We start from the raw sequence: 227731 nt of genomic DNA, 5'->3' as shown, positions 1-227731 counted from the left end.
GGATTCGCCCAGCACCCAGCGCACGGCGTCGATGATGTTCGACTTGCCGCAACCGTTGGGGCCCACCACGCCCACCAACTGACCCGGCACCTGGAAATTGGTGGGATCAACGAAAGACTTAAATCCCGACAATTTGATGGAAGATAGACGCACGTTGTTATCTGGTGTGTGGGCTGGAAAAGTTCACAATAATACCATTTTGCGCTTCAAATCAGGCCGAAAACGCGTCATGGCCGGTGCATGCGCCTATCGTAACGGGGATTTCGGTTCACGCCAAATGGCGCGGGTATAAGGTTGGTCGTGGCCGGACAGCCAGAGCGCGGCCTGGGTGATCCACATTTCGGCCGGCACCGGCTCCACGCGGGGCGCGATCAGCACGACCGGGATGCACAGCACCACCAGCAGCCGGCTCAGCGCCATATGGTGCTCGGTGCTGGCGTACCAGATAAACACCGCCGCCACGACCAGGCCAAGCAGGCAGCCGGTCACCGACTCGGACACCGAATGGGCGTGCACATAGACGCGGGAAATGGCAATGAGCACGGCCAGCAGCATGCCCAGCAAGGTGGCCAGCACGCGCAACGGCGGCGGCGACGAGCGGAAGGCCAGGAAGAAGGCGACCGGGAACACGGCGGCGGCGCGCATCGCATGGCCGCTGAAGCCGGCGAACTCCACCGATTCCACACCGATGCCCCAGCCGACGAAGGCCATCTTGGTGGCCACGACCAGCGCCATGCCGATGCCGAACAGGATGCACCACGCCGCCGTCAGCCGCCACGACTTGCCCGCCAGCAGCCAGACGGCGATCGCGATTCCTATAGGCCCGGTTACCGCCAGACTCCCCGTTACACTCAAACCGTGCCACCACATCATCTAAAAGCGCCCTGTCGTTATTTTGCACCGCATCATTAAAACACATGCGTCCGCATTCTATCGAAAATTACCGTGCGACAACAGAGGTGGCGAGCAAAACCTGGTCAGCATGGGCGTGGCTTCATTCGCACTCCCGCTCCCGCAGGGCTGCATCGACCAAGGCCTTGGCCTCGCTCAGCGTTGTGCCGGCCTTAAATGGCGACCACCCCGCTGCGGGATAAATGGCTTCGTTTGTAATCTCGAGAAAATACGGCTCGCCGACAAAGGTCTTCTTGTCCGCCGCTTCCCCACGGTCGCCAATCACCATCACGTAGCGATGGCCTTTGACATAGGTGGCATTGGGTATATTGGCGCGTACCATTTCACCTTTATATTCCGCTTCGCCACCTTCGACGATCAGGTCAAAGGTTTGCGCCTCCGGGTCGGGCCGCACCTTCCAGCTGTCCAGCAGTTTGAAACGCAACTTTGTAAAAACGAACATCTCTTCTTTGCCGACGAACGACTTGAAATCCTGGACTTCGGCTACGCCAAATACGGCGTTGGAACAAGCGTAGCGATGCAGCTGTTCCAGCACGACATCCTGCATCAGACCGGATCTCATAGGCGACTCGGAAATGGAGTACCTGCTGCGCGTACGAACTCCGTCGGGGTCCCTATCCTGGATATTGTCCAATTTCAGTTTCTTGGACACAAAGCCGAGGGTGGACGCGGCCCGGTCCCGATCGGTGTCATCAATGGTCAAATCCGGATTGGCTGCGGCAACCGAGGTCGCTGCCACCATCAACAGCACGGGGAATAACGATTTTCTCTGACACATCTTCAATCCATTCTTTGGAAAATCGCGGTTAAGAGAGTGCAAATTTTACAACAAATACATCTTCTTGCGGCAGAGGGGAGCAAAATTGGCGGCGGCCGACGCGTTCCGGTGGGGCATGGCATACTGAGGCCAACCACCATCCCGCGCATGGCGGCATGGCGGCGCTAATGACACTTACCTTGGGAGCTTTGCAATGACTGTATCGACCTGGCTGTTGTTCCTATCGGTTTCCCTGGCGGCGGCGTTCAGCCCGGGACCGGGCGTGCTGATGGCGATCTCGACCGCGACCACCATGGGTGCGCGGCGGGCGCTCTACAGCTCCGCCGGCAATGCGCTGGGCGTGTTCATTGTGGCGACCACGGCGGTGGCTGGGCTGGGCTTGCTGCTGAAAACCTCGGCGCTGGCGTTCGGCGCGCTCAAGTTGGCCGGCGCGGCCTATCTGATTTACCTGGGCATCAAGGCATGGCGCAACGCCAGCCTGGTGACGGCGACGACGGAGATTGTCGCCACGGCGGTCGACCAGCCCAACGCGGCCGAGGCCAGCCGGTTGAGCACCTTCCGCGCCGGCCTGCTGGTGGCGGTGAGCAATCCGAAGGCGATCCTGTTCTTCACCGCGGTGTTCCCGCAGTTTATGCCGCCGGATCACGTGGACCCTGTGCGCTTCCTGCTGCTGACGTCGACCTTCACCAGCTGCACGCTGTTGTCGCACTTCTTCTACGTGGCGTGTGCGTCGTGGCTGAAGCGCAGCGTCAAGCAGAGCATCGCCCGCACCCGCCTGGCCAAGCGCACCACGGGCGTGATCTTCGTCGGCATGGGCGGCGCCCTGCTGACGTTGACGAATTCAAAGTAATACGCGAAAGAACCTAGCCGAAGGCCGAGGCTGGCGGATCGATGGAGGCGTCGTTGTCGGCGTTGCGGGCCAGTGCTTGCGACAGTGCGACGGCGACCACGCCTTCGCTGCGCACCACCTGCACCGTCTGTTCAACGAAGCGCTTGGCCAGCTGCTCGCCGGACATCGAGAACGCTTCCTGCCGCGCCGCCGTCGAGAAGATGTACAAGGTGCGCAAGGGACTGATCCACGCCAGCTTGACCTTGCGGCTGCTGCCATCCTCCTGCTCGAACTCCAGCCACATGCCACGCGTCAGGCTGTCGACCTCGATGGCGGCGTCTTCCTCTTCAGGAGCCGGCGCTTGCTGGGCGCGCGCTTCGGCCTCCGCCTTGGCGGCCGCCTCGGCCTTGGCTTGCAGCTCCAGACGCCGCTCGGCCGCCTGCTGCGCCACCTGCATTGAAATTTCCAGCTGACGTTCCGGCGACATCTCCAGCGGCGCACGCACGATGGAGGCGTGGCATTCGGCCAGCTCGGCAAAGAATTGCAGACGGTCCGCGTCCTGCCACTTGATGATGTCCAGCCATTTGTTCAGCGTAGTCAGCAGCACCGGCAGCTTGGCGATCAGCTGCTTGCGTTCTTCGGGGTTGAGCTTGGGACGCACGCTCCAGATCAGGTCGTCCATGGTCTTGGTGGCGTTGTTGACGGCACCCGGCTTGTCGTCCTCGATGCTGTAGGCGATGGTCAGCACCGACACCCAGCGCTGCTCGAGGAAGGCTTCCACCACGGCGATCACTTCGCCGGTGCCGATGCGCAAGGCCACGGCGTTCCTGGCCAGCTTGCTCGACTCGGCCATCTTCTCCTGCTTCAGCGCGGCGGCGATGGGCTCGGCGATGGCGGTGGCGGCGGCGCGCTCTTCCGCCTGGATCGACGCCTCCAGTTCATTGACCGCTTCGGTGAAGACCGACAACTCATGATCGTAGTCGCGGCCGACGCGGTCGACGCTGCGCTGCATCGCCTGGAACAGCGGATCTTCCGGCCCCTTGCGCTGCTCCCACCCCATGCGCGACAGCAGGTCGATCAGGCGGCGCGCCGGATGGGCTTCCTGGAAGAAGAAATTCTTGTCGACCAGCGCGGCTTTCAGCACCGGGATCTGCAGGAAGCGGATCAGGTCGCGGATTTCCTGCGAGATGTTCTGGTCGCGGAACACGGTGTCGAAGATCGCCGACAACAGGTCGATGGTGCTTTCGTCGGTGCGCGACAGGCTGCCCTGCGGCATGCTGGCTTTGATGTTCGGCAGGTAGAAGACGTTGCCGCCGCCCGCCGCGGCCGGAGCGGCGTCGGACGCGGCCTGGCCGGACGGCGCCGGTCCCGCCGCGATGCCGGCCACCGCGCCCAGGGTACCGATGGATTCGTAAGGCACCGCCTTTTGCAGCTGCGCCAGGTACGCCAGCAGCGGCTGCTTGGCGCCGATCTGCGACAGGCGTTGCGCGTCTTCGTTGCTGAGGGTTCCAGGCAGCACGCCTTGTGCGGGACCTTGCACCCAGACGCCGCCGACCGGGGTGAATCCGCCTGCGGCAACGACCGGCGCACCAGCCGCGCCGGCGACAAAGCCGGGCGCCATCAACACCCCGCCCGGCACGCCTTGCGCAACCGCCGTGACGCCATGCGCCGCGCCCTGCGCCGCGCCGTCGGCATTCGGCACCCACGCGGCGCCCGAATTCAACGCCGACATCGGCAAGTCGGGAATGCTCAGGTCGACGCCATGCAGCAATCCATCGGCGATGTTGTCGACGATCTCACCCGCAGCCGAACCCGCCACATCGCTGGACGCGAAGAACTGCCGCAGCTGCTGCGCCAGCGCCGCCTGGTTGCCGCGCACACGCGACGGCGCCGCTGCCTTGGGCTGGTCCGCCTTGCGGCCTTTGAAACCGTCCACCGAACCCGGCAACACACCCTTGCTCTGCAAGGCCAGGTTCAAGGCGTCCAGCATCGGCCCCAGTTCGATGAACATGCCCGGCTTGATCAGCGGCTGCAACAGCGGCGCGGCGTCGGCCTCGGTGTCGAATTCGGTCCAGGCCTGCTGCAGGGCGACCAGAAATACTTCGGGCCGGAACGGATTCTGGCTGACCCGCAAAATATCGCGATCCAGCAGAAACGCCAGGCGCACGTTGAGCGTTTGCAGCTGGTCGGAATACAGGCTCTCGAACGGCTTGCTGACGCCGCCGAGCGCGACCTTGTTATCCATCTCCTCGAACGGCACCAGCGACAGCGGCTGCTCGGCCGCGCGCACCTTGCCCTTGACCGCCGGCGACAGCTCGGCGATCTCGCGCCGCAAGGCCTTCTCCAGCGTGGCGGAAGCCAGGTGCAGGAAGGCGAAATTGCGGTTGCGTAGCTGGTTGCCGGCGCGGATGCGCTGCTGCATGGTGCGCGGGTCGCCGCCGGTGGCGTCGATCAGCGCGCCCGCCAGGCGGGTGGCCAGGTCCAGGTACTGGTCGCTGGCATGCCGGGTGGCGATGCCGATCAGCTCTTCCAACAAGGCATGCCGCGGCGAGACCGTCTTTTTCGGCGCTGCGGGCGTTGTGGAAGTTGCAACCATGAGGTGACCTGCTTTGAAGGGGAGTCCGTTTACGCCATTCTTGCACATTATTTCTGCATGGCAATACCCGAAAGGAAAGACTATGCAATATTTCGCGTATTTTTCTGTTTTGCCACAACTTTTACGGCCCAAAACCGGCGCTGACGGGGTACAAAAGACAAGATTGAAGTTCCTCCAACGGGGGACAGCAAGGCATGCTCCTACACCCCACCAAGAGAAATTCTGATACCGAGGCCCGGATCGAGCCCGCATCATTGCACTACCAAAAACGCGCCGGAATGCAAGCGCCGGCGCGGTTCTGGCGAGCACGTTCTTTCATTTTCACAAAGGAATCGACATGAACTCGAATCAAAAAGGTGGTAGTAGCAAGCAGGGCTCAACCTCAGGCGGCAGCAAGCAGTCTGGCGAACAGGGGTCGTCCGGCGGGTCGCGCGGCAGCAGCGGCGGCACCCAGGGCGGCACCCATGAGCAGCACGTGGAAGCTGGCCGTCAGAGCCACAAAAACGACGGCAACAAGCAGTCAGGAAGTAAAGACCGCTAAGTAGGCCAGCGCGGTCATTGCGGCGCCGTCACAGGACGCCGCAACCGCCAGCCGCAACCATCAAATATTGGCCACCCGCTGGCCGCGCGGCGGCACGAAATCCTTCACGGCGTTGACCATTCCCACTTTCAGACCCTCGGCCGCCGTCAGGTGCAGGTCCGAGTACTCGTGCGTGCGCCAGTGGTCGTCCGTGAACTGCACGTGGTCGCGCAGGATCTGTTCGGTGCGGGCGTCGTCGGCCTGCAAGCCTTCGACGATGATGCGCAGCGCGTCCGGCCGGGCGCCGTGCGGCGCGCTGGCGTGCGACTTGTGCACCATGAAGCGCGCCGTGTCGCTGGCATAGCGCTCGCCGCCGGCCAGGAACAGGATCACCGCGATCGAGGCCACCGCGCCGGCGTTGTAGGTGACGATCTTGATCGGCAGCTTGCTCAGGTAGTTGTACAGGCAAATGCCGTCGCTGACGTAGCCGCCGTTGGACTGGATCAGGATGTGGGCGGTGGTGATGCGGTCCTCTGTCATGTCGGCCACGGCGTCAAAGACGCGGCGGACCATGTCGCTGTTGACATCGCCGGACAGGGTGAACCACGCGTGGCCCTCGTAATTGGTGGAATCTTGGCTCATGGCTGGGCTCTGTAATAAGTGTGATTTATTCTAGCAAATAGTTGTTTTTAGTGCCCTATTATTGCATTTCATTCGTGCGCCGCCCGGCCCGCCTGATTGGGCTGTAGATTGACAACAAGGTACTTCTGACATATATTCCCGAGTCTTGATCGGGAGAGGGCAAACCAGCTTTGCCGCCGAAGGGGCACTACCCAAAAACTCTCAGGCAAAAGGACCGATCAAGGGACCAGCGCGGCCGCCGTATGATTACGGCGGGATGCCAACTGGACCAACTCTGGAGAGCGGCCGCGGCGCAAGCCGGCGGCCCACCGAAGGGGCGCACGGGAATCAGGAGCCAGCCTCCCCCGTAATCTCTCAGGTACCAAGGACAGAGGGGTCTGCGATCATTGTGGAATCAGCTTTTTTATTGGCGTTTCCTTGTATGTTCTGTTAACCCCTATTCGATTTGGACCGAGGAATTATGACGCTCAAAGCCACCCCACTCAACAATGCCCACCGCGCCGCCGGCGCCAAGATGGTCGACTTCGGCGGCTGGGACATGCCGGTCAACTACGGCTCCCAGATCGAAGAGCACAACGCCGTGCGCACCGACGTCGGCATGTTCGACGTGGCCCACATGTGCGTGGTCGACATCAAGGGCGACGATGTGCGCGGCTTCCTGCGCGGCCTGCTGGCCAACAACGTCGACAAGCTGCAGGTGTCCGGCAAGGCGCTGTACTCGTGCATGCTGAACCCGCAGGGCTTCGTCATCGACGACCTGATCGTCTACTTCATCAACGAGAACTGGTTCCGCCTGGTGGTCAACGCCGGCACCGCCGAAAAAGACGTGGCCTGGATGCAGCAGCTCAACGCCGCCACCAAGGCCGGCCTGACCATCACCCAGCGCCGCGACGGCGCCAACGCCATGGCGCTGATCGCCGTGCAGGGCCCGAACGCCCGCGCCAAGGTGTGGGAAGTCATCCCGGAATCGAAGCAAGGCACGGCCGACATGAAGCCGTTCAACGTCGCCTTCGCCCAGAGCGCCACCTTCGGCGAGGCGATGATCGCCCGCACCGGCTACACCGGCGAGGACGGCTTTGAAATCGGCGTCGCCGCCGAGCAGGCCGAGAAGCTGTGGAACGCGCTGGCCGCGGCGGGCGTCAAGCCGGCCGGCCTGGGCGCGCGCGACACGCTGCGTCTGGAAGCCGGCATGAACCTGTACGGCCAGGACATGGACGAAACCGTCAACCCGCTGGACGCCGGCCTGGCCTGGACCATCGACATGATCTCCCTGCGCGACTTCGTCGGCAAGGCCGCGCTGCAGGCGATGGGCCAGAAGGCCCAGTTCGTCGGCCTGATCCTGCGCGAAAAAGGCGGCGTGCTGCGCGCCCACCAGAAGGTGGTCGTGGCCGGCACCGACGCCGTCGGCGAGATCACCAGCGGCACCTTCAGCCCGACCATGCAGCAGGCGATCGCGCTGGCGCGCGTGCCCAACGGCGTGGCCGTCGGCGACACCGTGCACGTTGAGATCCGCGACAAGAAACTGGCCGCGTCGGTGGTCAAGCTGCCGTTCGTGCGCAACGGTAAAATCCTGGCTGTTTAATTGTTTATATTATTTATATCCGCACCACCCTACCACCCTTCTGGAGCCTTACATGAACATTCCTGCCGACCTGAAGTACACCGAATCCCACGAATGGGTGCGCGCCGAAGCTGACGGCACCGTCACCGTCGGCATCACCGCGTTCGCGCAGGATGCGCTGGGCGACATCGTCTTCGTCGAACTGCCGAAAGTGGGCGCGACCTACGGCGCCGGCGACGACGCCGCCGTGGTGGAATCGGTCAAAGCGGCCAGCGACATCTACGCGCCGGTCGCCGGCGAAGTCATCGCCGTCAACGACGACGTGGTCAACGCGCCTGAATCGATCAACGCCGACGCCTACAGCGCCTGGCTGTTCAAGATCAAGCCGGCCGACGCCGCCGCGATCAACGGCCTGCTGGACGCCGCCGCCTACGGCAAGACCACCGAAGCGTAATTCGCCGCCGTCATTCCCGCGCAGGCGGGAATCCATGCTGAGCTGACTCCGGCCACTCAGCATGGGTCCCCGCTTTCGCGGGGACGACGTATTGCACCATTCCTCACACTGCCCTCGCCCATATCATGACCCGCACCAGCCTGACCCAACTCGAAGCCCGCGACGCCTTCATCGCCCGCCACATCGGCCCTGACGCCGCAGAACAGGAAGCCATGCTGTCGGTACTCGGCTACGCCTCGCGCGCATCCCTGATCGACGCCCTGGTCCCATCCAACATCCGCAACAAGGGCGCACTGCCGCTGGGCGCGTACGCGCAGCCGATGCCGGAACAGGAAGCGCTGTCCAAGCTGAAGAAGATCGCCTCGAAGAACAAGGTGCTCAAGTCGCTGATCGGCCAGGGCTACTACAACACCGTCACGCCTGGCGTGGTGCTGCGTAACATCTTCGAAAACCCGGCCTGGTACACCGCCTACACCCCGTACCAGCCGGAGATCTCGCAAGGCCGCCTGGAAGCGATCCTGAACTTCCAGCAGACCATCACCGACCTGACCGGCATGGGCATCGCCAACGCGTCGATGCTGGACGAAGGCACGGCCGCCGCCGAAGCGATGACGCTGATCCAGCGCGTGGGCAAATCGAAATCGACCGTGTTCTACGTCGCCGACGACGTGCTGCCGCAGACCCGCGAAGTGGTCGAGACCCGCGCCAAGCCGCTGGGCATCGAAGTGAAGACCTTCCACCCGGCCGAACTGGCCGCCGTGGGCGAGTGCTTCGGCGTGCTGCTGCAATACCCGGGCGTGAACGGCGTGGTGCGCGATTACAAGGCCGGCGTGGAAGCCGTCAAGGCCAAGGGCGCGATGGTGGTGGTCGCCGCCGACCTGCTGGCGCTGACCATGCTGACGCCTCCGGGCGAATGGGGCGCGGACGTGGTGGTCGGTAACAGCCAGCGCTTCGGCGTACCGCTGGGCTTTGGCGGCCCGCACGCAGGCTACCTGTCGACCCGCGACGAATTCAAGCGCAGCATGTCCGGCCGCCTGGTCGGCGTCACCATCGACGCCCAGGGCAACAAGGCTTACCGCCTGGCGCTGCAAACCCGCGAGCAGCACATCCGCCGCGAAAAAGCCACCTCCAACATCTGCACCGCGCAGGTGCTGCTGGCGGTGATGGCATCGATGTACGCCGTCTACCACGGCCCGAAAGGCCTGCTGCAGATCGCCCAGCGCGTACACCGCTACACCGGCGTGCTGGCCGCCAACCTGAAGACGCTGGGCTACACCGTCACCAACGACACCTTCTTCGACACGCTGACCGTCGCCGTCAAGAGCGCCGAGCAGCTGCACGCATCGGCCCACTCGCACGGCGTCAACCTGCGCATGATCGACGCCACCCACGTCGGCGTATCGCTGGACGAAACCACCAGCCGCGAAGACATCGCGCTGCTGTGGACCGTGTTCGCGCACCCGGTCGGCGGCCCGGCACACGGCCCGGACTTCGACGGCGTGGAAGCTGCCGTCGCGCAGGCCTTCCCGGCCTCGCTGTCGCGCACCAGCGACTACCTGAGCCACCCGGTCTTCAACCGCTACCACTCCGAAACCGAAATGCTGCGCTACCTGCGCAGCCTGGCGGACAAGGACCTGGCGCTGGACCGCACCATGATCCCGCTGGGTTCGTGCACCATGAAGCTGAACGCGACGTCCGAGATGATCCCGGTCACCTGGCCCGAGTTCTCGAACATCCACCCGTTCGCGCCGGACGCGCAGACCGTCGGCTACCGCGAAATGATCTCGCAGCTGGAAGAGATGCTGTGCGCGCTGACCGGCTACGCCGCCGTCTCGCTGCAGCCTAACGCCGGTTCGCAGGGCGAGTACGCCGGTCTGCTGGTGATCCAGGCTTACCACCAGTCGCGCGGCGAAGGCCATCGCAACATCTGCCTGATTCCATCGTCGGCACACGGCACCAACCCGGCATCGGCCAACATGGTCGGCATGCAAGTGGTGGTCACCGCCTGCGACGCCAGCGGCAACGTCGACCTGGCCGACCTGAAGGCCAAGGCTGAACTGCACTCGAAGAACCTGGCCTGCGTGATGGTGACCTACCCATCGACCCACGGCGTGTTCGAAGAAGGCATCCAGGAACTGTGCGAGATCGTCCACGGCCACGGCGGCCAGGTCTACATCGACGGCGCCAACATGAACGCGCTGGTCGGCGTGGCGGCTCCGGGTTCGTTCGGCGGCGACGTCTCGCACCTGAACCTGCACAAGACCTTCTGCATTCCCCACGGCGGTGGCGGCCCGGGCGTCGGCCCGATCGGCGTCGGCGCGCACCTGGCCAAGTTCCTGCCCAACCAGCGTTCGAACGGCTACATCCGCGACAACGCCGGCATCGGTTCGGTCAGCGCCGCGCCGTTCGGCTCTGCCAGCATCCTGCCGATTTCGTGGATGTACATCGCCATGATGGGCGCGGAAGGCCTGACCGCCGCGACCGAAACCGCGATCCTGAACGCCAACTACATCGCGCGCCGCCTGTCGCCGCACTTCCCTGTGCTGTACTCGGGCCACGACGGTCTGGTGGCGCACGAGTGCATCATCGACCTGCGTCCGCTGCAGGATGCCACCGGCATCAGCAACGAAGACGTGGCCAAGCGTTTGATGGACTTCGGCTTCCACGCGCCGACCATGAGCTTCCCGGTACCGGGCACGCTGATGATCGAGCCGACCGAGAGCGAATCGAAGGTCGAGATGGACCGCTTCATCGATGCGATGATCGCCATCCGCGGCGAGATCGCCAAGGTCGAAAGCGGCGAGTTCGACAAGCTGGACAACCCGCTCAAGTTCGCGCCGCACACCGCCGAGGTGCTGACCGCCGACAAGTGGGAGCGCAAGTACAGCCGCGAAGTGGCGGCCTACCCTGTGCCGTCGCTGCGCAAGCAGAAGTACTGGCCGCCGGTCGGCCGCGCCGACAATGTCTACGGCGACCGTAACCTGTTCTGCGGCTGCGCGCCGATGAGCGACTACGAGTAAGTGACGGGTAAGTGACGGGATGCGCGGTTCGCCGCGCAAACCGCTCACAAGGAAGGCACGTGGCACTCCAGCATCTTGAAGCCGGAGCACGTGTCCAGCCTGACCTGCTCGATGGCGGCCGGCACCAGCACGCAGTCCCCCATCCTGACATCCAGCCGATGGGGGCCGGCCACCAGCGTGTACGCACCCTGCACGCAGACCTGGATCACGAAGGAGTCGAACGGGTAATCGCGCACGACAGGCCGGACACATTCCAGGACATGGGTGGTGAAGTAGGCGCACTCCACCACCTTGACCGCCTGCCCGGGCTTGCCGGCATAGACCGCCCTGGCGCGCGGGCAGGCCCCGAAGTCCAGCGCGGCCAGCGCCTGTCCGGCATGCAGCGCGCGCCGCGCGCCGTTGCTGTCCATCCGGTCGAAATCGTGGATACGGTAGGTCACGTCGGACGCCTGCTGGATCTCGGCGACCAGCAGCCCCTTGCCAAGCGCATGCACCCTGCCCGCGGGCAGGAAGAACACATCGCCGGCCATCGCCGGCTCCCGGTTCAGGATCTCATCCAGCCTGCCGCTGCGGAGCTTTTCCAGGTACAGCTCCGGGCTGACCGGCCGGTTGAAGCCGGCCACCACGCTGGCGCCCGGGTCGGCCTGCACCACATGCCACATCTCGGTCTTGCCTGAGGCGTTGTGGCGCCGCCGGGCCAGCGCGTCGTCCGGATGGGCCTGGATCGACAGGTCGTCGCCAGCGTCGATGAACTTGACCAGCAGCGGAAACACATTGCCGTGGCGCCGGTACACCGCCCGGCCGACCAGCGCGCCCTGGTGGCGCGCCAGCAGCGCCGCCAGCGTCTGTCCCGCCTCCGGCCCGTTGGCCACCACCGACATGGCCGATTCCAGCCCCGAGATTTCCCAGGCTTCGCCGCAGTTGGGCAGCGCCCCGAAGTCCTTGCCCAGATGGCTGAGCATCTTGCGGCCGCCCCACAGCTTTTCCTTGAAGATGGTCTTGAATCTCAACGGATACAGGCTGCTCATGCATCCTGCCTTGCCAGGCGCAGGCCTTGCGCCAGCCGCTGCGGCGGCCGGCGCTGCGCCGCCCCCTCCTCCAGCGCGAAGCGCGACACCGCCAGCGCCAGCTGCGCCGATTGGTCGCGCAAGCTTTCCGCCGCCGCCGCGGCCTGCTCGACCAGCGCGGCGTTCTGGTGGGTGATGGTGTCCATGTGGTCGATCGCCTGGCTGATCTGGCCGATGCTGTCGCTCTGCGCCAGGCTGGCGGCCGAGATCCGCTGGACCAGCGCGGCCACCTGCCGCACCGAATCGACGATCTGTCCCATGGCGCCGGCCGCCTCGTCGACCAGCCGGTGGCCCTCGCCGACCTGCTCCGCCGAGACCCCGATCAGCGTCTTGATCTCGCGCGCCGCGCCGGCCGAGCGCTGCGCCAGCGCCCGCACCTCGGCCGCCACCACCGCGAAGCCGCGCCCCGAGTCGCCGGCGCGCGCCGCCTCCACCGCCGCGTTCAGCGCCAGGATGTTGGTCTGGAAGGCGATGCCGTCGATCACCGAGATGATGTCGGCCACCCGGTCCGAGCTGGCCTTGATCGCGCCCATCGTGTCCGACACCCGCGCCGCCACCGCGCTGCCGCGCGCGGCGCAGTCCAGTGCCGCGCCGCCGGCGCTGCTGGCCTGGTGCGCGTGCTCGGCGTTCGCGCGCACCGTGGCGGCCAGCAGCTTGATCGAGGCGGCCGTCTGCTGCAGCGCACTGGCCTGGCGCTCGGTGCGCGCCGACAGGTCGGCGTTGCCGGCCGCCATCTCGCGCGAGGTCGCCAGCACCATCGCGCTGCCCTGGTTAATTTGCGCCATCGCCTCGGACAGCCGGTCCTGCATCAGCTGGAGCGCCCGCAGCAACTGGCCGGCCTCGCCGGCCGCCGCGGTGTCGATCGTGCCCCGCAGGTCGCCGCCGGCGATGCGCTCGGCCAGCCTGGCCGCGCGCCGCAGCGGGCCGCTGATCGAGCGCGTGATGTGGACCGCGCCGGCCGTGCCGAACAACAGCGTCAGCAAACCCGCCAGCAGCATGCCGGCCAGCGCCGCCCGGTAGTGCGCGCGCGAATCGTCGCGGGTGCGCGCCATGGCGGCGCGCTCGGCGTCGGCCAGCGCGCGCAGCTGGCCCATCCAGCGCGCGTGCCGCGGCGCGACGTCGGACTTGAGCAGCGCCGCGGCGTCGAAGTAATTGCCGGCGGCGACGGCGGCCTGCACCTGCGCGATCGCCGGCATCAGCGCCTGCTTGCCCTTGCGCACCGCGGCCAGCGCGGCCGGATCGACCGGCTCGGGCGGCAGCGCGCGGTCGGCGGCGGCGTACGCGGCCAGCGCCTCGGCCAGCCGGGCGCCAGCCTCGGCGCCCTCCCTGGCGTCGGTCGGCGCCGCCAGCTGGCGCAGCGTCAGCGCGATGGCGGCGCCGCTGTCGCGCATTTCCAGCGCGCTGTTCAGACTGGTCAGGCGCTCACCGACAATGCGCTCGGTGTCGCCCTGCAGCGCGCCCATGCGCCACAGTCCTATCCCCAGCAAGCCGGCGGCACAGAGCAGCACCAGGCCAAAACCCAGCGTCAGCCGGGCACCGATATTCAGACCTGCGATCCTTGGCATGGCGTTCTCCTTGCGGCAACGGTAAGCGGCGGCGGGCTAGCTGGCCAGGACCGACACGCCCTGCCGGTGCAGGCCCAGGCTGACCGTCTCGCTGGGATGGCGCTGCCGTTCGACCTGCGGGCAAACCACGAACAGCTCGCCGATCTCGCTGCTCAGCGTGTACTCGTAGAAGCCGCCCAGGTAGGTCGACTTGAGCACCCTGGCGGGCAGGCCGAACTGGCCGGGGTCGCCCACGCGCCAGGCTTCCGGCCGCACCGCCACCTGCGCCTTGCCGACCGGCAGCGGACGCGGCTGCGGCCACTCCAGCGGCCCCAGCCGCACCATGCCGGCGCCGGTCACCTGCGCCGGCAGCAGCAGCGCCTCGCCCATGAAGCCGGCCACGAACTCGCTGTTGGGCCGCTCGTACAGGTCGGCCGGGGAGCCGGCCTGCGCGATCCTGCCGTCGCGCATCACGATGATCTGGTCCGACACCGCCAGCGCCTCGCTCTGGTCGTGGGTGACGTAGGCCACCGTCAGCTGCAGGCGCTGCTGCAGCGCGCGGATCTCGTCGCGCATCTGGCGCCGCAGGCGCGCGTCCAGGTTCGACAGCGGTTCGTCGAACAGCAGCACCGCCGGCTCCAGCACCAGCGCGCGCGCCAGCGCCACCCGCTGCTGCTGGCCGCCGGACAGCTCGCCCGGCCAGCGCTGGTTGTAGCCGCTCAGGCCCACCGTCGCCAGCGCCGCTTCGACCCGCTGCTTGGTGGCGGCCGGCCCCACTCCGGCCACCGACAGGCCGTAGGCCACATTGTTGAAGATGTTCATGTGCGGGAACAGCGCGTAGCTCTGGAACACCAGGCTGACGTGGCGCTCGGCCGCCGACAGCGTGGTGACGTCGGCGCCGTCGATCCAGATCTGGCCGCCGCTCGGGCTTTCCAGCCCGGCGATCATGCGCAGCGTGGTGGTCTTGCCGCAGCCCGAAGGCCCCAGCAGCGTGGTCAGGGTGCCGCGCGGCACCGTGAAATTAACCCCCTTGACCGCCAGCGGCCCGTCCTTGACGTAGGCCTTGGTGATGTCCTTGAATTCGATACCTGGTTTCATGCTTGTCTCCTAGTTCTGGGGGGCCAGCGCGGGCGGGGCCTGCGTGGCGGTGGTGGTCGAGTCCTGCCGGCTGCGGCGGCCCAGCTTGCGCTCGCCCACCAGCCATTGGATCAATCCGGTTGCGGCCAGCATCAGCACCGTCAGCACCGTGCAATAGGCCAGCGCCACGCCGTACTCGCCGTTGCCGACCCGGCCGATGATGAAGGTGGTGGCCAGTTCGTTCTCGGCGCTGACCAGGAAGATCACCGACGACACCGTGGTCATGGCCCGCACGAAGGAATACACCAGCGACGCCACCAGCGCCGGGCGCAGCAGCGGCAGCACGGCGCGCCGCAGCGTGGTCAGGGTCGAGGCGCCCAGCATGGTCGAGGCCTCGTCCAGGCTCTTGTCGATCTGCTTGAACGCCGCGGTGCCGGCGCGGATGCTGACCGGCAGGTTGCGGAACACAAAGCACAGCATGATGATCAGGCCGGTGCCGGTCAGCTCGAACGGCGGCACGTTGAAGGCCATCACATAGGCCACCCCCAGCACCGTGCCGGGCACCGCGAAGGCCAGCAGCGCGCCGAACTCGAAGGCTTGCTGGCCGCGGAACTTGACGCGCGCCAGCAGGTAGGCGATCAGCAGCCCCAGCAGCGCGGTCAGCGGCGCGGCGCCGCCGGCCAGGCGCAGCGTGGTCCACAGCGAGTGCCAGCCGGCGCCGGCCCAGACGATGCCGTCCTGCCACTCCAGCCCGAAGCCGGTCTGGAAGTGCTGCAAGGTCAGGCTGAAATCGCGGCCCCACAGCTTGACGAAGCCGCCGGCGAAGGCGAACAGGTAGATCACGCCGGTGAAGGCCAGCCACGGCAGCGCCAGCCCCATGGCGACGCGCCGCACCGGCAGCGGCAGCGCCGGCGGCAGGCCGTTGTCGCCCTTGCCGGACATGCTGGTGTAACTGCCCTTGCCCAGCGCGAAACGCTGCAGCGCGAACACCGCCAGCGCGAAGGCGCTCAGGATCAGCGCCAGCGCCGCGGCCCGGCCCGGGTCGAGCTGGGCGCCGACGATGGCGAAGAAGATCTCGGTCGACAGCACCGCGAACTGCCCGCCCACCACGATGGGATTGCCGAAGTCGCCCATCGATTCGATGAAGCCGACCAGGAAGGCGTTGGCCAGGCCCGGCGCCAGCAGCGGCAGCGTGACGGTCAGGAACACCCGCATCGGCCGCGCGCGCAGGGTCTGGGCCGCCTCCTCCAGCGTCGGCGCCACCGCCTGCGTCACGCCGCGCATCATCAGGTAGGCGATCGGCGTGAAGGCGATCATCTGCGCCAGCCACACTCCCTTGGCGCTGTAGAACCAGCGCGACGCCTCCCAGCCGAACCACTGCTCCAGCGCCTGGTTGACCAGGCCGGCGCGGCCGAACAGCAGGATCAGGCCCAGCCCGACCACGAACGGCGGCGTCACGATCGGCAGCACCGACAGCACCCGCACCAGCGGCTTGGCGCCGGTCAGGGCGCGTTCGGTCAGCAGCGCCAGCAAGGTGCCCAGCACGGTGGTCCCGGTGGCGGTCGCCAGCGCCAGACCCAGCGTGTTCCAGGCCACGCCGCAGGACGCCTTGCCGTTCAGGCAGCCCAGGTTCCAGATCCGCGCGCTCAGCAGCCGGGCCCAGGCGTCGGCCGCGCTGAGCCGGCCATCGTCGTCGAGGAAGGCGCCGCCCAGCGATTTGAGCACCGGCATGGCGATGAACAGGATCAGCAGGGCCGAGCACAGCACCACCGCGCCGGCGATGAATTCATTGCCCTGGAAATAGCCGCGGCGGGCGAGGCCGACCGCCACCAGCATCAGCAGGGACAGCAGAACGATGGCCGCGCCCCAGCCCATGCCGGGCTGGCCGGCCGGCAGCGCCCAGGCGCCGCCCTGCAGGCCGGCCCAGGCCCAGCCCTGCGCGCCGATGGCGAAACCGGCGCCCAGCTGGCCGGCCGCGCCGAGGCCGCCGCTCCAGGCCAGCAGCAGGCCTTGGCGCCGGCGCTCCTTGCAGCGCAGCGCCAGCAGCGCCAGCAGCGGCGCCGCCAGCGGCAGCCACAGCCATGGCCGCTGGCGGGCCGCCGCCTGCACCCAGCCGTTGGCCGCGTCCACGTCGGTGAACACGACCAGGTAGTCGTGCAGCCAGCTGAAATTGTCCTCCACGCCATACCATGGCAGGAGCAGCGAAGCGATCAGGGCGAGCACGGCCCAGCCTGACGCGGCGCCGCCATACAGTGTCTTGTTTTTCATGCGAGTTTCCAGTGCGCAGGCCGCAGGCCTGGGTCATTGCCTATAGCCGCGGCCCGGGCGGGCCGCGTCATCCGGGGACGGTCAGTTGGCGCTGCCGTTGACTTCTTTTTCCCAGCGCTCAAGCAGGCGCTTGCGCTCGGCGGCCTTGCCGTACTTCTCGAAGTCGTAGTTGATCATCTTGATGCGCTTGACATCGGGCACGCGCGGATCGACCTTGGCATCCTTGTTCGACGGCAGCTGGAACTGCTTGGCGGCAGCGCCCAGCTGTTGCGCCGGCGCGGTCAGCGCCCAGTCGTAGAATTTCTTGGCGTTGGTCAGGTTGCGCGCGCCCTTGATGATGGACATCGAGCCGATCTCGTAGCCTGTACCTTCGCACGGCGTGACGGCCTTGACCGGGAAACCCTGGATCACCTCGCCCGGGACGTCGTGGATGAAGCTGATCGAGATGGTGTTCTCGCCGTGCGACACATTCTTCAACGGCCCGGTGCCCGAGCGCGGATACTGGCTGATGTTCTTGTGCAGCGCCTTCAGGTATTCAAAGGCCTTCTCCTCGCCGGTGATCTGGACCAGGGTGGCGATCGCCAGGTAGGCTGTGCCGGACGAGTTCGGATTGGCCATCTGGATCTCGCCCTTGTACTGGGGCTGGATCAGGTCCATCCAGCACAGCGGCGGCGCCAGTTTTTTCTTGGCCATCAGCTCGGTGTTGTAGGCAAAGCCCAGCGGCCCCGAATACAGGCCCACCGTCTTGTACCTGGCCTGGCGCGCCTGGTTCACGGCCCAGTCGCGCAACAGATTGATGTTGGGCGACTGGTAGGCCAGCGTCAGGTCCTTTTCGGCCGCCTGCAGGTGCGGGTCGCCGGTGCCGCCGAACCAGACGTCGGTCTTCGGGTTGGCGCTTTCAGCCGCGATCTGGGCCAGCGCCTCGCCGGCGCCCTTTTGCACCATGTTCACCTTGATCCCGGTGGCACGGGAAAAAGTGGTCTGGACCAGGCTGCACCATTCGGCCTGCACCCCGCAGATGACGTTGAGCGAGCCCTCGTCGGCCTGCGCGGCGCCGGCGCCCAGCGCCAGCAATGGCGCCGCCAGGACGCTGCATGTGATTCGTTTCATCATGATGTTCTTTCCGTTTGAGTTGAGCACATTCGCCGCCACGGATCAGAACGCGTAACGCAGGCCGGCGCCCAGCGCGCGCGAGGAGGCGCCGGTGGCCGGGCCGATGCCGCCGCTGTCGAAGTCGTACTTGCCGCGCGCCGCGTTCTTGACCACGGTGGCGAAGGTTTCAAACAGCATTTGCTTGTCCATCACGTACTGGTAGGCGATCACGCCGTTGCGCGCGCTGGTGTCGTCGCCGTTGCAGGCGCTGTGGTCGGCGAAGGCGCAGGCAACGTTGCTGCCCAGGCCGATGCCGCCGTACACCACGTGCTGGCCGAAGCTGTGCTTGGCGCTGAACACGCGGCCGGTCTTGCTCAGGCGGCTCTTGGCGGAACCGGTGGCGCTGGCGTCGGTCAGTTCCATGCGGTCGTAGCCGAAGGCCAGGATGGTGCCGGTTGGCAGCGTGTAGCGGGCGCCGAAACGGAAATCCTTGTCGCGCGTGTGGTGGTCGGTGGACGCGTTCAGGGTGCCCTTGTCGTTGCGCTGCTCCAGCGAGGCGCGCAGGTCGACCGGACCGGTCACGTATTGCAGGCCCAGGCTGTAGCTCTTGTCGTCGAGCTGGGTGCTGCCGGCGGTGCCGGTGGCGCTCTTGCCCTCGTTGCCGCTGAAGTAGACGCGCGCCGACAGGCCGTGGAAGCTGGCCGACTCGAACCCCAGCGTGTTGTCGAAACGGACGTTGAACTGCGGGCCGGTGACCGACTGGCCGCTGGCGCCCGACAGCATGCCCTGCACGTCCTGCAGGCCGGCGCCCATCGGCGAGAAGTCGGCGGTGCCGCTGTTCCAGCGCGCCGCCGCCGTCATGCGGCCCAGCTTGACGGTGCCGGCGTTGGCGAAGTTGATGCCGACAAAGGTGTCCTTGGCGCTGCCGAACATGCCGCCGGTGGTGTTGGCGTTGCCGGAGTCGACCGAGATGCCGGTGGTGAACTGCACCACGCCGGTCATGCCGTCGCGCAGCGGCAACGCGGCCTTGAAGCCCAGCTCCGAGCTGACGTTGCTGACGCGATAGCGGGCCGGCTTGTCGTGGGCCGGGTCGGCGGCGCCGGTGGCGTCGACCGACTCGAACTGGGCGTCGGCCACGCCGTAGACGGTGGTCTGCAGCCCGGCGGGAAGCTGGGCTTGGGCCGAGCCCATGAAGGCGAGGGTTACGGCTGCGGCGGTGCCCGCCATCGTCAGATGCTTTTTCATATAATCTCCTGTACGGAGCGCTGCATGCGCTCTCTGCTACGTTTAAATGTGCCGGGCCTGGTGGCGCGGCCTGCACCGAACCGGCGCCGCTGCCGGCTGAGGTTCGATGAGAACGGAGTCTAGAGCAGCGTTTTGAAAATTGCGAATCTGCAAGTCCCCAAAACACCCCGAATCTTGCGGCCAGCTTTCAGCTTCCTTTCAGTTGGCTTTCAATTCCGGCCTGTGGCGGCCACGCCGCGCCGGCGCAGGTGTACCTTGTCTGCAGGCCACATAGTGCTGGCGCGTAAGAACATTCGACGGTATAACAACGGTATTGCAAGGTATTACACTGTCGCAACGCCCCCTTTTCAACGATTCCACCCGCCGCCCCCATGAAGATATTGCTTGTTGAAGACGACGCCGACATGTCCCGCGCGCTCACGCGCTCGCTCGAGAAACGCGGCTTTCAGGTCACCCCCTGCGGCGACGGCACCCAGGCGCTCAGGCTGATCCGCGACGAGGTGGCCGAGCTGGTCATCCTGGACCTCAACATTCCCGGCCTGGACGGCCTGCACATCCTGCAGCGCAGCCGGGCGCAGGGTATCTCCACCCCGGTCATCGTGCTGACCGCGCGCGGCGCGGTGGGCGACCGGGTGGCCGGCCTGAACGCCGGCGCCGACGACTACCTGGCCAAGCCCTTCGACCTGGAGGAGCTGGAGGCGCGCATCCACGCGCTGCTGCGGCGCAAGGGCGGCGCCGCCGAGGAGGTCCAGCAGAAATGCGGCCAGCTGCGCTACGAGCGCAGTTCCGGCGCCTTCTACCATGGCGAGCAGGCGCTGGAATTCACCCCGCGCGAGCAGGCCCTGCTCAAGGCGCTGATGACACGCCCCGGCCACGCGGTCAACCGCGAGCGGCTGCTGCAGGTGGTGTTTCCGGACGACGCCAATGTCCAGGTCGAGGCGATCGAGGTGGTGATCCATCGCCTGCGCAAGAAGCTGGTGGTGACCCAGACCGAGATCATGACCCTGCGCGGCCTGGGCTACCTGCTGCGGCCGCAGGCGGCGCGCGCCGCATGACGCCGGAGCAGCCGGCGCGGCCGGGGCGCTCGCTGCGCCGCTACCTGCTGGCCGGCATCATCTCGCCGCTGGCGCTGTTCATCGCCATCGGCGCCGTCTACCTGTACCACAGCGCGCTCGGCTCGGCCAACACCGCCTACGACCGCATGCTGGTGACCACCGCGTACTCGATCGGCGACCAGATCGTGGTCGACAACGGCCGGCTGCGCACCGGCGTCTCGTTCGCCACGCTGGAAGTGTACGAGGCCGGATTTTCCACCCGCATGCTGTACCGCATCAGCAACCGCCGTGGCGACTACATCGCCGGCGACCAGGACTTGGGGCCCTACCGCGGCGCCGGCGGAAAGTGGCCGGCGGTGCCGGCGCTGCTGAAGGTCTACGAGGATACCTACGGCAGCGCCGAGGTGCGGGTGGCCGCCGTGGCGCAGCCGGCCAAGTCGCGCCTGCCGCAGGACGACGTGGTGATCCAGGTGGCCGAACCGCTGGCGTTCCGGCAGGAGGTGGTGCACGGCATCCTGTGGGGCACGGTGGCGCGCCAGTCCCTGCTGCTGGCCATCGTGACGGCCGTGACGATGGTGGTGGTCGGCCGCGCGCTGCGCCCGCTCGACAGCCTGCGCGCGCAGCTCGACGCGCGCCAGGAGGACGACCTCTCGCCGCTCAGCACGCCGCTGGCGGCGCGCGAGCTGCAGCCGGTGGTCGGTGCGCTGAACCAGCTGATGGGACGGCTGCACCGCATGGTCGACCTGCAGCAGCGCTTCGTCGCCAACGCCTCGCACCAGCTGCGCACGCCGCTGGCCGTGCTCAAGATGCAATTGCAATCGGGCTTGCGCGGCGACGTCGCGCCCGAAGTGGCGCTGCGGGAAATGAGCGCCACCGTCGACCGCGCCACCAAGCTGGCCAACCAGCTGCTGTCGCTGGCGCGCGTCGAACAGATGCGTGGCAAGGCCACGCGCGAACGCTGCGACCTGGCCGCGATCGCGCAGGACGTGGCGATCGACCTGTCGCCGCTGATCTCCGACAAGAACCTGGACTTCGAGCTGGACGCGCACAGCGCCTGGGTCGAAGGCCGCGACTGGATGGCCAGCGAGATGGTGTCGAACCTGCTGCACAACGCGATCCGCCATACGCCGGCCGAATCGCGCCTGGGGATACGCGTCGCGCCACTGGGCGACGGCGTCGAGTTGTGCGTGTGGGATTCCGGCCCCGGCATCGCCGAGCACAGCGAACTGCGGGTGTTCGAGCCGTTTGCCGCCAGCCACAGTTCGCAAGGCGGCGGCCTGGGCCTGACCATCTGCGCCGAGATCGCCGACTCGATGGGCGCCACGCTGACGTTGTGCAACCGCGGCGAAGACGGCCGGGTGAGCGGACTGGACGCCCGGGTGCGCTTCGCCAGCAGCGCCGCCGTCGCGCCGGATGCCGGGCCATTGCCTGCTTCAGAATAAAACCCCGACATATGTACTTGACGCGCGTGCACATGTCAGATATTCTTTACACATGAAATCGAAAACACCAACTCCTGGCGGAGACCAACTGTTAAGCATGCTTGCGGCGCTGTCCAACCCGCACCGCCTGCGCATCATTGCGATGCTGCAGTCCGGCGGACGCAATTATGTCAGCCAGCTGGCGCGCGAGCTGGGCATCAGCCGGCCCTTGCTGCACCTGCATTTGCAGAAGCTGGAAGATGCCGGCCTGCTCTCCAGCCAGATGGAGTTGTCGGCCGAAGGCAAGGCCCTGAACTATTTTGACGTCACCAACTTCGACCTGGAACTGACTCCGGCCATGATCGCCGAAGCGGTCAAGTCGCTGTCCAACAACCCTGAATAATAGAGGCAATTATGGCTGAACATGTATATCTTTTGACGATCTGCCTGCCCCTGCTGGCGATCGTTATCATCGCGGCGATGCGGCATTTTTCGGCGATCCAGCAGGCCAGGCTGCGCTTTTCGCATGAAGAGGCGTATCGCGTGATCGCCGAGAAGGCCGTCGCGGCCCACACCGAGGCCGCTGCCTCGCTGGCGTCCATGGACGCCACCCTGTCCGAGCTGAAATCGCGCATCGCGGCGATCGAGAAGGTTTTGAAGGAAGTCGAGTAATCCCCCACGACCACGACCAGGGGCCGCAAAATGAACGAAGTTTCATTAGTACGTCTGTATATGCTGAGAGCTGTGTATCTGATTATCGCCGCCGGACTGGGGCTGATGATCTGGCCTGGCGTGATCCATCATGACCAACCATGGGCTCTGATGCATGGCGTGGTCAACTGCATGCTGGCGGCGTTCGGTTTGCTGTGTGCCCTCGGCGTACGCTATCCGCTGCAGATGCTGCCGGTGCTGCTGTGGGAGCTGACGTGGAAAATCATCTGGACGCTGGTGGTTGTCCTGCCGGCGTGGCGTTCGGGCACGATGGACGCCGATACCATGGAAATCTTCGCGCAGTGCCTGGTGGTGGTGATCATCCCGATCGCCATGCCCTGGGGTTACGTCGTCAGGAAGTACCTGCAACAATCCGGCGACCGCTGGTCCCGCGCCAATCCGGGCAGCCGCCAGGGCGCATAAACGGCTCAGTTGCGCACCGACGCCAGCCGCAGGCGCACCACGCGGGGTGAGCCGGCCGGCAGCTTGGGGGGCGGCTCCATGCCCTCGTCCAGCTTGAACATCGCCACCGCCTTCGACAGATTGACCGCCTGCCGCTGCAAGCTCGATGCCGCGCTGGCGGCTTGTTCCACCAGCACCAGCTTCTGCTGCGTCACCTGATCCATCTCGACGATGGCCTGATGCATGCCCTGCAGGCCCTGCGCCTGCACCGCGCTGGCGGCGCTGACCTGGTCGATGATATCCCCCACCTGCTGCACCGACGCCACGATTTCCGCCATGCTGCTGCCGGCTTCCTCCACCGAGCGGCTGCCGCCCTCGATCTCCGCCACCGATTCGGCGATCAAGGCCTTGATCTCCAGCGCCGCCGTGGCCGAACGCTGCGCCAGCGTGCGCACCTCGCCCGCCACCTGCGCGAAGCCTTCGCCATGCGCGCCGGCGCGCGCCGCCTCCACCGCCGCGTTCAAGGCCAGCAGATTGGTCTGGAAGGCGATGCCGTCGATCACGCCGACGATCTCCACCACCTTGCGCGAACTGCCGCGTATCGCCGCCATCGTCACCACCAGCCGCTGCACCACGCTGCCGCCGCGCACCGCGAAATTGGTGGCGCAGCGCGCCAGCTGGTTGGCCAGCTGCGCGTTGTTGGCGGTCTGGGTGACGGTGGCGCTCAGCTCCTGCATCGAGCTGCTGGCCTCTTCCAGCGTGCTGGCCTGCGCCTCGGTGCGCTGGGTCAGGTCGACATTGCCCTGGGCGATCTCGCGCGAGGCAGTGTCGATCGACTGCGCCGACGCCAGGATGGTCTTCAGCGTGGTGTTCAGGTTGCGGATGCTGGTGTCCAGCGCGCGCGAGGTCTCGGCGATTTCGTCCTTGCCGTAGACCCGGTTCTTCACCGTCAGGTTGCCCTCGGCCAGGTCGATCGCGGCCGCGCCGATTTCGCCCACCTCCTTCAGCAAGGCGCGCCGCACCGCCATCGTCACCAGCAGCGACAGCGTGATCGACAGCACCACCACCGCCGGCATCACGGTCGACAGCGTCCGGAACTCGGCCTCGGCGTCGTTGTAGGCGCGCGCGCTGAGCGCCTGCTCCAGCCGCGACAACTCCTCCAGCCGCCGCGCCACCACGTCGAACGCCCGCTCCGCCTTGAACATGGCGTTGGTTGCCATCGACTGATCGGCCATGCTCAACTCGATGACGTCGCCGATCGCCTTCACGTACAGCATATGCGCCGCCTGCGATTGGGCCACGAAGCGGCGCTCGGCCGGATCGGCCTGGGTCGCCATCTCCAGCTGCGTGAACTGGCGGTCCAGCGCCGCGTGACGGGCGTGGATGTCGCGCACCAGCGCATCGATGCGCGCCGGCGAGAAGCTGGCGTTGATCCAGGTAAGCAGCTGGTAGATCTCGGTATGCGCATGGTTGGCGCCCGCCACCAGGTCGGCCGCCGCCTTGAGCCGCACGGCGCGCTGCTGCACCAGGTCGTCGAGCCGCTGGTTTTGCCGCACCAGGCCGGCAAAGGCGCCGATCGACAACGCGATCAACAGGATCAGCACCACCCCAGGCGCCAGCAGCAGCTTGGGGCCTATCCGCAGTTTGCTGAGCATGTTCACGGCTTAGTGCTTGTAGATGCCGGCTTCCAGCGATACGTCCCCGACCCGCAGCACGTAGGTGCTCTTGGCCTCCACCTTGCCCGTTTGCGGATTGCGGAACTTGTAGTCGACCCAGCCCGAGCCCTTGCCCTTGGCCAGCGCCACCATCTCCTGGCGGAACTGCTTGCCGTCGGCGTCCGGCACGTCCAGCAGGTTCTTGCCGATCAGCGCCGTGGTCGGGTGGGCGATGGTGATGCCGTCCAGGTCGCGCATGGCCAGGTACAAGGCGCCCTGGTTGAATTCCGGGTCCTTGCGGTTGATGCGGGCGATCATCTCGGCCTTGCCGTGCGTGCGCACGAACTGCGCGCCCCGCTCGGCCAGCGCGACCGCGTCTTTTTCATTGGGGGTGGCGTGCACGCACGCAGAGCACAACAGGGCGATACTGAATAAAGCACGCATGATTCACTCCGGCGGGTAAGATGTTGTAATCTACGCCGCATGCACTAGCGCAATCTTGCGCTTAGTCAAGGTCAACCACAGGACGTTCATGAAAGCATCGATCAAGGCAGCGCTGATCTCGGCATTGCTGTTTCCCGGGCTGGGCCACCTGGCGCTGCGGCGCGGCGCGCGCGGCCTGCTGTTCATCGTGCCGACGCTGCTGGCGGCCGGCTACCTGCTGCGCGCCACGCTGGCGCTGGCCGACACCCTGGTCACCGAAGTCAACAGCGGCAAGCTGCCGCTCGATCCGCTGCTGATCATCGAGCGTGTGCACAGCTCCGGCATCGACAATCCCGCCACCAACGGCGCGGCGCTGGTCTGCATCGTCTGCTGGCTCGGCTCGGTGGCCGACGCGCTGTGGCTGGGGCGCCACCGCTAGCGGCGCGCATCGGCGTACAATCGGCCGGCGCCGCCCCGGCGCCAGCCCTGACCTGAAAGGATGCGCCATGCCTACCGTCTCTATCGTCCGCCACGCCCTGCCCGCCTTCGCCGCCGCACTGCTGCTGGCCGCGGCCGCCGGCGCCGCCCAAGCCCAAGCCTCCGCCATCCACCGCACCGTGGTCCAGAAAGCCGACGTCTCGGTGCCGGGCCGCGAAGCCGTCGTCGCCCGGGTCGAAGTGGACGTGGGCGGCACGGCCGGCCGCCACTCGCATCCCGGCGACGAGATCAGCTACGTGCTGGAGGGCGAAGGCGAATTGCGCGTCGACGGCGAAGACCCGCGCCGGGTCAAGGCCGGCGAAGCCTTCGTGATCCCGGCCGGCACCATCCACGACGCGCTCAACGTCGGCAAGGGCCCGCTCAAGCTGGTCGGCGTGTACGTGGTCGAGAAAGGCAAGCCGCTGGCCACGCCGGCCAAATAGTTGTCATCACAATTTCATTTGGCGGTGGTAAAGTGGCGCCCCATGCCCTTGTAGAAAACTGAATACCGATGACCTTTTTGCCTCTCCAGGCCCGCGCGCGCGCAGCCGCATGCGCGCTGGCCTGCCTGCTGGCCTGCCCGTCCAGCCACGCAGGTCGGCCGATGACGGTCGATGATGCCGCCATCGTCGATCCCGGACACTGCCAGCTGGAGACCTATGCGCAGCGCGCCGGCCCGCTTGCCGAATACTGGGCCACGCCCGCCTGCAACGTCGGCGGTGCGTGGGAACTGGCGGTCGGCGGCGCCTGGGCTGATGACAACTCCGGCCCGCACAGCCTGACCACGCACCACTTCCGGCTGCAGGCCAAGACCGTGTTCAAGCCGCTGACGACCAACGGCTGGGGCCTGGGCCTGGTGCTGGCCGACCAGTTCCGCGCCGGCCGCGGCGGCGACGGCGACCTGTCGCTCAACGTCCCGCTCAGCATATCGCTGCGCGACGACGCCGTGCTGCTGCATTTGAATGCCGGCGTGATGCAGACGGAGACAGGCCGCCAGTATCACGCCACCTGGGGCAGCGGCGCCCAATTCAGGCTGGACGAACGCCACACCTTGACGACCGAAGTGTACGGCCGCCAGCACAGCGGCTCGCGCTACCAGCTCGGCATCGCCCGCGCCCTGATCCCGGACCGCTTGCAGATCGACGCCACCTGGGGCCGGCGCCTGTCCCGCAGCGGCGGCGGCCAGCCGGAGGTGACGGTGGGGCTGGTGTTCCAGTCCGACTAGCTTGCGGGCCTCAGGTCAGCAGCCGGCCGGCAGGCAGCACCGCCGGCAGCGACACCAGACGCTGCCAACGCCAGCGCAACGCCAGCAAGGACGCCAGCACGATGGCCGCAGCCAGCCAGAACAAGGGGAACGCAGGAATCCAGCGACCGATGCTCAGCACGGTCAGATACGCCGCCATCACCACGAAGGTCACCACCACCGGGGTGGCCTGGTTGGACGAGGCCGGTGCCACTGCGTAATTGCGCAGCAGCGCGCAGGATAGCCCCAACAGCAGCGCGCACAGCACGAAGGTCGGGCCGTACAGCTGCGGCGCGCCGAACATCAACGTGTCGAGACCGGCCACGCACAACGCCGCCACCAGCCACACCCGCAGGAAGCGCTTCAACAACTCGGCCCCCAGCAAGCGATTGAGCTGCGCGGCCGCCGGAGCGCCCGGCGTCAGCAGATACAAGGCTTGCTCGGCGGCGCGGCGGGAAGCGCTCCTCTGCAATTCGGCCGCGTATATCACCACCGCCACCATCACGCTAACCTGCACCAGTGAGCTATGCAGCATCTGCCGCAGCAGCTCCATGTCGCTGCCCACGCCCTGCATCAGCACCACCACCACCAGCGTGACCAGCAGCAGGCAGGCGTGGTAGCCGCCTTCATGCGCGGCCGGCCCGAAGGTATGCAGCAGCATGCTGCCCGGCGTGGCGCCGCCACGGCTGTCGCGGCGCAGGGCCGCGCGATAGCCCACCTGCAGGCGCATGATCCAGCGGTTCCTGCCGGCCGAGTCACCCGGCTTGGGCGCGTTGCCACGCATCCTGCGCAGCGTCGCCGCATGGCGCGCATACCAGGCCCAGTGACGATCGCCGCCGCGCGGGAAAACCAGCTGCAAGCCGAAGGCGCCCAGCACCGCCACGGCGACCAGGCCGATGCCGGTCAGCGCCGGCTCGTTCATCCCCTGCATCGATTCCCACAACGCGCGCAAGGGAGCCTTGAGCACCGAGACCGAAGCGATGATCAGTATCGACGGCAGGAAGGCCAGCACCGCATAGCGCTGCGCGTACAGCATGTAGCAGAACAAGGCGCCGACGCCGACCAGCGCGTAGCCGAAATGGCCGAACGCCAGCGCCACCATGGCGGCGACCAGCAGGCCGCAGGCCGTGTACAGCGCCAGCGTCACCACGATCAGGCGGCGGCGCAGCTGCGGCACCAGGCAGGCGTAGGCCGGATGGTTCTGCTGCACGGCGCTCTTCAGGAGCGCGCCGCACCAGATCAGGACCAGGAACGATACCGAGCCCGCCAGCACCGGTGCCACCACTTCCGGGCGGTCGAAGACGTACGCCAGCACCGGCATCATCACGACCACCAGCAGGATCATCGCGCTGATGCGGGTCAGCACGCGGCTGTCGCAGCGGTCGCGCACCACCTGCAGCAGCAGCTGTGTGTATGGGCCGCTCATTTGGTCACCTCGACGAACAGGTCTTCCAGGCTGAGGGTTTCCACCCGCAGGTCGGGGCCGGCGCGCAGGTCGGCGGCCTCCTGCCCGCTCAGGCGCGCCAGGATGCTGACGCCGCCGCTGCGGTCCTGCTGGCGGCGGATCTCGTCGCGGAACTGCAGGCGCGCCAGCGCCGCCGCCGTGCCGGTGATGCGGTGCGCGCTTTCCAGCAGGTCGTCCAGCGGCGCCTGCAGCGTGATCTTGCCGCCCTGGAGGAAGGCCACGTCCAGCGCCACCCGCTCCAGGTCCGACAGGATGTGGGTGGAGAAGATCACCGTCGTGTCGCGTTCGATCACGCCGTCCACCAGCTCGTGCAGGAAGTCGCGGCGGCCGACCGGATCGAGGCTGGCGACCGGCTCGTCCAGCACCAGCAGTTTCGGATCGTGGGCCAGCGCGCGGATGATGGACAGGCGCTGCTTCTCGCCGCCGGACAAACGGCCGATCTGCTTGTGGCGCGCCTCGCCGGCGAAGCCCCAGCGTTCCAGCAGGCCGCCCACCTTGTCGGCGTTCCAGTGCGGGTACAGGGCCTTGAAGTAGTCCAGCATCTGCACCGGCGTCAGCCACTCGAACAGTTCCGACTTCTGCGGCACATAGCCGATCCAGGCGCGCGCCTCGTCGCCCAGCTGCGTGGCGGGCTGGCCGAACAACGTGCTGGTACCGGCGTCGGCCTCGCGCAGGCCAAGCAGGCATTCGAGCAGGGTCGATTTGCCGGCGCCGTTGCGGCCGAGCAGGCCGATCACCTTGCCGGGCGCGATGTCCCAGCTCACGCCCTGCAGCACCTGCTGGCCGCCGAACGATTTATGCAGGTTGGCGACATTGACTATCGATGGCTTCATGGTTCTTCCTTCAGGATTTTATTGAACAGGGCAAGTACGGCATCGGGATCGAGTTCCAGCTGGCGCGCCTCCTCGGCGGCCCGCTCCAGCGTGGGCCGCAGCAGGGCCTCGCGCTCGTGGGCGCTGTGCGCATGCGCCCTGCGCTGGGCCACCAGCATGCCGACGCCGCGGCTGCGCGACAGCAGGCCCTCGGTCTCCATCATGTTGTAGGCCTTGGAGACGGTCATCGGATTGACGGCCAGCGCCAGCGCCACCTCGCGCACCGACGGCAGCACATCGCCCGGCGCCAGCACGCGGGCGGCCAGCAGGCGGCGGGTCTGCTCGATCAGCTGGCGGTAGATCGGCTCGGACGAACCGGTCGCAATCGAGTACAGGGAGGCGGAGTGGGAGGTCATCGCTTTTTGTATCGGTGTATTAGTTGACTAATACATTAATCCACAAAAACCGCTTTGTCAAGTATGTGCGCAGTCGCACGGTAGGGTTGATCGGGGCTGCGCATACTGGCGGCATGCGTATCGCCACCTTCAACGTCAACGGCATCACCAGCCGCCTGCCCGCCCTGCTCCAGTGGCTGGACGAGACCCGGCCGGACGTGGTCTGCCTGCAGGAGTTGAAGGCGCCGCAGGAGAAATTCCCCGAACCAGCCATCAACGCCGCCGGCTACCAGGCGATCTGGCATGGCCAGAAGAGCTGGAACGGCGTCGCCATCCTGGCGCGCGGCCGCCTGCCGATCGAGACAGGACGCGGCCTGCCCGGCGATCCCGAGGACGCGCAAAGCCGCTACATCGAGGCGGTGGTGGACGGGGTGCTGGTGGCTGGCCTGTACCTCCCCAATGGCAATCCGGCGCCCGGCCCCAAGTTCGACTACAAGCTCAAATGGTTCGAGCGGCTGACGGTCCACGCGGCGGACCTGATCGGCAGCGGCGCCGACGCGGTGCTGGCGGGCGATTTCAACGTCATGCCGACCGAGCTCGATGTCTACAAGCCGGAGCGTTGGGTGGACGACGCGCTGTTCCGGCCCGAGGTGCGCGCCGCCTTCCAGCGGCTGCTGGCGCAGGGCTGGTGCGACGCGCTGCGCACCATGCATCCAGGCGAAACGATTTATACCTTTTGGGATTACTTCCGCAACGCCTACGCGCGCGACGCCGGCCTGCGCATCGACCACCTGCTGCTCAGCCCGGGGCTGGCGCCGGCGCTGAAGGCGGCCGAAGTGGACCGCGAGGTGCGCGGCCGCGACAAGCCCAGCGACCACGCGCCGGTGTGGGTGGAGCTGGATCTGGAGGGCGGACGATGACGGAACAGAAATGGCCGCAGCAACTGTGGCTGGCGCGGCACGGCCAGAGCGCCGGCAACGTGGCGCGCGACGCCGCCGAAGCCGGCTCGCGGTTCCTGATCGATATCGCCGGGCGCGATGTCGACGTGCCGCTGTCGCCGCTGGGCCGGCGGCAGGCGCAGGCGATGAGCGGCTGGTTCGGCGCGCTGCCGGCCGCGACGCGCCCCAGCGTGGTGCTGTTCTCGCCGTACGCCCGCGCGCGCGCCACCGCGCAGGCGGTGCTGGAGGTGCTCGATCGCAGCCAGCTGCTGGCCGTGGCGGCCGACGAGCGCCTGCGCGAAAAGGAGTTCGGCATCCTCGACCGCCTGACGCCACTGGGCATGCGCGACAAATATCCTGAGCTGGCCGAGCAGCGCCAGCATGTGGGCAAATTCTATTTCCGCCCGCCGGGCGGCGAAAGCTGGTGCGACGTCATCCTGCGCCTGCGCAGCACGCTCGACACCATCACCCGCGAATACCGGGGCGAACGGGTGCTGATCGTCGCCCACCAGGTCATTGTCAACTGCTTCCGCTACCTGCTGGAGCGCATGGACGAGGACGCGATCCTGGCGATCGACCGCGCCGGCGACGTGCCCAATTGCGGCATCACAGAATACCGCTTCGATCCGCAGGCCGGCAAGCACGGCAAGCTGGTGCTGGTGCAGGCCAACTTCGTCGCGCCGCTGGAGCAGACCGGCACGCCCGTCACCCATCAGCCGGACGTGCCGGCCGCGCCCAAATCATGAGCCATTTGCCGGAAGCCACCGCCGTCAGCGCCGGCATGCTGCGCGACTGGGCGCTGCCCATGCCCGGCGGCGACGCCGACAAGGAAGTGCGCGGCCATCTGCTGATCGTCGCCGGCGCGCGCGAGATGCCGGGCGCGGTGCGGCTGGCCGCCACGGCGGCGCTGCGGGCCGGCGCCGGCAAGCTCAGTATCGCCACGGCGGCCAGCGTGGCGGTGGCGCTGGGCGTGGCGCTGCCCGAGGCGCGCGTGATCGGCCTGGATGAAACAGCGGACGGCGGCCTGCTGGCCGACGGCAGCGGGGCCCGGGCGCTGCGGCAGGCCTGCCAGCGTGCCAGCGCGGTGCTGATCGGCCCCGGCATGCAGGACGATGCCGCCAGCGCGGCGCTGGTGCGCGCGCTGCTGCCGCATTGCGTCCATGTCCCGCTGATACTGGATGCCGCCGGCATGCGGATCGCCGCCGGCGACGGCCAGCGCTTCGACAGCGCGGTGCTATTGACGCCGCACGCGGGCGAACTGGCCGGGCTGACTGGCGCCGACAAACTGGAAATCGCCGTCCAGCCGGAAGCGGCCGCGCAGCTGGCGGCGCAGCGCTGGCAGGCCTGCGTGGCGTTGAAAGGCGCGACCACCGTCATCGCCGCGCCGCAGGGACGGCTGTGGCGTCACCAGGGCGGCAACACCGGTCTGGCGATATCGGGATCGGGCGATGTGCTGGCGGGATTGATCGCGGGCCTGGCGGCGCGCGGCGCCGCGCTGGAGCAGGCGGCGTCGTGGGGCGTGGCGCTGCACGCGCTGGCCGGGGAACAGCTGTCGCTGCGCCACGGCCCGCTGGGCTACCTGGCGCGCGAGATCAGCGCCGAAGTGCCGGCCCTGCTGCGCGCCCTGTCCACCCATTAACAGCATATTGCAGTAGAACAGAACCGTGCGCTACCTAGCCACTGTCGTCAGGCGCGGTTCGCCGGGCGCCCCATTACCTTGCGCCGCGAGTACGCCAGCAACGCGACCGCTCCAATGCCGAACATGGCCGCGCTGGATGGCTCGGGGACTGGCGACTGAACGATGCCGACGCTGAAGTCGTAGCTGCGTAGGAAGGTGCCGGTCGCATTACCTCCGCCGATACCGCTGCCGACGACGGGGAAGTCGACGTTCCCGGTTCCGGCAAGGCCCGAGTTGTAGAGCAAGTACGAGGCCCCACCGTTGGCAAAACCGATCGGCTGCCGGTAGCCTGGGATGCTCTGCTCATACAGGCCGGCAAACACAGTCGTTGTCGATCCAAGGGTGAACGTATTACTTCCTCCAAATGTCGCCGACGTGAAGGAGCCGGCCCCGCCGTGCGGGTCGAAGACGCTGTCGCCCACCGCGACGACGTTGTAGTGCGAGCCGTCGTAGGTGGCGAGGAAAGGAGCTACCGTCCCGCCGACAAAATTGCCGCCCCACTGCGAGAATTGGTAGTTGAACGTGGAGGCCGAGTAGTTGCCCGCACCGAGCGTCCGGGATGCCGTCAAATCGACGATGAGCAAGCTGATAGCCGAGTCGTTGGCGTCGATGTAGACATCACCCGGACCGACAATGGTGTCGGCTTGCGATTGTCCGGCATGGAGCAAGCAGAAGCTCAGTGCGAGCGTGGCGGATATGCTTTTCGTGAAAGTCATCTAATTGCCTTCTTTTTTAGGTTGAGGGACCAGATCGGCTGCAGAGGGGCACGGACGGAGCGAGACACACAGAATATTTTCTTGACTACAAATTTGTCGATAAAGCAACTGCAGGCTAAATGAACTCGCAGGACATGTCAACGAAAATCACGGAGGGAGGGGGGGGGCCGTCGAGGACGGACGGCCCGGTATGGAATGACGCTTACACCAGCTTGGCGGAGTGCTCGCGGGTGGCGTGGAACTGCAGCTTGGGCCAGCGTTCCTGCGTCAGGCGCAGGTTGACGCCGGAGGTGGCCAGATAGGCCAGGTTGCCGGCGGCGTCGTAGGCGACGTTGTGGCCCAGCGCGTCCTCGAAGTCGGCCAGCGCCTTCTTGTCGTCGCTGGAGACCCAGCGCGCGCTGCTGATGCTGGTGCCCTCGAACACGGCGTCGACGCCGTACTCGTTCATCAAACGGCTGGCGACCACCTCGAACTGCAGCACGCCGACCGCGCCCAGTACCAGCTCGCCGCCCTGCACCGGCTTGAAGACCTGCACCGCGCCCTCCTCGCCCAGCTGCTGCAAGCCCTTGTGCAGCTGCTTGATCTTGAGCGGATTACGGATGCGCACCGAACGGAAGAAGTCCGGCGCGAAGTACGGAATGCCGGTGAAGGTCAGCAGCTCGCCTTCGGAGAACGAGTCGCCGATCTGCATATTGCCGTGGTTGGGCAGGCCGATGATGTCGCCGGCGTACGCCTCTTCCACCTGCTCGCGCGAGGACGCCATGAACGTCACCACCGACGACACCTTGATCTCGCGGCCAAGACGCAAATGCTTGACCTTCATGCCGCGCTCGAAGCGGCCGGAGCACACGCGCAGGAAGGCGATGCGGTCGCGGTGGGCCGGGTCCATATTGGCCTGGATCTTGAACACGAAGCCGGTGAACGGCTCTTCCTTCGGATCGACCGCGCGCACGGTGGCGTCGCGCTCGCGCGGGGCCGGCGCCCAGTCCACCAGCGCCGACAGGATCTCGCGCACGCCGAAGTTGTTGATCGCCGAACCGAAGAACACCGGCGTCTGCACGCCCGCCAGGAACTGCTCCAGGTCGAACGGATGCGAGGCGCCGTGCACCAGCTCCACTTCCATCTTCAGCTGGTCCATCTCCAGCGGGAACATCTCCGTCAGGCGCGGGTTGTCGATGCCCTTGATGATCTCGAAGGCGCCGTCGGCCTTTTCCTCGCCGGCCTTGAACAGCATGATGGTGTCGTTGAGCAGGTGATACACGCCGCGGAAGTTCTTGCCCATGCCGATGGGCCAGGTCACCGGCGCGCACTGGATCTTCAGCACCGATTCCAGCTCGTCGAGCAGTTCCAGCGGATCGCGGGTTTCGCGGTCCATCTTGTTCATGAAGGTGACGATCGGCGTGTTGCGCATGCGGCAGACGTCGAGCAGCTTGATGGTCTGCGCTTCCACGCCCTTGGCGGCGTCGATCACCATCAGCGCCGAGTCGACCGCCGTCAGCACGCGGTAGGTGTCTTCCGAAAAGTCCTGGTGGCCCGGGGTGTCGAGCAGGTTGACCACGTGGTCGCGGAACTCGAACTGCATCACCGAGGAGGCCACGGAAATGCCGCGCTGCTTCTCGATCTCCATCCAGTCGGAGGTGGCGTGGCGGCCGCTCTTGCGCGCCTTGACCGTGCCGGCCATCTGGATCGCGCCCGAGAACAGCAGCAGTTTTTCCGTCAGCGTGGTCTTACCGGCATCCGGGTGGGAGATGATGCCGAAGGTGCGGCGGCGCTGCACTTCACGGGCGATCAGGGCCGGGGGCCTGGCATTGGCCGGGGAGCCGGCGTCGTCGTTATTCTCGGGTGTTACGTTTTCGATATCGTTGACCATTTGTTCGCGATCTGAGGCGGGGCTGCAAAACCCTCAATTTTACCGATAGTTGGCCCCGCCGTGTGAACTGTTTGCCCGCGGACCCCGCAATGCCAGGCTGGGGTCTGACCCCGTCCGGGGTCCGACCCCTTGGTGGTCCGGCCAGCGTTGCGGTGAAGGTGGCGGGTTTCAAGGCCCTACTCCCCTTTCACCCTGCGCCAGCCCGTGCGGTGGGCGTCGGCCGAGATCTGCTCGGACAGCGGCGAGGTCTTGTTGGTGCCGTCGGCCAAGGTGGTGATCATCTTCAGCTGGCCGTTCGGCAGGCGGATGATGATGAAACCGACCGCCGCCGAAGTGTTCGACAGGGTCGCCCCGACCGGATGGGTGCCGATCGCCTGGCCGTTGCAGACATTGACCTGGTACAGATTGCTCGAGCCGCCCACCGAGCAGGCCGACGACGACGACGGCAGATTGGTCACCACATTGGCCACGCCGCTGACGATCTGCGGGTCCAGGTTCATGCGCTCGCCGGCGTTGACCGACCAGTCGAAATACCAGCCGTCCTTCTGCGTCAGGTCGACCGGGTTGCTGGTGACCTGGTAGGTGTTGGTGTTGCTGCTCGATCCGAGCAGGCTCAGGGTCTGCTTCACCATGCTCGAGCCGCGGATGTCGGCGATCGGGGTGGCGCTGTCCTTGAGCAGGTACAGGCTCTGCACCGAGGCGTCGGAGGTGTCCGGCACGTCCAGCAGGCGGCCGGTGCCGAACAGCACCACCCGCTTGCCGCTGGTGGTGGTGGTGGTGACGCCGGCCACGGTGGTGGTGATCTGCACCGCGCACATGGTCACGTCCGGACGGGTGGTGATCGGCTTGTTGACGCCGGCGTTGCCCAGCATGCTGACCGTGATCGCGCCCGAGGACGCGCTCAGGTCGAAGCGCCACATCTGGCCCAGGTTGTCGCCGCCGTACACGTACTGCACGCGCGGATCGGCGCCCGGATCGTCGCCGATGGCGGAAATCTTGGCCAGGCCGGAGGGCGTGGTGGTGTCGCCCGAGTTGTTGGTGATCTTGCTGATCAACTCGCCGGTGTAAGCGTCCAGGATGTACAGGAAGCCCTTGCCGGTGCCGGTGCCGACGCCGTCGGTGCCGGGCACGTTGTTGTAGCCCGAGGTCAGGAACACCACCCAGCGGCCGTTGGCCAGCGTGCCGAACTGCGGGTTGCCGAAGGTCAGGCCGAGGTCGCCGTCGCTGAGCGGGCAGACCGCGGCGTCGGCGCAGAACTCCCACAGCTGCTTGGGATTGCTGGTGTCGGTGATGTCGAGCGCGTAGTAACCGCGGCCGCCGCCGTTCAGGCCGGCCACCAGCACGGTGCGCCAGCCCACCGAGGCCTTGACGTCGGCCACTTCCGGCGAGCCGTCGGTGGTGAACTGGTGGTTGGTGCCGTAGGTGGTGCTGGCCAGCGCGTACAGCTTCTTCATCGTGATGCGCGGCACGTAGGCCCACAGCTCGTTGCCGGTGGCCGAGTCGAAGGCGTGCAGCATGCCGTCGTTGGCGGCGGTGAACACCGTGCCGGTGCGGTACTTGGCGCTGCTTGGATTGCCGTAGGTGTCCTTGAAGGTCACGTAGTCCGGGTCCGGGTAGTCGTTGCGCGGGTCGCGCACGAAGGCCGGCTTGGACGAGGCGATGTCGCCCAGCACGATGGGGATGGGCCCGGCCGCGCCGGCCGGGGTGTTGAGGGTCAGCGTGTAGGCGCGGAACAGGCTGTCGTCGGCGTACTGCTGCTGGCCGCGCAGGTAGTTGACCAGGTTGTTGCCGTCGTTGACGAGGGCCTTGTCGCCGGCCGACAGCAGCACGCATTGCGACAGCGCGGTGCACTTGTTGGCGAACCAGCCCGGGGCCGGCCCCTTCATGTTGGCGAAGCGGAAGGCATCCGGCGCGCTGGCGACCGCGCCGCTGGTGTTGTACATGTAGATGGTGCGGGTGTCGCTGCTGTCGCCGACCTTCTTGCCCAGCGTGTCGCTGGTGGTCCAGGTGGCGGTGTTGCCGACGCTGCCGTCGGTGCTGTCGATCTTCTTGTCGGACAGCTCGCCATACCACTTCACGGTGGTGAAGGTGTCGGAGAAGATGTCGTTGTCGGTCAGCGTGATGTTCGGCGTCGAGGTGGCAGCCGCTGCGGCCGCGCCCACGTGCACCTGCATGTTCGACAGCGCCTCGCTCAGGCCGCCCACCACGTCTTTCGGGTCCTGGGCGCTGAAGTACTTGCCGTGGCCGTTGATGGCGGCGTGCCACAGGTCGTCGACCCGCTCCTGCACCGTGCTGGCCGTGTTGGTGACGTCCGGGTCGGGCCAGACATAGGCGCCGCCGCCGTTCCACGGGCAGCCGCTGGAGGCCGCCGTGATCAGGTTGTAGAAATCGCCGCCGGTCTTGGGCGCGGTGTCGTAGTTCGGCTCGTAGGTCATCACGCCGTCCACGCCCAGGCCCAGCGTGTAGGTGTTCATGTGCAGGTGGGTGTTCTCGCCGCCGGCCGCCGGCACCGAGCCGGGCTTGCTCATGTCCGGCTCCAGCGCCGGCCGCAGCGACACCGTGGTGGTGCTGGAGCCGCCGTTATACCAGTGCAGCGCCACGTCCGAGATCGACGGCTGCGTCTGCGCGCGCGCGTCGAGGCAGCCGCGCGCCAGGGTGCAGAAGCGCGCCGGGTTCTCGACGTTGTCGTTGTTGACCACGTTGGCGGTGGAGCTGCCGTTCCAGTAGCCGTCGGTGGTCAGGATCATGAAGTTCTGCTGGCACGGGTACTGCACCACTTCCTGGCCGGCCGCGTAGTTGTACGGCGTCAGGTTGCTGAACATGCGGCCGACGTTGTCCATCGCGGTGCGGATCGGCGTCGAGCCCGAGGTGGTGGTGTTGTACAGCGTGGTGTACCAGCTGGCGCGGGCGCTGCCGGTGAAGTCGGCCGGCTTGAGGTCGATGGCGGCGCCGGCGCCGGCGTTCGACAGCTTGACGTAGCCGACCTTGTAGTTGGCGGTGATGGACGCGAAGGCGATGCCGATCGAGGTCTTCATCATTTGCAGCCGGCTCTTGTAGTACACATACCAGTTGGCGAAGTTGTTCATCTCCTCGGCATAGGTGCAGGTGCTGCCGGCGCAGTCGGTGCGGTCGCTGCCCTTCGGATAGGTCTGGCCGCTGACGATGTTGACCCGCACGAAGGGATTGGGCGCGCCGGAGCCGGCCGTCAGCGCCGTGGTGGTGGTCGGGATGGTGTCGTTGACGGCGGCCACGTAGCCGCTGGAGGGGGTGGTGGTCCAGGTGACCGAACCCTGGTTATCCATGGTAAAGGCGCTGATGGTGGCGGTATCGTCGGTCGAGGCCGAGTTCACCAGGCAAACGCTGCTGGTGGTGTAGCCGGCCGGGCAATTGCTGCTGTTGCCCAGGTAGGCCTTGATGGTGCCGGCGGTGCCGACCTTGGTCACCAGCGCCGAGGCGATCAGGGCCGGCGTCTGGCTCTTGCCCAGGCTCAGGTAGCTCGGGGTGCTGGTGGCGGTGCCGCCGACCAGGACGGTGCCGGCATAGCTGAGGTTTTTCAGGATGGCGGTCTGCGACGACGAGGTGGCCGTGCCGCCGAAGGTGACCACCGCCCGGGACGGCGCGTAGGCCGTCACCGCGACGGTCGGCGAGGTCACCGCGATGCCCCAGCCGGCGCGCGAACTGTCCGTGACGGTGACGCAGTTGGCGACGCTGACGCTGCTGGTGCAGCTGACCGGCAGCACCGCCACCAGGTTGTCGGCGCCGAGGACGATGCCGAACACGCTGCAGGCGGGCACCGTGGCCTGGCCGGTCGGGGTCTTGACGCAGGCGTAGTACAGGCTGGTGGAGGCGGCGCCCTTGCCCACCGAGGTGGCGATGATGTTGGCGGCCAGCGCGCTGGCCAGGGTCTGCTGCTTGATCAGGCTGTTGGTGCCGGTGGCTGCCGTGACCGTGGCGTTGGTGACGGTGATGGTGCCGTTGACCACCACGCTGCTGATGCCGAGCGAGCTGGCCGTGGCCGAGGCGCCGATGGCGATGGTGCCGTAGGATGCGGTGGCGCCGGTCGGCTTCGAATAGCCGGGGTAGATGAAGGCCCCCACGCGCTTGCCCTGGCACTGAGTCAGCAGCTTGTCGCTGCACCAGCGCACCTTGGCCGGCACCGGATAGCCGGCCGGCGCGGTGGCGCCGATGGCGGTCGAGACGCAGGTCTTCATGCTGTCGTCGGTGCAGAACTGGCCGATGCCGATGGTGTAGTAGTAGGGGCCGGTGGTGATGGCGCTGGCGGTCTGGTAGGTGGCGTCCGGATAGGTGTAGCTGGCGGTGTTGAACTGGCAGACGCCGCTGCCGTTGCACCACTTCAGGTCCGGGAAGCCGGTCACCAGGTTGATGTTGGAGGTCACCGTGTTGCCGGCCATGTCGGCCTTGTGGGCGCCGAAGCCGTCGCCGCTGACCGAGGTCCAGTTGCTGGTGTTGGCGGCGTTCTGCTCCGGATAGTAGCTGCCGTCGGACTTGATCGGCACCAGGTAGCGGATCTGCGGGTTGTAGTACTGCTTGTTGAAGTCCGGGCTCATGAACGGCGGGTGGCCGACCGCGCAGGCCGTGATGCCGGCCTGCAGGGTGGCGGCGCTGCGGCACAGGTTGTCGTTGACGTAGTCCGGCGTGTAGGTCTGGTCCATCGAGCCGGAGTTATCGAACAGCAGCATCAGATTGGGCTTGACGGTGCCGGTGCCGGTGATGTTGAGCAGCGGCACCTGGGCGATCTGGGTGGTCCCCGCCAGCGCCGGCTGCGACGCGCACAGCAGCGCGGCAAAAGCAAGAGCCAGAGCCGGGGCCAGCCCGGTCAGCGCGGAGGGTAGCTTGTGCATGATGGTTCCAATCAAAAAGACGACGGCCTCACGGCCCTTTCATGACAACTGCTTGCGTGACCACATTGCCGCCACGGGCGCCGACAATGCGCGCCGTCACCACGTAGTGCAGCTGCGGCTGGTCCAGGTAGTTCGGGCTGTCGACCCGGCCGCTCTTGCCGTAGGGCTGGGGGGTCTTGGAGTTTGGCCGCGCCGAGGTCAGCAGGCAGCGGTTGCCGGGCGCGTTGAAGGCGCCGGCAAAGTCGCACAACCGGTGGATCACATACTCGACCCGGTTGCCGGAGGCGTCGGCCGCCAGCGTGACCGAGCCCTGCCAGAAGGCCGGGGTGCTGGCGGTCCAGGTCGGCGTCAGGGTGGCGACGTAGCCGTTGGCCGGCTGGTTGTTTTCCAGCAGCGAGGCGCTGGGCATCGAACGCAGGTAGGCGAAGGCCGTGTGGATGCCGAGGTCGGCCGCCTTGCTGAGCGAGGCGTCGTACGCCAGGTTGGAGGTGGTCAGCGTGGTCGAGGTGCTGGACTTGAGCAGGTAGATGCTGCTCACCAGCATCACCGTCAGCATGATCAGCATGATGGGCAGCGCGATGCCGCGTTGTCGGGTGGACTGGCGCATCACGGCCTCCATTGGGCGTTGCGGATCGGGACGATGGTCTCGAACACGCGGTAGCGGTAGCACTGCCACGACACGCTGTCGCCGGCCACCGCCACGTTGACCTGCACCGGCACCGCCGCCACGCCGGCCGGGGCGGCGCCAGCGAACACGGTGGGCCGCACGGTGGTGGCGGTGCACTGACCGGCCGAGTTCGGCTTCTCGGTGTTCTTGCTGCGCGCCACCACGGCGATGCGCACCGCGGCCACCCGCTGGAAGTCGCCGGGGCTGCCGACCACGCCGTCGCTGTCGGCGTCGATCATGGTGCCGCTCCAGGTGGTGATCTGCATGCCGTCCGCGCCCGGATTGGGGTCGTAGGGATTGGGGCCGGGCGGGCGCGCGTCGAAGCCGTACTGGGCCTTGATGCTGACCACGTTGTCGGTCACCGACACGCCGGCCTGTTCGGCGCCGGGCAGCTCGCTGGCGCGCAGCAGCAGCACACCGTTGGCCACGCTCCAGGTGTGGAAATGCAGCAGCGTGGGCGAGCCGAGGTTGTAGATGTAGGCCAGGTTCTGCTTGTAGGGCCTGGGCAGGCCGGCGGCCGGGTTGAAGCGGTAGGCGCCGCCGGTGGCGACCAGGATGGTGCTGTTGGGCGCGGGGCCAAAGCCGGACAGCTGGAACAGGCTGCACTGGCCGGAGCCGGGCGTCATCGGCGCGATCACCAGCACGTCGCCGTTGCTGAAGGCGTAGGGGTTCTTGCTGTCGACCGTGATGGTGTTGCCGACCGTGTAGTCGGCAAACAGCTTGACCGAGCCGGCGCCGGCCTGCGAGGTGCCGCTGTTGAAGGAGATCACATCCGGGTCGGCGCCGTTGGACTGGATCACCGCCGCCGCCAGCGGCGTGAAGTTGGCGCCGCCGCGCTGAGCGGTCGCCAGCACGTAGCCGTTGGCGTCGGAGAACACGGTGTCGCAGCCGGCCAGCATCGGATCGTTCAGGCCCCAGCCGGCCTCGGTGGCGTCGGCGCTGAGCGAGAACAGCGCCAGCATGCCGTTCTGCATGCTGTCCGAACCGCCGACGGCGGCATCCTTGTTCTGTTCGCCGCTGATGATCAGGCGCGTGGCGAACAGCAGCGCCAGCAGGCCGATCACCACGCTGACCATCAGTTCCACCAGCGAGAAGCCGCCGCGGCGGCGTGAGGTATGGATGTCCATGTCAGAGCGCGATGTAGGAGGTGACCAGATGCTGGTTGAGGGCGTCGCTGGACTTGCGCTTCCACTTGATGGAGATATCCACCTGGATCCGCAGCTGCTGCGGCGTCACCACCACGCCGACGATGGCGCCCGGAATCGCCGCCTTGGTCTCGTCCACCCAGGGCTGGGTGGCGGCGGTGGCCGCCCCGCCCTCGATGGCGCCGTAGTTCAGCAGGTTGTTGCTGTCGGCGTTCATGGTGCCCAGCAGTTTTTCGCCGGCCAGCGTGGCCTCGGCCCGCAAGCTGGCGTCCGACAGCGCCGAGTAGGCGCGCGCCTGCAGGCCGACAGTGCCGATCAGGCCGATACCGAGGATGACAATGGCCAGCATCGCCTCCAGCAGCGCGATGCCGCCCTGGCGGCGCCCGGGCCGGCGGTGCTTGGTGGGTTGGGGAGCGGATTTCATGGAGGACAGGCCCTGGTGTCGGTGTGGGGAAGCCGCGGATCGCACTTGCTGGCCATGCCGGCCAGCGTGATCACCAGCGCCACCACCGGCACCTCGCCGGCGTACCGGGTGGCCGGGTCGAGGCGCAAGCTGGTCAGGCGCTGGCCGAAGCGGGTGTCGACCCAGCCGATCGGCGTGTAGTAGACCTGCGAACTGCCCTCCGGCTGGGTGGTCGGAAGCAGCACCTCCGAGTTCGGCAGCGCATCGGCCGCGCGGCGCACCGACTTGTAGCCGGCCGCGCCCTCGGGATCGTTGGCGGCCGGCGCGTTGACGCTCGACCAGCCGTCCTCGGCCGCGCCGCACTGGGTGGCCGGCGAGACAAAGCAGATATCGACCTGCCAGTCCATCTGCCCGCTGTTGACGTTGGGCGTCAGCGAAATCCGGCTGAAGCTGTTGTGCATCACGGCCTGGCGGCGCGCCAGGCTGAAGCCGTCCGCATAGAATTCGCTGGCGCTGCGCGCCCGGTTGCTGAGCAACCAGTTGCTGGCGTTCGGAATGCCGATCCCCAGCATGAAGGCGAAGATGGTCAGCGTCAGCAGCAGCTCCAGCAGCGTGAGGCCACGCTGGCGGCGCCGGGCCGGCGGCGTCAGTTGGAACATGCGCCACCTTTATGGTCGACCCAGCACGAAGTGCTGGTGCCCCAGCCGGCCGGACTGCCGGTGGTGGCGTGGGTGCCGTTCTGGTCGATGGTGTAGATGAAGCCGTTCATCTTGCCGATGCCGGTGGCCGTCAGCGTGTAGCTGGAGGCGCTGGCCCCGCTCAGCGCGTAGGTGAAGTAGCTGCTGTTGGTCGGAAAGGTGCTGGCGCCGTTGAAGCCGACGTAGGTGCGGTTGTTCGACCAGAACTGCTCGGCCGCCGGCTGGGCGCCGCCCAGCGCGGTGAACGCTTCGCTGAGGCGGCCGCGCTTGACGTAATCGCTGTAGGCCGGGATCGCCACCGCCATCAAAATGCCGACGATGGCCACGGAGACCATAATCTCGATCAAGGTAAAGCCTTTTTGGACACGCTTCATGGCCCGCTCCCGCCTGGTTTTCCGATGACTGGAGTGTAGCGGCCCTAGCTTGCATTTCCCTGAGGAAATGCTGACAAATTCCTGACGCGAGTGAAAAGGCAGCGAAAAGGCGGGAAAAACTAGCGGAAATGCACAGAAAACAGCGCGCCCCGGCCGCCGGCGGCCTCGGCGACGGTGAGGCTGGCGCCGTGGACGGCGGCGATGTCGCGCACGATCGCCAGGCCCAGGCCGCTGCCGGTGGTCTTGTCGTCCAGCCGCACGTAGCGGCTGAACACCTGCTCGCGCTTGCCCAGCGGGATGCCGGGGCCGTTGTCCTCGACGGTCAGCCAGCCGCCCTCGCCGTCCGGCCGGCACGCCACCGTCACCGTGCCGCGCGCCGGCGTGTAGCGGATGGCGTTGTCGATCAGGTTGTCGATCAGGTCGCGCAGCAGGAAGCGGTCGCCCAGGATGGTGACCGGCTGCAGATCGAAGCCGAGGTCGATCGCCTTGAGCGTGGCCTGGTCGACGAAGGACTGGATCGCGACCTCCACCAGCGCGTCCAGCGCCACCGGCTCGAGCCGGGTCTTTTCAAAATGGCCGGGCTCGGCGCGGGCCAGGGCCAGCAGCTGGTTGGTCTTGCGTATCATGCGTTCGGTGGCCGACAGCATCAGCTTGAGCGACTGCGCGGTCTCCGGCTCGGCGTGGCGCGCGCCCAGCCATTCGAGCTGGGTCTTCAGGCCGGCCAGCGGCGTGCGCAGCTGGTGCGCGACATTGGCCAGGAACTCCTGCCGCGCGTGCGCGCCCCGGCTGACCTTGTCCAGCAGGCCGTTGAAGGCCGACACCACCGGCTCCAGTTCGTAGGGCACCTGCGCCGCCGCGATCGGTTCGAGGTCGTCGCCGTCGCGCGCGTTCAGGCCGGCGCGCAGGCGGTTCAGTGGCAGCAGGCCGTTGCTGACCGAGAACCAGATCAGGCCGACACAGGCCAGCGCGAACAGCGATTCCAGCAGCACCAGCGCGCGCACCACGGCCTGGCGGATCTGGGTGCGCTTGCGCAGCGTCTTGGCGACGCCGATGCTGGCCTGCAGCGGCGCGCCGCCTGCCACCGGCAACGTCAGGCGCAAGGCCACGCCGCGCACGGCTTCGCCGCGCACGGCGCCGTCAAAGGCCAGGGCCGGCTTGCTTGCGCCCTCCTCCGCCCCCGCGCGCGGCAGCGGCGGAAAGTCGGCGTCGCCGGCGATGGTCCGGCCCGCCTGGTCGCGCACCACGAAATAGACGGCGTCGGTGTCGTCGCTGCGCAGCACTTGCTCGGCCTGGCGCGGCAGGTCGATGCGCAGCTGGCCGCCGTCCGCGCCCAGGCGCGCGCCCAGCGCGGCGGCCGCGCCGGACAAGCCCTGGTCGAACGCCAGCTGGGCCGGCAGCCAGGCCAGCATATAGGTCAGCGCGCCGCCGGCCAGGTTGATCAGCAGGATGGGGCCGATCAGCCACTTCAGCAGGCGCAGCCGGATGCTATTCATTGTTCATGATGCGTGCGGGGCCGGGGCCTGCTCCAGCATGTAACCGAAGCCGCGGATGGTGCGGATCGAGACGCCGGCGTCGGCGATCTTCAGCCGCAGGCGCGAGATGTAGACTTCCACCGCGTTCAGGGTCAGGTCGTCGCCCCACGGCAGGATGGCGTCGATGATCTGCTGCTTGGACACCACGCGCGCGCCGTGCTGCAGCAGGTATTCCAGCACCGCCCATTCGCGCACCGACAGCTCGATGGTCTTGTCGCGCACGCGGGCGCGCTTGGCCGACATGTCCAGCGCCAGGTCGCCCAGCGCCAGCACGGTGGGCTTGGGGGTGTTGCGGCGCGCCAGCGCGCGCAGCCGCGCCACCAGCTCGGCGGTGGCGAAGGGCTTGACCAGGTAATCGTCGGCGCCCAGCTCCAGGCCGCGCACCCGGTCCTCGATGGCGTCGCGCGCGGTCAGCAGCAGCACCGGCACCTGGCTGCCGCGCGCGCGCAGGCGCCGCACCACCTCGAAACCGTCGATGCCGGGCAGGCCGATGTCGAGCACCACCACCTCGGTGTGCTCGGCGCGCTGCAGCAGCGCGTCGGCCTGGGTGCCGTTGCCGACCACCTCGACCGCCATGCCGTGGCCGCTCAAGACCCGGTTCAGGCCATCGGCCAGGACGGCGTCGTCTTCCACCACGAGTACATGCATGTTCTGTGCGCCAGTCGAATTGGATTTGTGCATTATGCACGCGCCCCGCGGAGAACAACAGGGCTCATGTAGGACCAGGACTACAAAGTGCCATGTTGCAAGCCTACATTTGTGCGTCCCCTCCTCTTATGTTCGCAATCTAACAAAGACCATAAAGTGATGGCAACACTGAAGCGCAGCTTCGGTGCTCTTGTACAGCCAGATTGTGAGGAACAAAATGAACAACACCCAACTTAACGCAACCGACAAAACCGCAGCGCCACGCCTGGCGGTGAAGTCGAAAGAATACACGCTTGCGTCGCGGCCTGTTGTCAGCTACAGCGGCACCCTGCAGAACGAATTGCTGGCCGCACTCCCACGCGACGTGCTGGAATCGCTGTTTGAGCACCTGGAATTGGTGACCCTGCCCTTTGGCAAAGAATTGTTTGAATTCGGCGGCGCGATGGAATACGTGCACTTCCCGACCACCGCCATCGTTTCGCTGCTGTATGTGATGGAAGACGGCGCCACCACCGAGATCGCCGTTGTAGGACATGAAGGCGTGGTCGGCGTGTCGCTGTTCGAAGGCGAGCGCGCCATGTGCAGCGCCGTGGTGCAGGCGGCTGGCTACGGCTACCGCATGAAGGCCCAGCATCTGCGCGATGCCTTCAACCAGGGCGGCGCCTTGCCCGCGCTGCTGATGCGCTACAACACCGCGCTGTTCGCGCAGATGGCGCAGAACGCCGTCGGCGGCCGCCACAGCTCGATCGAACAAAAGCTGTGCCGCTGGCTGCTGGACCGCCTGGACCGCTCGCCATCGAACGAACTCAAGGTCACGCAGGAAATGATTTCCATCATGCTGGGCGTGCGCCGCGAAAGCATCACCGCCGCCGCAGGCAAGTTGCAGGACGACGGCCTGATCACCTACCGCCGCGGCAACATCACTGTGCTTGATCGCTCAGGCTTGGAGGCGTATGCGGGTGAGTGTTACAAGGTGGCGAAGACGGAATACGACCGTCTGCTGGTGGATGTAGCACGCTGTTAAGCACTTCGCTGATGGCCGGCGGCAGCGTCGATGCCGCCAGGCCGGCATCGGCGCGGCGCTCTTCATTCGGCGCACGATTGCGCAACGGTATGGAAACTTCGATGCAGGTACCCGCGTCGTTACGGCCGCGGCGTATCGTCAGCGTGCCGCCCAACAGCAAGGCGCGTTCGCGCATCCCCAGCAGGCCATGCGACATCGGCTTGACGATGGTATTGGAGGCGATGCCGATGCCGTCATCAATAATGCGCAGCGTTAAACCACCGGGGTTCAGGCTCAGGGTGACGGTGACGCGGCTGGCCTTGGCATATTTGCGGATATTGGTCAGCGATTCCTGCACGATGCGGAACAAGGCGATCGACAGGTCGCCCGACTGGCGGGCCGCGTCTTCAATGTCGGCGTCGACGTCGCAATCGCAGCGCACCTTGGCCAGGCGGCTGAATTCGTTGCAATAGCTTTCGATGGCGGCGCACAGGCCCAGGTTGTCGAGCAGGCTGGGGCGCAGGTTCTCGACGATGCGGCGCTTCATTTCCACGGTTTCCACCAGCGTGGCGCGGGCGCGCTTGAGCTGTGTCGCCAGTTCGGGATCGGTCTTCTGCAATTGCTGGGTGACGGCGGCGATATCCATGCTGATCGAGGTCAGGTTGGCGCCCAGCTCGTCGTGCAGCTCGCGCGACAGCCGCACTTTTTCTTCCTCGCTGATGCTGATCAGGTGGCGCGACAGCACCGACAACTGCTCGGTACGCTGCTCGACCTGCGATTCCAGGTTTTCATTGGCGCTTTGCAGCGCGTGCTCGACCTGGGCACGGTTGGCGAAACTGCGCCGCACCAGCTGGTAGAACATGACCAGCACCACGATGGCCAGGGCGTTGATGCCCATGCCCAGCAGCACCGCCTTCTGGTATTCCTGGTAGAACATGGCGCTGCGCGAGACCAGGGTTTCGTTCTGCTCCTGCTCCATGATCACCACTTGCAGGCGGATCTCGTCCATGCTGGCGCGGCCGTCGCTGAGCTTGGCGATCTTGACGATCTCCTCCAGCCCGCCCTCGCGGTAGACGTCGATGGCCTGGCTCATGATGCTCAGGCGGCGGCGCACCAGCGTGTGCAGCTGGGCCAGGTTCTTCAACTGCGACGGATTATCGGCAAGCAGCTTGTCGAGCTCCTTGAATTCGATCTCGGTTTCGGCCAGCGCGGTCCTGGTGGGGCCCAGGTAGGCGTCGCGGCCGGACAGGAAATAGCCGCGCATGCTGCTCTCGGCATCGAGCACCAGCACGTTCAGGTATTGCAGGCGGTCGGCCACGCGCGCGGTCTGGCCCAGCTGGACCTGGGCGCCGCGCAGCGCTTGCAAATTGTGGAACAGGCTGAATCCGTTGACGATCAGCAGCAACGCACAGGTCACGCACAAGACGGTCTTGTACAGCGGCAGGCGATGATGCGGCGCTGTTTCGACAGTGAAATACATCCTGAGGGGCTTCCTTCGCAAGGTTTGATCCGAGGCGAACATACGCCACACTAGCCGGATTATAGACCGATGAGGAAAGGAATGCTTTTGGAGCACGCCGCAATGGTGCGCGCCCCGGCGCGATCAATCGAGCAGATTGTTCTTCATCGCGTAGTAGGTCAGGTCGGAATTCGACTGCATGCCCATCTTTTCCATGATGCGGGTGCGGTAGGTGCTGACGGTCTTGATGCTCAGCGACAGCGCCACGCCGATGTCGGACACCGTGGCGCCGCGCGCCAGACGCAGGAAGACCTGGAACTCGCGGTCCGACAGCTCGGTATGCAGCGCCGTGTTGGGATCGCGATCGAAGCTTTGCGCCAGCAGCTCGCCGACGGTCGAGCTGACATAGCGCCGGCCCTGGTACACGGTGCGCACGGCCGAGATCAGCTCGTCGGCCTCGCATTCCTTGTTGAGGTAGCCGTTGGCCCCCATTTTGAACAGGTTCAGGGCGTACTGCTGCGCCGGATAGCCGGACAGGATCAGCACCGGCAGATCCGGCTGGCCCTGGCGGATGGTGCGCAGGGTGTCGATGCCGCTCTGGTCGGGCATGGCGATGTCCAGCAGCAGCACGTCACAAATTTCGCGCCGCGCGATGTCCAGCGCCTCGCGCCCGGTCCCCGCTTCGGCCACCACGTCGAAATCTTCCGACGATGAAAAAATCTGTTTGAATCCCGCTCTAACTATCTGATGGTCGTCACAAATGGCAACGCGTATCATTGTTTCCCCTCGTTTTGTCCGGCTGTGCGCCATAGGCCCCACCGGACTTCACGCCACCGTCTATCAGCGTAGCTGATATGAATAATGTTGAAATTATAGCAGCAATCATGCCGCTAGCCGCGCTTCGCGACAGCAGTACAAACTAGGATTGCTTGAGCAATGTCAAGATCGCCTGCAATTCGCCGCGTATCATTTCCCGGTCCAGCGGAGCAGGAACGTCCGCGGCCGGCAAGCCGTTGACAGCCAAGCCGCCATCATACTCCGCCGCCGCGCCATCATACGCACGGCTGTCGAGCTTATTGCGGGCGCCGCTGATGGTGAAACCCTGTTCGTACAGCAGTTCGCGGATGCGGCGTATCAACAGCACTTCGTGGTGCTGGTAGTAGCGGCGGTTGCCACGCCGTTTGACCGGCTTGAGCTGCGTGAACTCCTGCTCCCAGTAGCGCAGCACATGCGGCTTCACGCCGCACAGCTCGCTCACTTCACCGATCGTGAAATAGCGCTTGGCCGGGATCGGCGGCAGCACAACCAGTTCGGATTTGGCGAGGCGGTCATTCATCACGGCTCAGTCCCACTCAGGCGGCGCGCGCCATCGGATTGCTCTCTTCGACCATGCCCTTGAGTTTTTGACTGGCATGGAAGGTCACCACGCGGCGCGCCGTGATCGGGATTTCTTCCCCGGTCTTCGGGTTGCGACCCGGGCGCTGCGGCTTGTCGCGCAGCTGGAAATTGCCGAAACCGGACAACTTGACGGCCTCGCCGCGCTCGAGCGCGTTGCGGATCTCGTCAAAGAAGGTCTCCACCATGTCCTTGGCCTCGCGCTTGTTCAGGCCGACCTGTTCGAACAACAGTTCGGCCAGCTCCGCCTTGGTCAGCGTAGGCAAATCTTTTTCCGCATCCTGGCGTACCTTGGCCACCTGCATGGCCCGATGCAAATCGGCAGCCAATGCGGATTGGAGTACGGCGGAATCTACGTCGTTATTATTAATTTTCCTGCCCTGCCTTATCTAAGAACGAATGAGTCCGGCAAAGGCCGGACTCCCGAATGGTCGAAAAAATGATGATTTTACAACAATCCCGGCTGCCTAGCTACGCAGACGGGCGCCGTGTTTTTGCTGGGCGGCGTCGCCGACAGCGGCCATCACAGCTTCCACCACATCGTCTTGCAGCGTATTTTGAGTATCTTGCAAGCTAAAGCGGAAAGCAAGCGATTTTTCGTCCGCCTCCAGTCCTTTGCCCCGATATTCATCAAACAAAACAATGGCTTGCACGATCTTGCCCTGCGGACTCATTTGCACAGCAGCATTAAATGCGTCCAGCAAATCCTGCGCCGGCACAGCCTGCTTGACGACCACCGCCAGATCGCGGGTGGCGCCCGGGAACTTGGAGATTTCCGTATATTCTGGCACGGATCGTTGCTGCAAAGCAATAGCATCCACCTCGAACACCACCGGCGCGTGCGGCAGTTCGTATTTTTGCAGCCATCGCGGGTGCAGCTCGCCGATGAAGCCGATAACCTTGCCGTCCAGCAGCACATGCGCCGAGCGGCCCGGATGCAGCGCCGGATGCCCGGCCTTGACGAAGCGCAGCGACAGCGGCGCGAACAGGTGCTCCAGGTCGGCCTTGAGGTCGAAGAAATCGACCGCGCGGTTGTCCTGGCCCCACTGCTCGTCGGCCACGTTGCCGTAGGCCATGGCGGCCACGCGCTTGGGCTGGTGGTAGCCGGCGACGGTCAGCGCGCCGTCGGCCACGCTGTCGTCGCGCAGGTAGATGGCGCCGATCTCGAACAGGCGCACGCGGCTGGCCTTGCGGTTCAGGTTGTAGCGCACGTTGGCCACCAGGCTGCCGATCAGCGTCGAGCGCATCACGTTCATCTGGCTGGCGATCGGGTTCTGCAGCTTGATCGGGTTGGCGTTGCCGCCGAAATCCTGCTCCCAGGCCGCGTCCACAAAGCTCATGTTGACCACTTCCTGGAAGCCCAGGTCGGCTAGCTGGTGGCGCACCGCGAACAGCGAGCGGGTGTTTTCCGGCGCGATGATCATGGTGTTGGCAGCCACCGGCGCCACGGTCGGGATGTTCTCGAAACCGTAGACGCGCGCGACTTCCTCGATCAGGTCTTCCTCGATCTCGATGTCGAAGCGGTACGACGGCGACGTTACGGAAAACACGCCATCTGCCAGCGTGAACGGCAGCGCCAGGCGGGTGAAGATGTCAGCGATGGTCTGGTCGTCCAGCGCCACGCCGATCACTTTCTGTGCGCGGGCGGTGCGCATCTGCACCGGCGCGCGCTTCGGCACGTTGACGATCTGGTCGTCGACCGGGCCGACCTGCGTGGTCGGCGTGCCGCAGATTTCCATCAGCAGCGAGGTGATGCGCTCGATGTGCTCGACCGTGGTGGCGTAGTCGACGCCGCGCTCGAAGCGGTGCGCCGCGTCGGTCGAGAAGTTGTACTTGCGGGCGCGGCCCTGGATGGCGTTCGGCCACCAGAACGCCGCTTCCAGGTAGATAGCCTCGGTGTCCAGCGAGACGGCGGTGGCGTCGCCGCCCATGATGCCGGCCAGCGATTCGATTTCCTTGTCGTCCGAGATCACGCCGACCCATTCGTCGACCGTGACGGTGTTGCCGTTCAGGAGCTTGAGCGTCTCGCCGGCCTTACCCCAGCGCACGTTCAGGCCGCCGTGGATCTTGGCCAGGTCGAACACGTGGGTAGGACGGCCCAGCTCCAGCATCACGTAGTTGGAGATGTCCACCAGCGCCGACACCGAGCGCTGGCCGCTGCGCTCGAGGCGCTGCTTCATCCAGTCCGGCGTGGCGGCCTTGGCGTTGAGGTTGCGGATCACGCGGCCGGAGAAGCGGCCGCACAGGTCCGGCGCCGAGATCTTCACCGGCAGCACTTCGGCGCTGTTGACGGCGACCGGGCGGAAGGCCGGCACGTGCAACGCCACGCCGGTCAGCGCCGACACTTCACGCGCCACGCCCAGCACCGACAGGCAGTCCGCCTTGTTCGGGGTCAGCTTGATGGTGAACTTGAGGTCGTTGAGCGCGTAGTAGTCGCGGAAGTTCTGGCCGACCGGGGCGTCGTCCGGCAGTTCCAGCAGGCCGCTGCCCTCTTCCGACAGCTTCAGTTCCTTGGCCGAGCACAGCATGCCCTGCGACTCGACGCCGCGCAGCTGGCCGACCTTGATTTCAAACGGCTTGCCGTCGGCGCCGGGCGGCAGGATGGCGCCGGCCATCGCGCACACGACCTTCAGGCCGGGGCGCACGTTGGGCGCGCCGCAGACGATGTTGAGCAAGGTGCCGGTGCCGACATCGACCTGGCAGACGTTGAGGCGGTCCGCGTTCGGATGCTTGGCCATCTCGCGCACGTGGCCGACGACCACGTTGGAGAACGGCGGCGCCACGGCTTCGACTTCTTCCACTTCCAGGCCGGACATCGTCAGCAGATGGGCCAGTTCGTCCGAAGTCATCTTCGGATCGACCATGGTACGGAGCCAGTTTTCGGAGAATTGCATAATCAAGCCTTTTAGTTATCGTTGCCCCGTCGTTCCCGCGCAAGCGGCGGTCCGTCGCTACGGAATCCATGCTGAAGCGGCTTAGCCTGCGTTCCATGGATTCCCGCCTGCGCGGGAATGACGGCGCTTCAGTCTCGTATTAGTTGAACTGCTTCAGGAAGCGCAGGTCGCCTTCGTAGAACAGGCGCAGGTCGCTGACGCCGTAGCGCAGCATCGTCAGGCGTTCCAGGCCGGAGCCGAACGCGAAGCCGATGTACTTTTCCGGGTCGAGGCCGAAGTTGCGCACCACCGAAGGATGGACCTGGCCCGAACCGGAAATCTCCAGCCAGCGGCCCTTCAGCGGACCGGAACCGAAGGCGATATCGATCTCGGCCGACGGCTCGGTGAACGGGAAGTACGACGGACGGAAGCGCACCTGCAGGTCGTCGGTCTCGAAGAAGGCCTTGACGAAGTTCAGGTACACGCCCTTGAGGTCGGCGAAGCTGATGTTCTCGGCGATCCACAGGCCTTCGACCTGGTGGAACATTGGCGAGTGGGTGGCGTCGCTGTCGACGCGGTAGGTGCGGCCCGGCGCGATCACCTTGATCGGCGGCGTGTGGCTGCGTGCGTAGCGCACCTGCATCGGGCTGGTGTGCGTGCGCAGCAGCAGCGGCTTGCCTTCGCTGTCGTTGCCCTCGATGTAGAAGGTGTCCTGCATCGAACGGGCGGGATGGTTTTCCGGGCTGTTGAGCGCGGTGAAGTTGGTCCAGTCATTTTCGATCTCGGGGCCGTCGGCCACGTCGAAACCGATCGAGCGGAAGATCGCTTCCACCCGCTCCCAGGTCCGCATCACCGGGTGGATGCCGCCGCCGGCGCGTCCGCGGCCAGGCAGCGAGACATCGATGGCCTCGGCGTTCAAGCGGGTTTGCATCTGGGCGTCGGCCAGCGCGTCGCGCCGGGCCGTCAGCGCCGCTTCAATCTGCCCCTTGGCAGCATTGATCAGGGCGCCCTGCGCCTTGCGCGCTTCAGGGTCGAGCTTGCCCAGACCCTTCATCAATTCGGTGATCTGGCCGGTCTTGCCCAGATATTTGGCTTTGGCATTTTCCAGTGCGGCGGCGTCATCTTTGACCGCGTCGAAATCCTGCACTGCTGAGGCGACGAGTTGTTCCAGGGAGTCCATGCGTTTTTCTTATCCTCAATCAAAAACGGGGCACAGGTATCAACCTTTGCCCCGTTCTCAGTCGCGGACCCGTTGCCGGGACCGCGCGTCCAAATCAATGCGTATTAGGCAGCGATTTTTGCTTTCACAGCGTTGACAATCGCAGCGAACGCTGGCTTGTCCATCACTGCCATATCGGCCAGGACTTTACGGTCCAGTTCGATCGAAGCTTTCTTCAGACCATTCATGAAGACGCTGTACGTCACGCCATGCTCACGGGAAGCGGCGTTGATACGAGCGATCCACAGACGGCGGAAGACGCGCTTCTTGTTACGACGGTCGCGGTAAGCGTACTGACCAGCGCGCATCACTGCTTGCTTGGCAATACGGTATACCTTGCTGCGACGACCGCGGTAACCCTTGGCCATGTTTAATACTTTTTTATGACGGGCACGAGCTGTAACCCCACGTTTTACTCTAGGCATAGTAACTCCTTAGTTGTGAGATTAAGCGGTTGGCATCATACGCATAACAGACGTGACGTCCGAAGCGTTGATGTTACGGGTGCCGCGCAGCTGACGCTTGTTCTTGGTGGTCTTCTTGGTCAGAATGTGGCGCTTGAACGCCATACCCGATTTAACAGTACCACCCGGACGCACGCGAAAACGTTTTTTCGCGGAGCTTTTGGTTTTCATTTTTGGCATAGCAATCTACCCTCTTGGGTAGCTCCATATCAAACAGGATTGCAGGTGGTGACACTACGTCACGCTTAGATGCCTGCTTTCACTTGTTTTTGCAGCAGATGCGAGTCCACTACATTACAACAGCCGGCAATTATAGACCAGTTGCTGCAATTCTGCACCACAAATTAAAAAAGGCGCCACTGGGGCGCCTTCCGCCGTCGCTCCCGCGCAGGCGGGAGTCCATACTGAGCCAGCTCCGCATGGATTCCCGCCTGCGCGGGAATGACGAAATGTTACTTCTTTTTCTTCGGAGACAGGACCATGATCATCTGACGGCCTTCCATCTTCGGGAACTGCTCGACCTGGCCGTACGGCTCCAGATCGGCTTTCAGGCGTTCCAGCATACGGAAGCCAATATCCTGGTGCGCCATTTCACGGCCGCGGAAGCGCAGCGTGATCTTGGTTTTGTCGCCTTCATCGAGGAACTTGATGAGGTTACGCAGCTTGATATTGTAGTCGCCGTCATCGGTACCCGGACGGAATTTGACTTCCTTCACGGCGATGATCTTCTGCTTCAATTTCGCTTCGTGAGCCTTCTTCTGCTCCGAATACTTGAATTTGCCGTAATCCATCAAACGGCAGACCGGCGGGACCGCGGTAGGCGCGATCTCGACCAGGTCGACGTTTGCTTCTTCCGCCAGGCGGAAGGCTTCGGCCAAAGTCACGATACCGAGAGGCTCGTTATCGACCCCACTTAAACGCATTTCAGGGGCAGTGATTTCGCCATTGATGCGATGCGACTTGTCAGTAGCTATGGTGATTCCTTTTAAAATCTAATGAAGAGCTGTGCGATCAGGCTTTGTTGGCGACGTCTTGCTGAAGTCGCTCGATCAGGGCATCGATGGACATGACGCCCAGATCGACATTGCCCCGTGCCCGCACAGCCACGGTATTGGCATCCCGCTCTTTATCGCCAACCACAAGGATGTAGGGCAGTTTTTGGACGGAATGTTCGCGTATTTTATAGGTTATTTTCTCGTTGCGCAAATCGGTCTGCACGCGGAAGCCGCTGCGGCGCAGCTTTTCAGCCACTTGCGCCACATATTCGCCCTGCGCGTCGGAGATGTTCAGCACCGACACCTGCACCGGCGCCAGCCAGGTCGGCAAGGCGCCCGCGTAGTTCTCGATCAGGATGCCGATGAAGCGCTCCATCGAGCCGACGATCGCACGGTGCAGCATGACTGGTACCTGGCGGCTGTTGTCGGCCGCCACGTATTCGGCGCCCAGGCGCTCCGGCATGAAGAAGTCGACCTGCATGGTGCCGACCTGCCATGGACGGCCCAGCGAATCCTTCAGGTGGTACTCGATCTTCGGACCGTAGAACGCGCCCTCGCCCGGCAATTCGGTCCAGGTCACGCCGCAGGCGCGCAGGCCCGAACGCAGCGCGTCCTCGGCCTCGTCCCACACTTCATCGGTGCCGATGCGGTTGTCCGGACGCAGCGCCAGCTTGACTTCGATGTTGTTGAAGTCGAAGTCCTTGTAGACCTCCATCGCTTGCGTGTGGAAAGCCACCACTTCCGGCTCGATCTGCTCTTCGGTGCAGAAGATATGGCCGTCGTCCTGGGTGAAGCCGCGCACGCGCATGATGCCGTGCAGCGCGCCCGACGGTTCGTTGCGGTGGCACTGGCCGAACTCGCCGTAGCGCAGCGGCAGGTCGCGGTACGAACGCATATTGCTGTTGAAGATCTGCACGTGGCCCGGACAGTTCATCGGCTTCAGCGCGTAGGAGCGGTTTTCCGACTCCGTCACGAACATGTTTTCGCGGTAGTTGTCCCAGTGGCCGGTCTTGCCCCACAGGCTGGAGTCCAGGATCTGCGGCGCCTTCACTTCCTGGTAGCCGTTGACCTGGTACTTGTTGCGCATGTATTGCTCGACCTGCTGCCAGATGGTCCAGCCCTTCGGATGCCAGAACACCAGGCCCGGCGCCTCGTCCTGGAAGTGGAAGAAGTCCAGCTGCTTGCCCAGCTTGCGGTGGTCGCGCTTTTCCGCCTCTTCCAGCTGGAACAGGTACTGTTCCTGGTCTTCCTTCTTAGTCCAGGCGGTGCCGTAGACACGCTGCAGCATTTCGTTCTTGCTGTCGCCGCGCCAGTAGGCGCCGGCCAGCTTCATCAGCTTGAACACTTTCAGCTTGCCGGTCGACGGCACGTGCGGGCCGCGGCACAGGTCGGTGAAGCTGCCTTCGGTGTACAGCGACACGTCCTGGTCGGCAGGAATCGACGAGATGATCTCGGCCTTGTAGGCTTCGCCGATGGACTTGAAGTAGGCGACGGCCTCGTCGCGCGGCAGCACCTTGCGGGTGACCGGCTCGTCCTTCTTGGCCAGCTCGGCCATTTTCTTTTCGATCGCGACCAGGTCGTCAGGCGTGAACGGACGCTTGTACGAGAAGTCGTAGTAGAAACCGTTTTCGATGACCGGGCCGATGGTCACCTGCGCATCAGGGAACAGCTCCTTGACGGCGTAGGCCAGCAAGTGGGCGGTCGAGTGACGGATCACGTCCAGGCCCTCAGGGTCCTTGTCGGTGATGATGGCCAGATCGGAATCTTTCTCGATCAGGAAAGAGGTATCCACCACTTTGCCGTCAACCTTGCCGGCCAGCGCGGCCTTGCCCAGGCTGGTTGCGATGCTGGACGCCACTTGTGCAACGGTGACTGGGCCGTCGAATTCACGGGCAGAACCATCAGGAAGGCGAACTGAAAGCATAACGATCTCCATTTCGGCGCGGGCGCCAGGTAGTAGTGCAAAAAATGATAATAAAAACGCGGACGAAAAAAAACGCGGGCTAGCCGCGTTTTCTCTTTTTTTGAGCAAAAGAATACCGATCGACTAGCGTCACTCCCAAAGCTTGGTAGTAGTTCGCGGTGTCATAACCGGATTGCCTTTCTCGCTCTTACATGTTCTGGTGGGCGGTGCAGAATTCGAATCTGCGACCCCTTGGATGTCGACCAAGTATTCTAACCAGCTGAACTAACCGCCCGGGGGTACTGCACTGTACTGCTATTTTACTGCGCTTTTACTACTGTGCTACGTAATCTGGTGGGCGGTGCAGAATTCGAATCTGCGACCCCTTGGATGTCGACCAAGTATTCTAACCAGCTGAACTAACCGCCCGAAGACCAGCATTATAGAGAGCGATCCGAAGAAAAACAAGGGCATTCAAAGGAAACATTTACAAAATGCACTATGACGCCGCGATACGCGCGCCATCGACATCCTGTAAACTATGGCCGTCCCCATCACAACAAGAAGCCCATGCAAGCCGAAACCCGCGCCAACACTAGCGTAGAGCTGCCTCCCTCCCCCTCCGCCCACCTGCACGAACACCGCGACGGCGACGCCCAACATGCCCACTACAATGTGCAGCGCAGCCCGTCCGTGCTGGCGTGGTCGCTGGTGCTGACGCTGGGGTTCGCGGTTGTCGAGGTCGTCACTGGCTTCATGTCGAACTCGCTGGCGCTGATTTCCGACGCCGGCCACATGGTCACGGACGCTGCCGCGCTGGGCCTGGCGCTGCTGGCGCAACTGATCGCCAAGCGGCCGCCGTCGGCGCGCCACTCCTTCGGCTTCGGCCGCGCCGAGGCGCTGGCCGCCTTCGTCAACAGCCTGGTGCTGCTGGTATTGGTCGGCTGGATCGTCTACGAGGCTGCGCAGCGTTTCACGCAGCCGGAACAGGTGCAAGGCGGTACCGTGTTCATCGTCGCGGGCATCGGCCTGCTCATCAACCTGGCGCTGGCCTACATGCTGTCGCGCGGCGACAGCAATATGAATACACGCGCGGCGCTGGTCAATGTGATCGGCGACCTGCTGGGCTCGGTGGCCGCGCTGATCGCCGGCGCCGTCATCTACTACACCGGCTGGATGCGGATCGATCCGCTGCTGTCGATCTTTGTCGCGCTGCTGATTCTGAAATCCACCATCGACGTGCTGCGCGAGTCGTATCACTTCCTGATGGGCGGCGTGCCGGAGCAGATCGATTATTTGCGCGTCGGCGCGGACCTGGGGAAAATTGACGGCGTCCGCTCGGTGCACGACCTGCATGTATGGGATATGTCGCCGGGCCACCCGGCGCTGATCGGCCACGTGGAGATCGCCGACCTCGCGCACTGGCCCGAGATCCTGCACGCCATCAAGGCCATGCTGCTGGAAAAGCATGGTATCGACCACATCACTTTACAGGCAGAAGTAGCCCACGATGCATAACTTTGAAAAACGCCGCGACCGATACAACGCCTTTGCCGCATTTGAAAATCCGCTGGTCAACCTGAGCTTCGAACTGGAGGTGCAGGACTTCCGCCCGTTCTGCAAGGCCGAACAGCTGCCGCCGTTCCACGTCTTCCTGTACTGCGTGCTGAACTCGCTCAGGGAAATCGACAACTTCATGTACCGCGTCCACGAGGGCGAGGTCATCAAGATCGACGACTTCATGGCCTCGTACACCGTGCTCAACCGGGACAACAACCTGAACTTCGCGCGCTTCACGCTCTCGTCGGACCTGCGCGAGTTCGTTGCGCGCAGCGTGGAGGCGAAGAAGTTCGCCGAAGCCAGCGACGCGCTGGTCAACACCACCGAGGCGCTGAGCCCGCTCGACAAGAAGCGCAACGTCCACATCACCTGCATGCCATGGCTGAAGCTGGTGGCGATCGAGCATCCGATCTACCGCCACGAGAGCTACGACATTCCCTCGCTGGCCTGGGGCCGCTTCAGCGATCCGCGCGCCGACGGCAAGCTGACGATGACCATGTCGGTGCTGGCCCACCACGGCTTCGTCGACGGCTACCACATCAACCTGCTGGCCCAGGCCATCGTGGCGCGCGTGGCAAAAATTATCGCCTAAACGACGGGGGTCAAGTCTGACATTCGGACACGACCTCTACCGTAACGACCGCTACGGTAGAGGCCGTGTCCGAATGTCAGACTTGACCCCCGTGGTTTTAAGCGCGGCGCGCTTCCTGCACGCCGGTCACTTCGGCGATGGCGTTCAGCGCTTTTTGCAGCTGCGCGGTGGCGCCGATTTCCGCCGTGAAGGTCATGCGCGCAAAGCCTTTGGCACTTTGTGTGTTGACGCCGATGACGTTGATCTTCTCGCGCGAGAAGATCTCGGAAATGTCGCGCAGCAAACCCTGGCGGTCGCCCGCCAGGATGAAGATGTCGACCGGGTAGACGGTGTCCGACCCGGCACGCCCCCACTCCGTCACGATCACCCGCTCCGGCGCCTTGGCGCGCATCTCGGCGAAGTTCTTGCACGTGGCGCGGTGGATCGACACCCCCTTGCCGCGCGTGACGAAGCCGACGATGCCGTCCGGCGGCGCCGGCTTGCAGCACTTGGCCAGCTGCGTCATCAGGCCGTCGGTGCCCACCACCAGCACGCCCGACTTGGCGCCCTGGTCCACGCTGGACGCCTTGCTCTTGCCCAGCACCACCGCGTCTTCCGGCTCGGACGGCTCGCCGGTGTCATGCAGCGCCTGCTCAACGTGGCGCAGGCTGAATTCATCCTTGCCCACCGACAGGAACAGATCGTCCACCTTGGCAAAGCCCAGCTTATTGGCCAGCGCTTCCAGGTTGACCGCCGTCTTGCCTTCGCGCTGCAGGGATTTCTCCACCATCGCGCGGCCGTGCGACAGCGTTTCCTGCATGTCGATGGCGTGGAACCAGGCGCGGATCTTGGAGCGCGTGCGCGTGGCCACCGTGTACTCGTCGCTGAGCCAGTCGCGCGACGGCCCCGCCGTGCCCGGCGCGCCCTTGGCGGTGATGATCTCGCAGGTCTGGCCGTTCTTCAATGGCGTGTTCAGCGGCACCATGACGCCGTCCACGCGCGCGCCGCGGCAGCGGTGGCCGACGTCGCTGTGCAGGTGGTACGCGAAGTCGACCGGCGTGGCGCCGACCGGCAGTTCCAGCACGCGCGCCTGCGGCGTCAGCACGAAGATACGGTCGTCCAGCGCGGCGGACTTGAGCTTCTCGACCCACTCGCGCTGCTGCTCTTCCTGCCCGACCACGGCGTCGGCGACGTCGGTCTTCCACGCCAGCAGCTGGCGCAGCCAGGCGATCTTCTCGTCGTACTTCTGGCCGGCGAAGTTGGAGCCGCCCTCTTCCTTGTAGCGCCAGTGCGCCGCCACGCCGTACTCGGCAAAGCTGTGCATCTCCTGCGTGCGGATCTGCACTTCCAGCGGCCGGCCATCCTCAGCCGTCACGACCGTGTGCAGGGACTGGTAGCCGTTCGATTTCGGCCGCGAGATGTAGTCGTCGAATTCCTTCGGGATCGGGGTCCAGATATTGTGCACCACGCCCAGCACCGTGTAGCAGGTCTTGACGTCGGCCACGATCACGCGGAAGGCGCGCACGTCGTACAGGTCGGTGAAGTCCAGCTCCTTGCCCTTCATCTTGCTCCAGATGGAGTAGATGTGCTTGGGTCGGCCGAACACTTCGGCCTGGATGCCGGCCGCCGCCATCTCCGACTGCAGGCGCTCGATCGCCGAGGTGACGAAGCCTTCGCGCATCATGCGCTTTTCTTCCAGCATCTTGGCGATACGCTTGTAGGCCTCGGGCTCGATGAAGCGGAACGACAGGTCCTCCAGCTCCCACTTGAGCTGCCAGATCCCCAGCCGGTTGGCCAGCGGCGCGTACAGGTCCAGCGTTTCGCGGCCGTAGGCGCAGGTCATGTCGTTGAACAGCTTGATGTCGGCGAAGTAGCGCAAGGTCGTCACGCACGACGCCAGCCGCACCAGCACCACGCGCATGTCGGAGGCCATCGCCAGCAGCATCTTGCGCAGCGTTTCAACCTGGGCCACCGCCATCTGCGCGGCGTTGCGGCCGCGCGCGACGGCACCCTGCTGGCCCTGGCCCTGGCCCTGGGTCTGCGTCAGCTCACGCAGGCGTATCAGCTGGCGCACGCCGGCCACCAGGTCGCTGACCTCCTGGCCGAAACGCGGTTCGATGATGGGCGCCTGCGTCGTGTCGAGCAAGGTCAGCTCGAACATCAGGCCGGCGATGCGGGTCTCGACGTCGGTGCGCATGAAGGCCAGCGTGCCGGCCACGCCGACCGCGAAGTCGATCGCTGGCTGGCCGCTGACGCACAGCTTGTCGCTGTAGGCGCCGCCGGCGAAGTCCAGCGCCGACAGCATGCGGGCGCTGTCGTCGGGCGACAGGCCCAGGACCAGCTGCTCCGATGTGGCGCTCGTGAGCGCGGTGATGGAAACCATGATGCCCCTAGCGCTGCGCTGCGACGACGATGATTTCCACCCGCCATGCCGGATCGGCCAGCCTGGCTTCCACCGTGGCGCGCGGCGGCGTGTGGCCGCCCGGCACCCAGGCGTCCCACACTTCGTTCATGCCGCCGAAATCGGCCAGGTCGGCGATGTAGATGGTGGTGCTGAGGATGCAGGTCTTGTCGCTGCCGGCTTCAGCCAGCAGGCGGTCGATGTGGCCCAGCACTTCGCGGGTCTGGCCCTGGATGTCCAGCGTCTTGTCGTCGGCGATCTGGCCCGCCAGATACACGGTGCCGTTGTGGATGGCCACTTCGGACAGGCGCTTGCCTACATGCAGTCGTTTGATTTCCATACTTTGTTTTCTTCTTTAATTAACCCAACAGGAATTGCTTAACTATCGCGATCTGGTCGTCGTGGAAAAAGGTCGGCGCGTGGCCGACGTCCGGGATTTCCACCAGCGTGGCCTTGGGGCCGCGCTGGGTCATCAGCGCCGCCGTCTCGGCCGACAGCAGGTCCGACTCGGCGCCGCGCACCAGCAAGGTCGGGCAGCGGACCGCATCGTAGGCGGACCACAGCAGCGCTTCATCGGCCGCGGCCGATTCCGGCGTGGCGGAGCGGAACGGCAAGGCCAGTCCCATATCGTAATGGCGCACCCACTTGCCGTCTTTATCCTGGCGCAGCACGTCGCTCGCCAGTTTATGCCATTCCTCCTCGGTGTGCTGGCCGAAGGTCAGCGAGACGTCGCGGATGAACCGGGCCGCCTCGTCGAAGGTGTCGAAGCGCAGGTCCTGGCCGATGTAGTCGCCGATGCGCTGCAAGGCCATCGGCGCCAGCACCGGGCCGATGTCGTTGAGGATCAGCTTGCGGATCGGGTTGTCCGGCAGCGAGGCCAGGCCCAGGCCGATCAGGCCGCCCATCGAGGTGCCGAACCAGTCGACCGTCTGCCGCTCGCCGTCCGGCAGCACGCGCGCCAGCAGGGTGACGATGTCGCTGACATACTGCGGAACCCGGTACAGCTGCGGATTCTTCAGCCAGCCGGAGCGGCCGCGGCCGACGATGTCCGGGCAGATCACGCGGTAGTCGCCGGCCAGCGCGCGCGCCATGTTGTCGAAGTCGTCGCCGACGCGGGTGACGCCGTGCACGCACAGCAGCACATGAGGGTTGCTCTCGTCGCCCCACTCCTTGTACGACATGCGGTGCAAACCAGCCAGCGACAGGCATTGAACAGACTTTATTTTTGCTTCGAACATGCGACTTCCTTGGTGGTTTTTATAGTGATTTGTGCAATGCTGTTTAGAAATACCATTTTACCGGGCGTTGCGCTTAAAATCCTACCGAAGTGTATCGCAGCACGACTTTAATCTCCAACCCTCCAGAGGACACTATGGCAAACAAGACTTTGAGCGGCAAAACAGCGCTGGTGACCGGCTCCACCTCCGGCATCGGCCTGGGCATCGCCCGCACCCTGGCGGCGGAAGGCGCCCACGTGCTGCTGAACGGCTTCGGCGACGCCGCTGAAATCGCCCAGCTGCAGATCGACCTGGCCCGGGAATTCGGGGTGCAGGTGGCCTACCACAATGCCGACATGTCCAAGCCGGCCGAGATCGAAAGCATGATCGCTTTCGCCGGCGACAAGTTCGGCGGCATCGACGTGCTGGTCAACAACGCCGGCATCCAGTACGTGGCCAACGTCGAGGACTTCCCGGTCGAGAAATGGGACGCCATCATCGCCATCAACCTGACCTCGGCGTTCCACACCTCGCGCCTGGTGCTGCCGCGCATGCGCGCCAACAACTGGGGCCGCATCATCAACCTGGCCTCCACCCACGGGCTGGTGGCCTCGGCCGGCAAGTCGGCCTATGTCGCCGCCAAGCACGGCCTGATCGGCCTGACCAAGGCCAGCGCGCTGGAGACCGCCGCCACCGGCGTGACCGTCAACGCGATCTGCCCCGGCTTCGTGCTGACGCCGCTGGTGCAGAAGCAGGTCGACGCCCGCGCAGCCAAGGACGGCATCAGCAACGAGGACGCCAAGAAGGCGCTGCTGGCCGACAAGCAGCCGTCCGGCGAGTTCGTCACGCCGGAGGAGCTGGGCGCGCTGGCGGTGTTCCTGTGCAGCGACGCCGCCAGGCAGGTGCGCGGCGTGGCGTGGAATATGGATGGCGGCTGGGTGGCGCAATAGGAAGTTGCCACAAACCGGGCGCAGCTTCGTTATGCCGCCTCGCCGTGCAGGCGCACTGCCTTCGGCGCCATGACTCGCTGCGCCCGGTTTGTGGCAACTTCCAAGTTTACTTCCGTTGCATAAGGGATATCACTGTTGTGAATGCGGTTAACCACAATGGTGATGTCTCCTATTTTGTCGGATGATGGGCTCATCACAAAAACGCGAGGAGACCCCGTGAAAAAGCCGTTTTATAAAATTCTGTACGTGCAGGTGTTGTTCGCCATTGCCTGCGGCATCCTGCTAGGCATCTTCTATCCATCCGACGCGGTCAGCATGAAACCGCTCGGCGACGGCTTTATCAAACTGATCAAGATGATCATCGCACCGGTGATTTTCTGCACCGTGGTCGCGGGCATCGCCGGCATGCAGGACGTCAAGAAGATCGGTCGCGTCGGCGGCAAGGCGCTGTTGTATTTCGAGGTGATCTCCACCTTCGCGCTGGTGATCGGCCTGTTCGTGGCCAACATCATCCGTCCGGGCGCCGGCTTCAACGCCGACCCGGCCACGCTGGACACCAAGTCCATCGCCGAGTTCACGGAAAAAGCCAAGCACCAGTCGACCATTGACTTCGTGATGAACATCATCCCGAACACCGTGGTGGACGCCTTCGCCAAGGGCGACATCCTGCAGGTGCTGCTGATCGCCATCCTGTTCGGCTTCTCGCTGTCGCTGCTGGGCGAACGCGGCAAGCCGGTCACCAAGCTGATCGACGACCTGTCGTCGGCCATCTTCGGCGTGGTCGGCATCGTCATGAAGGTCGCCCCGATCGGCGCCTTCGGCGCGATGGCCTTCACCATCGGCAAATACGGCATCGCCTCGCTGAAACCGCTGGCCACGCTGATGGGCTGTTTCTACCTGACCTGCTTCCTGTTCGTGGTGGTGGTGCTGGGCACGGTGGCGCGCCTGACCGGTTTCTCGATCTTCAAGTTCATCAACTACATCAAGGAAGAGCTGCTGATCGTGCTGGGCACCAGCTCGTCGGAAAGCGCGCTGCCTTCGCTGATGACCAAGCTGGAACGCCTGGGCTGCTCCAAATCCGTGGTGGGCCTGGTGGTTCCGACCGGCTACTCGTTCAACCTGGACGGCACCAACATCTATATGACGATGGCGGCGCTGTTCGTGGCGCAGGCCACCAACACCGACCTGACCTTGACGCAGGAGCTGACCATCCTCGGCGTGGCGATGCTGACCTCGAAGGGCGCGTCCGGCATCACCGGCGCCGGCTTCATCACGCTGGCGGCCACGCTGGCGGTGGTGCCGACCATTCCGGTGGCCGGCATGGCGCTGATCCTGGGCATCGACCGCTTCATGAGCGAATGCCGCGCGCTGACCAACTTCGTCGGCAACGGCGTTGCCTCGGTGGTGGTATCGCACTGGGAAAAAGAGCTGAACCACGACACCCTGCACAAGGAACTGAACAATCCCGGTTCGACCGTGACCGACCCCGACCTGCAACCGCTGACCCGCCACGCGCACTGATCAGCCTTTCCCGGCCACGCCCCGCACGCCGTCCGACGGCCTGCGGGGCGTTTTTCATATATATTCTGGGAATGAAATCCACTCCCCTCCACCTCCCGGCCGCCGCCCTGCTCTGGCTGGCCGGCGGCATCGGCAGCGCCGCCGAGCCGGCGCCGCAGGTCGACGCCATCTACCTGGCCGCGCGCCACATCGGCTACACGGGCAAGCTGCTCGGCGCCAGGCGCGTCGACGACCGCGACGGCGAGCACCTGCTGGTGCTGAGCCGCAAGGCCAGCCACGCCGACGACCACATCGAACTGGCCGCCACCTACTACGGCCGCCAGGACGGCCGCTGGCAGACGGAGTGGACGGTGCGCGACAACGTCGACTGCCCCATCCTGGACCATAGCGCCGATTTCTTCCTGGCCGCCATCCGCATCACCGACCTGAACCACGATGGCCGCAGCGAAATCACCATACCGTATAAACTGTTTTGCAGCGGCGGCATCGACTACTCCACCGTCAAGGTGATCCTGCGCGAAGGCGCCACCAAGCTGGCGATACGCGGCGAGCTGGAATTCCACGACAACGGCCCCGCGCTCGAGGGCAAGCGACAGTACGACGCCATCCTGCTGCAGCCAGCCAACGCCGCCTACAAGCGGCATATGGACGCGGTATGGAACAGCATCGCCCGCCGCCGCGAGTGAGCGCCGCATAAAAAAAGCACGCCGCAGCGTGCTTGGTTTGCGGCGGCTGGGCTTACAGCGCCGACATGTCCAGCGCGACGCCGGTGGCGGCCTGGATCTGCTCCTTGCTGACGCCGGGCGCCAGCTCGGTCAGCTTCAGGCCCTTGCCGGTCACTTCCATCACGCCCAGGTCGGTAACGATCAGGTCCACCACGCCGACGCCGGTCAGCGGCAGCTCGCATTGCTTCAGCAGCTTGTGCGAGGTGGTGCCGTCCTTGGCGGTGGCGACGTGCTCCATCAGCACCACCACCCGCTTGACGCCAGCCACCAGGTCCATCGCCCCGCCCATGCCCTTGACCATTTTGCCCGGGATCATCCAGTTGGCCAGGTCGCCATGCTCCGACACCTGCATCGCACCCAGGATCGCCAGGTTGATCTTGCCGCCGCGGATCATGCCGAAGGAGTCGGCCGAGCTGAAGTAGGCCGCGCCCGGCAGCGCCGTCACGGTCTGCTTGCCGGCGTTGATCAGGTCGGCGTCGACCTCGTCGTCGGTCGGGAACGGACCGATGCCCAGCAAGCCGTTTTCCGATTGCAGGAACACTTCCATGCCCGCCGGCACGTAGTTCGCCACCAGGGTCGGCAAGCCGATGCCGAGGTTGACGTAGTAACCGTCCTGCAATTCCTTCGCCGCGCGCGCGGCCATTTCGTCACGAGTCCATGCCATAGTAATCTCCGATATTCTTAGTTAGCGCGCACGGTGCGCTGCTCGATGCGTTTTTCCGGCGTGGCGTTGACCACGATGCGGTGCACGAATATGCTCGGCAGGTGCACGGCGTCCGGGTCGATCTCGCCGATTTCCACCAGCTGCTCGACTTCGACGATGGTGACCTTGCCGGCCATCGCCGCGTTCGGGTTGAAGTTGCGCGCGGTCTTGCGGAACACCAGGTTGCCGGCCTTGTCGGCCTTCCAGGCCTTGACCAGCGCGACGTCGGCCACCAGGCTGCGCTCCATCACGTACTGCTCGCCGTCGAACTCGCGGATTTCCTTGCCCTCGGCGACGATGGTGCCGACGCCGGTCTTGGTGAAGAAGGCCGGAATGCCGGCGCCGCCGGCGCGCAGCTTCTCGGCCAGCGTGCCCTGCGGCGTGAATTCCAGCTCCAGCTCGCCGGCCAGGTACTGGCGCGCGAACTCCTTGTTTTCCCCCACGTAGGAGGCGATCATCTTCTTGATCTGGCGGGTCTCCAGCAACTGGCCAAGGCCGAAGCCGTCCACGCCGGCATTGTTGGAGATGGCGGTCAGGCCGGTCACGCCGGAATCGCGCAGCGCGCCGATCAGCGCCTCCGGGATGCCGCACAGGCCGAAGCCGCCAACCGCGATGGTTTGCCCGTCTTGTACGACGCCCGCCAGCGCTGCGGCGGCATCAGGATAGATTTTATTCATGGGTGTCCCTTTATGGTGTGTTGCTGAATCCTTGCTAACATTATTAAATGCGCTAGCGACGAGGCGTCTCAGCATAGAATACGCACATCAAAAGCACAATACCGTAGAACTACCTGCCGCCCCCACACATGAACTCTGCCCCGGTCATCGATTACGAATCCATCTTCCTGCACGCGCCGGTCGGCATGTGCATCTCGGAGAACCGCGTCATCCAGTCCTGCAACGAGGCGCTGGCGTCGATGTTCGGCTATGCGCGCGCGCAGTTGCAAGGCCTGTCCTTTGTGGTGCTGTATCCGACCATGGACGAGTTCCTGCGCACCGGCGACCGCATCATCCCCATCATGAACGCCAGAGGCCGCTATTCGGACGAGCGCATCATGCGCCGCGCCGACGGCGAACTGTTCTGGTGCCACGTCACCGGCCACGCGATGAAGGCGTCCGAGCCGCTGGGGCCCGGCATCTGGACCTTCGAGGACGTCAGCGAAAAACGCCCGGTGACGGCGGAGCTGACGCCGCGCGAACGGGAGATCGCCGCGCTGCTGGTCGAGGGCAAGACCAGCAAGACCATCGCCCGCCAGATCGACCTCAGCCCGCGCACGGTGGAAATGCACCGCGCCAAGCTGATGCGCAAATTCTCGGCCGCCACCTCGTCCGAGCTGGTGCACAAGCTGGTCGGGCTGCAGCTCTGACCAACGTCATTCCCGCGCAGGCGGGAATCCATACGCCGCATCCCCGCCGGCTCAGCATGGGTTCCCGCCTACGCGGGAACGACTATGCTTTACATCGCGGTCATGCCGTCGTCGGCCGAGATGATTGCGCCGTTGATGAAGTTGGAATCCTCGCCGGCCAGCAGCAACAGCAGGCCGTCCAGGTCGTCCGGCTTGCCCGGGCGCTTGCGCGGCAGCATCTCGATCAGCTTCTGGCCCTGCTCGCTGGCGAAGTATTCCTCGTTGATCTCGGTCGAGATGTAGCCCGGGCAGATGGCGTTGGTGTTGATGCCGTACTTGCCCCACTCCACCGCCATGGCCTTGGTCATCTGCACCACACCGGCCTTGCTCATGCAATACACGCCGATCTGCGGCATCACCCGCAGCCCCGCCACCGAGGCGATGTTGATGATGCGGTGCTTCTTGCTCGGGTCGCCCTTGGCGCGCGCGATCATGCGCTTGGCGGTCTGCTGCGCCACGAAGAAGGCGCCGCGCAGGTTGGTGTCCATGACAAAGGCATAATCCTCCGGCGTGACGTCGACCAGCCGCTGGGTGGTCGACACGCCCGAATTGTTGACCAGGATATCGATCGGCCCGGCCTCGGTCTCGGCATGGGCGATGGCCGACTTGATGCTGGCGTAGTCGGTCACGTCCAGGCTGACCACGTGGGCGGCGCCGCCGTCCGCCTCGATCTCGGCGCGCAGCTCCTTCAGGCGCTCGGTGCGGCGCGAGGCCAGCACCACCTGGGCGCCGGCCTGGGCCAGCACTTTGGCAAACCGGGCTCCGAGACCGCTGGAGGCGCCGGTGATCAGCGCAATTTTTCCCTCAAAGTTGACTTCTATGCCCACGAGCTACTCCTAGTGTTTGGTATGTGTGATGAATTCGCCGACAGCGTGGCTGTCGTATCGTTATGATTACACAAATCGCCAGTATTAGATTGCAGTGTCTAATAATGTCCCTCAAAATGGCGCCCACATTGCATTCCGGGCGAAAAAGAAGCACACTCGTGCTTAAATTTTCCTCCACCCTCATTGACCACTATAAGAACAGACCATGACACAGCCACAAAATCTAGTAGAACAGTACGGCCCGCGCGACGCGATGGAGTATGACGTCGTGATCGTCGGCGGCGGCCCTGCGGGCTTGTCGGCGGCCATCAAGATCAAGCAGCTGGCCGCGCAAAAAGGCCAGGACGTGTCGGTCGTCGTGCTGGAGAAAGGCGGCGAGCTGGGCGCCCACATCCTGTCCGGCGCCGTGATGGACCCCAAGGCCCTGACCGAACTGATCCCCGACTGGAAGGAAAAAGGCGCGCCGCTCAACACCGCCGTCACCGAAGACCGCGTGCTGTTCCTGACCGAGACCAAGGCCATCAAGACCCCCAACTTCCTGCTGCCGGCCTGTTTTGAAAACCACGGCAACTACGTGATTTCGCTGGGCAACGTGGTGCGCTGGCTGGGCCAGCAGGCCGAGGCGCTGGGCGTGGAAATCTTCCCCGGCTTCGCCGCCGCCGAGATCCTGTACAACGACGACGGCTCGGTCAAGGGCGTGGCCACCGGCAATATGGGCGTCAAGCGCGATGGCGAAGCCGGCGCCGACTTCCAGCTGGGCATGGAGCTGCACGGCAAATACACGCTGTTTGCCGAAGGCGCGCGCGGCCACCTGGGCAAGCAGCTGATGGCCAGGTACGACCTGAACAAGGGCAAGGACCCGCAATCGTACGGCATCGGCATCAAGGAACTGTGGGAAATCGACCCGGCCAAGCACCAGCCGGGCCTGGTGGTGCACACCACCGGCTGGCCGCTCGACAGCAAGACCTATGGCGGCTCCTTCCTGTACCACCTGGAAAACAACCAGGTCATGGTCGGCTATGTGGTCGGCCTGAACTACGAGAACCCGTATCTGTCGCCGTACGAGGAATTCCAGCGCTACAAGACCCACCCGGCCATCAAGACCTTCTTCGAAGGCGGCAAGCGCATTTCCTACGGCGCCCGCGCGATCACCGCCGGCGGCCTGCAATCCTTGCCCAAGCTGGTGTTCCCGGGCGGCGCCCTGATCGGCTGCGACGCCGGCTTCCTCAACATGAGCCGCATCAAGGGCAGCCACGCCGCCATCAAGTCCGGCATGCTGGCCGCCGAGTCGGTGTTCGAGGCGCTGGGCGCCAGCCGCCAGCACGACGAACTGGCCAGCTACCCGGTCGCTTTTGAAAAATCCTGGCTGCACGAGGAACTGCACGTGGCGCGCAACGTCAAGCCGTGGCTGAACAAGGGCCTGTACCTGGGCTCGCTGATGACCGGCATCGACCAGCTGGTCTTCCGCGGCAAGGCGCCGTGGACCCTGCACCACAACCACGCCGACCATGAATGCCTGAAGCCGGCCTCGCAGTGCGCGCCGATCAGCTATCCCAAGCCGGACGGCAAGCTGACCTTCGACCGCCTGTCGTCGGTGTTCATTTCCAACACCAACCACGCCGAGGACCAGCCCATCCACCTGACGCTGAAGAATCCGAGCGTGCCGGTGGACGTCAACCTGGCCCGGTACGCTGGCCCGGAGGCGCGCTACTGCCCCGCCGGCGTCTACGAATTCGTCAAGACCGACGACGGCGCCGACCGCCTGCAGATCAACGCCCAGAACTGCGTGCACTGCAAAACCTGCGACATCAAGGATCCGACCCAGAATATCGTCTGGATTACGCCGGAAGGCGGCGGCGGCCCCAACTATCCAAATATGTAAGGCAAAAAAGCAACGAAAGCACAGCAGCGCGTCCTCCGGGGCGCGCTGTTTTTTTATTCTGGGCACAATTTGTTGCGCCGACCGGGCAAAAGCGGACCATAATCGTGCGGTGGACAGGCTGCGCGGCCGGCCAAATCCAAGGAAAAACGGCCGCTGGTGCAAAATATTTTATAAATTTCCACGAAGCATTTAATGTCCTTCCAGATATGGTCGTCTTGTACTTGGGAGAGCACAAAGGATCCGTTGCTCCGAACTGAATCCACCTACCAGGAGTTATTTCATGCTGAGCCTTCACACTAACGCTGCGGCCCTTTCCGCACAGAACTCGATCTCCCGCACCCAGATGGCGCTGTCGACGTCGCAGACCCGCCTGAGCACCGGTTTCCGTGTCAATTCGGCCATGGACGATGCTGCAGGCCTGCAAATTGCAACGCGTCTGACCGCCCAGACCAGCGGCATGGCCATGGCTATGCGCAACACCCAGAACTCGATCTCGATGCTGCAAACCGCCGAAGGCGCGTTTGACGAAGTCACCACCATGCTGACCCGCATGAAAGATCTGGCCACCCAGGCAGCCGATGCCTCGTCGACCGCAAAAGACCAGGCCGCACTGCAGTCCGAGTTCGACGCCCTGGGTAGCGAACTGAACAACGTCATGAAAAACACCACCTTCGGCGGCGCCAAGCTGATGGACGGCGGCACGATCTCGTCGTCGATGACCTTCCAGATCGGCGCGACCAAGGCTGAAACCATGTCGATCGACCTGTCGACCGCCATGACCGCCCTGACCGGCACCGCCCTGACCAACGTGTCGGCACGCTACGCAGCAGGCGGCTCGGCAGTCGGCACCGAGATCTCCGACGGCACCGACGGTACCGCATCGGCCAGCAACGCCGCCGGCCAGACCGCAGCGAACAACGCCATCGACACGATCAGCACCGCGATCGACCAGGTTGGCGGCATCCGTTCGTCGCTGGGTGCAGCCGCCAACCGTCTGGACCACGTGTACAACAACTTGTCGAACATTTCGACCAACACCAAAGCTGCAAAGGGCCGTATCATGGATACCGACTTCGCGGCTGAATCGTCGAACATGACCTCCAGCCAGATGCTGCTGCAAGCTGGCACCGCCATGCTGAAGCAATCGAACAGCACGTCGTCCCTGGTTATGTCCCTGCTGCAGTAATCGTAGCGCCTTCCTGATCTGCTCGCGGGTCGGGAACACAAGGAGCCAACCGGAGTATCGGTTGGCTTTTTTTTCATCGGATTTTTTCGAGAGCGAGCTTGATGGCTTTAGACCGCATCGGACCCACCGCGCGCCCGCTGGGCATCCCGGACCGGCAGACCACCCCGCCAGGGCCGGTCGCGCGCGCGCCCGGCGAGGTGCCGCTGGGCGCGGACTATCCGGTCGGCCCGCTGGCGCCCGAGGGCCCCGGCGCCGTCGGCGTGCTGCTCGACGGCCCGGACGGCCTGCCGCTGCCGCAATCGGGCGTCGAGGCGCTGGCCGCCGCGCTGGCCGAGGTGCCGAACGCCGCCGATCCGGCCGCGATGCGCCCCAATCAAGTCTTTTTATCGCGCCAGCTGGTCTGGCAGCCGCCCGACACCCAGATGATGGCCGCCTCGTGGCAGGTCATGGTGCGCACCTACGCCGAGCAGCGCGCCGCCTGGCTGGAGCAGGCCAACGGCCAGCATGTGCCGTCCAGCCTGTTCATGGCCGACCACACGCCGGCGGCGCTGCGCGACGGCCGCCCCGGCCTGCCGCTGGTGACCGAGATGGAGCCGTGGCGCTTCGCCGTGTACGCCTGGGGCGCCGAGCGCCTGGTGCTCAAGGTCATCGTCAAGGACGACGAGGACCAGGAACGCAGCAACCGCCGCCGCCGCTCGCGCGTGGCGCTGCGGCTGGAACTGATGCTGCCGGGCGTGGGCCGGGTGGTGATCCAGATGGAGCCGGCCACCGGCAACGGCGTGGCGCTGGAGGTGGGCGCGGCCCAGACCTCGGCCATGCAACACATGCGCGAAATGCTGCCGCAGCTGGCGGCCACCGTCAGCCGTTGCGGCCTGACCATCCTGCGCTGCCGCCTGCGGCGCGAGCTGCCGCCGCCAAGCGGCGAGCACAACTACCCTACCCGCGCCCACACGGCCGCGCTGAGCCAGGCCATCTTCAAGGCCATGGCGGAGCTGGCCGTGCTGCTGTCGCAGCCGCTGCCGCCGGACGACCTGTTCTCCGAATCGGCCTGAGCGCCACCGCATAAAAAATGCCGCCCGGTCCGTGGACGGGGCGGCATACTGCCGTGCGTGGTCGGGATCAGCCGACCGTGCCGATGATGCTCACTTCGCGGTTTTCCGGAATCTCGTTATACGACAGCACGTGCAGGCCGGGCGCGAACAGCCGCGCGTAGCGCGCCAGCAGCGGACGGATCTGCGGCAGCACCAGCAGCAGCGGCGGCGTGGCCTGCTGCTTCATCTGCTCGCGCGCCACCGGCATGTTGACCTGCAGCTGCGCCAGCAGGTGCGGATCGATGGGGTAGTTGTCCAGCACGATCTTGCCGCTCTGGCGCGCCTGGTTCAGCGAGCCCAGCAGCATGTTCTCCAGGTCGCCGCCCAGGTTGAAGGCCTGCATCTCGGTCTTCTGCCCGAACAGGCCGGTGACGATCTGGCGCCGCAGCGCGCAGCGCACCTCGGCCGCCAGCAGGATCGGGTCCTTGGTGGTCTCGGAACTGTCGACCAGCGTGGTGGCGATCGGCACGATATCCTTCAAGGACACGTTTTCCGCCAGCAGCACGCGGAACACGCGCAGCATCTGCGTGTGGGTCAGCGCCTTGTCCAGCGAGGCGGCCAGCTTGGGCGAGAGCGCCGCCAGCCGGTCCATCAGCGCCGGCACGTCCTCGTGGCGGAACAGCTCCGGCAGGTACTCGCGGATCAGCTTGGACAAGTGGGTGGCGATCGCGCTCGGCGCCTCCACCACCTGGTAGCCCAGCCCCAGCGCGTTGGCCTTCTCGCTGGTCTCGATCCAGGTCACCGGCATGCCGTAGGCCGGCTCGATGCCGGGGATGCCGTCGATCTGGCCGTAGATGTTGGGCGACGGGATGGCCATCAGGCGGTCGGCAAACACCTCGGCCTGGGCCACCACGCTGCCCGACAACACCACCGAATACTGCGAGGGTTTCAGGCCCAGGTCGTCGCGCACGATGATGGGCGGCAGCAGCAGGCCCATGGCCTCGGACAGGCTCTGGCGCACGCCCTTGACGCGCTTGGTCAGCGGCTCGCCGTGGGCCTTGTCGATCAGGCTGACCAGCTTGTAGCCCAGCGCCACCTGCAACTGCTGCACGGCCGGCAGGCTGTGCCAGTCGAGCTCGGGGCCGCGGTCGTCGCGCAGCGCCGCCTCGATGGCGTCGAGGTTGTTGGTCTCGGGTGCCTTGACCCGCTGCAGCAGCCGGTAGCCGACATAGGCCAGCACGAAGGCGAACGGACCGAACATCTGCCACGGCATGCCCGGCACCAGCGCCAGGATCAGCATCATGCCCGAGGCGCTCAGCATCACCTGCGGCGAGGCCAGCACCTGGCCGCCGACCTGCTGCTCGAAGTCGCCGGAGTCGGAGATGCGGGTCACCAGGATGGCGGCCGCGGCCGACAGCAGCAGCGCCGGGATCTGCGCCACCAGGCCGTCGCCAATGGTCAGCAGCGCGTACTGGCGGAAGGCGTCGCCGAAGGACATGTCCTGCATCAGCGCGCCGATGGCCACGCCGCCGACCATGTTGATGATCAGGATCAGGATGCTGGCGACGGCGTCGCCGCGCACGAACTTGGAGGCGCCGTCCATGGCGCCGTAGAAGTCGGCCTCGGCGGCGACGTCGAGGCGGCGGGCCTGGGCCTTTTCCTGGTTGATCAGGCCGGCGTTGAGGTCGGCGTCGATCGCCATCTGCTTGCCCGGCAGGGCGTCCAGGGTGAAGCGCGCCGACACCTCGGAGATGCGCTCGGCACCCTTGGTCACCACCATGAAGTTGATGATCATCAGGATCACGAACACCACGATACCCACCACGTAGTTGCCGCCGATGACGACCTTGCCGAAGGCCTCGATCACCTGGCCGGCCGCGGCCGTGCCCTCATGGCCGTGCAGCAGCACCACCCGGGTCGAGGCCACGTTCAGCGTCAGCCGCATCATGGTGGTGGCCAGGATCACGGTCGGGAACACCGAGAAGTCCAGCGGCCGGCGTGCCGACACCGACACCAGGATCACGATCAGCGCCAGCACGATGTTGAAGGTGAACATCACGTCCAGCAATATCGGCGGCAACGGCAGGATGATCATCGCCAGGATCACCAGCAGGAATGCCGGCGTGGCGAACTTGTGGCGACGCGCTTCTGCGACCAGCCTGTTCAAAAAATTCATGACTTACTAGCCTCGCTCATGGATGTGGGGACATCGACTTCTTTTGGATACACCGGCTCGGCGTTGCGCCGTCCGGTACGGAATGCCTTCAACTGCAATATATAGTTCAGCACCTGCGACACCGCCTGGTACAGCTGGACCGGGATCTGCTGGTTGACCTGGCTGGTGTTGTAGATGGCGCGCGCCAGCGGCGCCAGCGGCATCACCTCGATCTTGAACTCGGCCGCCAGCTGGCGGATGTACAAGGCCATCTCGTCGATGCCCTTGGCCACCACATACGGGGCTTCGGCACGGTTCTGGTCGTACTTGAGCGCCACCGCGTAATGCTCCGGGTTGACGATCACCACGTCGGCGGTCGGCACCGTCTTGCGCGCGCTGCGCCGCGCCATGGCCCGCTGCAGCTGGCGGATGCGGCTCTTCACTTCGGGCCGGCCCTCGCTCGACTTGTGCTCCTCCTTCTGGTCCTGCTTGGACATGCGCTGGTTCTTGGCGAAGAAATACGCCTGCGCCGGCACGTCGACCAAGGCGAAGATGATAAACACTGCGACCAGCGACATCAAGCCGTCCAGCATCAGATTCGAGCCGGCCAGCATGGCCTGGCCCATCGGCATGTGCTGCAGCTGGGTGTAGCTCTGCACCGTCGAGCGCGCCACATGCACCAGCACCGCGATCAGCACGCCCGCCTTGCCCAGCGAGATCAGGAATTCCGTGCCGTGCTTGGCGCTGAACAGCCGCCCCAGGTTGGCCGCCGGACTCAGGCGCTCCATCTTGGGCTCCCAGTGCTTGGTGCTGACCACCCAGCCGCCCGGCACCATCGCCCCCAGCACGATGAAGAACGGCACCACGAACAGCGGCAGCACCATCTTGATCAGCAAGGTCATCGCCGAGCCGAACACGGTGGACATGGCGTTGTCGATCGCGCCCGAGGAGCTCAGCGGCGCAAAGCTCTGGTGGAAGATCTCGAGGAATTCGCCCAGGTAGTCGGGCAGCAGGTAGACAAACAGCTTCAGGCTGACCAGGATGCCGATCGCGGTCGACAGGTCGCGCGAGCGCACCACCTGCCCTTCCTGGCGCGACTTCTTGAGCTTCTGCTGTGAAGCCTTTTCTGTCTTGTCGGCGCTGTCCTGTTCAGCCATGGACCGCCACCTGCATCTGCTGGCGTATCAGCTCCAGCACCATATTGGTCATGCGCACATAATGCTCGGGGATGAAGCGCACCACCTGCGCCAGCATCATCAGGCCGAAGATGGTGATCACGGAAAAACCCAGCGCGAACAGGTTCAGGCTGGGCGCCACGCGGTTGAGCAGGCCAAAGCCCAGCTGCACCACCAGCGTGGAAAACACGATGGGAATGGCCAGCAGCATGGCGGCGGAAAAAATCCAGGCGACGTTGTAGGCGATGGCGTTGATCAGCAGCGGGCTGTAGCCGTGGCCCAGCGGCCAGGCCTTGAAGCTCTGGCCGATCACGTTGGCGATCACCAGGTGGCCGTCGATGGCGAAGAAGACGATGATCGACAGCACCGACAGCAGCGCCGACACCACGTCCGACGACTGGCCGTTCATCGGGTCGTTCATCACCGCCATCGAAAAGCCCATCTGCGACGACACCAGGTAGCCCAGCACGCCGATCACCGACATGGCAAAGTGGAAGGCCAGGCCCAGCACAAAGCCGATCAGCGCCTGCTCGATGCTGGCCGCCACGCCCTGCATGGAGAACGGCTCGATCGCATAGGCGCCCGCGCCGGTGGTCAGCGGCAGCATCAGGATGGCCAGCACCAGCGCGATCAGGATGCGCACCGTGACCGGCGTGACCGCCTCGCCCAGCACCGGGGCGCCGATGAACATCGCCAGGATGCGGCAGAACGGCCACCACAGCGCGGTGAGCATCGGCAGCAACTGGCTCAGAATCGGTTCCATGACGGCGACGCTAGCCGACCAGCGTGGCCGCGCGGGTAAAGATCGAGACGCAGAAGTCCATCAGGTAGCCGGCCATCCAGCGCCCCATGAGGATGATCGCCAGCAGGGTCACCAGCAGCCTCGGCAGGAAGCTCAGCGTCTGCTCGTTGATCTGCGTGGCGGCCTGCACCAGCGCCACCACCAGGCCGGTGATCAGGCCGGGCACGACCAGGATCACCACCAGCAGCATGACGATGTGCAGCGATTCGACCACCAGGTCGACGGCAACTTCGGGAGTGAGCATAGGGCCGCCTATTGTTTCAGTACGCCTGCACGCTCGTGACGAGCGTATTGACGGTCAGGGTCCAGCCGTCCACCAGCACAAACAGCAGCAGCTTGAACGGCAATGAAATCACCAGCGGCGAGAGCATCATCATGCCCATCGCCATCAGCACCGACGACACCACCAGGTCGATCACCAGGAAGGGAATGAACAACATGCAGCCGATCTGGAAGGCGGTCTTGAGCTCGGACAGCACGAACGCCGCCAGCTTGACGGTGAAGGCGTGCTGCGCCGGCTCGGTGATCTTGTCCTCGCCGGCCAGGTGGGCGATCTGCTGCAGCGCCGCCTTGCTGGTCTGCGCCAGCATGAAGCGCGACACCGGCTTCTCGGCGATCTGCAGCGCCGCCTCCAGGCCGATCTTGTCCTGGTCGTAGGGCACGAAGGCTTCGGTCCAGATCTGGTCGCCGATCGGGCGCATCACCAGCAAGGTCAGGATCAGCGCCACCCCGGTGATGATGCGGTTGGGCAGGCCCTGCTGCAGGCCCAGCGCCTGGCGCAGCAGCGACAGCACGATCACGAAGCGGGTGAAGCTGGTCATCATCATGACCATCACCGGGAGCAAGCCCAGCAAGGTCATGATGATCAGGATCTGGGTCTTGACCGTCAGTTCGGTTTTGGCGCCGGGCACCACGTTGGCCAGCAGGTCGACCGCGTGGGCCGGGACGCAGGCCAGCAGGCCCAGCAACGTCAAGCCCGCGGCCGCAGGCAGCAGTCGCCGGCGCCACTGCGGGTTCGGGCTCCAGGTCATGGAGTCATCATGTCGAGATTCAGGCCGTCCAGGTCGATCACTTTGAGGCCGTAGTTCTCGCCCGCCACCACCACCTCGGCGCGGCCGATGGCGGTGCCGTTGACCTTGATCACCAGCGGCTCGCCGGCCAGCACGTCGAGCTCGACCACGCTGTCCGGGCCGATCGCCATCAGCTCCTGCAGCGAGATGCGGGCCGAGCCCACCTCCAGCGTCAGGGTCACGGGGATCTTGCGCATCATGGCCGGCAGGTCGCGGCGCGCCGGCGTGGCCGGCACGTCGGTCAGCTCGGTGCCGACCTGGTCGATAATCATTTCTTCGGACAGGTCTTCCAGCAGGGCGTCGCTGGGATTGGCTACGTTCATGTTCATCATGTTATTCGGCATCTTCAAAAGAGGTTAAACAGAGTTTGCCTTTGTGTTCGGTGACGGCGGCAGTGAAGAGGCGGGAATCCTCGAGCAGCACATCCGCTCTGTTCAGGCTGATCGGGATCACGTCGCCGACCTGGAGGTCGTACAGGCTGCCCAGCGGCACCTCCTTGCTGGCCAGGCGGCCGACCAGGCCGACCTGCAGGCGCTGCGCCAGCGGCGCGGCCGGCTTGGCCTTCTTGCCGGCATCGCGGTCGCGCAACAGGCCGCGCAGCACGCTGGCCATCAGCGTCTTGTCGAGCGCGAACCAGTACTGGCCGGTGGCGCCGCTGCTGATGTCGGCCACGGTGACGGTGATGATCCAGCTGCCCTTGGGCGGATGCGAGCCGGGGGCCGGCTTGAATTCGCTGTCGACCGCCCCGCCCTCGCCTTCGGCCGCGGCCGGCTTGTCGGACACCGGCAGGTTGAGCTCGATGCGGCCGGCCAGGATGCCGGCCAGCTGTTGCCCGAGAACAACAGCCAGGCGTTCCTCGGTGGCGGTCACGCGCACCGTGTGCTCGTCCAGCGCGGCGGCGTCGGCCTTGCCGCTGCCGTAGCGGAAGTTCAACACGCTCAGCAGCACCTTGCGCTCCAGCGAGAAGGCAATCTGCCCGGCCGGCGCGGCAAAGCTGAGCCAGCGGCTGCGGATATCCTTGTCCTCGATCCGGTCGAAACTGACGTCCTCGACCTGGAAGCCGCCCCAGTAGCGCCGGTTCATGTTCAGCCGCATCGACTGCGCCAGATCGTCGCGCAACTGCGCCGCAAAGAGATGCAGCAGATGCACCGGCCGCCCCAGCAGGCATGGGTCCAGCACTTGAGGTGGCGCGGTCTGTTTTGTGGTTGTCATGTTTTCGCCATGTCGGAAATTCTCAGCTACTCCCCCATCATCGCACTATCCAGCTAAAAACTGGTTACTTCCGGCGCACTATTTGAGGAATATTACCTATCGTAACTTAAAGTCATGCATTGTCGTTAGCGCAGGATACATCAAAATTCACATTATTGCCAAACAACAATATTTGTCAGACTGATTCCAGCCGGCAAATAAGTCTTTACAAGAATATTGCTAGCCAGTAAGCTTAACTCGCTACACGTCGTCTGACGCTGCTCTGCAACACACTTGAATACATGGCGCTTAGTGAATGATTTATAACGATATTTGCCGCAAGAGAACAGTTTCCGGCGGCCGCAGATTGGTAGGACGCGCCTGTCCACTTCCCCCTTACACCCATGTCGCCGCCAGCGCGCGGCCCCGGCCTTGATCCCCATGCCTACGCTGCTTTCATTACAAGAGTGTGACATCGGCGTCACACCCGCGGGCGGCTGTCGTTTGATGGAACACAGCGACCCGCAGATAAACAACGCGGAGCTTGCTGCTTTCGGGCAATCTGGATATGGTAGACATATGGGACTAACGTTGCATAAACGGGAGATAGCAAGATGAGTAACGGAATCTCTAACCTGATACAGGCCGACCTCGCGTCGCTCACCAACGCCGCGCACAACCTGGCCAGCCAGAACGTGGCGCCGGCCGCGCAGTTTGCCGGCGCCGGCGACGCCCAGCCCGCCTTCTCGTTCGCCCAGTCCATGAAAGACGCGGTCCACAAGGTCAACGACGCCGACGCCAACGCGGCCCAGCAGATGTCCGACGTCGACGCCGGCAAGAGCGACGACCTGGTCGGCGCCATGCTGTCGAGCCAGGAAGCCAGCCTGTCCTTCTCGATGTTGATGCAAGTACGCAACAAAGTGATGGGCGCCGTGGACGAGCTCATCAAATTGCCGCTGTAAATACAGCGTGCCCAGTTCAACGCGAAAGCCAACAACGTGATCAATTCCATCAAGTCCGCCTTCGAGCGCTGGCGCGCCAGCCCCGTGGCGCTGGCCCTGCCTCCCAATCTGCTGAAAAACCTGTATCCGCTGCTGCTGCTGGCCATCGGCGTGACCGCCATGGTGCTGATGTACCTGTGGAGCGACCAGTCCGGCTATAAGCCGGTGTTCGGCGCGCGCGAAAAAGTCGCCGCCGCCGACATGATGACCGTGCTCGACGCCGACCACATCCCCTACCGCCTGCATCCCGAAAGCGGCCAGGTGCTGGTGCCGAACTCGATGCTGGGCAAGGTGCGCATGCTGCTGGCGGCCAAGGGCGTGACCGCGCAGCTGCCGGCCGGCCTGGAGCTGATGGACAAGAACGACCCGCTGGGCGTGTCGCAGTTCGTGCAGGACGTGCGCTTCCGCCGCGGCCTGGAGGGCGAGCTGGCGCAGTCGATCATGACGCTGGACGCGATCGCCCACGCGCGCGTGCACCTGTCGATCGCCAAGTCGACCTCGTTTGTCTCGTCGGACGGCGAGAAGTCGTCGGCCTCGGTGGTGGTGGCGCTCAAGCCCGGCCACACGCTGGCGCCCGAGGCCATCGCCGCCGTGGTGAACATGGTGGCCGGCAGCGTCGCCAGCCTCAGCCCGCAGCGCGTCAGCCTGGTCGACCAGACCGGCAACCTGCTGTCCTCCCACATCGACCTGGCCGACGGCTTCGACGCCGGCAGCGCCGGCAGTGAAAACGGCAAGCGCTACCAGGACGAGGTCAAGGCCAACGTGCGCAGCCTGCTGGGCCCGGTCATCGGCGACGACAACTTCCGCATGAGCGTGATGGCCGTGGTCGACAACGACAAGGTCGAGGAAACGGTGGAGAAATACGGCGCCGATCCCAAAGTCACCAGCGAGGCCATGCGCGAGGAGCTGGACCGCAACCGCGTGGCGCAGGGCGTGCCGGGCACCTTGTCGAACCGGCCGCCGCCGGCCAACGCCAACCCCAGCGACGCCGCCAAGCCGGCCGCCGCCAACGACCCCAACAATCCGGCCGACGGCACCGCGCGCAAGAACGCCACCACCCGCCAGTACGCCTACGACCGCAGCATCACCCAGACCAAGCGCAGCCGCGGCCGCCTCGAGAAGCTCAGCGTGGCCGTGGTGCTGGCGCAGGCCGCCTCGCCCACGCCCAAGACCGGCTGGAGCGCCAACGAAATCGCCAACATCGACAAGATCCTGCGCAACGGCCTGGGCATCAACGCCGAGCGCGGCGACCAGCTGGTGGTGTCGGCCATGAACTTCCCGCCGAAGGCGGCCATGACGCCATGGTGGCAGGAACGCGACAACGTGGTCGACATCAGCTCCTACGTGATGTACGGGGTCGGCATCATCCTCGGTTATCTGCTGTTGCTGCGTCCGCTGATGCGGCTGGCCACGGTGCGCTTCACGCCGGCGCCGCAGGAACTGGCGCGCATCGCCGCCGAACGCCGCGCCGCCGAACAGGCCGCCGTGGTGGCGGCCAAGGAAGCCAAGGAAGCGGCCGCCGCCGCGGCCGGCACGCCGGCCCTGGCCGGCGCCGCGGCGCCGGGTGCGCCGGGCGCGGCCCCTGCCCTGCCGGGCGCCGCCGCCGCGCAGCCGGGCATGCCGGTGGTGCCGCTGCTGGAAAACTACGATCTGCCGCCGCCGGGCTCGGCGGTGGACGTCATGGTCGACCACCTGAAAGTGCTGGCCGCCAAAGAACCGGAACGTGTCGCCGAAGTCGTCAAACAATGGATGCAGAAAAATGGCCGAACTCAATAACCCCGACGAAGAAGACTACGGCAACGCCGTCCGCAACGCCCAGCTGTCGCCGGTGGAACAGGCCGCGATCGTGCTGCTGAGCATAGGCGAGGAGCCGGCCGCGGCCGTGCTACGCTGCCTGTCGCGCGAGGAATTGCTGGAGGTGACCCAGGTGATGTCGCGCATGAGCGGCATCAAGGTCGAGTCGGTCAAGACCGCGATGCAGACCTTCTTCGACGACTACCGCCAGCAGTCCGGCGTGCACGGCGCCTCGCGCAGCTACCTGAAGCGCTCGCTGGACCTGGCGCTGGGCGGCGACCTCGCCAACACCGTGCTCAACAACATCTACGGCGACGAGCTGCGGCCCAAGATGGCGCGGCTGCAGTGGGCCTCACCGAAATGGCTGGCCGAATACATCTCCAACGAGCACGTGCAGATGCAGGCGGTGTTCCTGGCCTTCCTGCCGGCCGCGCTGGCCGGCCAGATCATCGACGCCCTGCCGGCCGACGGCCGCGACCTGGTGCTGCTGAACCTGGCCCGGCTGGAAGAGATCGACCGCGACCTGCTGGTCGAGCTCGACGAGCTGGTGGTGCGCTGCCTGTCCTCCTTCGATTCGCAGAGCACCAGCGTGGAAGGCATCCGCCAGGCCGCCGAGATCCTCAACCGCCTGCCGAGCAACCGCGCGCAGATGGTCGAGCTGCTGCGCGCGCACGACCCCGAGGTGGTGTCCAAGATCGAGCTGTCGATGTACGACTTCTTCATCCTCGGCAACCAGTCCGAGGTGGCGATCACCCGCATCATCGAGGAAGTGCCGCTGGAACAGTGGGCGATCGCGCTCAAGGGCGCCGAAGTGTCGATCCGCGACGCCATCCTCAAGACCATGCCGAAACGCCAGGCCCAGGCCTTCGAGGACATGATGCGCCGCGCCGGGCCGATGCCGCTGTCGCGCATCGAACAAACCCGCCAGGAAATCATGGCCACCGTCAAGGCGCTGGCCGACGTCGGCGAGATCGAGATCCAGCTGTTCGCCGAACAGGTGGTCGAATGAAGCAGTTCCGCGCTTACCGCTTCCCGCCGCTGGCGCAGTTCACTAACCTGGCGCACCAGCGCGCCGTGGCGCACAGCCACAGCCAGAGCGGCGACGGCGGCGCCCAGTGGGCCGCCTCGGTCAGCGAGGGCTTTGAACAGGGCCAGCGCGACGGCTACGAGATCGGCCTGGCGCGCGGCCAGGAGGACGGCTTCGAGGCCGGCCGCAACCTGGGCCAGGAACAGGGCCGCGAGGAAGGCCGCCACGAAACCCTGGTGGCCTACGACCAGATGGCGCGCCCGGTCGACGCCATGCTGAAAAGCCTGAAGAAGCTGCGCTCGGACTACCGCGCCGCCCAGCGCAAGGAAGTGGTCGACCTGGTGGCCAAGGTGGCGCGCCAGGTGATCCGCGCCGAGCTGGCCTTGCAGCCGGTGCAGCTGATGGCCCTGGTCGAGGAAACGCTGGCGTCGATGCCGCCCACCCGCGAGGAAATCGACGTCTTCCTGAACCCGGAAGAATTGAAACGCATCGCCGAGCTGGACCCGAAACGTTCCAAGCGCTGGAACCTGATTCCGGACGCCCGCCTGGAGGTGGGCGAATGCCGCATCAAGGCCGGCGACAATGAAGTTGATGCCGGATGTCATCAACGTCTTGCGGCTGTCATGGAACAGGTCGATAATCAACTTCAAGCTGCCGACGGCGGCGATGAACCGGAGAGCGAAGAGTGATCGCTGACGCCTTACGCAATCTCGAACTGGGTTCCGTGCCCATGGCGACCCCGACCGGTCGCCTGGTGGGGGCGTCCGGTTTGCTGCTCGAGGCCGTCGGTTGCCCGCTGCACACGGGCCAGCGTTGCCAGATTGAGACAGTCGGCGGCGAATGGCTGGACGCGCAGGTGGTGGGTTTCCGCGACAAGCTGTCGTTCCTGATGCCGTTCAAAAAGGCCATCGGCCTGACCACCGGCGCCCGCGTGCTGCCGTCGGCGGAAAAAGTCAGCCTGCAGATCGGTTCCGGCTGGCTGGGCCGCATGGTCAACGGCCTGGGCGAGCCGATCGACGGCCTGGGCAAGCTGTCCGGCGATTTCCCGCTCGAGCCGCTGCCGCCGCGCATCCATCCGCTGAAGAAAAAGCCGGTCACCGAGGCGCTGGACGTCGGCGTGCGCGCCATCAACGCCATGCTGACCCTGGGCAAGGGCCAGCGGGTCGGCCTGATGGCCGGCTCCGGCGTCGGCAAGTCCGTGCTGCTGGGCCTGATGACCCGGCAGACCGTGGCCGACGTGGTGGTGGTCGGCCTGATCGGCGAGCGCTCGCGCGAGGTGCGCGAATTCGTCGAGATGTCGCTCGGCAAGGACGGCCTGTCCAAGGCCGTGCTGGTGATCGCGCCGGCCGACGAGAGCCCGCTGATGCGCATCATGGCCACCGAGCTGTGCCACTCGATCGCGGCCCACTACCGCGACCAGGGCAAGAACGTGCTGCTGCTGGTCGACTCGCTGACGCGCTACGCGATGGCGCTGCGCGAGGTGGCGCTGGCGCTGGGCGAGCCGCCGGCCACCAAGGGCTATCCGCCGTCGGTGTTCTCGGCGCTGCCGCAGCTGATCGAATCGGCCGGCAACGGCGAGAACCAGAACGGCAGCATGAGCGCGATCTACACCGTGCTGGCCGAGGGCGACGACCAGCAGGACCCGGTGGTCGACACCGCCCGCGCCGTGCTCGACGGCCACATCGTCATGACCCGCGAGCTGGCCGAACGGGGCCACTACCCGGCGATCGACATCGCCGCCTCGATCAGCCGCTGCATGAGCCAGGTGATCAGCCACGAGCACATGCTGGCGGCGCGCGCGCTCAAGGCCAGCATGGCGCGCCACGACCGCGTGCGCGACCTGATCCCGCTGGGCGCCTATGTGCCGGGCGCCGATCCGATCACCGACAAGGCGGTGCAGCTGCACCCCAGGGTCGAAGATTTTCTGTGCCAGGGCACCAAGGAAGAGGCGCCGTTCGCGCCCTGCGTCCAACAACTTGAAAAGCTGATGACATGAGCCAACACAACATCCGCAACCTGACCACGCTCGTGGCCCTGCGCAACACCGAGGTGGAGCGCCTGCAGACCGAGCTGGCGGAAAAGGAAAGCTTGCGTGAACGTTATCAAAAAAACCTGGAGCGCCTGACCGGGCTCTACACCAACAGCGGCCCCAGCGGCAACCTGCATCCTGCGCTGGCCGGCAACTGCGGCGACTACAAGCAGGCCGTGATGCAGATGGCCGACAGCCACCGGCTCGACCTGCACATGCACGAGGCCGACATGGCGCTGTCGCAGCAGCAGCTCAACGCGGCCTGGGCCAAGCGCGAGGTGCTGGGCAAGGTGCTGGTCAAGCAGCAAAAGGTGGTGCTGGCGCAGCAGAATGTACAGGAACGCAAGCAACATGACGAATTAGCAACTCAACTATGGATGCGCGGCCAGAAATAAGCGCGCGGCCCGCCGCGGGCTGAAAAAATAGTTAGGAATATTTTCATAGGGAAACGATTAAGGTCGCCTTATAACAGGGTACACTCAATCATCCTTTCCAGGAGCACGATCATGGCAGTCATCAGCAGTCCAACCTACGACCCGCAAACCACGGCGACCAATCTGGCCAACGCGTATGTGGCGCCGACCAAGGCCGGCCTGGACGCCCGCAATGCCCAGGCGACCGCCACCGTCTCCGCCCTCGGCAGCCTGGGCAGCGCGCTGAGCGCCTTCCAGTCCACGATGCAGTCGCTGGTGACCGGCACGGCCAGCGTCAGCGCGGCGGCCGCCACCAGCAGCAACACCGCGATCGCCACCGGCAGCGCCAGCGCCACCGCCGTGGCCGGCACCTACTCCTTCTACGTCGAGCAGCTGGCCACCGCCGGCCAGGTGTCGTACAACGTCAACGACAGCGCCGCCACCAACGCCGGTTCGCTCAAGGTGATGCTGGCCGACGGCTCCAACTTCCAGATCGACCTGGCCAACGCCGACAGCAATATGGACGGCAAGCTGTCGGCCAAGGAAATCGCCGCCGCGATCAATGTGGCCGCCACCAACAACTCCCGCGTCACCGCCTCGACCATGACGGTCAACGGCCAGACCAAGCTGGTGATGACCTCCACCCAGACCGGCGCGAACAACGCGGTGGCCTCGCTGGACGTGTCGGGCCTGGCCGATGCCGGCCTGCAGTCGGACCTGTCGACCCAGAAGGTCGAGACCGTCGCGAACGACGCCATCGTCTGGATGGGCGACCAGAACACCGGCACCAAGGTCACCCAGGCCTCCAACACCTTCAGCACCATCGACAACGTCAAGTTCACCGTCAAGCAGGCGCAGTCGCCGGGCGCGACGCCGGTGCAGCTGACCATCGGCCCCGACAACAGCACCACCGCCGCCAACGTCCAGACCTTCGTCGACGCCTACAACAAGCTGCTGGCCGTGTTCAACTCGGTCACCGCGGCGGGCGACCACACGCCGACCTCGGCCACCGACAGCACGCCGCGCTCGTCCGACGCCGCGCTGCACAACGATTCCGGCGTGACCGCGCTGCGCGCCGCGCTGGGCTCGGCGCTGCGCAGCGTCACCGGCGGCAAGTCGCTGATCAGCTTTGGCATCACCGCCTCGCGCGACGGCACCCTGTCGCTGGACACCGCCCGCCTGCAGAAAACCGTGGCCGCCGATCCGGGCAAGATCGACACGCTGTTCGGCCGCGCCGGCCTGGCGGTCGATTCCGGCGTGCTGGGCAAGATGAACAAGCTGGTGACCACCTGGACCAATTCCGCGACCGGCCTGATCGGCAGCCGCAAGAGCGCCGCCACCAAGGTGCAGGACGACGTCGCCAAGCGCCAGGTGGCGCTGCAGGCCCAGTTCGACAACTCCTACAAGCGCTATCTGGCGCAGTTCAGCGCGCTGCAGCAGCTGCAGGCGTCGATGACCAGCACCTCGAATATGTTCACGGCGATGTTCTCGCCCAATAGCAGCAATTAAGTTAACGAACCACAACCAGTACGGTGAACACCATGTTGAACCACGAAGCCTACAGCAGCTACCACTCCACCAACCTGGACGCCCAGGTGAGCCGGGCCTCGCCAATCGAACTGGTGCTGGTGCTGACCGACGGCTTGCTCGAAGAGCTGGCGCGCGCGCGCGGCCACATCGTCGGCAAGCGCTACGAGCTCAAGGCCAACAGCCTGAACAAGTGCACCGACATCATCAACGGCCTCGCCAGTTCGCTGGACTTCGACAACGGCGGCGAAGTGGTGGAGAACCTCGGCCGCCTGTACGACTACTGCGCCGGCCGCCTCTACACCGCCGGCGTCAGCCTGGACCCGACCATCATCGACGAAGTGACGACCTTGCTGACCACGATCAAAAAGGGATGGCTGGGTGTACAGGCCAAAAATGGATAGGCAACGCACGCTGCTGCAAATGGCGCAAAAGATGAGCGCCGCCATCGCCGCCGAGGACTGGAAGATGCTGGCGGCCATGAATACCCTGATGGTCACCGCCTTGCCGCAGATGGCAGCCCAGGGCCAGTGGAGCAGCAGCGAACGGGCCGCCCTGTCGGCCTTGCGTCAGATGCATGAAGAAGCAGTGCGCGCATGTAACGCCGCCGCCGAGGATCTGGAACGGCGGCTGCATGAAATGCAGGCCAACAAAGAAGGCTGGCTGGCCTATGCGCTAGACAGCGAACAGTTAGAAACCGGAATCCAAGCATGACCATGACACTCTCCAGCGCTACCGCCTCGGCCAAAGCCGCGAAAGCCGAACTGACCGCTCCGGTCGCCGCCAACAACGGCGGCCGCGACAGCATGCCGACGCCAGCGCCCGCCCATCATGCCGCCGACCAGGGCAGCCGGGTGCCGCCCAAGTCCGCACCGCAGGCCGGCAACACCCCGAGGCCGCAGGCCGGCAATCCGGCCCGGCCTGCGCCGACGGCACGCAGCGCCACGCCGGCCGGCAAGAACGATCCGGTCAGCTATCCGGGCCACGACCAGGCCGAGCCGGCAAGCGATGAAGCCCCGTCCGACGCGCCGCTGTTTGCCCAGTTACTGCAACTGACCGACCCGCTGGTATCCGCCCCGCTGTCGGCCGATAGCGACAGCGGCGACGACGGTTCGGCCGACGCCGCCACCGCCACGGCCGCCCTCCCCGCCGATGCCGCCGCCAGCGCCAGCGCCGACGCCACCACGCTGGTGCCTGCCATGTTCAACGCGCTGCAGGCCAACGCCGCGCAGCAGGCCACGCCGGCCGCGGGCGCAGGGAGCGCCGCCCCGGTGCGTGTCGACGCCGTCGGCGCCAGCTCGACGCTGAACAACGCGGTCACCCGTCTGAACCTGTCGGCCGCCGGTGTCGCCGTCACCGCCGCCCCGGTCCCTGCACCGCTGGCGACCGCCCCGGCCCCGGCCCCGGCCCCGGGCGAGGACGGCGCCGCCGTCGCCAGCGCCGCGGCGCCCGCCCCGGCCCCGGTCGGCGCGATCGCGGCCGGCACGCCGCAAAACATCTACGCCATGGCCAACAGCGCCGCGCTTGGCGCGCAGCTCCAGCAGCCCGTGGCGGACGCCCCGGCGCAGGCCCCGGCCCCGGTCAGCGCGACGCCGCTCAGCGCGATCCCGGTCGCCACGCCGCAAAACCTCTACGCCATGGCCAACAACGCCGCGCTCGGCGCCCAGGCCCAGCAGAGCGCGTCGGATGCGCCAGCCCCGACGGCCGCCGCCGCGCCTGCCGCCGCCAGCGCCGCGCTGCCCCAGGCCGCCGCGCCCGCCCCCATCGCCGTCGGCGCCGCCTACACGCCGGCCCTGCCGCGCGTGGCGCCGCGCACCACCGATGCGGCCGCCGCCGATACCCCCGACCTCGGCAGTACGGCCACCGCGGTCGCCGCCCCGGTCAAGGACGACAGCATCGCCCGCAGCAGTGCACCGGCCCCGGCCCCGGTCGGCGCCAGCGTCGGCTTCAGCCAGAACACCCAGGCTACCACGCCGGCCGCCGCCGTGGTCAAGCTGGCGGGCGCGCCGGACCAGTGGCAGCAGCCGCTGCGCGAAGCGCTGGGCGAGCGCCTGCAGGTCCAGCTGCAACGCAATGACGACCACGCGGTGATCCGCCTGGAACCGCCGAACATGGGCAGCGTCGAGATCTCGATCCGCCACAGCGCCGGCGCGCTGCAGGTGAACCTGAGCGCCAGCCACAGCGAAGTGCTGCGCCAGCTCAACACCATCGGCGACAGCGTGCGCCAGGACTTGTCGACCCGCCAGTTCGCCGACGTCTCGGTGACGGTGTCGTCGTCGCGCGCCCAGGCCCAGGCCGACAGCGGCGGGCGCAACGGCCAGCAACGCGAGCAGCAGCAGGGCCGCGCGCCGGGCCGCGCCCTGTCCGACGACGAAACCACCACCTTTGCCATGATGTCCGAGCGGGAGTAATCAGTAGATGAAGAACATGAAAATGATCATAGCGCTGGTGCTGGTGGCCGTGGTCGGCGCAGCAGTGGCCGGCGGCGCAGTCTGGTGGATGTCGAAGGCGAAAGACGAGCCGGCGGCCGAGGGCAAGCCCGCCAGGAAGGAAGTCAAGAAGGAAGTCAAGGACGACAAGTCGGCGCCCAAGTACCTGACGGTGGACAAGGTGGTCATCATGCTCAAGCGCCAGCCCGGCGACACGCTGAGCCACTACATGTCGGCCGACCTGGTGATCACCACCACCGAGAAGAAAGAGAAGGAAGCCAAGGAACAATTGCCGATGCTGCGCAGCGTGGCGGTGCGCACGCTGTCCAACCTGCCGATGGCCACCGCGCAAGTGATGACCATCGACCAGTTCGCGAACGAACTGAACAAGGCTTTCGACGACACCTACGAGCACGAGGGCCGGGAAAAGCCGTTTTCCGAAGTCTTGATTGGCAAGCTGATCATTGAGTAGGCTGCGGCTAGCATGAAGACGAGTGGTGCGACCAGTGGAGCGGGCATGGCCTATATAGAGCAATATGCGGACGCTTATGCCGAAAGTTATGGCGAACCCGGCGTCGCGCCGGTGACGCACAGCGTGGCCGACGAGCAAAAACACCTGCTGTCGTACGCGCCCCTGGTCAAGCGCATCGTGCGCCAGCTCAATTCGCAGATCGCCGGCGCCATCGACCGCGACGACATGGAGCAGATCGGCCTGATGGGGCTGCTCGAGGCGCTGCGCCGCTACGGCGAGCCGGACGGCGCCTTCGGCAGCTACGCCAGCCTGCGGGTGCGCGGCGCCATCCTCGACGAACTGCGGCGCCAGGACTGGCGGCCGCGCGCGGTGCGTCAGCAAAGCCACAAGCTACGCGACGGCGTGCGCGCCCTGACCCGCACGCTGGGGCACGAACCGAGCGACCAGGAAATCATGAGCGCCCTGAACCTGACACCCGAAGCCTACCAGGCCTACCAGATGGACGAGAACGCCGAACTGATCGCCAGCTTCGACGAGGTGCTGCAGGAAAGCGTCAGCCACGACAGCGCCCCCAGTCCCGAAGAGCAGCTGATGGTGCGGCGCAGCCTGGAGCAGGCGCTGCGCGGGCTCGACGAGCGCGAGCAGCGGGTGGTGCAGATGTATTACGAATTCGAACTGAGCTACAAGGAAATCGCCGCCGTGCTGGACCTGACCGACGCCCGCGTCTGTCAGCTCAACAAGGCGGCGCTGGGCAAGATGAAGGCAGTACTGCAAAGCGCCTGATCCAGAGCGGGCGCAAGGCAAGATTAGAATCATGACGCGGAAAGGCGAATCATCATGCAGCAAATAGTCGGCATACTCATAGTTTTAGGCAGCGTCTTCGGCGGCTTCTTCCTGATGGGAGGGGTGTTCCATCAGATCTGGCAACCGATCGAGCTGATCGTGATCGCCGGCGCCGGCTTCGGCGCGCTGGTGATCGGCAACCCCAGCCATGTGCTGAAGGAGGCGGTCACCCAGATCAAGAAGATCGTGTTCCGCAAAAAATACGACTCCGAATTCCAGCGCCAGCTGCTGCTGCTGATGTACGAGCTGCTGCAGCTGGCCGCCGGCGGCCTCAAGGCGCTCGACGCCCACGTCGAGGCGCCCAAGGACAGCCCGCTGTTCCAGCGCTACCCGCGCGTGCTGGAGGAACCCAAGCTGCTGGCCTTCATCGTCGACAACTTCCGCCTGATGGCCATGGGCAAGATCAACGCCCACGAGCTCGAAGGCGTGCTGGAGCAGGAACTGGAAGCCATCCACGCCGAGCTCGAACAGCCGGCCAAGTCGCTGGCCAAGATCGGCGAGGCGATGCCGGGCTTCGGCATCCTGGCCGCCGTGCTGGGCATCGTGATCACCATGAACACCGTCAGCGAAGGCGCGACCTCGGGCGAGATCGCCGAGCACGTCGGCGCCGCCATGGTCGGCACCTTCATCGGCATCTTCTTCTGCTACGGCATCTTGGATCCGATCTCCAACATGATGAAGCAGCTGGTCAACCAGGAGGCGTCGAACAAGGAGACCGTCAAGGTGGTGCTGGTGACCCACGTGGCCGGCAAGCCGCCGCTGCTGGCGATCGACGCCGGCCGCCGCCTGGTGCAGCTCAACATCAAGCCAAGCTTCGCCCAGCTGGAACGCTGGATCAACGACCTCGAAGGCCGCGACAGCGCGCCGGCCGAGGACAGCTCGCGCAGAGGAGGCCGCGGTGCTAAAGTCGCATGACAAGGGGCATGAGCAAACCATCGTCAAGCGCGGCGGTGGCAAGCACAAGCACGACGACCACGGCGGCGCCTGGAAGGTGGCGTTCGCCGACTTCTGCCTGGCGCTGATGTGTTTGTTCCTGGTGCTGTGGCTGATGGCGGCCCGTAACTTCGAATCGCTGGAACAGATCCTGACCGAGGCCGACGGCGCCAAGACCGACCAGGGCAAGGGCGTCATGCCCGAGCAGGTGGGCGGCCCGCGCGGCAGCCTGATCGACCGCTTCCCGATGCCGCACACCGGCAGCACCGAGGAGCCGGGCGACGCCAAGGCCAAGGGCGAGGCCCACACCAAGATCACCGGCGAATCCCAGCCCATCATCGAGCAGGCCAAGGTCACCTACGACAGCCCGGCCGACCTGGCGGCCCTGTCCAAGGCCCTGACCAAGATGAGCGCCGAGGCCGGCCTGACCAGCAACCTAGAATCGGTGATCACGCCCTACGGCCTGCGCGTGATGCTGCACGACACTGACCACCAGGGCATGTTCGTGCGCGGCTCGGCCGTGCCGACCGACAAGTTCCGCGCCCTGCTGCGCAAGATGGGGCCGCTGTTCCGGCAGATGGAAAACCAGATGCTGATCGTCGGCCACACCGACTCGCTGCAATACGCCGACCGCAGCTACGCCGCCTTCTCCAACTGGACGCTGTCGGCCAACCGCGCGATGTCGGCCCGTTCGCAGCTGCTGGCCGGCACCATGAACCCGGAATCGGTGCTGCAGGTGGTGGGCATGGCCGACCGCGCGCCGCTCGACACCAAGCGCGCCGACGCCGGCGTCAACCGCCGCATCGAGCTGCTGATCCTGACCACCGCCCAGGCCAAGTCGATCGCCACCATGTTCGGCATGCCGGGAAGCAGCAGCGCGCTGACCGAGGACATCGACACCGCCCTGCCGGACGCCACCCTGCTGCAAAAACTGCGCGCCAAGCTCGGCGGCGACAGCCCGGTGCGCGACCCGCGCCACAAGAAATAAGACGCACACAGTATGGAAACCAAGCCAAGCAGAGGCACACGTATGAGAATCTCGACAGGAAGTCCCGACGGCGTCGCTGTCCAGCGGGTGGCGGAAGCCGCCCCGGCGGAAGCGGCCGAGGCCGTCGCCGCGCCGGCGCCGCAGGCACCGCTGCAATCGGCGGTGCTGCAGCCGGCCCTGCAGGCGATGCGCGAGATGCCGGAGATCGACCAGGAAAAGGTCGACCAGCTGCGCGACGCGCTGGCCAAGGGCGAGCTGCCGTTCGACCCCGCCAAGCTGGCCGGCCTGGTCCAGCGTTTCCACGGGAGCGAGAAGTGACGGCAGCGGGCCAGGCCGGCGGCGCCCCCGCCACCCGGCAGGAAGCCATGCGCCAGCTGCTGGCCGGCGTGGCCGACGATCTGCTGGCCTACCAGCAGTTGCGCGGCCTGCTGGAGCAGCAATTCGACGCCGCCGTGCGCCACCAGGGCCCGCAACTGGCCGCCGTGGCCGAGGCGATTTCCGCCCTGGTCGACGTCATGCAGGAGCGCCGCGTCCTGCGCGTGGCGCTGGTACAACGTTTATTGGGACCAACTTCGACAATGTTGCAGGCATTTGCCTTGCTGAAAAATGCGGCACGGGAGAGAATGGAAGCTGACTGGGCAACCCTGGAACAGATGGTGATCGAATGCAAACGTCTGGGCAAGCGCAATAGCGACTTGCTGGTGGAACAGTACAGCATCATGCAGCGCGTGCTGCATGGCGAGGAGCAGATTTATGCACCAGCTTGACCGGATGCAATCGACCGCACCGACCGCAGCAACCGTATCGAACATGAGCGCCAGCCGCCCCACCGCGGCGCTGGGCGGCATGGCCTCGTCCGGGGCCTTCGCCTCGACCTTCCAGCAAGTCCAGCATGACGTCGACAGCTTCATCGCCCAGGGCGGCCGCTTCAGCGCGCCGGCCGCGGCCGCCGGCAGCGCGGCCACGCCGGCCATGACCCTGCAGGCGATGGCGCTGCGCCACCAGGGCGCCGGCGCCATCAGCGGCGGCGCCGAGGCCGATATCCAGCAACAATTCCTGGCCTCGATCCAGCCCTGGGCCGAGGAAACCGCCGGCAAGCTGGGCGTATCGCCCGACATCGTTGCCGCCCACGCCGCGCTGGAATCGGGCTGGGGCCGCAATCCGCTGCGCCAGGGCGGCGCCGACAGCAACAACCTGTTCGGCCTGAAGGCCGGCGGCGGCTGGCAAGGCGCGGTGGCGGCCGCCAGCACCACGGAATTCGAACACGGCGCCATGCTCAAGAAGGTCGAGCGCTTCCGCAGCTATCCGGACACCGCCAGCGCCTTCCGCGACTATGCGGACATGCTGACCAGCAATCCCCGCTACCAGGCCGCGCTCAACACCGGCAGCGACGCCCGCGCCTTCGCGCAGGGCCTGGCGCAGGGCGGCTATGCGACCGACCCCAACTACGCCGACAAACTCAGCAAGCTGGCCGCGCAGTTGCAACGCGGCGGCAGCCACTTCACTGCGTCGGGGAATTAGTGGACACGGGCATATCGACCGGCTCCACCGTCGCCGCGCCCGTCACCCTGGCGCGGATCACGGTGCCGTTGGCGTTGCGCACCCGCACCAGCGTGCCGCGCGCGCCGCTGTCGAGCGCCTCGCCCGCCATGCTGACCTCGATCTGCTCGCGCTTGGCGACGATGCGCACGGCGTCGTTGCGCTTGACCAGGGTCGGCGCCGTCAGCAGGGCCATGCGCAACACCTCGCCGCTGCGCAGCGCGCGCCGGCCGCTCAGGCCCACCACTTCCTGCGGATCGGCCACGCTGTCGGCGATGCCGGAGATGTCGTGGCGCTCCAGCAACACATCGTCGTCGGTCAATACTTTCCCGGATGGCACATCGCTTGCCACCACGGCAATGCGCGCCGAGATCTGCGCGCGCACCACGAACTCGTATCGCCAGCCGTCGGTGCCGGCGCAGACCGCGGCGAAACGCATGCGGCTGGGCAGCCGCGTATCGAGCGCCTCCACCGTGACCGCCTGTCTGCATGCGGCCAGCGGCCTGCTGCCGCGCACCACGTTGAGCTCGAACTTCGGTTCCACCAGGCCGCTGCTGTCGGCCCAGTTCTGCACATGGGCGCGCGCGGCCGCCTCCACCGCCAGCGGCACCTGTTCGGCGGCGGTCGGCACGGGCGCGGAAAAAGCCGCGGAAAATGAAGTGCAAAACAGCAACATTGCACGCAAAGCGGTTACAATACTTTTGTTGAACATGGGCAATACCTCTACTATGATGCCAGGGCGCCATTCTACCCCGGCGCCAGCGGTTTTCACTCATGCAACATCGTTTTACAGCAATGCCTACTCAGGGGATGAACATGGCGATTAATTTCAAAGACGCGGTGGGCCTGCATGCCGACGCGCTGCACCTGCGGGCAGAGCGCACCCGCATCCTGGCCTCCAACATCGCCAATGAAAACACGCCCGGCTTCCAGGCGCGCGACATGGACTTCGCCGCCACGCTGGCCAGCACCCAGGCCGACGCCACGGGCGACATCGGCGGCGACGAGGACAGCGCCATGATGTACCGTGTGCCCTACCACCCCACCCGCGACGGCAACACCGTCGAGATCGGCGTCGAGCAGGCGGCGTTCTCGCAGAACGCCTCGGACTTCCAGACCAGCCTGACCTTCGTCAACATGAGCCTCAAGGGCCTGGCCAAAGCCATCAATGGCCAATAACGGTCAATAAGGAGCGCGAGATGTCGTTCAAGAATATTTCAGAGATCGCCGGCTCGGCCATGGCCGCGCAGTCGGTGCGTCTCAACACCATCGCCAGCAACCTGGCCAACGCCGATTCCGTGGCCGGCACCGAGGCCGACACCTACCGCGCCCGCAAGCCGGTGTTTGCCGCCGTCATGGGCGACAACATCGACGACATGGGCAACGCCGGCGGCAGGGTGCAGGTGCTGGACGTGGTCGAATCGAGCGAGCCGCTGCGCAAGGTCTACGAACCGGGCCATCCGATGGCCAACGCCGACGGCATGGTGTTCTACCCCAACGTCAACCAGGTGGCCGAGATGACCGACATGATGTCGGCCTCGCGCGCCTTCGAGACCAATGTCGAAGTACTGGGCCGCATCCGCACGATGCAGCAATCCCTCCTCAAACTCGGTGAAGGTTAAGCCATGACAGTCAGTCTCCTCAACAACGGCGCCAGCACGCCGGCCGCCACCGGCAGCAACATCACCGGCAACAGCGCCAGCGCGACCTCGGACATGTTCACCAAGCTGCTGGTGGCGCAGATCAAGAACCAGGACCCGCTGTCGCCGACCGATCCGGCCCAGTTCGTCCAGCAGCTGACCCAGCTGTCGCAGACCGAGTCGCTGCAGAACCTGTCGAGCCTGACCAGCGCCAACGCCAGCGTGCTGCAAAGCATGCAGGTGCTGGCCCTGGGCGCCCAGGTCGGCTCCGACGTCATGGCCGAGACCAGCACCCTGAGCACCGACGGCGCCACCAAAATCAGCGGCCAGATGACGCTGGGCGCGACCAGCACCACCACGCGCGTGGTGCTGACCGGCCTGGACGGCGGCAAGCACTACGTCAACCTCGGCACGACCGCGGCCGGCACCGTGCCGTTCAGCGTCGACCCGACCGCGCTGGGCCTGCCCGCCGGCACCTACACCATGACGGTCGAGACCAGCACCAAGGAAAACCCGCCGGTCGACCTGCAAGGCCGCCTGAACAGCGTACGACTGGCCGCCAGCGGCAGCGTCGTCCTGAACGTCGGCAACATCGGCGAGGTCGCGCCGACCGCCATCACCGCTTTCAACGGTAAATCCACCGCTTCCGCCACTCAATCTAGTCTCTAAGAAAGGTATCCATCATGAGTTTCGATATCGCATTGTCTGGCATCCAGGCCATCAACGAAGCGCTGGACGTCACCAGCCACAACATCGCCAACGCCGGCACCTACGGCTACAAGACCTCGCGCGCCAACTTCTCGTCGCTGGTGGCGGGCGACCAGCCGACCGGCGTCAAGATCGGCTCGACCACCCAGAACATCGGCCTGACCGGCGGCATCCTCAACACCGGCCGCTCGCTGGACGCCTCGATCAACGGCGCCGGCTTCTTCATGGTCAAGGACAGCAGCAACACCATCAACTACACCCGGGTCGGCATCTTCAACACCTCCAAGGACGGCTTCCTGACCGACGCCTCGGGCCGCAAGGTGCAGGGCGCCACCATCACGCCGCCGAGCACCCAACCGGGCGCCCAGGGCGACATCACGATCCCGACCGGCCAGATCCCGGCCGTCCTCAGCGACAAGCTCAACTACGTCGGCAACCTGTCGTCCGACTGGACCCCGACCGTCTTCCCGGCGCTGGCGGCCGTGACCCCGACCACCCCGCCCGACCCGTCGACGTTCAGCATGTCCAAGGCCTCGATCATCTACGACACGCTGGGCGGCCAGCACACGCTGACCCAATACTTCAGCAACACCGCGCCGGGCTCCATCCAGGTCAATTTCGTCCTCGACGGCAACGGCGTCTCGACCGACAACCTGGTCTTCAGCCCGACCACCGGCCAGATGACCACGCCCGACCCCAACGATCCCGCCGTCAACGGCAAGCTCGCGCCGATCGACCTGAGCGCGATCGACACCTCGGATCCGACGCTGTGGCCCGGCTTCATCAGCGGCGCCAAGATGACCAGCGCCTTCGTGGTGGACTACACCGGCACCACGTATTTCCGCGGAGAAGCCACCACCTCGACCAACAGCGCCAACGGCTACGCCTCCGGCACCTTTGCCGGGGTCGACCTGGCCAAGGACGGCTCGGTGATCGCCAAGTACAGCAACGGCCAGAAGCAGCCGGTCGGCAAGCTGACGCTGGCCACCTTCCCCGACGAGGGCTCGCTGACCCAGGTCGACGACACCAGCTGGGTGCAGTCGCAGGGTTCGGGCACGCCGCTGGTCAACTTCGCCGGCGTCGGCATGACCGGCTCGCTCAACACCAGCTCGCTGGAACAGTCGAACGTCGACATCACCTCGGAACTGGTCGGCCTGATGACCTCGCAGCGCAACTACCAGGCCAACTCCAAGGTCATCCAGACCGAGAGCCAGATGATGCAATCGCTGATGCAAGCGCTGTAAGGACAAGCTGACCCATGGATGCGCTGATCTACACCGCCATGAGCGGGGCCGAACGGGCCCTGCGCGGCCAGCAGGTACACGCCAACAACCTGGCCAACATCGAAACCGGCGGCTTCCGCGCCAACATGGAGCTGTCGTCGGCGCAGACCGTCAACGGCTACGGCTACGACGACCGCCACATGTCGCAGCTGCAGGCCAACGCGGTGTCGACCCGCCAGGGCACGCTCAAGGCCACCGGCCGCGATCTGGACGTGGCCATCGACGGCAACGGCTTCTTCGCGGTGCAGGGCCCGACCGGCGAGGCCTACACCCGCGCCGGCGCCATGACGCTCGACGAGGCCGGCACGCTGAAAATCAACGGCAACGTGGTGCTGGGCGAAGGCGGCCCGATCTCGCTGCCCGAGTACAGCAAGATCGCGGTCGGCGCCGACGGCACGGTGTCGATCCAGAGCCCCGGCACCACCACCATGCAGACCATCGACAAGCTCAAGCTGGTCAAGGCCGAGGCCTCGGAGCTGACCAAGAACGAGGCCGGCCTGCTGGTGGCGCGCAGCGGCCAGCCGCTGGCCACCGACGCCACCGTGGTGGTCAAGCCCGGCCACCTGGAGGGCAGCAATGTCTCGGCGGTGGAGGAAATGGTCGCCACCATGAGCTTGAACCGTACCTTTGAAATCCAGATGAAGTTGTTCAAGGCCAGCGATTCGATGGCCGAAACCGGTAACCGCCTGATCGGCGGCTGAGCCGGTCCACGTTACACTACAGGGAGAAATCATGAATCCAGCAATGTGGATCAGCAAAACCGGCGTGCAGGCGCAGGACGAGAAACTGCAGGCCATCGCCAACAACCTGGCCAACGCCAACACCGTCGGCTTCAAGCGCGACCGCGTGGTGTTCGAGGACCTGTTCTATTCGATCGAGCAGCAGCCCGGCACCCAGCGCGCCGACAACAACACGCTGGCGCCGTCCGGCGTCCAGCTGGGCAACGGCGTGCACATGGTGGGCACGCAAAAAGTCTTTAGCCAGGGCTCGCTGCAAACCACCGGCAACCAGCTCGACGTGGCGGTGATGGGCAACGGCTTCCTGTCGGTGCGCCAGCCCAACGGCGAGACCGCCTACACCCGCGCCGGCCAGTTGCAGGTCGACGCCAACGGCATCCTGGTCAACGCCCACGGCCTGCCGCTGATCCCGCAGATCACCATTCCGGCCAACGCCACCTCGCTCACCATCGCCGAGGACGGCGTGGTCTCGGCCACGCTGGCCGGCAACACCACAGCCAGCCAGCTGGGCCAGCTGACCCTGACCAGCTTCATCAACCCGACCGGCCTGCTGGCCCTGGGCGAGAACCTGTTCGCGGAAACCCCGTCCAGCGGCACGCCGACCGACGGCAAGCCGGGCGACGCCCAGTGGGGCAAGCTCAAGCAAGGCACGCTGGAAGGCTCGAACGTGCAGGTGGTGGAGGAAATGGTCGACATGATCGCCGCCCAGCGCACCTACGAGATGAACACCAAGGTGCTGTCGGCCGCCGACAATATGCTGCAATACCTGTCGCAGGCCGCGCGATAATGAAAGCCGCCCTGCCCGTCCCCGGTTGGGCCAAGGCGGCGCTGGCCGCCGTGCTGGCCGCGCTGACCGGCTGCGCCGCGCTGCAGCCGCCGCCGGTGCGGCCCGGTCCGTCCGACGAGCCGCCCACCGTGTCGCGCGCGGTCGGCCCGAAAGGTACTTCCGGCGGCGTCTACAGCGCCGACCTGGGCCTGTCGCTGACCTCGGACAGCCGCGCCTTCCGGGTCGGCGACGTGGTCACCGTCAACCTGCAGGAAACCACCCAGGCCAGCAAGAAGGCCGGCACCAGCTATTCCAAGAACTCGGCCGACAACATCGTCGCCCCCAACCTGCTGGGCAAGACCTTCGGCAAGGCCGCACTCGGCCTGGGCGCCTCCAACACCTTCGCCGGCGACGCCACCAGCACCCAGCAGAACGCCCTGACCGGCGCCATCACCGTGATCGTGCAGGAAGTGCTGCCCAACGGCCTGCTGCGCGTGTCCGGCGAAAAGACCCTGACCCTGAACCAGGGCGAGGAATTCGTCCGCCTGCGCGGCTACCTGCGCGCGGCCGACATCGACGCCGACAACCAGGTCTCGTCGCTGCGCATCGCCAACGCCCGCATCGCCTACTCGGCGCAGGGCACCTTGGCCGACACGCAGTCGGCCGGCTGGCTGTCGCGCTTCTTCAACGGCCCGCTGATGCCGTTCTGACGGCCGTAGTTTTAGATAGGGTGAACCCCATGAATTTCCGCAAGCTCTCCCGTCTTCTGGCCCTGCCGCTGGCCTTCTGCGTCGCCCTCGGCGTGGCCCTTCCTGGACCGGTCCAGGCCGCGCAAGTGCTGCGCAACCTGGTCGCCGTCGAAGGCATGCGCGACAATCCGCTGGTCGGCTACGGCCTGGTGGTCGGCCTGAACGGCAGCGGCGACTCGACCCAGGTCAAGTTCGCCAGCCAGTCGGTGATCAATATGCTCAAGCAGTTCGGCGTCAAGGTGCCCGACGGCACCGACGCCAAGTCCAAGAACGTCGCCACCGTGATGGTGTCGGCGGTGTTCCCGCCCGGCTACCGCAAGGGCCAGAACATCGACGTCGTGGTGTCCTCGATGGGCGACGCCAAGAGCCTGCGCGGCGGCGCCCTGCTGCTGACGCCGCTGCGCGCGGCCGACAACGAGGTCTACGCCCTGGCCCAGGGCAACGTGGTGGTCGGCGGCTTCAGCGCGGCCGGCAAGAGCGGCTCCTCGGTCACGGTCAACACCCCGACCTCGGGCCGCATCCCGAGCGGCGCCGCGATCGAGCGCGAGATCGCCAGCGACTTCGCCACCAAGCCAACGGTGCGCCTGTCGCTGCGCCACCCGCACTTCCAGACCGCGATCAACATCGTCGACACTATCAACCAGCGCTTCGGCGACATCGCCACCACCAACGACGCCACCAGCATCGACGTGGTGGCGCCGGCCAACCCGACCCAGCGCGTGGCCTTCATGGCCAAGCTGGAGGCGCTGTCGATCGACGTCGGCGACGACGCCCCCAAGGTGGTGTTCAATTCGCGCACCGGCACCGTGGTGATCGCCGACGGCCTGCGGGTGCGCGCGGCCGCCGTCACCCACGGCTCGCTGAAGGTGGTGATCTCCGAATCGACCAAGGTCAGCCAGCCGAACGCCCTGGCCCAAGGCAACACCGTGTCCACGCCGCAATCGCAGGTCAGCGTCGACCAGGGCTCGGGCCAGATGTTCAAATGGCCGGCCGGCGCCAAGCTGCAGGCAATCATCGACGTCATCAACAGCCTGGGCGCCTCGCCGGACGACATCATGGCCATCCTGCAGGCGCTGGACCAGGCCGGCGCCATCGAAGGCGAACTGGTCGTCATCTAAGGAAAGCCATGAACTTCGACCCCAGCAAATTCGACGGCAGCACCATGCGCATCGGCGTGGCCGACAAGCTCAGCGAGACGCCGGTGGTGGCCGCCCCGGCCGTCGACGACGGTGTCGACCCCAAGTACCGCGCCAAGGCCACCGAGGCGGCGGTCAAGTTCGAGAGCTTCTTCATCGGCCACATGCTGCACCAGATGCGCGCCGGCACGCGCGAGCTGTCGGCCGAGGACAGCGTGTTCAAGGACAAGCTCAACGAGGACATGCTGGACATGGCCGACAACCTGGTGGCCGACCAGCTGGCCGGCCGGCGCGCCTTCGGCGTGGCCGACGCCATCCTGCGCCAGCTGCTGCCGCCGGCCAGCGCCCCGCTGGCGCCGCAGGCCGGCCTGCCGCGCCAGGCGGCGGCCGCGCCGGCGTCAGATGTTGCCGAACCGCAAAACATTCCCGCCACACTTAATCCGGCGCAGTAAACGGTCGCCCTTTACAGTTAACGGACCAGTGGACCTCGTGTAAGCACTGCAAGCGACTGGTCCTCCGGCCTTCACCAGGAAAGACCCTTGCAATATGAGCATCTCTAACAACGCACTGTCCGGCGCCCTGGCCGCCCAGGCTGCCCTGAACACGGTCAGCCAGAACATCGCCAACTCGCAAACCAAGGGTTACACCCGCCAGGGCGTGCTGCTGCAGACGCTGGCCAGCGGCGGCGCGGCCAACAGCCCCGGCAATGGCGTGCAGGTGGGCTCGCTGCTGCGTTTCAGCGACTCGTATAAGTCCCAGCAGCTGTGGCGCGCCGCGTCCGACCTGGGCAAGCACACCCAGGTCCAGCCTTACCTGACGCAGATGGAAAAAGTCATGAGCGATGACAAATCCAGCCTCAGCTACGGCATCGACAACTTCTTCAAGGCGCTCAACGCGGCCGGCGTCGACCCCACCTCGACCCCGCTGCGCCAGCAGGTGATCACCGCGGCCGACTCCATGTCGCAGCAGTTCAACAGTATTTTCAACGTCACCTCCAGCCAGATGATCTCGGTGCAGCAGCAGCGCTCCGCCATCCTGCCGGGGCTGAACCAGTCGCTTGCCGGCATCGCCGCGCTGAACCAGCAGATCATCACCGTCGGCGCCAACGGCTCCAACACCTCGCCGCTGATCGACCAGCGCGAGCAACTGATCGACAGCGTCGCCTCCCAGGTGGGGGTGGAAGTGCTCAACAATCCGGACGGCACCGCCAGCGTCTCGCTCAAGAGCGGCCAGCCGCTGGTGGTCAGCAACCTCGGGGCCACGCTGGCCTTCGACACCACCAGCGGCATACAGCAGCTGAACGTGACCTTCGCCAACACCACCTTCAAGCTCGACGACACCAAGGTCGGCGGCCAGCTGGGCGGCCTGGCGGACTATCAGGAAAACACCCTGAAGCCGCTGCAGCAATCGATCGCCGAGATCGCCGAGCAGATGTCGACCAAGGTCAACAACCAGCTGGCGGCCGGCCTGACCAGCCCCGGCGTCAACGGCACGCCGCTGCTGGTGTTCAACCCGGCCAGCGGCAGCGGCCTGCTGCAGGTGGTGAGCGGCTTCAAGACCAGCGACCTGGCCTTCTCCAGCGACGGCACGCCCGGCGACAGCGGCAACCTGCAGCAACTGGTGGCCATCAAGGGCCAGCCGATCACCCTGACCACCCTGGGCAGCGTGCTGCTGGGCGACGCCGACACCCAGCTGGTCGGCAAGCTGGGCATCGACAGCCAGCAGAACCAGGCGCAGATGAACACCGCCACCACGGTCCGCCAGCAGTCCGAGGACGACTGGAAATCGACCAGCGCGGTCAACACCGACGAGGAAGCGATCAACCTGGTCGAGTTCCAGAATATGTATCAGGCCAACATGAAGGTGATCGCGGTCGCCAACACGCTGTTTGACGCCACCTTGCACATGTTCGGTTAAGGAGAGCCCGTATGCGCATCGCCACCAGTCAGTTCCAGGCCACCATGAACCGCGGCCTGCAGGACAACCAGAGCCATCTGGCCCAGATCACCGCCCAAATGGCGTCCGGCAACAAGATCCAGCTGCCGTCCGACGACCCGGTCACCAATGTGCGCCTGTCGCGCCTGACCCGCGAGGAAGCCATCGTCGGCCAGTACCGCGACAACATCGCGGCCGTCAAGATCCGCCTGACCACCAACGAAACCTATTTGCAGAGCATGGCCAACGACATCACCCAGAGCCACGATCTGCTGGTCTGGGCCTCGGACGGCAGCAACACCGCCACCGACCTGAAGGCCATGGTCAACCCGATGAGCGCGCTGCGCGACAGCATCTTCTACAGCGCCAACGAAAAAGACCAGGAAGGCCGCTACATCTTCTCCGGCACGGAGACCAACACCCCGGCCATCAGCTTCGATCCCACCGCGGCCATCGGTTCGCGCTACAGCTTCACCGGCAACCAGAACCAGCAGAAGACCGTGGTCGGCAACGGCATCACGCAGACCGTCAACGTCGACGTCAAGGGCGTGGACGACCTGCTCAACCAGATGGACACCACCATCAACGAACTGACGTCGGCGACGCTGACGGTGGGCTCGCCCTCGCTGACGGCCGCGCTGGGCGCCAATATGGACGGCGCCAGCAGCGCGCTCGACCTGGTGTCGGGCAAGATCGCCGACCTGGGCGGCGCCCAGAACATCCTGTCCACGCTGGACGGCAACCACGCCAACGTCAGCCTGTCGAACCAGACCGCGATGCTGGACCTGGGCCAGCTGGACTACGGCGACGCCGCCACCCAGCTGAACGGTTATAATCTGGCCTTGCAATCGTCGTACAAGGCCTATTCCAAGATCAGCAATCTGTCGCTGTTCAACATCCTGTAATTCCAGACTGAGCATCGTATGCAAATCTCGCCCAATTCCACACCCAACGTCATTGTTCCTGGCAACGCCAGCAATGCCAGCGCGGTGGACGGCACCGCGCTGGGGCTGAACGGCGAGAATGCAGCCACGGCCACGCCGGTCACGCCGACGCCCACTTCGGCGGCGCCGCTGCGCCGCGGCCTGAACAACTGGGACCAGCCGCTGCAGGGCGACATCTCCGGCGCCCAGCAGGCGCTCGACTTCCTCGAACAGAGCGCGGCCCAGCTGCGCAACCTGAAGGCCGACCTCAGCGCCCGCCTGGCCAACCGCCAGCGCGCCGACGGCACGCTGGACGCGCGCGTGCGCCAGTTCAGCAACAGCTGGCGCAACCGCAGCGCGGCCTCCGGCGGCACGCTGGACGCCCGCCTCAAATTCAGCAACAAGGCCAGCACCACCCGCTTCACCGTGCGCGGCATGAACCTCGGCAACCTGCGCACCGGCGGCCGCGAAGTGCTGGCGATCTCGCTGGGCGGCGGCCAGAACCTGCGCTCGGTGGTGCTGGAGCCGGGCCTGTCGGACGAGGAAATCGCCCAGCGCTTCGACGACGCGCTGGCACCCAGCGGTGTGCGGGCCAACCTCAACGAGGAGGGCCAGCTAGAGTTCAGCACCGCCGAATCATCGTGGGCCAATGTGCGCGACACCATCGCCGTGCAGGGCGGCGGCATGCGCTTCCCGACCGGCCAGCTCAACCGCGTGAAGGCCGAGGCCGAGGCGCCGGCCGTCGATCCCGACAGCTGGCAAACCTCGGACATGGACGCCATCCGCTCGACCCTGCAGCAGGTGGTGCAGGCGCTGGCGCAGGTGGAGCAGGCGATCGCCTCGGTGCACACCGCGCTCAGCCAGGTCAGCGCGCGCGTGCAGAGCGCGGCGCCGCGCGACAGCACCGCCGGCATGGACCAGGTGGCGCAGAATTTCGTCTCGACCACCAAGCAGCCCGGCTACCAGTCGCTGCTGTCGATCACCTCGGCGCTGGCGGGCATCAGCCGCGAGCGCGTGATCTCGCTGCTGAGCCTGCGCTAGGCAGGCCGCCTCCCCCGCCTCATTCCACGGCCTGCCGCGGCAGGCCGCGCCGGGCCAGCTCGGTCAACTGCTCGGCCGGCAAGGCCTCCGCGTACACAAAACCCTGCGCATAGTCGCAGCCGGCCAGCGCCAGCAAGGCGCTCTGGGCCGCCGTCTCCACGCCCTCCGCCACCACCCGCAGGCCCAGCTTGTGCGCCATGACGATCAGCGCCTCGCACATCGCCAGGTCGCCGCTGTCGACCGCCAGGTGCTGGATGAAGCTGTGGTCCAGCTTGAGCAGGTCGATGCCAAAGTGCTTCAGGTGCGACAGCGAGGAATAACCGGTGCCGAAATTATCCAGCGCCACCTGCAAGCCCATCTCGCGCAGCTCGCGCAGGCGGTCGGCGGCCTTGGCCATGCCGTCCATCAGCACGCCCTCGGTGATCTCGATGACGATGCTGCGCGGCGCCAGCTGCAGCTCGGCCGCGTAGTTCAGCCAGCCGACGTAGAGCGCGGTGTCGCCGCGGAACTGCGCCGCCGACTGGTTGATGCTGACCTGGAAGCCCGGCCCCAGCTCGTCCTGCCAGCGGCGCGCCTGCAGGGCCGCCTGGCGGAACACCCAGTCGCCGATCTCCATCATCAGCCCGCCCGACTCGGCATGCTGCAGGAAATCGGCCGGCGCCAGCAAGCCGCGCTGCGGATGGCGCCAGCGCAGCAGCGCCTCGGCGCGCTCGATGGTGCCGGTCTGCAGGTTGACGATGGGCTGGAAGTGCAGCGCGAACTGGCGCTCCGCCAGCGCCGTGCGCAAGTCCAGCGTGATCTGCTGGCGCGCCTGCGCCGCCAGCTGCAGGTCGGCCGTGAAGTAGCTGTAGCGGTTGCGGCCGGACTCCTTGGCCGCGTACATGGCCTGGTCCGCATGGCGCAGCAAGTCCTCCGGCGCCAGCGCGTCCGACGGATACAGCGCGATGCCGATGCTGGCCGAGATCGACGGGTTGGCCGCGCCCAGCGCGAACGGCCGGTTCAGCAGCGACAGCATGGTCTGCGTGATGCGCTCGATGCCGGCGGTCTGCTCGATGCCCGACAGGATCACGGTGAACTCGTCGCCGCCCAGCCGCGCCACCGTGTCCGAGCTGCGCACGCAGGCGCCGATGCGGCGCGCCGCCTCCACCAGCAGGGTGTCGCCGTGCGCGTGGCCGAGCGTGTCGTTGACCTGCTTGAAGCCGTCCAGGTCGATGAACAGCAGCGCCAGCTGCATGCCCTCGCGCTGCGCCTTCTTGACCTCCTGGCCCAGCCGGTCCTGGAACATATGGCGGTTGGGCAGCGCGGTCAGGTCGTCGAAATTGGCCTGGTGCCAGATGCGCTCGGTGGTCGCGCGGCTGTCGGTGATGTCGGTCACCAGCGCCAGCGCGCCCAGGTAGCTGCCCTCGGCGTCGAAGATGGGGTTGGTGGCCAGCGTGGCCCACAGCTCGCTGCCATCCCTGCGCAGGAACTTGAATTCGTGGCGCTCGGCCACGCCCTGCTGGCGCCGCGCGATATTGCGCTCCAGGATGGCGCGGCCCTCGTCGTCCATGAAGGCCACCAGCGGCTGGTCCAGCATCTCCTCGATGCTGTAGCCCAGCATGTGCGCCATCTTCGGGTTGACAAAGCTGGTGCGGGCGGCGGCGTCGATTTCCCAGATGCCCTCCTCGGCGCTGTGGACGATGCGGCGGAAGCGCTCCTCGCTGCGTTCCAGCGCCGCCAGCTTGCCCTCGGCCAGCTCCAGCACCACGCGGATCGCCTGGCCGCTGGCGTCGGCGCTGGCGCGCAGCGTGACCGGGAAGCCCTGCTGGTTGCGCGCCCGCGTCATCTGCAGCGCGCATTGCTCGGGATGCTGGCTGTTCAGCGCCAGCCGCACGAAACGGTCGAAGTCATCATGGAAACGGGACGCGACAAACTGCCGCAGCGGCACCTTGCCCGGGTTGTTGCGCGGCAGGCCGAGCAGGTCGGCCGCCACCACATTCATCTGCAGGATGGTGGTGTCGAAGCCGAGCACGAAATAGCCGACCGGCGCCAGCAGATAGACATCGTTGAAATAGGTTTGCTCGGCGTCGAGCTCATCGACCGAGGGCAATTCGGCGAACGGTTCCATCACCGCGCCTTCGTCCATGATAGCCATGCGGGTGAGCCCATCGATGCGCGCCGCGGAGATCGGCTGACGGCCAGCATGCAACCCGGTATTGTGCGTAGGCTTCTCCATACCACCCCTTTGCGTAGGTGTTCAGACTAGCATTTAAGCCGCGCACTGTCGAGAGAACGGCGACGGCTCAGCGATGTGCGCGATTCAAGCGTTGTTCTGCGCGCCGTTGCAGCGCTTCGAACAGCAGGCTCAGCCCCCAATAGATGACGGCGGCGGCCACATACAAGGGCAGCGGCCGGAAGGTGGTGGCGATCACCTCCTTGGTCGACAACATCAGTTCGGTCATGGTGATGACCGAGACCAGCGAGGTATCCTTGATCAGGCTGATCAGCGTATTGCTCATGGCCGGCACCGCGATGCGCAGCGCCTGCGGCAGCACCACGTGGTACAGCGTGGGCCAGTAGCCCAGCCCCAGGCTGTAGCTGGCCGCCCACTGTCCCTTGCTGACCGCGCCAATGGCGCCGCGCAGGCTCTCGGACAGGAAGGCGCCGGCGTTCAGGCTCAGCGCCAGGATGCCGGCCGTCACCGGCGTGAATTCGATGCCGATGCTGGGCAGGCCGTAGTAGATGACGAACATCTGCACCAGCAGCGGCGTGCCGCGCATCAGGCTGACATACACGCCGGCCGGCCAGCGCAGCGCGCGGTAGGGCAGGATGCGCAGCACCGCCACCGGGAAGCCGATCAGCAGCCCGCCCAGCATGGCGGCCATGGCGAAGATCACCGTATAGCCGGCGCCGCGCAACATGACCGGCGCGGCCTCCCGCAGCAGTTCCAGCAAGCCCTGCCAGTCCATGCTCAGGGCGCCTTGCTGACGTCGGTGCCGAACCATTTCAGCGCGACGGCCTTCAGGCTGCCGTCGGCGGCGGCGGCGGCCAGCGCCTGGTTCAGGGCCGCCTTGAACTGCGGATTCCCCTTCTGGAATGGAATGCCCATGCGCTCGACCGAACCCACCTGCGCGCCGGCCTTGATCGGCAGCTTGGAAATCTTCAGCAGGTAGGCCGACATCAGGCTGTCGTTGAGCGCCGCGTCGATGCGGCCGCTGGCCAGGTCGGACATGGTGTCCGGCGCCGCCGCGTAGCTGCGCACGTCGATGCCCGGCACCGCCTTGGCCTGCTGCTCGTAGACGCTGCCCTGCCCCACGCCCAGCTTCCTGCCCTTCAAGTCGGCCAGCGTTTTATAGCTTGCCTGCTCGTCCTTGCGCACGATCAGCTGCGGCATCGAGTAAATGTACGGCGCCGAAAAGTCGAAGGCCAGCTCGCGCTTGGGATTGATGCCGACCTGCGAAATGATCACATCGTATTTATTGGCCGACAGCCCGGCCAGGATGCTGGCCCACTCGCTGCTGACGAACTCCACTTTCACGCCCAGCTTGCCGGCCAGCAGGCGCGCCACGTCGACGTCGTAGCCGGCCAGTTCGCCGGTCTTCTGGTCCTTGTAATTGAACGGCGGATAAGTGCCTTCCAGCGCCACCTTGAGCGTGCCGCGCGCCTTGACCGTGGCCAGCAGATCGGCCGCCGACGCCGGCAAGGCCGCGGCCGCCAGGGTCAGCACCAGCAGCGCGCCTTGCGCCAGCTTGAAAGTGAAATCACGTTTATGCATGGAGTTCCTTGTGTATGTGGCAGGCGCTACCAGGCGCCCATGCGGCGGCGCAGGCCGAAATCATGGCCCACGACCAGGATGGAACTGGCGATCAGGCCGCTCAGTCCTATCATCAACTGTATCAGTTTATCGTCCGGCAGTACCCACAACCGGCCCTGCGGCGCCTCGTCCACGCGCGCGGCGGCCATGATCAGGGGCGCCACCCATTCCGCATCGGGCGTAACATCGAGGATCAGGGCGCCGTCCTGCGTGGTCTGCATATAGATCTCGCCGCCCTCGGCCAGCGTGAAGCACACGCCATAGCCGGTCTCGTTCTTGGCGATATGTTCCTGCAGGCTGAGATCGTGCTCGGCTATCCACAGTTCCACATCGGCCGGGGTCTCCAGCCCGCTCCACGGCACCGGACGGAAACGCGGTGGCGCAGGCTTGTCATCGTCTTGCATAGTCATCCTGTTTTGCTTGCTCAGCCGCCAGTTTAATCGATGGGAGGAAATGACCGATGAAATATAAATATCCATACGGCCCCGGCCGTCTTGAATACGAGTCCGAGTTCACCCGGTTCCTGAACGATTACCTGCGCCAGCACCCGGAAGTGCGGCGCGACCAGCAGCTGGGATGGCGCATCTTTTGGGAGCGGCCGGTCGATCCGAAAAACATAGACCGCGACCGCGCGGCCGAGCTCAAGCCGACCGTCTACCACTCGTATTTCTACGAATGAAGGTCAGCCCTTCCATGTGCGCTTGAGGCCGGTATCCGCATGGATCCAGCCGCCGCGCGGACCGGAGCGGTAGTAGAAGCCCACGCCGCCCTGGCGGAAGCTCTTGACCAGGCCGCCCAGCACTTCGGAATTCAGGTTGGCCAGGCGGATATCGGCGGCGCGGCCTTCGATGTGCAGCGACTGGCGCGCAGCCGGCACGCCCGCTTCGCGCAGCTTCTGGTTGGAAGCCGGGGTGCGGTAGCCGGACAGGATTTCCAGCGGCGTATCGATGCCGTAGCGCGCCACGAAGGCCTGCGTGCCCCACAGCGTTTCAAACAGCTTGGGATCGATGGGCGCGGTCTCCTTGCCGTTGACGTCGCGCAGCAGGTGGCACAAGTCCTGGTAGGCCGATTCGATGATCTCGCCGTCCTTCCAGTACAGCAGCTTGGCGCGCTCGCCCGAGGCCGGACGGATCACGTCGATGGTGCGCGGCTTGAGCCAGAACTCCAGGTCCAGCGCTTGCGCGTCGAAGATGTCGGGTGGCGGCTCCAGCTCGCCGAAGCCCGACGGGGCCGTGGCATGCGGCATGCTGACAGGCGGCTTGACCTGGGCCACGGCGCTCGATGCGCCAGCGGGCGCGGCCGGATGCGGCGCCGGCTTGGGCGCTGCGGCCGCGCTGTGTTGAACGGTGCCGCGTGAAGCGCATCCTATCGTCGGCACCGATAAAACACCCGCTGCCGCCAGGCCCAAACCCTGCTGTAAAAAATCTCTGCGCGTTGCCATAGCCTACCCGTGAAAACCAATGTGGATACTATAGCGTATGCAGAGGGAAATGAAAAAGGGAACAGGCCCGATTTTCCGCAAAAAACCGGGCACCGCCTGATGCTAACGGAAAGCCAGCAGCTCCACGTGTTCGGGTACGAAGCGGCCGTCAGCCAGGCTGCGCGACGGCACCACCATCGTCACCGAACCGCTCGCACCGTTATCGTCGTGCAGAACGATCTCCATTTTCAGTTGCCGGTCCAGCGCCACGTAGTTGTCGCGGGTGGTGGCAACGATCTTGTGCTCCGGCCCCTGATCGACATGAGCGTACATATTCAAACCACGACTGGTGATGGACAAGGTCTGCCCATTCGACAAGCTGTACTGCGCCACAAGGTTGCGATAATCCTCGGGCCACATTTTGCTATACGTATCGGGCAATTCAATGCGGAGTTGACGTGCTGTGACCGGCACGGTGACGGTATCCTCGGGCGGTTGTGCTTGCAATGCCGGCGACAGCGCCAGCCCGCCCAATACTACGGCTATGCAGATATTTTTCATGATTTTATTCCCCGGTTAGGAGATTCCATTTAAGCATTCAGGTCGCGAAACACAAATTCATTCTGTCTATCGTCGGCATCGCGACATATAAATTTAAAATGGCTCATGAATACGACGTCATGCAGTCGGACTGGCTCATGAATACACTCAGGCGGCCGCAGCCTCACGCTCGGTGAACAGCAGGTCGGCGCGCGGCTCGTCCAGCAGATAGCCTTGCGCCAGCAATGGAGTGTTCGCAGCCTCGCCCAGCTGACGCAGCACCGCCAGCGACTGCGTGGACTCCAGGCGCTTGAACACCACCTGCACGCCGGCCGCCGCGCAGCGCTTCAACAAGGCCAGCAGCGTTTCGCTGTCCTGCAGTTCGCGCGCGTCGAGCTTGAACACATCGGGTCGCAAGCGATCCAGCATGGATAAGGCTTCCCGCGCGCTGGGCACATTGACGGCGAAGCGAAAACCGTTGCGGCGATAATTGTCGGACACATAGTTCAACAGCCAACCTTGCTGCGGCGAGGCCGCCGGCAATTGCAGCACCACGCGCTGCAGCGGCAGTTCCAGCGCGTCGAGGATGCGACGGAAGGCGTGGCCGTGATTGCTGCTGACCGCGCTCAGCAAACGATCATGCACGTTCAGGTACAAGTCCTGCCCGCCCCCTTCCGCCTGGCGGAAGAAATTAATCGCGTGCAGCATGCGGCACAAGCGATCCAGTTCGATCGACTCGTCGTCGCTGGCCGCATGGTCGAGCAGCCTCCACAGCGACAAGCCCTGGTCCTGCGCCGACACGCTGCGCGCCAGGCCTTCGTAGGCCTGCACCTCGCCCGACTCCAGCTGCCGGATCGGCTGGAACGCGCTGCTCAAGGTGCAATTGAAAAACCGTCCCTGGGCCCGGCCCTCGTGATCGAGCCAGATGCTGGAAGCGGCGCCGGTCGCGTCGGATAAACGCGCCAGGTATTTTTGCAGGATGGGGAATGACATGGAACTCCTCGACAAATGCGAACAATACCGACAGCGTAGACCCGCGCGCGGCAAAGCAGAACGAATGCTTTCAGCTATGGATATGCCAAAACATTCGTTCCTCCCGCCGGGCGCGGCCGCTATCGTGGGTCATCGCCACTCTTCGCCGAACACCATGTGCCAACTACTCGCCATGAGCAGCAGCAAACCCGCCACGGTCGACTTCTCCTTCGCCGGCTTCGCGCTGCGCGGCAGCGAGCATCGCGACGGCTGGGGCATCGCATTGCACACGACCAGCGGCTGCCGGCTCTACACCGACGCGCTGGCCTCGACCCACTCGCCGCTGGCGGCGCAGATCCGCAACCATCCGATCAAGGCCAGGAACGTCGTCGCGCATATCCGCAAGGCCACGCAGGGCCGCATCTCGCTGGAGAACAGCCATCCGTTCACGCGCGAGCTGTGGGGCCAGACCTGGTCCTTCGCGCACAACGGCGACCTGAAACTGTTCGATCCGAATCCCAGCCTGTACTCGCCGCACGGCGACACCGACAGCGAGCGCGCCTTCTGCCATCTGCTGTCCGGCCTGGCGCTGCGCTTTGAAACGCGGCCGCCGCGCCACGTGCTGTTCGGCGCGCTGGAAACGCTGGCCGGCGAAATCGCCGCCTACGGCACCTTCAATTTCATCCTGTCCAACGGCGAGCTGCTGTTCGCCCACTGCAGCACCGAGCTGCATGTGGTGGTGCGCGAATACCCGTTCTCGGTGGCGCAGCTGGTCGATTGCGACCTCAGCATCGACTTCAGCAAGCACAACCACCTTGACGACCGCATCGCCGTGATCGCGACCCAGCCGCTGACCTCGAACGAAGCCTGGACCCGCTTCGCGCCGGGCGAGCTGAAGCTGTTTGTCAACGGACTGGAAGTGGGCGCGGCGCCGGTGCGGCGCCAGGAATGGGAATTGGAGATCTGCTGCTGAGTTGACTTACGCGGAGTTGCAATTGCAGAAGCGCTTGCGCTTGCTGCCGTCCGCCGCTTCGGCGCTGGCGTCCAGCTGCTTCCAGAAGAACACGGTTTCGACGCCGTACGGCGACCGCACCTTGCCGGCATCCACATAGCCGCGGCGGGCGAAGAACTCCTGGCCGGTGGCCGTACTGTGCAATTGCAGCGCCTTCACACCCCAGCTGCACGCCTGCTCCTCCATGCGCGCCAGCAGCGCCTTGCCGACGCCTTGCCCCCGCGCCTCCGGCAGCAGATAGCACAAGGCCAGCTTGCCGGCAGCGGTCAGCAGCGCGACGCCGACAACCACGCCTTCGCTGAGCGCGACCAATGAAAAATTCGTTGGCGAACTGAACCAGTTCGCCACCATCTGCGGAGTTTTGTTGCCTAGCCAGGCGTCCAGGATGGCGGGATCGTTTTTATGATCCAGGTCGCAGCATTCCGTAATCGAACGGCGCAACACTGTGCATGCCGCATCCGCATCTGTCGAAGCAGCAATACGAATTTCAAGACTCCGAATTTCAAGACTCATGTACGCTCACAAATATTCCCGATAGCAAAAATGAAGCGCTACGCAGTTTCCCCGCGTGCCTTCTTCAGTGCCTGAAACCCACTATACACCAAGCAGCAAAAGCCGTTGCGGGCACGCCCGATTGACTCTCACAGCCTAGAGGCTGGCCCTGTTTTTGCCCACGAATGTTTTCAAAAATCGTTATGCGGTTTTTACTGAAAACCTCGTGACAAACATACCTTCTAAGCATATTACGAAAAATTCGTATCTTTTCCGGGCGAAATTTTACACCATGGCCGCCTGTTATTCCGAAAGCTCATGATGACCACCAAAAAACCTGCCCGCCGCCTGCTGATCTCCTCCTTCCTGGCCGCCTCCGCCGTGATGCTGGGCCTGCCATTGCAGGCCAGCGCGGCTGAAACCGTGCTGCTGAATGCATCCTACGACGTCGCACGCGAACTGTTCAAGGACATCAATCCCGTCTTCGTGGCAGACTGGAAGAAGAACACCGGCGAGACCATCAGCGTCAACCAATCGCACGGCGGCTCGTCCAAGCAAGCGCGCTCGGTGGCCGACGGCATGGAAGCGGCGGTGGTCACGATGAACCAGGCGAACGACATCGACATGCTGGCCGACAAGGGGCTGGTGGCGCAGGACTGGGCCAAGAAGTTTCCGCACAACGCCGCGCCCTTTTATTCGACCATGGTATTCCTGGTCCGCAAGGGCAATCCGCAACATATCAAGGACTGGGGCGACCTGGCCAAGCCCGGTGTCAAGGTGGTCATTCCCAACCCCAAAACCGCCGGCAACGGCCGCTACACCTACCTGGCGGCATGGGGTTCGGTGCTGAAAAAAGGCGGCACCGAAGCACAGGCGCGCGAGCTGGTGGGCAAGATCTTCAAGAACGTGCCAGTGCTGGACGCCGGCGGCCGCGGCGCCACCACCACCTTCACCCAGCGCGAAATCGGCGACGTGCTGGTGACCTTCGAAAACGAAGTGAACCTGGTGCGCGCCGAGTTCGGTAACAACTTCGAAGTGGTCTACCCGTCGATTTCCATCCTGGCCGAATCGCCGGTGGCGGTGGTCGACAAGGTGGTCGACCGGCGCGGCATCCGCAAGCAGGCCACCGGCTACCTGAACTTCCTGTACACCGAGCAGGCGCAGGACATCATCGCCAGGCACTACTTCCGCCCGCGCTCCGAGGCGGCGTTCAAGAAGTACAACGCCAACTTCCGTCAAATCACGCTGTTCACGGTAGATGACGTCTTCGGCGGCTGGAAATCGGCGCAGAAGAAGCATTTTGACGACGGCGGGGAATTCGACAAGATCTACCAGACCAAATAAGGATATACGGATCGATTCGTTTGCAAATGGCCCGGCTGGCCGTAATCTGGAAGCGTAGTAAATCAACCAGATAAAGGAAGCACGATGGCCATTTCTGAAATTAACGTACGTAACCAGTTCCGCGGCAAGATCAAGGAAATCATCTTTGGGCCGGTCGTTTCGGAAGTCGATGTCGAAACCCAGCACGGCATCGTCACCTCGGTGATCACCTCGCGCTCGATTCATGACCTGGATTTAAAGGTCGGCAGCGAAGTGATCGCCCTCGTCAAATCCACCGAAGTCTCGATCGCCAAGATCAGCAACAACTAAGTCCCAGCCGCCGCCGCGGCCATCACCAAACAAGAAGCCCTGAGCGCGCCCGTCTCAGGGCTTTTTCCATTCGGCTCACCCCAATGAAAATAAATAGAATCGTCGAGTTACATTCAATAGACGAGAAACCACTTTAATGTTATCTTCTATCCTCAGGGAATATTGCCGCACAGCTAGACTAGTTTTGCGCAGCGTCAACTTCTGACGCCCGATACACTCCTCTCTTTCCAAGAATACCTAACATGCTCAAGAAAATTGTCGCTGTATTGCTGAGTTCGTTTACTGCGGCTGCGCTCGCGGTACCGCTCGGCTCGCAGTCGGTGCTGGTCGTCGAAGACGGAACCGGCAAAGTGCTGCTCGAAAAAAATTCCAACGTTCAAGTCCCGATCGCCTCGCTGACCAAGCTGATGACCGCGATGGTGGTACTCGATTCCAAGCCGGACATGGATGCCCCCATCAGCATCGATAAAACCGACGTGGACACGCTCAAGCACAGCACTTCGCGGGTGCCGGTCGGCGCCGAGATCGCGCGCCGCGATGTGCTGCAACTTGCATTGATGTCGTCAGACAACCGCGCAGCCGCATCGCTGGCCCGTACCTATCCGGGCGGTCCCGCCGCGTTCAAACTGGCGGTCAATGCCAAGATCAAAGCCCTGGGCCTGACCCAGACCGTGATCGAAGAACCGACCGGTCTGTCGCCCAATAACCGCTCGACCGCCACCGACCTGGTCAAAATGGCAACAGCCGCTTCGGCCTATCCGGACATCCGCCGCATCACCACCGACACCAAGGATGTGATCAATATCAAAGGTCGCCAGGTTGAGTATCACAACACCAACCGACTGGTCGGTGCCAAGGGTTGGGACGTCGGTTTGTCCAAGACAGGCTACACCGAAGAAGCCGGCCGCTGCCTGATCATGCGCTTCAAGTCTGCGGGCAAGAATGCCACGTTGGTGTTGCTCAACGCCAAGGCCAACTCGGCCCGATTGATGGATGCATTCAATATCCGCCGCTTCGTAGCCGGTCCGGATGGGGAACCAAAAGTCATGAAGGCTTCCGTCACCCACCACAAAAAAGCCGCCAGGACGAGCAAGCGCCACCGCCGCGCGGCCTGATCTTTTCAGCCTGCCGAAACGACAACCGGACCCGAGGGTCCGGTTTTTTTTGCCCTCAGCAAGCTAGTTTTTGGTATTTATATGCCAATTTCTAGCATGGTTTAGCTATGACGAGGCCTTGAACAGGCATCGTACGGAGGGATTAGTTGCCGAGCAAAGTACGCAGGCCGCTGGCCCGCTGGGTGCGCTGGGCGATGGCGTCGAGCAGCACCTGGCTGTTCGGCGTGAGTAACGTGAAGTAGTCGCGCGCGCGCGTGATGCCGGTGTAAATCAGCTCGCGCGCGAGCATGCCGCCGCTGTCCTTAGGCAACACCAGCACCGTATGCTGGAATTCAGAACCTTGTGATTTATGCACCGTCATGGCAAACGCCGTCTCTACATTACGTAGCCGTGTGGCAAGAACACTGCGCACATTGTCGCCTTCCGAGAAGTAGACGCGCAGCACGCCAGGACGTGCCGGATCGGGTAAAGTCAGGCCAATGTCGCCGTTGAAAACGCCAGTGCCGTAGTCGTTGCGCGTCACCATGACCGGGCGGCCGACGTACCATTCGCCGCTTCTTCGCAGTAATCCGGCGGACTGCAATCTTTGTTCAATGACATCATTCAATCCAGCAACACCCCACTCGCCTTCGCGCACCGCGCACAGAATCCGGAAGGTTTCAAAGCTGGTCAGCACGGATTTCACCCATGCAAGATGTACGATCTCATCGCCTTCCGGCACTCCATTCCTGATCATTTTCAGGTAAGCCTGGTAGCCACCGGCGGCGTCGGCGCGGCCCGCCAAGGCCAGTTGCAACAGGTCGGCGGACTGTGCCGGATCGATCCAGGCCACCTTGCCTTCAGTGCCTTCACGCAATATTTGTAGTGCAGAGGCAGCATTTCCGGCATTCACGGCCAGCGCCAGCGCGCCGATCGGGCCGCCGAAACGCCGGCTTTCGCGCAACATGACGGTCTGCTGGGCAATGGGTCCGCCGTCACCGGCGAAGCTCTCGGGGATCTGCTGGCCGGCGCTCGCTTGCACATAAGACAAGGTTTCCGACTCGTAGCCGCCCGCTTCCGCGTTGTGGCACAGGTCGCCCAAGACCGCGCCAGCCTCCACCGATGCCAGCTGATCCTTATCGCCAAGCAAGATCAGCGTCGCGCTCGCAGGCAAGGCGGCCAGCAATGCTGACATCATTTCCAGGTGGATCATTGACGCCTCATCAACAATCAACACGTCGACGTCCAGTTGATTGCCGGCGTTGTGCTGGAACGCCCGGGTATCCGGCCGGGCGCCAAGCAGGCTGTGCAAGGTTCGCGCCGCGCCCATGCGAGCCGCCAATTCGCGCAACGGCAGCGCCGCGCCGACTTTTTCGGCCAGATCATCCAGCGCGGTGTCAATCGATTGCTTGAGCCGGGCCGCCGCCTTGCCGGTCGGAGCGGCCAGCGCCACGCGCAGGCCGGACTGGCGCTCACCCGCAGTGGCAAACAGCAAGGCCAGCAACCGCGCCACCGTGTAAGTTTTGCCGGTGCCGGGGCCGCCGGTGATGATGCCAAGCTTGCCGCGCATGGCCACCGCGCAGGCGATTTTCTGCCAATCGGTAGTGCCGCCGCGCGGTGCGTGCGGGAACAGGATGTCCAGCCAGTGCCGCACAGCGGCCGTGCTGGCCTCGGCGTCGAGGGCGATCAGACCGCCCAGCGCGCGGCCGCGCACGGCTTCGGCGACCAATGTTTCATCGCGCCAATAGCGACGCAGGTAGAGGCGCTCGCCGTCCAGCACCAGCGGTTGCTGGAAATCCAGGTCGCCCACCGGCCAGACCTGGTCGCAGCCCGACAGCAGCGCCCGCCAGGCGGCCGCGTTCTTCGGCCAGGCACCGACTGCATCGCGCAGCGTGCGCCATTCGTCGCTGGTCCAACCCAGCTGGCCGGATGGATCGCCAGCCAATTCGTCGAGCATCAGACAGCTGTGTCCCCGCCCCTCAAGTTCCGACAACAGCACGCAAACCGCCATCAATTGTGGCGAACTTTCGCCTACCGACGCAATAAACCGCGCAAAAGCCCCGCTCAGGCGGCGCAGCTGGCCGTTTTCGGTCAAGGCATCAACCTGCTCGAACAGGGCGGCGGACATTTCAATACTCATGCGGTGCCTCAGCTTGCGCGACGCCGGACTCATCCAGCAACCGATCCAGCCCGGCGAGCAGCTCTGGATCAGGTTCTATCAGGTAACAACCGCGCGTTTGCTGGTTCGCAATGCCGCGCAGGAACAGGAAAATCGCACCGCCCAGATGCTCGGCCGGGTCATACTGCTCGCCAAGCCGGCTTTGCAGCAGCCGGTGCAGCGCCAGCATGTAGATCGCGCCCTGAATATCGTAGCGATGCTCGGCCATCGCCGCCACCAGTGCCGGCTGGTGATAGGCCGAGTCGCCCGCGCCCAGCGCGTTCGATTTGTAGTCCAGCACCCAGAACCGGCCCTCATGCTCGAACACCAGGTCGGCAAAGCCTTTCAACATTCCATGCAGCTGACGCTCCGGCAGCGCCGGCCGCGCCACGCCGCCCAGCAGATGCGTCGCGCACAGGCTATCCAGCGCACCGGTGCTCAGGCGCTCGCTGGGGAACCAGAACTCCATCTCCGGCAGCGGCGAGGCGATGGCGCTCAGCGGTGCGCCGAGATACGGCAAGGTGGTGCCGGCGATCTCGCGCAGCCACGCCAGCGTATCCTCCAGACGATTCCCCCAGCCGGCGCGCTCCACTCGTCGCGTCAGGCGCGCTTCAAAGTGTTCGTGATCGACGATGGCAAAGCCCTCCTGCCCCATCCACTCCAGCTGCTCGTGCAGGAAGTTACCCGGCACCGAGCCACGCGGGAAACGGTGCCAGGGCGCGTCTTCCACGCGGGTCGGCAGCGCGATCGCCGGCATGCCGGCGCCTTCCAGCAGGTTCTCCTGCAAGCCGTCGCGCGGCACCGGCATGGACGGCCCGGCACTGCCGATAGTGCCGGTCGGCCCGGTGCGCCGTGCCAGCGAACTGAAACTGCCCACCGACCAATCGCGCTCGAAACGGCCGCTGTAAAGCTGCGGCTCCAGCAACGGCGGGCGTTGTTCGATGCGGCTCAGGCGCGTGAACTGCTGCATCGCCATCTCCAGCGTCTCGATGCTGATGCCGTCGCAGCCTTTGCACGCGTGGCCCCAACGCTCCATCATCAGGTCCGATGGCAGCGCCTCGCCGCCGGTCAGCAGATAGCCGAGAGCCGATTCATGCAGCGTGTTGTCGCCTGCCTTGCGCGCAGCCAGCGCCGTCACGCCCAGCCACAGGAAGTGGCGCGCGCGGGTCAGCGCCACGTACAGCAGGCGCAGGTCCTCCTGCAGGCGCGCGCGTTCGACCAGCTCCATCGCGGTGTCGGTCAGCGCCATGTCGATCTGGCGCACGCCATCTTCATCGCTGAACTCGAAGAAGCTGCGGTTGCGTCGCTCCACCTTGCGCGCCGTGACGGCGAACGGCAGATACACCAGCGGATACTCCAGCCCTTTCGATTTGTGGACTGTGACGACCTTCACCAACTCCGCATCGCTTTCCAGCCGCAGCACGCGTTCGTCGCCGGCGCCCTCGCCGCCTTCGATCTGCTCGGCGAGCCAGCGTATCAGCGCCTGCTCGCCATCCAGCTGGCGGCTGGCCGATTGCAGCAGCTCCGCCAGGTGCAGCAGATTGGTCAGGCGCCGCTCGCCGCCCGGCTGCTGGAGCAAGGCCGCCGGCAGTTTCAGTTCATGGATGAAGCGGCGAAGCATCGCCAGCACGCCCTGCCGCTGCCATACGATGTGCAGCGCCTTGAGCTGCTCGACGCGCGCTTCCCACGCCAGTTCGTCCGACGACAGCAGCGCCAGTTCCGACAGCGGCAGTCCGGTGGTGCGGGTGGCGAAGGCGGCGCGTGCCAGAGCGCCATCCAGCGGACTGGCGACGGCCGACAACCAGCGCAGCAGATCGGCGGCTTCCTCGCTGTCGGTCACGGAGTCCTTGTCCGACAAATAGACGCTGGCGACCTGACGCCGTTGCAGCGCGCGGCGTATGGCAGCGGCCTCCTTGCGGTCGCGCACCAGCACGGCGATATCGGCCGGTTGCAGGCGCACGAAACCTTTCGGACCGTCGAAGCCCGCGCGCTCGTCGTTGAGCTGCGCGACGATATGCTCGGCGCAGTGCCAGGCGAAGAATTCGCGGTAGCTGTCCGCCTTCAGGTCCTGCGTGGCGCTGCAGGCGATGACCAGCGCCGGCACATCGCCCGCCGCGTTGACCATGCGCTCGCCGCGCCCTTTGGCGCCGACCGCCTCGAACGGCAGCGGATTCACGCGCGTGCCGGGATCGCGGAAGCGGAAGGCGCCGCGTCCGAAGCCTCCTTCCGCCGGCTGGCCCTCGGCATACATGAACAGGTGATTGACGGCGTCCACCACCGGCTTGGTCGAGCGGTAGTTGGTGCCCAGCTGGTAGTGGCGGCCGGTGGTCGCCGTGCGCGCGGAGAGGTAGCTGTGGATGTCGGCGCCACGGAAGCCGTAAATCGACTGCTTCGGATCGCCGATCAGGAACAGGCCCGTCTCGGCATCGTTGTCCGCCACGCGGTACAGCAGGTTGAAGATCTGGTACTGGTTGGGCGCCGTGTCCTGGAACTCGTCGACCATCGCCACCGGGTACTGGTCGGTGATGCGCTTGCGCAGCGCGGCGGCGTTTTCGCCTTGCAGCGCCGCGTTCAGACGATCCAGCATGTCGGCGAAGCCGAACTGGCGACTGCGTTTCTTCAGTTCGTCCATGCGCTTGGCGACAGCGCCGGCGGCGTGGCGGTACAGCGCGTGCGACAAAGGTTCGATTTCTTCCAGCGCTTTCTTCAGCGGTTCGATGGCATCGAAATCGTCGGGGATCGAAGCCGTGTAGCCTTTTGAAAAAGCGTCTTCGAGACCGTGCGGCGTCAGGCGCTTCCAGGCGGTGTCCGAGATGTCGGGCATGACCATGGCCGTGTCCTCGGCCCAGGCACGCAGGCCGTTGAACCAGCTGACCAGCGAATCGGCGCGCATCTTGTTACCGTTGAAGCATTTGGGCGACAGCACGCGTTCAGTGGCGATCCATTGTTCCATGCGGTTGGCGCGCTCGATCCATCCGGCCTTCAGGCCAGCCAACTGCGCCTGCTGCTCGCGCTGGACGGTGGCGATCAGCTCACCCAACGATTCAATGCGCGCGCCTTCGCCGATGATGTCGGCGCGCTTGACCAGCTCCCGTATCGACTTCTTCAACGCGCCCACATCGCCCCAGCACGACAGCAGCGCGTCCAGCGACACGGCGTTGAGCGGATAGACCTGCTGGCGCCAGTAATCGTGCGCGGCGTCCTCGAACAAAGCCTGCTCATCGCTGACCAGCTCCTCGTCGAACAAGCTGCCGCTGTCGAAGGCGTGCTCGCGCAACATGCGCTGGCACCAGGCGTCGATGGTGAAGATCGCCGCTTCGTCCATCGTCTCCGCCGCCAGCATCAGGCGGTGCGCGGCTTGCTGCTGCTCACTGTGGCTCGGGTAGGACTCGAGGATGGCGTCCAGGTACTCGTCGCGCGCAACACCGCTGCCCGCCCCCAGGCCCATCGCCGAATAGCCGCGGAAGTAAGCCGCCGCCTCCACCAGCCGCTCGCGCACGCGGTTCGACAGCTCGCGCGTTGCGGCGCGGGTGAAGGTCATCACCAGGACATCGGCCGGCAGCAAGGGCCGCCGATAGGCGTTGTCGCCGCCGTGACCCAGCACCAGCCGCACGTACAGCGCGGCGATGGTCCAGGTCTTGCCCGTGCCGGCGCTGGCCTCGATCAGGCGCGAGCCGTGCAGCGGGAAGCTCAAGGGGTCCAGCGAATTAGCCGTGCTGCTCATGCTGCGTCCTCACCGTCGATGGGGTCTATCGTGATGGAGTGTTCCAGCCAGTCCGCCAACGGTCCGTAGAGCGCTTGCGACACATCGACAAAATCCGGCTCGGCGCTGAGCGCCGCGAAGTCCGGCCACAGGCGGGCCAGGCACAGGTCCTCGTTCTCGCCGGAGATCTCGAAACCGCCGTCGTACACGCCGCGCGGATCGCCTTCCTGCGCCAGCGCCAGAGCGGTCTTGCAAGCGGTCGGCAAGGGACGGTTCATGCCATCGCGCCACAGGCAGACCAGCTCCCGCAAGGCTTCCAGCGCGTCGGCCTGCGCCAGCGGCTTCATGCTGACGATGGCGTCGCGCGCCACCAGGTAGCCGGCGACCGGCATTCCGGCCGCCGCCACAGCCAGCTGGCGCAGCCACATGGCGATTAATTTATCGCCGCGCGGCCTGCCCTGCTTGTCCGTCACCTTGGACGACATTTGCGCCAGCCATACGGTCTCGCTGCCGTTGCTGCGCAGCTGGTCGATCCAGTCGTCGATCTGCACACCGGCCAGCTGGAGATTCAGCGGCACCTTAGGCGCCGGCAGCTCGTAGCTCGCGCGCAGCGTCAGCCACGCGCAGCGCACCGGCACCAACGCCTGCACCAACTGATGCTGGTACTGCTGGCCGATCAAGCCTATTGGTAGCACTCCCTCGCGCGCCAGCCGTTCCGCGCGCTCGGTCATCTTGTTGTAGACCTGGTCGAGTTCTTCCGGCTCGGCGCCGTCGTCGAGCATCGTATCTTCGAGCAGATAGCGTTCCAGCGCGTTCAGGGAGAACGGCTCCTCGTCCTCGCCCACCAGCGCGGCGTCGCCGAACATCACGCCGAGACGCTGACGGAAGAAGAAGCGTACCGGCTGGCGCATGAAATTGTTCAGGCTGATCAGTTTCAGGCGGAATTTATCGTCGATGTCGAACGGCGGCAGCTCGGCGGCAGCGGCGTCGCCGGCCTCCTCGCCGTGCGCTTCTCGCCATTCGCGCGCATACGTCAGCAGGCCGCCATCCTCGAAGTAGCGGCGACTGAACGGCTGCAAGGCATGCTCCGTGGTGCGCACGTGCAGATCGAGCTGCCAGCCGTTGACCAGGTAATCGCGCAGCTGCGACACCAGCACCGACGGCGGTTGCTCGCTGTTGTCGCGCACATTGCGTCCGACCCAGCTGATATACAGCTTGTCGCGCGCGGCCAGCAGCGCCTCCAGCATCAGGTAGCGGTCGTCGTCGCGGCGCGAGCGGTCGCCGGGACGCGCCATGCCCGGTTGCGCCAGCAGGTCGAAATCGGCCTTGGGCGCGCGGCGCGGGAAGTCGCCATCGTTCATGCCCAGCAGGCAGACCACGCGGAACGGCACGGCGCGCATCGGCATCAGCGTACAGAAGGTCACGCCGCCGGAGACGAATTGGTGGTTCAGCGTCGGCTCGTCCAGTAAACCCAACCACGCCTCGCGCAGCACCGCCAGCGGCACCGCCTCATCGTACTGCGCACCTTCGCAGGTCTCCAGCCAGTTGTTGAGCGCATCGTCCAGATGCGCCAGCGTCAGGCGGTCGCCCTCCTCGCCGGCTTTGAAGAAGGCCGCCAGCAAGGCGCGCGCTTGCACGCCCCACTCAGCCGGCGAGCGCGATTGCACCAGCACGGCGCGCCAGTGCAGCAGCGCCTCGACCAGCTGCGCCAGCGATCCGGCCAGCGCGGCATCCAAGCCGCCTACTTCGCCATAGGCCTCGATACCGGCAAAGGCCGCATCTTCGCCGCTGGCGTAACCGAGCAGCATGCGGCGCACGCCGAACAGCCAGGAATTCTGCTCGCCCGCCGCGCCCAGGCCAAGGCCGGCACGGTGTTCGGTATCGAGCCCCCAGCGCACGCCCGCGCCCTCGATCCACAGGCCCAGCGTCGGCAGGTCGTCTTCGTTCAAACCGAAGCGCGCGGCCAGCGCCGGCACGTCCAGCAGGTCGCGCACCTCGCTCTGGCGGCAGCGCTGTTGCGGCAATCGCAGCAGCCATTCCAGCGCCACCAGCAGCGGATTGACGCTGCGGTCGTTGACGTCGCCGATTTCAAACGGGATGTAGCGCGGATCGCTGCGGCGGTACTGCGCGAACACCGCGTGGATGGCGGCGGTGAAGGTGTCGATGTCCGGCACCATCACCACCACGTCGCGCGGACGCAGGCCGCTGCCGTCGGCGAACATGGCCAGCAGCTGGTCGTGCAGCACCTCCACCTCGCGCTGCACGCTGTGGGTGACGTGGAATTCGATGGAGCGGTCATCGTCCGGCGGCGGCGCCTGCGGATGTTCGGACAGCGGCAGCAGGTCGCGTATCGCCGCCTGCACCTGCGACAGCAAGGTATCGCCCTCGCCGTCGCTGAACAGGTCGATGCGCAGCGGCGCGACTTCGTCGTTTTCAGCTGCCGCGGCGGCCGAGGCCTCGTCGAATTCGTCCAGCATGCGGATGAAGTCACGGCCCTGCCGCCCCCAGCTGGCCAGCAGCGGGTGGCTGTGCGCATGCAGCTCCTCCAGCGGTATCGCGCCCAGGTCCTGGCCGTTGCGCAGCTGCTGGCGGCGGTGCGCGGTGCGCAGCAGCTCGCGGCCTTCGATGATATCGCCCCAATAGAACTGGCAAGGGTTGGGTACCGCCAGCAGCACCTGCGTATGGCGCGACAGCGAGGCCAGCGCCTGCAGGCTTTGGTACGGCAGCGCCGAAACGCCGAAGATCACGATGCGGCGCGGCAGGCGGCCCAGCGGTTCCTCGCCGGCGGCGCAGGCGCGCACGAATTCGGTGTGGACGGTGGCGCGGCCCAAATCCCGTTCGTGCGGCTCGACATCGGCGATCACCGCGCGCCACAACTGGCCTTGCCAGCGCTGGTCTTCCGGCAGCGGCTGCGCGTCGTTGCGGGCAGAATTGGTCATAACCTGCATCTGATCGCGGCCCTGGGCCCAATCGTCCAGCCAGTCGGCGCGATAGACCTGGTATTGATCGAACAAGTCGGCCAGGCGTTCGGCCAGTTGCAGCCGGCGTTCCGCCTCGCCGTCGGCCAGGAAGTGGCGCAGCGGCGTGAACACGGGATCGGCCAGCAAGGTGGGCAGCAGGCGCATCAGGCGCCAGGTCAGCGGGCCCTTGTCGAAGGCGGAGCGCACCGGCACGCGCTCGCGCCCCAGCATGCCGCGATAGGTCTCCCACAAGAAGCGCGCCGGCAGCGCCACGCGGGTGGCGGCGCAGACCCGCATCTCCTGGGCCAGCGCGATCTTCAGCCACTCGGCCACGCCGTTCGACTGCACCAGGATGGTTTCCGATTCGAGCGCGCCCAGCGGATGATTGCGCAGCCATTGGAACACCGCTGCGCGCAGCTGCTCCATTTGATTACCGTGCAAGATCAGCAAGCCGGGGGTGATACTCGAATGCATAGGGCTCTTTGTGGGAATAGAGCCCGTATTATCGCTCTAGCCGGGATCGTAGGCCAGCAGTTCCTGCTCCATGCGCTGGTTCAGCAGCGCCAGCATGGCGTGCAGTTGCTGCACCAGCTGGCGGGCGTTGGCACAGTCGGCGTCGTGCCGCACGTTTTCCAGCGCCAGGCACAGGTTCCCGAAGCGCATCGCGCCCACCGCGCGGGCGGAGGATTTGATGCGGTGCCCCAGTTCGGACAACTGCAGCAGGTCTTCCTGCGCCAGTGCCGCGTCGACCTCACGCAGTCCCTCGCGCGCCGAGTCCAGGAACAGAAACGCGTACTTGCGCATCTTGTCGGCCTTGCCGCCGAAGGTCTGCGCCAGCGCGGCGACATCGAGCAGCTCCGCTTCATCCGGCCTCGAAGCCGGCGGCGGTGCCGGCGTCTCAACCCGCGCGGCAGGTAGCTCCGCGCCTGGCGCCATCGCCCGCACCGGCCCTTGCAGCGGCGCGGCCGCGCCATCGGCCATCGTGAAGTAGGACGGCGGCGGCGGCGCCAACGGCCGCGCGAAGCTGGCCGTGCGCGCCCGTTGGCTCATCCACCGGGACAGCATATTGAACAGCAGCTTGGGCGCGATCGGCTTGGTGACAAATTCGTCCATGCCCGCGCCCAGACAGCGCTCCTGGTCGTCGCGGCCGGCGTTGGCGGTCATCGCGATGATCAGCGTGGCCGACAGTTTCGGATGGGCGCGGATCAGGCGCGTGGTCTCGTAACCGTCCATCACCGGCATCTGCACGTCCATCAGCACGCAATCGAAGCGCTCCTTGAGCAGCAGGTCGATCGCCTCCTTGCCGTTGTTGGCCACGCAGACGGTGGCACCGGCGTCCTCCAGCAGCTCCTGGCCCACCTGCTGGCTGAAGATATTGTCCTCGACCAGCAGGATGGAGGCGCCGCGTATGCTGTCCAGCACATCCGGCTGCACCGACTCGTCGCTCGCCAGCAGCATGCTGACGCCCTTGGCCAGCCGCGCCGTGAACCAGAAGGTGCTGCCGGCGCCGGGATGGCTGTCGACGCCGACGCCGCCGCCCATCAGTTCCGCCAGCTGCTTGCTGATGACCAGTCCCAGGCCGGTGCCGCCGTAGCGGCGCGTGGTCGAGGTATCGGCCTGGTGGAAGGACTGGAACAGCTGCTCCAGCTGGTCCGGCGACATGCCGATGCCGTGGTCCTCGACTTCGAAGCGCACCAGGATATGGCCGTCGCGCTCCTCCAGCGGCCGCGCGCGCACATACACCTTGCCGTTTTCCGAGAACTTGATGGCGTTGCTGGTGAAGTTCAGCAGCACCTGCTCCAGCCGCAGCGGATCGCCGCGCAGCTGCTGCGACAGTCCCGGCCAGATCTCGTACACCAGCTCCAGCCCCTTGGCTGCCGCGCTCTCGCCCAGCTGGCTGGACATATTGGACAGCAGCGAATCGAGCGAGAAGTCCAGCACCTCCAGGTCCATCTTGCCCGCTTCGATCTTGGAGAAGTCCAGGATGTCGTTGATGATGCCCAGCAGGTGCTGGCCCGAATGGTAGATCTTCTGCAGGTAGTCGCGCTGCTTGGGATGCGTGACCGACTTCAGCGCCAGGTGGGCCATGCCGATGATGCTGTTCATCGGCGTGCGGATCTCGTGGCTCATATTGGACAGGAAATCGCTCTTGGCCTGGTTGGCGATGTCGGCTTCCTCCTTCAGCTGATGCAGCTCGGTGACGTCGGTCGACAGGCCGATGACAACGGTGACCGCGCGGTCTATCTCCACCGGCACCTTCACGGTCCACAGGTGCTGCACCACGCCGTCGCGGCCCACGTACCGGGTCTCGCCGGAGCGCTTGACGTTATCGGCGAACACCGGCCGTTCCTGCGCCCACGCGGCGTCGGCGACGGCGGCCGGCATCAGCTCACGATCGAGCTTGCCGACGATCTGGTCCACCGGCAGGCCCATCGAATCGGCCATCTTGGCGTTGACGTAAATGTAGCGGCGCTTCTGATCCTTCATGTAGACGTGGGCGTCGACGTTGTTGAGCACCGTGTCGAGCAGCACGCCCTGCTTCAGCGCGCGGCGGCGCGAAGAGTACAGCACGAAGAAGTAACTGTACAGCAGCATGGTGCCGGCGAAACCGGTCAGGCCGGAGACCCACGGGAAATACAGATCGAATCGCGTCAACAGTTCGGATTTCCTGACCTGGAACTGCGCCTTCCACAGGCTGCCATTGAAATCGATCGGCAGTATCGACTCGAAGTATTCACCGCGTGCCGCAGCCGGAATGGCCGCCGCCTGCATCGAGCCGTTGTCGTTGAACAGCAGGCGGTCGCTCTTTTCGATCACCAGGCGGCGCTGGTCGACCTCCTTGCTGCCATCGGCATACACCATCAGGTGCACCTGGCGCACCGTCATCTCGTCGATGGCACCCTGCACCAGCTTGGACACGCTGAAGCCGATGCCGACCGATCCCATATAAGCCGTGCGCCGGCCCTCCACATCGGCCACCGGCATATTGCGGCGATAGACCGGCAAGCGGATGCCCAGGCCGGTGTGCGGCGACGGATGCCGGATCACGATGGGCTGGCCCGAGGCGCTGACCTGGCCGCTGTCGCGCGAGGCCGCCACCAGTTTGTCGACAATAGGATTGGCGACCACGTCGACGCCCATCTTCTCGTCCATCATCGACGCCGGTTCCAGATAGGTCAGCGGAGCGTAATGCAGCCGCCGGCCCGGCGGTTTGATGTCGAAGTCCGGATAGCCCTGCGGCGACATGCTGCGGTCCGCACGCACGCGGGCGACGAAAGCGTCGCGCTGCGCGTCGGGCACCAGCGGCGCCCAGGTCACCGCCTCGATGGCCGGGAAGTGGTGCGGAATATCCAGGCTGGCCACGTATTGATGAAACTGCAGGCGCGTCAGATCGTCGCTGGTCTGGAACAGCGCCACCAGGCCGCGCGTCAGATCGGAATACGATTTGATGCGGGCCGAAATGCCGTATTGCGTGCTGCGCGCCAGGTTCTCGAAACGCTGGCTGGCGTCGTCGTCGACCGTCTTCGCCGCGGCGCCGTACAGGCCCGCGCCGACGGCCAGCGCCAACGCGACACCCGCCAGCCAGAACAACAGGCGGGGGCTGCGGACCGCTTCCGTCGCGTTACCCGATTTGAGCATGCGCCATCACTTTAGGTCGATAAATTTGCGGAAAATTTTGCATCACAGCAGCATACTATTAATGCCGCTCGGGAACCAGTGAAACAATTGGAGAGAATTCACCAATAATTCGCACCAAATTCAAGGGAACCATATGCAGCAAGGCGCGCTCTAAAGGATGAGGCCGGCAATCGCCGGCGTTGCGGGAGACTCATCATGCGCGCGCCAACCATGATAGCGGTATTTTTCTCAAGCATCATCGCCATGCCGATAACAGGTCATGCGACAACTGTTGACCACCACGAATTCGACGCTTGGCTGGAGGCCCCCTTCCAGGCAGACGCGCACGGCGCGCGCACGCTGGCGCTGCACTTTACCGCGCCCGAGCCGCAGCCGGGCGACACCGTGCGCTGGCGCCTGGCCCTGCTGGCCGCGGACGGCCGCACGCTGCGCAGCTGGCGCGGCGCGCTGCCAATGGCCGAGGCCGCACGTGACGCGGCCGATGTGGCCATCCGCTGGCGCACGCCGCCGACGATGCGCCACGGCATCTACAGCTTGCGCCTGCGGGCCAGTACGGGCGATGGCCCCGTTGTCGAACAAAGCTGGAGCGTGATGGTCGGCCAGCGCCGCGCGCCGCTGGCGTCCAGGCTGGCACCGACGGCGGTGGAAACGCTCCCCTACACCGTCTACCTGGGCAACCTGCACAGCCAGACCAATCACAGCGATGGCGGCGGCGCGCTCGACCACTGCACCGGCGCGCAGCCGCCGCAAAGCGCCGCGCTGGGACCATCGGACGCTTATGCCTACGCTCAGCAGCACGGCCTGGATTTCCTGATGACGTCCGAGCACAACCACATGTACGACGGCTCGGACGGCAGCAACCCCGCCGCCGACCCGGCCGCCGCCAAGGCGCTGTACCAGGGCGGGCTGCAAGCGGCCGCCGCGTGGAACCAGGCCCATCCGGGCTTTGTCGCCATCTACGGCCAGGAATGGGGCGTCATCAGCCACGGCGGCCACCTCAACATCCTCAACAGCGAACAGTTGCTGGGCTGGGAACGCAACGCCCTCGGCGAGCTGATCGCCGATACGGAAAGTCCCAGGGGCGACTACGCCTTCCTGTACAAATTGATGCGCGAACGCGGCTGGGTGGGCCAGTTCAACCATCCGCAGGACGAGCAGTTCGCCATCCAGGGCAAGCCGCTGGCCTGGAACGCCGACGGCGACCAGGCCATGCTGCTGTGCGAGGTGATGAACAGCAGCGCCTTCTCGGCCCGCAGCGATGAAACGGAAACCCACCTGAGCAACTACGAAGCGGCCTGCGACAAGCTGCTGGAGGCCGGCTACCATGTCGCCTTCAGCAGCGACCAGGACAACCATTGCGCCAACTGGGGCGCGTCCTACAGCAACCGCACCGGCGTGCTGCTGCCGCCCGGCGCGCCGCTGGACGGCCCCAGCCTGCTGGCCGCGCTGCGCGATCGTCGCGTATTTGCCACGATGGATAAGAACGCCAGGCTGGTCCTGACCGCCAACGGCCACCTGATGGGCGAGCGCTTCGTCAATCGCGGCAAGCTGACGTTGCAAGCGAACTACGCCAGCACGGGCGGACACGGCGCAGCGGCCATCGCCATCTTCCACGGCGTGCCCGGACGGAACGGTAAAGTTACCCTGCTCAGAAACAGGGCCCGCAACGTGGTCCAGCCCGCCGTCGGCGAGCATTTTTATTACGCCAGAGTGACGCAGGACGATGGCAAAATGCTGTGGAGCGCGCCTGTTTGGGTCAGCCAGACAGCCCGCAATCGTGCGCTGCGGAATATTGAATTCCGATAATATTTTTTTTGGTAAAAATATTCTACATGGCGATTGTCATATTGATAAAATGCTGTTTTAACCATCGTATGGTAAAAGCGCAATTTTGCTTGACTCCCAGATATACAAGAGTATCTTTTACCTTCAAGACACAGTGCGACCGCCCGACACCTCAACCGTTCAGCCAGCCGTGCCTATCCCAAAAGTCCTCCTCGTAAATGACGACCCGGCCAGCCTGTATGCGCTGGAGAGTCTGCTATCCGAAGCCGCCAGCCAGCATGTCTATGAGCTGCTGACGGCGGGCTCCGGCAAGGAGGCCTTGCGCCAGGTGCTGCTGCACGAATTCGCCGTGATCCTGCTCGACGTCAGCATGCCCGGCATGGACGGTTTCGAGACGGCCGAAGCGATCCACTCCCACCCGCGCTCGGCGAGCGTGCCCATCATCTTCATCACCGCGCACTACGCGGACGAGATCAACCGCCTCAAGGCCTATCAGAAAGGCGCGGCCGACTACCTGTTTACGCCGGTGATACCGCAGATCCTGCAAGCCAAGGTTGCGGTGTTCGTCGAAATGACGAAGAAGAATATCCAGCTGCGCAAAAAGAGTGAGCAGCTGGCGCGCCTGAACCAGGACCTGCGGGTGCAACGCCTGCAAGACCTGGAGCGCATCAACGCCGAGCTGGAACAGGAAATCAAGGATCGCAAGCAGGCCGAGTTGCGCGCCCATGAATTGTCCACCCGCGACGCGCTGACCAACCTGGTCAACCGCCGCGCGTTGATCCAGCAGCTGGAGCATGCGGTGGCCACCTCGGACCGCAGCGGCACCGGCTTCGCGCTGCTGTTCCTCGACCTCGACAAGTTCAAGCAGATCAACGACAACCATGGCCATGAAGCGGGCGACGAGCTGCTGCGCCAGGTCTCGGCGCGGCTGACGGCGGCAGTGCGCGTGGCCGACGTGGTGGCGCGGCTGGGCGGCGACGAATTCGTGGTGCTGATCGAAGGCCGGGCGGCTGCCGCCAACGCCGCGCGCGTGGCGCGCAAGATCGAACTGGCCTGCGCCCTGCCCTTCGACATCGCCGGCCATCGCATGAAGTCGGGGGCCAGCATCGGCATCGCCATCTATCCGCAGGACGGCAACAACGCTCAGGCGCTATTGAAAAATGCCGACACCGCCATGTACCACGCCAAGCAGAACGGCGCCGGCCCGATCCAGTTCTTCCACGAAGAGCTCAACGTGCGCGAGCGCGAACGCGGACAGTGGACGCTGGAGCTGCGCAAAGGGCTGGCCGCCGGCCAGCTGGAACTGCGCTACCAGCCGCAGATCGACATCGCCAGCGGCCGCATCCTCGGCGCCGAGGCCCAGCTGTACTGGCACCACCCCGACAAAGGCATGCTGGAGGCGGAGCAGTTCCTGCCGCAGGTGCAGGACCGGGGATTGCTGGACCGCGTCGACGCCTGGGTGATCGGACAGGCCTGCGCGCAGGCCGCCCTGTGGCAGCGGGTCGCCGCGGGCGGTGCGCGTGGCCGCAAAGTCGCGCCGCTGTGCATCTGGATCAACCTGGCCACGCTGCAGCTCAATACCGACCTGCTGCAAACGCTGCTGCCGGCGATGCGCAAACAGCACCTGGCGCCGGGCAGCATCGGCGTGGAGCTCAGCGAAAAACTGCTGCAAGGCCCGGCCGAACCGCTGACCCAGTTGCTGCTGCAATTGCAGGCCGGCGGCGTGCGCGCCGCGCTGGACGATTTCGGCAGCGCGCGCTCCTCGCTGGCCGCCTGCAAGCGCTGGCAGCTGAACACACTGAAGATAGACCGCAGCTTCATCCACGCCATCGGCAACAACGAAGGCGGCACCGACGTCGTCGCCGCCGTCATCCACCTGGCCCGCGCGCTGTCCATGCGGGTGGTGGCGATGGGTGTGGACCAGGTCGAACAGCTCGACCTGCTGCGCGCCCTGGGCTGCGACAGCTGCCAGGGCGCGCTGTTTTTCCCGCCGCTTTCCGCCGCGGCACTGATCGAACACGCAGGCGCCAGGCCGCGGGCGTCCGCCATGAAATCCCACTCCCTCCTAAACGACGAGGACTAAGCCGATGAACGATATGACCGACCTGGGCGAACAGATCGACGCCAAGCGACTGCTTGCGACCCTGATGGCGCTGAAAAAAGGCGATTTCACGGCGCGCATGCCGTCCGACTGGACCGGCATGGCGGGCAAGATCGCCGACACCCTCAACGAGATCATCGAGACCAAGGAAAAAATGGTGTCGGTGGTGACGGAGGTCAGCCGCGTGGTGGGCCGCGAAGGCCGCCTGACGCAGCGCGCGCAAGTGCCCAACATGGCCGGCGGCTGGGCCTCCATCATCAGCGCCGTCAACGCGCTGATCGACGACCTGGTGCGCCCGACCACCGAAATGGCGCGCGTGATCGGCGCCGTGGCGAAAGGCGACCTGTCGCAGACCATGGCGCTGGAGGTGGACGGCGTGCCGCTGAAAGGCCAGTACCTGCGGGCGGCCACCACGGCCAACACCATGGTGGAACAGCTGTCTTCGTTCTCCTCCGAGGTGACGCGGGTGGCGCGGGAGGTCGGCACCGAGGGTAAGCTGGGCGGCCAGGCGCAGGTGAAGGGCGTGGCCGGCACCTGGAAGGACTTGACCGACTCGGTGAACTCGATGGCGGGCAACCTGACCTCCCAGGTGCGTAACATCGCCGAGGTGACGACGGCGGTGGCGAACGGCGACTTGTCCAAGAAGATCACGGTGGACGTGCGCGGCGAGATCCTGCAACTGAAGGACACCATCAACGTGATGGTGGACCAGCTGCGCTCCTTTGCGTCGGAAGTGACGCGGGTGGCGCGCGAGGTGGGTACCGAGGGTAAGCTGGGCGGCCAGGCTTATGTGCCGGGCGTCGGCGGCACGTGGAAGGACTTGACCGATAACGTGAACTTCATGGCGTCCAACCTCACGGGCCAGGTGCGTAACATCGCGGCGGTGACCACCGCCGTGGCGAACGGCGACTTGTCGAAGAAGATCACGGTGGACGTGAAGGGCGAGATCCTGGAACTGAAAAACACCATCAACGTGATGGTGGACCAACTGTCCTCCTTCGCATCCGAGGTGACGCGGGTGGCGCGCGAGGTGGGCACCGAAGGTAAGCTGGGCGGCCAGGCGCAGGTGAAAGGCGTGGCCGGCACCTGGAAGGACTTGACCGACTCGGTGAACTCGATGGCGGGTAACCTGACGGGCCAGGTGCGTAACATCGCCGACGTGACCACCGCCGTGGCGAACGGCGACTTGTCGAAGAAGATCACGGTGGACGTGAAGGGCGAGATTCTCGAACTGAAAAACACCATCAACGTGATGGTGGACCAACTGAACTCCTTCGCATCCGAGGTGACGCGGGTGGCGCGCGAGGTGGGTACCGAGGGTAAGCTGGGCGGCCAGGCCAACGTGCCCGGCGTGGCCGGCACCTGGAAGGACTTGACCGACGGCGTGAACTCGATGGCGGGTAACCTGACGGGCCAGGTGCGTAACATCGCCGACGTGACCACCGCCGTGGCCAACGGCGACCTGTCGAAAAAGATCACGGTGGACGTGAAGGGCGAGATCCTGGAACTGAAAAACACCATCAACGTGATGGTGGACCAACTGTCCTCCTTCGCATCGGAAGTGACGCGGGTGGCGCGCGAGGTGGGTACCGAGGGTAAGCTGGGCGGCCAGGCTTATGTGCCGGGCGTCGGCGGCACGTGGAAAGACTTGACCGATAACGTGAACTTCATGGCGTCCAACCTCACGGGCCAGGTGCGTAACATCGCGGCGGTGACCACCGCCGTGGCGCGCGGCGACTTGTCGAAGAAAATCACGGTGGACGTGAAGGGCGAGATCCTGGAACTGAAAGACACCATCAACGTGATGGTGGACCAACTGTCCTCCTTCGCATCCGAGGTGACGCGGGTGGCGCGCGAGGTGGGTACCGAAGGTAAGCTGGGCGGCCAGGCCAACGTGTCCGGCGTGGCCGGCACATGGAAGGACTTGACCGAGAACGTCAACCAGCTGGCGGCAAACCTGACCAACCAGGTGCGAGCGATCGCCGAGGTGGCGACCGCCGTGACACGCGGCGACTTGTCCCGTTCCATCCAGGTGGAGGCGCGCGGCGAGGTGTCCTACCTGAAGGACAACATCAACGAGATGATCCGAAACCTGAAGGACACCACGCTGAAGAACGCGCAGCAGGACTGGCTGAAGACCAACCTGGCGCGCTTCACCCGACTGCTGCAAGGCCAGCGCGACTTGCAGGCCGTGACCAAGCTGATTCTATCCGAGCTGGCGCCGCTGGTGTCGGCCCACCACGGTGTGTTCTACATGATGGACTCGCAGGAATCGGACGCCCGCCTGCGCATGATCGCCAGCTACGGCTACCGTTCCAGCCGCAAGCTGCCCACCTCCTTCCTGCCGGGCGAAGGCCTGGTGGGCCAGTGCGCGGTGGAGAAGGTGCGCATCTGGCTGACCGACGTGCCGCGCGATTACATCGTCGTCTCGTCCGGCCTGGGCGCGGCGCCGCCGACCAACATTGTGGTGCTGCCGATTCTGTTCGAGCAGCAGGTCAAGGCGGTGATCGAGATCGCGTCGCTGGACCGCTTCACCGAAACCCACCTGTCCTTCCTCGATCAGCTGATGGAATCGATCGGCGTGGTGCTGAACACCATCGAGGCGAACAGCCGTACCGAATCGCTGCTGACGCAGTCGCAATCGCTGGCGCAGGAACTGCAACAGACCAACCAGGAACTGGCCGAAAAAGCCCGCCTGCTATCCGAGCAGAACATCGAGGTGGAGCGCAAGAACCGCGAGGTGGAACAGGCGAAACTGGCGCTGGAAGAGAAAGCCACCCAGCTGGCGCTGTCCTCCAAGTACAAGTCCGAGTTCCTGGCGAATATGTCGCACGAGCTGCGCACGCCTCTGAACTCGCTGCTGATCCTGGCGCAGCAGCTGGGCGACAACCCGGACGGCAACCTGTCCGGCAAGCAGGTGGAATTCGCCAAGACCATCCACGGCTCCGGCTCCGACTTGCTCACGCTGATTAACGACATTCTGGATTTGTCGAAGATCGAATCCGGTACGGTGACGCTGGACGTCTCCGAGTACCGCTTCCAGAACCTGCGCAACTACGTCGACCGCACCTTCCGCCACATGGCCGAGGCCAAGCACCTGGGCTTCTCCGTGGAGCTGAAGGACAACCTGCCGACCGCGATGATGACCGACACCACGCGCCTGCAGCAGGTGCTGAAAAACCTGCTGTCGAACGCGTTCAAGTTCACCACGCACGGTCAGGTCTCGCTCAGTATCAGCCTGGTGAACAGCGGCTTCTCCAGCGACCACCCCAACCTGCTGCACGCCGACGCGGTGCTGGCCTTTGCCGTCAACGACAGCGGCGTCGGCATCGCCGCCGACAAGCTGCAGCTGATCTTCGAAGCGTTCCAGCAGGCCGACGGCTCCACCGCCCGCAAATACGGCGGCACGGGCCTGGGCCTGTCGATCTCGCGCGAGCTGGCGCGCCTGCTGGGCGGCGAGATCCGCGTCGAATCGGCGGTCGGCAACGGCTCCACCTTCACGCTGTTCCTGCCTTACAACCGGGCCGGCTTCATCAACTACGACATGGGCCGCCAGCCGCAGGTGCGCCTGCCGGCACCTGCCCCGCAAGTGGTGTACACGCCGCCCCACTACAACGAACTGGCGCAGCCGGACCACGACAGCCTGAGCGCCATCACCGATATCGAAGCCGACATGGAGCAATACGGCAGCAGCGACGACCGCGGCCTGGTGGCGCCTGGCGATCCGTCGGTGCTGATCATCGAAGACGACGAGCGCTTCTCCAAGATCGTGCTCGATTTCGCGCGCGAGAAGAACTTCAAAGGCATCGTCACGCTGCAAGGCGATTCGGCATTGAGCCTGGCGCGCGACTACCTGCCGTCCGCCATCCTGCTCGATCTCGATCTGCCGGACATCGACGGCTTCACGGTGCTGGACCGCCTGAAACGCGACCCGAGCACGCGCCACATTCCGGTGCATGTGATGTCCAGCCTACGCGAGCGCGAACGGGCGCTGCGCCTGGGCGCGATCTCCTACCTGAACAAACCGGTCAGCAAGGCCGCCCTGCAGGAAGAATTCTCGCGCATCCAGAAGTTCCTGCTGGGCGGTAAGCGCAGCCTGCTGGTGGTGGACGACGAACAGATGCAGCGCGACGCCATCGTCGCCCTGATCGGCGACACCGACCTGCACATCGTCGCCGTCGATACCGGCCAGGCGGCGCTGGACGCGCTGCGCGAAGCGCGCTTCGACTGCATGGTGCTGGACCTGACGCTGCCCGACATCAGCGGCTTCGACCTGCTCGACATCATCGGCAAGGACGAATCTCTGCGCGACCTGCCGATCGTGATCAACACCGCCAAGGAGTTGAACCGCAAGGAAGTGGCAAAGCTGAAGCGCTACGCCAAGACCATCGTCATCAAGGATGCCCGCTCGCCGGAGCGCCTGCTGGATGAAACCGCGCTGTTCCTGCACCGCTCGCAGGCCAGCCTGCCGGAAGCGCAGCGCCGCATGCTGGAGGAGATCCACGCGGCCGACGGCGGCCTGGCCGGCCGCAAGGTGCTGATCGTCGACGATGACCTGCGCAACATCTTCGCGCTGTCGTCGCTGCTGGAGCGCCAGCAAATGCAGGTGTCGTTCGCCGAGAATGGACGCGACGGCATCGAGGTGCTGGAAAAGGATCCGACCATCGAGATCGTCCTGATGGACATCATGATGCCGGAGATGGACGGCTACGACACCATGCGCGCCATCCGCCGCATCCCCAAATTCAAATCGCTGCCCATCATCACGCTGACGGCGAAGGCGATGAAGGGCGACCGCGATAAATGTATCGCGGCCGGCGCGTCGGACTACATCACCAAGCCGGTGGATGTGGCGCAACTGCTGTCGCTGATGCGGGTGTGGCTGCACTGATGGCGGTGATGAACTCGTTCCTGGCTTCACTGCGGGCGGCGTTGCGGCCCGCCGACTCCGCCGGCACGGCCAGCACCGTCAGCACGACGGCGCCCGAGGCGGCCGCCGCGCCGCCGGCGGGCCATGCGGATGCGCCGCGCCGCCACTCGCCGTCCACCGTCGAGGAGCTGGAACTGGAGCTGCTGCTGGAGGCGGCGTTCCAGGTCTACGGCTACGACTATCGCGGCTATCAGCGCGACGTCGTCACGCAACGGGTGCAATCGGCGATGAAGCAGCTGTCGCTGGCCACCATCTCGGAGTTGCAGGCGCGCGTGCTGCACGACGCGCATGCGTGGAGCGCGCTGCTGCGTGAGCTGTCGGTGGAACCGGCGCTGATGTTCGACGACGCTGCGGAGGTGTCGCTGCTGCGCATGTCCCTGGGCGTGTGCCTGCATGGTGCAGCGCTGCCGCGCGTGTGGCTGGCCGACTGCGCCGGCGCGCAGCAGGCGTGGACGCTGGCTATTCTGCTGGAACAGGAACAGCTGGGCGCGCGCACCGAGATCTACGCCACCGTCTCCAGCGACGCACTGCTGGCGGAGGCGCAGGCGGCAAGCTTGCCGATGGCGCGGCTGGGAGAGCTGCAGGCGAACTACGTGCGCAGCGGCGGCGTAGGCAAGCTGCTCGACTATTTCGAAGTCAGCGGCGACGGGCTGCACGCGACGCTGCTGCCGCACCTGCGCAGCCGCATCACCTGGGCGCAGTACAACATGGTGACGGACGCCTCGTTCAACGAGTTCCAGATGATCCTGGGCCGGCGCACCCTGCCCGACTTCGGCCCGGCGCTGCGCCAGCGCGTGCTGCGGCTGTTCAACGACAGCCTGGCGCAATCGGGCATGCTGGTGCTGGACCGTCCGCTGGAATCGGGCGATCCGCTGGCCGCCCACTACAAGCCGGTGTTCCCGCACCAGCCGTGGTACAAGCGGATAGCGTAACCCCCGTCATTCCCGCGCACGCGGGAATCCATAGGCCGCCTGCGTTATTGCATCAGCATGGATTCCCGCCTGCGCGGGAAGTCATTTCCCCCAATGGGGGGAATGACAGACTTCCTAATACGGCGCCGAAGCGCTGGGACGCTCTGCGATGCGGTCGCGCCAGGCCTGCAGATACTCCATGCCTTCCGCGCCCGGCCGGAACTTCATCAGGCCGCGCGCAAACTCCAACGCGCAGAACGCGGTGATATCGGCGATGGTGAAGCGCTGCCCCGCCACAAACGGCTGACCGGCCAGCACGCCATCCAGCCAACGCGCCGTCTCGCGCATCTTCTCGCCCTGCGACGCGCCGAAGTCGGCAAACTGCGGCTGCTCCAGTATCGCCAGGCCCGGATGCGTATGACGTATGCAATTGGCGATCCCCATAAACAGGTGCAGCTCAACGCGACGGTCGGTCATCTCGATAAAGGCGCGTTCGTCGAAACCATCGCCCATCAGGTTGGGCTCGGGCGCGTAGCCTTCCAGCCAGGTGCAAATAGCCCGCGTTTCGCACAGGATGCGGCCATCGTCCAGCTCCAGCGCCGGCACCCGGCCGAAGGGATTCTTGGCCAAATAGTCCGCGCTGCGGTGGGCGCCGCCGACCAGGTCGATCGAAACCTGCTCAAAATCGGTCAGCCCTTTCTCAGCCATGAACACGGCAACCCGGCGCGGATTGGGCGTGCGTGGCGATGTATAGAACTTCATATCCAACTCTCTTCGGGTGATGGGTAGATTGACATTGTAACCAGTTAGCCTTAGATTGCACGCTGGCCCACGAAGCCAACAACGGTTTATATCGTATGCCTACCGGCTCACCCACCTGAAGGATTTTGCATGCAACGTAGTCTGATTTCGCTCGCCGTGATGGCGCTGCTCGGCTTCTCTTCCGGCCTCGCTCCACTGACCGTGGCCGCCGCGCCGGCCGCCAAGGCCGCCAAGGTCACCACGCAGCTCCCCCGCACCGCCGTGCCGACCCACTACGCGGTCTCGCTGACGCCGGACGCCGCCAACAGCACCTTCAGCGCCAGCGTCACCATCGCGCTCGACATCAAGCAAGCCAGCAATAGCATCACCCTCAACGCCGCCGACCTGAAATTCAGCGCCGCCGCGATCAGCGCCGGCCCCGGCAAGCCGGCGCTGGCCGCCAGCAAGATCAGCGTCGACAACGACAAGCAGACCGCCACCTTCGAGTTCGCCCAGCCGCTGGCCGTGGGCAGCTACCAGCTCAAGCTGGACTACACCGGCGTGATCGGCACCCAGGCCACCGGCATGTTCTCGCTGGACTACCAGAACGGCGGCGCCAAGCACCGCGCCCTGTACACCCAGTTTGAGAACTCCGAAGCCCGCCGCGTGATCCCGTCGTGGGACGAGCCGTTCTACAAAGCCACCTTCGCGCTGGAAGCGACCGTGCCGGCCGGCCAGATGGCGGTGTCGAACATGCCGGTCGCCTCCACCAGCAAGCTGGCCGACGGCCGCGAACTGGTACGCTTCGCCACCTCGCCGAAGATGTCGACCTACCTGCTGTTCTTCAGCCTGGGCGAATTCGAACGCGCCACCGCAGTCTCCGGCGGCACCGAATTGGGCGTCGTCACGCAGAAAGGCTCGATCGGCCAGGCCCAGTTCGCGCTCGATTCGTCGGTCGCCGTGCTCAAGGAATACAACGACTACTTCGGCGTGAAATACCCGCTGCCCAAGCTGGACAACATCGCCGCGCCTGGCCGCAGCCAGTTCTTCAGCGCGATGGAAAACTGGGGCGCGATCTTCACCTTCGAATCCGCGATCCTGCTCGATCCGCGCGTCGCCACGCAGTCGGACAAGGAGACTTCCTTCCTGGTGGCCGCGCACGAAATGGCGCACCAGTGGTTCGGCGACCTGGTAACGATGGCCTGGTGGGACGACCTGTGGCTGAACGAAGGCTTCGCCTCGTGGATGGAATCGCGCACCACCACCCGCCTGCATCCTGAATGGAAGTGGGAACTGCGCGCAGTCGGCACCCGCGAGCACGCCATGCAGCGCGACGCGCTGGTCACCACCCACCCGGTGGTGCAGCACATCAGCACCGTCGAACAGGCCAGCCAGGCCTTCGACAGCATCACCTATCAAAAAGGCGAGTCGGTCATCCGCATGCTGGAGAACTACGTCGGCGACGAAGCCTGGCGCGCCGGCGTGCGCAGCTACATGGCCAAGCACGCATATGGCAACACGGTGTCCGACGACCTGTGGCGCGAAGTGGAAAAGGCCGCGCACAAGCCGGTCACCGCGATCGCGCATGACTTCACGCTCAAGCCGGGCGTGCCAATGATACGCGTGGCCGATGCGGTCTGCAAAAACGGCCAGACCACCATCGCGCTGACGCAGGGCGAATTCAGCACGGACCAGACCGACAAGAAGCCGCTGAGCTGGCGCGTGCCGGTGATCGCGCAGACCGTGGGCGGTGCGCCGGTGCGCACCATCGTCAACGGCAAGGCCAGCATGACGCTGCCGGGCTGCGGCACGGTGCTGGTGAACGCCGGCCAGAGCGGCTACTACCGCACGCTGTACGCGCCGAAGGCGTTTGCCGCGCTGGCCGACAGCTTCGCCGGCCTGTCGGCCATCGATCAAATAGGCCTGCTGTCGGACAGCTGGTCGCTGGGCATGGCGGGCCTGATGCCGGCCTCCAGCTTCCTGGACCTGGCCAGCAAGGCGCCGCTGGACGCCGCGCCGCAGGTGTGGAACCAGATCGCCGTGTCGCTGCTCACCCTGCACGACAGCTACGAAGGCAAGCCGGAACAGCAGGCAGCGCTGGACCGCTACGCGCGCAAGCGCCTGGCACCGGTGCTGGCGCGCGTCGGCTGGACCCAGGCCGCGGATGAAGCGGCGCCGGTGGCCAACCTGCGCGAAAAGCTGATCAACGTTCTGGGCGCCGTCGGCGACGAAGGCGTGGTCGCGGAAGCGCGTCGCCGTTATGCCGCCTCGGCCACCGACAAAGATGCGATGCCGGCCGCGCTGCGCCGCCCTATCCTGGGTGTGATCGCCACCAACGCCGACGCCGCGACCTGGGACCAGCTGCACGCCGCAGCCCAGGAAGAAAAATCAAGCATGATCAAGAGCGAGCTGTACGACCTGCTGGGCACCGTCAAGGACAAGGCGCTGGCGCAGCGCGCGCTGGACCTGGCGCTGACCGACGAAGGCGGCGCTACCGAAGGCGCGTCGATCCTCAACCACGTGGCCGCTCATCACGCGGACATGGCCTACGACTTCGCCATCAGCCACTATGCACAGCTGGAGAAAAAGGTCGACGGCAGTTCGCGCAGCCGCTACTTCCCAGGCCTGGGCGGGCGTTCCGCCAATCTGGCGATGATCGACAAGCTGCGCGCCTACGCCAAGCAGTACCTGCCAGCCGAAGCGCAAGGCGACACCAGGACCGCGATCGCCTCGATCCAGTACCGCGTGAAGCTGCGCACCACCCGCCTGCCGGAAATCGACAGCTGGCTGGCCAAGCACGGCTGAGGGCAAGGGGCAAAAAAAACCAGCGTCATCGTGAGATGATGCTGGTCGCGAAAACGCTCGAGAGCGTGGGGATGTCCGACTGCCCGGCGGCGATGGTGCCGCCTGGGCGAAATTTGTGCCGGGCTTGATGGAGTCCGGCAACCGGGCGCGAGGCTTGAACCTCGCGCTACAGGTGTTACTTTGCCAGCGATCGGCCGGCATAGGCTTAGGGATTCATTAAGTTGGGAATCCGGGCTGGAAGGAGGCCGGATCGGGGTGATGGTGCCGGTGTTTCAGGCCACCGGCCAGCCTGCTGAGTCATGCTTTGTGAAATCCCGCACCGGCTTGGGTGCGAGACCAACTGGAGCACGCTGGAACCAGCGAGACGCAGCATAATCGGGCATTATGACGGCCAAATGACCATGGTGCTCGAATGACAAAATTATATAACTATCTAAGAATCGGCACGCTGTGCGCTGGCATGGCGGCTTGCACGCAGTTGCCCGGCAATGCACCGCAGGCCGTGCCTGCGCCGGCGGCTTCGCCCGCCCCTGTCGTTCATCCGCCGCCGGCAGCCGCCGAGCTGACCATCGACAGCGCGCAATCGCTGATCGCCGTCACGGTGCGGCGCGGCGGCCTGCTGGCACGGCTGGGTCATGATCACCTGGTCGCCGCCCGCCATATCAGCGGCACCGTATCGCCGGCGCAGAACCGCGCGGATTTCCAGTTCCGCCTCGATCAGCTCACGGTCGATGAGGCCGAGCTGCGCATCGCCGCCGGCCTGGAAAAACAGCCCTCCGCCGACGCCATCGACGGCACCCGCAACAATATGCTGACCAGGGTACTGGATGCGGAACGATATCCGCTGGTGCAGGTGCACGCCGAACGCGGTGCACCCGGCCAACCGCTGCAAGTGGCGATCACGCTGCACGGCGTTACGCGCAGCATGGCGATCCCGGCGGAGATCAGCGAGACGACAGGTGTCATGACCGTCACCGGCAGCGTCAACCTGAAACAAAGCGATTTCGGCATTACGCCATTTTCCGTGATGGCCGGCGCGCTGGCGGTGCAGGATCAGCTGGAGCTGCGGTTTACGCTGGTGTCCAAATAAAAATAAAGTCAAATAGGCAACGCTGACGGGATTTATTGTGCTATTCTTTTCGATGAAATATCGACAACGAAATGTACCTCCCTTCGGCCCTCACTTATGACTGGAACGAACATGAAAGTCTTTAAAAAGGCGGTGATATTTTCCGCGTTGCTGGCTTGCTCTGGACTGATGGCGCACTCCGCCATTGGCGCGAACGTTACCGGTTCGCCATTCAGTCAGCAGATCAATGACGCTTTCGGCGGCTTCACTATAAGTTTTGGCAATAATTTCATCAACACCGACCAGCACGGCACCTTCGACGACCTCATCGGGTTCGGCGCCGGTTCGCCGTTCGAAGCCAGCGGCTCGGTCTCGTCGAATTTCACGTCGACGCAATCGCTGACACTGGCGTCGGTAAAACTGGTGAACTACACTCTCGATATCAATAACAACGTCATAGTTGTATCGTCCCTCAACGCCTCGCAACTGTTGCCGAATTACTTCAGCTTCCATGCGAACAACCTGAGCCAAGGACAGTACTATTTGGAAATCACCGGCGTCGTTAACGGCACTAGTGGAGGCTCCTACGGCGGCAGCCTGAACGTGACGCCAATGGAAGCCGTACCTGAGCCGGCAACCTACGGCATGTTACTGGGCGGCTTGGGCCTGGTAGGCTACGCAGCCCGCCGCAAAAAGACCAGCTGATCCCGGTGCGGCCGCTGCGCCGCAGCCACGAAAAGCGCATGCGCCGGCAACGGCCATGCGCTTTTTTAAACTACTGAGCGAATTCAACGATAACAGCTGAAATTGATGCGATGCTAAATCTGGCCACTTCGGCCGGATATAAACTGGTAGATCACGAGTTCAAACCGGTAAAGTAAGGTGTGACGCTGAGAGAGATCAGCATTAACTTGCCATCAAGACAACAAAGAGTCCGCTTCCGTAGCCGATAACTGTCAAACCTACTCCGCAGAATCAGTTAGGCCCCTGGTTGACCAGTGGGCCTGTATGAGCCATTAGGTCAACAGTATTTGCCAACCACTTTAAATCTTCCGCTGGCACATTTGGTCCGTGACATCCAGTGTAAAACACCACGGTTTTTTCTATACCTTTCGTAGTAACCGAAATCGAAATTGAAGGATGGTCTGTAGGCAAGCTTACACAGCCATCTCTTTCAAACTGGTATTTTTCCTGCATCTGTTCGAATCTCACATGACGTACCGCTGCCGCCAACAGTTCAATATTGGCGGCGGGTATACTAGATTGACGAGCTCCTTTGACCGTCACGAAGTCTTCACCCACATATTTCACTTGTCCGTTGCTGCGAATTTCAACTACGTAAATGGGGCATGGGCCATAGCACGCGGTCCGCCGCAAGGTTACGACATCAAATTGTGTTGAAATGGGCGCTGACGTCAGATGCCCAGAAATTCCGCTGGAGCAAGCCGCAACCAAAAGAACAAGAATGCCAAGGAACAGTTTTTTCTTCATCTCTTCTACTTTTTGAGTGACGGCTTTTGGCCGGTTGTGGTTATCGTTGCTTATTTTCTTTAGATTGGAATGATGAGCGGATGTTTTCGTTCAATGCCCTGGCGCGTCGCTATTTTTTGTATACGATCTCGTTGTCTATCATATAGAGAACACACTCTTTATGGGCGACTTCCCTGCAGTTTTGGAGAGCACGTTCCCTGATATCAATCGGCTTGGATGGGTCCTTGGGGCGAGCACCCCACGCTGCCGCGTAATTTGCGGTGTCGGAAATGGCAAAGGCACGCGGCAGCGGTTTTGTCAGGAATTCCCTGAAGTATTCCTGACCGCGGGGTTTAAGGTATGGCAATGGCGTATTCACATCTGGTGCAGCCGATATCTTCGTGGGCTGGCCAGGTGGCGATGGTAATGCTGAGTCCATCGCAACCGCGCTGGCAACTAGGCTGTCTATTTTGATCATGCGCTTCGCCAATTCATTCGCGCAGTCCGCAGCATAAGTAGATAATTTGGTGCGCAGAAATTGACCATGATTCTCAGTCAATTTCTCGTGTGATACCGCGTCGCTTAACTCTTTAGGACTTCTTGCGCAATAATCTTCGGCGACTATTCGGCTATTTTTCACATCAATAAGTCGAGCGCGAGCAACATACCGCACGTGGTAACTGTCCCAATTGGCTGGCATGTAGCCGTACGACCAGTTAATGGTTTTTATATCCACGACAAAGTCGCTGGATGAGTAGCTCTTAATGATCGTCTCAAGACTGTCGTCTTGTAGAGGAAGCTCCGTTGCAGCGAATTCCACCAGATGATACTTATCGACCAATCCCTTGCGCAGTCCCGCAGCAATGTCGATCGCGGGATCTGCGATCCTGTTATCTTTGATGAACGAATTTCCCTCACTAATCATCGCCACCGCCCCAAGCATGGCAAACGCAGCCTTGCCCGGCGTCATAGCAGCAAAGTCGGCGATCGGATAGCGACTGACTGCTACCCGGGCTCCCGGGTGGAAAGACATCTCAGTGTCGGACGCGACCGGGGTACGATGTAAGGGTGTCGTGCACGCTGCAAGCAATAGCACAGGAAGGAGTATGGGAACCGTACGGCGAATCTTCATTTTGACTGGATGTCCTTATCGCTATCACTTAAACGAGTTAATAGATTTTGGCTGATCTCAGCCTACTATTGCAGGATACCAGCTTGTCGAAATGGAATAATCACGAATTCTCACGCCATAGTAATGCCCCGGAAAATTCCGCTGAGCTTGGACCACCACCACGGCCCGGCTCAATCAATCACCAAGGCCACCCGGCCTTCATCCCCACACGGCTGAGTGCTCTGTCCGGCCTGCTCAAACGCCGAACACAAACGATTCCCCTGCGGGTCCTCCAACTGCGGATGGATGCGCAACAGGTAAGCCCCAGGACGCCAGTCCCGTGCCGGCGTGAAACGCCATTCCTGCTCGCCGGCCGTCAGGCTAGCGGTGCCAGGCACTCGCCGCCCATCCGGCCCCTGCACGGAAATCTGCGCCGCAGCGGCGCCGTCCAGCGCGGCAGGAGCGATAACGCGCAGAGGCTGGCGGCCTCCGCGCCGCACGGTCTGCAACGCCCATTGTTGCGGATCGATGCGCTGGCGCAGCGGCGCCGTCACCAGCCAGCGCTGTTCCAAAGGCCGGCCCAGTTGCGGGTCATCGATACGCAACATCACCGACTGGCCGCTTCGCAAGGCCGGCCCCAGCGCGAGATTCGGCCCGACTCCGCTCTTGATACGGCCCGGATGCAACAACAGTGTCACATTCCTGCCGCTCTGGTCGGGCAGCGGCAGGTCGAGAAAGGCGTCGGGGATAGGCGTGCCGGCGCTGTCGAACAGCGCGACATGGGCCATGTCCAGCGGCGCCGCCAATGGCTGATCGAAATGCAGCTCGATCCGCAGCAGGTTTTCCGCCACCGCCGGTCCGGAAGGGGTCACACCGGCGCCGGCCAGCACCAGCTGCGGCGACAGAGCCAACGCCAGCAGCGCGATGCTAGCGCGCCAGTTCAGGATAGCCCTCGATGGTGCGCGCATATTTGTGGAAGTCGCGGAATTTGTCGCCGTCCGGGTAGCGGTAGTCGGGGAAATCGTACTCGTTGACGAAGTCGCTCAGACGCAGGTAGCCGCCTTTAGGAATCGACACCAGCTGCATCTCGCCACCGGCCTCCGAGCGGCGCAGCGCCAGCAGCAATTGCGGATTGAGGTTATCAATCCGCATCACCGCCGACAGCGGCGTCATGGTCGCCTTGACGCCGAGGTACGGCTTGGCCGGCCATTCAATCGGCGTATTCAGGCCGGGCGCAGCGGCGGCGCTGGCCAGATCGGCGGCGCTCAGCAGGTCCGCCGAACGGCTGGAATTGACCAGCAAGGCATATTCCGCATCGCCCATCTTGAAACTCACCAAACCGTTAGGTGCACTGCCCCAGCCCAGCTCCCCCACCGTCCGGGCGGCGATATGCGCGCCGTCCTTCAGTTCCTTGAGCGGGATGGTGACCAGCGGCGTGCAGGTATAGGCCGCCACCAGCGTCGGTTCGCCGCCGATGGTCATCACCGTCATGCTGCGGATGGGTGCGCGCGTTTCGATCTGGTTGTGCACCGGATGGTACATCTCGATCGTGGTGGCACTGGCCTTGCCGCTGAACGGATAGTCGTACACCCGCAAGGTGGAGGCGAAGCTGCGGTTCGACAGCCCGGCCACGTACAGCTTGTTCTGATAGTAGCGCATGTCGGTCACGGTCAATGTCTGTTGGGGCAGATCGCGCCAGAAAGTGACGTCGGCCGTCGGCGCATCGGCGATGGCGGCCGAACCCGAAGTCCTGCCCAGATCGAGCCGTCTGACTGTCCCCGCCGCGTCAATACTGACGATGGCTGGCTTGCTCCGGCCTTGGGCGCCGCGCACGGTCAATGCCACGTACGCCAGCTCGCTGTCCGGCTGCACGGCCAGATCCTCAAAGCGCAGCGCCGCCGGTGCTACGCCAAGCGCCTTGGCGATCGGCGCCTGCACATCCATCAGATTGAACGGCTTGCCAGCCGGCTTGGCGGATGCCGGCACCTGCAGCGCAAAAATGCGCGCGCCCTTCCAGTCGGCGACAAACAAGGTATTCGCGTCGCCGAAACTCAGCTTGCTGGCAGACTGCATGGCCAGCGGCGCCGCATCGGCAAACCCTGCTGCGAGGAGAAGACTCAACAATAATCTGCTTCGGGTGTACATGGCGACCGTCCTTTCACTTGATGGCGAAAAGCCAGTATAGGTATGGTCGCCATGCAGGTCGCTCCGCCAAAAGTCGGTGTGTCTTGCCACCCTGGCGTGTATTGAACGGTGCTCAGTTTTCCCAATAGCCGCGCCGCATCGCGATCATCACCGCATGCGTGCGGTCACGCGCATCGAGCTTTTGCAAGATGGCTTTCATGTGGGCTTTGATGGTGTCCTCGCTCAAGCCCAGCTGGTCCGCCACGCGTTGGTTCGAATTGCCCTCGCCCACCAGGCGCAGCACTTCGATCTCGCGCTTGCTCAAGGCATCCAGCAGAAAACTGTTCGCCAGGCTGGCCGCGACTGGCGGCGGCAGCGAGCGCCGGCCGGCGTGCGCGGAGATGATATGGTCGCCCAAGGTGGTGCGGGCCAGATTTTTCAGGACGTAGCCGCTCGCGCCCGCCTTCAGCCCACGCGCCACCTGCACGTCGCCATCGAACGTGGTCAGGATGATGATGCGCGCCGCAGGGTCGATGACGCGTATCGCGCGAGTCGCTTCGATGCCGTTCATTCCGGGCATCTGCAAATCCATCAGCGTGACATCGGGCCGCCATCGCTTGTACAGTTCGACGGCGGTGTCGCCATCGTCCGCTTCGGCCACCACCGAAAATTTCGGATTGGCCGACAGCACCGCGATGATCCCGCTGCGCATCAGGGGATGATCGTCCGCGATCATGACGCTGATCAGGTCACTGTCCATATCCATGCTCCCGTATCGTTCGCGCGAGCGTATCACCGCCTGCGCCGCCACGCATCACACTATCGGGTATATGCCAGCGTGGCCGGCACCTCCAGCTGCCACGTGGTACCGCTGCCTTCGCAACTGTGCACCTCCAGCCTGGCATCGATCCTGGCCGCGCGTTCGTACATCCCGCGCATGCCCCAATGGTTCTCGCGGCCGCCGTCATTAAGAACGGCGGCGGGAATGCCGATGCCGTCGTCGCTCAGGATACAGCGGAATTCCCGTCTGCCGTAGCGCAGTTCAACGTCTATCCTGGCCGCCCTGGCATGGATATAGGCGTTGGTCACCGCCTCGGTGACGATCGCCAGTGCCTCCTTGTAGATGGTCGCGTCGAGCTGGCGGGCGGTGCCGGAAATCGTCAGGTGTATCGGGCCGGCGTCGCCACGCTGCAGGCGCGCTGCCGCGGCCAGCACCGCGTCCGCAAAACTCAGCTTGCAGACGTCTTCCCCGCGCAGCTCGCGGATCCGCTCCCGCCCCTCGCCGAGCACGTCGTCGGCCTGCTGCAATGCGGTTTCGATCTGCAGCCGCGCCGTATCCTTCGCCGGCAAGTCCAGCAGCGCCGCATGCACATGCAGCACCAGCCCCTGCACCGATTGCAGCAAGGTGTCGTGCAACTCCCTGGCAATGCGCTCGCGCTCGTTGATCCGCTCCTGCAGGCGCACCGTCATCTGCCTGCTCAGATGCCCGATACGCCAGCGATAAGCGATGTAGCCAACCGAGAGCAAACTGAATGCACACAGCGTCTTGAACCACCAGGTCTGTGTGACTGTGGGCGCGATAGAAAAATCCACGGAGGTGACGGCGTCGGACCAGTTGCCGTTGTAGTCGGTCGCGTTAACGCTGAAGCGGTAATCGCCAGGCGCGAGGTTGCTGTAGTAGGCGCTGCGGCGCGCGCCGGCCTCCTGCCACGTCGCATCGACCTCATGCAGACGGTAGCGGAAGCGCAACCGTTCGGGGATCGCCAGCGCCGGACTGGTGTAATCGATCTGCAGCGCGGAACTGCCGGGCGCGAAGCGGACAGTCTGCTGCCACGGTTTGCCGTCGCCAGGCGGTCCCAGCGTCTTGATAACGACAGGGCGCGCAGGCGCGGACGGCAGCGGTTCGCCGGGCGTCAGACGGAACACGCCGGTGGACCGGGCTATCCACAGGCGCTTATCGGATGCCAGCACCAGCGACGGCGTGGGCGTTACATAGGGAGCGCTGCCCTCCAGTCCATCCAGTTGGTCCAGCCGCTCGTACTGCACCTGATAGTCGCGCTGCTGTTTGAATTTGACGATTTCCGCACTCGGAATGCGGAACAGGCCGGCGACGGCGTTCAGCCAGAGATCGCCGTTATCCAGTTCGACGATGCCGGAAATTCCGTGGAAGGTCTCGCCATTGACGCCGCTGAGCCGGTTAAAACGGTCCGCCCCCAGCAACGCCAGGCCCTTCTCACCGCCGGCCCATACGTGCTGGCCGTGCAGGTGCAGCGCCATCACCGTTCCCAGCGACCATCCTTCGGCCGGACCGTAGCTGCGCCACGCCGCGCCCTGCGCGTGGACCACCACGCCGGGGTAATAACCGAGCCAGAGGCCGGCCGCATCCGAGCGTGCCATGACATTGACTTCGCCTTCGCGCCCAGTCTTTTCCCACGTCCCCTGCGGGCTGCGGCGATACAGGCCATGCTGCACCAGCGCCACCAGCAGGCCGTCATCCTTGTCCGCCAGCAGCGCCTGCACCTTGGCCCCGCCTGCGGTGGCAGGCAAGGCCACCGGCTGGCTGCCCTTGCCCTGGAACCGGTTCAAGGTGTCGTACGAAGCGCCCCAGAGTGCGCCATCGCTGGTGCGGGTAAAACTGGTCAGGTTGCCGCGCCAGCCGGTGCCGGCGCGCGCCCAGATTGGTGTGGCGCTTACCTGGCCGGTCTCGTCGGCGACAATATGATAGCTGCCGATCCAGGCGCCGGCACTGTCATCGGCGATGATGCCACCGCCCATGGCCGCGTCAGGAACATCGAGCTTGGTCAGGCGCCGGTGGCGAAACCGGTCGATGCCGCCTGCCGTTGCGGCCCAAATATTTCCCTCTCGATCTTCGAAGATCGCGCCCACGGCGCGCCCGCTCAGGCCCTGCAGCGGCGCCGCCCTGGCGATTCCCTGCGCCGTGCGGTATTCGAGTCCTTCCGGCAGGCCTACCCAGAGGTCTCCATGGCGGTCGATCAGCAGGCTGCCGGGATCGCCGAGGTCGCCCCAGCGCCGGTAGGCTGTGTTCTGTCCGGCCCCTGTTAGCAGGTTGAGCCGCGCGTGCAGCGCATCCCAGCTCACCACATTGCCATCAGGGAGCTCGAACAGCACGCCGGTCCCACTGTCCACGGCAGCCTTGGCAAATCGGGTCTCGCCCGGCTTGAGAAAGTACACGCCCGCATCGCCCTGCGCCCACAGCACGCCATGGCGATCGCGCATCAGTGTTTTATATCGGCTGCCGGTCAGCAGCCACGAACTGTCCGCCTTGTGCCAGCGCTCGCCTTCCATGTAGTACAGGCCCAGCGCGGTGGCAGCCCACATGCGGCCGCTGCCATCCTGCTCCAATCCCCATACCGCACGGCTGGGCAAGCCGTCCTGTTCACCGTAATTGCGTATCAGCCCGCGCCGCAAAAAGCTGGCGCCGCCGGTGCGGTAGCCTATCCATAAGCCGTCAGCCACCGCGTTCACCAGGCTGACGTTTTGGGTCAGCACAGCCGCATTGGCCGGCGCAAACTGTTCAAACTGTATGCCATCGAAGCGATACAATCCGCCCGCCCCGCCCAGCCACAACCAGCCATCGCTGGTCTGCGTTATCGACAAAACCTCCTCCGGCGCGCCGTCGCGCGCGCGCCAGCTGGTGTGATGCGAGTTGATTGCCGGCGGCATAGCCCAGCAGGAAACCACCACGCAGCAAGCAAGGACCGCGCGGCCACAGCCACGCAAGAGATTCTTCATCATATTAATTCAGAATTAATTACAATTATGCAACCATGATGCTGGCGATTGTATAGAATTAATCTACCCGATAGTGTGTATGTTTAACTTTATCGTTTGGCTATCCTGTGATTCCAACCACAGGAGTCGACATCATGCTAATCAACCTTACCCGCGCAGCCGTATTCGGCGCAGCCCTTCAACTTGCCCCGGCGTGGGCCACGACTTTGCCGTATCCGTCTACTTTCAAGATAGAAAACATCAAGACGCCGGAGGCCACCATCCACGTGCGTGTCGGCGGCAGCGGGCCGGCGGTGGTGCTGCTGCATGGTTTTGGCGACACCGGCGACATGTGGACGCCGCTGGCGATCGCGCTGGCCAAGGACCATCGGGTGATCGTGCCGGACCTGCGCGGACTAGGTCTGTCTTCCAGGTCCGAAGCTGGCTATGAAAAAAGGAACCAGGCCGGCGATGTCCGCGCCGTGCTCGAGCAGCTCGGTGTCGACCAGGCAGTCATCGTCGGCCACGATATCGGCACCATGGTGGCCTACGCCTACGCCGCGCGCTATCGCGACAAGACCATCAAGCTGGTGGTAATGGACGCGCCGGTGCCGGGCGTTCCTCCGTGGGAGCAACTGGTGCGCCTGCCGGCTTTGTGGCATTTCGATCTCGGCGGCAAGGATGCCTTGCGCCTGGTCCAGGGGCGAGAGCGTATCTACCTGGACCGATTCTGGAACGACTTCGCCGGAGATCCGGCCAAGGTCGACGAAGCCACCCGTGCGCACTACGCCAAACTCTACGCCGCACCCGGCGCCATGAAGGCGGCCTTCCAGCAGTTCCAGTCGATCCGCAAGGATGCCGTGGAAAACGCCGAATCCGTGAAAACCAAGCTGAGCATGCCGGTGCTGGCGATCGGCGGCGAAAAGTCGTTCGGCGCCAATGAAGCGGTCGTCATGCGCAACGCCGCCACCAACGTCACCGAAAAAGTGATCCCCAACGCCGGCCACTGGCTGATGGAGGAAGCGCCCGACGCGACTATCCAGGCCGTGCTAACGTTCGTCAACGCCAAATAAGCAAGGAGAATCGAGATGGACTTACGACTCAACGGCAAGCTGGCACTGGTCAGCGGCAGCACCGCCGGCATCGGCTACGCGATCGCCTCCACACTGGCCCAGGAGGGTGCCAGCGTCATCGTCAACGGCAGGACGCAGGCCGCCGTCGACGAGGCGGTGGAACGCATGCGCACGGAGACGCACGGCACGGTCCACGGCTTTGCCGCGGACCTTAGTCAGGCCGAGGCGGCCAAGGAGGTCGTGCGCCAGCATGCCGGCATCAGCATTCTGGTCAACAACCTCGGCATCTTCGAGCCCAAGCCGTTCGAAGATATTCCCGACGAAGACTGGCTGCGCTTTTTCGATGTCAATGTCCTGAGCGGTGTTCGCCTTGCGCGGCTGGTGCTGCCGGAAATGAAGCGGGCGAATTGGGGCCGCATCATCTTCATCTCCAGCGAAAGCGCGGTGCAGATCCCCACCGAGATGATCCACTACGGCATGACCAAGACCGCGCAGCTGGCCGTGTCGCGCGGCCTGGCGGAATCGGTGGCCGGCACGGGCATCACGGTCAACAGCGTACTGCCGGGGCCGACGAAATCGCGCGGCGTCGGCGACTTTGTCGCGGACATGGCGCGCGTGAACGACAAGAGCCTCGAACAGATCGAGTCAGAATTCTTCGATCAGGTGCGCCCGACTTCGTTGATCAAACGCTTTGGGACGCCGCAGGAGGTCGCCTCGCTGGTGGCCTACGTGGCAAGTCCGCTGGCGTCGGCAACCACCGGCGCGGCGCTGCGGGTTGACGGCGGCGTCATCAAGAGCGCCTTCTGACCCAGGCAAAAAAAAGCCCGCGGCACAAAGAGGCGCGGGCCAAAAGTTTTCAAATCGGGAGAGACTTGAAAGAGCAAAGCCAGTATTGCAGTGCAACATTACGCCCTGATGACAAACGGCACCGCGAACAGACTTTTTTTGCTTTTTTCAACGAGAAATAATCAGTTTCAGCCCCAGGCCGACAAAAATCGTGCCGGCCACGCGGTCCATCCACATGCCCGCGCCCGGATGGCGGTTGATCCACGCGCCGACCGCGCCGGAAAAATATCCCAGCAAGCCGAACAAGACCACGCCCTGCGCCGTGAACAGCAAGCCCAGCTGAGCGGTCTGCCAGCTGACGTCGCCCCGCTCCGCCATCACGAACTGCGGCAGGAAGGACAGGAAGAACAGCACCACCTTGGGATTGACGGCGTTGGCGAACAAGCCCTTGGCAAACAGCTTGCCCAGGCTTTCATCCGGAACCCCTGCGCCCTGGACGCGGGCGCCGCCGCGACTGCGCAGCGCGCCGATGCCCAGCCAGATCAGGTAGCCGCCGCCCAGCAGCTTGAGCGCGCCAAACGCCATCGGCGAAGCCTTGATCAGGGCGCTCACGCCCAAGGTCGCCAGCAGCGTGTGGCTCAGGCAACCCAGCGCGCAGCCGAGGCCGAACACCATGCCCTGGCGCCGTCCGCGCGACATGCCCACGCTGAGCACCATCAAATTGTCCGGGCCCGGCGAAATCGTGATCAGCAAGGCGGCGCTGAGGAAACCAATGAATTGTTCTGGAGAAATAAGCACGGTCGCATCCCTGTGGTGCAAAGGCGCCATCTTACCTGCCCCGCTCGCCATGCGCCAAGCTCCGGCCCATGCCCTAAGTCAATTTTTAAATAAAACAATAAGTTCTCGTTTAAAATGGAAAAAACCCAACTTATCGACACCGGCGGCCTTCGGAACACTAATGAGTATAGCTTGCAAGATGTCTTACGGTCTGCCCCGTGGCGTGTTGCTCATGCTGCTGGCGATGCTGGCATGGTGGCAACTGGCGCTCAGCCCCAGCGCAGCCCGCGCTGCCGAGCGCGAGCCGGCCGCCATCAGCGTGAATACCGCAAGTATCGATTTAATGACCACAGGCAAGTTATACCTGGACGAAGGCCAGCCCTTCCCGGTCGATGCCGCCGGCCTGCCCAAGCTGCTGGCCGGGCTCAATCCCGCCTCCAAGGTCAATCTGCTGGGCGGCAGCTACTGGCTCTATGCCGAGCTGCGCAACGACAGCCATCAGCCAGCCTGGGTCATCGATCCCAACGACACGCTGATCGACATGGTCGACATCCAGGTGTTCGGTCCCGACGGCAGCGCGCGCCAGATGCTGACCGGCTACCGCCAGCCGCATTCCTACCTGCTGCACTACGGTAAGGACGTCGATCTGCAGCCCGGTCAGCGCTACCAGGTCCTGATACGCTTCGCCAGCCCCTACTACGCCCGCACGCCGGTGATGTCGGTGCTGCCGCGCACCGCCTACCAGCAGCTGGTGGCGCGCGAGAACGTGCTCATCATCGGCTCCATCGGCGCCCTGCTGGCGCTGACGGTGTTCAACTTCTTCATCTACTCGATCACCCGCGACAACTCCTCGCTGTACTACTCGCTGTACGTGCTGTGCTACGCCGTGGCCTGGGGCATGACCTTCCACATGACGGCCGACCTGTTCGGCTGGCACAACCTGCAATGGCACTACGTGCCCTTCTTCCTGCTGCCGGTGCTGAGCACCATGTTCTACACCAACTTCCTGCGGCTGAAGGAGCATTCGCCGCTGCTGTACCGGCTCAGCCGCATCAACATCGTGCTGCCGCTGGTGACGCTGCCCAGCTGCTTCTTCTACCTCAGCTATGCGCACACCATCGCCACCATCGTCATCTCGATCTGGATGACGATGGCGCTCACCAGCGGCATCGTGGTATGGCGGCGCGGCTACTACCCGGCGCGCTTCTTCGTGCTCGGCTTCGTCGCGCTGATGGTGCCTGGCTTGTTCATCCTGCCGGCCAACCTGGGCCTGATCCCGGCCGTGATCTCCAACGCCCAGCTGTTCACGCTGCTGGGCGGCACGCTGGACGGCGTACTGCTGGCGTTCGCGCTGGCCGACCAGATCCGCCTGCTGCGCAACACGCTGGAGCAGCGCGTGCAGGAGCGCACCGCCCAGCTCACCGAAGCCAAGGAACACGCGGAAGTGGTCAGCCGCCACCGCATCGACTTCCTGTCGGCGATGAGCCACGACATCCGCACGCCGCTGGCCGGCGTGATCGGCATGATCAAGTTCGCCATGCGCGACCAGTCGGTGCGCGGCCGCACCGAGGAATACCTGCGCATCGGCTTGCAGAACAGCGAATCGCTGCTGGCCATCCTCAACGACATCCTAGACTTTTCCAAGATCGACGCCGGCCGCCTGTCGATCGAGACGGTGGACTTCGACCTGATTGCGCTGGTCGACGACGCCATCGGCATCCTGCAAGGCCAGGCCGACGCCAAGAGCCTGCTGCTGCGCTGCGACCTGGCGCTGGACCTGCCGCGCTACGTGCGCGGCGATCCGACCCGGCTGCGCCAGATCCTGCTCAACCTGCTGGGCAACGCCATCAAGTTCACCGACCGCGGCGAAGTGCGGCTGGACGCCTCGGCCCTGATGACCGTCGACGGCCGCACCAGCGTCAGCTTCGACATCACCGACACCGGCCCCGGCATCCCGGCCGAGACGCTGCCACGCCTGTTCCAGAAGTTCGAGCAGGCCGACCACTCGACCACGCGCCGCTACGGCGGCACCGGCCTTGGCCTGGCGATCTGCAAGGAGCTGGTCGAACTGATGGGCGGCTCGATCGCCGCCGAAAGCCGGGTCGGCGTCGGCTCCACGTTCAGCTTCACGCTGCCGCTGGCGCTGGGCGCGGCGCCGGCAATCGATCCATCCAGCCTGCCGCGCAAGGAGCACCACGCCTACCGCCTGCGCGTGCTGTGCGCCGAGGACGTGCGCACCAACCAGATCATCGTCAGCACGCTGCTGGAAAACATGGGCCACGACATCCGCGTGGTGGAAAATGGCTTGCAGGCGCTGCACGCGCTGAGCAGCGCCGCCTATGACCTGGTGCTGATGGACGGCCGCATGCCGATGATGGACGGCGAGCAGGCCACGCGCCTGATCCGCAGCGGCGGCAGCGAAGACTACCGCGTGCTCGATCCCGGCATTCCGATCATCGCGCTGACCGCCAACGCCAGCGACCATGACCGCGCGCGCTACCTCGCTGTGGGCATGGACGGCTTCCTCAGCAAGCCGGTCGACGAACGCCTGCTGTACGACCAGATCGAAAAAACCATCGCCCAGCACCTGAGCCGCGGCCGTCCGCTGCGGCCCACCGATACCGTGCGCCTGGCCGCCAACCGCGAACAATCGCTGGACGAGCAGTTCGGCGTGGCGCCGGCGGTCGAGAAGCGCATCGATCCGGCCACCGTGCAGATCATGCCGCTGGCTGGGCTGTCGCACTCGCACATGCAGCGCATCACCCAGGCCTTCCTCGACGAGGCGCCGCGCCGGCTGGAGACCGCGCGCGCCGCCGTCACAGCCGCCAACGCCCACGCGGCGGCGGCGGCGATCCACGCACTCAAGGGCAGCGCCGGCTATCTGAGCTCGACCCACCTGCACACGCTGTGCCACGAAATGGAGGCCGCGGCGGCCGCCGGCGACCTGGCCGAAGTCACCCGCCGCATGCCCGCCGTGGCGGCCGCGCTGGACCAGGCCTGCAACGACCTGCGCCGCGCCGCCAGCGACGACGTGAGCTTGTCGCAGCAGGAATCGACCACCTGACCCGCACGCGCAAGCGGCGGTGACGCTGCTACACTGGCGACATCCAACCAAGGAGATGCCGCATGTCCAACCGCACACTCAACCTCACCGATACACTGTACGACTATGTACTGGCGCATTCGCTGCGCGAACATCCGACGCAAACAGCCCTGCGCGACGCCACCCGCGGCCATGACCGCGCCACCATGCAGATCGCGCCCGAACAGGGCCAGTTCATGGCGATGCTGGTCAAGCTGACCGGCGCCCGCCACACCATCGAGATCGGCGTATTCACCGGCTACAGCGCGCTGTCGGTGGCGCTGGCGCTGCCGGCCGACGGCCGCATCCTGGCCTGCGACATCAGCGACGAATACACCCGCATCGGCAAGCCGTTCTGGGCGCAGGCCGGCATCGCCGATAAAATCGATTTGCAGCTGGGCCCCGCACTGGCCACGCTGGACGCGCGCCTGGAGGCCGGCGAGGCGGGCCTGTACGACTTCGCCTTCATCGACGCGGACAAGGTCAACTACGACGGCTATTACGAACGCTGCCTGCGACTGGTGCGGCCCGGTGGCCTGATCGTGATCGACAACACGCTGTGGAGCGGCCGCGTCGCCGAGCGCGCCGACAGCGACGACACCGCCGCGCTGCAGGCGCTGAACATCAAGCTGCACCACGACGAGCGCGTCGACCTGTCGCTGCTGCCGCTGGGCGACGGCTTGACGCTGGCCCGCCGCCGCTAGCCGCATCAGAAGTCGGTCTCGCCCTCGATCACGGCCGGATGGCCACTCATCGCGCGCGAGGTCTGCATGCCGGCCATCACGGCCGCTTCCACGCAGCCGGCGTTCAAACCGGTCTTGATCCAGTCGCCCGTCAGGTAAAGATTGGAGAAGCCGGATTGGTCGGTCTGCAAACGGTACCTGGTGCTGTTCACCACCGACATCACGTAGCGCTCGGACGGATCGACATTGGCGCGCCAGTACTGGCTGTCGAAGCGCGCCACGCCGGTCGCTTCATTGCCGTCCACCAGCCATTGCCATGGGAACGCGCCGGCCGGCCCGGCCGCCGACCACAGCGAAGCGATCCTCTTGCTCAACTGCTCGACCGCGCCCTCCTTCGCCTTCGCCGCCATGCGCGCCGGGAAGCCGGTCTCGCTGGCCGGCGGATAGCTCGCCACCGGCAGCGCGCTGCAGAAGTAGGATACGTTGCGCGGGTCCAGCTGCGCCGGCCAGGCTTCGCGGCATAGCAGCTGGTCCATCGGCGCCCAGGTGTCGTAAGGCTCGCCGAATCCGCTCAGCACCGGCTGCTGGCCATCGGGCTGATAGTCCCAACCCATCTGCTTCAAGTCCTTGTCCAGCCAGACCTGGTAGGCCTGCGTGGCCACCGTCTGCACCTGTTCGTAAGTGGTGTTCAGCGCCGGGCTTTGCGCCAGCAGCTGCGGACACAAAGGCTTGAGCGAACCGACCGAGATGCCGAACACCACCTGGTCGAAATCCACACCGCGCCTGAGCGTCAGCACCGGCAGCTCTTTGTCGAAGTGCTGGTGATACAGCTTCGGCCAGTCGCTCCAGTAGGATTCCAGGTTGAGGTCGTGCTCCTGCAGCAGCGCCGCTTGCGCCGGATCGATCTGGCCGTAGTTCGGGGTGCTCGGCCAGCAGGCCAGGTCCTTGACGTCCACCAGCGGATCGTAGGCAGCGCCCTTCAGCGCCACCTGCTGCGTCATGCGGATGCTGCCGATCTGGCGGCCATCCGGCACCAGCTCCTCGACCTTGTGGAAGAACTTGAACTTGACGCCGCGCGCCAGCAAGGCCTGGTACAACGGCGTGAATACCGTGTCGCCCATCCCCGCCTGCATCTTGAACATGATGCCGCCCTTGTAGGCCAGGCCGATGCGCGCCATCGCCCGCAGCAGCGTGCCGGCTTCGATATTGGGCTTGCCGAAATCGCCGCCTTCGTAGGCGAACACCAGATCGTAGAAGCCGCGCACCGGCGCCGAATCCACGCAGAGCTTTTCGTCGCCGCCGTGCTTAGTCAACCACTGGCGGAAATCGACGTCGTTGATCACGTCGAAGCCGTTGCGTATGACACCGTCCTCGAACACGCCCTTCATCACCGTCACGCCCAGGTCCAGGCAGATGAACAGGCGGCGGATGTCGTCGCTGGCGTCGCCGTCGGCGTGGTCGACCAGGCCGCGGTAGCGCGAGTGCAGCCGCTGGCGCACGCCCTCCAGCGCGCCAGCCAGCGCCAGGTGCTCTCCCACCTTGTGCTGCGCGACATCGGCCGGCAGGTTGACCACCATGCCGTACAAGGCGCCGCCCAGCAGCGACATATCTTCCAGCAGCTCGTGCGCCGACGACGTCACGCCTTCAGCCAGGTGATACAGCCAGTCCGGCAGCACGCCAGTGTGGTGCTCGTGCGCGGGCAGCTCCAGTTCGCGGGTCAGCTTATCCAGGCTCTTGATCCACTTGTCGATCCAGCCCATCATCGCCACCGCCAACTGCCACAGCGTGATCTGCTCGTTGCCCTCGCCCGGCTCGCCCGGCAGCGTCGGGAACACGATGGACCAGTTGTGCCACTGGTCGCCGACCTGCTCCGACAGCGCCACGTAATCGTGCTGCTTGAAGGCGTCGCGCCAGGTCGCCAGCGGCGCGCCGGCCGGGCGATCAAGGCTGGTGTAGGCCGCCTTGATCATCTTGAACGCGTTGGAATAGAAGCCGAACCAGATGTGCAGGCCGTGTTCTTCGATGCGCTGCCCGTACTGCGCATTGCGCCCGCTGGCGCCCTTGCCGCCCAGGCGCCAGCCTTGCTGGTAGACGGTGATGTCGTAGTTGTTCTGCCAGCCCGGCAGGTCGCTCAGGTAGTAGGCCGCCGTCATCGATCCCACACCGCCGCCGAGGATGGCGATCTTCTGCGGGGCGATCGAGGAATTGTCGATCAACTCCTCGCCCGGCTGCGCGGTGAAATCGAAATTCAGGTTGTACGGCAGGATGGCAGTCTGCGCGCCCACTTGCAGGCCCAGCGTCTCATTGAGCGGGAAGCTGTCGAAGGCATGCAGCACGCACTCGTATTCGTAGCCCAGCAGCTTGCCGCCGTGGATCCTGTCGATGGTGGCCGGGGCCGCGAGGATGGCCTGGTACACGGCTTTCAAACCGGCGCTGTCCGGGAACTGCTTGAGGAAGATCTGGTCGATGCGCGGATTGCGCAGCAGCGAGATGATGTCGTCCCAACCCGCCACGTCCAGGTTGAAAAAGTCCGGGATGGACAGGAACAGCTCTATCGCCTGCTCGATCAGATCGAGCACGCTGGTGATGGGTCTTTCGATGCCGGTCTTGCGGGTCGCGTTCACTTCCAGCAGCGGGTGCATGTCGATCTTCGTCTCCGGCGCAAACGGCTGGAAGCCCTTGGCCGCGACCGAGCAGCGCAGCGGCTCCGTGCCGGCCGCCGGGATCTCGTACTCGCACAAATATTTGGGATAGCCGAACAGCTCACGGCCGTTAATCAGCGCCATCGCGTCGTCGACGAAGATGTGCGCGGGGTAGTAGTAGATATGGGCCAGCTTGCCCTCGTCGTCCATGGCGCCGACCATGATCCAGGTGACGATGTCGATCTCGGTGATCCAGCCCTTGGCATGATCGACCGGGGCCGCCGAATCGGCGTGGTTGACGCGGGTGAAGGTCAACAGCACATAGGGAGAAATCGCGTTGAAGCGCATGCGCTGGCCGGCCACCTGGTTCAGCGTGTCGTCCAGCGTGGCCTGGAGCTTGGCCAGATCGCCCTTGACGAAGAAACCGTACATCTCGGAGTTTTTCAATTGCAGCGGCGAGTGCATCATCACCGAGCCGCCCTGGTAGATATATGAAGGTCTGGTCGCCATGAGCTCATTTTTCGAGGATTGAACAGCGTTCCAGTGTATTGCAAATCCGCTGATCGTTGCCGAAAAATAATTCGCCGCCGTGGGTGTAGGATGTAGCCTGAGCCACAGACAAGGAAGTCCGCATGGGTCGCGATCATCATGAACCCCGCGCCTGGGTCCGCATGCCGTCGGAGCGCCGGCTGGACCTGCTCGACCCCACGCCGTTCGACTGGGAAGACAGCGACCTGGCGCTGGGCCTGGCGCGCACCTATCGCTGGGGCGGCCATTCGGCCTGGCCGCTGCCGCTGTCGGTGGCGCAGCACTCGCTGACGGTGATGCACTTGCGCGCGGCCGCCTGCACGGCGGTCGGCCTGGCCTTGCCGCCGCTGGCCGCGCTGCGCGAGCTGCTGCACGACGCGGAGGAAGGCCTGCTGGGATTCGATTGCGTCTCGCCGCTCAAGCCCTTCCTGGGCGACGGCTTCAAGGCGCTGACGGTGCGGCTGGAGCGCGCGGTGTTCCTGCGTTATGGCTTGCAGCACTGGACGCCGAAGGAACACGCCGCCCACAAGATGGCCGACCGGCTGGCGGCCGCCAGCGAAGCGGTGCACGTGGTGGGATGGTCGGCGAAGGAAGTGCTGCACACGCTGAAGATCACCGTGCCGCCGTTGAGCGAAGATCCGCTGCAAGCCATCTACGGCGGCACCGCGTGGGAACCCTGGCCGCCGACCCTCGCCAGCGAGCGCTTCCTGGCCGAGCTCGACCGTTTAAAAACTCTCAGCGCCTAGGCCTTCCGAGCGATGTCGCGTGCTCGACTACAGCGCTATACTGAGATGTAACTTTATCTGGAGATTCCATGACGACACCCGAAAACGAACTGGTCAACAACGCCCGGCTGACGACGCTGGCGCGCGCCTTGCGCGACTTGCACAAACAGCTGATCCATGTGGAGACACAGTATTTCGGCGCGGTCGGCAGTCCGCTGGAGCATTTGCAGCTGGTGGCCAATCATCCGCATTTCGCCTGGCTGCAAAAACTGTCGGGCCTGATGGCGCAGATGGATGAGCGTCTCGATGAACCGGAACCGGTCACCGTGGCCGAAGCTGGCGCCTACCGCAAGGCCATCGAAGCGCTGATCGGTCCGTCCGAAAACGGCGACGCCGAATTCCGCGCCAAGTACAACGCGCTGCTGCACGACGGCACCGAGATCATCATGGCCCACGGCGCCGTACGCCAACTGCTGGCGGGAATCTGACAGCCATCCAATTCCTGAAGAAAAGCCGCTAAGCAGCCGTATTTAAAGCGCTTTTCTCAGATATCCACACCAGCTGTGGATAAGGTTGTGAATAACCGCCACTTGACAGCCGAGAGCGCCTTTAACGGCGCGGGTTTCAACAAAATGCCTAATCCACAGGCAGATTTTTTACCCAATAAAATCAATAACTTACATCCCGTAAAATTCAGACATCAAAGGTTTTCCAGCCCGCTTGAAAAATATTTTTTTGTGCATAAGTAGGCTAGTAGAGACGCTGATGCACGCCTGCCGGGGAATCCTTTGACAAAAGTGCTAGCAAGGAATAGTGTCACTCTGAAGGTCCGCAATTCCCTTCTTCGACTTATCGCGGGATTGACGCATGAATCAGAACGACGACGACACCGATTGGATGATAGAGGACGAAGCGCCGCCGGCCAGCCAGCCGCAGCCTGGCAAGCCCGGCGCAGCACCGGCACCGCCGCCTTGGCGGGTGCTGATCGTGGACGACGATGTCGATGTCCACGTGGTCACCAAATTTTCATTGAGTAATGTCTGCTTCCAGGGGCGCCGGCTCAGCTTCCTGCACGCCTACAGCGGCGAAGAAGCCCTGACGACGCTGCGCACCACGCCCGACATCGCGCTGGTGCTGCTGGACGTCATCATGGAAACCAGCGACGCCGGCCTGAACGTGGCCCGTCATATCCGCGACACCTTGCACAACAACCTGGTGCGCATCGTGCTGCGCACCGGCCAGCCGGGCCAGGCGCTGGAGCACAGCATCATCCTCGACTACGACATCAACGACTTCTGGTGCAAGACCGACCTCACCACGCGCAAGCTGTTCACCACGGTGATCTCGTCGCTGCGCGCCTACTCGGGACTGGCGCAGGCGCACCGCCAGATCCAGGCGCTGCAGCAGGAACTGGACCAGGCCAGGACGGTACTGGCCGCGGTAGACCAGCACGCGGCCATGATGACGCTGGATGCGCGCGGTAAGATTATCTCGGTCAACGATAAATTCTGTACAGTATTCCAGTACAGCCGCGAGGAGCTGCAAGGCGCCGATCCGCGCCTGCTGCACGCCCCGCCCTATCCGCCGGATCAATTGACGGACGCCCTGCAAGCGCTGAAGGAAGGCGAAACGTGGACCGACGTGGTCAGCGCCTGGCGCCGCGACGGCCAGGAAGTGCGGCTGCGCGCCACCGTGACGGCAACCGCCGACAAGCCGCCGCACTACATCGTCGTCGCCAGCGTGCTGCAGGCGCTCAAAAGGCCGCTATAACGCCTAAGTCGCGGATTGTTATAGCTCTTTTCGGGATATCCACAGAGACTGTGGATATCTATGTGGATATCCCCCCATTGACACCGCAGAGAGGCTTTACCTATGCGGTTTTCAACAAACTGCCCATCCAAAAGGCAAAATCAAACCCCTTATAAATCAAATACTTAGCACACCACTTATTGTACCAAGAAAATATTTCGAAAATAATTCTTGTCAACATGGTTTGTGCATAAGTAAACAAGGCACCGCACCAGGCGGCTGTCTCAATGCGGGGATTTTCGACGCAGTTCAGGGTGTAATAACACCCGTTCGATCACTTGCGGATCGACGTTATGGGATTTCAGGTATTCGATCGCACAAACGGTATTAAAGCTGGACTGCACTTGAATGCCACGGTTCACTGCGGCACTGCATTGCTCATCGCGACGCTGCTGTAATAACGAAACGTTCATCATGATCCTTAACAAGAATTGAAGGTACGGACGTTGATCCGCGTCATGCCTAGGCCAGTATCGGCCACCTTACACCAAAGTCAATGTCAGCTTCCTATCAATTCCGAATTTAAAACGCACCGTACTCCTGGGTTCATAGACATGCGGCAATACCGGCGCGATAATGGTGCATGCCTACCGATCCGCCACGCCCCCGCCCCGCCTCGCTACTTGATCTATTCATCTCTTTCACCATTTTGGCGCTCCAGGGTTTCGGCGGCGTGCTGGCCGTTGTGCAGCGCGAGCTGGTCGAACGCAAGCGCTGGCTGACGCAGGAAGAATTCATCGAGGAATGGGCGGTCGCGCAAATCATGCCCGGCCCCAATGTCGTCAATCTGGCGCTGATGGTCGGCAGCCGCTACTACGGCTTGCGCGGCGGCCTGACAGCGCTGGCGGGCATGCTCACGCTGCCCCTGCTGCTGGTGCTGGCGCTGGCCGTGCTGCACTCCCACTACGCCCATCATCCGGGCGTGGCCGGCGCGCTGCGCGGCATGGCGGCGGTGTCGGCCGGCATGATCGCCGCCACCGGCCTCAAGCTGGCCTCCGCGCTCGGCAAGCATCCGCTGCCGATGTGGCTGACCGGCGCCATCGCGCTGCTGTGCGTGGTATTCGTGGTGCTGCTGCACATGCCGCTGGCTTACACGCTGCTGGTCTTGGGCAGCATCGGCGTCACGCTCACCCACCGCAAGCTCAAGGGACATCAGCCATGAACGACGCCCCGCTGCACCTCGTGCTGAGCCTGACCGACTGGGTCAACCTGTTCGCCCACTACATGCTGCTGTCGCTGATGTCGATCGGCGGCGCGATTTCCACCACGTCCGAAATGCACCGCTTCCTGGTCGAGGAACATCACTGGCTGACGCAATCGCAGTTCAACGATTCGATCGCCATCGCCCAGGCCGCGCCGGGCCCCAACGTGCTGTTCGTGGCGCTGATGGGCTGGAACGTCGGGCTCAATGCCGGCAGCTATACGCTTGCGCTGGCCGGCGTGCTGGTGACGATGCTGGGCATTATGATACCGAGCACCACCCTGACCTATCTGGCGGCACGCTGGGGCCACCAGAATCGCGAGCTGCTGGGCGTGCGCGCCTTCAAGCAAGGCATGGCGCCGGTGGTGGTCGGGCTGATGGTGTCGGTGGGGATCATCCTCGGCAGCGCGCATCACAGCTGGGCCACCGACTGGCCCCTGTGGACCCTGTCGGTGGCGGCAGGCCTGGTGATCTGGCGCACCCGCATTCACTTGCTGTGGATATTGGCAGGCGGTGCGCTGCTGGGCTGGCTACAGCTGGTTTAACCCCGGCACAGCGGGGTCGGACCCCGCGGGGTCCGACCCCAACGGTTCATCGCTGTGCGGGGTTCTGGTAGCCGCCGTAGTATTTCACCGGGCTCCAGTCCGGCTGCACCTCGGGCAAGGCCGGCGCGTACTGCTTGAACTCCTGCGCCGCGTACACCACCTTGCCGTTGACGATGGTCAGGCTGCTTTCCAGGTTCTTGATCTGCTCGGCCGACATCGAGAAATAATCCTGCGGCAGTATCACCAGGTCGGCGTACTGGCCGGCGGCCAGCGTGCCCTTGAGCTTTTCCTCGCCGCTCATCCATGCGCTGCCCTGCGTCATCAGCTTCAACGCCTGGTAGCGGCTCAACACATCCCTCGGCCGCCAAACGCTGAGGCCGCCTGCGGTCTTGCCCGTCACCGCCCAGTAGATCGACGGCCACGGCCCGTAGCTGCTAACACGCGTGCCGTCCGTGCCCAGGCCGACAGGGATCTTCATCTCCAGCATTTTTTTAATTGGCGGCATCTGGCGGGTCTGCGCGCCATACTGCTTCCAGTACAGCTCGCCCTGGAAGTACATGCGGTTTTGCACCGCGATGCCGCCGCCCAGCGCCTTCACCCGCGCCAGCTGCTTGTCGCTGATGGTTTCGGCGTGGTCGAAGAACCAGCGCAGGCCGTTCAGCGGCGTATCCTTGTTGACCTTTTCGATGACGGCCAGGTCGCGGTCTATGCTCTCGTCATAGGTCGCGTGGATGCGGAACGGCCAGCGGTTCTTGATCAGCAGGCGCAGCACCGGCTCCAGTTCGCTCTCCATCTGCTGCGGCATGTCCGGTCGCGGCTCCAGGAAGTTTTCGAAGTCGGCCGCGCTCCACACCAGGTTCTCGCCGCCGCCCTCGGTGTTGTAGCCGTTGGCGTAGAACAGGTGATCGTTGCGGTCGGGCTTGGTCATGGTCAGCCAGCGCTGATAGTCCTCCAGCTCCTTGCCCGGTTTCTGCGCGAACAGGTAGTAGGAGGTGCGCACGGTCAGCTTGCCGCTCTTGGCCAGCTCCAGGCTGACCGCGTAATCGTCGGGATAGGCTTGCCCGCCGCCGCCGGCGTCGATGGCGCTGGTCAGGCCCAAGCGGTTCAGCTCGGTGTAGTACTGCTGGGTGGAATTGAGCTGCTGCTCGCGCGGCAGCACATTGGTCTTGCCCAGCGTGGTGTACAGGATCATCGCGTTTGGCTTGGCGATCAGCAGGCCGGTCGGCTTGCCGTCCGCGCCCAGCTCGACCACGCCGTCCTTGAATTTGGTGTCGGCGTTGTAGCCCAGCGTGGCGACGCCCTTCTGGTTCAGGAAGCCCAGGCCGTACAGGTACAGCAGGAACACCGGCTTGTCCGGCACCGCTTCATTGATTTCGGCCAGCGTCGGCAGGCGCTTTTCCTCGAACTGGAATTCGTTCCAGCCGCCGACCACCTTGATCCAGGCGCCGTCCGGCGTGCGCGCGGCCTGCTCCTTGAGCATTTGCAGCGCCTTCTTCAGCGAGGTCACGCCGTCCCAGCGCAGCTCGGCGTTGTAGTTCAAGCCTTCGCGAATGATGTGCAGGTGCGAGTCGTTGAGGCCGGGGATGACGGTCTTGCCGCCGGCGTCGATCAGCTGGGTGCCGGCCGCCTTGAGTTTCAGGATCTTGGCATTGCTGCCGACGGCCTGGATCTTGCCGTCCTTGATGGCGAGGGCTTGCGCGAAAGCGCCTTCCCTGGTCATCGTGGCGATCTTGCCGTTGCTGATGATGAGGTCCGGCGCGGCCGTGTCTGCGGCCTGCGCCATACCGGCACAGGCCAGTGCGGCCGCTACCGCGAGCTGGTTCAATGTCATGCTGCTGCTCCTAAAATAAACGGGCCGGCGCGGTACCAGGTATGAGTACCGCGCCGGCCCACATCAGGAGCTAACGAATTGAGCCAGGCTCAGTTCGATTAGTCCTTGATGGATTCGACTGCGAAAGTCAGGGTTACGTCGTCGCCGACGTAAGGTGCGTATTTACCGGCGTTGAATTCGGTACGCTTGATGGTGGCGGTGGCGTTGGCGCCGCAAGCCAGTTTCTTCAGCATCGGGTGATCCATGCACTGCAGGTGGGTCACGGTCAGCTTGACTGGCTTGGTCACGCCTTTGATCGTCAGGTTGCCGTCGATCGACGCCAGCTTGTCGCCGTCAAAGTTGAACTTGGTCGACTTGTAGGTGATGGTTGGGAACTTGGCGGTGTCCAGGAAGTCCTCGCCCTGGATGTGGCCGTCGAACAGTTTCGAGCCGGTGTCGACCGATTTGGCGTCGATCGTGGCTTCAACCGAACCGGTCTTGGCGGCGGTATCCAGCACGATCTTGGCGGTCGTGTTGTTGAAGCGGCTTTGCTGGGTCGAATAGCCGAAGTGGCTGTACTCGAAGCGGGCAAAAGTGTGATTAGCGTCGGAGGTGAAGCTATTCGACGCGGCAGAGGCGGACAGCGAGATACCAGCGGCAACCAGCAGGGCGAAGATTTTTTTCATTAGTAAGACTCCAGAATGTGGGAACAAAGTATAAGAACTCGACCCGGCCTACGGTAGCGGCCTGGTGCATGTCTTCGAGTGAACCGATTATGCTCGTCACATCCAAAGTTGTAAAACGAAAAATTTACCACGTTACTATCGATTAAATCGATCATAAAGCGGGCGACTCATGTGGAAATGATACCGCGGCAGGCACAAAACGGCGATCTGCCTAAAGGCCGGTGGCCGCCCTACCCGGCGGGGGTAATGCGGCCACGGAGGGATGTCAGGCTGCGGCGGCCACGGCAGCCGGTTGATGCAGGATGCGGCCCAGCAGCCGCTGTTCCAGCGCCGCGAACGGCGCGCTGCCGCGTGCGCGCGGGCGCGGCAAGTCCACCTTCAGGTCCAGTGTGATGCGGCCCTCCTCGATCAGCAGCACGCGGTCGGCCAGGGCCAGCGCTTCCTGCACGTCGTGCGTCACCAGCACGGCGGTGAAGCCGCGCGTCTGCCACAGCGCTTCAATCAGCTGCTGCATCTCGATGCGGGTCAGCGCGTCAAGTGCGCCCAGCGGCTCGTCCAGCAGCAGCAACTGCGGCTCGTGCAGCAAGGCGCGCGCCAGCGCCACCCGCTGCCGCTGGCCGCCCGACAATTCGGCCGGCCAATCATCGGCACGATCGGCCAGGCCCACGGTCGCCAGCGTGGCCGCCGCCGCGTTCAGCGAATGCGGCATGCCGATCGCCACGTTCTCCAGCACCGATTTCCACGGCAGCAAGCGCGCCTCCTGGAACATGATGCGGATGCTGGCGGCGATGCTGCCGTTGCCGACCGCGATGCTGCCGGCATCGGCACTGTCCAGCCCCGCGATGGCACGCAGCAGCGTGCTTTTTCCGCAGCCGCTGCGGCCAACCACGGCGACGAATTCGCCGGCGCGCAGTTCCAGCCGGACGTCGCTCAGCACCGGCCGGGCGCCGAACGATTTGCTCACGCCGTCCAGCGCCAGGGACACGCCCTGCCGCCTGGCAGGCGTGGGCGCGATGGGCTGGCGGCTCACGGAATGGCCGATGTCAAATGGAGCGGTCGAGATATGCATACGGTTTCCTTCATTAACGGTAAGCGGGATTCCAGCGCAGGAAGTGCTTCTCCATCCCGCGTGACAGCAGGTCGGCCAGCTTGCCCAGCAAGGCGTACAGCAGGATGCCCACCAGGACCACGTCGGTCTGCAGAAACTCGCGGGCGTTCATCGTCATGTAGCCGATGCCCGCCTGCGCCGAGATGGTTTCGGCGACGATCAGCAGCACCCACACCAGGCCGAGCGAAAAGCGCACGCCCACCAGTATCGACGGCAGCGCCGCCGGCAGGATCACATCGCGGTACAACGGCCAGCCGGACAGGCCGTAACTGCGCGCCATCTCGATCAAGCCCTGGTCGGCGGAGCGGATGCCGTGGAACGCGTTCAGGTACACGGGGAAGAACACGCCCACCGCCAGCAGGAACAGCTTGGCCGTTTCGTCGATGCCGAACCACAGGATCACCAGCGGGATCAACGCCAGCGCCGGGATGTTGCGCACCATTTGCAGCGTGGTGTCGAGCAGTGTTTCAGCGCGGCGCACGCTGCCGGTCAACAGGCCAAGCAGCAGCCCAGCGCCGGCGCCGATCGCAAAGCCGCTGGCCGCGCGCCAAAGGCTGGTGCGCAGGTGCAGCCACAATTCGCCGGAGACGGCCAGGGTCCAGAAAGCCCTGGCCACCGCCAACGGCTCCGGCAGGATGCGGCTGGACAGCCAGCCCAGTTGCGACGCGGCCTGCCAGCCGGCGATCAGCAGCACCGGCAGTATCCACGGCGCGACGGCGTTGGGATGGGGAGCGGTCGACCTCATGTCACGCCGCCTTCTTCGGCACGATAGTGTTGGCCATCACTTCGCCGAACGGCCCGCTCAGCGACTGCTCGCCGGCCGCCTTGCCTTTGCCCAGCAACGGGAACACCAGCTCGGCGAAGCGGTACGATTCCTCCAGGTGCGGATAGCCGGAGAAGATGAAGGTCTCGATGCCCAGGTCCGCATATTCCTGGATGCGCGCCACCACGGTCTGCGGATCGCCCACCAGGGCGGTGCCGGCGCCGCCGCGCACCAGGCCCACGCCCGCCCACAGGTTGGGCGAGACTTCCAGCTTGTCGCGGCGGCCGCCGTGCAGCGCGGCCATGCGCTGCTGGCCCACCGAATCCATCTTGCCGAACGCCGCCTGCGCCTTGGCAATGATGTCGTCGTCCAGATGGCTGATCAACTCCTCGGCCGCGCGCCACGCCGCCTCATTGGTCTCGCGGACGATCACGTGCAGGCGGATGCCGAACTTCACGGTGCGGCCATGCGCGGCGGCGCGGGCGCGGATATCGGCGATCTTCTCGGCCACGGCGGCCGGCGGTTCGCCCCAGGTCAGGTAGACGTCCATCTGCTCGGCCGCCAGCGCGTGCGCCGGCTCCGACGAGCCGCCGAAGTACAGCGGCGGATACGGCTTCTGCACCGCCGGGAACAGCGTCTTCGCGCCCTTGACCTTGATATGCCTGCCCTCGAAATCGTAGCCCGCATCACCGCCCTCGCCCGACAGCGAGGCGCGCCACACGCGGATGAATTCATCCGATATCTCGTAGCGCCTGGCGTGGTCGGCAAACAGGCCGTCCGCTTCCAGCTCGCCCTGGTCGCCGCCGGTGACGACGTTGATCAGCAATCGGCCATTGGACAGGCGGTCGAACGACGCGGCCATGCGCACCGCCAGTCCCGGCGTGGTCAGGCCCGGACGGATCGCCACCAGGAACTTGAGCTTTTGCGTCGCACCGATCAGCGATGAGGCGACCACCCAGGCATCCTCGCAGGAGCGGCCGGTGGGCAGCAGCACGCCGTCGTAGCCCAGCGTATCGGCGGCGACTGCGCACTGCTTCAGGTAATCGGCATCGACCGGGCGCGCGCCCTGGGAGGTGCCGAGATAACGGCTGTCGCCGTGCGTGGGGATAAACCAAAAAATATTCAGGGACATAATGGATTCCTCAGAGCGCTTCTTTGACCACGATGGGTTTCGGGATCAGCTTCAGGTTGGAGAAAGCGTCCGCGATCTTTTGCTGCTGTTCGATCACGGCGCCGTTGATCGGCTTGACGCCGTAGGCATAACGCGAAGCGGCCAGCGCCACCACGTCCACATCCAGGCCGGTCTGCGCCGAGAGGATGGCGGCGACTTCCTTCTGGTTCTTCGCGCCCCACTCGTCCACCTTGGCGAGTTCGTCGAGCACGATACGGACGATCTCCGGGTTCTTCTCCGCATAGCCGCGCGAGGCAAGGTAGAACTGGTGGTTGGCGACCAGGCCTTTGCCATCGGTCAGCACGCGCGCGCCCAGCTGCTTCTCGGCAGCGGCCAGGAACGGGTCCCAGATCACCCACGCGTCGACGCTGCCGCGTTCGAACGCCGCGCGCGCATCGGCCGGCGGCAGGAAGATCGCTTCGACGTCCTTGTACGCCACGCCGGCCTTCTCCAGCGCCTTGAGCAGCAGGAAGTGCACATTGGAGCCTTTATTCAGCACCACCTTCTTGCCCTTCAGGTCCGCCAGGCTGCGGATCTTCGAATCCTTGGGCACGACGATCGCCTCGCTGGACGGCGACGGCGGCTCATTGCCGACATAAACCAGCCTGGCGCCCGCAGCCTGCGCAAAGATGGGCGGCGCTTCGCCGACGGTGCCGAAGTCGATGCTGCCGACGTTCAGGCCCTCCAGCAGCACGGGGCCAGCCGGGAACTCGGTCCATTTGACGGTGACGTTTTTCGCGGCCAGCCGCTGCTCCAGCGTGCCGCGTCCTTTCAGCAAAGTCAGCGTGCCGTATTTCTGGTAGCCGATGCGGACTTCCTGCCTGGCTTGCGCGCCGGCGGCCGACGGAGCGCCGGCCGCGATGACGCCCGCCGCGAACAGCAGGCCCAGTGTGTGGCGGCGCGATGCGCGTTTTTGTTCGATGCTCATGGTTTTCCTTTTTGGTGGTAATCAGCGTGCAAGGCGTACCGGCTGCAGCGGCGCCACGTACACTTCTTCGGTGCGGCCGGCCAGCGCTTGCAGGCCGTTGGACAAATCCTCGACGCCGGCGTCCACGCGCCAGGCGACGGCCGGGTCCAGCGTCAAGCCGCCGCCGTCGCTCCAGGCCAGCTGCTGCGAAGTGGCGTAGATACTGGCCAGCACATGGCGCGCTTCGAGCGCATGCAGCACCGGCCGCAGCGCATAGTCCAGCGCCAGCATGTGCGACTGGCTGCCGCCGGTGGCCAGCGGCAGCACCAGCTTGCCCGCCAGGCCATCCTGCGGCAGCAGGTCGAGGAAGGCTTTCAGGATGCCGGTGAACGAAGCCTTGTACACCGGCGTGGCGATGACGATGGCGTCGGCAGCGGCCACCGTGGCCAGCGCGCGCTTGATCGCCAGGTCCGCCGTATCGGCATGCAGCAGCGCCCGCGCCGGCAGATCGCGCACTTGCAGGGTGCTGTGCCGGTGTCCTTGGATGGCCAGCTTCTGGCCCACGTGATCCAGCAAACGGCCGGTGCTTGAAGGGAGTGCGGGGCTGCCGCCGATAAGAAGTATGCTCATTGCTGCTCCCTGTGTTGTTCGTGCCAACCAGATTAATTCCGCACCAATGAAATCAAAACGAATAGTTTTACGTTTTGATATGCGTTTTTCCGTTATAACTTTTCGGAATATAGAAAGGGAAAAAACTTCGTTTGCCGCATGAGCTGCGGATGAGATACTGCGCGCACCGGTACCTTACAAGCGGCACCACCCGCTTAATTCTGATGACTACACCACTGATTCGCATCGATCATGCGAGCAAAACCTTTGCGCTGCCCGACGGCGGCGCGTTCCACGCGGTACGCGACGTTTCGCTGGAAGTGAACCAAGGCGACATCTTCGGCCTGATCGGCAAAAGCGGCGCCGGCAAATCGACCTTGCTGCGCCTGTTCAACCTGCTGGAGCGCCCCGACAGCGGCCGCGTGTTTGTCGACGGCCGCGAATTGACCGCGCTGTCCAAGCGCGACCTGCGCGACGCGCGCCGCAATATCGGCATGATCTTCCAGCAGTTCAACCTGCTGCAGAACGCCACGGTATTCGACAACGTCGCCTTCCCGCTGCGCATCCACGGCGGCATGACGCCGGCGCAGATCACCGCCCGCGTCAACGAATGCCTGGAGCTGGTGGAGTTGAGCGGCAAGGCAGCCAACTACCCGGCGCAGCTGTCAGGCGGCCAGAAGCAGCGCGTCGCCATCGCCCGCGCGCTTGCCAGCGGCCCGGCCGTGATGCTGTGCGACGAGCCCACCTCCGCGTTGGACGCCGAGACCACGCGCGCGCTGCTTGCCACGCTGCGCGACATCAACCGCCGCCTGAACGTCACCATCGTCATCGTCAGCCATGAGCTGTCGGTGCTGGGCGAGATCTGCAACCGCGTGGCCGTCATCGAAGACGGCGCCATCGCCGAACAATTCGCACTGGACGATGCCGCAAGCGTCAACGAACCTCGCAAGACCGCACTAGGCCGCGAGCTGGCGCAGCACGGCGCCGCCAGCGCGCTCGCCAACATCAACAACGCCAACCCGGAGGCAGCCTATGTCTGAATATCTCGCCTCGCTCGACGCCATCATCGCCATGCTGCCGGAGATGTGGACCGCCCTCGGTCAAACGCTGACCATGCTCGGCATCGGCCTGACCGCCGCAGTGCTGATCGGCGGCCCGCTCGGCATCCTGCTGTTCCTGGTGGCGGACGGACAATCGCTGCAAAACCGTCCCGCCTCGCTGGTACTCGGCTGGCTGGTGAACACGGTGCGCTCCTTCCCGTTCATCATTCTGCTGGTGGCACTGGTGCCGTTCACGCGCATCATCGCCGGCACCTCGATCGGGCCGCTGGCCGCCGCCGTGCCGTTGTCCTTCGCCGCCGTGCCCTACTTCGCCCGCATGGTCGAACAGAACCTGCGTGAAGTGCCGCGCGGCGTGATCGAAGCGGCCCACGCGATGGGCGCATCGGAACTGCAAATCGTATTGCGCGTGCTGCTGGTGGAGGCCCGCTCCGGCCTGGTGCTGGCGCTGACGGTGCTGTCGATCAGCTTCCTGTCTTACTCCGCCGTGGCCGGCGTGGTGGGCGGCGGCGGCATCGGCGACCTCGCCATCCGCTACGGCTACTACCGCTTCGAGACCGACATCATGGTCGCCACCGTCGCCATCCTGATCGCCATGGTGCAGCTGATTCAATTCACCGGCAACCGCATCGCCAAACGCCTGGACAAACGCTAATTTAAGGGAACCAACATGAACGCACCTCGCCGCAACCTGCTGCTCGCAGCACTGACCATCGCCCTCGGCATCGCCGCGCCAAGCTACGCCAAGGACCCGAAAGAAATCGTGATCGGCACCAGCGCCGGCCCGTATGCGGACCAGATCAAGCTGGGCATCAAGCCTATCCTGGAAAAGCAGGGTTACAAGATCAAGCTGGTGGAGTTCAACGACTACATCCAGCCGAACTTCGCGCTGGCTGAAGGCTCGCTGGACGCCAACGTCTTCCAGCACATCGTCTATCTGAATGAATTCGCGAGCAAGAACAAGCTCGCGCTGGCCGACCTGGTGAAGATCCCGACCGCGCCGATCGCCATCTACAGCAAGAAACATAAGACGCTGGCCGAAGTGAAGGAAGGCGGCTCCGTCGCCATGCCGAACGACCCGACCAACCAGGCGCGCGCGTTGGTCATGCTGGAGCAACTGGGCTGGATCAAGCTGCGCGACAAGTTCGACCCGGTAAAGGCGTCGGAAAAGGACATCGCCGTCAACGTCAAGAAGATCAAGCTGATCGCGCTGGACGCGGCGCAGCTGCCGCGCTCCCTGCAGGACACCGACTACTCCTTCGTCAACGGTAACTACGCGCTGGCGTCGGGCATGAAGCTGAAAGAGGCGCTGCAGACCGAGAAGATCTCGTCGAACTACATCAACCTGGTGGCGATCCGCAGCGCCGACAAGGACAAGCAGTTCGCCAAGGACCTCGCGGCAGCCTACCGTTCGCGCGAGTTCCTGGCCGTGACCAACAAGTACTTCCCGGACTACTCGAAAACCGAAGACCAGCTGGCGCTGGAAGCTAACGGCGCGACGAAGCCGGGCAAGTAACGACGTCAGTCCAGATCGGAAGCAGCGTGCCGCTCAGGCACCTGCTCTTCCGGCTCGCCGAAGGTCCGGTTGACCTTGCGGCCACGGACCACCGCCGGCCGCGCAGCGATTTCATCGGCCCAGCGCTTGACGTTCTTGTACTCGTGCACCGACAGGAATTCACCGGCGCCGTAAATCTTCCCAAGTACCAGAACGCCATACCACGGCCAGATCGCCATGTCGGCGATGGTGTAATCGTCGCCGGCGACGTAGCGGTGATCGGCCAGCTGACGATCCAGCACATCCAGCTGGCGCTTGACCTCCATCGCATAGCGGTTGATCGGATACTCCAGCTTTTCCGGCGCGTAGGCGTAGAAATGGCCGAAGCCTCCGCCCAGGAACGGCGCGGAACCCATCTGCCAGAACAGCCAGTTCAGCGTCTCGGTGCGCGCCGCCAGTTCCTTCGGCAGGAAGGCGCCGAACTTCTCCGCCAGGTACACAAGGATCGAGCCGGATTCAAACACGCGCAATGGCTGCGCGCCGCTGCGGTCCACCATCGCTGGGATCTTCGAGTTGGGATTGATGTCGACGAAGCCGCTGGAGAACTGCTCGCCTTCGTTGATACGTATGAGCCAGGCGTCATATTCGGCACCAGTATGGCCGGCAGCCAGTAGCTCTTCCAGCATGATCGTCACCTTCACGCCGTTCGGCGTACCCAGGGAATAGAGCTGCAGGGGATGCTGCCCGACCGGCAGCTCCTTCTCGTGCGTGGGCCCAGCGACCGGCCGGTTGATGCTCGCAAAGGTACCGCCGGATGGCGCTTCGGCCACCCACACTTTTGGCGGCACATAGTTCGATTGATCCGTCATTCATATCTCCTGAAACTTGAACTCTTCACGAAGCAAGCCAAAGACATGAACGTCGACGACTGCACCGTGAAGAATTTCCGACTGCCGGAGGGTTCCCTCCAGCGTAAAACCCAGGCGCTCCGCCACCCGCCGGCTGGCAAGGTTCCCGACCGCGCACTGGAGCTCGATCCGGTTTAACCCAAAGCGTCTGAAACCATATCCGATCACGGACAATACCGAGGAAGTCACGATGCCTCTTCCCTGAAAATCGCTGCCGATGAAGTAAGCGACGGCAGCGCTTTTGTTGGCGACATCGATGTCCTTCAGCCGCACCGCGCCGCATAAAACGTCATCCAGGAAAATATGCCACTCCAGCATATCGCCGGCCGCAAAGGCATGCTCCGCTTTCCGGAGGTGCGCGGCGGCGGCATCTTCTGCTGCCAGCCAGACGACCATCGGAACAAAGGCCTGGAGGTGCTCGGCGTTCTCGCGGATCAGCAATGAGAGCGACGCCGCATCGGCTTTGGCGACAGGCGCAACCCGCACGCCGCCAGGTATAGCAAAGACTGAATCTTCCAAATGAATATCTGCTCCCGAAGTATGACCGATCTAATCGTTGCGCATCTGCGCTTGCGAGACATTGCTCCCGGCCGGCACGCTTTGCGTGAGCCATACATTGCCGCCGATGGTCGAGCCGGCGCCGATGGTGATGCGGCCCAGGATGGTCGCGCCGGCGTAGATTACCACGTCGTCCTCCACCACGGGATGGCGTGGCACGCCCTTGATCAAGGCGCCTTTTTCATCTGCCGGGAAGCGCTTGGCACCCAGGGTCACGTGCTGGTACAGGCGCACGCGCTGGCCCAGCACCGCCGTCTCGCCGATCACCACGCCGGTGCCGTGGTCGATGAAAAAGCTGCCGCCGATCTGTGCGCCCGGATGGATGTCGATCCCGGTCAGCGAGTGGCCGATGTCCGAAATCAGCCGCGCCAGGAACGGCGAGCCCAGTCGGTGCAGGCTGTGCGCCAGCCGGTAGTACAGGATGGCGATGGTGCCCGGATAGCACAGCATGATCTCGGCCACCGAGGTCGCCGCCGGGTCGCCCGAGAACGCCGCCTGCACGTCGGACACCAGCAGCCCGCGGATGCCCGGCAGGCCGGCCGCGAACTCGCGGGTGATGGCGTAGGCCTGGCGCGTCAGCGCTTCCTCATCGGCGTCGGCGTCCTCCAGCGAGAACTGCAAGCCGCGCCGGACCTGCTCCGTCAGGCGGTTCAGGGTGGTGTTGAGCGTGTCGCCGACGAAGTAGTCGATGCTCTCGTCGGTCAGGTTGGGCCGCCCGTAGTGCGTCGGGAACAGCACCGCCGACAAGCCGTTGACGATGATCGTCAGCGCCTCGCGCGACGGCAGCTCGCGCACCTTGCCGTGATGGCGGATGTTGTGCGTGGCCTCGCGCGAGATGCGCAGCTGCTCGATCACGCCGCCCAGGTTCCAGTGCGACGGCTTGACGCCGGTTCCATCATAGGTATCGATAGTCATAGTGTCTCGAATTATAAAAACGTTGGCAGCAGGGCGAAGGAATGATTTCGCCCTTGGATATGCGATGACTGCATATCGCGTAAAATGCCGGGTCCACTGAACAATACGCCTTAAATGAATATTTTGCTGACACTGCTGCTGGCCGGCCTGACGATGGTCGGTCCGCTGGCCATCGACACCTATCTGCCATCGTTCCCGGCGATCGCCCAGACCTTCGACGCCAGCCCGATGCTGATCCAGCAGACGTTGAGCATGTTCCTGTTCTGCTTCGCCTTCATGATGCTGTTCTACGGCACGCTGTCCGACTCCTTCGGCCGCCGCCCGGTGATCCTGGTGTCGCTGGTGCTGTACGTCGCCGCCTCCATCGTCGGCGCGATGGCGCCGTCCATCGGCGTGCTGCTGGCCTGCCGCATCGTGCAGGGGCTTGCGGCAGGCGCCGGCTCGGTGGTCGGCCGCGCCATCGTGCAGGACCGCTTCTCCGGCGCCGCCGCGCAGAAGATCCTGTCGCACATCATGATGGTGTTCGGCCTGGCGCCGGCCATCGCGCCGGTGCTGGGCGGCTGGCTGCAGGTGAGCTTTGGCTGGCGTTCGATCTTCTGGTTCCTCAGCGCCTTCGGCATCCTGATGTTCATCGCCGTGCAGCGCGCGCTGCCGGAGAGCCTGGCCGTCAAGGACCGCCATCCCTTCCACCTCGGCGTCATCGCCGGGAACTACTGGAAGGTGCTGTGCCACCACCAGTTCCTGCTGCTGTCGATCGCCGTCGGCATGAGCTTTGCGGGCGTGGCGCTGTATATCGGCTCGGCCGCCTACTTCGTGATGAACATCCTGCACCTGCCGGAGACGGCCTTCGCCTGGATGTTCGTGCCGCTGATCAGCGGGATGGTGGTCGGCTCCGCGCTGTCGGGAAAATTCGCGCACAAGTTCGCGCGCACCACGCAGGTGTGGATGGGTTTTGCCGTCATGATCGCCGCCGGCATCATCAACGTCGCCTACAACAATGCCTTCGTCGCGGCCGTGCCTTACGCGGTGATGCCGCTGTTTATCTACTCCTTCGGCCTGGCGCTGGCGATGACGCCGTTGTCGCTGATCGCGCTGGAGTACTTCCCCAACAACAGCGGACTGGCGTCGTCGATGCAGTCGTTCATCCAGATGCTGCTGTTCGCGCTGGTGTCCGGCCTGGTGGCGCCGCTGCTGTTCGACAGCGCGCTGAAACTGGCCTGGGGCGTGCTCGCCAGCCTGGTCGTCAGCGTGATCGCCTGGCTGCTGGCGCAGACCGGCAAGCCGGTCACGCATTGAAGATATTTCGAATAATCCCCAATTTGTCATTCCCGCGCAGGCGGGAATCCATGCACCGCCGCTGACCATGCGACCTATGGAGGGAATTCAAGCAATGCTTGGATTCCCGCTTGCGCGGGAATGACGGGGATCTTGAGGTTCCGTTAAGCCGTCAAGGCCAGGGCGTCGGATTCACATCGACGTACTGAGCGCCGCCCTGCTCCGGCTCGCGGGCATCGCCCTGGGCGTTGATCGGCGACGGCCGCCCGGGCGCCTGGGCCGGATTGCGCAGCCCCAGCAGCTCCTTGCGGGTCTCGACGAAGTCCGCGCTCGACAAGGGATGCTCCTTGTCCGGCCAGTTCTCCTCCGCCCATCGCTGCAATTGTTCGTAACGCTGCCAAAGTTCGTTGATGAACTGGCGGCGTGCGGCGTCCTTATCCATGCTCCCTCCTGTGTATGTTGCAAGTCTGTGGCAAACTGCCGGTATCGTCCGTTAGGCTCCGCACCAACATACCATGGAACTCCACATCGTCATCGAAGGCAAGAGGGATTTGGGCGGGCAGCTGTACCGCCAGCTGAGCGACTCGATCCGCAGCGGGCGCCTGGCCGACGGCCAGCAACTGCCGCCTAGCCGCCTGCTGGCCGAGCAGCTTGGCCTGTCCCGCAAGACTGTCTCCGATGTCTACACCCGCCTGACGCAGGAGCGGCTGGTGCTTGGCCAGGTCGGCAAGGGCAGCTTCGTCAGCGCGCCGGCCGAGGCCAGGCCGCGCCGCCAGCTCGCCGCCAACCTGGCCAGCGCCGCCATCGTCGCCAAGTGGGAAGCCATGCACACGCCGCTGCGCGCCCCCTTCCCGCAAGGCCGCTCCCGCTATGAGTTCGTCGGCGGCTGCGTCACGCCCTCGCTGTTCCCGATCGACGAGTGGCGCCGCTGCATGCTGCATGGCCTGCGCCAGGACATCAAGGGCAGCGGCATGTATCGCCATGCCGAAGGCATCGCCGAACTGCGCACCGCCATCGCCCACCATGCAGCCTTCGCGCGCGGCGTGGTCTGCACCGCCAACAACGTGGTCGTCACCAACGGCGCCCAGCAGGCGCTGGACCTGCTGGGCCGCGCGCTGCTGGAACCGGGCTGCGTGGTCGCCATCGAGGAACCGGGTTACCCGGCCGCGCGCATGCTGTTCGCCAGCCAGGGCGCACGGGTGGTCGGCATCGGCGTCGACCGCGAAGGCATGCTGGTCGACCAGATCCCGCAGGGCACGCGGCTGATCTACACCACGCCGGCCCACCAGTTCCCGCTGGGGATGCAGATGAGCGTGGCGCGCCGCGAGGCGCTGCTGGCGCGCGCGCTGGAAATCGGCGCCATCATCATCGAAGACGATTACGACAGCGAGTTCCGCTACGACGGCCGCCCCACCGACTCGCTGCAAAGCATGGACCGGCACGGCGTGGTGGCCTTCGTCGGCAGCTTCTCCAAGGTGATGCTGCCGGAACTGCGGCTGGGTTATGTGGTGCTGCCGGAGGCCATACAGAACGCGGTCCTCACCGTCAAGCACCTCAACGACTGGCATACCGCCACCGCCAACCAGCACGCGCTGGCCAAGTTCATCGCCGACGGCTACCTGTCGCGCCACATCCGCCGCTGCGGCGCGATCTACGCGACGCGGCGCGAACGCCTGCAGGCGCTGTTTGCCGATGCGCTGTCGCCCTGGTTCGAGCTGGTGCCGGCCAGCGCCGGCTTCCACCTGGCGGCGCTGTGCAAAAAGCCGTTCGACCTGGAGCTGTTGCTGCGGTTGGCGCGGCGCGCCGATGTCGGCCTCTATCCCTTATCAAACTTCTACGTTTCCACGCCGCCGAAGGCCGGCCTGTTCCTCGGCTACGGCGGCATCGAGACGCTGGATATCGACATCGCACTGCTGAGGGTCCGCGATATTCTTCTTCAAATGGAGTAAAGCTTAATCCGCATGTAGAATAGTGGATTGCATTGTAACGACGCCGAGCCAGCCATGCGCCTCACCTCCTTCACCGACTATTCCCTGCGAACCTTGCTGTACCTGAGCGCACACCGCGACCGGCTGGTCACGATCCAGGACATCGCCGACGTGCACTCGATCTCGAAGAACCACCTGATGAAGGTGGTCTATCAGCTGGGGCAGTCGGGATTGGTGGAGACGGTACGGGGCCGCAACGGCGGCCTGCGGCTGGCGAAGGAACCCAAGGACATCAATATCGGCGCGCTGGTGCGGACGACGGAGACCGACTTCTTCATGGCCGAATGCTTCGACCGCGAAACCGATACCTGTCCGCTCACCCCCAACTGCGTGCTGAAGCACACGCTGAACGACGCCACCAAAGCCTTCCTGGCCGTGCTGGATAAACAAACGCTGCAAGACATGCTGCCGCAGGCCCCGTCCAACGCGGCCAAGCCGGTGCGCATCGTGCGCGGCGCGACCCAGCGCTAGGCCGCGTCCTGCCGCAGCCGCGGCAGCGACGCCATCAAGTCCGAAAACCGCTGCCCCTGTATCATCACGTGCTCGCGCAGCAGGCGCGCTGCCAGCTCGCCGTCGCCGCCGACGATGGCCTGCACCACACCGTCATGCTCGTGGTAGGACGTGGCCAGGCGGTCGCGCACGCGCAGCTGCAAGCGGCGGTACGGCCGCAGGCGCCGGTACAGGTTGCGCGTCTGCTCGATCAGGAACTGGTTATGGGTGCCGGCGTAGATCGCCTCGTGGAATAACTCGTTCTTGTAGTAGTAGACGTCCGGCTCCTGCGCATCGCGCGCATCCTGGCAGGCCTGATGGGCCGCCAACAGCGCCTGCTGCTCCTCCGGCGTCATGCGCCGCGCCGCCAGGCGGCCGCAGGTCGCCTCCAGTTCCGACATCACCTCGAACATTTCCACCAGCTGCTGCGGCCCCAGCTCCGCGACGATGGCGCCGCGCCGGGGACGTATCACCACCAGTCCCATGGACGCCAGCTGTATCAGCGTTTCCCTCACCGGCGTGCGCGAGACGCCGAAGCGCGTGGCCAGCTCGGTCTCGTCCAGGTGCTGGCCCGGTTTGAGTTCGCCGACGGCGATCATCTCTTCAATTTCTTCACGCAGTGTGGCGGAATGGGTGGTCATGGTGTTTTTGCAGCCCTGTGTATAACAAGCTTCATTATAAACAGTCAATTTAGCTTGACAATGTATTCCAACGATATATTCTTGTATACACAAAAAAGAACGTTGCATATTTTACCCACCTTGGAGGAATCATGAGCGTAGTCACCCGCAGGTCCGTACTGGCCGCCCTGGCCGCCAGCCCGCTATTGCTGCAGCCGGCATGGGCGCAGAACACCACCCTCAAGATTTCGCACCAGTTCCCCGGCGGGACGGTCAGCGAGGGCGACTTCCGCGACCGGCTGACCCGCATGTTCGCAGCCGAGGTGGAGAAGCGCAGCAAAGGCAGCCTCAAATTCGAGATCTATCCCGGTTCGTCGCTGATGAAGACCAACGCCCAGTTCTCGGCCATGCGCAAGGGCGCGCTGGACATGTCGCTGGTGCCGCTGTCGTATGCGGGCGGCGAAGTCCCGGAGGTGAACATCGGCCTGATGCCCGGCCTGGTGACTTCGTACGAGCAGGCCTACGGCTGGAAAAACGCCGAAGTGGGCAAAGAGTTGAGCCGCATCCTGAACGACAAGGGCATCGTCTTGATCAGCTGGATCTGGCAGGCCGGCGGCGTGGCCTCGCGCACCAAGCCGGTGATCGACCCGGACGACGCCAAGGGCATGAAGATACGCGGCGGCTCGCGCGAGATGGACCTGATCCTCAAGGCCGCCGGCGCCGCCGTGGTGTCGCTGCCGTCCAACGAAATCTACGCCGCCATGCAGACCGGCGCGATGGAAGCGGCGCTGACCTCCTCCACCTCGCTGATCTCGTTCCGCCTGGAGGAAGTGTCGAAGGCGCTGACCACCGGCCGCGCCGGCGCCTACTGGTTCATGTTCGAGCCGCTGATGATGTCCAAGGCCGTCTTCGAGCGCCTGACCAAGGAACAGCAAGCCACCATCATAGCCGTCGGCGCCGAGATGGAGGCCTTCGCGCTGAACTCCGCCAAGGCCGACGACTCGGAAGTGGCCAGCGTCTATGCCAAAGCCAAGGCCAAGGTAGTCGACCTGAATCCGGCCGCGCTGAAGAAGTGGCAGGCCATCGCCCGCACCACCGCGTGGAAGGACTACGGCGAACGCAATGAAAACTGCGCCAAGCTGCTCAAGCTGGCGGAGAAGACGCTGTGAGCCACGGCATGGAGCTGGAGCCGCCGCGCGCCGCGGCCCCGCCGGACAACGCCATCGTCGCGATGGCGACCGCGCTGCTGGGAAAGCTCAATCAGGCGCTGATGATGGTGTCCATGGTGGCGCTGGTGCTAACGGCGCTGGTGCTGACCTACTCGGTGGTGTCGCGCTACTTCTTCCACGCGCCTACCGACTGGCAGGACGAAGCGTCGGTGTTCATGCTGGTCGGCGTGACCTTCTTCTGCACCGCCTACGTGCAATCGCATCGCGGCCACATCGGCATCGAGGCGCTGGCGTCGCTGCTGCCGTCGCGCGTGAACGCGGCGCGGCTGTTCATGGTGGACCTGGTGTCGGCGCTGTTCTGCGCCTTCTTCTCGTGGAAATCGTGGACGCTGTTCCATGAAGCCTGGGTCGACGGCCAGACCACCTCCTCCACCTTCGCGCCGCCGCTGTGGATACCCTACGCCATGATGGCCGCCGGGATGAGCATCCTCACGCTGCAAATTGTGCTGCAAACGCTGGCACGCATGACAAATAAAACGGAGCGCGCGGCATGAGCGACCTGACTCTTGGCGCCCTGTACGGCGCCGTTACCCTGGTGGTGATGTTCTCCGGGATGCCGATCGCCTTCGCGCTGGGCGTGGTGGCCACCGGCTTCATGTACTTCTGCATGCCGCCCTCCTCGCTCGACACCATCACCCAGAACGTGTACGAGGAAATGGCGTCGATCACGCTGCTGTCCATCCCCCTGTTCATTTTGAAGGGTGCGGCCATCGGCAAATCTCCCGCCGGCAAGGACCTGTACTCCGCCATCCACACCTGGATGCACAAGATACCGGGCGGCCTGGGTATCGCCAACGTGTTTGCCTGCGCGCTGTTCGCGGCGATGGCTGGCTCCTCGCCAGCCACCTGTTCGGCCATCGGCTCGGCCGGCATTCCGGAGATGCGCCGTCGCGGCTACTCGCCCGGCTTCGCGGCCGGCATCATCGCCGCCGGCGGCACGCTGGGCATTCTGCTGCCGCCTTCGATCACCATGATCCTGTACGCGGTCGCCGCCGAGCAGTCGCTGGGCCGCCTGTTCCTGGCTGGGATAGGCCCCGGCGTACTGCTGGTGCTGCTGTTTGCAGGTTACGCCGTCTACCGCGCGCACAAGGAATACAAGGCCGCGCTGGTCATCTACGAACAAGGCGGCGCCAAGTCGGCCTATCTGGAAGACGAGCACTTCACGCTGGCGCAAAAGGTGGAGATGCTGCCGCGCGTGCTGCCCTTCATCATCCTGCTGATCGGCGTGATGGTGGCGCTGTACGGCGGCTTCGCCACGCCGTCCGAAACGGCGGGCCTGGGCGCGCTGCTGGCGCTGGTGCTGCTGGCCGTGATCTACGGCGTGTGGCGGCCGAAGGATCTGTCGCCCATCCTCAGCTCATCGATCAAGGAGTCGACGATGCTGTTGCTGATCATCGGCATGTCGCTGTTCTATTCGTACGTGATGAGCTACCTGCACATCAGCCAGTCCGCCGCCGCGTGGGTGGTCAGCCTGCACCTGTCGAAGTGGCTGCTGCTGGCGGTGATCCTGCTGATGGTGATCGTGTTCGGCTTCTTCCTGCCGCCGGTTTCGATTATCCTGATGACCGCGCCCATCATCCTGCCGCCGCTGAAGGCCGCCGGCTTTGACCTGATCTGGTTCGGCATCGTCATGACGGTGGTGATGGAGATGGGCCTGATCCACCCGCCGGTGGGCTTGAACATTTTCGTCATCAAGAACATCGCGCCCGACATCCCGCTCAAGGATGTGGTGTGGGGCGTGTTCCCGTTCCTGATCCTGATGTTCGCGGCGGTGCTGTTGTTGTGCGTCTTCCCGTCCATCTCCACCGGACTGCCAGACATGATCATGGGAGCAAAATAGATGAACTGGAATACCCTTCGCGACAACCGCGACGCGCGCTTGCAGCGGGTGCGCGCCGCTTTGGGCAATCAACTGGACGGCAAAAGCCTGCCCGCCGCGCGCATCGCCGACCTGCTGCACACGGTGCTGGAGTGCGGCGACCGCGTCTGCCTCGAAGGGAACAACCAGAAGCAGGCCGACTTCCTCGGCCACGCTCTGGCCAGCCTGAACCCGGAGCGCATCAACAACCTGCACATGCTGCAATCGGTGCTGGCACTGCCGGAGCATCTGGACGTGTTCGAGCGCGGCGTCGCCTCGAAGCTGGACTTCTCGTTCTCCGGCCCGCAGGCGGTGCGCGTGGCGCGGCTGGCTTCCGCCGGCAAGCTCAATATCGGTGCGATCCATACCTACCTGGAGCTGTTCAGCCGCTACTTCATCGACCTGCCGCCGCGCGTCTGCCTGATCGCGGCGGAGGCGGCGGACCGCCACGGCAACCTGTACACCGGCCCGAACACCGAGGACACGCCGGCCATCGTCGAAGCCACGGCGTTCAAGCAAGGCATCGTCATCGTACAGGTCAACCGCGTCGTCGACACCGTGCCGCGCGTCGACATCCCGGGCGACTGGGTCGATTTCGTCGTGCAGTCGCCGCGCCCCTACTACATCGAGCCGCTGTTCACGCGCGATCCGGCGCAGATCTCCGAGATCCAGGTGCTGATGGCGATGATGGCGATCAAGGGCATCTACGCCGAGTATGGCGTGCAGCGCCTGAACCACGGCATCGGCTTCGACACCGCCGCCATCGAGCTGCTGCTGCCGACCTACGCCGAGTCGCTGGGCCTGCGCGGCAAGATCGGCAAGCACTGGGCGCTCAATCCGCACCCGGCGCTGATCCCGGCAATTGAAGCGGGTTTCGTGCAGTCGGTGCACTCCTTCGGCTCGGAACTGGGCATGGAGGACTACATCCACGCGCGGCCGGACGTCTTCGCCATCGGCCCGGACGGCACCATGCGCAGCAACCGCGCCATGTGCCAGGCCGCCGGCCACTACGCCTGCGACATGTTCATCGGCTCGACGCTGCAAATCGATTTGCAAGGCAATTCGTCGACCGCCACCGCCGGCCGCATTTCCGGCTTCGGCGGCGCCTCCAACATGGGCGCGGACGCGCGCGGACGGCGCCACGCCAGCCCGGCGTGGCTGAAAGCCGGCCAGCAGGCGCGCGAAGGCCGCAACACCATCCCGCGTGGCCAGAAGCTGGTGGTGCAGATGGTGGAGACCTTCCGCGAGCATATGCAACCGGCCTTCGTCGAGAAGCTCGACGCGTGGGAGCTGATGGAGCAGGCCAGGATGGCGATCCCGCCGGTGATGATCTACGGCGACGACGTCAGCCACATCCTGACCGAGGAAGGCATCGCCAACCTGCTGATGTGCCGTACCGACGAGGAACGCGAGCAGGCCATACGGGGCGTGGCGGGCTACACGCCGGTAGGCCTGGCGCGGGATAAGCGGATGGTGGAAAACCTGCGCGATCGCGGTATCATCCAGCGCGCGGAAGACCTCGGCATCGACAAGCGCATGGCCACGCGCGACCTGCTGGCCGCCCGCAATATGAAAGACCTGGTGCGCGCATCGGGCGGCTTGTACCAGCCGCCCAAGCGTTTCCGCAACTGGTGATCCGTCGTCCTCGCGCATGCGGGGACCCATACTCAGCATGGATTCCCGCGTGCGCGGGAATGACGAGGCAGAAGAACGTGAGAGGAGCTGGCAATGGAAACACTGAACTACCGATTTGAACAAGGCACGCAGCGGCTGAAGTCCGCGCCCCATGTGGTGGGCGTGGTCGGCTCCGGCAACCTGGAGGTGCTGATCGAACCGGCCGACCTGGCTGGCGCCTGCACCATCGAAATCACCACCGCCGCCGTCGGCTTCGGGCCGATCTGGGAGGCGGTGATGCGCGACTTCCACCAGCGCTGGCTGCTGGCCGACACCCGCATCTCGATCAACGACATGGGCGCCACGCCCGCCGTCGTCAGCCTGCGCATGGACCAGGCGGTGCAGACCATGCTGGGAGCCGCGTGATGAGCCGTGGAGCCAGCTATCAGGAAGCCAACGCGCGCGAACGACTGCAGCAGCTGTTCGATGCGGACAGCTTCGAAGAATTCCTGCCACCGTCGGCGCGTATCGTCAGTCCCCACCTGGGCCAGTTGAACGCGCCGGTGGCGTTTGACGACGGCGTCGCCGTGGGCCGCGCAACCCTGGAAGGCGTCACCGTCTACACGGCGGCGCAGGAAGGTGGCTTCATGGGCGGCGCGGTCGGCGAGGTGCACGGCGCCAAGCTGGTCGGCCTGCTGCGCCGCGCGGTACGCGACCAGGTCGCGGCGGTGGTGCTGCTGGTGGAATCGGGCGGCGTGCGCCTGCATGAAGCCAACGCCGGCCTGATCGCGGTCTCCGAAGTGATGCGCGCGCTGCTCGACGCGCGCGCCGCCGGCATCCCCGTGATCGTGCTGGTGGGTGGTTCAAACGGCGCCTTTGGCGGCATGGGCATCGTCTCGCGCTGCGCCAACGTGGTGGTGATGTCCGAGGAAGGCAGGCTGGCGATGTCCGGCCCGGAAGTGATCGAGACCGCCAGCGGCGTCGAGGAATTCGATTCGCGCGACCGCGCGCTGGTATGGCGCACCAGCGGCGGCAAGCACCGCTATCTGATGGGCGATTGCCAGCGCATCGTGGCCGACGATATCGCAGCCTTCCGCGCCGCCGCATGCGACGCGCTGGCCGCGCTGACCGGCAAGCCGGCGGAGCTGACGCTGGAAGCGCTGGAAGCCGAGCAGCAGATGCTGGACGATCGCATCGCGCGCTTCGGCACCTTGATCGATCCTGTCGATATCTGGAGCGCCATGCAGATCGCCGACGCGGCCAATATTCCGATGCTGGATGTGGACAGTTTTATCGCGGCCGCCGACAAGCGCCGCATGGGAGCCTAAGGTGGACTGGAAAAAACTGGCGGACACGCTGTTCCCGCAAGGGCACGCCATCATCGAGCAGGACGATTTCCTGTGCGGCAGCGCGCAGGTGGATGGGCAGGCGGTGGCCGTGATCGGCACCACCGGCCACACGCCGATCGGCGTCGAGATCGCGCTGGCACAGGCCAAGGCCATCCTGCGAACAGTGCGCGATTTCCCGGGCATGCCGATACTGATGCTGGTCGATACGCAGGGCCAGCGTCTGCGTCATCGCGACGAGATGTTGGGTATCAACAGCTACATGGCGCACCTCGGAAAATGCGTGGACCTGGCGCGGCGCAAGGGACACAAGATCATCGGTCTGGTGTACGACCAGGCGCTGTCGGGAGGTTTCATCACCAGCGGCTTGATGGCCGACGCCTGCTACGCCCTGCCCGACGCCACCATCCGCGTCATGGGTTTGCCGGCGATGGCGCGTATCACCAAGGTGCCGGAGGAACGCTTGACGGAACTGGCGCAGAGCAATCCGGTGTTCGCGCCGGGGCCGGAAAACTATCTGCGCATGGGTGGCCTGGAAGCGATCTGGGAAGGCGACCTGGCGGCGCAGCTGCGTGACGCGCTAGCCGCAGCGGTCGACGGCGACCAGCGCAGCGCATTGGGACTGCAGCGCGGCGGACGGCGCTGGGCGCAGCCGGTAATCGATGCCGTGATGACGGACGGTCATGTACATGCCGCCTGAATCGGAGCCGATGGTGCAGTCCGGAGCAGCCGCTCATGGCCTCGAACGACATATGTTGGCCTGGCTTTCTGAACAGGGCTGGGTCGATGTGCTGCGCGCGGCGCAGCCGCAGCACCGGGCGGCGCTCACGCTCTGGCAGGGGCAGGATTGGCCGGCCGTGGTGCGGCGTTTCGATATCGACGCGGGGCCGGACGATGTCTGCCTCGGCCTGCCGCTGCCGCCGGATGAAGACACCGGCGAGAAGGTGCGCATCTCCTTGCGCGCGCAGGTGTCGGAAATCAGCAGGACATCGCCGGCGGTGGAGTTGCGTTCCGCGCTGCGCAGTGCCGGCCCCTGGCGCGAGGCGCTGACGGCGCTGGAGCGGGAGGCGGAACATCTATACCTGCGCATCTACGGCTCGATGGCGATGCAGTCGCTGACTGGCTTGCTGTACCTGACGCCCACCTCGGATATCGACATCCTGTTCCATCCGCGCACCCACGAAGAGCTGCACGACGGCGTGGCGCTGCTGTCACGGCACGCGGCGCAGGTGCCGCTCGACGGCGAGATCGTGTTCCCCGGCGGGCAGGCGGTGTCGTGGAAGGAGTGGCGCATGGCGACGACCAATCCGGCCAGGGTGATCGTCAAGGAACTGCATGCGGTGCGGTTGGCCGATACGGCATCGCTGCTGTCGGCGCTGGAGTCTCGTTGATGCGCCCCGCCCTCGCAGCCGCGCGCCTGCGGGCGCCGGCGACGATGAAGCCGGGCCTGAGCCGCACGGCGCAGCACCGTTTTGCAGGTAACGTGGCACGGCTGGCGGTACGCAGCCTGCATGCGGAGCTATGCCTGTATCCCAAGCCGGGATTGGTGTCGCTGGTGGACCGAGGCAGCCATGACGACATGGACGCCCTCACCTTCATGCGCAGCCTGTTCTCGCTGCGTCACTACTTCAGGAAGATCTGCCTGGCGGGACTGAACGACGCACCGTTCACGCGGCTCAAACAACTGGGCATCGAGGCCGAAGCCGCGATGCTGAAGGCGACGCGTGGGATCAACACGCATCGCGGCGCGATCTTCAGCCTTGGCCTGCTGTGCGCCACCGCCGGCCGCGCCCGCGCGCAAGGCACGCCAATGACGCCAGCCGCGCTGCGCGCCGCCATGCTGATACGCTGGGGCGAGGAGCTGGCCATGCACGCCGCCGCGGTCACTGTGGCGATGGCCGACGCGCCGTCGCCGCAGCTCAGCAACGGCCTGCGCGTCGCGGCGCAATATGCCGTCAGCGGCGCGCGCGAAGAAGGCGCGCTAGGCCTGCCGTCGGTGTTCGAAATCGGCGTGCCGGCGTTGCAGGCCTCACGCGCGCGCGGCGCCAGCATGACGCACGCGCGCATCGACACGCTGTTCACGCTGATGGCGCGCATCAACGACAGCAACGTGTATCACCGAGCCGGCCCGCAAGGCGCGCAGACTGTGCGCACACACGCGCAGCGTTTCATCGACCTCGGCGGCACGGCCAACGCCGACTGGCACGCCCAGGCGCTGGCCAGCCATCTGGCATTCGTGCAGCAGCGTCTGTCCCCGGGCGGCGCGGCGGACTTGCTGGCCGCCAGCTGCCTGGTGCACGCCATCGCCGCGATGGGGTACCACGAGCAATGACAATGTCCTACGGCGCGCAATCCCGGCTGCTGCTGCTCTGCCCAGGCCAGGGCGGGCAGCACGCCGCGATGTTCGACCTGCCCCGCAGCTGCCCGGCCGGCGACGCCGTCGCCAGCGCGCTGCTGGCCAACCTGGCGCTGGCCGACGAAGCCGACATCTACGCCAACCGCAACGCCCAGCCGCTGATCGTCGCTGCAACGCTGGCGATGTGGGAGGCGATACGCGAGTTCACGCCAGCGCCTGCGCTGGTGGCTGGCTACAGCATCGGCGAACTGTCCGCCTACGGCGTCGCCGGCGCCTTCCAACCGGCGACGGCGGCGCAGCTCGCAGCAGCACGCGCGCAGCTGATGGACGACTGCGCCCAGGCCCTGCCCGGCCAGACGCTGATGGCGATCTCCGGCCTGGCGCTATACCGCGCCGCGCCGCTGCTTGCCGAACACGCTTTTTACATGAGCATAGAAAACGGCGATGACGCCTGCATCGCCGGCGGTCCGGCCGCCAGCGCGGAAGCGCTTGAGCGGGCGGTGCACGCGGCCGGCGGCCGCAGCACGCGTCTGCCGGTGGGCGTGGCCTCGCACACATGCTATATGCAGGCCGCCGTTGCACCCTTCACCGCAGCCCTGCAGCGGACAGAATTCGGACCGATGAGCGCACCGGTACTGGCGGGTGTCGGCACGATGGCCGTCAGCAGCAAAGCGCTGGCCGTGGATCAGCTCTCGCGCCAGCTGGCGCAGACCATCCACTGGGCCGCCTGCATGGATGCCGCCGCCGAAGCCGGCATCACCTGCGCGCTGGAACTCGGTCCAGGCGCCGCGCTATCGCGTATGCTGCAGAGCCGTCATCCGCACATCAACACCCGTTCCATAGCCGATTTCCGCACGCTGGACGGCATCCGCAAATGGCTGGAACGCGCAGCCGGCTAGCGACAACTCAAGCGCGATTATGCTGGGTCGCCCAGGCGACGATATTGGAGGCATCCATTGCGCCCGGCTGCCGCGCCACCTCGCGCCCGCCCTTGAACAACGCCAGCGTCGGAATGCTGCGGATCGCATAGCGCGCCGCCAGCTCCTGCGCCTCCTCGGTGTTGAGCTTCACCACGCGGAACTGCGGCTCCAGCCGCTGCGTGGCCTGCGCGTAAGCCGGCGCCATCGTCCGGCACGGCCCGCACCATGGCGCCCAAAAATCCACCAACACGGGAATATCGCTGCGCTCGATATGTTTGAGGAAGCGCGCGGCCGACAGGTCCAGCGGCTGCCCGGTGAACAGCGCCTTCTGGCACTTGCCGCACACAGGCTGCTGCGCCAACCTGGCGGAAGGCACGCGGTTCACGGCGTCGCAATGGGGGCATACGATGTGCAGCGACTCAGGCTGCGCGGCGGCGGTATTCGTCATCTTTATCTCCAGACAGCTTCAAGCCGCCCATGATAAAGCAAGGACAAAAAAATTGCCGCGCTGCGCGATGCAAGATCGCGGGCGCGGCGAGGACTAGCGACTACCGGCTGGGACGCCTGGCTCAGGTCTCCTTGCGGGCGCCGGTCTGCTTGCCCGCTTGAGCAGCCTGGGCGGCAGTCTGCGCCTGGGTCGCCTGACCGCCTTGCATGCTGCCTTCGCGGCCTTCACGCCCTTCGGTGCCGTTCTGGCCGGCGCTTTGCATGGTCGAAGTGCCGCGCATTTCATTGCCGCGCGACTGACGGGCGCCGTCCTGATGGGTAACGAACGGATCGGAGAAACGTTGCACCGCGTCCTGATGGGTACGCAGGGTTTTTTCCGTTTCTTCCGAAGTGACGCGGGCCACTTCGTCGGCCAGTGCCTTGGCGGTACGGCTGGTTTCCTGCACGTGCTCTTCCGCCACTTTGGACAGATCGACCTGGGTGTCGGCGGCGATGCGAGACAGATGCTGCTGGTAAGCGCGCAGCTTCTCGGCGGTGGGTTGGGCATGGGCGGCGGCGGCGGCAATCGCCTCCGTCGGACGGTGCGCGGTGATGATTTGCTGGCTCGTGGTCGTACCTTCTTCCAGCATGGTTTGAGCCAATTGAATATTCAGGTCGCTATATTGCTGAATAGTGCGGAAGAGAGACTTGGACATGTCGTTAAAGAACGACAATTGAGCTTCCATATGAGTTTTGGCTGCGGGGGTCACGGATTGGGAAAATGGGTACATAAATGCCTCGAAAAAAGAAAGAGTAAGGAATGGCTGGGAATTGTCGAACCGGTTTCGACGACGCGTCTGCAGCGCGAATGCCAAGGCTACGTTAGGCAGTCCCACGACCTATGATCTACATCAAATGTGCGTAGTCCCTCCCCCCGGAACTCTGGAAACCGGATTAATCCTAGGTCATCCCTTCTTCAGTTCCGCGCACTCCTCCACCGCTCGTGCCAGAGCCCGCCAATCGCCAGCGCCAGGCCCAGCAACAACTGGACGCCGACCGTTTGTGCCGTGGCGACGCCGTTGAATCCAACCACATCCAGCACCGGCACCGTGATCGCCTGCGTGGCGATGTACAGGCCGAACAGAAACAGCGCGAGGAAGGTGCGCGCGCTGCGGCTCAACCCGCCAAGCAGACTGGCGACGCCGGCCAGCGCCAGCACGCCGGTCGACAGCGCGGCCGCGCGCAACGGCGCCACCATCGTCCAGCGCAACAGCACAGGCGCGATGAACAGCAGCGCCAGCAGGCAGGACGCCAGCAATTGTCCGCCATAGCGCCGCTCGGCGCCGCCGGGCGCCGTTCCGCTCATCGCGTCAACGTCGTGCTGGTGGTCGCGCACGCTGATGTCGCTGACCAGGATGCCCCAGACGGCGACGGCCGCGACGACCACGCGGCCCAGCGCCGCCGTCGGCGCCAGGCAGCCAGCCGTCAACAGCACCAAGGCCGCCGCCACCGCCGCCGGATTGGACGCCAGCGTCAACGCCAGCACCGCCAGTGCCTGGCCGGCCATGCCCGGTACGCGCGCGGCCAGGCCGAACAGCGGGCGCACCGGCCGGATCAATGGCCGCAACACGCGGTTAGCCAACGCCAGCGGCGACCAGCGGCTGCCCGATGCGCGCACCTTGACCCGGTCCGGCGCGAAGCGATGAAACAACCGCCAGGCCGGCAGCAGCGGCAGCAAGGCCACCAGCGCGCAGCCGACGCGTGTGGCTCCCAGCCCCGCCGGCCACAACCAGGTAGGCAGCACCCGCGGCGGCAGCGACGGATTGAAGGTGCCGCCGCCGATGGCGAAACTGGACGTGTGCAGGAGCGCCTTCACTGCCATCGTCGTCACCCCCATGCCGGAGAAATCGATCAGCAGCAGCGGTGACCACGCCCCATTGCCCTGCTCTGTCAGCGCGACAGGCGTCGCCAGTTGCGCCACATAGAGGACGAAGTACAGCACGTCGCCGCGCTTGCCCATCAGCGGCGCCCACGCATCGCACAGCAGCGCCATCGCGGCGGTGAAGAACACCAGCGGCAGCAACAGCATCGTGAAGGTCTGCAGATACACCAGCAACTGGATCGGTCCCTGGCCGCGCAACATATGCAGCACCAGCATGGTCAACATGAAGATGGCCAGCAGGCCGCACAGGTAAGCCACGCCACCCAGCCAGCGGCCGAACAGGAACACGGCGCTGCTCACCGGCGTGGACGCCAGCACCGAGCCGGCGCCGCTGCGCACGTCCTCGCTCATGCGCCCGCGCACCAGGTAGAAACCGGCCAGCCCGAAAAACAGGCCGCCCAGCGCCGCGCTGCCGAGGGCCAGGCAGCTGCTGGTGTAGGCCACGCGTACATCGTCGGCGGTGATCATCACCTGCCCCTTGGCGGGATCGCCCACCATCAGCCAGGTCAGCGCGATCAGCGCCAGTACCGCCACCAACGTGCCGGTGCGGCGCATGCGCAGCCGCACTTCGGTCAGCACCAACAACTTCAACGCCAGCGCGTTCATGCCACGGCTTCCTGCACCGCGTAACGCTGCGTCATCAGCGCTTCTTCCAGCGTCGGCTCGGCCGGTACCGCGCCGGCGCATGGCGATGTCGGATGGGCGATGCGCAGGCTGATGCCGTGCTCATTGCGCTGCGCCTGCAGCACCTGCACCTCGGTGCGCAAGGCTTCGTAGTGCTGCGCCTCCACCGTGACCGACCATACCTGGCTGCGCGCGGCGCGCACAAAGCTGTCCGGCGTGTCGAAGGCCATCAGCCTGCCCTTGTTCATGATGGCCAGTTGGCCGGCCATGTTCTCGATGTCGGACACGATATGCGTCGACACGATCACCAGCTTGCGGAAGCCTATCTCCGACAGCAGGTGGCGGAAGCGCAGTCGCTCTTCGGGATCGAGGCCGGCGGTCGGCTCGTCGACGATCAGCACATCGGGATCGTTGAGCAGCGCCTGCGCGATGCCGAGCCGGCGCCGCATGCCGCCGGAGAATCCGGCCGCCTGGCGGTGCGCATGCTCGTGCAGGTTGACCATCTCCAGCAGCAGCCGCAAACGGGCCGGATCGCGCACGCCCTTCAGCGCCGCAAAGTACTGCAGGAACTCCAGCGCCGTCAGGTTCGGATACACGCCGAAGTCCTGCGGCAGAAAACCCAGGCGCCCGCGTATCGCCTCCGGTTTCTTCACAATGTCCACGCCGTCGAACAGTATCTGGCCGCTGGTAGGCTTGGTCAACGTCGCGATCATCTGCATCAGCGAGGTCTTGCCCGCGCCGTTATGGCCAATCAGACCGACCACGCCGGCCGGCAGGTTCAGACTGACGTCGTCCACCGCCCGTACGTTCTTCGCATAAGTTTTGACGACGTTTCGTAATTCAAGCATGTGCAAGCGGCTCCTGGAAATGAAAGCAGGGCCGGGCCGGCACTGTGCCGGACCGGCCCCGCTTGCGGGTGCTTTATTCTACTGTGTTATTTAAATAACACCGCGGCTTTTTGCACCGTCAGCCACACGCCGATCGCCAGCGGAATGCCGACCGCCAGCCAGCCGAAGGCCACCGCCGCCGGGCTGGTGACACCGTTCGACACGACCACCGTGCCAGTCGATGCGGCGGCGTCGCGCTCGTGCGCCAGCCGCTTCTCGATGGCCAGTTCGGCCTCCGTCATGAAGTGCTTGTCGGCCACCGGACGCACCATCAGATTGCACAGCAGGCCAATCACCAGCAGGCCCGCCAGCACGTACATGGTGATGTCGTAGGCCTGCGCCTTCGGCACGCCGTGCGCGATCTGGTACTCGCGGATGTAGGTCACCAGCAGTGGACCGAACACGCCGGCCATCGACCATGCGGTCAGCAGGCGGCCGTGGATCGCGCCCACCATCTGGGTGCCGAACAAGTCCGCCAGATAAGCCGGCACGGTGGCGAAGCCGCCGCCGTACATCGACAGGATGATGCAGAAGAAGCCGACGAACAAGGCCAGCTGCGCGCCATGCGCCATCGATGGAATCAGGCCGTACAGCGAGATGCCCAGCACGAAGAAGATGCCGTAGGTGGCTTTGCGGCCCAGGAAGTCAGAGCACGAGGCCCAGACGAAACGGCCGCCGATATTAAACAGCGACAGCAGGCCGGTGAAGCCGGCGGCGATCGCGGCGATCTGCCCTTTCTGCGCCAGCGTCAGGTCGTTGAACGCGACGTTCACGCCCAGCAGCTGGCCAGCGAAGATCTCCTGCAGCAGCGGCGATGCCATGCCCAGGATGCCGATACCGGCTGTCACGTTCAGGCAGAGCACCCACCACACCAGCCAGAATTGCGGAATGCCCCACACCTTGCTGGCGTGGACGTGGCGGTTGGTGATCATGGTGTTGGCCGCGGCCTTGACCGGCGGCGTCCAGCCGGCCGGTTTCCAGCCGGTCGGCGGCACGCGGTACGACAGCGCGCCTGCCATCATGAAGACGAAGTAGATCGCCGCCATCACCAGGAAGGTCTGCCACACGCCGACCGAGTCGGGGGTGGCGAAGAACTTCATCAGCTTGTCGGCCAGCGGCGCACCGATCATCGCGCCGCCGCCGAAGCCCATGATGGCCATGCCGGTCGCCATGCCGCGGCGGTCCGGGAACCATTTGATCAGCGTCGACACCGGCGAGATGTAGCCAAGACCGAGGCCGATACCGCCGATCACGCCGGAGCCCAGCCACATCAGCCAGATCTGGTGCTGGTATACGCCCAGCGCCGATATCACCAAACCGCCGCACCAGCACAGCGCCGACACCACGCCGGCCTTGCGCGGCCCGGCGTGTTCCAGCCAGCCGCCGAACAGCCAGGCGGCCAGGCCGAGGAAGACGAAGAACATGGTGTACATCCAGCCCAGCATCGAGATCTGCCAGTCGCAGGTGGACGACATGATCTTGGCCATCAAGTCCATGTCGGCCGGACAGGCCAGTGATTCCTTGATGCCGAGCGCGCGCGACAGCGGCAGCCAGAACACGGAAAAACCGTAGGCCATGCCGATGCACAGGTGGATCGCCAGCGCCGCGGGCGGCACCAGCCAACGATTGAAGCCGGCCCCCGCCACCGTCCGTTCCTTGTCCAGAAAATCAAATATCGCCATATGAAAGCCCTCATATATTCATGTAATTAGAGTCTATATTTCCTCTTAAGCAACTACGGACGGGAGCGTAGCATAAAGCAAGTGAGTTGTCTCAATCAAAGACGTGCATTCTGCCCGCCACGGGTGTACACTTGCAGAACTTGCCGAGGGGAAATATCATGGCCATCGCCGCACTTAGCTCTGGAGTCACCGGTCTCAATGCCGCCGAACGCGCCTTGGGCAATAGCGCGCACGCGATCGCCAACATCGGCACCCAGGGTTTCCAGCCGGCGCAGGCCGTGTTCAAGGAAAACGCGCCGGCCGGCAGCGGCGTATCGATCTCCTTCCAGGCGCAGCAGCTGCAGGCGGCGGACGCGCCCAGCGCCACCGACCTCGCCACCGAAACCACCAACTCGCTGGTCTACAAGGCGCAATTCGATCTGTCGGCCAAGGTGATCCAGGCCGCCGACCAGAATATCGGGACCATAATCAATACCAAAGCTTGACAGGGTCTGGCCGAATCGGCACATTGAAGTCTGCCGAAGAGGGAGACCCATGATAAGAGACCAGGAAACGCTGAACATCCTGCTGGACAGCATCCGCCGCTTCGTGCGCGAACAACTGGTGCCGCACGAGCAGCAAGTGGCCGACACCGACGAAATCCCCCCCGCGCTGGTGGCGCAGATGCGCGCACTGGGCTTGTTTGGCCTGTCCATCCCCGAACAGTACGGCGGCCTCGGATTGACGATGGAGGAGGAAGTGCTGGCCGCGTTTGAAATCGCCCGCACCTCGCCCTCCTTCCGCTCGCTGTTCGGCACCAACAACGGCATCGGCTCGCAGGGCATCCTGATCGACGGCACCGAAGAACAGAAGAACACCTGGCTGCCGCGCATGGCCTCCGGCGAAATCGTCGGCTCCTTCGCGCTGACCGAGCCGGGATACGGCTCGGACGCCGGCTCGCTCGCCACCTCCGCGGTGCGCGACGGCGACCACTACATCATCAACGGCACCAAGCGCTACATCACCAACGCGCCGGAGGCCGGCGTCTTCACCGTCATGGCGCGCACCGACGGCACGCGCAAGGGACCGGGCGGCGTCTCCGCCTTCATCGTCGAGCGCAGCACGCCGGGCATCTCGCTCGGCAAAAACGACAAGAAGATGGGCCAGCGCGGCGCCCACACCTGCGACGTGATCTTCGAGAACTGCCGCGTGCCGGCCGCCAGCATCATCGGCGGCCAGGAAGGCCAGGGCTTCAAGACCGCGATGAAGGTGCTGGACAAGGGCCGCCTGCACATCTCTGCGATCTGCGTCGGCGTGGCCGAGCGCATGCTCGAAGACGCGCTGCGCTACGCAATGGAGCGCCAGCAGTTCGGCCAGCCCATCGCCGAGTTCCAGCTGATCCAGGCCATGCTGGCCGACAGCAAGGCCGAGATCTACGCCGCTCGCAGCATGGTGCTGGACGCCGCCCGCCGCCGCGACAACGGCGAGGACATCCCGACCGAAGCCTCGTGCTGCAAGCTGTTCGCCTCCGAGATGTGCGGCCGCGTGGCCGACCGCTCGGTGCAGATCCACGGCGGCGCAGGCTATGTGTCGGACTACGCGGCCGAGCGCTTCTACCGCGACGTGCGCCTGTTCCGCATCTACGAAGGCACCTCGCAAATCCAGCAGCTGGTCATCGCCCGCAACATGATCAAGGCGGCCGGGGCCTGATGGAGGCCATCGACACCGCCCGCATACTGGCGACGCTGCCCGATCGCCTGAGCGGCATCCCGCGCCGCTGGGCCGCAAGCGCGCCGCAAGCGTGGGCGCTGCACGACGGCGCGCGTCACTGGACCTACGCCGAACTGGCGGCGGCCGTCGACGACACCGCAGCCCTGCTGCGCGCGCTGCAAGTGCGGCCCGGCGACCGCCTGATGGTGGTCGGCGAAAACTGCGCGGCGCAAGTGGCGCTGATCTTCGCCGCCGCCGAGGTGGACGCCTGGATCGTCAACGTCAACGCCCGCCTGTCCGCGCGCGAGGTGGACCAGATCATCGTCCACAGTGGCGCGCGGCGCGTGATCTACCTGTCGACGCCCACGTCGCCCGAATCCGCCGCGCACGGCCAGCGCCACGCGGCCGTGTCCACGCCCTCGCCGTTCGGCGCATGGATGATCGGTGCGCTCAATCCCGACTGCACACCCGAGCCGGTGCACGCCGATGCGGCGCAACAGGTGGCGGCGTTGATCTACACCACCGGCACCACCGGCCAGCCCAAGGGCGTGATGCTCACGCATCGCAACCTGCTGTTCATCGCCGCCGTCTCCAGCACCCTGCGCGGCCTGACGCCCACCGACCGCGCCTACGGCGTGCTGCCCATCACCCACGTCTACGGCCTGGCCTCGGTCATGCTGGGCACCCTGTACGCGGGCGCCTGCCTGTACCTGTGCCCGCGCTTCACGCCGGACGCCGTGCTGAAGGCGATCCGCGACGATGGCCTGACCATCCTGCAAGGCGTGCCCGCCATGTATGCGCGCCTGCTGGAAACGCTGGGTGGGGCCGGCGAACAAGTGGCATCGCAGCTGCGCTTCATCTACGCCGGTGGCTCGCCGCTGGCGCCCAGCCTGAAGGCGCAGGTGCAGCAGCTGCTTGGCCTGCCGCTGCACAACGGCTACGGCCTGACCGAGACCTCGCCCACCGTCAGCCAGACCCGCCTCGACCAGCCGCGTGACGACGCCTCGGTCGGCCAGGTCATCCCCGGCGTCGAAGTGCGGCTGGTGGATGCCGGTGGCATCGACGTGGCACCCGGCGAGGACGGCGAACTGTGGGTGCGCGGCCCCAACATCATGGCCGGCTACTACCGCGAGCTGGAACTGACGGCGGCGGCGATGCGCGACGGCGGCTGGCTCAATACCGGCGACGTCGCGCGGCAAGACACGGACGGCGCGCTGTTCATCGTCGGCCGCACCAAGGAGTTGATCATCCGTTCCGGCTTCAACGTCTATCCGCTGGAGGTGGAGACGGTGCTGAACGCCCATCCGGCGGTAACGCAATCGGCAGTGGTAGGCCGCAGTGCCGCCGACGGCAACGAGGAAGTGGTGGCCTTCGTCGAACTCGACCCGCGCCGTCACGTCACGCCCGAAGAATTGCAGCAGTACCTGGCGGGCCTGCTGTCGCCGTACAAATGCCCGACCGAGATCATCGCAATGCAAGCCCTGCCCGCAGCGGCAACCGGAAAAATATTGAAAGGACAGCTGCGGCAACTGGCACAAAAATAACCACAAAGAGGGAGACAGTCATGAAAAACATCACAATCGCGGCACTGATCGCGATGGCACTGGCAGGCGGCGCGTACGCCGAGGAGTTCACCGTCGGCGCGGAGCTGCCGCTGACCGGCACGCTGGCCCGCGTGGGCTCCGGCATGCAGGAGGGCGTGCTGGTGGCCGCCGAAGTATTCAACAAGACCAACGGCAAGCACAAAATCAAGATCATCACCATCGACGACGAATCGGCGCCGGCCAAGGCGGTGGCGGCGGTGGAGAAGCTGGCCAGCCAGGGCGCAGTGGCGATCACCGGCGGCTACGGCTCCAACAACATCTCGCCGGCGTCGGACGCGGCCAACAAACTGGGGCTGGTCTACATGACCTCCGGTGGCGTGGACGATAGCCTGGTCAACAGCGGCCGCAAGAACTTCTTCCGCATTAATAACACCGCCGGCTACGAAAAAGCCGTGCAGGGACTGCTGGCCGATATGGGTACGAAATCCGTCTCCATCGTGTTCTCGACCAAGGAAGCCACCTCCGACCTGACCAACTCGGTGCAGAAGGCGCTGACGGCCAAAGGCGTCAAGGTCACCACGCACTCCTTCGATCCGGCCATCACCGATTTCAAACCCATCATCAACAAGATCAAGCTCCAGGACAAATCGGAAGCGATACTGATGGTCGGCTACGAGAACGATTACGTCGGCATCCTGCGCGCCGCGCGCGTGCTCAAGCCGCCGGTCAAGGCCATGATAGGCGTATGGTCGCTGGCGACGCCGAAGATGGCGACCGAATTCCCGGACCTCATGCCCAATGTGTACGGCACCGCGCTGCTGCCCTTCCCCGCCGTCTTCGACAGTGCCGACGGCAAGGCCTTCGCTGACGCCTACAAGGCGCTCTACAAGAAGGAGCCGGACTACCTGGGCCAGTTCGGCTACGTGCAATCGATGCTGCTGTTCGAAGCCATCGCCCGCGCCGCCGACAAAGGCACGGTGAAGAAAGGCGGCGTGGCCGAGGAGCTGCGCAAGACCGACCGCGAAACGCTGATCGGCCGCGTGCAGTTCGGCGCCAACGGCGACAATCCCAACTTCGTGCACCGCATGGGTCAGCACCAGGGCAAGAACATCGTCATCGTCTGGCCCAAGGAGACGGCGACCGGCAAGATGGTGTACCCGGGCCTGCCCTGGTAAGCCGCCGTGACGGAACTGATACTCCAGGCGCTGTACTCCGGCCTGCTGCAAGGCGGCTCCTACGCGCTGATCGCGCTGGGACTGGCGCTGGTGTTCGGCACCATGCGGGTGATTAACCTGGCCCACGGTGAGCTGGTGCTGCTGGCGGCCTATATCGCCTACTCGGTGGAGTCGGGGCTGGGACTCAATCCGGCGTGGGCGATACCGATCGCGCTGGTCGTGGTCAGCGCGACGTCGGCTGGCGTGTATTGGATCGTCAGCCGCATCAGGAAGGACCGCGAGATCAACTCACTGATACTTACCTTTGGCATCGGCGTGATCCTGACCAATCTGATCCTGCTGATCTGGAAGGCCGACGTGCGCTCGACCAGTTCCAGCTGGTTGCAGGAGGCCTTCGTGGTGGGGCCGCTGTACAGCATGCGCAGCGAGTTGATCTTCTTCGTGGTCAGCCTGGTGCTGATGGGCGGCTTGTGGTGGTGGCTGTCGCGCAGCTGGTATGGGCGCGCGCTGCGGGCAGTGTCCAGCAACCGTGACGCCGCCAAGTTGATGGGCATCGCGCCCGGACGCACGGAGCTGGTGTCGTTCATCGTGGCCGGCATGCTGGCCGGGTTTGCCGGCGTGGCCTTGTACAGCTATGGCGTGATCCAGCCCGCGTATGGCGGCGCGTTGACGGTCAAGGCCTTCATCATCACCGTGCTGGCGGGGATAGGTTCCATCCCCGGTGTGCTGGTGGGCGCGGTGCTGCTTGGGGTGGCCGAGGCGCTGACCGTCACGCTGGCCAGTTCGGCCCTGCAGGAGCTGGCCGGCATGACCTTGTTCCTGCTGGTGCTGCTGGTGATGCCGAATGGCTTGATGGGCGCGGCCCGGAGGCGCGGATGAACCCGCACGGCGGCCCGAGGGGGTCGGACCCCGTACGGGGTCCGACCCCGGCGTCCGGGTTGCGGGGTAGCGCTCAATCGAAGTCCGCAAGGCTGGCGTATGGCGCCCTGATCGTAGCCGCCTACGTCGCCGTGCCCATGCTGCTCGGCGCCGACAACTACGTCATGAGCCTGATCGTCGCCGCCATGATAATCGGCTGTGTCGCCCTGTCCTGGGCGCTGCTGGGGAATATGGGCGGCATGGTCAGCTTCGGCCACAGCGCCTTCTTCGGCGTGGGCGCCTATGTATCGGCCATCGTCACCGTCAAGCTGGGCGTGCCGGTGCTGGCGGGGATCGCGCTGGGCGGCGTCGGTGCGCTGCTGGCGTCGGTGGCGATGCTGCCGGTGCTGCGGCTGCGCGGCCCCTACTTCGCGCTGGCCATCCTGGCCTACGCCCACATCTTCCGCATCCTCGCCACCGAATGGAGCTCGCTCACCGGCGGCTCCGGCGGCATCGCCAACATCCCGGTGCTGCCGACGATCTTCGACTACGACATGAGCAGCAAAACCGGCGCCTACCTGGCGATACTGACCATCGTGCTGCTGTTCGCACTGGCCTACCGCGCCATCCGCGCCAGCTACTACGGCATCGCCCTGCGCGCCATGCACGACAGCGAGGACGCCACCCGCGTGGTCGGTGTCAACAGCACGCTGCTCAAGGGCCTGATGCTGATGGTCTCCGCCTTCATGGCCGGCGTGGCGGGCGCGTTCAACGCCCACTACATCAACTTCCTGGAACCGGACTACGCCTTCAACAGCGTATGGGTGACGGTGCCCATCGTCGCCGCCATCTTCGGCGGCTACCGCACCATCGCCGGGCCGGTAGTCGGCGCGCTGGTGGTGTACCTGCTGGACCAACTGGTGTTCAAGTCGCTGATCCCCACCGGGCATCAGCTGGTGTTGGGTGGACTGCTGGTGGCAATGATCATCTTCAGCCCCAGCGGCCTGCTTGCCCTGCTGCGAAGGAAGAACCATGCTTGAGCTGAACAATCTCTCGGTCCGCTTCGGCGGCCTGACGGCGGTCAACGCGGTCAACCTGACGGTCGGCACGCACGACGTGGTCGGCCTGGTCGGCCCCAACGGCGCCGGCAAGACCACGCTGTTCAACGCCATCTCCGGCCTGGTGCGGCCGACCGGCGGCACCATCCGCTTCGACCGCCACGACGTGATGCGCACGCCCATCTACCGGCGCGCGCGGCTGGGCATAGGCCGCACCTTCCAGATCCCTCAACCCATGCATGAACTGACGGTGCGCGAGAACCTGGTCGTGGCGCAGCGCTTCGGCACCGGCAAGGTCGACGAGGACAAGATCGCCGAGATCCTGGAGTTCACCAGCCTGACCGACAAGGCGCACCGCGACGCCGCCACCGAACTGGCGCTGACCGAACTCAAGGCGCTGGAAGTGGCGAAGGCGCTGGCCACCACGCCCAAGCTGTTGCTGCTGGACGAAGTGCTGGCCGGGCTGGAGACCAACGGCAAACGGCGCTTCATGGGCATGCTCAAGGAGATGCATGCGCGCTTCGGCGTCGGCATTATCATCATCGAGCACGACATCGAGACGATCAATTCCTTGTGCCAGCGCGTGGTGGTGCTCAACTTCGGCCAGCTGATCGCGGATGGCACGCCGGACGCGGTGTTCAACGATCCTGAAGTCATCCGCAGCTACACGGGAGCGGCGCATGCTTGAAGTAGACCAGATCCGCGCTGGCTACGGCGCGATCAACGTGCTGTGGGACGTATCGCTGAAGGCCGAAGCGGGCAAGCTCACCACCATCATCGGCCCGAACGGCGCCGGCAAGACCACGCTGCTGCGCGCCATCATGGGACTGGTGCCGGTGGATGGCGGCGAGATCCGGCTGGCCGGCAAGCGCCTGAACGGCACGCAGACCTGGGAGATGGCGGACCACGGCATCGCCATGATCCCCGAAGGCCGCATGGTCTTCCGCGACATGGGCGTGGAAGAAAACCTGATCATGGGCGCCTTCCACAAGTCGCACCGCGCACATGTGAAACAACGGCTGGACGAAGCCTACGCGATGTTCCCCCGCCTGCGCGAACGCCGCACGCAACTGGCGGGATCGCTGTCCGGCGGCGAGGCGCAGATGCTGGCGATGGCGCGCGGGCTGATGTCCAACCCGCGCCTGCTGATCATCGACGAACCCTCGCTGGGCCTGGCGCCGCTGGTCGTCAACGAGCTGTTCGAGATACTGGAGCGGCTCAAGGCCGGCGGCCGCACCATTATCCTGGTCGAGCAGAACACCGAACGCGCGGTGGGCGTCGCCGATCATGTCTACCTGATGCAGAGCGGACGCATAGCCCTGTCCCAGCCGGCATCCGAGGTCGAACTCCAGCACCTGCACGATCTTTACTTTGCCCGTTAAGGTACCTGCGTCCCTATTCAGCGTGCAGCTTCGCCAGCTGTTCAAGAATGACGTAGCCAGCCTTGACGCGCGCGGGAATCGGGTAGTTGCGGTTCGCGAGGATCACCACGCCGATCCGCTGCGCGGGGACAAAGGCGACGTAGGCGCCAAAATTCGAGGTGGAGCCGGTCTTATTGAAAAGCGTGGGGCCGGCCGGTAACTGCGGCTTGGCGAGCAACTGCGCCGGGTTCCCTTCCCAGATCATCTTCTGCGAATTTCCGGATAAAAGGCGTTCCTGCGAGATTGGCCAGGCATACTGCTCCCAACCCAATCCTTGCACCAGTTCACCGGACTTCAAGTAGCCCACATGCGTGCCATCGATCGCGCGGCGCACCGGTGCATCAAGCGCGCTCGGGTCGATATTGAGCTGCACATAGCGAATCATGTCGGCGGCACTGGATTTGACGCCATACGTTTCAGGCGCGAGCACTTCGTCGGGGTGGACGCGCCCCGGCTTGTTGGCTTTGTTGTAGCCCCAGGCATAGCTGGGCATGGCGGCTTCCGGTACGCGCATATAGGTGCTGTGCAAGCCGAGCTGCGGGAACAGCTGGTTTTGCATTGCATCGGCAAAATCCTTGTTTAGCGCCAGCGCAGTCACACGGCCAAACAGGCCCAGGCTTGGATTCGAATATTCGCGCAGCTTGCCTGGCGCGGCGACTGGCTTCCAATGCTGGTAATAACGGACCAGTTGCGCATCATTTTCCACCGCGTCAGGCAGCTGCAGGGGCAAGCCGCCGGCGCTATAGGTCCCCAGGTGCAGCACCGTCGCCCGGTCGATCGCATGGCCTTTCAGGGCCGGAAGGAATTTGCCGGGATGGTCGGCAAGCGACAGCTTGCCCTGGTCGATCGCCTGCGCAGCAAGCGTCGCGGTGAAGGTCTTGCTGATTGAGCCTAGCTCGAATAGCGTGCGCTCGTTGACCGGCGACTTGTCCTCGCGGGAAGCCAGGCCATAGTTGAAGAACATCGATTTGCCATCGATGGTGACTGCGATGGCCATGCCCGGCACATCGAATTCCGCCATCACGGGCTTGACGGCTTCATCGACGATGGCGCGCACGTGGTCGGGGTTGGCAGCGGCGAAGGTATGCAGGTGAAGCAAACCGGCGAGAGCGAATGCGTAATAGCGCAGGTTCAAGAAGTAAGTCCTTTTATAGGTTGTTGCGGAGGGCGCGAGTAAGTCGCGCCGATGAGACAGGGGTGGGAACACACTGCAGCCCAACGGCTGCCTGCTTCCATGTTCGTTGCGGCATTCTCCAACTTTTTGCAATATTGCACAAGGCTAGGAACAACGAGTTGGCCGCGACCTCCTCGCTTACGATTTCGATCAAGAACGTGCGCAGCCTGCATCTAGATGGAGGCGTCAAGGACAGGTCGCCTGTTCAAAGTCGCCTCAGATGTCATATGCAGTTAGCGGAAGGCATTTATTGGATAGAATGGCTAGAGGCGCTGGTAGCCATCTCGCTAGACATCTATTTTAAAAGGCACTGCATGGCACTGAAATTCAAAAAAGACACGTCAAGGCAAGGCGTGGGAAGCGAGCGAAACATCGTCTACCTCTCCCTGAACAACTGGGACGACTACAGCTTTAAAACCACGTTTCACGCAACGTTCGTCGATTCGGCTGGTAACGCCCATAAAATCGGCGACGTGAAGATCGGCTATGTTGGCCAAGGTAAAGGCTGGACCGCCGAGCATATGCCGGACGAATTCGACAGCTTACCGAGCAACTTCTTCTCGCTCGGGCAAAGCATAGAGTACTACAGCGCACTCCGCGCCCTGCCCGGCGAGTACCGCGAAGAGATCCTAGCAGCCTTGTGCGACGTAGTTCGTACCATCGAGGCCCTATCCGCAGCAATGGAGCAGGACGTCTTCATTACGTCGTTGCTCAGGTCCGTGAATTATGCGTCCATTAACGAACAGTTCCGACGCGTTATCGACGGAGGTGCTGTGCGGACAGAATACCATTTCGGCTATCGTACACAACAGAAAGCCGAGCATGCCGAGTTCTCCCTTACGTTCGACGTCTACCCGAACGTCAAGCCTTCGCAGAACATCCACGTCCTCATCGGACGGAACGGGATCGGAAAAACCACGCTGTTGAACGGAATGATCGCTTCACTGACGAACGAGCGCGAAAATGTCGATGGCTCCGGTTACTTCTTCGATATGGCAGCCCAGCCGCAACCGACCTTAATCGGTAACGGTTACTTTTCAGGCGCCGTTTCCGTTTCGTTCAGCGCGTTCGACCCTTTCCATCCGCCCCAAGACCGGAACGACGGAGCCAGCCAATTGAGGTACTCCTACATCGGGTTAAAGGAGGTGCGCTCGGATGGCAAGATGCGGACGAGCAAGCACAAGGATCTTCCTGATCTCGGGAAGGATTTCCTGTCCAGCCTGATGGGGTGCTTTGGCCTGTCACTGAAAAGAGAGCGATGGCTTACAGCGATCCGTTTCCTGGAATCCGACACGAACTTCCGGGAAATGGATTTGGCCCGGTTGGTTGAGATTAACGATCAGGAAGACTTAAAGAAGCGCGCAGCAAAAGTCTTCCTTAAGATGAGCTCGGGCCACGCAATAGTTTTGCTAACAATTACTCGCCTCATTGAGAAAGCCGAGGAAAAAACCCTTGTCCTCATGGACGAGCCGGAAAGCCATCTCCATCCTCCCCTTTTGTCAGCGTTCACCCGGGCGCTCTCCGATCTGCTTCACAAGATCAACGGCGTCGCGATCATAGCCACGCATTCGCCTGTCGTATTACAGGAAGTGCCAAAGAGCTGCGTGTGGAAAATGCGCAGGACGCGGCTTTCGGCACAAGTCGACCGTCCAGAGCTCGAGACCTTTGGCGAGAACGTCGGAACGCTCACAAGGGAGGTCTTCGGTCTTGAGGTGACTAAATCAGGGTTCCATGATGTCTTGGCTCGGTCGGTCGCGGAGGGGAAGAGCTTCGAGCAGATCGTTCAAGAATTTGGCGGACAGATAGGGTTTGAGGGCCGGGCACTGCTGATGTCCCTGGTGACCGAGAGGAATTCTTTAAAGGCAGGTGGCTAATGCGCGCAATGCAGAAGCCTACGCAGGATGCGAACGATGTTTTTGGTAAGTGCGTCGGAAGCATAGCGAACCACGGCCTTCAGGAACGGCTTATTGCTATTGCCGCAACTCTGTTCGCAGAAGGGGTCGACTACGACGGGAGGGCGAGTGCTGCGCAGCTTTTTAGGATTGCTGCCGACACTAACGGAAACGACGTTGTTGTGCGCGGCATGGTCACCAAGGCCGAGCTGAAGAACGTGTACACCAGCCATATGGTCGCGAAGAGTAAACAGGCCAGGGACATCTATCAGGCCCTACTTGATCGCGCGCCGCTTGGCCTTTGTCCTTCATGTGGTTTCGGCCAAGCGGAAACCTTGGACCACTACCTGAATAAGGCTGGATTTCCTCAGTTTTCTGTGCTGCCTTATAACCTCGTTCCGGCATGTAAGAGCTGTAACCACGGGAAGCTGGATTCAGTCGCGACCACAGCGGGCGAGCAGCCGCTTCACCCGTACTACGACCAAGGGCATTACGTTTCGGAGCAATGGATGTTTGCCGATGTGCGGGAAACCTCTCCGCCTACGGTCAGATATTACGTATCGCCGCCATACCAATGGGACGAGGTCTCGAAAGAGCGCGTGGCATCTCACTTCTCGGGGTTCCAACTTTCAAGGAGGTTCGGCGTGCAAGCTACCAGCGAACTGGCCGCGCTCCGCCAGACCCTATCTATGTTTTGTCCGACAGAGGACTCACGGCGAGCCCGGCTTGCCGAGTATGCGGCAGTTCACCGCAGCCTCCATATGAACTGCTGGAGAACAGCGCTTTACCAGGCGTTGGCGAACAGCGAGTGGTATTGCCGGGAGGGGTACTCCGCTGGGTAAGTGAGCACACGGCAGTTTTTGCCCCGAGAAGGCCGGACTAAGCAAGGATTCGAGAAGTCGCGCTGCGCTCGGTAAGCGTGCGGTACCGTATGCTGCAAGTGTTATCGGACTACGTCCGGGCCGATGATGTATTCGAAGAACTGCTTCCCATGAGCTGTTGTCTTGCACACCCGTTGCATGGTCTGCCCATTCGTAATCGCATTACTGAAAGTGATGTCCATAAGTCCGTAGTTCGAAAGCTGGACAGCTGCGGGGACGTCGAACGCGCTCCCGATTTCGTATGCATATATCTGCGTAAGTTGTCCTATCAAATAGGGATTCAGGTCCCGGATAGTGAAAGCGTAGATATCGAATGCCTGGCGAGATATCTGGCTTTTGACCATCAGCGCGAAAGCCCTTCCGAGGTACTTCGCCAAAACCAGGTTGTCCGCCTTATCAAGCAGCAGCAATGTCACCTCGCCGATCTCGTCAGCGTTCTTCTCTCCGCATTTCTCTTCGAAAAACGCCTGACGCTCTTCGGCTGAAATCGACTCGACCTCGTTCAGAAACAAAGAAATTTTCCTTGCGAAGAAGTAGGCGGCGACGTCGTTACCCGCCTTGAAGAGGCCAATAGCGGTCCCTATCACGGGGATCTCGCGTAGTAACCCTGGAGTAAGCAGCGAATCCAGAGCCACCTCACCGAGCCTCGCCGCTAGGTCGGCTGAATTCTTGCTCTTCACCGCAGACTTGATGAGTTCCTTGCCCGGTTTCATTCTTTCTCCATTTCGTTTCTCAATGCCGAAACCGCCTCGCCGCGAAAACTTGACGCCGTTCGATTTGGCCGCACATTCTCAATTCCGGAACTCCCGCATGGGCTGGAAAATGTCCAACTCAAGGATATAGTTTTTTGACTTCGGTGTGGGCACTACTCGCATAATGCGGCTCCAGGCCTTGTACTCCGTGGTCTTGACCAAGCTCTCGGTCTTTTTCGCAGGCGCACTCACTCAAACTGGTCGAAAGTCCAAATCATAGCACTGATCTTGCCCCCGTATAACCGGACACAGCTTATCGCTTAGTTAGCGCCGCTTTCCTGAGCCCGGCGCGCCAGCTCCCTCCTGAACAAGCGAGGCGATTTCAACTTCAACGACGAGTGCGGATGAACCTCATTGAAATGCAAAAAAGCGTCTGGCAGTTGAGCGAGAACGACTTTGGCATTGCTGCGGTCCATCAGGCTGACGTAGTCCCGTTTAAACGTGTTCACGAAGCTCTCGGCGATCCCGTTCGACTGCGGGCTGCACACTGGTGTATGAATCGGCTCCAAGCCCAATGCGCGCACCAGAGCATGCGTTTCATGGGCCCGGTAGGCGCCGCCATTGTCGCTCAAGAATTCCAGCTTCGCAGAGCCGATGCTGGCCTGGCCAAACCGAGCCTCGACCGCTTCCACCAACATGTCGCGTACTGGCTCGCCAGGCAAGCCACGTTCAGCCCAGGCACGCCACGCAATGATTTCGCGATCACAGCAGTCCTTCATGAACACACCTGTGACCACCTCTCCATTGTCGCAAGCGATCTCGAATCCGTCCGAACACCAGCGCTGATTCGGCTCGGCCACGGCCACGACGCCGTCGTGAACGCGGTTGCTGACGCGGCGTTTAGGCGCCTTCGGCAGCAACAGGCGGTGCTCCTTCATTACCCGATAAAATCGCTTGTGGTTGATCGACTGCAGGCCCATCAAAGCACGTGTTCGATTCACCAAGGCACCCGCCCTGCGATAGCCGTAAGTCGGCAGTGCCGTGATTTCGGCGCGCACCGCGTCGACCAAGATGGCGTCGGCAGGCTGGTGGAACGTCTGCACGGTACGGCCGTCAACCCAGTCGGTCGGGCGCGCCGCCCTGGTGCATACATTCGAGCGCGCCACGCCCAGTGCCGAACAGACCGCCTTTACTGGCCGTCCTTGTCTAACAAGGGCGAGCGCGCAATCCACTTTTTTTCGCGAGCGAACTCGACTGCCTCCTTCAGGATCTCCGCTTCCATCGTCTTCTTACCCAGCATCCGTTGCAGCTGGGCGATCTGGGCGCGGGCCGCAGCCAGCTCGCTTGCCGGCACCACCGATTCACCTGCAGAGACCGCTGTGAGCGCGCCTTCGCGCTCCAGCTTGCGCCAGTTGAACAGCTGGCTGGCGCCGACGCCGTGCTTGCGGGCGACCAGCGAGACGGTCATGCCTGGCTCGTATGTCTCGCGCACCAGCGCCGCCTTCTCATCGGCTGACCAGCGCCTGCGGCGCTCCTGGCTAATCGTTACAACCTCGATTGTTTGCTTGTTCCTAGTCATATGCACAGTCCTATTCCTATCCGTAAGAATAGCGCATAGGCTGTGTCCGGTGAATCAGGGGGCTATTTCAGCACCTCGCTAAAGTTGAGCCAGATACTGGCAGCCGGCGAAACAGAACGACACCAGCGTATATGCGAAGGCCGGCCCCATCCAGCAGGACAACGCCACATCGACCGATCAATCCTCTTTATCTCCCACACCGCTCGTCCCGCCGATCTGGACGAATATTAGTTTCAATGCAATACTCACGACCACGCCGATTATTCCGATGAGTTCCAACATGGCGGTTCCCCGTAGATGGTGAAGAGACGCTTCACTGTAACGGCGCACCGTTGATCAATCCAATATCAAATACGGCGTACAACTATCTCGAAACGGCATAGCGGTGATTTCCCTTAAACAGTTTAAATATTTTGTCGAGATCGTGGAGGCCGGCAGCTACTCGCGCGCGGCGGAAAAACTGTACGTCGCGCAATCGGCGCTGAGCCGGCAGATCAAGGAGCTGGAGGACGAACTCCAGACCCAGCTGCTCACGCGCGACTCGCGCCACATCCTGCTGACGCCGGCCGGGCGGCTGTTCTTCGAACGCAGCAAACGCATCCTTGAAGACATCGACCACACCGTCGTCCAGGCCCGGCAAGTAGGCCTGGGCGCGCAAGGCCTGATCCGTTTGCAGCACTCCAGTTCGGTGATCCTGACGCCAGCGATGACGGCCGCCCTGAGCCGGCTGCTGGTGCAGTTCCCCGGCGCGACATTGGAGATCTCGATGGCGCCGTCGGAAGACCAGACCATGGACATCGAGGAAGGCCGCGCCGACATCGGCCTGATCCGCATGCCGACCTTGCGCAAGTATCCGCACATCCAGGTGCGCGAGCTGACCACCGAGCGGCTGATGGTGGCGGTGTCGCAGCACTCGCCGCTGGCGGCGCTGGACAACATCGAACTGCCCAGCCTGAGCAAGGAGCCGTTCATCTCCATCCCGCACAAGGACCGGGGCGGCCTGAGCTACCTGGTGGCCAACCTGTGCCTGGACCAGGGCTTCTTCCCGACGCCGGCGCGGGTGCTGTCGCGCAAGTCGTCGCAACTGAGCCTGATCGAAGCCAACCTCGGCATCGCCATCGTGCCGGAGTGCATGCGGCTGATGGCGCCGGCCGGCGTGCGCTTCATTCCGCTGTCGCGCGGCGGCCTGGTCACCAAGGTCGGCCTGGCCAGCCGCCGCGAGGCCGAGCCGCTGGTGACCGCCTTCGCCGACGCCCTGGTGCACGAGCTCAACCCCGCGTCCTAGCGGGCGACTGATGGCGCCGGCATGTGGCACACTGCTATCCTGTAGACAGTGCACGAGGACGGCATGAGCGCGGGAGCGGACGACAAGGACCAGGCACAGCCAACGCGGCGTCGGCGCAGCGGCGATCGCGACCGGCGCGCGCGGCCGGACATCGGCACGCCGAGCTACCTGGATCCCGGCGACACCATCTTCAGCCTGTGGGGCCGTGTGCTGATGGCGCGCTACCGGCGCGTGGCCGCCGCCGTCACGCGCCACATCATCCAGCGGCCGCTGCATATCGGCGTCTCGGCCCGCATCTTCCATCCGGAGCCCGGCGCCACCGGCCTGCGCAGCAAGAACCTGCAATACCTGGAAGAGTCCATCGCGCAATGGGTGATGTCGCGCGACGTGCTGGTGTTCATGATCCCGACCGTCAACACCGACGGCCTGCTGCACCCGTCCAACATCCGCCTGCGCGACTACGCCAAGCACCTGGACGGCCTGGTGCTGCAGGGCGGCGCCGACGTCTCGCCGCAAAGCTATTCGGAAACGCCGACCCGCCCCGAATGGAGCGGCGACCGCGCGCGCGACATGTACGAGCTGGAGCTGCTGCATGAATTCGTCGAGGCGGGCAAGCCGGTGCTGGGCATCTGCCGCGGCTGCCAGCTGATCAACGTGGCCTTCGGCGGCACGCTGTACCAGGACATCGCCTCCGACGTGCCCGACTCGCTGGCCCACGTCAACGAGGACTACGACCGCAACCGCCACCAGGTCAGCTTCCCGGCCAATTCCTCGCTGGCCAAGCTGTTCAAGGGCAGGAGCGCCGGCCTGGTCAACTCCATCCACCACCAGGCCGTCAAGACGCTGGGCCGCGACATGGCGGTGGAGGCGCTGTCGGTGCCGGACAATATGGTGGAAGCGATCCGCTACCGCAAGGCGCCCTTCGTCATGGGCCTGCAATGGCACCCGGAATTCCACCAGGCCGGCGGCGTCGAACTGCTCGACTGCACCGCCATCCTCGACAATTTCCTGCGCGTGGCGCGTGAAACGCGCTTCTAGCGGCGCCGCGAAAAAATTGGCCGAGACTGCTTGCCGGGTGTAAACTCACGGAATACACCCGATGAGGCCTCCCATGACGTGCCTGCGTAGCGCCACCATGATCGCCGTCAGCTGCCTGATACTACCCTGCGCCGCCGACAACGCCATCAATATCGCCTACAACGAACGCCCGCCCTACATGGTAGCCATGCCGGGAGGGATGCCAGGAGGCCTGACCGGCACGCCCACCGTCAAGGCCTTCCAGGCCGCCGGCATTCCCGTGGTCTGGCAAAACCTGCCGACCAACCGCCAACTGCTGATGATCCACGACGCCAACTCGCTGAACTGCGCGATCGGCTGGTTCCGGACCGCCGAGCGGGAAGGCTTTGCCAAATTCACCAAACCGATCTACCGCGACAATGATTGGAGGGTGCTGACCAGCGCCGCCGTGGCCGCGCACGGCGACAGCTCGCTGCACCAGCTGCTGCAACGGCCGGAACTACGCATCCTGGTCAAGGACAATTACTCCTACGGCCGCGAGCTGGACAAGCTGCTGGCGCCGCGCAAGGCCACGCTGGCCATTTCCACGGCGACCACCGGCAAGATGGCGCAGTCGATCAGCAAGGGCGCGGCGGACATGATGTTCGTCTCCGCAGTCGAAGGCAACTACATCATGACCAACCATTCCGCGGCCGAGACCGGCAACCTGCGCCTGCTGCACTTCCACGACATGCCGCAAGGGCTGGAACGCCACATCATGTGCAGCAAGGGCGTGCCGGACGACGTCATCAACCGCCTGAACAAGGCGATCACCGCCAGATAATCATGCGCCCCGGAAGCGCTGGATCGCCGCGTCGACCATGCCCTCGGCGCTGCCGCTGCGCTCGAACTGCTGGCGCAGATAGTGGGCGTCGCTGCCCTCGTGCGTGACCTGCACCAGATGCTGCAGGCCCGCCGTGCCGCCCAGCGCCGCGCCGTGCGGCTCCATCTTGCGCAGCGTGGTCAGGATGTCCTCGCGCAGCGACAGGCTCTCGTAGGTCTTCGGATGCACCAGCGTGCCGTCCAGGCCGAAACGGCAGGCCTGGAAGCGGTTGTAGTTGTAGACCAGGTAATCGTCCTCCACCGGCGCCGCCTCGCGCCGCTCCAGCAGGTAGCGGCACAGCGCCTGCAGATACACGGCCAGCGCCGCCGCCCGCTCCACCGTCAGCGGCGTGTCGCACACGCGCAGCTCGATGGTGCCGTACTCCGGCTTGGGCCGGATATCCCAGTAAAAGTCCTTCATGCTCTTGATGACGCCGGTGTGCTCCATCTTGGCGAAGTACTCGTGCTCGAAGGTCGACCAGCTTTGCGTGAACGGCGCCCGCCCGCTCATCGGGAAGGCGAACACGGAGTTCAGCCGCGCCGAGTTGAACAGCGTGTCGTTGCCCTGCACGTAGGGCGACGACGACGACAGCGCGATGAAGTGCGGCACGTAGCGGCTCAGCGAATGCAGCAGGAACAGCGCATCGTCGCCCGAGGCGCAGCCGATGTGCACGTGCTGGCCAAAAATCGTAAACTGTTTAGCCAGATAACCGTACAGCTCCGACACTTCCTTGAAGCGCGGCTTGGCAAAGATCCTGCGGTCCGACCATTTCTGGAACGGATGCGTGCCGCCGCCGCAGATGCCGATGTTGAGCTGCTCGCCGGCCTGCACCAGCGTATCGCGGATCACCTGCAGCTGCGCCACCAGCTCGCTGTGATGCGTGTGCACGTCGCTGTTAATCTCGATCATGCTCTCGGTGATTTCCGGCGTGACGTTGCCGGGAAACGGCTTGCGGCTCAGCAGGTGCAGCAAGTCCGGGCTCGACGCGGTCAGGTCGAAGTCCGACAGGCTGACCAGTTGCAGCTCCAGCTCCACGCCCATGGTGAGCGGCTGCGATGATTTGAAGGGTTCCAATGGCATGTCAATGCTCCTCTTTAGCGGCGGTTTCATTCGCCCAGATCAGCGCGCGCTGCGTGATGATGGGGCCTACCACTTCCAGCAACAGCGTCATCGCCGCCAGCGCGGCCAGTTCGTCGACCAGCACGATGCCCATGTAGCGGGTCTGCTCCAGCAGCAGCGTGACAAATACCGACATCGGCGACAGCGCGATCCCGGTCAGCAGGCCCTTGCGCCACGAGATGCCGCCGACATGCGCAAACGCCGCCACGGCGACCGCCTTGACGAAGAAGCGCACCAGCAGCAGCACCACGCCCAGGCCGGCGCCGGCCACCACGCGCTCCCACTCCAGCGTGGAGACGGCGAACACGAACAGCAGCACCGTCAGCAGTTCGCCGATGCCGCCGAAGTTGCGCTCGGTGCGGCTGAAGGCCACCCGGCTGTGGCGCGCGGCCAGGCCGAAGGTCAGCGTGGCCAGCACCGGCGAGACGTCGAACGCGTGCGCCAGCGCCACCAGCAGCACCACGCCCATGGCGAAGGCGATGGTGCCGTCCTGCGCCATCGCGCCCAGGCGACGCAGCACGGCCGGCACCACAAAGCCCATCGCCGCGCCCATCACGGCCGACATCAGCAGTTCGATCAGGCTATGCGACACCGCCTGCGTCAGGCTGCCGGAAGTCTGGAACACCCAGAAGCCGACCACCACCTTGAACACGAACACGGCCAGCACGCAGTTGATGGCCACCAGGTGCAGCACGCGCTCGGTCACCTGCCCCGAGCTGTCCTCCTCGTTGATCACGCGCAGCACGCCGGCCGGCGAGGTCGACATGGCCAGCGACGCCAGTAACAACGAGGTCAGCGGCGGCATGCCGGTCAGGTGTGAAATCAGATAGACCACGCCGAAGGTGGCGGCCGATTCGGCCAGCCCGCTGACCGCGATCCAGGGATTGATGCGCAGCCAGTGCAGATTGATGCGATAACCGAATTCAAACAGTATCAGTCCGAAAGCCAGGTTGGCCAGCAAGGTCACCGTGCTCGATGCGCCGCTGCTCAGCGCGGCCGGAAAGGCCTGCGCCATCAGGAAGCCGACCAGGCCGTAGACGCTGATGCGCGGCAAGCGGGTCCAGCGGTGGATGAACTCTCCTGACAGCCAGGCCAGCGCAATCGCCAGTGGCCAGCCCAGTTCGGCCATAAAGACCTGAATATCCGGCATGTACTTCTCCTTTTAAAAGATACTTGTACAATTCTGTACAATTGTTCGCGTTTTGACTGTGCGCTAAGAAACATAAAGGATCACCATGCTTGAACTGATCAGCGAACACGCCTGTTTTGGCGGCGTGCAGCGCTTCTACCAACACGCCTCGCGCGAGATCGGCCTGCCGATGCGCTTCGCCGTTTTCATTCCAGTCAAGGCCGCCGAAGGCCGCGTGCCCGCGCTGTTCTACCTGGCCGGACTGACCTGCAACGAAGAGACTTTCATGATCAAGGCCGGGGCCCAGCGCGCCGCGGCCGAAGCGGGCCTGATCCTGATCGCGCCGGACACCAGCCCGCGCGGCGCCGGCGTCGATGGCGAGACGGACAACTGGGATTTCGGCGTCGGCGCCGGCTTCTACCTCGACGCCACGCAAGAACCATGGACCACGCACTACCGCATGTACAGCTACATCCACGAGCTGCGCGAACTGGTGGTGCGGGAACTGCCTGTGGACGCCGAACGCATCGGCATCTTCGGCCACTCGATGGGCGGCCACGGCGCGTTGACGATCGCGTTAAAACGGCCGGACCTGTTCCGTTCCGTCTCCGCCTTCGCGCCGATCGCCGCGCCGTCGATGTGCCCCTGGGGTAAGAAGGCCTTCAGCGGCTACCTCGGCGACAACCCCGGCGCATGGGAACAGCACGACGCCAGCCTGCTGATGGCGCGCTTGCACACGCCCTTCCCGGCCGGCATCCTGATAGACCAGGGCCTGGGCGACAAGTTCCTCAAGGAGCAGCTGTATCCGGAAGTGTTCGAGGCGGCCTGCCGCACCGCCGCGCAGCCGCTGGAACTGCGGCGGCATGCGCGTTACGACCACGGCTACTACTTCATCGCCAGCTTCATGGAAGACCACATCCGCTTCCATGCGCGCTGCCTGGCGGCGCTGTAGGGACCGCCGCTGCGGAATGACGAGGTTATAGCTTGATTTCCGTGCCCAGCCGTTGCAGGAACTGCCCCAGCCACGCCGGGTGCGCCGGCCAGGCCGGCGCGGTGACGAAGTTGCCGTCGGTGACAGCCTGGTCCACCGGAATGTCGGCGTAGCTGGCGCCGGCCAGCCGGACTTCCGGCGAGCAGGCCGGATAGGCCGAGATGGTCTTGCCGCGGATGACGTCGGCCGCCGCCAGCAGTTGCGCGCCGTGGCAAACGGCGGCGATCGGCTTGTTCGCGGCGGCGAACTGCTGCACGATCTCGATCACGCGCGGATTGAGCCGCAGGTATTCCGGCGCGCGGCCGCCGGCGATCATCAAGCCATCGTATTTGGCCACGTCGACATCGGCGAAATTGGCGTTGAGGGCGAACAGGTGGCCCGGTTTCTCGGTGTAGGTCTGGTCGCCTTCGAAGTCGTGGATGGCAGTTTTGATGGTGTCGCCGGCCCGCTTGTCCGGGCACACCGCGTGCACCGTATGCCCCACCATCTGCAGCGCCTGGAATGGCACCATCGTTTCGTAGTCCTCTGCAAAGTCGCCGGTCAGAAACAGTATTTTCTTAGCTGCCACGGTATGTCCTTTCGAGAAATGAAAAACAAAAAAAGGGCCGTGACGTCGCCGTCACGGCCCTTCGATAGTACCCTTGTTCGCGCCGGCGTGCTTACGCCGCAGCTTTGCCCAGCACGGTGCGGATGGTGCCCGCCAGGTCCTCGGCGGAGAACTTGGCCACGTACGCGTCCGCGCCCACGCCCTTGACGTGGTCTTCGTTGGTCTTGCCCGACAACGAGGAGTGGATCACGACCGGAATCTTGGAGAAGCGCGCATCCTGCTTGATCAGGCGGGTCAGCGTGAAGCCGTCCATCTCCGGCATCTCCAGGTCGGTCAGCACCATGGCCACGCGGTCGGTGATCGGCACGCCTTCGGCTTTGGCGCCGTCGGCAATGTGCTGCAGGCGATCCCACGCTTCCTTGCCGGACTTGGTCATGATGAAGTGCACCCCCATCGCTTCCAGGCCCTTCTCGATCAGGTTGCGGGCGACCACGGAATCATCCGCCGCCAGGATCACCGCGCCCGGCTTGAGCATGACTTTCGGGCCGATGGTTTCCGGATCGACGTCCTTGCCTTCGGGCGGCACCAGCTCGCGCAGGATGGTTTCCACGTCCAGCACCTGCGCCAGGCGGGTGTTCTGCACGTCGCCGTCGACGCGCGCGATACTGGTGACCTTGCCGCCGGCCGTGCCTTCGGCGGTCAGCACCTGGCTCCAGTCGAGGCGCACGATTTCATCCACCGATTCCACGGCAAACGCTTGGGTGGTGCGGGCGAATTCCGTCACCAACATGATATTCAGACCAGTTTTGGGGGTCACACCGACGATGCCTGGCAAATCCAGCACCGTGATGATTTGTCCGCGCAGATTGACGACGCCCAGCATATGTGGCGGGGATCCGGCCACTGCGGTCACTTCCGGCATCGCGACAATTTCGCGGATTTTGAAGACGTTAATACCGAACAACTCGGAATGTTCACCGTTGGCGTCGGCGCCAAGGCGGAACAGTAGCAGTTCGAATTTATTGGAGTTGGTCAGGTTACTGCGCTCATCAACTTCCTGTTGAACTGATTTCATAGATTTCGTCTCCGTCGGTGGTAGCTCCGTAGCAAGTATAACGGCTGCGACTCCCAGCGTCACACTTTGCCCACGCAGATATTGTTTTGCAGCACGAGATACAACGTTTGCCGGCACTGTGGACCAGATACGGACGTAAAAAAAGGAAGCCCTCAGGCTTCCTTTTAATGTGCTACCGAATTCTGGAGCGGGAGAAGAGTCTCGAACTCTCGACCTCAACCTTGGCAAGGTTGCGCTCTACCAACTGAGCTACTCCCGCAGAAGACGAAATTATGACAGAAAGATGTCCGTTTTACTAGTGCTCCGCTTCAACTTTTTACAAAATCATCGATAGTGTAAGCTGGCAAACATTTCGCAATGTTAAAGGAATGGGGATGGATTCGATCGAAGTCGTGCTGGTGATGCTGCTGGCGGTGGTGGCCAGCGCCTATCTGACCCGCTTCCTGCCGCGCGCGGTGCCGCTGCCGCTGGTGCAGATCGCGCTGGGCGCGCTGATCGCCGCCAAGTCCACCCGCGGCGTCGACCTGGAGCCGGACCTGTTCTTCCTGGTGTTCCTGCCGCCGCTGCTGTTCCTGGACGGCTGGCGCATCCCCAAGAGCGGCCTGCTGCGCGACAAGGGCACCATACTTGAGCTGGCGCTGGGGCTGGTCATCTTCACCGTCATCGGCGCCGGCTTCCTGATCCACTGGCTGATCCCCGCCATGCCGCTGCCGGTGGCCTTCGCGCTGGCCGCCATCATTTCGCCGACCGATCCGATCGCGGTCAGCGCCATCGCCGCCACCACGCCCATCCCCAAGCGCCTGATGCACATCCTGGAGGGCGAATCGCTGCTGAACGACGCCTCCGGCCTGGTGTGCTTCCGCTTCGCCGTGGCGGCCGCGCTGACCGGCGCATTCTCGGTCAGCACCGCCGCCCTCACCTTCGTCTGGCTGGTCGCGGCCGGCATCGGCGCCGGGGTCGTGGTGACCATGCTGGTGACGCGCATGCAGTACTGGCTCAGCTGCCGCTACGGCGAACCGGTGGGCTCGCCCATCCTGGTCAGCCTGCTGCTGCCGTTCGGCGCCTACCTGGTGGCGGAGCGCCTGCACGCCTCCGGCATCCTGGCGGCGGTGGCGGCCGGCATCACCATGAGCTACGCGGAGCTCGGCGGCCACACGCTGGCCAACACCCGCATCCAGCGCTCGGCCGTGTGGGACTCGGTGCAGTTCGCGCTGAACGGCATCATGTTCGTGCTGCTGGGCGAGCAGCTGCCGGACATCTTCCGCGGCGCCAGCGCCACCATCGAGGAGAGCGGCCATTTGAATCCGTGGTGGCTGGCCGTGTATGCGGTAGCCATCAACGTCGGCCTGCTGGTGCTGCGCATGCTGTGGGTGTGGGCCTCGCTGCGGCTGACCATCTACAAGCAGCGGATGCGCAACGAGCCGCGCATGAAGATCAATCCGCGCCTGCTGCTGGCAACCACGCTGGCCGGCGCGCGCGGCGCCATCACGCTGGCGGGCGTGCTGACGCTGCCGCTGGCCATGCCCGACGGCGCGCCCTTCCCGGCGCGCGCGCTGACCATCTTCCTGGCCTGCTCGGTGATCCTGATCTCGCTGCTGACGGCCAGCCTGGGCCTGCCGCGCCTGCTGGCCGGCATGACCTTCCCGGCCTCGCCGGAGGAGCAGCAGGAGGAAGACCTGGCGCGGCGCGCGGCCGCCATCGTCGCCATCGAGCAGACCCAGATCGCCCGGATGGAGGCCGAGTCCTGCATCGACCCGGAGGTGTACCCGCAGGCGGCGGCGCGCATCATCGCGTTCTACCAGCACAAGCTGCGCGAAGTCGATCCCGCCAACGTCGCGGCCTGGCGCAAGACCGACCACGCCGAGAAGGAACTGCGGCTGGCGGCGCTGGAAGCGGAACGGCACACCATCTACGAGCTGGCGCGGCACGACCACATCTCCGACGAGATCTCGCGCAAGCTGGTGCGCGAGATCGACCTGATGGAAGCGCGCTACCGCTGACGCCCAGCCTGACCGGGTGGCTTGAAAAATACATAATTGCTTATGTAAATAATGCTAATATGACCATTTCAACAAGCCGAATTCTAAAACCACGATGAAAAAAATTCCATTTTTTGCGGCGCTGATCGCCTCGGCATTTGCAATCGCTTCCGGCGCGGCGCGTGGCGCGTCCGAGGCTGCGTTCGACGATACGGTCCGAACCAAAGTCATTACGGAATATGCGCAGCGCCTGGAAGACAGCTACGTGTTCGCCGATAAAGGCAAGCTGATGGCCGACAGCCTGCGCGACCACCTCAAGCGCGGCGACTATGCCAATCTGGGCGAGAAAGAACTCGTGGACAAAGTTCAGGCGAGCCTCGACGCCGTCGTGCCTGACTTGCACAACGGCTTGATGTACGTGGACTTTGACCTGCTCGACGAGCCGCCACCATCTCCGGCAACCCCGGCCGCACCGCCTGCGCCTCGTCCGGGCCCGGATAACTACGGCATGGCAAAATTCGACATCAAAAACAAGGTGGCCTATCTGCAAGTGAGCCGTTTCGCGCCCGTAGACCGATTTGCCGCGGAGGCGGTGGCCAAGGTCATGTCGCAAGCCGCCGCCAGCCAGGCCATGATCATCGACCTGCGAAACAGCCAGGGCGGCATGCCGCAAATGGCGACGCTGCTTTCCAGCTATCTCTTCGATGACAAACCCGTGCATCTGCTCGATGAGCTGGACCGTGCAGGCAAGGTAACCGACTCCTTCATCACCACCCCGACGTTGGCCGGACCGCGCTATGGCAGCAAGCGGCCTGTCTACGTCCTCGTCGACGAGGAAACCGTCTCGGCATCCGAATCGTTCGCCTATGGCCTACAACAAATGAAACGCGCAACCATCGTCGGCAGCAAGACCGCAGGCGGCGCGCACAAACAGTTCGGCCAGCCGGTGTCGCACCATCTGATTGCGTTTGTGGCCGTCGGCCGGACCGTCAGCCCGCTCACCCAGGCAAACTGGGAACGCACCGGCGTCCAGCCAGACCTGGCCGTGCCGCCAGCGCAGGCCTATGACGCCGCCTTGGCGAACTTCAGGAAAATCGCGCGCGACAATTAACCCAAGCATGGCCGTCGCCTGCCCGTCGATCGGCCGTTGACGTATCGATAAGAATCGGCAATCATCTGGGCCATGCTACCGAAGCGCACACAAACCACCATCGCAGCCGCCTGGATTTTGTTCTGGCTGCTGATGAACGTCACCGCCGTTCAGGAATACCTGCGCGACCACGACCACGGCGTGTGGAAGCCGATTGTGTGGGAGACCTCGTCCGCGCTGACCGGCACCCTGCTGCTGCTGGCCCAGCGCCACTACACGCGCCGCTACGACCATTTGCTGGCGCAGCCGCTGCAATGGTTCGCGCGCCAGCTGGCGTGGCTGCCGGTGTACTGGGTGCTGTTCGTGCCGGTCGCCTTCGGCATCCGCTTTGGCGTCTACGCGCTGGCCGGCGAAACCTACACCCACCTGCCCTGGCCGCAAACATTCCTGTACGAAGACGTGAAGATGACGGTCTTCTTCAGCATCTTCGCCACCATCATGTTCGGCGTGCTGTCGTATCACGCGATGCAGAACGAGAAGCTGCGCGTGGAGCGCGTCAACGCCTCGCTGCGCGAGGCCCAGCTGCTGCGCCTCACCCAGCAGATGCAGCCGCACTTCCTGTTCAACGCCCTCAACACCATCTCCTCGCTGATGCACAGCGACGTGGCGCGCGCCGACGCGATGCTGATCCAGCTGGCCGACGTGCTGCGCGCCACGCTCGACGTCAGCGAGCAGCACCAGGTCCCGCTGGAGATGGAGCTGCGCCTGCTGCGCGGCTACGCGGCGCTGATGAGCGAACGGTTTTCCGACCGCGTGCACATCGACTGGCGCATCGACGAGGCGCTGCTGGGCTGCCAGGTGCCGGTGATGAGCATGCAGCCGCTGCTCGAAAATATATTCAAGCACACCGTCGAACGCCGTCGCCAGGCGACCGCCATCACCATCTCGGCCAGCCGCGAGCAAGGCGCGATGCTGCTGCGGCTGGAGGATGACGGCGGCACGCTGCCGGCCGGCGCCGACGCCGACGACGCGCGGCCGGGCGGCGGCATCGGCGTGCGCAACCTGCGCGAACGGCTGGCGGCCCTGTACGGCGCCGGCGCCACCTTCGACTTGATCCAGCTGTCGCCCGCCGGCGTGCGGGCACAAATGCGATTGCCATGCGCGTCCTGATCGTCGACGACGAGCGCCCCGCGCGCGACAAGATGCGCCGCCTGCTGGAGCTGGAGCCGGACATCAGCGCCATCGACGAAGCCCGCGACGGCGTCGACGCGCTGGAACGCCTGCCCGGCTTCGCGCCCGACCTGCTGCTGCTCGACATCCAGATGCCCGAGATCACCGGCCTGGAAGTCGCCGCCTCGCTGCCGGCACCGGCGCCGCTGGTGGTGTTCGTCACCGCCTACGACGAATACGCGATCCGCGCCTTCGACGCCAACGCCATCGACTACCTGCTCAAACCCTACGACCAGCAACGCCTGCAACGCGCCCTCCAGCGCGTGCGCGAACGACTCGCCCAGCAGCGCGCCGCCCTGACCGTCCAACCCATGTCGCCAACGCTCATCGACGAATCCACTCTTGCCCCCGCCCCGGCACCATCGCATCCGCTGCCCGCCATCAGCCAGCTGCTGATCCCGGAACGGGGCGGCACCCGCATCGTCCGGATCGAACATATCCAGTGGATAGAAACGGCCGACAACTACGTCGTGCTGCACACGGCCGACGGCCAGCCGCTGATGCGCCAGACCCTGGCCGGCCTGGTCGACAAGCTCGGGCCAGGCTTCCAGCGCTGCCACCGGCGCGCCGCCGTGCAGCTGGACTGGATCGCCAGCGTGCAGCACCTCGACAAGGGCGACGGCGAACTGGTGCTGCGCAGCGGGGTGCGCGTACCCTGCTCGCGCCAGTACCGCGCCGAGGTCATGGAACGGCTGCAAAGCCGGTAAGCCGGCTCGCCCCACCGGCATCCCGGCTCGCCCCAGCGCGCTGGACGCCGGCCGAGGGCTCTCGCTAGACTGGCTTCATTCAACCAGGAGCCAGCCCCATGAACCCTACCGAGAACAACCGCCTGTACTTCCTCGACTGGATACGCATCTTCGCGTTCTTCGTCCTGATCTTCTACCACACCGGCATGTACTACGTGAGCTGGGGCTGGCACGTCAAAAGCCCGTACGCCAGCGACGCCATCGAACCGCTGATGATGCTGTCCTCACCGTGGCGGCTTGGCCTGCTGTTCATGATCTCCGGCGTCGCCACCGCCTTCATGCTGCAGAAGATCCGCGTCGGCGCCTTGCTCAAGCAGCGCAGCTGGCGCCTGCTGGTGCCGCTGGTGTTCGGCATGCTGGTGATCGTGCCGCCACAATCGTATCTTGAAGTGATCGAAAAGCTCAACTACGCCGGCAGCTACGGCGAATTCATGCGCCTGTACGTCAGCGGCTACCACGGCTTCTGCAAGCAAGGCGGCTGCCTCGACCTGCCGACCTGGAACCATCTGTGGTTCGTTGTCTACCTGTGGGCCTATACCATGGTGATCGGCGCCGTGGCCGCACTGGCCGGCGCCGAGCGCCTGCGGTCGTGGTCCGCCACGCTGGGCCGCCAGCTGACCGGCTGGAAGATCATCGCGCTGCCGGTGCTGGTGCTGTTCGTGGCCCGCTATGCGCTGGTCGAGTACTTCCCCGAGACCCACGCGCTGGTCAACGACTGGTACAACCACGCACATTACTTCTTCCTGTTCGGGATGGGCGTGATGCTGGCGCTGCAAAATGGCTTCTGGGCCCGAGTGGACGCGCTGCGCTGGACCAGCCTGGGACTGTGGCTGTTCAGCTGGGCCGTGGTGGCGTGCCTGAACGCGATGCCGGAGCCGGTGGCTAACCTTCCCATCATCGCGCAACTGAAACCGCTGCTGCGCATGATCGTCTGCCTCGGCCAATGGGTGCCCATCCTGGCGATCTGCGGCTTCGGCCACCGCCACCTGGCCTTCGACAGCGCCAAGCGCCGCTACCTGACCGAGGCCGTGTTCCCGGTCTATATCCTGCACCAGACGCTGATCGTCGGCATGGCGCACTGGCTCAAGCCGTTGAAGATGGCGCCCGGCTTCGAAGCCGCGGTGCTGATCGTGCTGACCTTCACCATCAGCTTCGGCCTGTTCGAGGTGGTGCGCCGCATCGCCGTGCTGCGCCCGCTGTTCGGCCTGGGCCGCCTTACTTCACAAACGTCAGCGTATGCACGGCAGGTCCCGGCAGCAGCGGCGAGTCCCGCCCGCTAAGCCAGTCGCTGCGGCCATCCAGGAAGTATGGCGACAATGGATGGCCGCTCTGCCCTCCGGGCATGTTGAAGATACCCTGCTCCTCGTGGCCCGGCGACACCGTCAGCCGCTCCGACTGGCCGAAGACCGGCCCCGCCACGCGCGGCATGTGCTGGTCGCCGGGCAGCATGTCCGGCGCCACCTTCAGGTATTTGCCCAGCACCGGCACCACCGCGGCAAACGGATGCGCGCTGGCCGCCGTGTTGCGCTGGCCCCAGGTGGCGCTGGCCAATGGCTTGCCTTCCTTGGTCAGCTCCGCGATCACACGGTCCAGCGCCGCCAGTTGCAAGGCTTGCCAGCTGGCGTACTGCGACGGCAGCCAGCCGGCCGGTTGCTGGTCCAGCACGCGCGCCATCACCACCGGCCAGCGCGACGTCACCGCCGCCATATTGGACTTGGGATCGATCTTCGCCATTTCCTCGTTGGCGCTTTCAAACAGGATGTCGTACAGCGCGTACATGTAGGCGCGCGTGATGCGGTAGCCGACCGAGTCCACGCTGGCCTTGCCGGTCCAGCTGTCCTTCAACAGCTTCAACGCTTCGGCGCGTTGCGCGTGGCCTTCGACGGCCTTGGCGTCCAGCGCGGCGATGGCGCGTTCCCGCCAGGGGGTCATGAAGATGGCACGGTTGTCCAGTGTGATGGCGTAGACTTTTTTCACATCGGTCTTGGGACCGAGCGCGGTCAGGTCGTCGCGTACCTGGTGGGTGCGCGCGCCGAGGTCGAAGCCGCCGTCGCCCAGCAGCTCGGCGCCGGCGTTGGCCAGCTGGCGGCTGTTGGCGGTGGCCAGCTGGCCGCCGGCCGGGTTGACCACCTTCGGATATTCCTCCGGCTTCAGCCAGCCGGTCCAGACGCCGGCCTGGTCGTCCGCCGACAGCGGATAGGTCGCGGCCACGCCGGCCGACGCGCGGCGCGGCAGCGCACCGGCGATGGTCCAGCCGATATTGCCCTTGTCGTCGCCGCTGACAAAATTCTGCGCCGGGATGCCCATCGTCGGCGCGATCGCCAGCGCCTGCTCCAGCGTGTCGGCGAACTCCAGGTTCCTGGCGTTGACGTTGACCGCCGCAGCGGTGTGCGCGACCCAGTGGACCGCGTAGCCATGGCCCATGACCTCGCGGATCGGACCGAGACTGGTTTCGCGCACTGCCAGTTTGGCCGCCGGTTCGCCTTTGATTAATATCGTTTCCTCATGCACCACCGGGGTCTCCCAGCCGGCCTGGGTGCGCACCTGGCCGGGCTTGGCCGGGTCGGTGTCGAGCGCGATCAGGTCCAGATAGTCGCCGTAGCTGTTGGTGAAGCCCCAGGCCACATGGCCGTTACTGCCAACCACCACCGCCGGCGTGCCCGGCAGCGTCACGCCGACCACCCGGCGCTGGCCGCCTTTCCCGTCGGGGAACTGCAAGGCCGCGCGATACCAGATCGCCGGCAGCTGGATGCCGAGGTGCATATCGTCGGACACGATGGCGCCGCCGTTGTCGCTGCGGGTGCCGGCCACGGCCCAGTTGTTGCTGCCTACGGTGTTGAGGAATTGTGCCGACGCCACCTTGGGATCGGTATGCGACACGCTGCCATCCGACTTGGGCTTGCCCCACCACGCGGGCGGCGCGGCGGGGATCGCGATGTCCGCGGCCGCCACCGATTGCGCGTCGAGCGGCGCATCCCACTGCGTCGATTCCGGCGCCAGGAAGGCGCGCTGTTCGTCCGTCGCGTGGTCGCGGAACCAGCCGCGCGCCAGCTCGCGCGGTTCCTGGCCGCCTTGCAGGTCGAAGTACATGGCCCAGATCACCAGCAGCGAATCGGCCGTCGACCAGGCGCGCGGCGGCATGCCGATCAGCGCGTACTCGAACGGCTTGGTACTCAGCTTGTCGAGGCCCGCGTTGACGCCGGCCACGTAGCGGTCCAGCAGCGCGCGGTCGGCCGCCGGCATGGCCGCCAGCGCCAGCTCGGCGCGGGCGCGGAAGCGGTGCAGGCGATGGGATTTATCCAGCGGCAGCGCGCGTGCGCCAAACAGTTCGGACAATTCGCCGGCCGCCACGCGGCGCAGCAAGTCCATCTGGAAGTAGCGCTCCTGCGCATGCACGAAGCCGGTGGCGTAGGCCACGTCCAGCCGGCTACCGCCGCTGATCAGCGGCACGCCATGCGCATCACGCGCCACGCTGGCGCCAGCCTCCAGTCCCGCCGCCGGCACCGTGCCCTCCAGCTGCGCCAGGCTGCCGCGCAAAAACAGCCAGGCCGCCGCGATGGCCAGCACGATCAACACCACCAATCCGATTACGACACGCTTGGACCATACCGCCAGCCTGTTCTTTTGCATAGCATCCCCACGATTGATTAAAATACCATGTTGGGGATAGTGCCAGAGAACCGGCCGCGCAGGCAATCAACTGCCGGATATCAGAGCGTAAGTTCCCAGGTTTCGTTGACCATGTCCTGGCCGAAGGCGTGTACCGGCTCCCCGGCCACCAGCACATAGCCCTTGCTGCGGTAGATCTGACGGGCTTCCTTCTGCTGGTCCGTGGTCCAAAGCCGCATCTTGCGATAGCCGGCGGCGCGCGCGTAGCGATGGCACTCGTCCACCAGCCGCGAACCGAGGCCGTAGCCACGCGCCTGCTCCTCCACCAGCAGCAGGCGCAGCTTGCCCACGCCGTCCTCGCCGCTGCGCGCCAGCGCGATCGAACCGACCGGCTGGCCCGCCATCTCGGCGATCCAGCACTGTTCCCGCGCCGGATCGAAGTTGCGCTCGAAGTCGGTGCAGATCTCGCCGACCAGGGTCTCGAAGCTGTCGTCCCAGCCCTGCTCCGCGGTGTACAGCGCGCCGTGGCGGCGGGTGATCCACTCCATGTCGCCGGCGCGGAAGGTGCGCAGCACGAAAGGCTGGGCGTATTTCAGGCCGCTGCCGGCATCGAGCAGCTGCTGGATGGTGCGCATCGCATCGAGCATGCGCAGTTGATCGGCCTCGCCGAATCGGCCCAGCAGATCGCCGATCTCGTCGCGCGAGCGGCGGTCCAGCGGTTCGTAGACGGCGCGGCCCTGGGCCGTCAGGTGCAGCAGCTTGGAGCGGCCGTCGGTGGCCGACGGCACCTTGGACACCAGTCCCGCGCTTTCGAACTTGGCCAGGATGCGGCTCAGGTAACCGCGATCCAGCCCAAGGTCGCGGCCCAGCATCGCGGCCGGCTGGTCGCCGTGCCGGGCCAGCTCGTACAGCACGCGCATCTCGGTCAGCGTGTATTCGCTGTGCAGCAGGCCTTCGCGCAGCACGCCGATCTGGCGCGTGAAGAAGC

General features: G+C 64.8%; 209 protein-coding genes, 3 tRNA genes and 2 riboswitches (2 of these 214 running past the window's edge). Of the genes, 111 read left to right on the top strand and 101 right to left on the bottom strand.

The window, feature by feature from the left end; translation table 11 throughout:
* The 3 genes from smc to ACEN9O_RS21495 form a co-directional block, all read right to left on the bottom strand.
* A protein-coding gene (gene smc / locus ACEN9O_RS21505) for a chromosome segregation protein SMC (protein WP_495613845.1) crosses the window boundary here: on the bottom strand, positions 1-153 show its 5' end (the start). It extends 3375 nt beyond the left edge of the window; only the first 153 of its 3528 coding nucleotides appear in the window; the start codon lies at positions 151-153; its stop codon lies beyond the left edge, outside the window.
* Between the two features lie 93 nt (positions 154-246).
* Positions 247-873: a phosphatase PAP2 family protein gene (locus tag ACEN9O_RS21500; RefSeq protein ID WP_495613844.1), complete on the bottom strand. Its 627-nt coding sequence runs from the start codon at positions 871-873 to the stop codon at positions 247-249.
* Between the two features lie 121 nt (positions 874-994).
* Entirely contained in the window at positions 995-1663 is a 669-nt protein-coding gene (locus ACEN9O_RS21495; RefSeq protein WP_495613843.1) for a hypothetical protein, read from the bottom strand.
* Between the two features lie 220 nt (positions 1664-1883).
* Here ACEN9O_RS21495 and ACEN9O_RS21490 point away from each other — a divergent pair, with 220 nt between their 5' ends.
* Positions 1884-2540, top strand: coding sequence for a LysE family translocator (locus tag ACEN9O_RS21490; RefSeq protein ID WP_495613842.1), 657 nt, complete (start codon positions 1884-1886; stop codon positions 2538-2540).
* A 13-nt stretch (positions 2541-2553) separates the two neighbouring features.
* Here the strand turns inward: ACEN9O_RS21490 and ACEN9O_RS21485 are convergent, their stop codons facing one another.
* Positions 2554-5115, bottom strand: coding sequence for a DUF1631 family protein (locus ACEN9O_RS21485; RefSeq protein ID WP_495613841.1), 2562 nt, complete (start codon positions 5113-5115; stop codon positions 2554-2556).
* Between the two features lie 337 nt (positions 5116-5452).
* Between ACEN9O_RS21485 and ACEN9O_RS21480 the strand changes: the two genes are divergently transcribed.
* Positions 5453-5656, top strand: a complete 204-nt coding sequence (locus tag ACEN9O_RS21480) for a hypothetical protein (RefSeq protein WP_495613840.1) — start codon at positions 5453-5455, stop codon at positions 5654-5656.
* Between the two features lie 60 nt (positions 5657-5716).
* On the opposite strand, the gene ACEN9O_RS21475 is transcribed toward ACEN9O_RS21480, so the two are convergent.
* Positions 5717-6277, bottom strand: a complete 561-nt coding sequence (locus ACEN9O_RS21475; protein ID WP_495613839.1) for an ATP-dependent Clp protease proteolytic subunit — start codon at positions 6275-6277, stop codon at positions 5717-5719.
* A 140-nt stretch (positions 6278-6417) separates the two neighbouring features.
* A riboswitch (glycine riboswitch) is annotated at positions 6418-6504 on the top strand.
* 37 nt (positions 6505-6541) lie between these two features.
* Positions 6542-6658, top strand: a riboswitch (glycine riboswitch).
* 79 nt (positions 6659-6737) lie between these two features.
* On the opposite strand from ACEN9O_RS21475, the gene gcvT reads away from it, so the two are divergent.
* The 3 genes from gcvT to gcvP all read left to right on the top strand — a co-directional run bounded on the left by gcvT (position 6738) and on the right by gcvP (position 11312).
* Positions 6738-7859 (top strand): glycine cleavage system aminomethyltransferase GcvT, encoded by a 1122-nt coding sequence (gene gcvT, locus ACEN9O_RS21470; RefSeq protein WP_495613838.1) that lies wholly within the window; start codon positions 6738-6740, stop codon positions 7857-7859.
* 52 nt (positions 7860-7911) lie between these two features.
* Positions 7912-8292 carry a glycine cleavage system protein GcvH gene (gene gcvH / locus ACEN9O_RS21465; protein ID WP_495613837.1) on the top strand — a complete coding sequence of 127 codons (381 nt, stop codon included), beginning with the start codon at positions 7912-7914 and terminating at the stop codon, positions 8290-8292.
* 125 nt (positions 8293-8417) lie between these two features.
* A complete protein-coding gene (gene gcvP / locus ACEN9O_RS21460; protein WP_495613836.1) occupies positions 8418-11312 on the top strand; it encodes an aminomethyl-transferring glycine dehydrogenase in 2895 nt (964 codons plus the stop codon).
* Between the two features lie 44 nt (positions 11313-11356).
* Here gcvP and ACEN9O_RS21455 read toward each other — a convergent pair whose 3' ends face one another.
* The 6 genes from ACEN9O_RS21455 to ACEN9O_RS21430 form a co-directional block, all read right to left on the bottom strand.
* Complete coding sequence (locus tag ACEN9O_RS21455; protein ID WP_495613835.1) at positions 11357-12340, bottom strand: type I phosphomannose isomerase catalytic subunit; 984 nt, start codon at positions 12338-12340, stop codon at positions 11357-11359.
* Positions 12337-13944, bottom strand: coding sequence for a methyl-accepting chemotaxis protein (locus ACEN9O_RS21450; RefSeq protein ID WP_495613834.1), 1608 nt, complete (start codon positions 13942-13944; stop codon positions 12337-12339). The genes ACEN9O_RS21455 and ACEN9O_RS21450 overlap by 4 nt, the downstream gene beginning before the upstream one ends.
* A 36-nt stretch (positions 13945-13980) precedes the next feature.
* Positions 13981-15021 (bottom strand): ABC transporter ATP-binding protein, encoded by a 1041-nt coding sequence (locus tag ACEN9O_RS21445; RefSeq protein ID WP_495613833.1) that lies wholly within the window; start codon positions 15019-15021, stop codon positions 13981-13983.
* A gap of 9 nt (positions 15022-15030) precedes the next feature.
* A complete protein-coding gene (locus tag ACEN9O_RS21440; RefSeq protein ID WP_495613832.1) occupies positions 15031-17268 on the bottom strand; it encodes an ABC transporter permease in 2238 nt (745 codons plus the stop codon).
* A gap of 81 nt (positions 17269-17349) precedes the next feature.
* The gene (locus ACEN9O_RS21435) at positions 17350-18381 is read right to left on the bottom strand and encodes an ABC transporter substrate-binding protein (RefSeq protein ID WP_495613831.1); all 1032 of its coding nucleotides are present in this window, start codon (positions 18379-18381) and stop codon (positions 17350-17352) included.
* 42 nt (positions 18382-18423) lie between these two features.
* Positions 18424-19605 carry a porin gene (locus ACEN9O_RS21430; RefSeq protein WP_495613830.1) on the bottom strand — a complete coding sequence of 394 codons (1182 nt, stop codon included), beginning with the start codon at positions 19603-19605 and terminating at the stop codon, positions 18424-18426.
* Between the two features lie 371 nt (positions 19606-19976).
* Between ACEN9O_RS21430 and ACEN9O_RS21425 the strand changes: the two genes are divergently transcribed.
* The 5 genes from ACEN9O_RS21425 (at position 19977) to ACEN9O_RS21405 (ending at position 23215) form a co-directional block, all read left to right on the top strand.
* On the top strand, positions 19977-20660 hold the full coding sequence (locus ACEN9O_RS21425) for a response regulator (RefSeq protein WP_495613829.1): 684 nt from the start codon (positions 19977-19979) through the stop codon (positions 20658-20660).
* Complete coding sequence (locus tag ACEN9O_RS21420; protein WP_495613828.1) at positions 20657-22102, top strand: sensor histidine kinase N-terminal domain-containing protein; 1446 nt, start codon at positions 20657-20659, stop codon at positions 22100-22102. Before ACEN9O_RS21425 ends, ACEN9O_RS21420 begins: the two co-directional genes overlap by 4 nt.
* Before the next feature lie 97 nt (positions 22103-22199).
* A complete protein-coding gene (locus ACEN9O_RS21415) occupies positions 22200-22484 on the top strand; it encodes an ArsR/SmtB family transcription factor (RefSeq protein ID WP_495613827.1) in 285 nt (94 codons plus the stop codon).
* A gap of 11 nt (positions 22485-22495) precedes the next feature.
* Positions 22496-22753 (top strand): hypothetical protein, encoded by a 258-nt coding sequence (locus tag ACEN9O_RS21410; RefSeq protein WP_495613826.1) that lies wholly within the window; start codon positions 22496-22498, stop codon positions 22751-22753.
* A gap of 72 nt (positions 22754-22825) precedes the next feature.
* Positions 22826-23215, top strand: a complete 390-nt coding sequence (locus ACEN9O_RS21405) for a hypothetical protein (protein ID WP_495613825.1) — start codon at positions 22826-22828, stop codon at positions 23213-23215.
* Positions 23216-23220: 5 nt separating this feature from the next.
* Here ACEN9O_RS21405 and ACEN9O_RS21400 read toward each other — a convergent pair whose 3' ends face one another.
* Both ACEN9O_RS21400 and ACEN9O_RS21395 read right to left on the bottom strand, forming a co-directional pair.
* Positions 23221-24849 (bottom strand): methyl-accepting chemotaxis protein, encoded by a 1629-nt coding sequence (locus tag ACEN9O_RS21400; protein WP_495613824.1) that lies wholly within the window; start codon positions 24847-24849, stop codon positions 23221-23223.
* 9 nt (positions 24850-24858) lie between these two features.
* Positions 24859-25293, bottom strand: coding sequence for a cache domain-containing protein (locus ACEN9O_RS21395; RefSeq protein WP_495613823.1), 435 nt, complete (start codon positions 25291-25293; stop codon positions 24859-24861).
* An 88-nt stretch (positions 25294-25381) separates the two neighbouring features.
* On the opposite strand from ACEN9O_RS21395, the gene ACEN9O_RS21390 reads away from it, so the two are divergent.
* The 3 genes from ACEN9O_RS21390 (at position 25382) to ACEN9O_RS21380 (ending at position 26974) form a co-directional block, all read left to right on the top strand.
* Positions 25382-25711, top strand: a complete 330-nt coding sequence (locus ACEN9O_RS21390; RefSeq protein WP_495613822.1) for a hypothetical protein — start codon at positions 25382-25384, stop codon at positions 25709-25711.
* A 67-nt stretch (positions 25712-25778) separates the two neighbouring features.
* A complete protein-coding gene (locus tag ACEN9O_RS21385) occupies positions 25779-26192 on the top strand; it encodes a cupin domain-containing protein (protein WP_495613821.1) in 414 nt (137 codons plus the stop codon).
* Positions 26193-26260: 68 nt separating this feature from the next.
* Positions 26261-26974, top strand: coding sequence for a PA4824 family protein (locus ACEN9O_RS21380; RefSeq protein WP_495613820.1), 714 nt, complete (start codon positions 26261-26263; stop codon positions 26972-26974).
* A gap of 10 nt (positions 26975-26984) precedes the next feature.
* On the opposite strand, the gene ACEN9O_RS21375 is transcribed toward ACEN9O_RS21380, so the two are convergent.
* From ACEN9O_RS21375 to ACEN9O_RS21365, 3 genes are read right to left on the bottom strand one after another with little or no spacing between them, the layout of a single operon-like run.
* Entirely contained in the window at positions 26985-28418 is a 1434-nt protein-coding gene (locus ACEN9O_RS21375; protein ID WP_495613819.1) for a hypothetical protein, read from the bottom strand.
* Complete coding sequence (locus ACEN9O_RS21370) at positions 28415-29290, bottom strand: ABC transporter ATP-binding protein (RefSeq protein WP_495613818.1); 876 nt, start codon at positions 29288-29290, stop codon at positions 28415-28417. The genes ACEN9O_RS21375 and ACEN9O_RS21370 overlap by 4 nt, the downstream gene beginning before the upstream one ends.
* The gene (locus tag ACEN9O_RS21365) at positions 29287-29685 is read right to left on the bottom strand and encodes a GntR family transcriptional regulator (protein ID WP_495613817.1); all 399 of its coding nucleotides are present in this window, start codon (positions 29683-29685) and stop codon (positions 29287-29289) included. Before ACEN9O_RS21365 ends, ACEN9O_RS21370 begins: the two co-directional genes overlap by 4 nt.
* A gap of 113 nt (positions 29686-29798) precedes the next feature.
* Here ACEN9O_RS21365 and xth point away from each other — a divergent pair, with 113 nt between their 5' ends.
* From xth to ACEN9O_RS21350, 3 genes are read left to right on the top strand one after another with little or no spacing between them, the layout of a single operon-like run.
* Positions 29799-30584, top strand: a complete 786-nt coding sequence (gene xth / locus ACEN9O_RS21360; protein WP_495613816.1) for an exodeoxyribonuclease III — start codon at positions 29799-29801, stop codon at positions 30582-30584.
* Positions 30581-31348 (top strand): histidine phosphatase family protein, encoded by a 768-nt coding sequence (locus ACEN9O_RS21355; RefSeq protein WP_495613815.1) that lies wholly within the window; start codon positions 30581-30583, stop codon positions 31346-31348. Before xth ends, ACEN9O_RS21355 begins: the two co-directional genes overlap by 4 nt.
* A complete protein-coding gene (locus ACEN9O_RS21350) occupies positions 31345-32241 on the top strand; it encodes an NAD(P)H-hydrate dehydratase (RefSeq protein WP_495613814.1) in 897 nt (298 codons plus the stop codon). Before ACEN9O_RS21355 ends, ACEN9O_RS21350 begins: the two co-directional genes overlap by 4 nt.
* 47 nt (positions 32242-32288) lie before the next feature.
* Here the strand turns inward: ACEN9O_RS21350 and ACEN9O_RS21345 are convergent, their stop codons facing one another.
* The 10 genes from ACEN9O_RS21345 to ACEN9O_RS21300 form a co-directional block, all read right to left on the bottom strand.
* Positions 32289-32996 (bottom strand): PEP-CTERM sorting domain-containing protein, encoded by a 708-nt coding sequence (locus ACEN9O_RS21345; protein WP_495613813.1) that lies wholly within the window; start codon positions 32994-32996, stop codon positions 32289-32291.
* A gap of 202 nt (positions 32997-33198) precedes the next feature.
* Positions 33199-34866 (bottom strand): peptide chain release factor 3, encoded by a 1668-nt coding sequence (locus ACEN9O_RS21340; protein WP_495613812.1) that lies wholly within the window; start codon positions 34864-34866, stop codon positions 33199-33201.
* A gap of 176 nt (positions 34867-35042) precedes the next feature.
* Entirely contained in the window at positions 35043-39728 is a 4686-nt protein-coding gene (locus ACEN9O_RS21335) for a PilC/PilY family type IV pilus protein (protein ID WP_495613811.1), read from the bottom strand.
* Positions 39729-39756: 28 nt separating this feature from the next.
* Positions 39757-40335, bottom strand: a complete 579-nt coding sequence (locus ACEN9O_RS21330) for a pilus assembly PilX family protein (RefSeq protein ID WP_495613810.1) — start codon at positions 40333-40335, stop codon at positions 39757-39759.
* Positions 40335-41522: a PilW family protein gene (locus ACEN9O_RS21325; protein ID WP_495613809.1), complete on the bottom strand. Its 1188-nt coding sequence runs from the start codon at positions 41520-41522 to the stop codon at positions 40335-40337. Before ACEN9O_RS21325 ends, ACEN9O_RS21330 begins: the two co-directional genes overlap by 1 nt.
* Position 41523: 1 nt before the next feature.
* Entirely contained in the window at positions 41524-41964 is a 441-nt protein-coding gene (locus ACEN9O_RS21320; protein ID WP_495613808.1) for a type IV pilus modification PilV family protein, read from the bottom strand.
* Positions 41961-42602, bottom strand: coding sequence for a prepilin-type N-terminal cleavage/methylation domain-containing protein (locus ACEN9O_RS21315; protein ID WP_495613807.1), 642 nt, complete (start codon positions 42600-42602; stop codon positions 41961-41963). Before ACEN9O_RS21315 ends, ACEN9O_RS21320 begins: the two co-directional genes overlap by 4 nt.
* Positions 42590-43015, bottom strand: coding sequence for a type IV pilin protein (locus tag ACEN9O_RS21310; protein WP_495613806.1), 426 nt, complete (start codon positions 43013-43015; stop codon positions 42590-42592). The genes ACEN9O_RS21315 and ACEN9O_RS21310 overlap by 13 nt, the downstream gene beginning before the upstream one ends.
* Before the next feature lie 119 nt (positions 43016-43134).
* Positions 43135-44508 (bottom strand): sensor histidine kinase, encoded by a 1374-nt coding sequence (locus ACEN9O_RS21305; protein ID WP_495613805.1) that lies wholly within the window; start codon positions 44506-44508, stop codon positions 43135-43137.
* Positions 44509-44511: 3 nt separating this feature from the next.
* Complete coding sequence (locus ACEN9O_RS21300) at positions 44512-45195, bottom strand: response regulator transcription factor (protein ID WP_495613804.1); 684 nt, start codon at positions 45193-45195, stop codon at positions 44512-44514.
* Between the two features lie 217 nt (positions 45196-45412).
* Here ACEN9O_RS21300 and ACEN9O_RS21295 point away from each other — a divergent pair, with 217 nt between their 5' ends.
* A complete protein-coding gene (locus ACEN9O_RS21295; RefSeq protein ID WP_495613803.1) occupies positions 45413-46219 on the top strand; it encodes a Crp/Fnr family transcriptional regulator in 807 nt (268 codons plus the stop codon).
* Here the strand turns inward: ACEN9O_RS21295 and ACEN9O_RS21290 are convergent.
* The 12 genes from ACEN9O_RS21290 to ACEN9O_RS21235 form a co-directional block, all read right to left on the bottom strand.
* Positions 46116-47678, bottom strand: a complete 1563-nt coding sequence (locus ACEN9O_RS21290) for a CHASE3 domain-containing protein (RefSeq protein WP_495613802.1) — start codon at positions 47676-47678, stop codon at positions 46116-46118. The genes ACEN9O_RS21295 and ACEN9O_RS21290 overlap by 104 nt on opposite strands.
* 123 nt (positions 47679-47801) lie before the next feature.
* Entirely contained in the window at positions 47802-48434 is a 633-nt protein-coding gene (locus ACEN9O_RS21285; protein ID WP_495613801.1) for a response regulator, read from the bottom strand.
* Positions 48435-48576: 142 nt separating this feature from the next.
* Positions 48577-48993 carry a MerR family transcriptional regulator gene (locus tag ACEN9O_RS21280; RefSeq protein WP_495613800.1) on the bottom strand — a complete coding sequence of 139 codons (417 nt, stop codon included), beginning with the start codon at positions 48991-48993 and terminating at the stop codon, positions 48577-48579.
* Between the two features lie 16 nt (positions 48994-49009).
* A complete protein-coding gene (locus ACEN9O_RS21275; RefSeq protein WP_019919772.1) occupies positions 49010-49357 on the bottom strand; it encodes an integration host factor subunit alpha in 348 nt (115 codons plus the stop codon).
* 162 nt (positions 49358-49519) lie between these two features.
* Entirely contained in the window at positions 49520-51946 is a 2427-nt protein-coding gene (pheT, locus tag ACEN9O_RS21270) for a phenylalanine--tRNA ligase subunit beta (RefSeq protein ID WP_495613799.1), read from the bottom strand.
* A 139-nt stretch (positions 51947-52085) separates the two neighbouring features.
* A complete protein-coding gene (gene pheS / locus ACEN9O_RS21265) occupies positions 52086-53105 on the bottom strand; it encodes a phenylalanine--tRNA ligase subunit alpha (RefSeq protein WP_495613798.1) in 1020 nt (339 codons plus the stop codon).
* A 104-nt stretch (positions 53106-53209) separates the two neighbouring features.
* The gene (rplT, locus tag ACEN9O_RS21260) at positions 53210-53569 is read right to left on the bottom strand and encodes a 50S ribosomal protein L20 (RefSeq protein WP_070359934.1); all 360 of its coding nucleotides are present in this window, start codon (positions 53567-53569) and stop codon (positions 53210-53212) included.
* A gap of 21 nt (positions 53570-53590) precedes the next feature.
* The gene (rpmI, locus tag ACEN9O_RS21255; RefSeq protein ID WP_008449407.1) at positions 53591-53788 is read right to left on the bottom strand and encodes a 50S ribosomal protein L35; all 198 of its coding nucleotides are present in this window, start codon (positions 53786-53788) and stop codon (positions 53591-53593) included.
* 272 nt (positions 53789-54060) lie between these two features.
* Positions 54061-54600, bottom strand: coding sequence for a translation initiation factor IF-3 (gene infC / locus ACEN9O_RS21250; RefSeq protein WP_301546328.1), 540 nt, complete (start codon positions 54598-54600; stop codon positions 54061-54063).
* A gap of 19 nt (positions 54601-54619) precedes the next feature.
* Positions 54620-56527, bottom strand: a complete 1908-nt coding sequence (gene thrS / locus ACEN9O_RS21245) for a threonine--tRNA ligase (protein ID WP_495613797.1) — start codon at positions 56525-56527, stop codon at positions 54620-54622.
* Between the two features lie 197 nt (positions 56528-56724).
* Positions 56725-56801: transfer RNA gene (locus ACEN9O_RS21240), tRNA-Val, on the bottom strand.
* A 57-nt stretch (positions 56802-56858) separates the two neighbouring features.
* Positions 56859-56935 (bottom strand) — tRNA-Val (locus tag ACEN9O_RS21235).
* Positions 56936-57076: 141 nt separating this feature from the next.
* On the opposite strand from ACEN9O_RS21235, the gene ACEN9O_RS21230 reads away from it, so the two are divergent.
* Both ACEN9O_RS21230 and ACEN9O_RS21225 read left to right on the top strand, forming a co-directional pair.
* The gene (locus ACEN9O_RS21230; protein WP_495613796.1) at positions 57077-58024 is read left to right on the top strand and encodes a cation diffusion facilitator family transporter; all 948 of its coding nucleotides are present in this window, start codon (positions 57077-57079) and stop codon (positions 58022-58024) included.
* Positions 58017-58658 (top strand): CatA-like O-acetyltransferase, encoded by a 642-nt coding sequence (locus ACEN9O_RS21225; RefSeq protein ID WP_495613795.1) that lies wholly within the window; start codon positions 58017-58019, stop codon positions 58656-58658. The genes ACEN9O_RS21230 and ACEN9O_RS21225 overlap by 8 nt, the downstream gene beginning before the upstream one ends.
* A 97-nt stretch (positions 58659-58755) precedes the next feature.
* On the opposite strand, the gene ACEN9O_RS21220 is transcribed toward ACEN9O_RS21225, so the two are convergent.
* Genes ACEN9O_RS21220 through ACEN9O_RS21210 form a run of 3 tightly spaced genes read right to left on the bottom strand, consistent with a single transcriptional unit; the run spans position 58756 to position 62276 of the window.
* Positions 58756-61020, bottom strand: a complete 2265-nt coding sequence (locus ACEN9O_RS21220; protein WP_495613794.1) for a RelA/SpoT family protein — start codon at positions 61018-61020, stop codon at positions 58756-58758.
* Positions 61021-61027: 7 nt separating this feature from the next.
* Positions 61028-61378: a RidA family protein gene (locus tag ACEN9O_RS21215; RefSeq protein ID WP_495613793.1), complete on the bottom strand. Its 351-nt coding sequence runs from the start codon at positions 61376-61378 to the stop codon at positions 61028-61030.
* 19 nt (positions 61379-61397) lie between these two features.
* Positions 61398-62276, bottom strand: a complete 879-nt coding sequence (locus tag ACEN9O_RS21210) for an alpha/beta fold hydrolase (RefSeq protein ID WP_495613792.1) — start codon at positions 62274-62276, stop codon at positions 61398-61400.
* A 134-nt stretch (positions 62277-62410) separates the two neighbouring features.
* Here ACEN9O_RS21210 and ACEN9O_RS21205 point away from each other — a divergent pair, with 134 nt between their 5' ends.
* The 3 genes from ACEN9O_RS21205 (at position 62411) to ACEN9O_RS21195 (ending at position 65412) form a co-directional block, all read left to right on the top strand.
* Positions 62411-63205, top strand: coding sequence for a 3-hydroxybutyrate dehydrogenase (locus ACEN9O_RS21205; RefSeq protein WP_495613791.1), 795 nt, complete (start codon positions 62411-62413; stop codon positions 63203-63205).
* Positions 63206-63367: 162 nt separating this feature from the next.
* Positions 63368-64726: a dicarboxylate/amino acid:cation symporter gene (locus ACEN9O_RS21200; protein ID WP_495613790.1), complete on the top strand. Its 1359-nt coding sequence runs from the start codon at positions 63368-63370 to the stop codon at positions 64724-64726.
* A gap of 71 nt (positions 64727-64797) precedes the next feature.
* Positions 64798-65412, top strand: a complete 615-nt coding sequence (locus ACEN9O_RS21195) for a M949_RS01915 family surface polysaccharide biosynthesis protein (protein WP_495613789.1) — start codon at positions 64798-64800, stop codon at positions 65410-65412.
* A 52-nt stretch (positions 65413-65464) separates the two neighbouring features.
* On the opposite strand, the gene ACEN9O_RS21190 is transcribed toward ACEN9O_RS21195, so the two are convergent.
* On the bottom strand, positions 65465-66115 hold the full coding sequence (locus ACEN9O_RS21190; protein ID WP_495613788.1) for a CoA transferase subunit B: 651 nt from the start codon (positions 66113-66115) through the stop codon (positions 65465-65467).
* A gap of 17 nt (positions 66116-66132) precedes the next feature.
* Entirely contained in the window at positions 66133-66831 is a 699-nt protein-coding gene (locus ACEN9O_RS21185; protein WP_495613787.1) for a CoA transferase subunit A, read from the bottom strand.
* Positions 66832-66959: 128 nt separating this feature from the next.
* On the opposite strand from ACEN9O_RS21185, the gene ACEN9O_RS21180 reads away from it, so the two are divergent.
* On the top strand, positions 66960-67520 hold the full coding sequence (locus ACEN9O_RS21180) for a LuxR C-terminal-related transcriptional regulator (RefSeq protein WP_495613786.1): 561 nt from the start codon (positions 66960-66962) through the stop codon (positions 67518-67520).
* 89 nt (positions 67521-67609) lie between these two features.
* On the opposite strand, the gene ACEN9O_RS21175 is transcribed toward ACEN9O_RS21180, so the two are convergent.
* Positions 67610-68386: an SDR family oxidoreductase gene (locus ACEN9O_RS21175; RefSeq protein WP_495613785.1), complete on the bottom strand. Its 777-nt coding sequence runs from the start codon at positions 68384-68386 to the stop codon at positions 67610-67612.
* Between the two features lie 253 nt (positions 68387-68639).
* Between ACEN9O_RS21175 and ACEN9O_RS21170 the strand changes: the two genes are divergently transcribed.
* The 3 genes from ACEN9O_RS21170 (at position 68640) to ACEN9O_RS21160 (ending at position 72506) form a co-directional block, all read left to right on the top strand.
* Positions 68640-70268 (top strand): electron transfer flavoprotein-ubiquinone oxidoreductase, encoded by a 1629-nt coding sequence (locus ACEN9O_RS21170; RefSeq protein WP_495618512.1) that lies wholly within the window; start codon positions 68640-68642, stop codon positions 70266-70268.
* A gap of 280 nt (positions 70269-70548) precedes the next feature.
* Entirely contained in the window at positions 70549-71454 is a 906-nt protein-coding gene (locus ACEN9O_RS21165; RefSeq protein WP_495613784.1) for a flagellin N-terminal helical domain-containing protein, read from the top strand.
* Positions 71455-71555: 101 nt separating this feature from the next.
* Positions 71556-72506, top strand: coding sequence for a hypothetical protein (locus ACEN9O_RS21160; RefSeq protein ID WP_495618511.1), 951 nt, complete (start codon positions 71556-71558; stop codon positions 72504-72506).
* A 67-nt stretch (positions 72507-72573) separates the two neighbouring features.
* On the opposite strand, the gene ACEN9O_RS21155 is transcribed toward ACEN9O_RS21160, so the two are convergent.
* The 7 genes from ACEN9O_RS21155 to ACEN9O_RS21125 are packed head-to-tail and all read right to left on the bottom strand — an operon-like array spanning position 72574 to position 78899.
* Positions 72574-74661, bottom strand: a complete 2088-nt coding sequence (locus ACEN9O_RS21155) for a flagellar biosynthesis protein FlhA (RefSeq protein ID WP_495613783.1) — start codon at positions 74659-74661, stop codon at positions 72574-72576.
* A complete protein-coding gene (locus tag ACEN9O_RS21150) occupies positions 74658-75797 on the bottom strand; it encodes an EscU/YscU/HrcU family type III secretion system export apparatus switch protein (RefSeq protein WP_495613782.1) in 1140 nt (379 codons plus the stop codon). The genes ACEN9O_RS21155 and ACEN9O_RS21150 overlap by 4 nt, the downstream gene beginning before the upstream one ends.
* Positions 75790-76578, bottom strand: coding sequence for a flagellar biosynthetic protein FliR (locus ACEN9O_RS21145; protein WP_495613781.1), 789 nt, complete (start codon positions 76576-76578; stop codon positions 75790-75792). Before ACEN9O_RS21145 ends, ACEN9O_RS21150 begins: the two co-directional genes overlap by 8 nt.
* 10 nt (positions 76579-76588) lie before the next feature.
* Positions 76589-76861 carry a flagellar biosynthesis protein FliQ gene (gene fliQ / locus ACEN9O_RS21140; protein ID WP_008449457.1) on the bottom strand — a complete coding sequence of 91 codons (273 nt, stop codon included), beginning with the start codon at positions 76859-76861 and terminating at the stop codon, positions 76589-76591.
* A 16-nt stretch (positions 76862-76877) separates the two neighbouring features.
* Entirely contained in the window at positions 76878-77648 is a 771-nt protein-coding gene (gene fliP / locus ACEN9O_RS21135; RefSeq protein ID WP_495613780.1) for a flagellar type III secretion system pore protein FliP, read from the bottom strand.
* On the bottom strand, positions 77645-78016 hold the full coding sequence (locus ACEN9O_RS21130) for a FliM/FliN family flagellar motor switch protein (protein ID WP_026334460.1): 372 nt from the start codon (positions 78014-78016) through the stop codon (positions 77645-77647). The genes fliP and ACEN9O_RS21130 overlap by 4 nt, the downstream gene beginning before the upstream one ends.
* Positions 78017-78020: 4 nt before the next feature.
* On the bottom strand, positions 78021-78899 hold the full coding sequence (locus ACEN9O_RS21125; protein WP_495613779.1) for a FliM/FliN family flagellar motor switch protein: 879 nt from the start codon (positions 78897-78899) through the stop codon (positions 78021-78023).
* Positions 78900-79492: 593 nt separating this feature from the next.
* Here ACEN9O_RS21125 and fliE point away from each other — a divergent pair.
* The 17 genes from fliE (at position 79493) to ACEN9O_RS21040 (ending at position 93855) form a co-directional block, all read left to right on the top strand.
* On the top strand, positions 79493-79840 hold the full coding sequence (gene fliE, locus ACEN9O_RS21120) for a flagellar hook-basal body complex protein FliE (protein ID WP_495613778.1): 348 nt from the start codon (positions 79493-79495) through the stop codon (positions 79838-79840).
* Between the two features lie 36 nt (positions 79841-79876).
* Positions 79877-81655, top strand: a complete 1779-nt coding sequence (fliF, locus tag ACEN9O_RS21115; protein ID WP_495613777.1) for a flagellar basal-body MS-ring/collar protein FliF — start codon at positions 79877-79879, stop codon at positions 81653-81655.
* Complete coding sequence (locus tag ACEN9O_RS21110) at positions 81639-82682, top strand: flagellar motor switch protein FliG (RefSeq protein WP_020702668.1); 1044 nt, start codon at positions 81639-81641, stop codon at positions 82680-82682. Before fliF ends, ACEN9O_RS21110 begins: the two co-directional genes overlap by 17 nt.
* A complete protein-coding gene (gene fliH / locus ACEN9O_RS21105) occupies positions 82679-83389 on the top strand; it encodes a flagellar assembly protein FliH (RefSeq protein ID WP_495613776.1) in 711 nt (236 codons plus the stop codon). The genes ACEN9O_RS21110 and fliH overlap by 4 nt, the downstream gene beginning before the upstream one ends.
* Positions 83386-84696 (top strand): flagellar protein export ATPase FliI, encoded by a 1311-nt coding sequence (gene fliI / locus ACEN9O_RS21100; protein ID WP_495613775.1) that lies wholly within the window; start codon positions 83386-83388, stop codon positions 84694-84696. The genes fliH and fliI overlap by 4 nt, the downstream gene beginning before the upstream one ends.
* The gene (locus ACEN9O_RS21095) at positions 84693-85124 is read left to right on the top strand and encodes a flagellar FliJ family protein (RefSeq protein ID WP_495613774.1); all 432 of its coding nucleotides are present in this window, start codon (positions 84693-84695) and stop codon (positions 85122-85124) included. Before fliI ends, ACEN9O_RS21095 begins: the two co-directional genes overlap by 4 nt.
* A 111-nt stretch (positions 85125-85235) precedes the next feature.
* Positions 85236-86651 carry a flagellar filament capping protein FliD gene (gene fliD, locus ACEN9O_RS21090; RefSeq protein WP_495613773.1) on the top strand — a complete coding sequence of 472 codons (1416 nt, stop codon included), beginning with the start codon at positions 85236-85238 and terminating at the stop codon, positions 86649-86651.
* A 32-nt stretch (positions 86652-86683) separates the two neighbouring features.
* A complete protein-coding gene (gene fliS / locus ACEN9O_RS21085; protein WP_495613772.1) occupies positions 86684-87073 on the top strand; it encodes a flagellar export chaperone FliS in 390 nt (129 codons plus the stop codon).
* Positions 87074-87104: 31 nt separating this feature from the next.
* Complete coding sequence (locus ACEN9O_RS21080; protein ID WP_495613771.1) at positions 87105-87383, top strand: hypothetical protein; 279 nt, start codon at positions 87105-87107, stop codon at positions 87381-87383.
* Positions 87380-89080, top strand: coding sequence for a flagellar hook-length control protein FliK (locus tag ACEN9O_RS21075; protein WP_495613770.1), 1701 nt, complete (start codon positions 87380-87382; stop codon positions 89078-89080). Before ACEN9O_RS21080 ends, ACEN9O_RS21075 begins: the two co-directional genes overlap by 4 nt.
* A gap of 7 nt (positions 89081-89087) precedes the next feature.
* Positions 89088-89570, top strand: a complete 483-nt coding sequence (locus ACEN9O_RS21070; protein WP_495613769.1) for a flagellar basal body-associated FliL family protein — start codon at positions 89088-89090, stop codon at positions 89568-89570.
* A gap of 45 nt (positions 89571-89615) precedes the next feature.
* Complete coding sequence (locus ACEN9O_RS21065) at positions 89616-90353, top strand: FliA/WhiG family RNA polymerase sigma factor (protein ID WP_495613768.1); 738 nt, start codon at positions 89616-89618, stop codon at positions 90351-90353.
* A 54-nt stretch (positions 90354-90407) separates the two neighbouring features.
* Positions 90408-91328: a flagellar motor stator protein MotA gene (gene motA, locus ACEN9O_RS21060; RefSeq protein WP_495613767.1), complete on the top strand. Its 921-nt coding sequence runs from the start codon at positions 90408-90410 to the stop codon at positions 91326-91328.
* Positions 91312-92334 (top strand): flagellar motor protein MotB, encoded by a 1023-nt coding sequence (locus ACEN9O_RS21055; RefSeq protein ID WP_495613766.1) that lies wholly within the window; start codon positions 91312-91314, stop codon positions 92332-92334. Before motA ends, ACEN9O_RS21055 begins: the two co-directional genes overlap by 17 nt.
* A gap of 42 nt (positions 92335-92376) precedes the next feature.
* Positions 92377-92652: a flagellar biosynthesis anti-sigma factor FlgM gene (gene flgM, locus ACEN9O_RS21050; RefSeq protein WP_495613765.1), complete on the top strand. Its 276-nt coding sequence runs from the start codon at positions 92377-92379 to the stop codon at positions 92650-92652.
* A gap of 47 nt (positions 92653-92699) precedes the next feature.
* Positions 92700-93101, top strand: coding sequence for a flagellar export chaperone FlgN (gene flgN / locus ACEN9O_RS21045; RefSeq protein WP_495618510.1), 402 nt, complete (start codon positions 92700-92702; stop codon positions 93099-93101).
* The gene (locus ACEN9O_RS21040) at positions 93088-93855 is read left to right on the top strand and encodes a glycoside hydrolase family 73 protein (protein WP_495613764.1); all 768 of its coding nucleotides are present in this window, start codon (positions 93088-93090) and stop codon (positions 93853-93855) included. The genes flgN and ACEN9O_RS21040 overlap by 14 nt, the downstream gene beginning before the upstream one ends.
* Here ACEN9O_RS21040 and flgA read toward each other — a convergent pair.
* Positions 93836-94504 carry a flagellar basal body P-ring formation chaperone FlgA gene (gene flgA / locus ACEN9O_RS21035; protein WP_495613763.1) on the bottom strand — a complete coding sequence of 223 codons (669 nt, stop codon included), beginning with the start codon at positions 94502-94504 and terminating at the stop codon, positions 93836-93838. The two genes, ACEN9O_RS21040 and flgA, sit on opposite strands and share 20 nt — an antisense overlap.
* A gap of 185 nt (positions 94505-94689) precedes the next feature.
* On the opposite strand from flgA, the gene flgB reads away from it, so the two are divergent.
* The 12 genes from flgB (at position 94690) to ACEN9O_RS20975 (ending at position 104791) form a co-directional block, all read left to right on the top strand.
* On the top strand, positions 94690-95052 hold the full coding sequence (flgB, locus tag ACEN9O_RS21030; protein ID WP_495613762.1) for a flagellar basal body rod protein FlgB: 363 nt from the start codon (positions 94690-94692) through the stop codon (positions 95050-95052).
* A 20-nt stretch (positions 95053-95072) separates the two neighbouring features.
* Entirely contained in the window at positions 95073-95495 is a 423-nt protein-coding gene (gene flgC / locus ACEN9O_RS21025) for a flagellar basal body rod protein FlgC (protein ID WP_495613761.1), read from the top strand.
* A 3-nt stretch (positions 95496-95498) separates the two neighbouring features.
* Positions 95499-96182, top strand: a complete 684-nt coding sequence (locus ACEN9O_RS21020; protein ID WP_495613760.1) for a flagellar hook capping FlgD N-terminal domain-containing protein — start codon at positions 95499-95501, stop codon at positions 96180-96182.
* 14 nt (positions 96183-96196) lie between these two features.
* Complete coding sequence (locus ACEN9O_RS21015) at positions 96197-97465, top strand: flagellar hook protein FlgE (RefSeq protein WP_495613759.1); 1269 nt, start codon at positions 96197-96199, stop codon at positions 97463-97465.
* A 14-nt stretch (positions 97466-97479) separates the two neighbouring features.
* Positions 97480-98205, top strand: a complete 726-nt coding sequence (gene flgF, locus ACEN9O_RS21010) for a flagellar basal-body rod protein FlgF (protein WP_495613758.1) — start codon at positions 97480-97482, stop codon at positions 98203-98205.
* A gap of 31 nt (positions 98206-98236) precedes the next feature.
* Positions 98237-99028, top strand: a complete 792-nt coding sequence (flgG, locus tag ACEN9O_RS21005) for a flagellar basal-body rod protein FlgG (RefSeq protein WP_175001287.1) — start codon at positions 98237-98239, stop codon at positions 99026-99028.
* Positions 99028-99717 (top strand): flagellar basal body L-ring protein FlgH, encoded by a 690-nt coding sequence (flgH, locus tag ACEN9O_RS21000; RefSeq protein ID WP_495613757.1) that lies wholly within the window; start codon positions 99028-99030, stop codon positions 99715-99717. Before flgG ends, flgH begins: the two co-directional genes overlap by 1 nt.
* Positions 99718-99746: 29 nt before the next feature.
* The gene (locus ACEN9O_RS20995) at positions 99747-100874 is read left to right on the top strand and encodes a flagellar basal body P-ring protein FlgI (protein WP_495613756.1); all 1128 of its coding nucleotides are present in this window, start codon (positions 99747-99749) and stop codon (positions 100872-100874) included.
* 8 nt (positions 100875-100882) lie between these two features.
* The gene (locus ACEN9O_RS20990) at positions 100883-101344 is read left to right on the top strand and encodes a rod-binding protein (RefSeq protein WP_495613755.1); all 462 of its coding nucleotides are present in this window, start codon (positions 100883-100885) and stop codon (positions 101342-101344) included.
* A 94-nt stretch (positions 101345-101438) separates the two neighbouring features.
* Positions 101439-102809, top strand: coding sequence for a flagellar hook-associated protein FlgK (gene flgK, locus ACEN9O_RS20985; protein WP_495613754.1), 1371 nt, complete (start codon positions 101439-101441; stop codon positions 102807-102809).
* An 11-nt stretch (positions 102810-102820) separates the two neighbouring features.
* On the top strand, positions 102821-103732 hold the full coding sequence (gene flgL, locus ACEN9O_RS20980; protein ID WP_495613753.1) for a flagellar hook-associated protein FlgL: 912 nt from the start codon (positions 102821-102823) through the stop codon (positions 103730-103732).
* Between the two features lie 18 nt (positions 103733-103750).
* A complete protein-coding gene (locus ACEN9O_RS20975; RefSeq protein WP_495613752.1) occupies positions 103751-104791 on the top strand; it encodes a hypothetical protein in 1041 nt (346 codons plus the stop codon).
* A gap of 19 nt (positions 104792-104810) precedes the next feature.
* Here ACEN9O_RS20975 and ACEN9O_RS20970 read toward each other — a convergent pair whose 3' ends face one another.
* The 4 genes from ACEN9O_RS20970 to ACEN9O_RS20955 all read right to left on the bottom strand — a co-directional run bounded on the left by ACEN9O_RS20970 (position 104811) and on the right by ACEN9O_RS20955 (position 108988).
* Positions 104811-106925 carry a putative bifunctional diguanylate cyclase/phosphodiesterase gene (locus ACEN9O_RS20970; RefSeq protein WP_495613751.1) on the bottom strand — a complete coding sequence of 705 codons (2115 nt, stop codon included), beginning with the start codon at positions 106923-106925 and terminating at the stop codon, positions 104811-104813.
* A 148-nt stretch (positions 106926-107073) separates the two neighbouring features.
* Positions 107074-107739 carry an amino acid ABC transporter permease gene (locus ACEN9O_RS20965; protein ID WP_495613750.1) on the bottom strand — a complete coding sequence of 222 codons (666 nt, stop codon included), beginning with the start codon at positions 107737-107739 and terminating at the stop codon, positions 107074-107076.
* 2 nt (positions 107740-107741) lie between these two features.
* Positions 107742-108545: a transporter substrate-binding domain-containing protein gene (locus ACEN9O_RS20960; RefSeq protein WP_495613749.1), complete on the bottom strand. Its 804-nt coding sequence runs from the start codon at positions 108543-108545 to the stop codon at positions 107742-107744.
* Between the two features lie 26 nt (positions 108546-108571).
* Positions 108572-108988 (bottom strand): hypothetical protein, encoded by a 417-nt coding sequence (locus tag ACEN9O_RS20955; protein WP_116988530.1) that lies wholly within the window; start codon positions 108986-108988, stop codon positions 108572-108574.
* Positions 108989-109044: 56 nt separating this feature from the next.
* Here ACEN9O_RS20955 and ACEN9O_RS20950 point away from each other — a divergent pair, with 56 nt between their 5' ends.
* Positions 109045-109263: a DUF3460 family protein gene (locus ACEN9O_RS20950; RefSeq protein ID WP_495613748.1), complete on the top strand. Its 219-nt coding sequence runs from the start codon at positions 109045-109047 to the stop codon at positions 109261-109263.
* 3 nt (positions 109264-109266) lie between these two features.
* Here ACEN9O_RS20950 and ACEN9O_RS20945 read toward each other — a convergent pair whose 3' ends face one another.
* The 3 genes from ACEN9O_RS20945 to ACEN9O_RS20935 form a co-directional block, all read right to left on the bottom strand.
* Positions 109267-110025, bottom strand: a complete 759-nt coding sequence (locus ACEN9O_RS20945) for a YcbK family protein (RefSeq protein WP_495613747.1) — start codon at positions 110023-110025, stop codon at positions 109267-109269.
* 102 nt (positions 110026-110127) lie between these two features.
* The gene (locus tag ACEN9O_RS20940) at positions 110128-110565 is read right to left on the bottom strand and encodes a hypothetical protein (RefSeq protein ID WP_495613746.1); all 438 of its coding nucleotides are present in this window, start codon (positions 110563-110565) and stop codon (positions 110128-110130) included.
* A 147-nt stretch (positions 110566-110712) separates the two neighbouring features.
* Positions 110713-111537 carry an EAL domain-containing protein gene (locus ACEN9O_RS20935; protein ID WP_495613745.1) on the bottom strand — a complete coding sequence of 275 codons (825 nt, stop codon included), beginning with the start codon at positions 111535-111537 and terminating at the stop codon, positions 110713-110715.
* Positions 111538-111691: 154 nt separating this feature from the next.
* On the opposite strand from ACEN9O_RS20935, the gene ACEN9O_RS20930 reads away from it, so the two are divergent.
* Positions 111692-112489, top strand: a complete 798-nt coding sequence (locus ACEN9O_RS20930) for a class II glutamine amidotransferase (protein ID WP_495613744.1) — start codon at positions 111692-111694, stop codon at positions 112487-112489.
* Between the two features lie 6 nt (positions 112490-112495).
* On the opposite strand, the gene ACEN9O_RS20925 is transcribed toward ACEN9O_RS20930, so the two are convergent.
* Entirely contained in the window at positions 112496-112969 is a 474-nt protein-coding gene (locus ACEN9O_RS20925; protein ID WP_495613743.1) for a GNAT family N-acetyltransferase, read from the bottom strand.
* Between the two features lie 369 nt (positions 112970-113338).
* Here ACEN9O_RS20925 and ACEN9O_RS20920 point away from each other — a divergent pair, with 369 nt between their 5' ends.
* The 3 genes from ACEN9O_RS20920 (at position 113339) to ACEN9O_RS20910 (ending at position 115788) form a co-directional block, all read left to right on the top strand.
* Positions 113339-114364 (top strand): sulfate ABC transporter substrate-binding protein, encoded by a 1026-nt coding sequence (locus ACEN9O_RS20920; RefSeq protein WP_495613742.1) that lies wholly within the window; start codon positions 113339-113341, stop codon positions 114362-114364.
* An 84-nt stretch (positions 114365-114448) separates the two neighbouring features.
* On the top strand, positions 114449-114673 hold the full coding sequence (locus tag ACEN9O_RS20915) for a TOBE domain-containing protein (RefSeq protein WP_495613741.1): 225 nt from the start codon (positions 114449-114451) through the stop codon (positions 114671-114673).
* Between the two features lie 242 nt (positions 114674-114915).
* Complete coding sequence (locus ACEN9O_RS20910; protein WP_495613740.1) at positions 114916-115788, top strand: serine hydrolase; 873 nt, start codon at positions 114916-114918, stop codon at positions 115786-115788.
* A gap of 142 nt (positions 115789-115930) precedes the next feature.
* On the opposite strand, the gene recD is transcribed toward ACEN9O_RS20910, so the two are convergent.
* From recD to ACEN9O_RS20890, 4 genes are read right to left on the bottom strand one after another with little or no spacing between them, the layout of a single operon-like run.
* Positions 115931-117907, bottom strand: a complete 1977-nt coding sequence (recD, locus tag ACEN9O_RS20905) for an exodeoxyribonuclease V subunit alpha (protein WP_495613739.1) — start codon at positions 117905-117907, stop codon at positions 115931-115933.
* Positions 117897-121649 carry an exodeoxyribonuclease V subunit beta gene (gene recB, locus ACEN9O_RS20900; RefSeq protein WP_495613738.1) on the bottom strand — a complete coding sequence of 1251 codons (3753 nt, stop codon included), beginning with the start codon at positions 121647-121649 and terminating at the stop codon, positions 117897-117899. Before recB ends, recD begins: the two co-directional genes overlap by 11 nt.
* Positions 121646-125062, bottom strand: coding sequence for an exodeoxyribonuclease V subunit gamma (recC, locus tag ACEN9O_RS20895; protein WP_495613737.1), 3417 nt, complete (start codon positions 125060-125062; stop codon positions 121646-121648). The genes recB and recC overlap by 4 nt, the downstream gene beginning before the upstream one ends.
* Before the next feature lie 36 nt (positions 125063-125098).
* Positions 125099-128227: a CHASE domain-containing protein gene (locus ACEN9O_RS20890; RefSeq protein WP_495613736.1), complete on the bottom strand. Its 3129-nt coding sequence runs from the start codon at positions 128225-128227 to the stop codon at positions 125099-125101.
* A 195-nt stretch (positions 128228-128422) separates the two neighbouring features.
* On the opposite strand from ACEN9O_RS20890, the gene ACEN9O_RS20885 reads away from it, so the two are divergent.
* The 4 genes from ACEN9O_RS20885 to ACEN9O_RS20870 all read left to right on the top strand — a co-directional run bounded on the left by ACEN9O_RS20885 (position 128423) and on the right by ACEN9O_RS20870 (position 137975).
* The gene (locus ACEN9O_RS20885) at positions 128423-130033 is read left to right on the top strand and encodes a CehA/McbA family metallohydrolase (protein WP_495613735.1); all 1611 of its coding nucleotides are present in this window, start codon (positions 128423-128425) and stop codon (positions 130031-130033) included.
* A gap of 169 nt (positions 130034-130202) precedes the next feature.
* Complete coding sequence (locus ACEN9O_RS20880) at positions 130203-132095, top strand: putative bifunctional diguanylate cyclase/phosphodiesterase (protein WP_495613734.1); 1893 nt, start codon at positions 130203-130205, stop codon at positions 132093-132095.
* A 4-nt stretch (positions 132096-132099) separates the two neighbouring features.
* On the top strand, positions 132100-137004 hold the full coding sequence (locus ACEN9O_RS20875) for a HAMP domain-containing protein (protein WP_495613733.1): 4905 nt from the start codon (positions 132100-132102) through the stop codon (positions 137002-137004).
* Positions 136992-137975 carry a CheR family methyltransferase gene (locus ACEN9O_RS20870; RefSeq protein ID WP_495613732.1) on the top strand — a complete coding sequence of 328 codons (984 nt, stop codon included), beginning with the start codon at positions 136992-136994 and terminating at the stop codon, positions 137973-137975. The genes ACEN9O_RS20875 and ACEN9O_RS20870 overlap by 13 nt, the downstream gene beginning before the upstream one ends.
* 114 nt (positions 137976-138089) lie before the next feature.
* Here ACEN9O_RS20870 and ACEN9O_RS20865 read toward each other — a convergent pair whose 3' ends face one another.
* Positions 138090-138716, bottom strand: coding sequence for a glutathione S-transferase family protein (locus tag ACEN9O_RS20865; RefSeq protein ID WP_495613731.1), 627 nt, complete (start codon positions 138714-138716; stop codon positions 138090-138092).
* 129 nt (positions 138717-138845) lie between these two features.
* On the opposite strand from ACEN9O_RS20865, the gene ACEN9O_RS20860 reads away from it, so the two are divergent.
* The 3 genes from ACEN9O_RS20860 to ACEN9O_RS20850 all read left to right on the top strand — a co-directional run bounded on the left by ACEN9O_RS20860 (position 138846) and on the right by ACEN9O_RS20850 (position 143274).
* Complete coding sequence (locus ACEN9O_RS20860; protein ID WP_495613730.1) at positions 138846-141500, top strand: M1 family metallopeptidase; 2655 nt, start codon at positions 138846-138848, stop codon at positions 141498-141500.
* A 412-nt stretch (positions 141501-141912) separates the two neighbouring features.
* On the top strand, positions 141913-142590 hold the full coding sequence (locus ACEN9O_RS20855; RefSeq protein WP_495613729.1) for a YceI family protein: 678 nt from the start codon (positions 141913-141915) through the stop codon (positions 142588-142590).
* Between the two features lie 111 nt (positions 142591-142701).
* Positions 142702-143274 carry an FxDxF family PEP-CTERM protein gene (locus tag ACEN9O_RS20850; RefSeq protein ID WP_495613728.1) on the top strand — a complete coding sequence of 191 codons (573 nt, stop codon included), beginning with the start codon at positions 142702-142704 and terminating at the stop codon, positions 143272-143274.
* A gap of 270 nt (positions 143275-143544) precedes the next feature.
* Here ACEN9O_RS20850 and ACEN9O_RS20845 read toward each other — a convergent pair whose 3' ends face one another.
* The 6 genes from ACEN9O_RS20845 to ACEN9O_RS20820 form a co-directional block, all read right to left on the bottom strand.
* Positions 143545-144060 (bottom strand): DUF6438 domain-containing protein, encoded by a 516-nt coding sequence (locus tag ACEN9O_RS20845; protein ID WP_495613727.1) that lies wholly within the window; start codon positions 144058-144060, stop codon positions 143545-143547.
* Positions 144061-144169: 109 nt separating this feature from the next.
* The gene (locus ACEN9O_RS20840) at positions 144170-145072 is read right to left on the bottom strand and encodes a hypothetical protein (RefSeq protein WP_495613726.1); all 903 of its coding nucleotides are present in this window, start codon (positions 145070-145072) and stop codon (positions 144170-144172) included.
* A gap of 269 nt (positions 145073-145341) precedes the next feature.
* A complete protein-coding gene (locus ACEN9O_RS20835) occupies positions 145342-146118 on the bottom strand; it encodes a hypothetical protein (RefSeq protein WP_495613725.1) in 777 nt (258 codons plus the stop codon).
* Positions 146078-147271, bottom strand: coding sequence for a hypothetical protein (locus ACEN9O_RS20830; protein WP_495613724.1), 1194 nt, complete (start codon positions 147269-147271; stop codon positions 146078-146080). The genes ACEN9O_RS20835 and ACEN9O_RS20830 overlap by 41 nt, the downstream gene beginning before the upstream one ends.
* A 136-nt stretch (positions 147272-147407) precedes the next feature.
* Positions 147408-148040, bottom strand: coding sequence for a response regulator (locus ACEN9O_RS20825; RefSeq protein ID WP_495613723.1), 633 nt, complete (start codon positions 148038-148040; stop codon positions 147408-147410).
* 53 nt (positions 148041-148093) lie between these two features.
* Entirely contained in the window at positions 148094-151030 is a 2937-nt protein-coding gene (locus ACEN9O_RS20820; RefSeq protein ID WP_495613722.1) for a sensor histidine kinase, read from the bottom strand.
* A 131-nt stretch (positions 151031-151161) separates the two neighbouring features.
* Between ACEN9O_RS20820 and ACEN9O_RS20815 the strand changes: the two genes are divergently transcribed.
* Positions 151162-152079, top strand: coding sequence for an alpha/beta fold hydrolase (locus ACEN9O_RS20815; RefSeq protein WP_495613721.1), 918 nt, complete (start codon positions 151162-151164; stop codon positions 152077-152079).
* A 15-nt stretch (positions 152080-152094) separates the two neighbouring features.
* Positions 152095-152886 (top strand): SDR family NAD(P)-dependent oxidoreductase, encoded by a 792-nt coding sequence (locus ACEN9O_RS20810; RefSeq protein ID WP_495613720.1) that lies wholly within the window; start codon positions 152095-152097, stop codon positions 152884-152886.
* Between the two features lie 147 nt (positions 152887-153033).
* Here the strand turns inward: ACEN9O_RS20810 and ACEN9O_RS20805 are convergent, their stop codons facing one another.
* The gene (locus ACEN9O_RS20805; protein WP_495613719.1) at positions 153034-153663 is read right to left on the bottom strand and encodes a LysE family translocator; all 630 of its coding nucleotides are present in this window, start codon (positions 153661-153663) and stop codon (positions 153034-153036) included.
* A gap of 160 nt (positions 153664-153823) precedes the next feature.
* On the opposite strand from ACEN9O_RS20805, the gene ACEN9O_RS20800 reads away from it, so the two are divergent.
* A complete protein-coding gene (locus ACEN9O_RS20800) occupies positions 153824-156706 on the top strand; it encodes a hybrid sensor histidine kinase/response regulator (protein WP_495613718.1) in 2883 nt (960 codons plus the stop codon).
* 62 nt (positions 156707-156768) lie between these two features.
* The gene (locus ACEN9O_RS20795; RefSeq protein ID WP_495613717.1) at positions 156769-157428 is read left to right on the top strand and encodes a class I SAM-dependent methyltransferase; all 660 of its coding nucleotides are present in this window, start codon (positions 156769-156771) and stop codon (positions 157426-157428) included.
* 5 nt (positions 157429-157433) lie between these two features.
* On the opposite strand, the gene ACEN9O_RS20790 is transcribed toward ACEN9O_RS20795, so the two are convergent.
* Positions 157434-160559, bottom strand: a complete 3126-nt coding sequence (locus ACEN9O_RS20790; protein ID WP_495613716.1) for an NAD(P)-binding protein — start codon at positions 160557-160559, stop codon at positions 157434-157436.
* Positions 160560-160681: 122 nt separating this feature from the next.
* Here ACEN9O_RS20790 and ACEN9O_RS20785 point away from each other — a divergent pair, with 122 nt between their 5' ends.
* From ACEN9O_RS20785 to ACEN9O_RS20775, 3 genes are all read left to right on the top strand, one after another.
* Entirely contained in the window at positions 160682-161323 is a 642-nt protein-coding gene (locus tag ACEN9O_RS20785; RefSeq protein ID WP_495613715.1) for a phosphohydrolase, read from the top strand.
* 68 nt (positions 161324-161391) lie between these two features.
* A complete protein-coding gene (locus tag ACEN9O_RS20780) occupies positions 161392-161790 on the top strand; it encodes a hypothetical protein (RefSeq protein WP_495613714.1) in 399 nt (132 codons plus the stop codon).
* A 379-nt stretch (positions 161791-162169) separates the two neighbouring features.
* Positions 162170-163072, top strand: coding sequence for a PAS domain S-box protein (locus ACEN9O_RS20775; protein WP_495613713.1), 903 nt, complete (start codon positions 162170-162172; stop codon positions 163070-163072).
* Between the two features lie 263 nt (positions 163073-163335).
* On the opposite strand, the gene ACEN9O_RS20770 is transcribed toward ACEN9O_RS20775, so the two are convergent.
* Positions 163336-163527, bottom strand: a complete 192-nt coding sequence (locus ACEN9O_RS20770) for a hypothetical protein (RefSeq protein ID WP_495613712.1) — start codon at positions 163525-163527, stop codon at positions 163336-163338.
* Positions 163528-163694: 167 nt separating this feature from the next.
* On the opposite strand from ACEN9O_RS20770, the gene ACEN9O_RS20765 reads away from it, so the two are divergent.
* Positions 163695-164273, top strand: a complete 579-nt coding sequence (locus tag ACEN9O_RS20765) for a chromate transporter (RefSeq protein WP_495613711.1) — start codon at positions 163695-163697, stop codon at positions 164271-164273.
* On the top strand, positions 164270-164857 hold the full coding sequence (locus ACEN9O_RS20760) for a chromate transporter (protein ID WP_495613710.1): 588 nt from the start codon (positions 164270-164272) through the stop codon (positions 164855-164857). The genes ACEN9O_RS20765 and ACEN9O_RS20760 overlap by 4 nt, the downstream gene beginning before the upstream one ends.
* A 46-nt stretch (positions 164858-164903) precedes the next feature.
* On the opposite strand, the gene ACEN9O_RS20755 is transcribed toward ACEN9O_RS20760, so the two are convergent.
* The 7 genes from ACEN9O_RS20755 to ssuE form a co-directional block, all read right to left on the bottom strand.
* Positions 164904-166688, bottom strand: coding sequence for an amidohydrolase (locus ACEN9O_RS20755; protein ID WP_495613709.1), 1785 nt, complete (start codon positions 166686-166688; stop codon positions 164904-164906).
* Positions 166689-166786: 98 nt separating this feature from the next.
* Positions 166787-167353, bottom strand: a complete 567-nt coding sequence (locus ACEN9O_RS20750; RefSeq protein ID WP_495613708.1) for a YceI family protein — start codon at positions 167351-167353, stop codon at positions 166787-166789.
* Between the two features lie 265 nt (positions 167354-167618).
* Positions 167619-168422, bottom strand: coding sequence for an ATP-binding cassette domain-containing protein (locus tag ACEN9O_RS20745; RefSeq protein ID WP_495613707.1), 804 nt, complete (start codon positions 168420-168422; stop codon positions 167619-167621).
* 13 nt (positions 168423-168435) lie between these two features.
* On the bottom strand, positions 168436-169206 hold the full coding sequence (gene ssuC, locus ACEN9O_RS20740; RefSeq protein ID WP_495613706.1) for an aliphatic sulfonate ABC transporter permease SsuC: 771 nt from the start codon (positions 169204-169206) through the stop codon (positions 168436-168438).
* Position 169207: 1 nt separating this feature from the next.
* Positions 169208-170356, bottom strand: a complete 1149-nt coding sequence (gene ssuD / locus ACEN9O_RS20735; protein ID WP_495613705.1) for an FMNH2-dependent alkanesulfonate monooxygenase — start codon at positions 170354-170356, stop codon at positions 169208-169210.
* 10 nt (positions 170357-170366) lie between these two features.
* Complete coding sequence (locus ACEN9O_RS20730) at positions 170367-171323, bottom strand: sulfonate ABC transporter substrate-binding protein (RefSeq protein WP_495613704.1); 957 nt, start codon at positions 171321-171323, stop codon at positions 170367-170369.
* Positions 171324-171344: 21 nt separating this feature from the next.
* Entirely contained in the window at positions 171345-171932 is a 588-nt protein-coding gene (ssuE, locus tag ACEN9O_RS20725; RefSeq protein WP_495613703.1) for an NADPH-dependent FMN reductase, read from the bottom strand.
* 203 nt (positions 171933-172135) lie between these two features.
* On the opposite strand from ssuE, the gene ACEN9O_RS20720 reads away from it, so the two are divergent.
* The 3 genes from ACEN9O_RS20720 to ACEN9O_RS20710 are packed head-to-tail and all read left to right on the top strand — an operon-like array spanning position 172136 to position 174485.
* A complete protein-coding gene (locus ACEN9O_RS20720) occupies positions 172136-172951 on the top strand; it encodes a methionine ABC transporter ATP-binding protein (RefSeq protein WP_495613702.1) in 816 nt (271 codons plus the stop codon).
* Positions 172944-173624: a methionine ABC transporter permease gene (locus ACEN9O_RS20715; protein ID WP_495613701.1), complete on the top strand. Its 681-nt coding sequence runs from the start codon at positions 172944-172946 to the stop codon at positions 173622-173624. The genes ACEN9O_RS20720 and ACEN9O_RS20715 overlap by 8 nt, the downstream gene beginning before the upstream one ends.
* Before the next feature lie 15 nt (positions 173625-173639).
* Positions 173640-174485 (top strand): MetQ/NlpA family ABC transporter substrate-binding protein, encoded by an 846-nt coding sequence (locus tag ACEN9O_RS20710; protein WP_495613700.1) that lies wholly within the window; start codon positions 173640-173642, stop codon positions 174483-174485.
* A gap of 5 nt (positions 174486-174490) precedes the next feature.
* Here the strand turns inward: ACEN9O_RS20710 and yghU are convergent, their stop codons facing one another.
* Genes yghU through epsC form a run of 3 tightly spaced genes read right to left on the bottom strand, consistent with a single transcriptional unit; the run spans position 174491 to position 176845 of the window.
* Positions 174491-175333, bottom strand: a complete 843-nt coding sequence (yghU, locus tag ACEN9O_RS20705; protein WP_495613699.1) for a glutathione-dependent disulfide-bond oxidoreductase — start codon at positions 175331-175333, stop codon at positions 174491-174493.
* Positions 175334-175891 carry a GNAT family N-acetyltransferase gene (locus tag ACEN9O_RS20700; RefSeq protein ID WP_495613698.1) on the bottom strand — a complete coding sequence of 186 codons (558 nt, stop codon included), beginning with the start codon at positions 175889-175891 and terminating at the stop codon, positions 175334-175336.
* 30 nt (positions 175892-175921) lie between these two features.
* Positions 175922-176845, bottom strand: a complete 924-nt coding sequence (gene epsC / locus ACEN9O_RS20695) for a serine O-acetyltransferase EpsC (protein WP_495613697.1) — start codon at positions 176843-176845, stop codon at positions 175922-175924.
* Positions 176846-176959: 114 nt separating this feature from the next.
* Between epsC and ACEN9O_RS20690 the strand changes: the two genes are divergently transcribed.
* Entirely contained in the window at positions 176960-178141 is a 1182-nt protein-coding gene (locus ACEN9O_RS20690) for a multidrug effflux MFS transporter (RefSeq protein WP_495613696.1), read from the top strand.
* 151 nt (positions 178142-178292) lie between these two features.
* On the opposite strand, the gene ACEN9O_RS20685 is transcribed toward ACEN9O_RS20690, so the two are convergent.
* A complete protein-coding gene (locus ACEN9O_RS20685) occupies positions 178293-178562 on the bottom strand; it encodes a hypothetical protein (RefSeq protein WP_495613695.1) in 270 nt (89 codons plus the stop codon).
* 73 nt (positions 178563-178635) lie between these two features.
* On the opposite strand from ACEN9O_RS20685, the gene pdxR reads away from it, so the two are divergent.
* Together pdxR and ACEN9O_RS20675 are read left to right on the top strand one after the other, a co-directional pair.
* Complete coding sequence (pdxR, locus tag ACEN9O_RS20680; RefSeq protein ID WP_495613694.1) at positions 178636-180069, top strand: MocR-like pyridoxine biosynthesis transcription factor PdxR; 1434 nt, start codon at positions 178636-178638, stop codon at positions 180067-180069.
* A 54-nt stretch (positions 180070-180123) separates the two neighbouring features.
* Positions 180124-180579 carry an RrF2 family transcriptional regulator gene (locus ACEN9O_RS20675; protein WP_495613693.1) on the top strand — a complete coding sequence of 152 codons (456 nt, stop codon included), beginning with the start codon at positions 180124-180126 and terminating at the stop codon, positions 180577-180579.
* Here the strand turns inward: ACEN9O_RS20675 and ACEN9O_RS20670 are convergent.
* Positions 180576-181238 (bottom strand): GntR family transcriptional regulator, encoded by a 663-nt coding sequence (locus ACEN9O_RS20670; RefSeq protein WP_495613692.1) that lies wholly within the window; start codon positions 181236-181238, stop codon positions 180576-180578. The genes ACEN9O_RS20675 and ACEN9O_RS20670 overlap by 4 nt on opposite strands.
* Positions 181239-181369: 131 nt before the next feature.
* Between ACEN9O_RS20670 and ACEN9O_RS20665 the strand changes: the two genes are divergently transcribed.
* From ACEN9O_RS20665 to ACEN9O_RS20620, 10 genes are all read left to right on the top strand, one after another.
* Positions 181370-182386: a TRAP transporter substrate-binding protein gene (locus ACEN9O_RS20665; protein ID WP_495613691.1), complete on the top strand. Its 1017-nt coding sequence runs from the start codon at positions 181370-181372 to the stop codon at positions 182384-182386.
* Complete coding sequence (locus ACEN9O_RS20660; protein WP_495613690.1) at positions 182383-182940, top strand: TRAP transporter small permease; 558 nt, start codon at positions 182383-182385, stop codon at positions 182938-182940. The genes ACEN9O_RS20665 and ACEN9O_RS20660 overlap by 4 nt, the downstream gene beginning before the upstream one ends.
* Entirely contained in the window at positions 182937-184286 is a 1350-nt protein-coding gene (locus ACEN9O_RS20655) for a TRAP transporter large permease (protein WP_495613689.1), read from the top strand. The genes ACEN9O_RS20660 and ACEN9O_RS20655 overlap by 4 nt, the downstream gene beginning before the upstream one ends.
* On the top strand, positions 184287-185939 hold the full coding sequence (mdcA, locus tag ACEN9O_RS20650) for a malonate decarboxylase subunit alpha (protein WP_495613688.1): 1653 nt from the start codon (positions 184287-184289) through the stop codon (positions 185937-185939).
* 93 nt (positions 185940-186032) lie between these two features.
* Positions 186033-186344 (top strand): malonate decarboxylase acyl carrier protein, encoded by a 312-nt coding sequence (gene mdcC / locus ACEN9O_RS20645; protein ID WP_495613687.1) that lies wholly within the window; start codon positions 186033-186035, stop codon positions 186342-186344.
* Positions 186344-187246, top strand: a complete 903-nt coding sequence (locus tag ACEN9O_RS20640; RefSeq protein ID WP_495613686.1) for a biotin-independent malonate decarboxylase subunit beta — start codon at positions 186344-186346, stop codon at positions 187244-187246. Before mdcC ends, ACEN9O_RS20640 begins: the two co-directional genes overlap by 1 nt.
* 1 nt (position 187247) lies before the next feature.
* The gene (gene mdcE / locus ACEN9O_RS20635; RefSeq protein WP_495613685.1) at positions 187248-187964 is read left to right on the top strand and encodes a biotin-independent malonate decarboxylase subunit gamma; all 717 of its coding nucleotides are present in this window, start codon (positions 187248-187250) and stop codon (positions 187962-187964) included.
* A 52-nt stretch (positions 187965-188016) separates the two neighbouring features.
* The gene (gene mdcG / locus ACEN9O_RS20630; protein WP_495613684.1) at positions 188017-188655 is read left to right on the top strand and encodes a malonate decarboxylase holo-[acyl-carrier-protein] synthase; all 639 of its coding nucleotides are present in this window, start codon (positions 188017-188019) and stop codon (positions 188653-188655) included.
* Positions 188655-189596, top strand: coding sequence for a triphosphoribosyl-dephospho-CoA synthase MdcB (mdcB, locus tag ACEN9O_RS20625; RefSeq protein ID WP_495613683.1), 942 nt, complete (start codon positions 188655-188657; stop codon positions 189594-189596). Before mdcG ends, mdcB begins: the two co-directional genes overlap by 1 nt.
* On the top strand, positions 189593-190519 hold the full coding sequence (locus ACEN9O_RS20620) for an ACP S-malonyltransferase (protein WP_495613682.1): 927 nt from the start codon (positions 189593-189595) through the stop codon (positions 190517-190519). Before mdcB ends, ACEN9O_RS20620 begins: the two co-directional genes overlap by 4 nt.
* Positions 190520-190526: 7 nt before the next feature.
* Here ACEN9O_RS20620 and trxC read toward each other — a convergent pair whose 3' ends face one another.
* The 5 genes from trxC to ACEN9O_RS20595 form a co-directional block, all read right to left on the bottom strand.
* Positions 190527-190988: a thioredoxin TrxC gene (trxC, locus tag ACEN9O_RS20615; protein WP_495613681.1), complete on the bottom strand. Its 462-nt coding sequence runs from the start codon at positions 190986-190988 to the stop codon at positions 190527-190529.
* Between the two features lie 121 nt (positions 190989-191109).
* Positions 191110-191712, bottom strand: coding sequence for a phasin family protein (locus tag ACEN9O_RS20610; RefSeq protein WP_495613680.1), 603 nt, complete (start codon positions 191710-191712; stop codon positions 191110-191112).
* Positions 191713-191942: 230 nt separating this feature from the next.
* On the bottom strand, positions 191943-193514 hold the full coding sequence (locus ACEN9O_RS20605; RefSeq protein WP_495613679.1) for an ABC transporter permease: 1572 nt from the start codon (positions 193512-193514) through the stop codon (positions 191943-191945).
* Complete coding sequence (locus ACEN9O_RS20600; RefSeq protein WP_495613678.1) at positions 193511-194380, bottom strand: ABC transporter ATP-binding protein; 870 nt, start codon at positions 194378-194380, stop codon at positions 193511-193513. The genes ACEN9O_RS20605 and ACEN9O_RS20600 overlap by 4 nt, the downstream gene beginning before the upstream one ends.
* A gap of 86 nt (positions 194381-194466) precedes the next feature.
* Positions 194467-196101 (bottom strand): OFA family MFS transporter, encoded by a 1635-nt coding sequence (locus ACEN9O_RS20595; protein ID WP_495613677.1) that lies wholly within the window; start codon positions 196099-196101, stop codon positions 194467-194469.
* 158 nt (positions 196102-196259) lie between these two features.
* Between ACEN9O_RS20595 and ACEN9O_RS20590 the strand changes: the two genes are divergently transcribed.
* Genes ACEN9O_RS20590 through ACEN9O_RS20555 form a run of 8 tightly spaced genes read left to right on the top strand, consistent with a single transcriptional unit; the run spans position 196260 to position 203807 of the window.
* Positions 196260-196586, top strand: coding sequence for a flagellar basal body rod C-terminal domain-containing protein (locus tag ACEN9O_RS20590; RefSeq protein WP_495613676.1), 327 nt, complete (start codon positions 196260-196262; stop codon positions 196584-196586).
* A gap of 49 nt (positions 196587-196635) precedes the next feature.
* Positions 196636-197790, top strand: coding sequence for an acyl-CoA dehydrogenase family protein (locus tag ACEN9O_RS20585; protein ID WP_495613675.1), 1155 nt, complete (start codon positions 196636-196638; stop codon positions 197788-197790).
* On the top strand, positions 197790-199334 hold the full coding sequence (locus ACEN9O_RS20580; RefSeq protein ID WP_495613674.1) for a class I adenylate-forming enzyme family protein: 1545 nt from the start codon (positions 197790-197792) through the stop codon (positions 199332-199334). The genes ACEN9O_RS20585 and ACEN9O_RS20580 overlap by 1 nt, the downstream gene beginning before the upstream one ends.
* 20 nt (positions 199335-199354) lie before the next feature.
* The gene (locus ACEN9O_RS20575; protein ID WP_495613673.1) at positions 199355-200509 is read left to right on the top strand and encodes an ABC transporter substrate-binding protein; all 1155 of its coding nucleotides are present in this window, start codon (positions 199355-199357) and stop codon (positions 200507-200509) included.
* Positions 200510-200515: 6 nt separating this feature from the next.
* Complete coding sequence (locus ACEN9O_RS20570; RefSeq protein ID WP_495613672.1) at positions 200516-201388, top strand: branched-chain amino acid ABC transporter permease; 873 nt, start codon at positions 200516-200518, stop codon at positions 201386-201388.
* Positions 201385-202407: a branched-chain amino acid ABC transporter permease gene (locus tag ACEN9O_RS20565; protein ID WP_495613671.1), complete on the top strand. Its 1023-nt coding sequence runs from the start codon at positions 201385-201387 to the stop codon at positions 202405-202407. Before ACEN9O_RS20570 ends, ACEN9O_RS20565 begins: the two co-directional genes overlap by 4 nt.
* Positions 202400-203113 carry an ABC transporter ATP-binding protein gene (locus tag ACEN9O_RS20560; protein ID WP_495613670.1) on the top strand — a complete coding sequence of 238 codons (714 nt, stop codon included), beginning with the start codon at positions 202400-202402 and terminating at the stop codon, positions 203111-203113. Before ACEN9O_RS20565 ends, ACEN9O_RS20560 begins: the two co-directional genes overlap by 8 nt.
* Positions 203106-203807: an ABC transporter ATP-binding protein gene (locus ACEN9O_RS20555; RefSeq protein ID WP_495613669.1), complete on the top strand. Its 702-nt coding sequence runs from the start codon at positions 203106-203108 to the stop codon at positions 203805-203807. Before ACEN9O_RS20560 ends, ACEN9O_RS20555 begins: the two co-directional genes overlap by 8 nt.
* Positions 203808-203820: 13 nt before the next feature.
* Here ACEN9O_RS20555 and ampC read toward each other — a convergent pair whose 3' ends face one another.
* A complete protein-coding gene (ampC, locus tag ACEN9O_RS20550; RefSeq protein WP_495613668.1) occupies positions 203821-204981 on the bottom strand; it encodes a class C beta-lactamase in 1161 nt (386 codons plus the stop codon).
* A 158-nt stretch (positions 204982-205139) separates the two neighbouring features.
* Between ampC and ACEN9O_RS20545 the strand changes: the two genes are divergently transcribed.
* Together ACEN9O_RS20545 and ACEN9O_RS20540 are read left to right on the top strand one after the other, a co-directional pair.
* Positions 205140-206894, top strand: coding sequence for an AAA family ATPase (locus ACEN9O_RS20545; protein ID WP_495613667.1), 1755 nt, complete (start codon positions 205140-205142; stop codon positions 206892-206894).
* Positions 206895-206902: 8 nt separating this feature from the next.
* Positions 206903-207754, top strand: a complete 852-nt coding sequence (locus ACEN9O_RS20540; protein WP_495613666.1) for an HNH endonuclease — start codon at positions 206903-206905, stop codon at positions 207752-207754.
* 101 nt (positions 207755-207855) lie between these two features.
* Here the strand turns inward: ACEN9O_RS20540 and ACEN9O_RS20535 are convergent, their stop codons facing one another.
* Both ACEN9O_RS20535 and ACEN9O_RS20530 read right to left on the bottom strand, forming a co-directional pair.
* Positions 207856-208506, bottom strand: coding sequence for a hypothetical protein (locus ACEN9O_RS20535; protein ID WP_495613665.1), 651 nt, complete (start codon positions 208504-208506; stop codon positions 207856-207858).
* Between the two features lie 299 nt (positions 208507-208805).
* A protein-coding gene (locus tag ACEN9O_RS20530; protein ID WP_495613664.1) for an IS3 family transposase occupies positions 208806-210064 on the bottom strand; the annotation gives its coding sequence in 2 pieces (ribosomal slippage) (positions 208806-209716 and positions 209716-210064; 1260 coding nt in all).
* Positions 210065-210449: 385 nt separating this feature from the next.
* Here ACEN9O_RS20530 and ACEN9O_RS20525 point away from each other — a divergent pair.
* The 3 genes from ACEN9O_RS20525 to ACEN9O_RS20515 all read left to right on the top strand — a co-directional run bounded on the left by ACEN9O_RS20525 (position 210450) and on the right by ACEN9O_RS20515 (position 213189).
* Complete coding sequence (locus ACEN9O_RS20525) at positions 210450-211349, top strand: LysR family transcriptional regulator (RefSeq protein ID WP_495613663.1); 900 nt, start codon at positions 210450-210452, stop codon at positions 211347-211349.
* A 63-nt stretch (positions 211350-211412) separates the two neighbouring features.
* Positions 211413-212387: a gamma-glutamyl-gamma-aminobutyrate hydrolase family protein gene (locus tag ACEN9O_RS20520; protein WP_495613662.1), complete on the top strand. Its 975-nt coding sequence runs from the start codon at positions 211413-211415 to the stop codon at positions 212385-212387.
* A 73-nt stretch (positions 212388-212460) separates the two neighbouring features.
* Positions 212461-213189 (top strand): substrate-binding periplasmic protein, encoded by a 729-nt coding sequence (locus tag ACEN9O_RS20515; protein WP_495613661.1) that lies wholly within the window; start codon positions 212461-212463, stop codon positions 213187-213189.
* Here the strand turns inward: ACEN9O_RS20515 and ACEN9O_RS20510 are convergent, their stop codons facing one another.
* Both ACEN9O_RS20510 and ACEN9O_RS20505 read right to left on the bottom strand, forming a co-directional pair.
* Entirely contained in the window at positions 213190-214308 is a 1119-nt protein-coding gene (locus ACEN9O_RS20510; RefSeq protein WP_495613660.1) for a YbdK family carboxylate-amine ligase, read from the bottom strand.
* Between the two features lies 1 nt (position 214309).
* Positions 214310-215497, bottom strand: a complete 1188-nt coding sequence (locus tag ACEN9O_RS20505) for a cation:proton antiporter (protein WP_495613659.1) — start codon at positions 215495-215497, stop codon at positions 214310-214312.
* An 85-nt stretch (positions 215498-215582) separates the two neighbouring features.
* On the opposite strand from ACEN9O_RS20505, the gene fghA reads away from it, so the two are divergent.
* Positions 215583-216428: an S-formylglutathione hydrolase gene (gene fghA / locus ACEN9O_RS20500; protein WP_495613658.1), complete on the top strand. Its 846-nt coding sequence runs from the start codon at positions 215583-215585 to the stop codon at positions 216426-216428.
* Between the two features lie 25 nt (positions 216429-216453).
* Here the strand turns inward: fghA and ACEN9O_RS20495 are convergent, their stop codons facing one another.
* From ACEN9O_RS20495 to ACEN9O_RS20485, 3 genes are all read right to left on the bottom strand, one after another.
* Positions 216454-217035: a DJ-1/PfpI family protein gene (locus ACEN9O_RS20495; protein WP_495613657.1), complete on the bottom strand. Its 582-nt coding sequence runs from the start codon at positions 217033-217035 to the stop codon at positions 216454-216456.
* 91 nt (positions 217036-217126) lie between these two features.
* On the bottom strand, positions 217127-218089 hold the full coding sequence (locus ACEN9O_RS20490; RefSeq protein WP_495613656.1) for a chemotaxis protein: 963 nt from the start codon (positions 218087-218089) through the stop codon (positions 217127-217129).
* Positions 218090-218272: 183 nt separating this feature from the next.
* A tRNA-Gly gene (locus ACEN9O_RS20485) sits at positions 218273-218348 on the bottom strand.
* A 115-nt stretch (positions 218349-218463) separates the two neighbouring features.
* Here ACEN9O_RS20485 and ACEN9O_RS20480 point away from each other — a divergent pair.
* The 5 genes from ACEN9O_RS20480 (at position 218464) to ACEN9O_RS20460 (ending at position 224414) form a co-directional block, all read left to right on the top strand.
* Positions 218464-220089 (top strand): Na+/H+ antiporter, encoded by a 1626-nt coding sequence (locus ACEN9O_RS20480; protein ID WP_495613655.1) that lies wholly within the window; start codon positions 218464-218466, stop codon positions 220087-220089.
* A gap of 94 nt (positions 220090-220183) precedes the next feature.
* Positions 220184-221179, top strand: a complete 996-nt coding sequence (locus ACEN9O_RS20475) for a S41 family peptidase (protein WP_495613654.1) — start codon at positions 220184-220186, stop codon at positions 221177-221179.
* A gap of 72 nt (positions 221180-221251) precedes the next feature.
* The gene (locus tag ACEN9O_RS20470; protein ID WP_495613653.1) at positions 221252-222328 is read left to right on the top strand and encodes a sensor histidine kinase; all 1077 of its coding nucleotides are present in this window, start codon (positions 221252-221254) and stop codon (positions 222326-222328) included.
* Positions 222316-223095 (top strand): LytR/AlgR family response regulator transcription factor, encoded by a 780-nt coding sequence (locus ACEN9O_RS20465; RefSeq protein ID WP_495613652.1) that lies wholly within the window; start codon positions 222316-222318, stop codon positions 223093-223095. The genes ACEN9O_RS20470 and ACEN9O_RS20465 overlap by 13 nt, the downstream gene beginning before the upstream one ends.
* A gap of 98 nt (positions 223096-223193) precedes the next feature.
* Complete coding sequence (locus ACEN9O_RS20460) at positions 223194-224414, top strand: acyltransferase family protein (RefSeq protein WP_495613651.1); 1221 nt, start codon at positions 223194-223196, stop codon at positions 224412-224414.
* Here ACEN9O_RS20460 and ACEN9O_RS20455 read toward each other — a convergent pair.
* Entirely contained in the window at positions 224350-226764 is a 2415-nt protein-coding gene (locus ACEN9O_RS20455; protein ID WP_495613650.1) for a penicillin acylase family protein, read from the bottom strand. The genes ACEN9O_RS20460 and ACEN9O_RS20455 overlap by 65 nt on opposite strands.
* Positions 226765-226844: 80 nt before the next feature.
* Positions 226845-227731 carry the 3' portion of a bifunctional helix-turn-helix transcriptional regulator/GNAT family N-acetyltransferase gene (locus tag ACEN9O_RS20450; protein WP_495613649.1) on the bottom strand. 52 nt of this gene lie beyond the right edge of the window, so the window shows 887 of its 939 coding nt (coding positions 53-939); its start codon lies off the right edge, out of view; its stop codon occupies positions 226845-226847.

Source organism: Duganella sp. Dugasp78 (assembly GCF_059491455.1).
This window is presented reverse-complemented; position numbering and strand designations above follow the sequence as displayed.

Excerpts from the sequence above, each read along its gene's own strand:
- ACEN9O_RS20950 (WP_495613748.1), top strand. The coding sequence starts at position 109,045 with ATGAAATATAAATATCCATACGGCCCCGGCCGTCTTGAATACGAGTCC.
- ACEN9O_RS20480 (WP_495613655.1), top strand. The coding sequence starts at position 218,464 with ATGGATTCGATCGAAGTCGTGCTGGTGATGCTGCTGGCGGTGGTGGCC.
- ACEN9O_RS21390 (WP_495613822.1), top strand. The coding sequence starts at position 25,382 with ATGAAAGCATCGATCAAGGCAGCGCTGATCTCGGCATTGCTGTTTCCC.
- flgC (WP_495613761.1), top strand. The coding sequence starts at position 95,073 with ATGTCGTTCAAGAATATTTCAGAGATCGCCGGCTCGGCCATGGCCGCG.
- mdcG (WP_495613684.1), top strand. The coding sequence starts at position 188,017 with ATGTTGGCCTGGCTTTCTGAACAGGGCTGGGTCGATGTGCTGCGCGCG.
- ACEN9O_RS20765 (WP_495613711.1), top strand. The coding sequence starts at position 163,695 with ATGCCTACCGATCCGCCACGCCCCCGCCCCGCCTCGCTACTTGATCTA.
- ACEN9O_RS20860 (WP_495613730.1), top strand. The coding sequence starts at position 138,846 with ATGCAACGTAGTCTGATTTCGCTCGCCGTGATGGCGCTGCTCGGCTTC.
- ACEN9O_RS21335 (WP_495613811.1), bottom strand. The coding sequence starts at position 39,728 with ATGCACAAGCTACCCTCCGCGCTGACCGGGCTGGCCCCGGCTCTGGCT.
- recD (WP_495613739.1), bottom strand. The coding sequence starts at position 117,907 with ATGAGTATTGAAATGTCCGCCGCCCTGTTCGAGCAGGTTGATGCCTTG.
- flgL (WP_495613753.1), top strand. The coding sequence starts at position 102,821 with ATGCGCATCGCCACCAGTCAGTTCCAGGCCACCATGAACCGCGGCCTG.
- flgH (WP_495613757.1), top strand. The coding sequence starts at position 99,028 with ATGAAAGCCGCCCTGCCCGTCCCCGGTTGGGCCAAGGCGGCGCTGGCC.
- ssuC (WP_495613706.1), bottom strand. The coding sequence starts at position 169,206 with ATGAGGTCGACCGCTCCCCATCCCAACGCCGTCGCGCCGTGGATACTG.
- pheT (WP_495613799.1), bottom strand. The coding sequence starts at position 51,946 with ATGCAATTCTCCGAAAACTGGCTCCGTACCATGGTCGATCCGAAGATG.
- fliS (WP_495613772.1), top strand. The coding sequence starts at position 86,684 with ATGTTGAACCACGAAGCCTACAGCAGCTACCACTCCACCAACCTGGAC.
- trxC (WP_495613681.1), bottom strand. The coding sequence starts at position 190,988 with ATGACGAATACCGCCGCCGCGCAGCCTGAGTCGCTGCACATCGTATGC.
- ACEN9O_RS20850 (WP_495613728.1), top strand. The coding sequence starts at position 142,702 with ATGAAAGTCTTTAAAAAGGCGGTGATATTTTCCGCGTTGCTGGCTTGC.
- ACEN9O_RS21340 (WP_495613812.1), bottom strand. The coding sequence starts at position 34,866 with ATGGTCAACGATATCGAAAACGTAACACCCGAGAATAACGACGACGCC.
- ACEN9O_RS21325 (WP_495613809.1), bottom strand. The coding sequence starts at position 41,522 with ATGGACATCCATACCTCACGCCGCCGCGGCGGCTTCTCGCTGGTGGAA.
- flgK (WP_495613754.1), top strand. The coding sequence starts at position 101,439 with ATGAGCATCTCTAACAACGCACTGTCCGGCGCCCTGGCCGCCCAGGCT.
- ACEN9O_RS20670 (WP_495613692.1), bottom strand. The coding sequence starts at position 181,238 with ATGACCACCCATTCCGCCACACTGCGTGAAGAAATTGAAGAGATGATC.
- ACEN9O_RS21280 (WP_495613800.1), bottom strand. The coding sequence starts at position 48,993 with ATGAATGACCGCCTCGCCAAATCCGAACTGGTTGTGCTGCCGCCGATC.
- ACEN9O_RS20595 (WP_495613677.1), bottom strand. The coding sequence starts at position 196,101 with ATGGCGATATTTGATTTTCTGGACAAGGAACGGACGGTGGCGGGGGCC.
- ACEN9O_RS21415 (WP_495613827.1), top strand. The coding sequence starts at position 22,200 with ATGCTTGCGGCGCTGTCCAACCCGCACCGCCTGCGCATCATTGCGATG.
- ACEN9O_RS20960 (WP_495613749.1), bottom strand. The coding sequence starts at position 108,545 with ATGCATAAACGTGATTTCACTTTCAAGCTGGCGCAAGGCGCGCTGCTG.
- ACEN9O_RS21165 (WP_495613784.1), top strand. The coding sequence starts at position 70,549 with ATGCTGAGCCTTCACACTAACGCTGCGGCCCTTTCCGCACAGAACTCG.
- ACEN9O_RS21080 (WP_495613771.1), top strand. The coding sequence starts at position 87,105 with ATGAGCGCCGCCATCGCCGCCGAGGACTGGAAGATGCTGGCGGCCATG.
- ACEN9O_RS20535 (WP_495613665.1), bottom strand. The coding sequence starts at position 208,506 with ATGAAACCGGGCAAGGAACTCATCAAGTCTGCGGTGAAGAGCAAGAAT.
- ACEN9O_RS20930 (WP_495613744.1), top strand. The coding sequence starts at position 111,692 with ATGTGCCAACTACTCGCCATGAGCAGCAGCAAACCCGCCACGGTCGAC.
- ACEN9O_RS21180 (WP_495613786.1), top strand. The coding sequence starts at position 66,960 with ATGAACTCTGCCCCGGTCATCGATTACGAATCCATCTTCCTGCACGCG.
- ACEN9O_RS20745 (WP_495613707.1), bottom strand. The coding sequence starts at position 168,422 with ATGCATATCTCGACCGCTCCATTTGACATCGGCCATTCCGTGAGCCGC.
- ACEN9O_RS21040 (WP_495613764.1), top strand. The coding sequence starts at position 93,088 with ATGCACCAGCTTGACCGGATGCAATCGACCGCACCGACCGCAGCAACC.
- ACEN9O_RS20770 (WP_495613712.1), bottom strand. The coding sequence starts at position 163,527 with ATGATGAACGTTTCGTTATTACAGCAGCGTCGCGATGAGCAATGCAGT.
- ACEN9O_RS20710 (WP_495613700.1), top strand. The coding sequence starts at position 173,640 with ATGAACGCACCTCGCCGCAACCTGCTGCTCGCAGCACTGACCATCGCC.
- recC (WP_495613737.1), bottom strand. The coding sequence starts at position 125,062 with ATGCATTCGAGTATCACCCCCGGCTTGCTGATCTTGCACGGTAATCAA.
- ACEN9O_RS20755 (WP_495613709.1), bottom strand. The coding sequence starts at position 166,688 with ATGACATTGAACCAGCTCGCGGTAGCGGCCGCACTGGCCTGTGCCGGT.
- ACEN9O_RS20665 (WP_495613691.1), top strand. The coding sequence starts at position 181,370 with ATGAGCGTAGTCACCCGCAGGTCCGTACTGGCCGCCCTGGCCGCCAGC.
- ACEN9O_RS20965 (WP_495613750.1), bottom strand. The coding sequence starts at position 107,739 with ATGGACTGGCAGGGCTTGCTGGAACTGCTGCGGGAGGCCGCGCCGGTC.
- ACEN9O_RS21380 (WP_495613820.1), top strand. The coding sequence starts at position 26,261 with ATGACCTTTTTGCCTCTCCAGGCCCGCGCGCGCGCAGCCGCATGCGCG.
- ACEN9O_RS21190 (WP_495613788.1), bottom strand. The coding sequence starts at position 66,115 with ATGGCATGGACTCGTGACGAAATGGCCGCGCGCGCGGCGAAGGAATTG.
- ACEN9O_RS21485 (WP_495613841.1), bottom strand. The coding sequence starts at position 5,115 with ATGGTTGCAACTTCCACAACGCCCGCAGCGCCGAAAAAGACGGTCTCG.
- gcvH (WP_495613837.1), top strand. The coding sequence starts at position 7,912 with ATGAACATTCCTGCCGACCTGAAGTACACCGAATCCCACGAATGGGTG.
- yghU (WP_495613699.1), bottom strand. The coding sequence starts at position 175,333 with ATGACGGATCAATCGAACTATGTGCCGCCAAAAGTGTGGGTGGCCGAA.
- ACEN9O_RS21410 (WP_495613826.1), top strand. The coding sequence starts at position 22,496 with ATGGCTGAACATGTATATCTTTTGACGATCTGCCTGCCCCTGCTGGCG.
- ACEN9O_RS20815 (WP_495613721.1), top strand. The coding sequence starts at position 151,162 with ATGCTAATCAACCTTACCCGCGCAGCCGTATTCGGCGCAGCCCTTCAA.
- mdcC (WP_495613687.1), top strand. The coding sequence starts at position 186,033 with ATGGAAACACTGAACTACCGATTTGAACAAGGCACGCAGCGGCTGAAG.
- ACEN9O_RS20690 (WP_495613696.1), top strand. The coding sequence starts at position 176,960 with ATGAATATTTTGCTGACACTGCTGCTGGCCGGCCTGACGATGGTCGGT.
- ACEN9O_RS20955 (WP_116988530.1), bottom strand. The coding sequence starts at position 108,988 with ATGCAAGACGATGACAAGCCTGCGCCACCGCGTTTCCGTCCGGTGCCG.
- ACEN9O_RS21345 (WP_495613813.1), bottom strand. The coding sequence starts at position 32,996 with ATGACTTTCACGAAAAGCATATCCGCCACGCTCGCACTGAGCTTCTGC.
- ACEN9O_RS20720 (WP_495613702.1), top strand. The coding sequence starts at position 172,136 with ATGACTACACCACTGATTCGCATCGATCATGCGAGCAAAACCTTTGCG.
- ACEN9O_RS20490 (WP_495613656.1), bottom strand. The coding sequence starts at position 218,089 with ATGAAATCAGTTCAACAGGAAGTTGATGAGCGCAGTAACCTGACCAAC.
- gcvP (WP_495613836.1), top strand. The coding sequence starts at position 8,418 with ATGACCCGCACCAGCCTGACCCAACTCGAAGCCCGCGACGCCTTCATC.
- gcvT (WP_495613838.1), top strand. The coding sequence starts at position 6,738 with ATGACGCTCAAAGCCACCCCACTCAACAATGCCCACCGCGCCGCCGGC.
- ssuD (WP_495613705.1), bottom strand. The coding sequence starts at position 170,356 with ATGTCCCTGAATATTTTTTGGTTTATCCCCACGCACGGCGACAGCCGT.
- ACEN9O_RS21015 (WP_495613759.1), top strand. The coding sequence starts at position 96,197 with ATGAGTTTCGATATCGCATTGTCTGGCATCCAGGCCATCAACGAAGCG.
- ACEN9O_RS21455 (WP_495613835.1), bottom strand. The coding sequence starts at position 12,340 with ATGAGCAGCCTGTATCCGTTGAGATTCAAGACCATCTTCAAGGAAAAG.
- ACEN9O_RS20995 (WP_495613756.1), top strand. The coding sequence starts at position 99,747 with ATGAATTTCCGCAAGCTCTCCCGTCTTCTGGCCCTGCCGCTGGCCTTC.
- mdcA (WP_495613688.1), top strand. The coding sequence starts at position 184,287 with ATGAACTGGAATACCCTTCGCGACAACCGCGACGCGCGCTTGCAGCGG.
- ACEN9O_RS21480 (WP_495613840.1), top strand. The coding sequence starts at position 5,453 with ATGAACTCGAATCAAAAAGGTGGTAGTAGCAAGCAGGGCTCAACCTCA.
- ACEN9O_RS21215 (WP_495613793.1), bottom strand. The coding sequence starts at position 61,378 with ATGGAAATCAAACGACTGCATGTAGGCAAGCGCCTGTCCGAAGTGGCC.
- ACEN9O_RS20585 (WP_495613675.1), top strand. The coding sequence starts at position 196,636 with ATGATAAGAGACCAGGAAACGCTGAACATCCTGCTGGACAGCATCCGC.
- thrS (WP_495613797.1), bottom strand. The coding sequence starts at position 56,527 with ATGCTTTCAGTTCGCCTTCCTGATGGTTCTGCCCGTGAATTCGACGGC.
- ACEN9O_RS21200 (WP_495613790.1), top strand. The coding sequence starts at position 63,368 with ATGTCTCCTATTTTGTCGGATGATGGGCTCATCACAAAAACGCGAGGA.
- ACEN9O_RS21435 (WP_495613831.1), bottom strand. The coding sequence starts at position 18,381 with ATGATGAAACGAATCACATGCAGCGTCCTGGCGGCGCCATTGCTGGCG.
- epsC (WP_495613697.1), bottom strand. The coding sequence starts at position 176,845 with ATGACTATCGATACCTATGATGGAACCGGCGTCAAGCCGTCGCACTGG.
- ACEN9O_RS20760 (WP_495613710.1), top strand. The coding sequence starts at position 164,270 with ATGAACGACGCCCCGCTGCACCTCGTGCTGAGCCTGACCGACTGGGTC.
- ACEN9O_RS21490 (WP_495613842.1), top strand. The coding sequence starts at position 1,884 with ATGACTGTATCGACCTGGCTGTTGTTCCTATCGGTTTCCCTGGCGGCG.
- ACEN9O_RS20835 (WP_495613725.1), bottom strand. The coding sequence starts at position 146,118 with ATGCGCGCACCATCGAGGGCTATCCTGAACTGGCGCGCTAGCATCGCG.
- flgF (WP_495613758.1), top strand. The coding sequence starts at position 97,480 with ATGGATGCGCTGATCTACACCGCCATGAGCGGGGCCGAACGGGCCCTG.
- ACEN9O_RS20460 (WP_495613651.1), top strand. The coding sequence starts at position 223,194 with ATGAACCCTACCGAGAACAACCGCCTGTACTTCCTCGACTGGATACGC.
- fliP (WP_495613780.1), bottom strand. The coding sequence starts at position 77,648 with ATGACCTGGAGCCCGAACCCGCAGTGGCGCCGGCGACTGCTGCCTGCG.
- ACEN9O_RS21375 (WP_495613819.1), bottom strand. The coding sequence starts at position 28,418 with ATGAGCGGCCCATACACACAGCTGCTGCTGCAGGTGGTGCGCGACCGC.
- ACEN9O_RS20790 (WP_495613716.1), bottom strand. The coding sequence starts at position 160,559 with ATGGCGACCAGACCTTCATATATCTACCAGGGCGGCTCGGTGATGATG.
- ssuE (WP_495613703.1), bottom strand. The coding sequence starts at position 171,932 with ATGAGCATACTTCTTATCGGCGGCAGCCCCGCACTCCCTTCAAGCACC.
- flgM (WP_495613765.1), top strand. The coding sequence starts at position 92,377 with ATGAGAATCTCGACAGGAAGTCCCGACGGCGTCGCTGTCCAGCGGGTG.
- ACEN9O_RS20885 (WP_495613735.1), top strand. The coding sequence starts at position 128,423 with ATGCGCGCGCCAACCATGATAGCGGTATTTTTCTCAAGCATCATCGCC.
- ACEN9O_RS20505 (WP_495613659.1), bottom strand. The coding sequence starts at position 215,497 with ATGCCGGATATTCAGGTCTTTATGGCCGAACTGGGCTGGCCACTGGCG.
- fliE (WP_495613778.1), top strand. The coding sequence starts at position 79,493 with ATGAGTAACGGAATCTCTAACCTGATACAGGCCGACCTCGCGTCGCTC.
- ACEN9O_RS21475 (WP_495613839.1), bottom strand. The coding sequence starts at position 6,277 with ATGAGCCAAGATTCCACCAATTACGAGGGCCACGCGTGGTTCACCCTG.
- xth (WP_495613816.1), top strand. The coding sequence starts at position 29,799 with ATGCGTATCGCCACCTTCAACGTCAACGGCATCACCAGCCGCCTGCCC.
- ACEN9O_RS20780 (WP_495613714.1), top strand. The coding sequence starts at position 161,392 with ATGACGACACCCGAAAACGAACTGGTCAACAACGCCCGGCTGACGACG.
- ACEN9O_RS21425 (WP_495613829.1), top strand. The coding sequence starts at position 19,977 with ATGAAGATATTGCTTGTTGAAGACGACGCCGACATGTCCCGCGCGCTC.
- ACEN9O_RS21350 (WP_495613814.1), top strand. The coding sequence starts at position 31,345 with ATGAGCCATTTGCCGGAAGCCACCGCCGTCAGCGCCGGCATGCTGCGC.
- ACEN9O_RS20810 (WP_495613720.1), top strand. The coding sequence starts at position 152,095 with ATGGACTTACGACTCAACGGCAAGCTGGCACTGGTCAGCGGCAGCACC.
- ACEN9O_RS20775 (WP_495613713.1), top strand. The coding sequence starts at position 162,170 with ATGAATCAGAACGACGACGACACCGATTGGATGATAGAGGACGAAGCG.
- ACEN9O_RS21440 (WP_495613832.1), bottom strand. The coding sequence starts at position 17,268 with ATGAAAAACAAGACACTGTATGGCGGCGCCGCGTCAGGCTGGGCCGTG.
- ACEN9O_RS21385 (WP_495613821.1), top strand. The coding sequence starts at position 25,779 with ATGCCTACCGTCTCTATCGTCCGCCACGCCCTGCCCGCCTTCGCCGCC.
- ACEN9O_RS20920 (WP_495613742.1), top strand. The coding sequence starts at position 113,339 with ATGATGACCACCAAAAAACCTGCCCGCCGCCTGCTGATCTCCTCCTTC.
- ACEN9O_RS20580 (WP_495613674.1), top strand. The coding sequence starts at position 197,790 with ATGGAGGCCATCGACACCGCCCGCATACTGGCGACGCTGCCCGATCGC.
- ACEN9O_RS21230 (WP_495613796.1), top strand. The coding sequence starts at position 57,077 with ATGCAAGCCGAAACCCGCGCCAACACTAGCGTAGAGCTGCCTCCCTCC.
- ACEN9O_RS20855 (WP_495613729.1), top strand. The coding sequence starts at position 141,913 with ATGACAAAATTATATAACTATCTAAGAATCGGCACGCTGTGCGCTGGC.
- ACEN9O_RS20605 (WP_495613679.1), bottom strand. The coding sequence starts at position 193,514 with ATGAACGCGCTGGCGTTGAAGTTGTTGGTGCTGACCGAAGTGCGGCTG.
- ACEN9O_RS20565 (WP_495613671.1), top strand. The coding sequence starts at position 201,385 with ATGAACCCGCACGGCGGCCCGAGGGGGTCGGACCCCGTACGGGGTCCG.
- ACEN9O_RS21155 (WP_495613783.1), bottom strand. The coding sequence starts at position 74,661 with ATGAATTTTTTGAACAGGCTGGTCGCAGAAGCGCGTCGCCACAAGTTC.
- ACEN9O_RS21290 (WP_495613802.1), bottom strand. The coding sequence starts at position 47,678 with ATGTATTTCACTGTCGAAACAGCGCCGCATCATCGCCTGCCGCTGTAC.
- ACEN9O_RS21355 (WP_495613815.1), top strand. The coding sequence starts at position 30,581 with ATGACGGAACAGAAATGGCCGCAGCAACTGTGGCTGGCGCGGCACGGC.
- ACEN9O_RS20915 (WP_495613741.1), top strand. The coding sequence starts at position 114,449 with ATGGCCATTTCTGAAATTAACGTACGTAACCAGTTCCGCGGCAAGATC.
- ACEN9O_RS21150 (WP_495613782.1), bottom strand. The coding sequence starts at position 75,797 with ATGGCTGAACAGGACAGCGCCGACAAGACAGAAAAGGCTTCACAGCAG.
- ACEN9O_RS20990 (WP_495613755.1), top strand. The coding sequence starts at position 100,883 with ATGAACTTCGACCCCAGCAAATTCGACGGCAGCACCATGCGCATCGGC.
- ACEN9O_RS20575 (WP_495613673.1), top strand. The coding sequence starts at position 199,355 with ATGAAAAACATCACAATCGCGGCACTGATCGCGATGGCACTGGCAGGC.
- ACEN9O_RS21500 (WP_495613844.1), bottom strand. The coding sequence starts at position 873 with ATGATGTGGTGGCACGGTTTGAGTGTAACGGGGAGTCTGGCGGTAACC.
- fliQ (WP_008449457.1), bottom strand. The coding sequence starts at position 76,861 with ATGCTCACTCCCGAAGTTGCCGTCGACCTGGTGGTCGAATCGCTGCAC.
- flgB (WP_495613762.1), top strand. The coding sequence starts at position 94,690 with ATGGCGATTAATTTCAAAGACGCGGTGGGCCTGCATGCCGACGCGCTG.
- ACEN9O_RS21275 (WP_019919772.1), bottom strand. The coding sequence starts at position 49,357 with ATGCAGGTGGCCAAGGTACGCCAGGATGCGGAAAAAGATTTGCCTACG.
- ACEN9O_RS20515 (WP_495613661.1), top strand. The coding sequence starts at position 212,461 with ATGACGTGCCTGCGTAGCGCCACCATGATCGCCGTCAGCTGCCTGATA.
- ACEN9O_RS21430 (WP_495613830.1), bottom strand. The coding sequence starts at position 19,605 with ATGAAAAAGCATCTGACGATGGCGGGCACCGCCGCAGCCGTAACCCTC.
- ACEN9O_RS20560 (WP_495613670.1), top strand. The coding sequence starts at position 202,400 with ATGCTTGAGCTGAACAATCTCTCGGTCCGCTTCGGCGGCCTGACGGCG.
- ACEN9O_RS21420 (WP_495613828.1), top strand. The coding sequence starts at position 20,657 with ATGACGCCGGAGCAGCCGGCGCGGCCGGGGCGCTCGCTGCGCCGCTAC.
- mdcB (WP_495613683.1), top strand. The coding sequence starts at position 188,655 with ATGCGCCCCGCCCTCGCAGCCGCGCGCCTGCGGGCGCCGGCGACGATG.
- ACEN9O_RS20840 (WP_495613726.1), bottom strand. The coding sequence starts at position 145,072 with ATGTCTTTCCACCCGGGAGCCCGGGTAGCAGTCAGTCGCTATCCGATC.
- ACEN9O_RS21400 (WP_495613824.1), bottom strand. The coding sequence starts at position 24,849 with ATGCTCAGCAAACTGCGGATAGGCCCCAAGCTGCTGCTGGCGCCTGGG.
- fliH (WP_495613776.1), top strand. The coding sequence starts at position 82,679 with ATGAAGCAGTTCCGCGCTTACCGCTTCCCGCCGCTGGCGCAGTTCACT.
- ACEN9O_RS21145 (WP_495613781.1), bottom strand. The coding sequence starts at position 76,578 with ATGGAACCGATTCTGAGCCAGTTGCTGCCGATGCTCACCGCGCTGTGG.
- ACEN9O_RS21330 (WP_495613810.1), bottom strand. The coding sequence starts at position 40,335 with ATGCGCCAGTCCACCCGACAACGCGGCATCGCGCTGCCCATCATGCTG.
- ACEN9O_RS20975 (WP_495613752.1), top strand. The coding sequence starts at position 103,751 with ATGCAAATCTCGCCCAATTCCACACCCAACGTCATTGTTCCTGGCAAC.
- ACEN9O_RS20890 (WP_495613736.1), bottom strand. The coding sequence starts at position 128,227 with ATGCTCAAATCGGGTAACGCGACGGAAGCGGTCCGCAGCCCCCGCCTG.
- fliD (WP_495613773.1), top strand. The coding sequence starts at position 85,236 with ATGGCAGTCATCAGCAGTCCAACCTACGACCCGCAAACCACGGCGACC.
- ACEN9O_RS21295 (WP_495613803.1), top strand. The coding sequence starts at position 45,413 with ATGAACAACACCCAACTTAACGCAACCGACAAAACCGCAGCGCCACGC.
- ACEN9O_RS21370 (WP_495613818.1), bottom strand. The coding sequence starts at position 29,290 with ATGAAGCCATCGATAGTCAATGTCGCCAACCTGCATAAATCGTTCGGC.
- flgG (WP_175001287.1), top strand. The coding sequence starts at position 98,237 with ATGAATCCAGCAATGTGGATCAGCAAAACCGGCGTGCAGGCGCAGGAC.
- ACEN9O_RS20655 (WP_495613689.1), top strand. The coding sequence starts at position 182,937 with ATGAGCGACCTGACTCTTGGCGCCCTGTACGGCGCCGTTACCCTGGTG.
- ACEN9O_RS21160 (WP_495618511.1), top strand. The coding sequence starts at position 71,556 with ATGGCTTTAGACCGCATCGGACCCACCGCGCGCCCGCTGGGCATCCCG.
- ACEN9O_RS20540 (WP_495613666.1), top strand. The coding sequence starts at position 206,903 with ATGCAGAAGCCTACGCAGGATGCGAACGATGTTTTTGGTAAGTGCGTC.
- ACEN9O_RS21185 (WP_495613787.1), bottom strand. The coding sequence starts at position 66,831 with ATGAATAAAATCTATCCTGATGCCGCCGCAGCGCTGGCGGGCGTCGTA.
- ACEN9O_RS20845 (WP_495613727.1), bottom strand. The coding sequence starts at position 144,060 with ATGAAGAAAAAACTGTTCCTTGGCATTCTTGTTCTTTTGGTTGCGGCT.
- ACEN9O_RS20510 (WP_495613660.1), bottom strand. The coding sequence starts at position 214,308 with ATGCCATTGGAACCCTTCAAATCATCGCAGCCGCTCACCATGGGCGTG.
- ACEN9O_RS20825 (WP_495613723.1), bottom strand. The coding sequence starts at position 148,040 with ATGGATATGGACAGTGACCTGATCAGCGTCATGATCGCGGACGATCAT.
- flgN (WP_495618510.1), top strand. The coding sequence starts at position 92,700 with ATGCGCCAGCTGCTGGCCGGCGTGGCCGACGATCTGCTGGCCTACCAG.
- ACEN9O_RS20785 (WP_495613715.1), top strand. The coding sequence starts at position 160,682 with ATGGGTCGCGATCATCATGAACCCCGCGCCTGGGTCCGCATGCCGTCG.
- rpmI (WP_008449407.1), bottom strand. The coding sequence starts at position 53,788 with ATGCCAAAAATGAAAACCAAAAGCTCCGCGAAAAAACGTTTTCGCGTG.
- ACEN9O_RS20730 (WP_495613704.1), bottom strand. The coding sequence starts at position 171,323 with ATGAGCATCGAACAAAAACGCGCATCGCGCCGCCACACACTGGGCCTG.
- ACEN9O_RS21210 (WP_495613792.1), bottom strand. The coding sequence starts at position 62,276 with ATGTTCGAAGCAAAAATAAAGTCTGTTCAATGCCTGTCGCTGGCTGGT.
- ACEN9O_RS21020 (WP_495613760.1), top strand. The coding sequence starts at position 95,499 with ATGACAGTCAGTCTCCTCAACAACGGCGCCAGCACGCCGGCCGCCACC.
- ACEN9O_RS20455 (WP_495613650.1), bottom strand. The coding sequence starts at position 226,764 with ATGCAAAAGAACAGGCTGGCGGTATGGTCCAAGCGTGTCGTAATCGGA.
- ACEN9O_RS21225 (WP_495613795.1), top strand. The coding sequence starts at position 58,017 with ATGCATAACTTTGAAAAACGCCGCGACCGATACAACGCCTTTGCCGCA.
- ACEN9O_RS20970 (WP_495613751.1), bottom strand. The coding sequence starts at position 106,925 with ATGGCTATCATGGACGAAGGCGCGGTGATGGAACCGTTCGCCGAATTG.
- ACEN9O_RS21070 (WP_495613769.1), top strand. The coding sequence starts at position 89,088 with ATGAAGAACATGAAAATGATCATAGCGCTGGTGCTGGTGGCCGTGGTC.
- ACEN9O_RS21095 (WP_495613774.1), top strand. The coding sequence starts at position 84,693 with ATGAGCCAACACAACATCCGCAACCTGACCACGCTCGTGGCCCTGCGC.
- ACEN9O_RS21065 (WP_495613768.1), top strand. The coding sequence starts at position 89,616 with ATGGCCTATATAGAGCAATATGCGGACGCTTATGCCGAAAGTTATGGC.
- ACEN9O_RS20800 (WP_495613718.1), top strand. The coding sequence starts at position 153,824 with ATGAGTATAGCTTGCAAGATGTCTTACGGTCTGCCCCGTGGCGTGTTG.
- motA (WP_495613767.1), top strand. The coding sequence starts at position 90,408 with ATGCAGCAAATAGTCGGCATACTCATAGTTTTAGGCAGCGTCTTCGGC.
- ACEN9O_RS20620 (WP_495613682.1), top strand. The coding sequence starts at position 189,593 with ATGACAATGTCCTACGGCGCGCAATCCCGGCTGCTGCTGCTCTGCCCA.
- ACEN9O_RS21130 (WP_026334460.1), bottom strand. The coding sequence starts at position 78,016 with ATGAACATGAACGTAGCCAATCCCAGCGACGCCCTGCTGGAAGACCTG.
- pheS (WP_495613798.1), bottom strand. The coding sequence starts at position 53,105 with ATGGACTCCCTGGAACAACTCGTCGCCTCAGCAGTGCAGGATTTCGAC.
- ACEN9O_RS21395 (WP_495613823.1), bottom strand. The coding sequence starts at position 25,293 with ATGCGTGCTTTATTCAGTATCGCCCTGTTGTGCTCTGCGTGCGTGCAC.
- ACEN9O_RS21320 (WP_495613808.1), bottom strand. The coding sequence starts at position 41,964 with ATGAAATCCGCTCCCCAACCCACCAAGCACCGCCGGCCCGGGCGCCGC.
- ACEN9O_RS20820 (WP_495613722.1), bottom strand. The coding sequence starts at position 151,030 with ATGATGAAGAATCTCTTGCGTGGCTGTGGCCGCGCGGTCCTTGCTTGC.
- ACEN9O_RS21315 (WP_495613807.1), bottom strand. The coding sequence starts at position 42,602 with ATGTTCCAACTGACGCCGCCGGCCCGGCGCCGCCAGCGTGGCCTCACG.
- ACEN9O_RS20750 (WP_495613708.1), bottom strand. The coding sequence starts at position 167,353 with ATGAAAAAAATCTTCGCCCTGCTGGTTGCCGCTGGTATCTCGCTGTCC.
- ACEN9O_RS21285 (WP_495613801.1), bottom strand. The coding sequence starts at position 48,434 with ATGATACGCGTTGCCATTTGTGACGACCATCAGATAGTTAGAGCGGGA.
- ACEN9O_RS20865 (WP_495613731.1), bottom strand. The coding sequence starts at position 138,716 with ATGAAGTTCTATACATCGCCACGCACGCCCAATCCGCGCCGGGTTGCC.
- ACEN9O_RS21220 (WP_495613794.1), bottom strand. The coding sequence starts at position 61,020 with ATGGTTTCCATCACCGCGCTCACGAGCGCCACATCGGAGCAGCTGGTC.
- ACEN9O_RS20475 (WP_495613654.1), top strand. The coding sequence starts at position 220,184 with ATGAAAAAAATTCCATTTTTTGCGGCGCTGATCGCCTCGGCATTTGCA.
- ACEN9O_RS21445 (WP_495613833.1), bottom strand. The coding sequence starts at position 15,021 with ATGAAACCAGGTATCGAATTCAAGGACATCACCAAGGCCTACGTCAAG.
- ACEN9O_RS21205 (WP_495613791.1), top strand. The coding sequence starts at position 62,411 with ATGGCAAACAAGACTTTGAGCGGCAAAACAGCGCTGGTGACCGGCTCC.
- ACEN9O_RS21365 (WP_495613817.1), bottom strand. The coding sequence starts at position 29,685 with ATGACCTCCCACTCCGCCTCCCTGTACTCGATTGCGACCGGTTCGTCC.
- ACEN9O_RS20610 (WP_495613680.1), bottom strand. The coding sequence starts at position 191,712 with ATGGAAGCTCAATTGTCGTTCTTTAACGACATGTCCAAGTCTCTCTTC.
- ACEN9O_RS20875 (WP_495613733.1), top strand. The coding sequence starts at position 132,100 with ATGAACGATATGACCGACCTGGGCGAACAGATCGACGCCAAGCGACTG.
- ACEN9O_RS21450 (WP_495613834.1), bottom strand. The coding sequence starts at position 13,944 with ATGCCAAGGATCGCAGGTCTGAATATCGGTGCCCGGCTGACGCTGGGT.
- ACEN9O_RS20520 (WP_495613662.1), top strand. The coding sequence starts at position 211,413 with ATGAGCGCGGGAGCGGACGACAAGGACCAGGCACAGCCAACGCGGCGT.
- ACEN9O_RS21125 (WP_495613779.1), bottom strand. The coding sequence starts at position 78,899 with ATGACAACCACAAAACAGACCGCGCCACCTCAAGTGCTGGACCCATGC.
- ACEN9O_RS21305 (WP_495613805.1), bottom strand. The coding sequence starts at position 44,508 with ATGAATAGCATCCGGCTGCGCCTGCTGAAGTGGCTGATCGGCCCCATC.
- ACEN9O_RS20715 (WP_495613701.1), top strand. The coding sequence starts at position 172,944 with ATGTCTGAATATCTCGCCTCGCTCGACGCCATCATCGCCATGCTGCCG.
- ACEN9O_RS20590 (WP_495613676.1), top strand. The coding sequence starts at position 196,260 with ATGGCCATCGCCGCACTTAGCTCTGGAGTCACCGGTCTCAATGCCGCC.
- ACEN9O_RS21300 (WP_495613804.1), bottom strand. The coding sequence starts at position 45,195 with ATGCATGTACTCGTGGTGGAAGACGACGCCGTCCTGGCCGATGGCCTG.
- ACEN9O_RS20940 (WP_495613746.1), bottom strand. The coding sequence starts at position 110,565 with ATGAAAAATATCTGCATAGCCGTAGTATTGGGCGGGCTGGCGCTGTCG.
- ACEN9O_RS20945 (WP_495613747.1), bottom strand. The coding sequence starts at position 110,025 with ATGGCAACGCGCAGAGATTTTTTACAGCAGGGTTTGGGCCTGGCGGCA.
- fghA (WP_495613658.1), top strand. The coding sequence starts at position 215,583 with ATGCTTGAACTGATCAGCGAACACGCCTGTTTTGGCGGCGTGCAGCGC.
- ACEN9O_RS21170 (WP_495618512.1), top strand. The coding sequence starts at position 68,640 with ATGGAGTATGACGTCGTGATCGTCGGCGGCGGCCCTGCGGGCTTGTCG.
- ACEN9O_RS20935 (WP_495613745.1), bottom strand. The coding sequence starts at position 111,537 with ATGTCATTCCCCATCCTGCAAAAATACCTGGCGCGTTTATCCGACGCG.
- ACEN9O_RS20470 (WP_495613653.1), top strand. The coding sequence starts at position 221,252 with ATGCTACCGAAGCGCACACAAACCACCATCGCAGCCGCCTGGATTTTG.
- ACEN9O_RS20685 (WP_495613695.1), bottom strand. The coding sequence starts at position 178,562 with ATGGATAAGGACGCCGCACGCCGCCAGTTCATCAACGAACTTTGGCAG.
- ACEN9O_RS20465 (WP_495613652.1), top strand. The coding sequence starts at position 222,316 with ATGCGCGTCCTGATCGTCGACGACGAGCGCCCCGCGCGCGACAAGATG.
- ACEN9O_RS20910 (WP_495613740.1), top strand. The coding sequence starts at position 114,916 with ATGCTCAAGAAAATTGTCGCTGTATTGCTGAGTTCGTTTACTGCGGCT.
- ACEN9O_RS21195 (WP_495613789.1), top strand. The coding sequence starts at position 64,798 with ATGAAATCCACTCCCCTCCACCTCCCGGCCGCCGCCCTGCTCTGGCTG.
- ACEN9O_RS21110 (WP_020702668.1), top strand. The coding sequence starts at position 81,639 with ATGGCCGAACTCAATAACCCCGACGAAGAAGACTACGGCAACGCCGTC.
- ACEN9O_RS21310 (WP_495613806.1), bottom strand. The coding sequence starts at position 43,015 with ATGAAGCGTGTCCAAAAAGGCTTTACCTTGATCGAGATTATGGTCTCC.
- rplT (WP_070359934.1), bottom strand. The coding sequence starts at position 53,569 with ATGCCTAGAGTAAAACGTGGGGTTACAGCTCGTGCCCGTCATAAAAAA.
- recB (WP_495613738.1), bottom strand. The coding sequence starts at position 121,649 with ATGAGCAGCACGGCTAATTCGCTGGACCCCTTGAGCTTCCCGCTGCAC.
- pdxR (WP_495613694.1), top strand. The coding sequence starts at position 178,636 with ATGGAACTCCACATCGTCATCGAAGGCAAGAGGGATTTGGGCGGGCAG.
- ACEN9O_RS20675 (WP_495613693.1), top strand. The coding sequence starts at position 180,124 with ATGCGCCTCACCTCCTTCACCGACTATTCCCTGCGAACCTTGCTGTAC.
- ACEN9O_RS20555 (WP_495613669.1), top strand. The coding sequence starts at position 203,106 with ATGCTTGAAGTAGACCAGATCCGCGCTGGCTACGGCGCGATCAACGTG.
- ACEN9O_RS20640 (WP_495613686.1), top strand. The coding sequence starts at position 186,344 with ATGAGCCGTGGAGCCAGCTATCAGGAAGCCAACGCGCGCGAACGACTG.
- ACEN9O_RS20795 (WP_495613717.1), top strand. The coding sequence starts at position 156,769 with ATGTCCAACCGCACACTCAACCTCACCGATACACTGTACGACTATGTA.
- ACEN9O_RS20600 (WP_495613678.1), bottom strand. The coding sequence starts at position 194,380 with ATGCTTGAATTACGAAACGTCGTCAAAACTTATGCGAAGAACGTACGG.
- ACEN9O_RS21075 (WP_495613770.1), top strand. The coding sequence starts at position 87,380 with ATGACCATGACACTCTCCAGCGCTACCGCCTCGGCCAAAGCCGCGAAA.